This is a genomic window from Alteromonas sp. V450, assembly GCF_001885075.1.
In the GTDB taxonomy this organism is placed as follows: domain Bacteria; phylum Pseudomonadota; class Gammaproteobacteria; order Enterobacterales; family Alteromonadaceae; genus Alteromonas.
Window position 1 is genome coordinate 3,056,588 of sequence record NZ_MODU01000004.1, and the last position, 230,686, is coordinate 3,287,273.

Annotated in this window: 214 protein-coding genes and 1 pseudogene (1 of these 215 only partly in view); 97 read left to right on the forward strand and 118 right to left on the reverse strand. The window is 44.6% G+C overall.

What is annotated here, in order from left to right; genetic code table 11:
• The 5 genes from BK026_RS13325 to BK026_RS13345 form a co-directional block, all read left to right on the forward strand.
• Window positions 1-301, forward strand: partial view of a solute:sodium symporter family transporter gene (locus BK026_RS13325; RefSeq protein ID WP_071816251.1) — the end only. 1,421 nt of this gene lie to the left of the window's left edge; 301 of the gene's 1,722 nt are visible here — the last part of the coding sequence; the start codon falls outside the window, past its left edge; it ends in the stop codon at window positions 299-301.
• A 425-nt stretch (window positions 302-726) separates the two neighbouring features.
• Window positions 727-3,408, forward strand: coding sequence for a glycoside hydrolase family 16 protein (locus tag BK026_RS13330; RefSeq protein WP_071816253.1), 2,682 nt, complete (start codon window positions 727-729; stop codon window positions 3,406-3,408).
• Between the two features lie 67 nt (window positions 3,409-3,475).
• A complete protein-coding gene (locus BK026_RS13335) occupies window positions 3,476-6,427 on the forward strand; it encodes a TonB-dependent receptor (RefSeq protein ID WP_071816254.1) in 2,952 nt (983 codons plus the stop codon).
• A gap of 145 nt (window positions 6,428-6,572) precedes the next feature.
• On the forward strand, window positions 6,573-8,414 hold the full coding sequence (locus BK026_RS13340) for a DUF4105 domain-containing protein (protein ID WP_083575094.1): 1,842 nt from the start codon (window positions 6,573-6,575) through the stop codon (window positions 8,412-8,414).
• Window positions 8,415-8,445: 31 nt separating this feature from the next.
• Entirely contained in the window at window positions 8,446-8,877 is a 432-nt protein-coding gene (locus BK026_RS13345) for a DUF3015 family protein (RefSeq protein WP_071816258.1), read from the forward strand.
• Window positions 8,878-8,946: 69 nt separating this feature from the next.
• Here the strand turns inward: BK026_RS13345 and BK026_RS13350 are convergent, their stop codons facing one another.
• Complete coding sequence (locus BK026_RS13350; RefSeq protein WP_071816260.1) at window positions 8,947-11,496, reverse strand: exo 1,3/1,4-beta-D-glucan glucohydrolase; 2,550 nt, start codon at window positions 11,494-11,496, stop codon at window positions 8,947-8,949.
• A 12-nt stretch (window positions 11,497-11,508) separates the two neighbouring features.
• Window positions 11,509-12,771, reverse strand: a complete 1,263-nt coding sequence (locus BK026_RS13355; protein WP_071816262.1) for a sugar MFS transporter — start codon at window positions 12,769-12,771, stop codon at window positions 11,509-11,511.
• Window positions 12,772-12,976: 205 nt separating this feature from the next.
• Between BK026_RS13355 and BK026_RS13360 the strand changes: the two genes are divergently transcribed.
• From BK026_RS13360 to BK026_RS13370, 3 genes are read left to right on the forward strand one after another with little or no spacing between them, the layout of a single operon-like run.
• Entirely contained in the window at window positions 12,977-14,335 is a 1,359-nt protein-coding gene (locus BK026_RS13360) for a GH1 family beta-glucosidase (protein WP_071816264.1), read from the forward strand.
• A gap of 20 nt (window positions 14,336-14,355) precedes the next feature.
• Entirely contained in the window at window positions 14,356-15,357 is a 1,002-nt protein-coding gene (locus tag BK026_RS13365) for a LacI family DNA-binding transcriptional regulator (RefSeq protein WP_071816266.1), read from the forward strand.
• A gap of 1 nt (window position 15,358) precedes the next feature.
• On the forward strand, window positions 15,359-16,930 hold the full coding sequence (locus BK026_RS13370; RefSeq protein ID WP_071816268.1) for a sugar porter family MFS transporter: 1,572 nt from the start codon (window positions 15,359-15,361) through the stop codon (window positions 16,928-16,930).
• A gap of 44 nt (window positions 16,931-16,974) precedes the next feature.
• On the opposite strand, the gene BK026_RS13375 is transcribed toward BK026_RS13370, so the two are convergent.
• From BK026_RS13375 to BK026_RS13410, 7 genes are all read right to left on the reverse strand, one after another.
• Complete coding sequence (locus tag BK026_RS13375; RefSeq protein WP_071816270.1) at window positions 16,975-18,552, reverse strand: S8 family serine peptidase; 1,578 nt, start codon at window positions 18,550-18,552, stop codon at window positions 16,975-16,977.
• Window positions 18,553-18,862: 310 nt separating this feature from the next.
• The gene (locus BK026_RS13380; RefSeq protein WP_071816272.1) at window positions 18,863-20,446 is read right to left on the reverse strand and encodes an ATP-binding cassette domain-containing protein; all 1,584 of its coding nucleotides are present in this window, start codon (window positions 20,444-20,446) and stop codon (window positions 18,863-18,865) included.
• Window positions 20,436-22,313 carry an ATP-binding cassette domain-containing protein gene (locus BK026_RS13385; RefSeq protein WP_071816274.1) on the reverse strand — a complete coding sequence of 626 codons (1,878 nt, stop codon included), beginning with the start codon at window positions 22,311-22,313 and terminating at the stop codon, window positions 20,436-20,438. The genes BK026_RS13380 and BK026_RS13385 overlap by 11 nt, the downstream gene beginning before the upstream one ends.
• A 178-nt stretch (window positions 22,314-22,491) precedes the next feature.
• Window positions 22,492-22,605, reverse strand: a complete 114-nt coding sequence (gene cydX / locus BK026_RS13390; RefSeq protein WP_014951149.1) for a cytochrome bd-I oxidase subunit CydX — start codon at window positions 22,603-22,605, stop codon at window positions 22,492-22,494.
• Between the two features lie 10 nt (window positions 22,606-22,615).
• Complete coding sequence (cydB, locus tag BK026_RS13395) at window positions 22,616-23,752, reverse strand: cytochrome d ubiquinol oxidase subunit II (RefSeq protein WP_071816276.1); 1,137 nt, start codon at window positions 23,750-23,752, stop codon at window positions 22,616-22,618.
• Window positions 23,749-25,329: a cytochrome ubiquinol oxidase subunit I gene (locus tag BK026_RS13400; protein ID WP_071816278.1), complete on the reverse strand. Its 1,581-nt coding sequence runs from the start codon at window positions 25,327-25,329 to the stop codon at window positions 23,749-23,751. The genes cydB and BK026_RS13400 overlap by 4 nt, the downstream gene beginning before the upstream one ends.
• Window positions 25,330-25,687: 358 nt before the next feature.
• Window positions 25,688-26,290 carry a DUF3365 domain-containing protein gene (locus tag BK026_RS13410; RefSeq protein ID WP_071816281.1) on the reverse strand — a complete coding sequence of 201 codons (603 nt, stop codon included), beginning with the start codon at window positions 26,288-26,290 and terminating at the stop codon, window positions 25,688-25,690.
• A 151-nt stretch (window positions 26,291-26,441) separates the two neighbouring features.
• Here BK026_RS13410 and BK026_RS13415 point away from each other — a divergent pair, with 151 nt between their 5' ends.
• The 3 genes from BK026_RS13415 to BK026_RS13425 all read left to right on the forward strand — a co-directional run bounded on the left by BK026_RS13415 (window position 26,442) and on the right by BK026_RS13425 (window position 30,408).
• Complete coding sequence (locus tag BK026_RS13415; protein ID WP_071817657.1) at window positions 26,442-27,746, forward strand: sigma-54-dependent Fis family transcriptional regulator; 1,305 nt, start codon at window positions 26,442-26,444, stop codon at window positions 27,744-27,746.
• 61 nt (window positions 27,747-27,807) lie between these two features.
• Window positions 27,808-28,218 carry a hypothetical protein gene (locus BK026_RS13420; protein ID WP_071816283.1) on the forward strand — a complete coding sequence of 137 codons (411 nt, stop codon included), beginning with the start codon at window positions 27,808-27,810 and terminating at the stop codon, window positions 28,216-28,218.
• Window positions 28,219-28,290: 72 nt separating this feature from the next.
• Window positions 28,291-30,408 carry a TonB-dependent receptor gene (locus BK026_RS13425; protein WP_071817658.1) on the forward strand — a complete coding sequence of 706 codons (2,118 nt, stop codon included), beginning with the start codon at window positions 28,291-28,293 and terminating at the stop codon, window positions 30,406-30,408.
• A 71-nt stretch (window positions 30,409-30,479) separates the two neighbouring features.
• Here the strand turns inward: BK026_RS13425 and BK026_RS13430 are convergent, their stop codons facing one another.
• A complete protein-coding gene (locus tag BK026_RS13430) occupies window positions 30,480-31,823 on the reverse strand; it encodes a dienelactone hydrolase (protein ID WP_071817659.1) in 1,344 nt (447 codons plus the stop codon).
• A 361-nt stretch (window positions 31,824-32,184) separates the two neighbouring features.
• On the opposite strand from BK026_RS13430, the gene BK026_RS13435 reads away from it, so the two are divergent.
• Window positions 32,185-34,560, forward strand: a complete 2,376-nt coding sequence (locus tag BK026_RS13435) for a TonB-dependent receptor (protein ID WP_071816285.1) — start codon at window positions 32,185-32,187, stop codon at window positions 34,558-34,560.
• Window positions 34,561-34,607: 47 nt separating this feature from the next.
• Here BK026_RS13435 and BK026_RS13440 read toward each other — a convergent pair whose 3' ends face one another.
• On the reverse strand, window positions 34,608-35,378 hold the full coding sequence (locus BK026_RS13440; RefSeq protein WP_071816287.1) for a sulfite exporter TauE/SafE family protein: 771 nt from the start codon (window positions 35,376-35,378) through the stop codon (window positions 34,608-34,610).
• Between the two features lie 115 nt (window positions 35,379-35,493).
• Between BK026_RS13440 and BK026_RS19685 the strand changes: the two genes are divergently transcribed.
• The 6 genes from BK026_RS19685 (at window position 35,494) to BK026_RS13465 (ending at window position 38,914) form a co-directional block, all read left to right on the forward strand.
• Entirely contained in the window at window positions 35,494-35,670 is a 177-nt protein-coding gene (locus BK026_RS19685) for a hypothetical protein (RefSeq protein WP_177247914.1), read from the forward strand.
• 319 nt (window positions 35,671-35,989) lie between these two features.
• Complete coding sequence (locus BK026_RS13450) at window positions 35,990-36,412, forward strand: DUF4440 domain-containing protein (RefSeq protein ID WP_071816291.1); 423 nt, start codon at window positions 35,990-35,992, stop codon at window positions 36,410-36,412.
• Between the two features lie 250 nt (window positions 36,413-36,662).
• Entirely contained in the window at window positions 36,663-37,100 is a 438-nt protein-coding gene (locus BK026_RS13455) for a MerC domain-containing protein (RefSeq protein WP_071816293.1), read from the forward strand.
• A gap of 92 nt (window positions 37,101-37,192) precedes the next feature.
• Window positions 37,193-37,348, forward strand: coding sequence for a hypothetical protein (locus tag BK026_RS19830; RefSeq protein ID WP_256253807.1), 156 nt, complete (start codon window positions 37,193-37,195; stop codon window positions 37,346-37,348).
• A complete protein-coding gene (gene folE2, locus BK026_RS13460) occupies window positions 37,338-38,054 on the forward strand; it encodes a GTP cyclohydrolase FolE2 (RefSeq protein WP_256253808.1) in 717 nt (238 codons plus the stop codon). The genes BK026_RS19830 and folE2 overlap by 11 nt, the downstream gene beginning before the upstream one ends.
• 62 nt (window positions 38,055-38,116) lie before the next feature.
• Window positions 38,117-38,914, forward strand: a complete 798-nt coding sequence (locus tag BK026_RS13465; protein ID WP_071816295.1) for a 5'-nucleotidase, lipoprotein e(P4) family — start codon at window positions 38,117-38,119, stop codon at window positions 38,912-38,914.
• An 18-nt stretch (window positions 38,915-38,932) separates the two neighbouring features.
• Here the strand turns inward: BK026_RS13465 and BK026_RS13470 are convergent, their stop codons facing one another.
• The 20 genes from BK026_RS13470 to BK026_RS13565 all read right to left on the reverse strand — a co-directional run bounded on the left by BK026_RS13470 (window position 38,933) and on the right by BK026_RS13565 (window position 57,715).
• Entirely contained in the window at window positions 38,933-39,661 is a 729-nt protein-coding gene (locus BK026_RS13470; protein ID WP_071816297.1) for a DUF3299 domain-containing protein, read from the reverse strand.
• A 15-nt stretch (window positions 39,662-39,676) separates the two neighbouring features.
• Window positions 39,677-40,123, reverse strand: a complete 447-nt coding sequence (locus BK026_RS13475; RefSeq protein WP_071816299.1) for a hypothetical protein — start codon at window positions 40,121-40,123, stop codon at window positions 39,677-39,679.
• A gap of 5 nt (window positions 40,124-40,128) precedes the next feature.
• Entirely contained in the window at window positions 40,129-40,710 is a 582-nt protein-coding gene (locus BK026_RS13480; RefSeq protein ID WP_256253809.1) for a DUF3299 domain-containing protein, read from the reverse strand.
• 669 nt (window positions 40,711-41,379) lie between these two features.
• On the reverse strand, window positions 41,380-41,529 hold the full coding sequence (locus BK026_RS19690) for a hypothetical protein (RefSeq protein ID WP_177247915.1): 150 nt from the start codon (window positions 41,527-41,529) through the stop codon (window positions 41,380-41,382).
• A 503-nt stretch (window positions 41,530-42,032) separates the two neighbouring features.
• Window positions 42,033-43,004, reverse strand: coding sequence for an AgmX/PglI C-terminal domain-containing protein (locus BK026_RS13490; protein WP_071816306.1), 972 nt, complete (start codon window positions 43,002-43,004; stop codon window positions 42,033-42,035).
• The gene (locus tag BK026_RS13495) at window positions 42,997-43,536 is read right to left on the reverse strand and encodes a biopolymer transporter ExbD (RefSeq protein ID WP_071816308.1); all 540 of its coding nucleotides are present in this window, start codon (window positions 43,534-43,536) and stop codon (window positions 42,997-42,999) included. Before BK026_RS13495 ends, BK026_RS13490 begins: the two co-directional genes overlap by 8 nt.
• Entirely contained in the window at window positions 43,533-44,117 is a 585-nt protein-coding gene (locus BK026_RS13500; RefSeq protein WP_071816310.1) for a biopolymer transporter ExbD, read from the reverse strand. The genes BK026_RS13495 and BK026_RS13500 overlap by 4 nt, the downstream gene beginning before the upstream one ends.
• A gap of 6 nt (window positions 44,118-44,123) precedes the next feature.
• Entirely contained in the window at window positions 44,124-44,789 is a 666-nt protein-coding gene (locus BK026_RS13505) for a MotA/TolQ/ExbB proton channel family protein (protein WP_071816312.1), read from the reverse strand.
• A 114-nt stretch (window positions 44,790-44,903) separates the two neighbouring features.
• Window positions 44,904-45,251, reverse strand: a complete 348-nt coding sequence (locus BK026_RS13510) for a hypothetical protein (RefSeq protein WP_071816314.1) — start codon at window positions 45,249-45,251, stop codon at window positions 44,904-44,906.
• Complete coding sequence (locus BK026_RS13515; RefSeq protein WP_143142127.1) at window positions 45,244-46,065, reverse strand: M48 family metallopeptidase; 822 nt, start codon at window positions 46,063-46,065, stop codon at window positions 45,244-45,246. Before BK026_RS13515 ends, BK026_RS13510 begins: the two co-directional genes overlap by 8 nt.
• A complete protein-coding gene (locus BK026_RS13520; protein ID WP_071816318.1) occupies window positions 46,052-49,018 on the reverse strand; it encodes a tetratricopeptide repeat protein in 2,967 nt (988 codons plus the stop codon). The genes BK026_RS13515 and BK026_RS13520 overlap by 14 nt, the downstream gene beginning before the upstream one ends.
• A complete protein-coding gene (locus tag BK026_RS13525; protein WP_177247916.1) occupies window positions 49,015-50,457 on the reverse strand; it encodes a hypothetical protein in 1,443 nt (480 codons plus the stop codon). The genes BK026_RS13520 and BK026_RS13525 overlap by 4 nt, the downstream gene beginning before the upstream one ends.
• Entirely contained in the window at window positions 50,417-51,133 is a 717-nt protein-coding gene (locus tag BK026_RS13530) for a hypothetical protein (protein ID WP_071816322.1), read from the reverse strand. Before BK026_RS13530 ends, BK026_RS13525 begins: the two co-directional genes overlap by 41 nt.
• Window positions 51,134-51,144: 11 nt before the next feature.
• The gene (locus BK026_RS13535; RefSeq protein ID WP_071816324.1) at window positions 51,145-51,720 is read right to left on the reverse strand and encodes a hypothetical protein; all 576 of its coding nucleotides are present in this window, start codon (window positions 51,718-51,720) and stop codon (window positions 51,145-51,147) included.
• Between the two features lie 10 nt (window positions 51,721-51,730).
• On the reverse strand, window positions 51,731-52,864 hold the full coding sequence (locus BK026_RS13540; RefSeq protein WP_256253810.1) for a DUF3570 domain-containing protein: 1,134 nt from the start codon (window positions 52,862-52,864) through the stop codon (window positions 51,731-51,733).
• Complete coding sequence (locus BK026_RS13545; protein WP_071816328.1) at window positions 52,851-53,105, reverse strand: DUF4266 domain-containing protein; 255 nt, start codon at window positions 53,103-53,105, stop codon at window positions 52,851-52,853. Before BK026_RS13545 ends, BK026_RS13540 begins: the two co-directional genes overlap by 14 nt.
• Before the next feature lie 2 nt (window positions 53,106-53,107).
• The gene (locus BK026_RS13550) at window positions 53,108-53,632 is read right to left on the reverse strand and encodes a TlpA disulfide reductase family protein (protein WP_071816330.1); all 525 of its coding nucleotides are present in this window, start codon (window positions 53,630-53,632) and stop codon (window positions 53,108-53,110) included.
• Between the two features lie 10 nt (window positions 53,633-53,642).
• Window positions 53,643-54,272: an outer membrane beta-barrel domain-containing protein gene (locus tag BK026_RS13555; RefSeq protein ID WP_071816332.1), complete on the reverse strand. Its 630-nt coding sequence runs from the start codon at window positions 54,270-54,272 to the stop codon at window positions 53,643-53,645.
• Window positions 54,242-54,997 carry an SH3 domain-containing protein gene (locus BK026_RS13560; RefSeq protein WP_071816334.1) on the reverse strand — a complete coding sequence of 252 codons (756 nt, stop codon included), beginning with the start codon at window positions 54,995-54,997 and terminating at the stop codon, window positions 54,242-54,244. Before BK026_RS13560 ends, BK026_RS13555 begins: the two co-directional genes overlap by 31 nt.
• A gap of 3 nt (window positions 54,998-55,000) precedes the next feature.
• A complete protein-coding gene (locus BK026_RS13565) occupies window positions 55,001-57,715 on the reverse strand; it encodes a hypothetical protein (RefSeq protein WP_256253811.1) in 2,715 nt (904 codons plus the stop codon).
• Window positions 57,716-58,180: 465 nt separating this feature from the next.
• On the opposite strand from BK026_RS13565, the gene BK026_RS13570 reads away from it, so the two are divergent.
• Genes BK026_RS13570 through BK026_RS13580 form a run of 3 tightly spaced genes read left to right on the forward strand, consistent with a single transcriptional unit; the run spans window position 58,181 to window position 63,552 of the window.
• Window positions 58,181-59,440 (forward strand): hypothetical protein, encoded by a 1,260-nt coding sequence (locus tag BK026_RS13570; RefSeq protein ID WP_371264977.1) that lies wholly within the window; start codon window positions 58,181-58,183, stop codon window positions 59,438-59,440.
• Between the two features lies 1 nt (window position 59,441).
• The gene (locus tag BK026_RS13575) at window positions 59,442-61,922 is read left to right on the forward strand and encodes a LamG domain-containing protein (protein WP_071816336.1); all 2,481 of its coding nucleotides are present in this window, start codon (window positions 59,442-59,444) and stop codon (window positions 61,920-61,922) included.
• A gap of 10 nt (window positions 61,923-61,932) precedes the next feature.
• The gene (locus tag BK026_RS13580; RefSeq protein WP_071816338.1) at window positions 61,933-63,552 is read left to right on the forward strand and encodes a general secretion pathway protein GspF; all 1,620 of its coding nucleotides are present in this window, start codon (window positions 61,933-61,935) and stop codon (window positions 63,550-63,552) included.
• A gap of 56 nt (window positions 63,553-63,608) precedes the next feature.
• Here the strand turns inward: BK026_RS13580 and BK026_RS13585 are convergent, their stop codons facing one another.
• Both BK026_RS13585 and BK026_RS19695 read right to left on the reverse strand, forming a co-directional pair.
• Window positions 63,609-64,577 carry an FAD:protein FMN transferase gene (locus BK026_RS13585; RefSeq protein WP_071816340.1) on the reverse strand — a complete coding sequence of 323 codons (969 nt, stop codon included), beginning with the start codon at window positions 64,575-64,577 and terminating at the stop codon, window positions 63,609-63,611.
• A 476-nt stretch (window positions 64,578-65,053) separates the two neighbouring features.
• The gene (locus tag BK026_RS19695; protein ID WP_177247917.1) at window positions 65,054-65,203 is read right to left on the reverse strand and encodes a hypothetical protein; all 150 of its coding nucleotides are present in this window, start codon (window positions 65,201-65,203) and stop codon (window positions 65,054-65,056) included.
• A gap of 233 nt (window positions 65,204-65,436) precedes the next feature.
• On the opposite strand from BK026_RS19695, the gene BK026_RS13590 reads away from it, so the two are divergent.
• The 3 genes from BK026_RS13590 (at window position 65,437) to BK026_RS13605 (ending at window position 68,246) form a co-directional block, all read left to right on the forward strand.
• Entirely contained in the window at window positions 65,437-66,651 is a 1,215-nt protein-coding gene (locus BK026_RS13590) for an MFS transporter (RefSeq protein WP_071816341.1), read from the forward strand.
• A gap of 430 nt (window positions 66,652-67,081) precedes the next feature.
• On the forward strand, window positions 67,082-67,855 hold the full coding sequence (locus tag BK026_RS13600) for a siderophore-interacting protein (RefSeq protein ID WP_071816345.1): 774 nt from the start codon (window positions 67,082-67,084) through the stop codon (window positions 67,853-67,855).
• Between the two features lie 199 nt (window positions 67,856-68,054).
• Window positions 68,055-68,246 (forward strand): CsbD family protein, encoded by a 192-nt coding sequence (locus BK026_RS13605; RefSeq protein WP_071816347.1) that lies wholly within the window; start codon window positions 68,055-68,057, stop codon window positions 68,244-68,246.
• A 97-nt stretch (window positions 68,247-68,343) separates the two neighbouring features.
• On the opposite strand, the gene BK026_RS13610 is transcribed toward BK026_RS13605, so the two are convergent.
• The 4 genes from BK026_RS13610 to BK026_RS13630 all read right to left on the reverse strand — a co-directional run bounded on the left by BK026_RS13610 (window position 68,344) and on the right by BK026_RS13630 (window position 71,447).
• Window positions 68,344-69,548, reverse strand: a protein-coding gene (locus tag BK026_RS13610) for an IS3 family transposase (RefSeq protein ID WP_143142110.1) whose coding sequence is annotated in 2 segments (ribosomal slippage) — window positions 68,344-69,176 and window positions 69,176-69,548 — 1,206 coding nt in all. Because the reading frame shifts where the segments join, the coding sequence is not laid out codon by codon here.
• A 102-nt stretch (window positions 69,549-69,650) separates the two neighbouring features.
• Entirely contained in the window at window positions 69,651-70,172 is a 522-nt protein-coding gene (locus BK026_RS13620) for a hypothetical protein (RefSeq protein WP_071816348.1), read from the reverse strand.
• Window positions 70,162-70,950 carry an anti-sigma factor gene (locus tag BK026_RS13625; protein ID WP_256253940.1) on the reverse strand — a complete coding sequence of 263 codons (789 nt, stop codon included), beginning with the start codon at window positions 70,948-70,950 and terminating at the stop codon, window positions 70,162-70,164. The genes BK026_RS13620 and BK026_RS13625 overlap by 11 nt, the downstream gene beginning before the upstream one ends.
• The gene (locus BK026_RS13630; RefSeq protein WP_071817662.1) at window positions 70,950-71,447 is read right to left on the reverse strand and encodes an RNA polymerase sigma factor; all 498 of its coding nucleotides are present in this window, start codon (window positions 71,445-71,447) and stop codon (window positions 70,950-70,952) included. The genes BK026_RS13625 and BK026_RS13630 overlap by 1 nt, the downstream gene beginning before the upstream one ends.
• Window positions 71,448-71,711: 264 nt before the next feature.
• Here BK026_RS13630 and BK026_RS13635 point away from each other — a divergent pair, with 264 nt between their 5' ends.
• Window positions 71,712-73,139 carry a S8 family serine peptidase gene (locus tag BK026_RS13635; protein WP_071816352.1) on the forward strand — a complete coding sequence of 476 codons (1,428 nt, stop codon included), beginning with the start codon at window positions 71,712-71,714 and terminating at the stop codon, window positions 73,137-73,139.
• Between the two features lie 32 nt (window positions 73,140-73,171).
• Here the strand turns inward: BK026_RS13635 and BK026_RS13640 are convergent, their stop codons facing one another.
• The 4 genes from BK026_RS13640 to arfB form a co-directional block, all read right to left on the reverse strand.
• On the reverse strand, window positions 73,172-74,191 hold the full coding sequence (locus BK026_RS13640; protein WP_143142128.1) for an outer membrane beta-barrel protein: 1,020 nt from the start codon (window positions 74,189-74,191) through the stop codon (window positions 73,172-73,174).
• A gap of 237 nt (window positions 74,192-74,428) precedes the next feature.
• On the reverse strand, window positions 74,429-75,286 hold the full coding sequence (locus BK026_RS13645; protein ID WP_071816354.1) for a hypothetical protein: 858 nt from the start codon (window positions 75,284-75,286) through the stop codon (window positions 74,429-74,431).
• Window positions 75,287-75,413: 127 nt separating this feature from the next.
• The gene (locus BK026_RS13650) at window positions 75,414-76,091 is read right to left on the reverse strand and encodes a hypothetical protein (protein WP_071816356.1); all 678 of its coding nucleotides are present in this window, start codon (window positions 76,089-76,091) and stop codon (window positions 75,414-75,416) included.
• Between the two features lie 125 nt (window positions 76,092-76,216).
• The gene (gene arfB, locus BK026_RS13655) at window positions 76,217-76,633 is read right to left on the reverse strand and encodes an alternative ribosome rescue aminoacyl-tRNA hydrolase ArfB (protein WP_071816357.1); all 417 of its coding nucleotides are present in this window, start codon (window positions 76,631-76,633) and stop codon (window positions 76,217-76,219) included.
• 130 nt (window positions 76,634-76,763) lie between these two features.
• On the opposite strand from arfB, the gene BK026_RS13660 reads away from it, so the two are divergent.
• A complete protein-coding gene (locus BK026_RS13660) occupies window positions 76,764-77,714 on the forward strand; it encodes an alpha/beta fold hydrolase (protein ID WP_071816358.1) in 951 nt (316 codons plus the stop codon).
• Here BK026_RS13660 and BK026_RS13665 read toward each other — a convergent pair.
• From BK026_RS13665 to BK026_RS13680, 4 genes are all read right to left on the reverse strand, one after another.
• On the reverse strand, window positions 77,711-78,142 hold the full coding sequence (locus tag BK026_RS13665) for a hypothetical protein (protein WP_256253812.1): 432 nt from the start codon (window positions 78,140-78,142) through the stop codon (window positions 77,711-77,713). The two genes, BK026_RS13660 and BK026_RS13665, sit on opposite strands and share 4 nt — an antisense overlap.
• 69 nt (window positions 78,143-78,211) lie before the next feature.
• A complete protein-coding gene (locus BK026_RS13670; RefSeq protein WP_071816360.1) occupies window positions 78,212-78,658 on the reverse strand; it encodes a hypothetical protein in 447 nt (148 codons plus the stop codon).
• 100 nt (window positions 78,659-78,758) lie between these two features.
• Window positions 78,759-79,322 carry a CBS domain-containing protein gene (locus BK026_RS13675; RefSeq protein ID WP_071816361.1) on the reverse strand — a complete coding sequence of 188 codons (564 nt, stop codon included), beginning with the start codon at window positions 79,320-79,322 and terminating at the stop codon, window positions 78,759-78,761.
• A 42-nt stretch (window positions 79,323-79,364) separates the two neighbouring features.
• Window positions 79,365-79,598 carry a hypothetical protein gene (locus BK026_RS13680; protein ID WP_071816362.1) on the reverse strand — a complete coding sequence of 78 codons (234 nt, stop codon included), beginning with the start codon at window positions 79,596-79,598 and terminating at the stop codon, window positions 79,365-79,367.
• A gap of 460 nt (window positions 79,599-80,058) precedes the next feature.
• On the opposite strand from BK026_RS13680, the gene BK026_RS13685 reads away from it, so the two are divergent.
• Complete coding sequence (locus tag BK026_RS13685; protein WP_071816363.1) at window positions 80,059-80,586, forward strand: cytochrome b; 528 nt, start codon at window positions 80,059-80,061, stop codon at window positions 80,584-80,586.
• 22 nt (window positions 80,587-80,608) lie between these two features.
• Entirely contained in the window at window positions 80,609-81,175 is a 567-nt protein-coding gene (locus BK026_RS13690) for a YceI family protein (protein WP_071816364.1), read from the forward strand.
• Between the two features lie 76 nt (window positions 81,176-81,251).
• On the opposite strand, the gene BK026_RS13695 is transcribed toward BK026_RS13690, so the two are convergent.
• Complete coding sequence (locus tag BK026_RS13695; protein WP_071816365.1) at window positions 81,252-82,544, reverse strand: NAD(P)/FAD-dependent oxidoreductase; 1,293 nt, start codon at window positions 82,542-82,544, stop codon at window positions 81,252-81,254.
• A gap of 185 nt (window positions 82,545-82,729) precedes the next feature.
• Window positions 82,730-84,799, reverse strand: coding sequence for a TonB-dependent receptor (locus BK026_RS13700; RefSeq protein ID WP_071816366.1), 2,070 nt, complete (start codon window positions 84,797-84,799; stop codon window positions 82,730-82,732).
• Window positions 84,800-85,110: 311 nt separating this feature from the next.
• Between BK026_RS13700 and BK026_RS13705 the strand changes: the two genes are divergently transcribed.
• Complete coding sequence (locus tag BK026_RS13705) at window positions 85,111-85,554, forward strand: DUF2721 domain-containing protein (RefSeq protein ID WP_071816367.1); 444 nt, start codon at window positions 85,111-85,113, stop codon at window positions 85,552-85,554.
• A 34-nt stretch (window positions 85,555-85,588) separates the two neighbouring features.
• On the opposite strand, the gene BK026_RS13710 is transcribed toward BK026_RS13705, so the two are convergent.
• The gene (locus BK026_RS13710; RefSeq protein ID WP_071816368.1) at window positions 85,589-86,623 is read right to left on the reverse strand and encodes a 5'-methylthioadenosine/S-adenosylhomocysteine nucleosidase; all 1,035 of its coding nucleotides are present in this window, start codon (window positions 86,621-86,623) and stop codon (window positions 85,589-85,591) included.
• A 635-nt stretch (window positions 86,624-87,258) separates the two neighbouring features.
• Here BK026_RS13710 and BK026_RS13715 point away from each other — a divergent pair.
• Window positions 87,259-88,143: a LysR family transcriptional regulator gene (locus BK026_RS13715; protein ID WP_071816369.1), complete on the forward strand. Its 885-nt coding sequence runs from the start codon at window positions 87,259-87,261 to the stop codon at window positions 88,141-88,143.
• 100 nt (window positions 88,144-88,243) lie between these two features.
• Here BK026_RS13715 and BK026_RS13720 read toward each other — a convergent pair whose 3' ends face one another.
• On the reverse strand, window positions 88,244-89,557 hold the full coding sequence (locus BK026_RS13720) for an OmpP1/FadL family transporter (RefSeq protein ID WP_071816370.1): 1,314 nt from the start codon (window positions 89,555-89,557) through the stop codon (window positions 88,244-88,246).
• Between the two features lie 384 nt (window positions 89,558-89,941).
• Between BK026_RS13720 and BK026_RS13725 the strand changes: the two genes are divergently transcribed.
• Window positions 89,942-90,940, forward strand: coding sequence for an NADP-dependent oxidoreductase (locus BK026_RS13725; protein WP_071816371.1), 999 nt, complete (start codon window positions 89,942-89,944; stop codon window positions 90,938-90,940).
• A gap of 55 nt (window positions 90,941-90,995) precedes the next feature.
• Here BK026_RS13725 and BK026_RS13730 read toward each other — a convergent pair whose 3' ends face one another.
• From BK026_RS13730 to BK026_RS13745, 4 genes are all read right to left on the reverse strand, one after another.
• Window positions 90,996-92,060: a GGDEF domain-containing protein gene (locus tag BK026_RS13730; RefSeq protein ID WP_071816372.1), complete on the reverse strand. Its 1,065-nt coding sequence runs from the start codon at window positions 92,058-92,060 to the stop codon at window positions 90,996-90,998.
• Window positions 92,061-92,187: 127 nt separating this feature from the next.
• Window positions 92,188-94,098 carry an ATP-binding protein gene (locus BK026_RS13735; protein ID WP_071816373.1) on the reverse strand — a complete coding sequence of 637 codons (1,911 nt, stop codon included), beginning with the start codon at window positions 94,096-94,098 and terminating at the stop codon, window positions 92,188-92,190.
• Between the two features lie 19 nt (window positions 94,099-94,117).
• Window positions 94,118-95,128, reverse strand: coding sequence for an ABC transporter substrate-binding protein (locus BK026_RS13740; RefSeq protein ID WP_071816374.1), 1,011 nt, complete (start codon window positions 95,126-95,128; stop codon window positions 94,118-94,120).
• 93 nt (window positions 95,129-95,221) lie between these two features.
• Entirely contained in the window at window positions 95,222-96,214 is a 993-nt protein-coding gene (locus BK026_RS13745) for an LLM class flavin-dependent oxidoreductase (protein ID WP_071816375.1), read from the reverse strand.
• 333 nt (window positions 96,215-96,547) lie between these two features.
• Here BK026_RS13745 and BK026_RS13750 point away from each other — a divergent pair, with 333 nt between their 5' ends.
• Window positions 96,548-96,895, forward strand: coding sequence for a hypothetical protein (locus BK026_RS13750; RefSeq protein WP_071816376.1), 348 nt, complete (start codon window positions 96,548-96,550; stop codon window positions 96,893-96,895).
• Window positions 96,896-97,152: 257 nt separating this feature from the next.
• On the opposite strand, the gene BK026_RS13755 is transcribed toward BK026_RS13750, so the two are convergent.
• Window positions 97,153-98,175, reverse strand: a complete 1,023-nt coding sequence (locus BK026_RS13755; protein WP_071816377.1) for a S9 family peptidase — start codon at window positions 98,173-98,175, stop codon at window positions 97,153-97,155.
• Window positions 98,176-98,574: 399 nt separating this feature from the next.
• On the opposite strand from BK026_RS13755, the gene BK026_RS19835 reads away from it, so the two are divergent.
• Window positions 98,575-99,048: a transposase zinc-binding domain-containing protein gene (locus BK026_RS19835; protein ID WP_256253814.1), complete on the forward strand. Its 474-nt coding sequence runs from the start codon at window positions 98,575-98,577 to the stop codon at window positions 99,046-99,048.
• A gap of 15 nt (window positions 99,049-99,063) precedes the next feature.
• A complete protein-coding gene (locus BK026_RS19840) occupies window positions 99,064-99,411 on the forward strand; it encodes a transposase (RefSeq protein WP_256253815.1) in 348 nt (115 codons plus the stop codon).
• Window positions 99,412-99,471: 60 nt separating this feature from the next.
• Here BK026_RS19840 and BK026_RS13765 read toward each other — a convergent pair whose 3' ends face one another.
• The 3 genes from BK026_RS13765 to BK026_RS13775 form a co-directional block, all read right to left on the reverse strand.
• Complete coding sequence (locus tag BK026_RS13765) at window positions 99,472-101,148, reverse strand: hypothetical protein (RefSeq protein ID WP_071816378.1); 1,677 nt, start codon at window positions 101,146-101,148, stop codon at window positions 99,472-99,474.
• Window positions 101,145-101,498 carry a hypothetical protein gene (locus BK026_RS13770; RefSeq protein WP_071816379.1) on the reverse strand — a complete coding sequence of 118 codons (354 nt, stop codon included), beginning with the start codon at window positions 101,496-101,498 and terminating at the stop codon, window positions 101,145-101,147. The genes BK026_RS13765 and BK026_RS13770 overlap by 4 nt, the downstream gene beginning before the upstream one ends.
• A gap of 277 nt (window positions 101,499-101,775) precedes the next feature.
• A complete protein-coding gene (locus BK026_RS13775; RefSeq protein ID WP_256253816.1) occupies window positions 101,776-101,991 on the reverse strand; it encodes a serine hydrolase in 216 nt (71 codons plus the stop codon).
• Between the two features lie 203 nt (window positions 101,992-102,194).
• On the opposite strand from BK026_RS13775, the gene BK026_RS13780 reads away from it, so the two are divergent.
• Both BK026_RS13780 and BK026_RS13785 read left to right on the forward strand, forming a co-directional pair.
• Entirely contained in the window at window positions 102,195-102,422 is a 228-nt protein-coding gene (locus tag BK026_RS13780; RefSeq protein ID WP_143142129.1) for a hypothetical protein, read from the forward strand.
• A gap of 320 nt (window positions 102,423-102,742) precedes the next feature.
• Window positions 102,743-104,443 (forward strand): zinc ribbon domain-containing protein, encoded by a 1,701-nt coding sequence (locus tag BK026_RS13785; RefSeq protein WP_071816381.1) that lies wholly within the window; start codon window positions 102,743-102,745, stop codon window positions 104,441-104,443.
• 184 nt (window positions 104,444-104,627) lie between these two features.
• Here the strand turns inward: BK026_RS13785 and BK026_RS13790 are convergent.
• From BK026_RS13790 to glmU, 5 genes and pseudogenes are all read right to left on the reverse strand, one after another.
• Window positions 104,628-105,230 (reverse strand): annotated as a pseudogene (locus tag BK026_RS13790) (helix-turn-helix domain-containing protein); the annotation flags it as partial.
• Between the two features lie 14 nt (window positions 105,231-105,244).
• The gene (glmS, locus tag BK026_RS13795) at window positions 105,245-107,077 is read right to left on the reverse strand and encodes a glutamine--fructose-6-phosphate transaminase (isomerizing) (RefSeq protein ID WP_071816382.1); all 1,833 of its coding nucleotides are present in this window, start codon (window positions 107,075-107,077) and stop codon (window positions 105,245-105,247) included.
• Window positions 107,078-107,079: 2 nt separating this feature from the next.
• Complete coding sequence (locus BK026_RS13800) at window positions 107,080-107,889, reverse strand: DeoR/GlpR family DNA-binding transcription regulator (protein WP_071816383.1); 810 nt, start codon at window positions 107,887-107,889, stop codon at window positions 107,080-107,082.
• Window positions 107,890-108,102: 213 nt separating this feature from the next.
• Window positions 108,103-109,143 (reverse strand): Gfo/Idh/MocA family oxidoreductase, encoded by a 1,041-nt coding sequence (locus BK026_RS13805; RefSeq protein WP_071816384.1) that lies wholly within the window; start codon window positions 109,141-109,143, stop codon window positions 108,103-108,105.
• Between the two features lie 298 nt (window positions 109,144-109,441).
• Window positions 109,442-110,800 (reverse strand): bifunctional UDP-N-acetylglucosamine diphosphorylase/glucosamine-1-phosphate N-acetyltransferase GlmU, encoded by a 1,359-nt coding sequence (gene glmU / locus BK026_RS13810; RefSeq protein ID WP_071816385.1) that lies wholly within the window; start codon window positions 110,798-110,800, stop codon window positions 109,442-109,444.
• A 209-nt stretch (window positions 110,801-111,009) separates the two neighbouring features.
• Between glmU and BK026_RS13815 the strand changes: the two genes are divergently transcribed.
• Window positions 111,010-112,431, forward strand: a complete 1,422-nt coding sequence (locus tag BK026_RS13815; RefSeq protein WP_071816386.1) for a sensor domain-containing diguanylate cyclase — start codon at window positions 111,010-111,012, stop codon at window positions 112,429-112,431.
• A gap of 3 nt (window positions 112,432-112,434) precedes the next feature.
• Here BK026_RS13815 and BK026_RS13820 read toward each other — a convergent pair whose 3' ends face one another.
• From BK026_RS13820 to BK026_RS13830, 3 genes are read right to left on the reverse strand one after another with little or no spacing between them, the layout of a single operon-like run.
• Window positions 112,435-113,319 (reverse strand): DMT family transporter, encoded by an 885-nt coding sequence (locus BK026_RS13820; RefSeq protein ID WP_071816387.1) that lies wholly within the window; start codon window positions 113,317-113,319, stop codon window positions 112,435-112,437.
• A complete protein-coding gene (locus BK026_RS13825) occupies window positions 113,310-113,798 on the reverse strand; it encodes a methylated-DNA--[protein]-cysteine S-methyltransferase (RefSeq protein ID WP_071816388.1) in 489 nt (162 codons plus the stop codon). The genes BK026_RS13820 and BK026_RS13825 overlap by 10 nt, the downstream gene beginning before the upstream one ends.
• Before the next feature lie 3 nt (window positions 113,799-113,801).
• Window positions 113,802-115,202, reverse strand: a complete 1,401-nt coding sequence (locus BK026_RS13830; RefSeq protein WP_071816389.1) for a DNA-3-methyladenine glycosylase 2 family protein — start codon at window positions 115,200-115,202, stop codon at window positions 113,802-113,804.
• A 321-nt stretch (window positions 115,203-115,523) separates the two neighbouring features.
• Here BK026_RS13830 and BK026_RS13835 point away from each other — a divergent pair, with 321 nt between their 5' ends.
• Window positions 115,524-116,681 carry a serine hydrolase gene (locus tag BK026_RS13835; protein WP_071816390.1) on the forward strand — a complete coding sequence of 386 codons (1,158 nt, stop codon included), beginning with the start codon at window positions 115,524-115,526 and terminating at the stop codon, window positions 116,679-116,681.
• Between the two features lie 36 nt (window positions 116,682-116,717).
• Here BK026_RS13835 and speA read toward each other — a convergent pair whose 3' ends face one another.
• From speA to BK026_RS13860, 5 genes are all read right to left on the reverse strand, one after another.
• Window positions 116,718-118,628 (reverse strand): biosynthetic arginine decarboxylase, encoded by a 1,911-nt coding sequence (speA, locus tag BK026_RS13840; RefSeq protein WP_083575095.1) that lies wholly within the window; start codon window positions 118,626-118,628, stop codon window positions 116,718-116,720.
• A 147-nt stretch (window positions 118,629-118,775) separates the two neighbouring features.
• Window positions 118,776-119,195, reverse strand: a complete 420-nt coding sequence (locus BK026_RS13845; protein ID WP_143142130.1) for an arginine decarboxylase — start codon at window positions 119,193-119,195, stop codon at window positions 118,776-118,778.
• A gap of 131 nt (window positions 119,196-119,326) precedes the next feature.
• Complete coding sequence (locus tag BK026_RS13850; protein ID WP_071816392.1) at window positions 119,327-120,715, reverse strand: NAD(P)(+) transhydrogenase (Re/Si-specific) subunit beta; 1,389 nt, start codon at window positions 120,713-120,715, stop codon at window positions 119,327-119,329.
• A gap of 11 nt (window positions 120,716-120,726) precedes the next feature.
• Window positions 120,727-121,008, reverse strand: coding sequence for an NAD(P) transhydrogenase subunit alpha (locus BK026_RS13855; RefSeq protein WP_071816393.1), 282 nt, complete (start codon window positions 121,006-121,008; stop codon window positions 120,727-120,729).
• 2 nt (window positions 121,009-121,010) lie between these two features.
• Window positions 121,011-122,168, reverse strand: coding sequence for an NAD(P) transhydrogenase subunit alpha (locus tag BK026_RS13860; protein WP_071817665.1), 1,158 nt, complete (start codon window positions 122,166-122,168; stop codon window positions 121,011-121,013).
• Window positions 122,169-122,588: 420 nt separating this feature from the next.
• Here BK026_RS13860 and BK026_RS13865 point away from each other — a divergent pair, with 420 nt between their 5' ends.
• Both BK026_RS13865 and BK026_RS13870 read left to right on the forward strand, forming a co-directional pair.
• Complete coding sequence (locus BK026_RS13865; RefSeq protein WP_071816394.1) at window positions 122,589-122,771, forward strand: DUF6435 family protein; 183 nt, start codon at window positions 122,589-122,591, stop codon at window positions 122,769-122,771.
• 90 nt (window positions 122,772-122,861) lie between these two features.
• Entirely contained in the window at window positions 122,862-123,611 is a 750-nt protein-coding gene (locus BK026_RS13870) for a hypothetical protein (RefSeq protein ID WP_071817666.1), read from the forward strand.
• 58 nt (window positions 123,612-123,669) lie between these two features.
• On the opposite strand, the gene ppiC is transcribed toward BK026_RS13870, so the two are convergent.
• Window positions 123,670-123,951, reverse strand: coding sequence for a peptidylprolyl isomerase PpiC (gene ppiC, locus BK026_RS13875; RefSeq protein WP_071816395.1), 282 nt, complete (start codon window positions 123,949-123,951; stop codon window positions 123,670-123,672).
• 187 nt (window positions 123,952-124,138) lie between these two features.
• Here ppiC and BK026_RS13880 point away from each other — a divergent pair, with 187 nt between their 5' ends.
• Complete coding sequence (locus BK026_RS13880; RefSeq protein ID WP_071816396.1) at window positions 124,139-126,304, forward strand: sulfatase; 2,166 nt, start codon at window positions 124,139-124,141, stop codon at window positions 126,302-126,304.
• A 52-nt stretch (window positions 126,305-126,356) separates the two neighbouring features.
• Here BK026_RS13880 and BK026_RS13885 read toward each other — a convergent pair whose 3' ends face one another.
• A complete protein-coding gene (locus BK026_RS13885; RefSeq protein ID WP_071816397.1) occupies window positions 126,357-127,445 on the reverse strand; it encodes a hypothetical protein in 1,089 nt (362 codons plus the stop codon).
• Window positions 127,446-127,634: 189 nt separating this feature from the next.
• On the opposite strand from BK026_RS13885, the gene BK026_RS13890 reads away from it, so the two are divergent.
• Genes BK026_RS13890 through BK026_RS13900 form a run of 3 tightly spaced genes read left to right on the forward strand, consistent with a single transcriptional unit; the run spans window position 127,635 to window position 128,896 of the window.
• Window positions 127,635-127,838, forward strand: a complete 204-nt coding sequence (locus tag BK026_RS13890; RefSeq protein ID WP_071816398.1) for a hypothetical protein — start codon at window positions 127,635-127,637, stop codon at window positions 127,836-127,838.
• 10 nt (window positions 127,839-127,848) lie between these two features.
• Window positions 127,849-128,604, forward strand: coding sequence for a nucleotide pyrophosphohydrolase (locus BK026_RS19745; protein ID WP_218163406.1), 756 nt, complete (start codon window positions 127,849-127,851; stop codon window positions 128,602-128,604).
• Window positions 128,597-128,896: a hypothetical protein gene (locus BK026_RS13900; RefSeq protein WP_071816399.1), complete on the forward strand. Its 300-nt coding sequence runs from the start codon at window positions 128,597-128,599 to the stop codon at window positions 128,894-128,896. The genes BK026_RS19745 and BK026_RS13900 overlap by 8 nt, the downstream gene beginning before the upstream one ends.
• Window positions 128,897-128,920: 24 nt before the next feature.
• On the opposite strand, the gene BK026_RS13905 is transcribed toward BK026_RS13900, so the two are convergent.
• From BK026_RS13905 to BK026_RS13920, 4 genes are all read right to left on the reverse strand, one after another.
• Window positions 128,921-129,415 (reverse strand): YqiA/YcfP family alpha/beta fold hydrolase, encoded by a 495-nt coding sequence (locus BK026_RS13905; protein ID WP_071816400.1) that lies wholly within the window; start codon window positions 129,413-129,415, stop codon window positions 128,921-128,923.
• A gap of 213 nt (window positions 129,416-129,628) precedes the next feature.
• Window positions 129,629-131,269 (reverse strand): chaperonin GroEL, encoded by a 1,641-nt coding sequence (gene groL / locus BK026_RS13910; protein ID WP_071816401.1) that lies wholly within the window; start codon window positions 131,267-131,269, stop codon window positions 129,629-129,631.
• Between the two features lie 40 nt (window positions 131,270-131,309).
• Entirely contained in the window at window positions 131,310-131,600 is a 291-nt protein-coding gene (locus BK026_RS13915; protein WP_012520088.1) for a co-chaperone GroES, read from the reverse strand.
• A 276-nt stretch (window positions 131,601-131,876) separates the two neighbouring features.
• Window positions 131,877-132,401 (reverse strand): FxsA family protein, encoded by a 525-nt coding sequence (locus BK026_RS13920; RefSeq protein WP_071816402.1) that lies wholly within the window; start codon window positions 132,399-132,401, stop codon window positions 131,877-131,879.
• A 213-nt stretch (window positions 132,402-132,614) separates the two neighbouring features.
• Here BK026_RS13920 and cutA point away from each other — a divergent pair, with 213 nt between their 5' ends.
• From cutA to BK026_RS13935, 3 genes are all read left to right on the forward strand, one after another.
• Window positions 132,615-132,929, forward strand: a complete 315-nt coding sequence (gene cutA / locus BK026_RS13925; protein ID WP_071816403.1) for a divalent-cation tolerance protein CutA — start codon at window positions 132,615-132,617, stop codon at window positions 132,927-132,929.
• A gap of 153 nt (window positions 132,930-133,082) precedes the next feature.
• The gene (locus BK026_RS13930) at window positions 133,083-134,882 is read left to right on the forward strand and encodes a protein-disulfide reductase DsbD (protein WP_256253941.1); all 1,800 of its coding nucleotides are present in this window, start codon (window positions 133,083-133,085) and stop codon (window positions 134,880-134,882) included.
• A 115-nt stretch (window positions 134,883-134,997) separates the two neighbouring features.
• A complete protein-coding gene (locus BK026_RS13935) occupies window positions 134,998-135,807 on the forward strand; it encodes a M23 family metallopeptidase (protein ID WP_071816404.1) in 810 nt (269 codons plus the stop codon).
• Window positions 135,808-135,810: 3 nt separating this feature from the next.
• On the opposite strand, the gene BK026_RS19845 is transcribed toward BK026_RS13935, so the two are convergent.
• On the reverse strand, window positions 135,811-135,939 hold the full coding sequence (locus BK026_RS19845; protein WP_256253817.1) for a hypothetical protein: 129 nt from the start codon (window positions 135,937-135,939) through the stop codon (window positions 135,811-135,813).
• Window positions 135,940-136,111: 172 nt separating this feature from the next.
• Here BK026_RS19845 and aroQ point away from each other — a divergent pair, with 172 nt between their 5' ends.
• The 5 genes from aroQ (at window position 136,112) to BK026_RS13965 (ending at window position 140,408) form a co-directional block, all read left to right on the forward strand.
• Window positions 136,112-136,552 (forward strand): type II 3-dehydroquinate dehydratase, encoded by a 441-nt coding sequence (gene aroQ / locus BK026_RS13945; RefSeq protein WP_071816406.1) that lies wholly within the window; start codon window positions 136,112-136,114, stop codon window positions 136,550-136,552.
• A 14-nt stretch (window positions 136,553-136,566) separates the two neighbouring features.
• Window positions 136,567-137,031 (forward strand): acetyl-CoA carboxylase biotin carboxyl carrier protein, encoded by a 465-nt coding sequence (accB, locus tag BK026_RS13950; protein ID WP_071816407.1) that lies wholly within the window; start codon window positions 136,567-136,569, stop codon window positions 137,029-137,031.
• Between the two features lie 14 nt (window positions 137,032-137,045).
• Entirely contained in the window at window positions 137,046-138,389 is a 1,344-nt protein-coding gene (gene accC / locus BK026_RS13955) for an acetyl-CoA carboxylase biotin carboxylase subunit (RefSeq protein WP_039228980.1), read from the forward strand.
• 346 nt (window positions 138,390-138,735) lie between these two features.
• A complete protein-coding gene (locus BK026_RS13960; RefSeq protein ID WP_071817669.1) occupies window positions 138,736-139,680 on the forward strand; it encodes a hypothetical protein in 945 nt (314 codons plus the stop codon).
• 281 nt (window positions 139,681-139,961) lie between these two features.
• Complete coding sequence (locus BK026_RS13965; RefSeq protein ID WP_071816408.1) at window positions 139,962-140,408, forward strand: hypothetical protein; 447 nt, start codon at window positions 139,962-139,964, stop codon at window positions 140,406-140,408.
• A gap of 7 nt (window positions 140,409-140,415) precedes the next feature.
• On the opposite strand, the gene BK026_RS13970 is transcribed toward BK026_RS13965, so the two are convergent.
• Both BK026_RS13970 and BK026_RS13975 read right to left on the reverse strand, forming a co-directional pair.
• Window positions 140,416-140,679: a TIGR03643 family protein gene (locus BK026_RS13970; RefSeq protein WP_071817670.1), complete on the reverse strand. Its 264-nt coding sequence runs from the start codon at window positions 140,677-140,679 to the stop codon at window positions 140,416-140,418.
• 142 nt (window positions 140,680-140,821) lie between these two features.
• Window positions 140,822-142,654 carry an exonuclease domain-containing protein gene (locus BK026_RS13975; protein WP_256253818.1) on the reverse strand — a complete coding sequence of 611 codons (1,833 nt, stop codon included), beginning with the start codon at window positions 142,652-142,654 and terminating at the stop codon, window positions 140,822-140,824.
• Window positions 142,655-142,706: 52 nt separating this feature from the next.
• On the opposite strand from BK026_RS13975, the gene BK026_RS13985 reads away from it, so the two are divergent.
• A protein-coding gene (locus BK026_RS13985) for an IS3 family transposase (protein ID WP_143142110.1) occupies window positions 142,707-143,911 on the forward strand; the annotation gives its coding sequence in 2 pieces (ribosomal slippage) (window positions 142,707-143,079 and window positions 143,079-143,911; 1,206 coding nt in all).
• A gap of 32 nt (window positions 143,912-143,943) precedes the next feature.
• Here BK026_RS13985 and BK026_RS13990 read toward each other — a convergent pair.
• Window positions 143,944-144,252, reverse strand: a complete 309-nt coding sequence (locus tag BK026_RS13990) for a hypothetical protein (protein WP_256253819.1) — start codon at window positions 144,250-144,252, stop codon at window positions 143,944-143,946.
• 495 nt (window positions 144,253-144,747) lie between these two features.
• Here BK026_RS13990 and BK026_RS14000 point away from each other — a divergent pair, with 495 nt between their 5' ends.
• The 3 genes from BK026_RS14000 to BK026_RS14010 all read left to right on the forward strand — a co-directional run bounded on the left by BK026_RS14000 (window position 144,748) and on the right by BK026_RS14010 (window position 146,107).
• Window positions 144,748-144,939 (forward strand): CPXCG motif-containing cysteine-rich protein, encoded by a 192-nt coding sequence (locus BK026_RS14000; protein ID WP_071817671.1) that lies wholly within the window; start codon window positions 144,748-144,750, stop codon window positions 144,937-144,939.
• A complete protein-coding gene (locus BK026_RS14005) occupies window positions 144,932-145,561 on the forward strand; it encodes a flavin reductase family protein (protein ID WP_071816411.1) in 630 nt (209 codons plus the stop codon). The genes BK026_RS14000 and BK026_RS14005 overlap by 8 nt, the downstream gene beginning before the upstream one ends.
• 252 nt (window positions 145,562-145,813) lie before the next feature.
• Window positions 145,814-146,107, forward strand: a complete 294-nt coding sequence (locus BK026_RS14010; protein WP_071816412.1) for a high-potential iron-sulfur protein — start codon at window positions 145,814-145,816, stop codon at window positions 146,105-146,107.
• A 71-nt stretch (window positions 146,108-146,178) separates the two neighbouring features.
• Here the strand turns inward: BK026_RS14010 and BK026_RS14015 are convergent, their stop codons facing one another.
• Both BK026_RS14015 and BK026_RS14020 read right to left on the reverse strand, forming a co-directional pair.
• The gene (locus BK026_RS14015) at window positions 146,179-147,816 is read right to left on the reverse strand and encodes an amidase (protein WP_071816413.1); all 1,638 of its coding nucleotides are present in this window, start codon (window positions 147,814-147,816) and stop codon (window positions 146,179-146,181) included.
• A 103-nt stretch (window positions 147,817-147,919) separates the two neighbouring features.
• Window positions 147,920-148,684: an ABC transporter substrate-binding protein gene (locus BK026_RS14020; RefSeq protein WP_071816414.1), complete on the reverse strand. Its 765-nt coding sequence runs from the start codon at window positions 148,682-148,684 to the stop codon at window positions 147,920-147,922.
• 200 nt (window positions 148,685-148,884) lie between these two features.
• Between BK026_RS14020 and prmA the strand changes: the two genes are divergently transcribed.
• The 10 genes from prmA (at window position 148,885) to envZ (ending at window position 160,081) form a co-directional block, all read left to right on the forward strand.
• A complete protein-coding gene (prmA, locus tag BK026_RS14025) occupies window positions 148,885-149,763 on the forward strand; it encodes a 50S ribosomal protein L11 methyltransferase (protein WP_071817672.1) in 879 nt (292 codons plus the stop codon).
• Between the two features lie 264 nt (window positions 149,764-150,027).
• Window positions 150,028-151,026: a tRNA dihydrouridine synthase DusB gene (gene dusB / locus BK026_RS14030; protein ID WP_071817673.1), complete on the forward strand. Its 999-nt coding sequence runs from the start codon at window positions 150,028-150,030 to the stop codon at window positions 151,024-151,026.
• A gap of 30 nt (window positions 151,027-151,056) precedes the next feature.
• Window positions 151,057-151,350, forward strand: a complete 294-nt coding sequence (fis, locus tag BK026_RS14035; RefSeq protein WP_012520109.1) for a DNA-binding transcriptional regulator Fis — start codon at window positions 151,057-151,059, stop codon at window positions 151,348-151,350.
• An 82-nt stretch (window positions 151,351-151,432) separates the two neighbouring features.
• The gene (purH, locus tag BK026_RS14040; RefSeq protein WP_071817674.1) at window positions 151,433-153,031 is read left to right on the forward strand and encodes a bifunctional phosphoribosylaminoimidazolecarboxamide formyltransferase/IMP cyclohydrolase; all 1,599 of its coding nucleotides are present in this window, start codon (window positions 151,433-151,435) and stop codon (window positions 153,029-153,031) included.
• A 335-nt stretch (window positions 153,032-153,366) separates the two neighbouring features.
• Entirely contained in the window at window positions 153,367-154,182 is an 816-nt protein-coding gene (locus BK026_RS14045) for a class I SAM-dependent methyltransferase (RefSeq protein WP_071816415.1), read from the forward strand.
• Between the two features lie 27 nt (window positions 154,183-154,209).
• Window positions 154,210-155,499, forward strand: coding sequence for a phosphoribosylamine--glycine ligase (gene purD / locus BK026_RS14050; protein WP_071816416.1), 1,290 nt, complete (start codon window positions 154,210-154,212; stop codon window positions 155,497-155,499).
• A 214-nt stretch (window positions 155,500-155,713) separates the two neighbouring features.
• A complete protein-coding gene (locus BK026_RS14055) occupies window positions 155,714-156,619 on the forward strand; it encodes a phosphoribulokinase (RefSeq protein ID WP_071816417.1) in 906 nt (301 codons plus the stop codon).
• Between the two features lie 134 nt (window positions 156,620-156,753).
• A complete protein-coding gene (locus tag BK026_RS14060) occupies window positions 156,754-157,851 on the forward strand; it encodes a DUF2855 family protein (protein WP_071816418.1) in 1,098 nt (365 codons plus the stop codon).
• Window positions 157,852-158,026: 175 nt separating this feature from the next.
• Window positions 158,027-158,749 carry a two-component system response regulator OmpR gene (gene ompR / locus BK026_RS14065; protein ID WP_071816419.1) on the forward strand — a complete coding sequence of 241 codons (723 nt, stop codon included), beginning with the start codon at window positions 158,027-158,029 and terminating at the stop codon, window positions 158,747-158,749.
• Between the two features lie 6 nt (window positions 158,750-158,755).
• Window positions 158,756-160,081 (forward strand): two-component system sensor histidine kinase EnvZ, encoded by a 1,326-nt coding sequence (envZ, locus tag BK026_RS14070; protein ID WP_071816420.1) that lies wholly within the window; start codon window positions 158,756-158,758, stop codon window positions 160,079-160,081.
• 17 nt (window positions 160,082-160,098) lie between these two features.
• Here the strand turns inward: envZ and BK026_RS14075 are convergent, their stop codons facing one another.
• The 5 genes from BK026_RS14075 to hslR all read right to left on the reverse strand — a co-directional run bounded on the left by BK026_RS14075 (window position 160,099) and on the right by hslR (window position 167,359).
• Window positions 160,099-161,268, reverse strand: coding sequence for a sugar MFS transporter (locus BK026_RS14075; RefSeq protein ID WP_071817675.1), 1,170 nt, complete (start codon window positions 161,266-161,268; stop codon window positions 160,099-160,101).
• Between the two features lie 113 nt (window positions 161,269-161,381).
• Window positions 161,382-163,784: a TIM-barrel domain-containing protein gene (locus BK026_RS14080; RefSeq protein ID WP_071816421.1), complete on the reverse strand. Its 2,403-nt coding sequence runs from the start codon at window positions 163,782-163,784 to the stop codon at window positions 161,382-161,384.
• 239 nt (window positions 163,785-164,023) lie between these two features.
• A complete protein-coding gene (locus tag BK026_RS14085) occupies window positions 164,024-165,586 on the reverse strand; it encodes a phosphoenolpyruvate carboxykinase (protein WP_071816422.1) in 1,563 nt (520 codons plus the stop codon).
• Window positions 165,587-166,033: 447 nt separating this feature from the next.
• The gene (gene hslO, locus BK026_RS14090) at window positions 166,034-166,933 is read right to left on the reverse strand and encodes an Hsp33 family molecular chaperone HslO (protein WP_071816423.1); all 900 of its coding nucleotides are present in this window, start codon (window positions 166,931-166,933) and stop codon (window positions 166,034-166,036) included.
• A gap of 21 nt (window positions 166,934-166,954) precedes the next feature.
• Window positions 166,955-167,359, reverse strand: coding sequence for a ribosome-associated heat shock protein Hsp15 (hslR, locus tag BK026_RS14095; RefSeq protein WP_071816424.1), 405 nt, complete (start codon window positions 167,357-167,359; stop codon window positions 166,955-166,957).
• A gap of 128 nt (window positions 167,360-167,487) precedes the next feature.
• On the opposite strand from hslR, the gene gspC reads away from it, so the two are divergent.
• The 13 genes from gspC to BK026_RS14160 all read left to right on the forward strand — a co-directional run bounded on the left by gspC (window position 167,488) and on the right by BK026_RS14160 (window position 180,416).
• A complete protein-coding gene (gspC, locus tag BK026_RS14100) occupies window positions 167,488-168,414 on the forward strand; it encodes a type II secretion system protein GspC (protein WP_071816425.1) in 927 nt (308 codons plus the stop codon).
• Between the two features lie 95 nt (window positions 168,415-168,509).
• Window positions 168,510-170,555 carry a type II secretion system secretin GspD gene (gene gspD, locus BK026_RS14105; RefSeq protein WP_143142131.1) on the forward strand — a complete coding sequence of 682 codons (2,046 nt, stop codon included), beginning with the start codon at window positions 168,510-168,512 and terminating at the stop codon, window positions 170,553-170,555.
• Window position 170,556: 1 nt separating this feature from the next.
• Entirely contained in the window at window positions 170,557-172,119 is a 1,563-nt protein-coding gene (gspE, locus tag BK026_RS14110) for a type II secretion system ATPase GspE (protein WP_071816426.1), read from the forward strand.
• Window positions 172,120-173,346 (forward strand): type II secretion system inner membrane protein GspF, encoded by a 1,227-nt coding sequence (gene gspF, locus BK026_RS14115; protein WP_071816427.1) that lies wholly within the window; start codon window positions 172,120-172,122, stop codon window positions 173,344-173,346.
• Window positions 173,346-173,783, forward strand: a complete 438-nt coding sequence (gene gspG / locus BK026_RS14120) for a type II secretion system major pseudopilin GspG (RefSeq protein WP_071816428.1) — start codon at window positions 173,346-173,348, stop codon at window positions 173,781-173,783. Before gspF ends, gspG begins: the two co-directional genes overlap by 1 nt.
• A gap of 6 nt (window positions 173,784-173,789) precedes the next feature.
• The gene (gspH, locus tag BK026_RS14125; RefSeq protein ID WP_071816429.1) at window positions 173,790-174,416 is read left to right on the forward strand and encodes a type II secretion system minor pseudopilin GspH; all 627 of its coding nucleotides are present in this window, start codon (window positions 173,790-173,792) and stop codon (window positions 174,414-174,416) included.
• Complete coding sequence (gene gspI / locus BK026_RS14130) at window positions 174,413-174,817, forward strand: type II secretion system minor pseudopilin GspI (protein ID WP_071816430.1); 405 nt, start codon at window positions 174,413-174,415, stop codon at window positions 174,815-174,817. The genes gspH and gspI overlap by 4 nt, the downstream gene beginning before the upstream one ends.
• Before the next feature lies 1 nt (window position 174,818).
• Window positions 174,819-175,445, forward strand: coding sequence for a type II secretion system minor pseudopilin GspJ (gene gspJ / locus BK026_RS14135; protein ID WP_071816431.1), 627 nt, complete (start codon window positions 174,819-174,821; stop codon window positions 175,443-175,445).
• Window positions 175,445-176,455, forward strand: a complete 1,011-nt coding sequence (gene gspK, locus BK026_RS14140; RefSeq protein WP_071816432.1) for a type II secretion system minor pseudopilin GspK — start codon at window positions 175,445-175,447, stop codon at window positions 176,453-176,455. Before gspJ ends, gspK begins: the two co-directional genes overlap by 1 nt.
• On the forward strand, window positions 176,455-177,654 hold the full coding sequence (gene gspL / locus BK026_RS14145) for a type II secretion system protein GspL (protein ID WP_071816433.1): 1,200 nt from the start codon (window positions 176,455-176,457) through the stop codon (window positions 177,652-177,654). Before gspK ends, gspL begins: the two co-directional genes overlap by 1 nt.
• Window positions 177,651-178,130 carry a type II secretion system protein GspM gene (gspM, locus tag BK026_RS14150; RefSeq protein WP_071816434.1) on the forward strand — a complete coding sequence of 160 codons (480 nt, stop codon included), beginning with the start codon at window positions 177,651-177,653 and terminating at the stop codon, window positions 178,128-178,130. The genes gspL and gspM overlap by 4 nt, the downstream gene beginning before the upstream one ends.
• Window positions 178,127-178,882, forward strand: coding sequence for a type II secretion system protein N (locus BK026_RS14155; RefSeq protein WP_071816435.1), 756 nt, complete (start codon window positions 178,127-178,129; stop codon window positions 178,880-178,882). Before gspM ends, BK026_RS14155 begins: the two co-directional genes overlap by 4 nt.
• A gap of 100 nt (window positions 178,883-178,982) precedes the next feature.
• Window positions 178,983-180,416: a YdgA family protein gene (locus tag BK026_RS14160; protein ID WP_071816436.1), complete on the forward strand. Its 1,434-nt coding sequence runs from the start codon at window positions 178,983-178,985 to the stop codon at window positions 180,414-180,416.
• A gap of 115 nt (window positions 180,417-180,531) precedes the next feature.
• On the opposite strand, the gene BK026_RS14165 is transcribed toward BK026_RS14160, so the two are convergent.
• The 4 genes from BK026_RS14165 to yrfG form a co-directional block, all read right to left on the reverse strand.
• Window positions 180,532-181,602 carry an MBL fold metallo-hydrolase gene (locus BK026_RS14165; RefSeq protein WP_256253820.1) on the reverse strand — a complete coding sequence of 357 codons (1,071 nt, stop codon included), beginning with the start codon at window positions 181,600-181,602 and terminating at the stop codon, window positions 180,532-180,534.
• A gap of 242 nt (window positions 181,603-181,844) precedes the next feature.
• Window positions 181,845-183,233: an NAD-dependent succinate-semialdehyde dehydrogenase gene (locus BK026_RS14170; protein WP_071816437.1), complete on the reverse strand. Its 1,389-nt coding sequence runs from the start codon at window positions 183,231-183,233 to the stop codon at window positions 181,845-181,847.
• 212 nt (window positions 183,234-183,445) lie between these two features.
• A complete protein-coding gene (gene yjjX / locus BK026_RS14175; RefSeq protein WP_071816438.1) occupies window positions 183,446-183,991 on the reverse strand; it encodes an inosine/xanthosine triphosphatase in 546 nt (181 codons plus the stop codon).
• A gap of 3 nt (window positions 183,992-183,994) precedes the next feature.
• Complete coding sequence (yrfG, locus tag BK026_RS14180; RefSeq protein WP_071816439.1) at window positions 183,995-184,702, reverse strand: GMP/IMP nucleotidase; 708 nt, start codon at window positions 184,700-184,702, stop codon at window positions 183,995-183,997.
• A gap of 68 nt (window positions 184,703-184,770) precedes the next feature.
• Between yrfG and nudE the strand changes: the two genes are divergently transcribed.
• The 3 genes from nudE (at window position 184,771) to BK026_RS14195 (ending at window position 186,893) form a co-directional block, all read left to right on the forward strand.
• Window positions 184,771-185,334, forward strand: a complete 564-nt coding sequence (gene nudE / locus BK026_RS14185) for an ADP compounds hydrolase NudE (protein WP_071816440.1) — start codon at window positions 184,771-184,773, stop codon at window positions 185,332-185,334.
• 3 nt (window positions 185,335-185,337) lie between these two features.
• Window positions 185,338-186,183: a 3'(2'),5'-bisphosphate nucleotidase CysQ gene (cysQ, locus tag BK026_RS14190; protein ID WP_071816441.1), complete on the forward strand. Its 846-nt coding sequence runs from the start codon at window positions 185,338-185,340 to the stop codon at window positions 186,181-186,183.
• A 125-nt stretch (window positions 186,184-186,308) separates the two neighbouring features.
• Window positions 186,309-186,893, forward strand: coding sequence for a YceI family protein (locus BK026_RS14195; RefSeq protein ID WP_071816442.1), 585 nt, complete (start codon window positions 186,309-186,311; stop codon window positions 186,891-186,893).
• A 64-nt stretch (window positions 186,894-186,957) separates the two neighbouring features.
• Here the strand turns inward: BK026_RS14195 and mdoH are convergent, their stop codons facing one another.
• From mdoH to BK026_RS19525, 3 genes are all read right to left on the reverse strand, one after another.
• Window positions 186,958-188,979 (reverse strand): glucans biosynthesis glucosyltransferase MdoH, encoded by a 2,022-nt coding sequence (mdoH, locus tag BK026_RS14200; RefSeq protein WP_071816443.1) that lies wholly within the window; start codon window positions 188,977-188,979, stop codon window positions 186,958-186,960.
• Complete coding sequence (locus BK026_RS14205) at window positions 188,957-190,513, reverse strand: glucan biosynthesis protein (protein WP_371264984.1); 1,557 nt, start codon at window positions 190,511-190,513, stop codon at window positions 188,957-188,959. Before BK026_RS14205 ends, mdoH begins: the two co-directional genes overlap by 23 nt.
• A gap of 65 nt (window positions 190,514-190,578) precedes the next feature.
• Window positions 190,579-190,773 (reverse strand): hypothetical protein, encoded by a 195-nt coding sequence (locus tag BK026_RS19525; protein ID WP_143142132.1) that lies wholly within the window; start codon window positions 190,771-190,773, stop codon window positions 190,579-190,581.
• Between the two features lie 518 nt (window positions 190,774-191,291).
• Between BK026_RS19525 and BK026_RS14215 the strand changes: the two genes are divergently transcribed.
• Window positions 191,292-191,843, forward strand: coding sequence for a porin family protein (locus BK026_RS14215; RefSeq protein ID WP_071816446.1), 552 nt, complete (start codon window positions 191,292-191,294; stop codon window positions 191,841-191,843).
• 56 nt (window positions 191,844-191,899) lie between these two features.
• Here BK026_RS14215 and BK026_RS14220 read toward each other — a convergent pair whose 3' ends face one another.
• Genes BK026_RS14220 through BK026_RS14235 form a run of 4 tightly spaced genes read right to left on the reverse strand, consistent with a single transcriptional unit; the run spans window position 191,900 to window position 195,674 of the window.
• Complete coding sequence (locus BK026_RS14220) at window positions 191,900-192,133, reverse strand: YheU family protein (RefSeq protein ID WP_071816447.1); 234 nt, start codon at window positions 192,131-192,133, stop codon at window positions 191,900-191,902.
• A gap of 39 nt (window positions 192,134-192,172) precedes the next feature.
• On the reverse strand, window positions 192,173-193,204 hold the full coding sequence (locus BK026_RS14225; protein ID WP_071816448.1) for a hydrolase: 1,032 nt from the start codon (window positions 193,202-193,204) through the stop codon (window positions 192,173-192,175).
• Window positions 193,205-193,213: 9 nt separating this feature from the next.
• A complete protein-coding gene (locus tag BK026_RS14230) occupies window positions 193,214-193,729 on the reverse strand; it encodes a TIGR02444 family protein (protein WP_071816449.1) in 516 nt (171 codons plus the stop codon).
• Entirely contained in the window at window positions 193,722-195,674 is a 1,953-nt protein-coding gene (locus BK026_RS14235; protein ID WP_071816450.1) for an ATP-binding cassette domain-containing protein, read from the reverse strand. The genes BK026_RS14230 and BK026_RS14235 overlap by 8 nt, the downstream gene beginning before the upstream one ends.
• Before the next feature lie 313 nt (window positions 195,675-195,987).
• Between BK026_RS14235 and BK026_RS14240 the strand changes: the two genes are divergently transcribed.
• Together BK026_RS14240 and BK026_RS14245 are read left to right on the forward strand one after the other, a co-directional pair.
• Window positions 195,988-196,194, forward strand: a complete 207-nt coding sequence (locus BK026_RS14240; protein ID WP_071816451.1) for a YheV family putative zinc ribbon protein — start codon at window positions 195,988-195,990, stop codon at window positions 196,192-196,194.
• 210 nt (window positions 196,195-196,404) lie between these two features.
• Window positions 196,405-197,520: a DUF748 domain-containing protein gene (locus tag BK026_RS14245; RefSeq protein ID WP_071816452.1), complete on the forward strand. Its 1,116-nt coding sequence runs from the start codon at window positions 196,405-196,407 to the stop codon at window positions 197,518-197,520.
• On the opposite strand, the gene BK026_RS14250 is transcribed toward BK026_RS14245, so the two are convergent.
• Both BK026_RS14250 and BK026_RS14255 read right to left on the reverse strand, forming a co-directional pair.
• Window positions 197,517-197,765: a SlyX family protein gene (locus BK026_RS14250; RefSeq protein ID WP_071816453.1), complete on the reverse strand. Its 249-nt coding sequence runs from the start codon at window positions 197,763-197,765 to the stop codon at window positions 197,517-197,519. The two genes, BK026_RS14245 and BK026_RS14250, sit on opposite strands and share 4 nt — an antisense overlap.
• An 8-nt stretch (window positions 197,766-197,773) precedes the next feature.
• The gene (locus tag BK026_RS14255) at window positions 197,774-198,706 is read right to left on the reverse strand and encodes a WD40 repeat domain-containing protein (protein ID WP_083575172.1); all 933 of its coding nucleotides are present in this window, start codon (window positions 198,704-198,706) and stop codon (window positions 197,774-197,776) included.
• A 197-nt stretch (window positions 198,707-198,903) separates the two neighbouring features.
• Between BK026_RS14255 and fkpA the strand changes: the two genes are divergently transcribed.
• The gene (gene fkpA, locus BK026_RS14260) at window positions 198,904-199,689 is read left to right on the forward strand and encodes an FKBP-type peptidyl-prolyl cis-trans isomerase (protein WP_071817679.1); all 786 of its coding nucleotides are present in this window, start codon (window positions 198,904-198,906) and stop codon (window positions 199,687-199,689) included.
• Between the two features lie 260 nt (window positions 199,690-199,949).
• Here fkpA and BK026_RS14265 read toward each other — a convergent pair whose 3' ends face one another.
• The gene (locus tag BK026_RS14265; RefSeq protein WP_071816454.1) at window positions 199,950-200,219 is read right to left on the reverse strand and encodes a hypothetical protein; all 270 of its coding nucleotides are present in this window, start codon (window positions 200,217-200,219) and stop codon (window positions 199,950-199,952) included.
• 163 nt (window positions 200,220-200,382) lie between these two features.
• Between BK026_RS14265 and greB the strand changes: the two genes are divergently transcribed.
• Both greB and BK026_RS14275 read left to right on the forward strand, forming a co-directional pair.
• A complete protein-coding gene (greB, locus tag BK026_RS14270; RefSeq protein ID WP_071817680.1) occupies window positions 200,383-200,868 on the forward strand; it encodes a transcription elongation factor GreB in 486 nt (161 codons plus the stop codon).
• Between the two features lie 175 nt (window positions 200,869-201,043).
• Window positions 201,044-203,398 carry a Tex family protein gene (locus BK026_RS14275; RefSeq protein WP_071817681.1) on the forward strand — a complete coding sequence of 785 codons (2,355 nt, stop codon included), beginning with the start codon at window positions 201,044-201,046 and terminating at the stop codon, window positions 203,396-203,398.
• A gap of 69 nt (window positions 203,399-203,467) precedes the next feature.
• Here BK026_RS14275 and BK026_RS14280 read toward each other — a convergent pair whose 3' ends face one another.
• The 3 genes from BK026_RS14280 to bioH all read right to left on the reverse strand — a co-directional run bounded on the left by BK026_RS14280 (window position 203,468) and on the right by bioH (window position 205,997).
• A complete protein-coding gene (locus BK026_RS14280; RefSeq protein ID WP_071816455.1) occupies window positions 203,468-204,511 on the reverse strand; it encodes a putative metalloprotease CJM1_0395 family protein in 1,044 nt (347 codons plus the stop codon).
• Window positions 204,512-204,534: 23 nt separating this feature from the next.
• On the reverse strand, window positions 204,535-204,843 hold the full coding sequence (locus tag BK026_RS14285; protein WP_071816456.1) for a hypothetical protein: 309 nt from the start codon (window positions 204,841-204,843) through the stop codon (window positions 204,535-204,537).
• 344 nt (window positions 204,844-205,187) lie between these two features.
• Window positions 205,188-205,997, reverse strand: a complete 810-nt coding sequence (gene bioH, locus BK026_RS14290; protein WP_071816457.1) for a pimeloyl-ACP methyl ester esterase BioH — start codon at window positions 205,995-205,997, stop codon at window positions 205,188-205,190.
• Between the two features lie 44 nt (window positions 205,998-206,041).
• Between bioH and BK026_RS14295 the strand changes: the two genes are divergently transcribed.
• The gene (locus BK026_RS14295; RefSeq protein ID WP_256253823.1) at window positions 206,042-206,815 is read left to right on the forward strand and encodes a ComF family protein; all 774 of its coding nucleotides are present in this window, start codon (window positions 206,042-206,044) and stop codon (window positions 206,813-206,815) included.
• Here the strand turns inward: BK026_RS14295 and BK026_RS14300 are convergent.
• Window positions 206,798-209,437: a M14 family zinc carboxypeptidase gene (locus BK026_RS14300; RefSeq protein ID WP_071816458.1), complete on the reverse strand. Its 2,640-nt coding sequence runs from the start codon at window positions 209,435-209,437 to the stop codon at window positions 206,798-206,800. The two genes, BK026_RS14295 and BK026_RS14300, sit on opposite strands and share 18 nt — an antisense overlap.
• Before the next feature lie 158 nt (window positions 209,438-209,595).
• Here BK026_RS14300 and nfuA point away from each other — a divergent pair, with 158 nt between their 5' ends.
• The 4 genes from nfuA (at window position 209,596) to BK026_RS14320 (ending at window position 211,921) form a co-directional block, all read left to right on the forward strand.
• Window positions 209,596-210,174 carry a Fe-S biogenesis protein NfuA gene (gene nfuA / locus BK026_RS14305; RefSeq protein WP_071816459.1) on the forward strand — a complete coding sequence of 193 codons (579 nt, stop codon included), beginning with the start codon at window positions 209,596-209,598 and terminating at the stop codon, window positions 210,172-210,174.
• A 32-nt stretch (window positions 210,175-210,206) separates the two neighbouring features.
• Window positions 210,207-210,446, forward strand: coding sequence for a hypothetical protein (locus BK026_RS14310; protein ID WP_071817683.1), 240 nt, complete (start codon window positions 210,207-210,209; stop codon window positions 210,444-210,446).
• Between the two features lie 318 nt (window positions 210,447-210,764).
• Complete coding sequence (locus tag BK026_RS14315) at window positions 210,765-211,460, forward strand: aspartate/glutamate racemase family protein (protein WP_071816460.1); 696 nt, start codon at window positions 210,765-210,767, stop codon at window positions 211,458-211,460.
• An 80-nt stretch (window positions 211,461-211,540) separates the two neighbouring features.
• Window positions 211,541-211,921, forward strand: a complete 381-nt coding sequence (locus BK026_RS14320; RefSeq protein ID WP_071816461.1) for a VOC family protein — start codon at window positions 211,541-211,543, stop codon at window positions 211,919-211,921.
• Window positions 211,922-212,052: 131 nt separating this feature from the next.
• Here the strand turns inward: BK026_RS14320 and BK026_RS14325 are convergent, their stop codons facing one another.
• Window positions 212,053-213,411 carry an MATE family efflux transporter gene (locus BK026_RS14325; RefSeq protein ID WP_071817684.1) on the reverse strand — a complete coding sequence of 453 codons (1,359 nt, stop codon included), beginning with the start codon at window positions 213,409-213,411 and terminating at the stop codon, window positions 212,053-212,055.
• Window positions 213,412-213,514: 103 nt separating this feature from the next.
• Between BK026_RS14325 and BK026_RS14330 the strand changes: the two genes are divergently transcribed.
• A complete protein-coding gene (locus BK026_RS14330; protein WP_083575096.1) occupies window positions 213,515-214,660 on the forward strand; it encodes a polysaccharide deacetylase family protein in 1,146 nt (381 codons plus the stop codon).
• Window positions 214,661-214,693: 33 nt separating this feature from the next.
• Here BK026_RS14330 and BK026_RS14335 read toward each other — a convergent pair whose 3' ends face one another.
• The 6 genes from BK026_RS14335 to BK026_RS14360 are packed head-to-tail and all read right to left on the reverse strand — an operon-like array spanning window position 214,694 to window position 219,221.
• On the reverse strand, window positions 214,694-215,290 hold the full coding sequence (locus tag BK026_RS14335) for a GNAT family N-acetyltransferase (RefSeq protein WP_071816463.1): 597 nt from the start codon (window positions 215,288-215,290) through the stop codon (window positions 214,694-214,696).
• Between the two features lie 4 nt (window positions 215,291-215,294).
• A complete protein-coding gene (locus BK026_RS14340; protein ID WP_071816464.1) occupies window positions 215,295-215,942 on the reverse strand; it encodes an SCO family protein in 648 nt (215 codons plus the stop codon).
• Window positions 215,939-216,856, reverse strand: coding sequence for a heme o synthase (gene cyoE, locus BK026_RS14345; protein WP_071816465.1), 918 nt, complete (start codon window positions 216,854-216,856; stop codon window positions 215,939-215,941). Before cyoE ends, BK026_RS14340 begins: the two co-directional genes overlap by 4 nt.
• Window positions 216,849-217,952 (reverse strand): heme A synthase, encoded by a 1,104-nt coding sequence (locus BK026_RS14350; protein WP_071817685.1) that lies wholly within the window; start codon window positions 217,950-217,952, stop codon window positions 216,849-216,851. Before BK026_RS14350 ends, cyoE begins: the two co-directional genes overlap by 8 nt.
• Before the next feature lie 5 nt (window positions 217,953-217,957).
• Entirely contained in the window at window positions 217,958-218,524 is a 567-nt protein-coding gene (locus BK026_RS14355) for a hypothetical protein (protein WP_071816466.1), read from the reverse strand.
• Window positions 218,517-219,221 (reverse strand): SURF1 family protein, encoded by a 705-nt coding sequence (locus BK026_RS14360; RefSeq protein WP_071816467.1) that lies wholly within the window; start codon window positions 219,219-219,221, stop codon window positions 218,517-218,519. The genes BK026_RS14355 and BK026_RS14360 overlap by 8 nt, the downstream gene beginning before the upstream one ends.
• A gap of 43 nt (window positions 219,222-219,264) precedes the next feature.
• Here BK026_RS14360 and BK026_RS14365 point away from each other — a divergent pair, with 43 nt between their 5' ends.
• The gene (locus tag BK026_RS14365) at window positions 219,265-219,474 is read left to right on the forward strand and encodes a DUF2909 domain-containing protein (protein ID WP_071816468.1); all 210 of its coding nucleotides are present in this window, start codon (window positions 219,265-219,267) and stop codon (window positions 219,472-219,474) included.
• Window positions 219,475-219,491: 17 nt separating this feature from the next.
• On the opposite strand, the gene BK026_RS14370 is transcribed toward BK026_RS14365, so the two are convergent.
• The 6 genes from BK026_RS14370 to BK026_RS14395 all read right to left on the reverse strand — a co-directional run bounded on the left by BK026_RS14370 (window position 219,492) and on the right by BK026_RS14395 (window position 227,423).
• A complete protein-coding gene (locus tag BK026_RS14370; protein WP_177247918.1) occupies window positions 219,492-220,370 on the reverse strand; it encodes a cytochrome c oxidase subunit 3 in 879 nt (292 codons plus the stop codon).
• A 23-nt stretch (window positions 220,371-220,393) separates the two neighbouring features.
• The gene (locus tag BK026_RS14375; protein WP_071816470.1) at window positions 220,394-220,981 is read right to left on the reverse strand and encodes a cytochrome c oxidase assembly protein; all 588 of its coding nucleotides are present in this window, start codon (window positions 220,979-220,981) and stop codon (window positions 220,394-220,396) included.
• Between the two features lie 53 nt (window positions 220,982-221,034).
• Complete coding sequence (ctaD, locus tag BK026_RS14380; RefSeq protein WP_071816471.1) at window positions 221,035-222,648, reverse strand: cytochrome c oxidase subunit I; 1,614 nt, start codon at window positions 222,646-222,648, stop codon at window positions 221,035-221,037.
• 9 nt (window positions 222,649-222,657) lie between these two features.
• Window positions 222,658-223,821, reverse strand: a complete 1,164-nt coding sequence (coxB, locus tag BK026_RS14385; RefSeq protein ID WP_071816472.1) for a cytochrome c oxidase subunit II — start codon at window positions 223,819-223,821, stop codon at window positions 222,658-222,660.
• 592 nt (window positions 223,822-224,413) lie between these two features.
• Window positions 224,414-225,040, reverse strand: a complete 627-nt coding sequence (gene lexA / locus BK026_RS14390) for a transcriptional repressor LexA (RefSeq protein WP_071816473.1) — start codon at window positions 225,038-225,040, stop codon at window positions 224,414-224,416.
• 97 nt (window positions 225,041-225,137) lie between these two features.
• Window positions 225,138-227,423: a diguanylate cyclase gene (locus BK026_RS14395; protein WP_071816474.1), complete on the reverse strand. Its 2,286-nt coding sequence runs from the start codon at window positions 227,421-227,423 to the stop codon at window positions 225,138-225,140.
• Window positions 227,424-227,625: 202 nt separating this feature from the next.
• Here BK026_RS14395 and BK026_RS14400 point away from each other — a divergent pair, with 202 nt between their 5' ends.
• Together BK026_RS14400 and plsB are read left to right on the forward strand one after the other, a co-directional pair.
• Window positions 227,626-228,105, forward strand: coding sequence for a GNAT family N-acetyltransferase (locus BK026_RS14400; RefSeq protein ID WP_071816475.1), 480 nt, complete (start codon window positions 227,626-227,628; stop codon window positions 228,103-228,105).
• A gap of 85 nt (window positions 228,106-228,190) precedes the next feature.
• Window positions 228,191-230,644 (forward strand): glycerol-3-phosphate 1-O-acyltransferase PlsB, encoded by a 2,454-nt coding sequence (gene plsB / locus BK026_RS14405; protein WP_071816476.1) that lies wholly within the window; start codon window positions 228,191-228,193, stop codon window positions 230,642-230,644.
• Window positions 230,645-230,686 lie beyond the last annotated feature (42 nt).

Below are 230,686 nucleotides of genomic sequence, written 5' to 3' on the forward strand. Positions count from 1 at the left end.
TGCAATAATGCTGGTTATTGGCAGGCTTTACCCAATGGCAAAACCTTGGCAATTTTCACCAAAGGCGGAAGTGAATATGACCCCTTGGCGCTACGCAATACCCTGCGCCATAACCTTAGTTGGCCTAATTGCAACGCTTTATGCCATGTTTTCGCCCATTGGCTTTGTAGGTGGCCTGAGCAGTAGCTTTATTCCTCTGTTACTTATTATCTGGACAATTTGTGTTATTGCGATAAGTATGAGCTTAAGGTGGTGGCGCAATAAATACGAGCAAAGTATCAAGCGCCTTGCAAACGTTTAAGAAATTATTTATCGACGATAAAAGCGACAGGTTTGGTTTGAACTGTGGATCTTGTTTCTAATACATTAACGAGATTTCACATTTCAAGCCGAAATATTTTGTTAAACGTTGTTAATATCCACTCATGACATATGTAAAAACGCGGTAAAGACAGAGAAGCAGCGCTTATCCTTTCGTACAAAAAACACACTCAAACCCTTGTTTTAATTGATAATTATAACAATAACACTCGAGCCACACGCCCCTAAAAATGTTAAAATATTGAGAACAATGTTGATCTTTAAGTGGGGTTAGCTTAAATTAATGTAAGCGCTTTCAAATGGGCCTTTTTATTTGTTGAAAATTGTAAGCGCTTACATGAGCTTTTTAAAGTGGGCAATTTCCACTATATAAAACCCAATTTCTTTTGAGCAGGGCTGAAAAAAATGACCAAAAAAGCATCTCAACTTACGCGGATTGCAGCCGCCTTATCAGTGACAACACTTATTGGGTGTGGTGGCGGCTCCACTACATCTACTGATATCGACGCTGTGGACGCCTCTGTACCTGTTTCTGACTGGACATTAGTATGGAGCGATGAGTTCGAAGGCAACAGCATCGACGAAGATAGCTGGACGCACGAAGTTAACTGTGACGGTGGCGGAAACAACGAGGCACAGTGTTATACAGACAGTACAAGCAACGCGTTTGTATCCGACGGCAGTTTAAAGATCGTTGCACTCCCTGCTGAAGATGGTGCGCCAAAACCCTATACATCAGCTCGTCTCAATACGCGCTACAAAGCAGACTTTAAATATGGTCGCATTGAAATGCGCGCAAAGATGCCCGAGGGCCAAGGAAGTTGGCCAGCGTTTTGGATGATGCCTACCGACGAAGTGTACGGCGGCTGGCCGCGCTCTGGAGAAATTGACATTGTTGAGGCAGTGAATTTAAAAGCTGCAGACGCTGACGGCAACCCTGAAAATCATATTTATGGCACATTGCACTACGGTCGCGAATGGCCTAACAATGACAATTCGGGTAAAGCCTATTCTCTACCGTCGGGTGCAAACCCAGCTGACGACTTCCATACGTATGCTATTGAGTGGCAAGAAGGTGAAATACGTTGGTACATGGATGATTATCTGTATGCAACGCAGCGTCGTTCAGAAGTTCGATACAACGCAAACGGCGACGCGACGGGCCTTTCGCATCGTGGATGGTACGCTGAATATTTTGAACAGGGTACTGGCGAGCTTACGACGTTTTGGGATAACGCTCCATTTGACCAAGAATTTTATCTAATACTCAATTTAGCTGTGGGCGGCAACTGGCCTGAAGCAGTAAACGAAACGGGCATCAATGCCGATGCGTTTGCGAATGGCCAAACCTTTGAAATTGACTACGTGCGTGTTTATGAGTGTGCATCCGATCCAGATACCGGCAAAGGTTGTGAGACAGTACGTCCTGGCTATGACTCTCTTGAAGACGCTCTCGTCGAAGGCGCAGCCCCCATCCCTTCACCACCATCAACGGGGATCCCTCAAAATTTAACTATTTTTGATGGAACGCCAAATCCAAACTGGCCAGCGTGGGACTGCTGTGGCGGCACTACTCCGGCACTAGTAGAAGACTCAGAATTCGGCCAAGTCTACGAATTTAGCATTAGCGAAGCACCCACAGTGATGGGCTTTATAAGTCGCTCTGCCTTTATCACAGACCCTGATGGCGAGGCTACACCGTTCGATGCATCGCCAATAGAAGAAACTGGCAGCGTAAAATTTGATTTAAAAGTGACATCATTACCATTTAATTCATCGACTAATTGGCTGTTTAAAATCGAAAGTTCCGAAGGCTCTACCGCGGTTGAACTTCCACTTTCAAGTGGTTACGTAGGCCCCGCTGATATCGCAGGCGCAACGCCAGAACAAGGCGTATGGGAATCTTATTCGTTTCCGTTGAGCATGCTTGCTCAGGCAGGGTTAGACACAAGCGCGATTGACGTCATTATGGTGTTTCCAGCTTGGGATACTGGTAACGGCGCTGTCTATCGCCTGGCTAACGTAGAAATATCTCAAGAAGGCGGCGTTAGCTATCCAGAACTCGTAATTTTTGAAGATGGTCAAAATCCAAATTGGCCTATGTGGGACTGTTGCGGTGGCTCAACGCCGACTGAAGAAATGGACGATGAAGCACATGGTTTAACCGCAGAGTTCCGCATCGGTGCTGAGCCAACTGTAATGGGCTTTATAACTCGTCCGGGCGCAGGTGGCGGTAACACACCGTTTGATGCAACGGCATTAACCGATGGCGGCCTTCTTCAGTTTGAAATGCGTGTTTTGAACGCACCAAATAATCCTGACTCTACTTGGTTGTTCAAAATAGAGTCCAATGATGCGTCTACAGCAGTGGAAATACCACTTACCGAAAGTGTTGAGGGGCAAGCGCCTGTTACAGGCGAGTGGCAGACATACACTTTCCCTATCTCAGACCTTCAGGCGCGAGGATTAGATGTAAGTGCTATCGACGTCATTATGGTTTTCCCAGCGTGGGGTACAGGTGAAGGTGCTGTCTATCGTATGGACAACGTGAAGTTCTTCCACCCAGACAGCGGCGAAGAAATGGGCGCTTCGGGTATAACGTTGTTTGCAGACACTGCGGCTGAACAGTGGAGAATATGGGACTGCTGTGGTGGTTCAATGCCTACAGAAGAAGTAGATGACGCTGACCATGGCACTGTTGCGGAATTTCGCATAGGCGCAACACCGACGGTTATGGGAATTATTGCCGACGATGGACATGCCTATGACGCATCTGCACTTCATTTAGACGGTGTGGTGCGCTTTGAGATGAAAGTAAGTGCAATGCCAAATAATGCAGATGCACCATGGCTATTTAAAATTGAATCGATAGGCGCATCTACGGCGGTTGAGCTTGGCCTTGCAGATAGCCTAGAAGGGGCGACCCCAGTTCAAGGCGAATGGCAAACTTATACCTTCCCACTTCAAACACTCTTCGATGCGGGGCTGGATATCAGTGCTATCAACGTCATCATGATGTTTCCAGCATGGGGACAAGGCGAAGGCGCCGTTTATCGCGTTGACAATGTAGAAATTGCAGCACAGTAACAAAGCATATGCTGTCTGAGAAAGACTTGGACGGCATAGAAAAGTGATAAGAATTAGTAGGTCAACTATGAAAAATACACCGTTTAAAAAGACCCAACTTGCCACATCAATGGCTTTGTTGATGGGTTCTAGCATCGCACTATCTACCCACGCTCAAGAAACAGAATCTGTTGCACCAGTCGAAGGTGAAGTCGAAGTTATACAAGTCAGCGGTATTCGCGGAAGCATGATCCGCTCGATGGATTTGAAACGCAGTTCTAACGGCGTAGTGGATGCAATTTCAGCAGAAGAGTTAGGTAAATTTCCAGACACAAACCTAGCTGAAGCGCTACAACGTATTACAGGCGTTACGATCAGCCGCTCTAACGGGGAAGGTAGCCAAATAACCGTACGTGGCTTTGGCCCAGACTTTAACTTAATTACGTTAAACGGACGCCAAATGCCAGGCACGGGGTTTACCCGTTCTTTTGATTTAGCAAACCTTTCAGCTGAAGGCGTTAGTACGCTAGAGCTACATAAAACAGCACGTGCAGAAAACCCCAGTGGTGGATTGGGCGCCACCGTTAATATAATTACTATGAAACCGCTGGCTCAGCCGGGCCAAAATGCCACTATATCGGTCAAGGGCATTCACGATACCTCTAATGAAGAAGGCGATGATGTTACGCCTGAAATTGCCGGGGTTTATACCAATACCTTTGCTGATGATATGTTCGGATTTGGCGTGTCATTTTCTCATCAAGAGCGTGATTTTCAGCAGCAATCTGCAAATATCCAAGGCTGGCAGAGACAGTTAAACGATGCCCTTCCCGACCTTGATCCATCGAAGGTGGTTGATAATCGCACCAAGATTACCGATGCTGCATTTTTCCCCAAAGACATGAACTACGGTATCAGTGACGTACAGCGTGAACGCCAGAATGGTCAAGTTACATTTCAATTTCGACCTATCGACGCTTTTACTGCCACTGTTGACTACACGGCAAGTAGAGCAACCACCGGAACCAATGCGGTGGGCTGGGGAATTTGGAACAACTTTGGTGCCAACATAAATGCTTACGAACTCGACGAGAACGGTACCGCTGTTTATGCAGATATCAGCGGTGATGATGGTTCATTCACCGCAAGCAGAAATACCACGCGAGTAGATGCGCGCTCTCTCGGCGTAAATTTTGATTGGATGATTAACGATGATTGGCACGTGAGCCTCGACTATCATGATTCATACAACAAGATAGACAATGGGTATGACGACGGCCTTGGAAGCGCAGGCCAAATCATTCTGGGGTCGAACCAACTAAAATCAAAAGTGTACGACTATCGAGAGGGTGACATACCTCAGGTCTTCGTTAACTGGAACAACGGCACTAATGAAATTCTTCCCAGCGAGATTGACTCGAACTTCAGTCAATTCATTTACTCACCTGGCCGTTCGGACATTGAACAACTTCAGCTAGATGGTACTTGGTATAACTCTGCATTTGACATCCCATTGGTTAAAATAGACTTTGGCTACGCGCGTACAGAGCAGTCGCTTTCGGGCTTTACTGCATGGAGCGGACTACGTGGTGGCCCCGGATTCAACCCTTCGTTTACCGAAATATTTCCTGACAGCATGTTTACTCGCAACGATACATCAGGCTTCCTTGATGCATTCAGCAGTGGCGGCGCCAATATGAATCCAGGCTATTACTACACGTTTGACTTTGATGAAGCACTTGCTCGACAACTTCAGTTCATTACTGCTGACGTGGTCGGTGAAGCTAATGCATACTCTATCGATCCATATTTCATGGGCGCGCCTTCAGTAAGCAATGTTGAAGAGACTACTGACTCAATTTATGTTCAATCTGAGTGGGATTTTGAGATTGGTGACTACTATGTTCAAATCAATGCAGGCTTGCGTTACGAAGAAACCGAAGTGCCAAGCTCGGCTGAAGTACTCGTTCCAATTCAGGTAAATTGGGTCGCCGCGTCAGAGTGGATCACCGACTTTGAGGCAGAGCCACAGCTGCAGGATTTTACCGGTGAATACGATATTTTACTGCCCATGTTCGATATTAAAGTTGACGTTACAGACGACATAGTCGCTCGATTCTCATGGGGTAAATCGATCACTCGTGCACCTATTGGCTTATTGCAAGGCGGGCTCTCTTTTACCGGTAGTCCAAAAATTGGGGCGCGTACCGCCACAGCAGGTAACACAAGCCTATTACCTTTTGAGTCGTCAAACTTAGACCTGTCGTTTGAATGGTATTACGATGAAGCAAGCTACGCTTCTATTGGCTTGTTCAGAAAATCAGTCGAAAATTATATTATAACTTCGGCACGCGATAGACAATTTGAAGGCCTTCGTGACATTTATCAAGGGCCTCGTTGGAACGAAGCCGTTGCAGCGCTAGAGGGAGCAGGTGTTCAAGCAACCGACAGTGCAATCTACGACTATTTTGTTGAAAATGGTTACGCCGACGAAAATGGCGTTGTTGAACCTAACGCAGACGACCCACTGATTACATGGCGTACAAGACAACCAGACAATTCAAGTACGCCAAGAACCGTAGAGGGTGTAGAAATCGCGGTACAGCATACGTTTGGGGACACAGGCTTTGGTTTTGGTGCTAATGCGACGTTAGTAGACGGCGATGTAACTTACGACCCGTATTATTTCGGTGATGAAGAAGTTAACCCGCTCGTTGGTATTAGCGATTCAGCCAACTTTCAAGTGTTTTACGAAAAAGAAGGCTTGTCGGTAAAAGTAACGTATGCATGGCGTTCTGATTACGTTGTAGGTATTGGTCAAGCCCAAGGGTCATCTGATAACCCAGCAACGCAATTCGACACTTTCGGTCAGGTTGATGCAAGCATCAACTACGATGTAAATGAGAACTTAACGGTGTTCCTAGAAGGTGTAAATATTAACGACGAAACCGAACGTGGCTATGGCCGCTTTGAAGAGCAATTCTTGTTTGCTCGCCAATATGGCCCGCGCTACACGCTGGGTGCAAGGTATACATTTTAATTAGCCCAGCTAATAATGTCTGAATAGCCGCAGCAGTTACTGCGGCTTTTTTATTGTAAGTTTTGAAAAACTTTGTGTATGATGCTCAACCCTGCAACTACGGCAGGACAGTTTTAAGCAGTACACTACGGACATTAAGCAATTCATGGAAGGAATTAGTCGTTTCCTTGTCGTTTCCATACTTTTGTTGTCGCACGCTTTTTCTATTGCAAGCGCTCAATCTTCGGTAGAAACCGCAGCACATCAACCTCAGTGGTTGTCGTTGTTACATTATGAAAAAACGTTTCTTGGCGAATTTACATCTGCTATAGATACGCCAGCGTTTTTCTTTTCGCCCCGCGGGAAAAACGATCCGCTTGCAGAGCTTCAAGCCACAATATCTTCGTTCATAGAAGAACCTCATTCACAATGCACTTTTCCAGCACGGGCTATGTTTGTGTCACAGAATGTTGCAACGCTTCCTGATGTGCAGTGCGACGCGTTCAATTCATTTCTTTCAAACATAAATGCTACTGGGGTAAGCCTAATTTATGCATCGGGGTATTTAGGAAATCCCGCAAGCATGTATGGCCATGTGTTTTTGAAATTTAACAACACATCGCAAAGCGAATTGCTGGACAATACGTATAACTACGGCGCTCGTTATCCAGATAATGAAAACCCTATCGCCTATATACTAAATGGTATTTTCGGAGGCTATGACGGTTATTTTGCGAATCAAAAATACCATCATCAAACACTCACCTACACTGAAAGTGAACTGAGAGACTTGTGGGAATATTCGCTTTCATTAACCTCAAAAGAAATTTCTATCTTACTGGCACACCTTTGGGAACTCGAGCAGATCCCAATGACCTATTATTTTTTTAAACAAAACTGTGCGTATCAGATTTCACAGCTTCTCTCTCTGGCTACGGGCACATCATATATGCCCAACGATAAAGCGTGGATAATGCCATTTGATATCGTTACCGCAATTAAAAAGCGTCACCCAAGCCTTATCGAAGCAGTGAAATATCACCCTTCGCGCCAAGAGGCGCTTTACAAGAAATTCGCTCAACTGACTGACAAAGAAAAAACGCGACTGACAGTGGCATTGAGCGCCGAGGAAATGACCGCTAAAACGCTGACTGAACTTCTTGAACCGTTAAACGAAGACCAAATGAAAAGGGTGATTGATACAGCATTTGATTACTTTTCATACTTGTCGCAGTCGCAGTCGCAGTCAGAAAACGATATGTCAGTTTTGCTGCAGCAAAGAAAAGCATTTGTGGATGTGCGGTTCAAGTTACCTCCTGGTAACAGTAGGTTTGAACCAATAACGCCCGCTCCACCGGATACAGCGCAGGATACAACGCTTTTACAAGTGAGTATGATGCACAACAATGACGCTGATACCGGAGTAAGTGTCAGGTTTCGCGCAAACTATTACGACTTGCTTACGGTTAACCCTGCGCGTATCCCCTTTTCAGAACTCTCTACGTTTGACGTAAGAATCAATATCTTTGAAGGCACAAAGCCTAACCTTGCTGAGCTTACAGCGCTTCGCATTACAAACTTAAATGCAGCGAGTACGGGTCTGCCTGGCGACGACAAAATCGCGTGGAAATTTGCAAGTGGATACCGTGACCTATCAGTTAACAACGATATCGGCGCATTCTACATAGACGGGTTTCTAGGTAAGAGCTATTCGCCGGCATTCGATATCGCACTTTACGGCGGTTTATCTTCAACCGCGACGAGTAAGAACAATCTCGGCGGCTACCTTGCGGTAGGGGCTGAGTTTGGTGGCGTTTTTAATATTTCGCCACATTATGCAATGTCCTTTAGCGTGGGACATCAGAGGTATGCCAATGCACTAGAGGAAAAGCGAACCTACGCAACGTGGGAGCACCGCTTTTTGCACCATCAACAATATGATGTCAGAGCATTGTTACGCTACGACGAGGCGTTTGAGTACTCTATCGCTTTGTCACACTATTTTTAATAAAACAATAAAACCAAAATGGAGTTTTAAAATGAAAAAAATCGCATCTATTGCACTAGCAGTTGCAGCTTTATCTTCAAACGCTTTCGCACAAAGCGAGACAGATAAAATTAATCCATGGAAACACTGTGGTATCGGCGCTGCAATTTTTGATGACAATGGCACTGCTGCAGCGATTTCTAATATCATTTGGGATCTTGGTACCACTGCTATCTCTTCTAAAATCTCTTCAGAAGACTCTTGTGAAGGTCAGCGCACGAAAGCTGCCATGTTCATTCAAGATAATTTTGACGCCGTTCTTGAACAAACAGCAATGGGTGAAGGCGAGCACGTTAATGCTATGCTAGAAATCCTTGAAGTAAATGACGAAAGCAAGGCAGACGTTATTGCTGCTATTCGTACTTCAGTAAACGCACAAACGCAGCCTGAAGCATACTACCACGCGGTTATCGCAGCTATTTAATAGCATTTTAAATAAGCAACGTCGCGAAAGTTGTTCTAACGCGACGTTGTTTTTATAAAAATACAGCGTTTACTGACACGTAATGTCTGCTGTATCTGCCGTATTTGGCGAAAGCGCAATATCTGCCACACTAAAACTCATGGCGCCCGCGGTTCCTATTTCAAACGGCACAACTAGTCCTGCGAAATTAATTCCTTTGTCCACAAAACACTGTAAGTCAATACTTACCGAAGACCAGGTATCCATAGGAAGTGCTTTCATCCGTTCGCTAATGTCTACCGCTGCTGAACAACTTCCCGGGGTGTCACCTTCCCCCTCACAATTCATGCTAAGTAATACAGGGGACGGGATGGATGAATGACGATTGACGCTAAATGTCAGTGCTGACCCGTTTACAAGCTGCGCACTTAAATCTTCACGGAAGAAGCTCTTGCTTGCGAAACGCATGGCGGCAAACTCAGTTCCATCAAAAGTAACTTTGCGCGCGTCTTCCTGTACTTCCTTATCTACAGTACGATAAGTGATGGCCCCCACTTTATGCGTACTTGCATTCACAGCATGAGAATTGTTACCCGAGTAGAGCCAAAGCTCCCATGGTGGCACAACTGAACCATCAAGAATTGCTATGGTGTGGCTCTTACCGGTGCTTATCTTGATTTCCGTGTTAAGCGTGTCGCTAAGTATATTTTCATCATCAAACGTTAAGCCGAAACCATACGGCAGCAAAGGTTGGTAAGACTCATCACCTTTGTTAACGATTTGCTGAGGCTCTGATGGCCAAGAGAAAGACAGTTTGCCTTTGAAATCAAACTCGCCAAACAGGACATCGGCTACCGCAGCGCCTTCAGAGCCCGGAAGCCATGCAGCAACGAAAGCATCAGATGCATTAAGTTCCGCGTTGACCCACATAGGGCGGCCGCTGATAAATACCGATATCACCGGAATGCCCTGTGACTTAAGCTTCTCAAGTAGCGCTAAGTCTGTCTTACTACCATTTTGATAAATAAGGGTTTCTCTATCGCCATGGCCTTCTGCATATGGTTCTTCACCGAACACGACAATGGCCACGTCGGGCTTTGTTTCAAAGCTCCCGTCAACTGACAACTGAACATTTCCGCCGGCGTTTTCAACATGCGATTTAATGCCATCATAAATTGAACTACCGCCTGGGAAGTCATTATTAGTATTATTTGTACCTTGCCACGTAATACTCCAACCACCCGATTGCTTACCGATGTTGTCGGCCCCATCGCCCGCGACTAATATATTTTTATTCGCAGAAAGAGGTAGTGTCCTGTTCTTGTTTTTGAGAAGTACCAAAGACTCGCGCACGGCTTGCGCAGCTACTTCGCGATGGGCTTCTTTACCTATGAGCGAACGGTCACCAGATAATGGGCGGTGTGCTGGACTTGGCTTTTCGAAAAGGCCTGCACGCACTTTCACTCGAAGTATTCTGCGCACTGCATCATCAATCCGAGACATTGGTATAGTGCCGTTATCCACTTGAGTAAGTGTGTTGTTATACAACGCTTTCCAATCGTTAGGCACCATAAAGATGTCTAGACCAGCGTTAATGGCTTGAGCACAATCTTCATTGTTGCAGCCTTCAACTTGTCCGTGGCCATTCCAGTCGCCAACCACAAAACCGTCGAAGCCCATTTGATCTTTAAGCACATCCGTTAGCAAGTATTTGTGGCCGTGAAGTTTCTCACCGTTCCAGCTATTAAATGATGCCATGACCGACTGTGCGCCTGCGGTTAAGCCTCCTACATAGCCTTGAGCATGAATATCAAACAACGCTTTTTCGCTGGCAATATTGTCGCCTTGGTCGTCGCCTCCAACTGTACCGCCGTCACCAACAAAATGTTTAACTGTGCTGATAACGCGCTGATCACTTAAAAAGTCTTTATCAGCAGCGCCTTGAAGACCTTTAACCACCGCAGCTGCGTATTCTCTAACAATGGTTGGATCTTCAGAATAGCTCTCGTAAGTTCTGCCCCAACGATCATCGCGTACCACCGCAACGGTAGGCGCAAATACCCAATCGATACCTGTCGCCATAACCTCTTTTGCCGTAATGTGCGCAATTTTCTCAACAAGCTCAGGATTGTTCGCGGCACCTAGGCCAATATTATGAGGAAATAAGGTTGCCCCTATAACATTGTTATGACCATGAACAGCATCGGTTCCCCACATTGTCGGGATCGTTGAGCCGTCTAGGCTATCGTCAATAGAAGCTTGGTAGAGCTTTTCGGCAAGCGCAACCCAGTCTTCTGGTGTAGCGTGCTTGTCGTTGTTAGGGAATGCCCCACCCCCATTAAGGTAAGAACCAAACCCGTATTCACGCATATCTTCTACGGTGATATTGCGAATTTCAGGCTGGATCATTTGTGCAATTTTTTGCTCAACCGTCATGGTAGATAGAATTTCTTCTACCTTTTGTTCAACCGCAGTGTCTCTTTTGACCTCTATATTTAGCTTAGGCCACACCGCACTCGCTTTGCTCGGCTTCGATTCAATGTTATTCACTGACGGCGCCGTTTTTTCAGCTGAGCATGCACTAATTAAAACGCCAACCAATGTACTAGTAACAACTTTCGCGATTAGACTTTTTCGCATTTTAAATCCTCGTTACTTTTCAGTGGAATTAGTTTGAGAGACACGGCACCCTATAAAGCCATAGTAAGCAATGTAGAGATAGCAAGAAGCGGGTAGCAAAAACGATAATGTAATGCCAACTGCATCGGCAAGCATACCCTGAAACAGGGGTATGATGGCGCCGCCCACAATGGCCAAACACAAGATCCCTGAGCCCTGAGGTGTGTCTTTGCCAAGTTGCTGTAGTGCAAGGCTGAAAATAGTTGGAAACATAATCGAGTTAAATAAACCCACGCCTAAAATACTCCACAGCGCTATATCGCCAGAACTTGAAAGCGATAGCAAGATAAGTGCTATGGCCATCAGCGCATTGAAAGTGAGTACATAGCCACCCGATATTTTCTGCATCACGACCGCGCCTATGAAGCGGCCGACCATTGCACCACCCCAGTAATAGGCAAGCAGCTTTGCCGCCCCCGCTTCGGTTAACCCACCCACAGCAGGGCTTGCCAGATAGTTTACTAACATGCTGCCAATGGCCACTTCGGCACCAACATACATAAAAATGCCAACCGCTCCTAAAACAAGGTGTTTGTGATGCCATGCACCACCCTTAAACACCCCTCTACCTTCACTGGTGTGATTAAGCTTCGGCAGTTTTAAATACATAAATACTAGCGCTAGTAAAAAAAGCGACGCTGCCAGAATTAAATAAGGTACCTGAACGTCTGACGCACTCGGCGAGCCGCCGCCATGTTCGCCCGTTGCGCCGTAGATAAGATAAGATCCGAAGAAAGGGGCGACCGTAGTGCCAAATGCGTTAAACGCTTGGGTCATTGTTAGTCGTGAAGAGGCTGTTTTTGGGTCTCCAAGTGCAGTCACGTAGGGGTTAGCCGATACCTGAAGCACGGTTATTCCAGAAGCCAAAACGAAAAGTGCTAGTAGGAAAACCCCATATATTCGACTTGAAGCAGCAGGAAAAAACAACAGGCAACCCACGCAGGCTATAGCCAGTCCTAGCACGATACCTTTTTGATAGCCAATGCGTGACACCACCATTCCAGCAGGCAATGACACAATAAAGTAAGCACTAAAAAAGCAAAACTGTATAAGCATCGCTTGAGTAAAACTAAGGTTAAATGCTCCTTTCAGATAAGGAATAAGAATGTCGTTTAGACACGTTATAAATCCCCACATGAAAAATAACGTAGTCAGCGAGATTAGAGCAAAACGGTATGCACCCTTTGCTTGTCCCTCTGGGGCGGATGGAATATTGGCCTGCACTGGTGTGTCCACAAGTAACCTCTATTGCTATTTTTTTAATTAATGATAAATTTACATTTGAAAGCGCTTACATTTAACCGAAAGCAAAATTGTAAGCGCTTACATTACGTGAATAATTACATGAAGCGAATTCGAATTCAATGTAAATATGATGTTATTTACTACGCAATTAGCGTGGTAAATATGAAAAAATTGTTATTGCTAGGACATTTCCACGATGAAAGATATTAACCTTCCATCTAATTCCAAGATGCTTGCACAGGACTTTTTGTTTGGTGTAGCCACATCCAGTTTTCAAATAGAAGGCGATAGAAAAGGAAGGTTAGATAACATATGGGACACCTTCTGTGAAAAGGAAGGAACGATTTCTGATTCCACCAACGGCGATGTAGCCTGCGACCACATAGCATTGTGGAGAGAGGATGTAGCGCTTATAGAGGCATTAGGTGTAGATGCTTATCGATTATCTATTTCGTGGCCGCGCGTAATGAAACAAGATGGCACTGTGAATGAAGTGGGTATGCAGTTTTATGTCAATTTGGTTAATGACGTAATAAAACGCGGCATGAAAGTATTTGTTACCCTTTACCATTGGGATTTGCCGCAATATCTGGAGGACAACGGCGGCTGGCTAAATCGGGATACTGCCTACGCTTTTGCAAAATACGCCGAGGCCGTAGCGAAAGTTTTGGGCGATAAAGTGTACTCATTCGCCACGTTAAACGAACCATTTTGCTCAGCGTATTTGGGGTATGAAGCTGGTATTCATGCGCCAGGAAAAACAGGTATGGCGAATGGACGACAAGCAGCTCACCACCTACTACTTGCCCATGGGTTAGCGCTCAAGGTCATTAATCGCCTAAGTCCAACAAGCCAAAATGGCATTGTGCTTAACTTTAGCAATTGCCATACAACAACGAATTCTGAAGAAGATAAGCGCGCTGCCAAATTAGCCGACGACTACCACAATCAGTGGTACTTACAGCCAATAATCGAAGGTAAGTATCCTGATGTTATTGATATGCTTGATGCTGACAGCAAACCAGAAATACTTGAGGGTGACATGGAAATTATCTCTCAACCCATCGATTACTTAGGGATTAACTACTACACCCGCACGCTATATCAGAGTGATGGAAAAGGCTGGTTTGAGATTGTGCCACCTTCTAACAAAGTGCTAACAGCTATGGGCTGGGAAATAACCCCAGATGCATTTACCGATTTGCTCGTAGAACTTAACGAGCGCTACGATTTACCGCCTATTTATATCACTGAAAACGGAGCGGCGATGGATGATACGCTTGATAATAGTGAAGTCATAGACGACGCGCGTACGGCTTATTTTCACACTCATCTAAATGCGGTAAACGACGCGATTGAAAAAGGAGTCGACGTTCGCGGGTATTTTGCATGGAGTCTCATGGACAACTTTGAATGGGCGCTGGGTTATTCAAAGCGCTTCGGCATAGTATACGTTGACTACGACACCCAAAAACGCACCTTAAAGCAGAGTGCCTTGGCGTATTCAAAACTGGTTAAGAGCCGGATAAATAGGTACATTAGCGGTATCAAATAAGGATAATTTTTAGAAACCGTATGGCAACAATTTACCAAGTATCAGAAGCAGCAGGAGTTTCACTTGCTACCGTTTCTCGCGTTATGAATGGAAATGCGAAAGTAAGCGAACGCACGCGCAAAAAAGTAGAAGATGCTATGGCTTCGCTGGGCTATCAGCCTAATGCCATAGCTCAATCTCTGGCATCAAATCGCACGAACAGTGTAGGTTTGCTTGTGTCAGAACTGCATGGTTCATACTTTGGTGACTTAATGAGCACCGTAGAACATGTATTAAAGAAAAACGGTAAGCATGTGATTATTACCGCGGGTCACGTAGATGAAAAGCGTGAACACGAAGCCATCGAGTTTTTAAAAAGCCGCCGTTGTGACGCGCTTATCCTTCACGCTGAGGCGGTATCTGATGACTATTTAAAGAAACTGGTCGACAGCAAAGTTCCGGTGGTAGTAATAAACCGAAAAGTAGATGAACTTGAGCAAAACTGCTTCGTTGTCGACAATGTAAAAGGCGGCTACTTAGCAACAAAAGCAGCTATTGACGCTGGCCACAAAAAAATTGCTTACATTAGTGGCCCTTTATTCAAAAAAGATGCTAGCGACCGTCTTGCAGGTCACAAAAAAGCTCTTGAAGAAGCCGGGCTTCCATTCGATAGCGCAAGTACCTTCGAAGGCGACTTTCATGAGTCGACTGGACAAGAGGGCATGCAGCACCTTCATGCCACTTTCGCGGACTTTACTGCACTGGTATGTGCAAATGACGAAATGGCATCTGGTGCTATGACGGCTGCACGAGAAGCTGGGTTTGATATTCCAGGTCAATTGTCCATTATTGGTTTCGATAACGTCCTCTTTTCGCGCTATCTTTATCCTAAGTTAACAACAATTAATAACCCTATTCATGCAATGGGAGAAATGGCTGCTCATTGGGTTCTGGAACATGTTTACGACATAAAAAGTCCCATCCCAATTGAGCACTTATTTGTTCCCGAAGTTGTTGATAGGGACACTCTAGGCAAATTATAAAATGAATAATGCCCTGTCTCCGTCGCTATTTTACACGCTTATCGTTTCCCTTGGCGGGTTCATATTTGGTTTTGATGCCAGTGTAATAGCCGGAGCCAATGGCTTTATCGATGCTGAGTTTAATTTAAACGACTGGCAGCAAGGCTTCGTTGTAAGCTCTCCCACCTTAGGTGCTCTGATAGCTATGCTATTTGCTGGCGGCGTGAGCGACGCTATTGGTAGAAGAAAAGCGCTTATATTCGTCGCTTTCTTGTATTTACTTTCATCTATAACTTCGGCACTCGCTCCAACTTTCGAGCTGCTAGTACTTTCTCGCTTTATTGGTGGCATTGCGTTTTGCTCGCTTATCATTGCCCCGCTGTATATTTCAGAGATAAGTGCCCCAGAGAATCGGGGCAAAATGGTGTCGGTGAACCAACTAAACATTGTATTTGGTTTCGCTCTATCCTATTTCACAAACTACTACTTGCTGCAGCTAAGTAACAGCGGTGCACCTTGGGTAACCAATTGGCATATAGATACGCATGTATGGCGCTATATGCTGGGCCTTGAAGCTATTCCAGCTGTGCTCTGGTTTATCTTATTGTTCGCTATTCCGCGCAGTCCTCGCTGGCTGGTTCTAAAAGGGAGGCAAAAAGAAGCTGAGCTGGTGATGAACCGTCTTTTCGATAAAGTTCAGGCACGCGCGCTCGTCGATGATATTGCATCTTCACTTAAAGAAAAGTCATGGACATTTAAAGAGCGTTGTCGTTTTCTAACAGCGAAAACCATGCGCTATCCTCTTATGGTGGGCGTGATCATCGCTATTGCCCAGCAAATAACGGGAATTAACGTTATCTTTTTTTATGCGCCCACTATTTTTGAACAAAGTGGTGTCGGTACCAATGCCGCTTTCATGCAAGCAGTTTGGATTGGCTTAGTAAATGTGGCATTTACCGTAGTAGCCATGTTGACCATTGATAAATGGGGTAGAAAACCGCTACTCATCATGGGCTTAGCTGGTGTGGTAATCAGTATGTCTATCTGCACTTATGGATTTAGCAAAGCCACGTACCAAATAGGCTCCTCGAGCTTAACTGAAATGCGTGTAAATGATAGTGCCGCAGCAAGCAAACTTTTGCCTTTAGAGAACCAATTATTTCATTCGGATGTCGTATTTAAAAATGCATTAAAAGACACACTTTCAAGCACAGAGTATGATAAATATCAGCAGGAACTGCTCACTGAAAGCATTACTATGAATGCCCCACTTATTCTTGTGGGTATAATCGGATTTGTTGCGTCGTTTGCAATGTCCTTAGGGCCCGTAATGTGGGCAATGCTAGCAGAAATTTTTCCGAATCAATCTCGTGCACTTGCCATCTCACTTGTGGGCGTGGTTAACTCCCTTACCAGTTTTCTGGTCCAAATTATCTTTCCATGGGAATTAGCTACTATCGGCGCTGCAGCTACATTTGCGATATATGGTAGCTTTGCCTTGGTCAGCTTGTTGTTGGTAGTCAAGCTTTTTCCAGAGACTAAAGGAAAGTCATTAGAAGCGTTAACTGAAGAATTTTCTTCTACCGCTTCTTAAAAAGCACGCCCTTGTAATGGCGTGCTTTTTCTAAACGGCCTTGTTTATTGGTATTTATAGTTAAGCGTTACACCACTGTAATCATTATAACCGCGAACGCCTATGTGCCATGTGCCTTCGATCGGGTTTGAAAACCTACATACTTCATTATTCCCGTACCGATAAGGGCGACAGTCCCATGTTCTTGTACTGGTTTGCGTGCCTTGATTCACATATAAGTCGGCGTCTCCGCTACCACCTTCTATTGAAACCTCAAGCGAAGATGTGTTGGCAGGAATAGTAATTTCAAAGCGCTGCCAGCTCCCACGATCGCCATTTAAGTTAGTTACCGTCACATCTTCAGATTTAACCTCTTCTATCGGCGGCGCTGGAGGCGTTGGCGGTGTCACAGGTTCAGCAGTGTTAGCACAACCGTCGTTAGCAAGCGATGTAATAGCGTCCTTTATTTGAATTAATCCGTAGCCATAATTAACATCGCGTCCTGGAGCACCTAAGTCCTTTGCACTTGTAGCCATGACAGCACGAATTTCATTGGCCGTGCAACTTGGATAAAAACTCCACACGAGTGCCATTGCACCTGCGACATGAGGTGACGCCATAGACGTGCCGCTAAGCGATGCATAGCGCGATGACGGATAGGTTGAGAGTACGGATGTACCTGGCGCTGCAAGTTCAACTTGGTTATTAAATTGCGAGTAGTCAGCTACCGTTTGATTGCTGTTAAGTGCGGCAACAGACACCACTGCGTCATAAGAGGCCGGATAGGACTTGCTGCTGTTACCATCATTGCCCGCAGCGGCCACCAGCAGTAAACCTTCATCATAAAATTGCTGCATTGCATTAGCTTCAGATTGTGAAGAACCACTTCCACCAAGGCTCATGTTGACAATGTCAGCGCCAGCTTGCTGACACTGATTAATACCGTCAATCAAATCAGAAGCGAAAGTCCATTGTCCCAAATCGTTAAAGATTTTAACGATATGTAAGTTTACTCCCGGGTATACTCCTACGACTCCCTCTTGATTGTCGAGCGCGGCGATAGTGCCTGCTACGTGGGTACCGTGCCCGTTGCCATCTCGGCTCCAACTGCCAACCGCAAAGTTATTAGACTCGCCGGAAAGACCATCGTTTTCATCCGGTAAGTCAGGGTGTCCCAGGTTGTACCCTGAATCAATAACACACACCTTCTTCGCGGACGTATCCGCTTGGTTCACTTGATTTGCCTGTACCATAGGGATCCCGTATGGCTCGGTCTGCGCCTTCAAGTAGCGTTTTACATCCCTTTCCACGGTTTCAACAAAAGGGTGGGCTCTCAATAGATTTAACGTCTTTTTGTTTAATGTGATTGCTATCAGCTGTTGCTTATTCAGCGTTCGATGAACCGCACCATAACCCGATAGCGAAAAGTTCTTAGCTATGGCTTCTAACGTCATTGCCTTGAGTGCTGAAGATCTAATTTTGATCACGTACCGTTCGTCAGCATCAGAAGAGGCAACAAAGTTTGTGTTATCAGAAACCTTGTATGAAGTTAAAAGCGACTGCGCATCTGCGGGCGCCGCTAAACCAAATGAAGCAACCGTTGCACAATAAATAAGAGAGTAAGCAGAGGATTTTATTGACATGACACAACCTTTTTTATTTTCTCTATCGTGGTGATATTCAAGTTTTTGATTGCAACGTTTTACCCAGCGCGTCCCTAGCAAAAGTAAAAATACCGTTGTATTTACGCTGTAAAAATATATCTACACTTTAACTAAAGGTATTCAGCGCTCTTAAAGATTGGGCGTACAAGACAAATAATGAAATAGGGGATTGCCCTTAGCTATGATCTGGTTTAATTCATCAACGAGTCAGGGCTTTTAGATTGCTTACCTAAATGCCCTCCTAGCACGTGACTTTTGCTTCATCGTTTTTTAGCTGTTACTGGGGCCTTTAACATGCAGTTGTGTGCTTGTCTTTAGCTTCACAGGTAATTGTATCCTCCAGCAGCATTAGGCGATTCACATTGAGCTGGGGAGGCATAACATGCGAGGCAATAATGACAAGTTTATTCAAAGCGACACGGTTGAGAACATTGCAAACAAACTGCTGAGTATGAATATCTAAGCCCTCAAAGGGCTCATCAATAAGTAAGACATTTGCGTTAGATAAAATAGCGCGTGCCAACGCTATCCGCTTGCGCTCTCCCCCAGAGAGCGCCCTTCCCGCCTTGCCAATCCATATCGACAGTGGCATCAGTGCATCTAGGCCCAATTGCGTCAATAAGTTAGACATCTCACCATGATGAATACCCTCTCCTGCAGGGTCCAAATTTAATGACACACTGCCTGAGAGCACTATGGGCTCTTGTTCCACATAGCGCCAGTTTGTAATTAAGCCATCAGGTATACGCGTGCCATCCACTTCTTTAAGTCCAGTAGAAGGCACAACCCCCGCAATTGACTGAAGCAAGGATGACTTACCACAACCTGACGGCCCGGATATACATACAATGCCAGCGGCTGGAAATGTAGCGCTAACCAAAGGTAAGTGTCTATTTTTGGCAGTATAACCAGATAATGTAAGTGAATACCGCAGTTCGGTGTGTTCAAGTACTTTAATGGGTGAAGTTTTAAGCTTTTTAAGGGCGTTCGCACTTTGCTTGTGCTGTGCAAACTTGGAAATACTGTGAAAAGCCGCACCAGCCCAATCAGGTGCAGCCATCAGTATCATGGGCACCACAATAGCAATAGGCATATATGAAAAGTCAGATATTGGGCCAACCGCACCCGACATAACTAACACTACAGCAAAAAATGCCGCGCCTTGAAACCACCAGCTCGCCCGTTGCGCTTTGTCTTTCTGCGTAGTTTGTTGTTGCCACACCCTGTCAGCACTCGGCACATCATTGAATACATTCCCCTCCTCTTTCTGTGACTTATCATTCATTGCTTTATTTAAGTGCCATAAAGCGCTGCAGTTAAGAAAGTCGGCTGACTCTTGGCGAAACACTTTATTTTCCTTTGTCGCTTTTTTCGCAACGTTTAAACCACTAAAGCCTTGCAGCACAACAATGACGAGCCAAATAGCAAAAAGTACAAGTAAAAACGAGGAGCCGGGAAGGTCAAACCATACCGCAGCAACGCAAAGGTTAGTGAATATAAATGTGATGTTAGAAAGCGGAGCTATCCAAGCAATCCACCGACTGGCAAGCGTTTCGGTATGCTGCGCTAATGCTTCTGTTGTGAACGCTTTGTCAGTAATTTTACTGTTTTCAAGTTGACTGAATACAAGCAAGCGACCCTCTGCGATACGGGTAAGCAAATCGTTATGACCCACCCACATACTTGCATAGCCAGATGCTATGCGAAGTAGTGCTAGCGCGCGAATAACCACCGCGGGAATAACGTAATTAAAACCTACAGGTGCAATAGCGCTGATAGCAATAAACCACGAAGAAATAACAAGAATCGTTATTCCTGCCATACCATGTAAAAGAGCAAGCAGCAGCGTGAGGTAAGCCGGTTTACTTTTCATCAAGGCTACACTCCTTTTGAGTGGCATTCGCCTTAAAGCTCGTTGCAGTCACGCTGCTACAGCCTTGTGGGTGCCCGTCTTGTAATGCATCTATTTTACTTTTAAGCCCTACTTCTAATTTTGACTCTGATTTAGAAAGAGCGTCTTGTTCATTCGTACTTCGCGATACCGTCCAAAAGCGATTAAACCAGTTTGCAGGGAGTGCTTTGTGAGAAGCCCAAATCAAGGTTTTGTCCCTACCCAAACGTTCAATTAACTGTGCCAATCTTGCATGCTGGGAATCTGGCAAATGGGCTGTAGGCTCGTCTAGTAACCATATATTGTCGCTGCGCAACAGCGCTCTTGCTAGCGACAGCCGTTGCGCTTCTCCACCTGAAAGCAGCGGATAATCAGTCATTACCGTATCAAGCCCGCACGGCAATAACGACAGCCACGCGTCAAGTTCTACTGCATCGATTGCTTTCATAAGCGCGTCGTCTGTATAGGTGTCGTTTAAGCACAAATTTTCACGCACGGTACCTGGCGTGATCACGGGGTGCTGGGTAATCCAAATTACCGGTTCACTGAATTTATGTGTGCTAGGTCTTTGACCGCCCAAGGCTTCTAACAATAGTGTTTTACCTGAACCAGAGCGCCCGCTAATGAGTATTTTATCGCCCTTAAATACAGCAAGGGATTCAGCGTACAAAAGTGCAGGGGGATCATCATCAGTCGATGTAGTCTTAACGGTCGGGATATGAGTTTGCCCAGTGTTAATGTCGAAGACCTTAAAGTTAGTTGCCGTTAACTGCGCATCGGGCTCTGATAAATGATGGTGAGCTGAATCAGCGTTAGCCGGGTTTACTGCACTACCACTAAAATTTTGTGTAAAGCGCGAGAATAAGGGAGCAAGTTCAGTTTTGGCGGCTTCTGCTTGCGCCTTTTGATGATATATCTGCCCCAACTTTTTCATTTCACTGAGTAACAATGGCACAGTCAGCAATATCCATAAGCCCTGCTGGAGCGTTATCTCCGGCCCAATGCTCAATTCGCCCAACAGTGAAAAACCAATAAATACTGCCGCAAGTGCAACTGCGAGTGTTGCGAAGAAGTCGAGCACGCTGTTTGACAAAAACGCTACACTCACTACTTTCATAGTACGCGCATTCAAATTTTCACTGGCATCTTTAAGCAGGGCTGTTTGTTTTTGATGCGCTTGATAATTTGCCAGCATCGGCAGCGCGGCTAACCTATCAGTAAATAAACTTCCCAAACGTTCAAGGGCGATAAAATGCTTTCGATGTAGGGCAGCGGCTCCCTTGCCCACAATGATCATAAAAAGCGGCACTACCGGCAATGTTAGCAATAAGCCAATTCCTATAACGGGGTTCACATAAAAGATAACGGCTAAAGCAAACAAGGGGACAACAACTGCAATCATTTGCTGCACTCGATATTCAAGTGCCCAGTCAGCAAAAGCCTGTAAGTGGTGCAGCCACACCGTTTGCCAATAGTAAACCGAGTGCTGTCGAATAAGCGCATATTGACGCTCGATGAAAACCTGCTGCAAACACTGTTCTAGCTTATTTAATACCTGCATTTTTGCACTACTAGATGAGGCATTGAATGCGCCTTGAAGCAGCCAACTCATTCCCAAACAAACGGCAAGTCCCGTGACATCTCTCGCTGTTGCAGGAGTCTGGTTTACTACCCAGTCATGCGCAATATGTGAAAAATAATAGAACCCAATAATCAAAGAAAAAAGCGACAAACACTTAACCACTACTTGCGCCATAAGCGATGTGCGCAAGCCAAGCGACTGCGCCTTATCAATCTTATTGCACCACGCATTAAGCGTTTGCCGGTTGGGAACTTTTTCTTTGATCACTGTGGTTTTGACTCTTCTTTTGCGTTACTTAGTAATGAGAGCAAATTTCGCATTTCTTTTTCATTCTTTTCCAAGTGGTGGTGGGCTGGCTGCAAGAACCCTCAGCGGCAGGGACGCTGCTTAAGAGCCCCCATGGACGAGTTCACGACGTGTTCTTGCGGCCAACCTACCTTAACGTCTATTCTTGGTCTTCGGGCCTATCCATATTTTCCGTCGACTCCAACCACATGGCGTTGATAATGCCAAAAGAGCACGCCAGCAAAACTCCTAAAATCCAAGCGAAATACCACATAGCGTTCTCCTTAATAAATGGTGTGAGACTGGTCGAGGTCTTCGTTTTTAATGCGTCCGCGCATTACGTAAAAGCTATAGGCCGTGTAGCTAAGTACAATAGGCACAAAGATACAGGCAACGATAAACATTACGTTGAGCGTCATATGGCTAGACGTAGCGTCCCATACGGTTAAGCTCGCCTCTGGCATAGTGATGCTTGGCATTAAGAATGGGAACATAGAAAAGCCAGCCGTTAAGATAACGCCTGCTATAAATAGCGCACTCGAAACAAACGCCATGCCTGCATTACCTTTCTTAGAGAAAAGCGCACAGGCCAAACCCGCAATAATACCCAGCACAGGTGCTGCCATCATAAGAGGGTATTTGCTGTAGTTGCTCATCCAAGCGCCAGCCTCAATGGCAACCTCTTTCTTAAGTGGATTTGACGTTGCAATAGTGTCGACTGCCGACGTAATCACGAAGCCATCTAAACCAAATGCTACCCAAAAACCTGCAATAACAAACAAGGCTACGCCCACAAGGCTCAATATAACTGACACGGCTCGAGCGCGAACTTCAATAAAGCCATCGGTTTTCATTTGTAACCAAGTTGCGCCATGGTTAAGTAACATAGCCACCGACAGTAACCCACTCACTAAGGCAAAAGGTGTTAGCAGCCCGAAGAACGACCCTGTATAAGTAGATTTCAGAGTACTATCTAATTCGAAAGGCACCCCTAATAGCAGGTTACCGAACGCAACACCGAAGATGAGTGAAGGAATGATACCACCAGCAAATAAGGCCCAGTCCCAAGCTTTGCGCCACTGTGGGTTTGGTAATTTACTGCGGTAATCAAAACCTATCGGGCGCATCCATAGGGCGATTAGCGTTAACGCTAAAGCAAGATAAAAGCCGGAAAAGGCCGTAGCATAAATCATCGGCCATGCAGCAAAGATTGCGCCACCTGCTGTAATAAACCACACCTGATTACCATCCCAGTGAGGTCCAACAGTGTTAATCATCACGCGTCGCTCTTTATCGTTTTTACCGATAAGTGTAAGCAAAGCACCCACACCTAGATCGAAACCATCAGTAACCGCGAAGCCAATTAGCAGCACGCCAACTAAACACCACCAAATAACTCTCAGCAACTCATAATCAATCATGCTTTTGCTCCTTGCTGATCAAGGTCAATAAGATCAAGTTCGGTCTCAGTTTTGGTGTCTTCTGGAGGCACCGGACCTTTTTTCGCGAATTTCTTCATCAAGTAAAAGCCGATGATGAACATTATTGCGTAGAAGACGGTATAGGCCACAATAGTGGCTACCACATCACTAATAGCTAGATTAGACACAGAGGTATGCACTGGCAGCACTTCAGCTATAGACCACGGCTGACGACCATACTCTGCAACGAACCAGCCTGCTTCGCACGCTATCCAAGGAAGCGGCAGACCGTATAGTGCGCCTTTTAGCAGCCAGCGAGGCTTGGTGATTTTGTGTTTTGTGCTGTAGTAAAAAGCACATAAGAAAAGTGCTAGCATGATAAAGCCTGCAGCAACCATGATTCGGAAGCTCCAAAATAGCGGTGCTACCGGAGGAATGCTGTAGTCAACGGCTTGCTGAATGGCCGTTTCTGATGGGTTTGACACGTCGTCTGTGTATGGCTCAAGCAGCATCGCGTAACCAAGACTGTCTTTGTTCGCCTCAAAAGCAGCGCGCTGCTCAGCTGTCGCGGTACCGTTTCTTACATCATCAAGCACTTCATAGGCTTTAATTCCGCTTAAAATACGCTCGCGATTCTCTTCTTTTAAATCTTTTATACCTTTTACTTCTTCGGTCAATGAACGGGTAGCGATAATGCCCATTGCCCACGGAATTTGAAGGGCGTACTCGGTTTCCTGCTTCTCGTCGTTTGGAATGCCAAACACGGTAAACGGCGCAGGTGCAGGATGAGTTTCGTACTCAGCTTCAACCGCTGCCAGCTTCACTTTTTGTACATCACCAAGCTCATAACCACTTTCATCACCCAGCACGATCACTGAAAGCGTTGAGGCCAAGCCAAAGCTAGCAGCTATGGCGAACGAACGGCGCGCAAAGGCAATATGCTTATGATTAAGCAGGTAGTAACTTGAAATTGCCAAGACAAACATGGCACCGGTAACGTAACCTGCTGATACCGTATGAACAAATTTCACCTGTGCAACGGGGTTAAAAATAACTTCAGCAAAGCTGGTCATTTCCATACGCATGGCTTCAAAATTAAATTCAGCACCTACCGGGTATTGCATCCAGCCGTTAGCAATCAGGATCCATAATGCAGAGAAGTTTGAACCAATGGCCACCAGCCAGGTTGCCATAAGATGTTTCACCTTTGACATTTTGTCCCAGCCAAAGAAGAACAACCCTACAAAGGTAGATTCTAGGAAAAAGGCCATGAGCCCTTCGATGGCAAGTGGCGCACCGAAGATATCGCCTACATAGTGAGAATAATAAGACCAGTTCATTCCAAACTGAAATTCCATGGTTAAGCCTGTGGCTACACCAATGGCAAAGTTAATGCCAAACAGCTTTCCCCAGAACTGGGTCATTTGCTTATAAATCTCTTTACCCGTCATTACGTATACCGATTCCATAATGGCAAGTAAGAAACTAAGCCCCAAAGTTAAGGGTACAAATATAAAGTGGAACATTGCAGTTAATGCAAATTGCCACCGCGATAGTTCTATTAACGTATCGCTCATGGGTTATCTCCCTCGTCTCTCTTGCGCGATAAGCGCTTGACCTTAAATGAATTTTTTTGTTATTCAGTGGTTATCACATGAATATTCAACACAGCTAGAGCATGGTTTGTGCCATTCATCACTTTTCTCGTTAATCTGAACAAGCAACTGATGAATGACAGTCTATTCGTACTGTGCAGAACAATTATTCCATGGCGAAAAGTTGTGCACTTTGATCCATCGCAAGGATCTAATATGAATTCTGCGCCAATTTTGTCAGTATTAGCGACAAAATTGACACAAGAAGAAGATGGGGACGTGGTAGCGTGGTTTGAACTGGTTGAGAAGAGAGCTTTAGCTGATACAGAATTAATTTATGTTACTGCGGCGAATAGGTCAGTGTGAACGCGCCGCGCAATTCACCAAGTTCAAACCCAGTGGCCTCATCCTTAGGGTAATATTTTAAAATGGTCTCTTCTACTGAAGGTGCAACTTGGACGCCGTGGCAAGCCATACAAACTTGACCTTGTTGGATAGCCATCATGTATCGGAATTCGCCACTGTTACTGTCATATTTATAGGTATCCATAGGCGTAGGTGGCTGTTTACCCTTTAACTTAGTTCTTTCCAATAGAGAGGCGAAAAGCGCTAACTGCTCGCGCTCCCATTCGTCTGGCGCGTTATTCGGGTTTCTCACTTTTAGCGCAGTTCGCCCGACTTCCCACCCATTTTGGCTAAGACTTTCGGTGATAGGTTCGGCGGCCAACTGACACTCTTGTACACCCGCTTCCAATCCGCCAGACTGCATTGCCTGCTTTAGCCTAGATTTAAGCGCGCCACCAAGGGCTTTAGCGTGAACTCTTGCCTGCTTCACTTTTGCGTGTACTTCGCTATCAGCTGGCTCATTGTTTTGTACATTAGCGAGAGGGCATCCGGCGCTTACGGTTAACCCCAACGCGATTAAAAAGATGCGTTTTTTCATAGTGTAACTCTCCTATTGACGGACGTATTAGCTCTCAGGCATTGTGATTCAACAAAAACAATGAACAAGCTCTATGCCAATATGTTAAGTTGCCAAGATAAAAGTAGCACTCACTAATACGCTAACAATGAACATATCAATTGTACAAGCAATGATAGATGCAATAGACAAGCCCGCTATTTTCATCAATCAAAACTACATTATTGAGGCGGTCAATGCGCCTTACAGAAATACTTATCCTGTCGATATCAAGCTTGGTTATAGCACTTGTTATCAGGTGTCTCACCGAAACAATAAACCCTGTGACCAATGCGGCGAGCAGTGCCCTATGCAGGAAAGTAAAAAGTCGGGCCGAGCTGCAAGTGTGGTGCATATCCATACCACTAGCGAGGGCCAAAGCTACTGCGACATTCTGATGCGACCTATCTTCGATGGGAATGGCGATTTATTAGGGTATTTAGAGATTTTAGATAAGCTGGCATTTGCATCTAATCGCCCTGCAGCAGGCAAAATGATTGGCGAGTCTGAAGCATTCAAAACTATGCTTAACAAAATAAATCGCGCCGCAAATTCAGATATATCCGTTTTACTGTTTGGCGAAACCGGAACCGGAAAAGAACTGGTGTCTCAGGCTCTGCACTCAAGTAGCCATCGCGCTGAAAAACCGTTCGTCGTGATTGAATGTACCGGATTGTCTGATGCGTTACTTGAAAGTGAGTTATTCGGCTATGAAAAAGGCGCGTTTACCGGCGCAACCACCAACAAAAAAGGACTCGTAGAAGCGGCTGAAGGTGGCACCTTATTTTTTGACGAAGTAGGCGATATACCCCTTGCCATGCAGGTGAAGCTGCTAAGGCTTTTTGAAACCCAAACTTACCGCCCTGTGGGAAGCGTGGTCTCAAAGAAAGCCAATTTTCGATTGGTGTGTGCATCGCATAAGAATTTGAAACAAATGGTAGAAAGAGGCGAGTTTAGACGCGATCTTTATTACCGAATCGCGGGCTTCCCTATTAGCCTTCCATCCTTACGAGAGAGAAAGTCAGATATTGCACTGATTGCAGCGCATTTTTTGGCCCAGTCCCACGAGAAAAAGCGTTTCCATAAAAAAGCCCTCGAAAAATTAAGCAGCTACGCGTTTCCAGGTAATATTCGCGAGTTGCGCAATATCGTTGATCAAGCCGTATTACTTGCCGATGAGACCATAATCTACGAGTCGGACCTCCCCGTTTTAGACGATTTCACCGGCGAGGGCAAATATGATGAATACCCGCATACAAAAAGCGGGGTCAATTTTGGTCAGAGTATTATGACTCTTGACGAGGTAGAAGATACTTATCTTGCGCATGTAGCAAGCACCTTTAGAGGCGATATAAACAGCCTTGCAGACGCATTAGGCGTAAGTACCCGCACACTTTACCGAAAACTAAAAAAGGCCGGTGTTAAAGAACTTAATTAAAATGTGGAAATATCCATCCAACGCAGGCTATGATAAAACGCGCAATATAAAAAGATAAAAAATGTCGATTAAACGCCTAACAGCACTAACGCTTTGCCTTTGTATGCTTTTGCAAAATGCATTAGCACTTGGCCTTGCTTCGCATACTATGCAGCATGCGCGTAAAATGGTGGGCGACGATATTGAACTTATCTGTACTGGCAACACAATGCGATACATATCGCTTAGCGCTACAGAGCTTGAAGGGGAATTTGTTTTTATTAGCCCAGAGCTGCTAAAAGCACCTGTCGAGCACGTAGATTGCACCAACGGTACACTCGCGGACCTTCCGCACATTGATAATGTTTCGGCAGATTCAATGGCGATACTATCCCTTGTGCGCTATCGCGCGTTTGTATCTCGCATTGCGGCTGCGCCCTACACATCGTTTGCGTTTGCCGCCCCGCTTGGCCGCGCTCCACCAATTGCATAGCAAAACCTAAAAAACACACTTAACGCGCATGGTTTAACCATGCACATAGTTCGTTTATTTAATGGAATTGTTATGAAGTATTCTTTACTGGCATTCGCTATTTCAGCTGCCTGCACATCTGCACACGTTTATGCAAACACATCCGAGGTAATTGACAGCACTTCAACAGAAGTGATTACCGTTATTGGTTCTTCGCTTAATGATAATACCGTAAAAATTGAGCGAGAGACGGTGACCGCCACAACCAATATAGACGCTGATTTTGGCGATCAGTTAGCGCAACTGCCTGGCGTATCCGTTTCCCGAAACGGCCCGGTTACAGGTCTTATTCAATACCGAGGGCTTTTCGGTGATAGGGTCGGCGTATCCATCGACGGTGTCGATATAGCGGGCGCGGGGCCTAACTCTATGGACTCGCCATTATCCCACGTACTGCCAGAGCCAGGGCTTACTGCTACTTTGTATCGCGGTATTGTACCGGTGAGTGCTGGGGTGCAAACGCTAGGTGGTAAGCTTCGTATTAACGCCGATGCAGCATCTCTTTTTGCTTTAGAAAGCGGTATTGCTGGCAGTGTAAATGCCAGCTTAATTGGCCCGGGAAGCGGACAACAATACCAAGGCAATGTGCTTTACAAAACAGGCCAAGCTTTCATTAGCGGCGCCTTCATGCATCAGCAGCGTGACGAGCGAGAATCGGGCGATAACGCTGTTATACCTAAAAGCCACTACCAAAGAAATGGCGGCAAATTCAGATTTGGCTATGAATGGGGAAAACACCAATTCGATGCTAGCTATCAACAGCTAAATACGAATGAGAGCGGCACACCAGCGCTCGCCATGGATATAGGTTTTATTGATGCAGCATGGTACCGACTAGGTTATCGCTACAACGCAGGCGAAGCAGAGTACTTAGCCATAAATTGGTTTGGCAACAGTAACCAACACGCCATGGATAACTTTTCCCAGCGCATGGCAATGTCTGAGAATATGGCAAGGGAGAATAATGCAGACGCTATCGCTCAGGGGTTAGATGCCAAGTACGTTATGCCGTTAGATAGTGGCGAGTTGGAATTGGGCGCTTATCTACACCACAGCCGAAATAACTCTGTTATTACTAACCCTAATAACGGTATGTTCTTTGTAGATAACTTTACTAATGTACAAAGAGATACCGCGAGTATTTATGCCCAATGGACAGTAAACAAGCAAGATTATTCGTCTACGCTTGGTGCGCGATACACCCGCGTTAATATGGATGCCGGAGAAGCGGGATCTAACATGGTGATGATGAACCCCGCAGTAGCTACGTTAGTCAGTAATTTTAACGCTGCTGAGCGTAACGAAAACTACAACATGTTAGATATAGCCGCTACCACTCGATACCATGCGAGCGACTCGCTCGATATTATACTTGGTATATCTCAGAAAAATCGCGCTCCTATCTACTTCGAACGTTATACCTGGCTGCCACTTGGCATCTCGGGCGGCATGGCTGACGGTTTTAACTACATTGGTAACCTTGATTTAGACAATGAAACTGCGCGTAAATTAGATGTGGGCGTTGATTACACTTATAAAAATTGGGCTATCTCGCCCCGCCTTTTCTATCAGGATATAGAAGATTACATCACCGGATCACCTAGCACGAATATGGCGGCGAACATGGTGTCTACCATGATGGCTGGTACAGCGCCATTTCAGTGGACGAATACCCACGCTGTTATCAAAGGTGCGGATATGACGGTGCAAGGTCAGTTTAGTGAAAACTTAAGTGTGCGTGCAGTAGCAACCATTCAGCATGGTAACCGTGATGACATTGATGATGCTTTGTTCCGCATTGCGCCAGAGCAGTTAACAACCACAGTTCGATGGAATACTCAGGTATTTGAGGCGCCTCTTCAAATGCAGTTTACATCTGAGTTAGCAGGTGCACAAAACCATATCTCGGCACTGCAAAATGAGGCACCCACAGCAGGCTATGGTCTATTGCATATCTCGGGGCTGATAACGCTTTTTGAAAATGCGCAGTCGAATCTTCAGGTTACGGCAACTATTCACAACCTGTTCAACAAACAATATGCCCCGCACACAGCGGGCATTAATCGAGTAATGATTGCCGATGTTGAAGTAGGTGAGCGCGTGCCTGGTGCTGGGCGAGAGTGGCATTTTGGTTTGAGCTACCAATTCTAGTTATTGGCAAAGCGATTTATTGACAACGAAACTTAAAGGGGCTGGTTCGCTACAGCCCCTTTTCACTGCATTTAGTGTGGATTATCCGTAGCATTTAGCTTCTCAAAGTGCAGACCTTTGGCGGTCCTTTCCTTGAACCCATTCCAATATGTATGCTCCTCAAGCGCCTCTCCCTCTTTATCGAGCGCCCATACGCCGTCATTTGATGAGGGAATTAGCGAAAGATACGCTGACATGTCTTGACCCTTAAGGTATTGAGCTAACCACACCGTAGCAAAATGTTGTGCAATGTTGTTCATCCGCACATTGTCCCACACCGCATCGGTGTAATGCTCACTCACATTAAACCCCAAGTCTTCATCATAAAAGAAAGATTCTTCCGGTGCAGGCATTACCGCCCCGGCATTATGATTCGCATTATCGTAAGTAAGCAATACCCTATCTACGTTTACAGCTGTTTGCCACATTAATCTAACCCCGTTACTGTAGCCCGACACATCATCTTCGGAGCCTGCAACAAACAATATTGGCTTTTCAACTTTTCGCATAGTTTCAGCATTGAAAACACCATGGTTCATTCCCCATGGAGCAAAGGCTATGACCGTCTTGATACGGCTATCAACGGGTGTATCTGCATCTTTCGAATACACATCAAGGAGCTTGAAAGGCGGAGATATGGGACTTTCTATCGCAGCGTCTGTCAGTCTCGCCCCCGCATTAATAACAGCACCATAGCCCCCCATTGAATATCCAATGATTGCTGTATTGCCGGCATCAACTTTCTTATATAAAAACGAGGCTTTGTCCTCAGATAGCTTTTGCAGTTCATCTAAAACCAGAATTTGATCTTTTGGCCGATTGTAGAGCGTAGATGCGAACGCATCCTTCGTTCTGTACGTCGAATCTGTATGATCAACTGATATGACAACATAGCCCTTCGATGCTAAATTTTCAGCAAGATGCGCTAAGAGAAATCTGTTGCCGGGGTACCCGTGAGACACCAATACTAAAGGAAATGGCGTGTTCGTGTTGGCGACGGCCGCATTTCGAACAGCCTTTCCCAACAGCGACACTTGCGTTTTTCCATCGCGCAAATAGACATTCAAAGTACGCGCAGCCTCATCTTGATCAGTTGCGGTAGGTGAAGAGGCCGGATACCAAATTTCAGCTTTTAGCGCCCGCTGTGCGCGTGGAAACTCAGCTGTTTCGGGATTTGATTTTAATAGCGCTAAAACATCCACTTGGTTTTCGAAAATAAAATCCAGTGTTTTGACCCCAACATTATATTCGCCGTACGCTGAGAATAAGGGGGCGTCTGGCCTTTGAGTATCAATCGTATTTTTGGCCACACTTTCTTGTGTTAATAATGCTGTTAACACGCAGGTTATAATGCGCGTTATGTTTCTAAAGTTCATACTGCGTGTCATTGAAAAGCCCATTGAATATCATATACAAGACCTACCAAATTATCCTGTTAGACAATCTACTGGCAAGTGTTCATTCATTTACTTTTATTATAAATGTTAATTATTACCGTTATTGCACAATTGATTAAAAAAAATAAATAGATGTAATATAAGCAAAAATACTCGCTCAAATATCAATTTTCATCACCATTTAACAAATTAATTGCAATTGGTTTACTTTCTGGTTAAATTTTATCTATCTGATGTCTTATATAAGATAGCAGATAGAGATAGGTGTTCTGCGACATCGTCTCAATTAAAAACACGCACACAAAACTGAAACACAACAAATATAACAGTGGAGAACATCATGGCATTGAAATATAGCCCCATCCAAAAAGGCATAATTCAAGCGCTCGCACTAACGACTTGCGTAGGCCTAAGCGCAACGGCGAATGCCCAAGAAACTAATAGCGAGAAAGAAAAAAACCTGATTGAACAGATCACCGTTACCTCACAAAAACGTGTCGAAAGCCTTAATGAGGTGCCTGTTGCGGTTTCAGTTTTGCGCGAAGATCAAATTAATGCAGCATTTGCGAATAACATTGAGAGCTTGCAAGCACTGGTTCCATCGGTCAGTTTCAGAAAGGGGAACACAACACGTAACTCAGCTATTACGGTTCGTGGTATCGGTACTATTTCTTTCAGTGTGGCTGCAGAGCCAAGTGTTTCAACGGTAGTAGATGGCGTCGTTATGGGACGCTCTGGCCAAGCTTTCGTAGATCTGTATGACTTAGAACGAATTGAGGTTCTTCGTGGCCCCCAAGGAACGTTATTTGGTAAAAATGCATCAGCAGGTGTATTAAACATTACAACTAAACGCCCCACAGATGAATTTGAAGGTACTGCCGAACTATCGCTGTTTCAAGATAACGAGTACCGTTTAAAAACCAGCGTCTCAGGTGGTCTTTCTGATAATGTGAGTGGAAGCCTAACCGTTCTGAAGTCTCAGTTTGACGGTTATATAAAAAATGTTTTCACCAATGAAGATACCAATGGTTACGACAAAGAAGGTGTCCGCGCCAAGCTTAATATTGAAGCAAACAATGACACTGATATTCTGTTCATCTTTGAAAATATGAAGTCTGATGACAGCTGCTGCGCAGATTTAGCGCTCTCTCCTAGCGGCCGTAACCCTAATTCTCCCGCCGTTCCAGACAGTACGGGCACAGGTGACTTGGATTTAGAACAACGATTAATCGACCACGATTTCGAAACAAGAACATTAGATGAGACTACAGGTTTTTCCGTTCAAGTAGACACCATGCTAGGTGACCATGAATTTACCTCTATTACAGCTTACAGAAGCTGGGATAATACCGAGTTTAGAGAGGGCGACTTTACTTCAATTGCCGGTACCAGACCATTTCCTGTTTTTGGCGAACCTTTCCAGCTTCACGACATTGGTGCTCAAAATTGGAAGCAAACTTCGCAAGAATTTCGCATAGCGTCACCGCTAGGTAACGCGCTAGATTATCAATTTGGTGCGTTTTGGTGGACTCAGAAATCAGAACGAAACTTCACACGAGACGCAAGTTGTCAAAACAACGCGGGTCAATTCCCTGCCGCCATTAGCGCCTATCTAACAGATACTTTTGGCGTAGAAAACCCAACGGCTGAACAGGTTGATGAGTTCATCGCCAGCGAAGGACTGTCATGTAACTCAAACGATATTGTCAGTGCTACAGCCTATATGGAAACGCAGTTCGATAACTGGGCACTATTTGCCGACGGTAAGTATCACTTTACTGAAGACTTCCGCTTGCTGTTCGGACTTCGTTATACCGATGACGAAGTAAGTTATTCTCACGATCGTCGCAGTAATGACCAATACAAACGAACAGGCGTTGGTGTTCGTGGGTTTGAAACAGATTACAGTGGTACCACTAGTGAAACCGATCTCTCTGGCAAGTTAGGCGTTCAGTATGACCTTACAGAAAACAGCATGGCATATTTTACGTTCTCTCAAGGGTACAAAGGTCCAGCGTTCAACGTATTTTACAATATGTCGGAAAAAGACACCTTACCTATTGGTAAAGAGTCTTCAGATGCCTATGAAATTGGCTACAAGTATGCAAGTCGTAACATCGTATTCAATGCCGCAATATTCAGAACTGATATAGATGGTTTTCAAGCCAACAACTCTGAATTGCTGGATGGCGTCACAATCACACGCTTAACTAACGCGGGTTCTGTTACTACCGAGGGTTATGAGTTTGACTTCATGTGGCAGGTTAATGATAACTTTTCATTAACAGGGGGCCTATCTAAGGTTGACGCTGAAGTAGACAAATTTAATTGTCCAGATGTTGACTGCGACGGCGGCGCAGGTGCTGACCTTCCCTTTTCTCCAGACCTGAAATACTCGGTAACTGGTGAATACTTCTGGGAGTTCGACAATATGGATGTCATCTTAAACGGTTCGTATGTTTATACTGATGAAATGTTTGTTGGCGCACCTGGTGCTTTTGCAACAGAAAACGACCCAGCAGTGTTGCCTGACTACGGCATTATCAATGCAAGCCTAGCTTTCTCTTTCAATGATGATGCATATCGTATTAGCTTAATTGGTAAAAGCTTGACTGACGAAAGTTTTGTAACAACCTACAGCGGTGATAACTTCCGCTATCAAATACCTCGAGACGCAGACCGCTACTTCGGCGTTCAGCTTCGCGCTAGATTCTAACCGAGTCTCCCTAAAAGGCACTTTTTCACTGCGTGAAGAGTGCCTTTTCATACTATATCTTTTAGGGCTTCTACCACCAAGCGAAGTGCTAGGATTGTCACTACTACTTTAAAGATCACGGTAAACTTTTTTGCTGGAACACGCTTTAATACCTTCAAGCCGAAAAACGTACCGAGCGCACCACTGGCAATCATAATCATGATAAGTCCCGCCCACTGTGCAAATGAAAACCCTACAAAGGTAAAAACAAAGGCTTTAAGACCGTGCTGTAGTGTCATACAGCTGGCAAAGGTACCCGTGATCTGCATTTTGGTGTAGTTATTTCGGTGTACAAACGCAGCCACCAAGGGCCCCGTGGCGCCTACGAACATTGAAACCAAAGTGGTCACCAATCCCGCTAATGTTCTACCTGCTGGTTTCATTTCTTGTGCTTTAGGTTTACTGCCCCACACTAAAAACAAAATAAATGCGGCAACCGCAAACTGAATGATTACCAGCGGCAGCTGAACCACAATAAACGAGGCCAAAAAAGCCCCAACGACTGCACCTAAAGAAAAATACGTTAGCATACGCCAGTCGATATGCTTTGCCGTCATCAGTGCACGGTTGCCGTTCGAACCGAGCTGCACAAGACCGTGAACCGGGATCAGTGCACTAACCGGCACACTACCAGCCATCACCGCTAGTAATAGCACCCCGCCACCTATACCTAAAGTTGCTGTCATCATAGACGTAAAAAACGAGGTAACAACAAGTACCACTGAAGATGACATCGACAACGTATCGTTGGCCGTTAACCAGCTATAAAGTAAATTCAAGATTTAAACTCCACCATAATTTATGATGCCTTTACAACGTTTCAGTGATCACAACCCCACCTTCATTCGTTCAAATAACAAACAGCAATAAAGTATGGCACATGAGGCTTTTATCATGTCTTCAGTTAACTACTTAAACAAAGCACTTCAAATATTAAGTGACAGAAATAGTACAAAAGATGCCAAGCTTGTTGCTAAACAAATTCTCCATAACAGTGGCTTTACTGATGAAGACATCTATGAATGTTTGAAACAGGGCTCGACTATTCGCATTACCATATTTGAAGCCTAAACTAGCAACAAGTCCAATTATCAACGCTTATTCTCCAGACCATATGTGGCTAACTTGTTCGCCTAAAAAACCCATTGACTTTCTCTTTGGTGCACAGGATACTCGGGTAATTAAATACTCACTAGCAGCATTGTTTTTAAATACTATGCCTAAAAACACGAATACACATACTGCTTACTCAGCGTCTGCGCTGATTATTATTCTCGCTATTCTAAGGAATGGGCGGGTTAGCTAGTGCGTAAATAGAATTCACTAAACCCGCCGCAAAGGCGGGTTTTTTATTGGCTCGTCTTGCGGTAAAAATAACGGAACGACAGCCATGAACAATCCAATATCTCACGTGTTACAACAGTTGCATGACGCAGTAAACCGCGGCGATCAAGACGCCTTATCCCAATGTTATGCGAGCGATGCAACTGTGGTCGCTACCCCCATGTCCAGTTCAACGCAAAACCAAGCCGCTGAAGAACATGCCACGCAGCGCGACTGCGTTGACGCCCTGCTTAAATTTCAAAAGAAATTCATGCCCGATCATTTTGTTACAACTGGAGATGAACGGGTCATACAAGCCGGTGACGTAGCGCTAGTCGTCGCAAAGCTTTACCTTGTGCCCAAAGCAACACCCAACGCCCTACCCTGCGAGGGTAAGCGCGCCGTTTATGTTCTGCAAAGGGATGTAAGTGGTGAATGGCGCTGTGTCATCGATAACTTCTTCGGTACCGACCTGCTGGATTTTGCGTGATTTAATTGGGGGCATGATTTTATAAGGGCATAACACTATGCCCCAAATCTTCATCTAGCAAGGTTTGAATGCTTGTTAGCCTTTTACAAAACACTACGCATGATTAGTGGTCGTGCTCGTGTTCCTCAGCAATACCTAACCAAACCGCACCTGAACGCCCAAAATCCAGCTCAGGTAAAGTGATGAACATTGTTTCTATTTTTAAAATTTTTATGATATGTTATAGTATAACTTAAATTTGAAGAGCAAAATGAACACCTTTTCAGACAAGCTCGCTATGCTCTTTTCGTCTCTTTGCGTAATACATTGTTTATTAACACCTATTCTATTGATTTCTATACCCGCATTAGCAAGCGTATCTATTCTCAATGATGAAACCTTCCATCAAATACTGCTGTTCTTTGTGCTGCCTATTGGCGCCTTTGCGCTCTCAGTAGGCTACCTACATCACAGGAATAAATGGGTGGTACTAGCAGGCGCTACTGGTCTTACGTTGCTAGGCAGCCCACTGCTGGTTGAATGGGTAGGTTTAGGACATGAAGTACTTGGCGAATATGGAGAAGTTGTTATTACTGTAATCGCTTCGTTTATTATTGTCAGTGCGCATATTGCCAATTACCGCCTCAGAGAAACTACTCAGGGTTTGACTTGCGAAGAGCGAGAGACAGCACAATCGCACACCTATTAGTTTTATCACTTCCTCATATACGCGTGTTCTTTTGAGCTACACCTACGAGTATAGCGATGTAACAGTTTTTAAGGTTTTATTCAGAGGTAATTTTGTCTAGTTTCAATCATCGCGACACGGTACTACCCGATGTCACTACTGAGCAATCTTCTGCTCAAGTTCCTTTTATTGATAATGTTGGTATGCAGGGTATTGCAATACCGCTACACGTGTTAGGTAAACGTGGAGAGCGTTTAGTTGAGCAATAAGGACCTTCACAAATCTGCACTAACCACGTTAATGAACGCGCTTATCGAGTCGCAAGATGGGCTGAGTAAGAGCGCCCAGCTCAATTTAAATTTTGATCTAACCGTGTCGCGTCCAGCGCTTATTAGCAAAATGTCAGGGTATCAGTCCTACCCTGCTTCACTTTGTGTAATGCGTTCATCAGAGCATTATAAAGCGCAACTCAGGCTAAGAGTGCCTTATTCCAGTACGTGCCCGTGCTCAGCATCACTGTCACGCAAGGCTTTGGCAGAGGCCTTTGCGAAGCAATTTAAGAGCAAGCAATTTGCTGGAAGGCAATCTGAAGGGCAGCAACCAACTGTAGAAGAAATGGGCACTTGGCTTGCTTCTAAAGAAGCTAGCATCGCCACAGCTCATGCGCAGCGCTCGTTTGCCGACATAACTTTGGACTTAGCTAACAAAGATATTCCTGATTTTATTGGCATTATTGATCTAGTAGAGAACGCGCTGGGCACGCCGCTTCAAACCGCAGTTAAGCGAGAAGATGAGCAAGCGTTTGCGAAACGTAATGCCGAAAACCTAATGTTCGTTGAGGATTCGGTAAGACGTCTACATGCCGCGTTAAGTACGTATTACCAAGCAACTTATTTTCGTGTAAAAGTAGAACATCAAGAAAGTCTACATGCACACGACGCGATAGCTGAAATATCAGGCTCCATTCATCGATAAATTCAGGCATCATTTTGGTGTGGAAACGGGTAGACAAAAGAAATGATAAAAGGAAAATAACATTGTTATCTTTTAACAAACTCGCTGTTATCAGCAAAGTTGCATGCTTTAGCGCTGCCGTATCAGGCATAGCGGCGTGCTCATCTACATCATCAACCCCACTTGCCGGTATAAAGTCGCACACTCTGTCAAATGCTGTGATATACCAAACCAGCAGCAAAGAGTACCCTGTTCTTTCAAGCTTTGTGTATAACCAAGCTGTTGCGGCGCTGCCTGCACGTTTTGCCGATGGCGAGGTTGTGGTGATGGACGTTGATGAAACCGTGCTAGACAATAGTACCTATCAAAAAGAACGTGAAAGTGTTGGCTTGGGGTATTCTTCACAAAGTTGGGCTGATTGGGTAAAACGAGAAGAAGCCACATTGGTGCCTGGCGTCGCTGATTTTTTAAACGAGGTTGTAAAGCGAAATGGCAAGCTGGCGCTTGTTACCAATCGTGATAAAACACTTGATAAGCATACGTGGAGTAACCTTTTGGCGCAAGGTTTGCCGCTTACCACGAGTAATACCTGTGTTGTTGGCCGTACTGCTGAAGACAAAGAAGCGGTAGGCCAGGAAGGTATGATTAATGACAAAGACTTGCGCAGAATGCAGCTTACCCAGGGCAAAATCGCATGTTCGAATACGTCTAAAGACGCGATGTCTACGTGGGCTGTGCCTCACACTATTATCATGCAAATTGGCGACAACATTGAAGATGTGGGCGGCGTAACCCAAGAATCTGCCAACGTTGAGTTGCTCATGCCACGAGTGGGCACAGAGATTTTTATTCTGCCAAACCCCATGTATGGTTCTTGGTAGACCATTGATAAAGTAAAATCAACGAATGTCGCTTTCTATATGGAAAGCGCCGTTCGTTAATTCAGCGTTGTCATCGTTAATGCCATTTCCCAGCCCTGAATAGGGTTTTATTTCTACCACATCCAGTAAATAAGCGGATGTACCCTGAAGGTCTTCATACAGTCCGGTAGAAAACTCCCCCGAGAACATGTACGCCTGCTGGATATCTATTCCATTAATACCGCCTTGTTTATGGGCATTACTCAGCGAAACAAACACAATTTGATTTGGTGGCGGTGGTGGATAATGAATGCACGCGCCGAAGTAAGGCACAATGAAGAACGCTGTTATTTCTCTTTGCGCATTGGCCTCAACAGGCACAATAAATCCGCTAAGTTCAACGAACTTTCCGTTAAATGAATCAACCGTATTCACCGAGATAAGCGCTTGCTGGTATTCATCATCAAACGTGCGTTGAATAGACTGAAATACCTGCTCATGAAGGGGTAAATCCTGCGAAGGATTTTGAGTAGATTGGGCCGTACCCAACAATGCCTTTTCGGCCTTAGGCAACAGTGCATCCCAAGATAAGGCTACAAATTGTTGCCCCGCGTTTAATCTGGTTCTGTCTTGAAAAATCGCAGAATTATTCTCAAATAAGTACTCTTTAACGCTATTCAGTTTACCGCTCAGGCCCAGCCCCACCAGCGCGCCCATTGCAGTGAAACCAACAAGAGAAGCGAGTAAACCATACGTGGCGCGCTTCATACTTGCTCCCGACACTTAACTCGCTAGAATTTTAACTTTACGGGTATAAGTTACCGGCACATTCTTTTTAAGCGCATAAACTTTAAGTACGAGCTCATGCTTGCCTTCTTCTTGTGCCTGAAAGCTAATGGCTTGCTCACCTTTCGTAGAAGGTAAAGAAAAACGCTGCGGCGAAAGTAGCGCAACACCATTACTGGGTATTACGTCAACCGTGACATCTTTATAGTTTGAAGGAATATTAAATTTAAGCGGTACAGCTGACGCTTCATGTTTAACCACTTCTCGCTTCCTCTCAATATTGAGTGAAATGAGTGGCTCCTTAGCCGCCGCTAGATGCTGCTGCATCATGGGGTGCTGAAAGCCAAACTGCATATTTCCCATACCGGCGTGTAGTTCACACGCAGTACTACAAAATGCTATGAGGCTTGATAAAGCTATAGCGGCAACGACTGTCTTTTTCATATCAGTTACTCCTCGTAAAGCGCGAAGCTGTCTAGCACTAACGAATAGGCAGATGAACCTAGTGCACTTTCGTGGTTATCTATTTTTACTGTGCCTTCAAACCAATACGGGTCGTACAAGTTCTCAACTGCAATGCCTTCTTTATATTCAACATACAAGATTTGATTTGGAGGCGGCGGTGGCATGTGTAAACAAGCGCCAAAATAAGGAACAACGAAAAACGCCGTCGCTTTTTGCTCATCGTTTTGTTCTAAAGGCACAATAAACCCAGGAATACGAATGGCCTTTCCGTCAAACGCCTCTATTACTCGCGTCGACACTAACGCTTGTTGGTATCGCTGTGCTTGTTCATCTTCTAGCTGCTTTGAAGCAAAGTCATCGACAGAGTCGGCGGCAGAGCCATCGGCAATATCGTTTAAAAACTCGGGTCTGTTTAAAAGCGCACTTAAATCGTCTTCGGGCATCAGGGCTACCCAGTCAATTTCCTCGTAATCGGCGGCTTGGGTTGGATTTAACAAACTAATTAAAACCAATAGTGCAGCAATAAAACCCGACTTAACGCTAAAGTGCGCAGCAAAAAATTTCACAAACATGATCCAATAATCGTCCTACAATCACGTTATAACATATCACAAGATGTGTGTAACGTGATTAAGATTTATCTTTTCAAAATGTTAATTTAGCGCCAAAGCGAGCACAGTTTTCTGGGGCCTTCTGACTTTTTCTGTTCATTTTTAAGGCTTTCTGAAAACAACAGGGTAGTTAAAAACCTTGAGGCAAAAGCCCTCAGCTGTAGGTATTAGACACTGACAATAAACACTCAGTAAATGTCCATATCACTCCGCTCGAGGAAACGTAATTTATGGTTCTACACCATACAAAAGAGCTTGGTAGAGACAGACCCCGAATAGTTAACTGTTTGTAATTTAATACATGCTACCAGGAAAAAAATACACGTTGTTTCTTTATCTACATTTTCCCACTCTTCAAAAAAAGAAAATAAAATTTATAAATCAACGACTTAAAACAAAAAACCAAAGAACGCTTATTTGGCACAGATCACGCATACACTAGACTAACGGATAAACACAGAACGTAATTTGTAGCTAGGAAGCTTTAGCGACGGAGAGGCCAAATTGCGTAGATGACAAATACTGAAGGCGACAACATTGGAAGTACATGGAGAGGTCGCCAAGGATAAATGGAAACGTCGGTATTTGGAGTTAAGGGATGACTGTAGAAGATTCGTTAAACTGCTATTCGATGATGAGGTTAGGTAAAAGAAAACCTAAATAAACTCGCAGGATGCAAGGCTCTTGTTTCATAAGGAATGCAAGCAAGCGCTGAGTACCTACATCGTAAGCACTGACAGTGATGTCTTGTGCAGCAAGGGACTGTTGACCCAATTTGGCTCCGTTGAATGTACGTGTGTGTTGCTTCAGCGAGACCATTGTGAGGACACTGGTAATGTCGTCGATGTTGCTAGTGAGTCGTCAACCGACGACTTCCCTCTCCCCTCTAAGGCCCATCCCGGCCTTTACATACCTCTGATTTTGGCCCGCCTTTGGCGGGCATTTTTTTATCTGTAACTATGCTAGTATTAACGCGACGTTCGCCGCCTATACTATGAGATTCCTGAGTGATATTCGTTTGAGTTTTTACTCAGGCAGCGAGTTGGCCATTAACGCGAGCCCATCGGTTAAATTAACTATGCAAGCGCTTCTATACAGCACCATTTTACTAGAGTATGTCTATTTCACGCTTCAAGTAATCGCGCTTTCATTACATCTACACGTCTTTATTTACAAGAATATCCCTTGCAGTTCCGTTTTCAAAAACCGTGTTGATAAGTTAATCAGACCATAAAAAATAAGGCCCAGAACGAAAGTTGGGCCTCAATTTTATAAGGTTAAAATGGTAAAAAGTTAAATGCGTATTCAAGCTTCGTCTGAGCCACGTCAGCAGCACCAAAGTTGATCATACGAATGCGTGCTAGAAGCTTGTTCTCAAGCGCTTCATCCTCTAATTCACTACTTATCAGTAATACTGAAGAAAGACTACCATTGGGCTCGATAGTTAAGCTCACTGTCACTTTCCCTTCTAAGTCAGGATCCTGCCGCAGTGCTCTGCGATAAAGCGCGTAAACTGCACCTTTATTAGCATCCAACACCTTGCGGATTTGTTCAATATCCCTGTCACCTATTACTTGAGACTCTACTTCAATGCGCTTCGCTGCAAGAGACGCGGTGCCCTCTTCGGGCGCGGCAAACTCTGTCGTCCTGCGTCCTTCCAGCTCTCCTCTCGCTCCGATATTTTGGCTGATACTGGCATTCTTCAAGCTACCAGGCGCTGCAGATAATGCCTCTGCTCCAATGCGCTTTCTGCTGGTTTGCTCTTGTTTACCCGCACCTTCAATCGTCTTCGTATTGGCTACATTGGCCAAGTTCAAATCACTTCGCATACTGGCTAGATCGTCTGAAAATGCCAGTAATCCAGTTTGTTTTGCGTTTTCCCTCGCTTGTGCCACCTTTTCCTCCTTGGTCTTTTCAACTGGAACAGGTCGAGGTTTCTCAACGACAGGTTCAATGGTCTTCACCGGCTCTCGAGGTTTTACCTCCTGTTTTGGCGGTTCTATCTTAGGCTGTGGCTTAGGTTTAACCTCTGGAGGAGGTGGCAATGGCTTTGGCTTTAGAATACGAGCAAGTTGAGGCGGTAACGTCTCTTTTTCTTCACGGGTTTGCTCTGGTAATTGTATCCAATTAATAACTACCGCAAAAACAACAGCGACAATAAGACTCACATACGTAATTTTGCTGAAACGCTTATTTTCTTGCTCACTGGACGACCAAGGTAGCTGTGTTTGAAAGTAGATACTACTCATCACCGGCCTCCTTAGTCATCATTTGCTCAACGGCTAAAGATACGTCGGTGTAACCCGCCTCTGCACAGGTATACATGATTTTTTTCAATAACGCATATGGTACCGACTCATCGCCCATTACCGTTATCGCTCGGCCTATCAAGCCTTCATCATTTTCAGCCTCGGTTAAAGTTTTGGGCGCTTTTTCATCAGCTTTACTTGCTCGATAATGGAGCTCATCTAAGAGTGCTGTTATCGTATCTTCTGGTTTTTTCAACACATCTTCCACCGAAGCGACCTTATTTCCCTGCAGCACAATATCGTTGTTATTCACAAGAATAAGCAGTGTTTCTTTAGCAGGTTTTTCACTCATCGCTTCTGGCAAAGTTACCGACTTATGATTATCTAGTACTTGTACATCAGACGCATTTAGCATTAGAAAAAAAACAAGAATAGTGAATATGTCCATTAAAGAAACAAGACTAAGCTTGGCTTGCTGACTATGGCGTTTGTGGTTTCGAGCCATCCGTCTGGCTTGTACTGATTGCCTCACAACCCCTCCTTCGCGCTAGCAGATTGAGCGTTTTCACCTATTGCCCAGTCAAAACGGGGCATGCCCGCTGGTATCTCCGCAAATGAAACGTCTGGAAACAACGCAGCGTCAACGACCGACGCTGCCACAACGTCTTTGTAAGAGCGCGTCCTTTCTAATAGCGTAACAATGGTCTGGTAGTCTACATCGTCCTCTATCATTAACACGATGTCGTCTTTCTCAGTCCCCTTTGCCAATAAGGTTTGCTTTAATTGTTTCAGTACAAGCTGAATGCCATCCCAATCTTGGAGTACTTCCCCCTGCTCAGCATCGTCTAAGACCGGGAGTTGCTGTACTAAATAGCCGGATGGAAAGTAGATTGCGCTACCTTGTGAACTTACTACCAACTCAATTTGCTGACTTTCTATACTTTCTCCATCACCAAGTGCATCAAGCCCAGGTAATTTAAGTTCAACGACGGTAATGCGAGAAAACACCATCATCATGAGTAGAACGGGTACCAACACTATCATTAGGTTAAGAAATGAGGTTATATCCAACTCGGCGTCTGGCTTTCTCAGGCGTGTACGTTTGCCTAACATGATTGCTTACTCATCCGTTTCGCGACTAAGTGACGCTACTGCCTTTTTTGCCATTAGCGCGTTAAGGCACTTCACGCCAGCCATTTCCATACTATCTACAATTTCTGTGGTTTTAGATTGAAGTAAAGAATGGAAGCCCAACAGTGGAATAGCAGCTATCAAACCAAATGCTGTGGTATTCATTGCAATAGAAATACTTTGAGATAACAAACTCGCTTTTTCTGAAGGATCGGCGTTAGCCACAGCTGAAAAGGCGGCGATCAAGCCAATAATTGTACCCAGTAGACCGAGCAGTGTGGAAATATTCGCCAGCGTGCCTAAGTAGGGCGTACGTTTCTCGAGACGGGGAATGGTTTCCATTAACCCTTCTTCCATAGCGTACTCGATATCTTCTCGTCTAGGGCTTACTTGGAGGCGGGCAATACCTGCCCCAATAACACGGCTGATAGGTGCTTTTCCTTGCTCTCCCAAACGACGTACCTGATCGTATTGTTGGCTACTTAAAAGCGGCTCCAATTCTGCGAAAGCGCGCTTGTTCGTTCGCTTCGCTGCGCTTAAGAAAAAGTAACGCTCAAGCGCGATGGCAATACCTATCGCTAGGACAATGGCAATAGGGAACATAAATGGGCCACCTTCTTGAAAAAAGCGAATGATTACTTCGAAGACTTGCATGATTTTTCCTCTGTAAAAATGGCAGCGTTAACACAGCCGCTGCACTTGTCATTTTAAATTGTTCTGACACAAAATAACGTATCCCCACTCTCACACTTTTTATGGTATTGATACCTATTTTTCAGCCTGCTTTACCGGTACATTCTCGTGAGTTCGCGTTACGCCAAACTCATGTGATAATGCAACCTTGCGTAAAAATTGCTTCCGTTCTATCGGTTTTAGTTTGTTGCTTTGCGGCTTCCAAGACAGCGTACCTTCAATTTTTCGATGTTTGGGTAACTGCCAAGGTACAATACTGATCACGCGGGGCTGCTCTTTATCGCCGCGAATTGTGGCTTCTAATCGCAATGGTTCATTCTTCTGCTTTTCTTCTTGCTGAGCGCTAGTTGGTAAACTTGTAAACAACAAGGTGCATGCAATACTCAACAATACAAATAGCAATGTAAAAATCGACTTAATCATGTTGGCGTCCTTCATCAGTTGCAGGTAGCTGGCGTTTTACATCGGCTATCCAGCGTGCAATCTTTTTTGATTCCTTTTGGTTAACTTCACCAGTCACAGGTGAATTAACTAGCGCGGCATACTTTTCGTAATATTGCAGCGCCTTGTTTTTTTCGCCCATATATAAATCGTATAAAATGCCCAAGTTATAATATGTGGTGGGATTGCCAGGCCATGCATCGAGGGCGTCTAAATACAAACTCTCAGCCATGGTAAACTCGCCCTCTTCTCGTGCCATTATGCCCAGTCGGTTCAATGCAAAATAGTTGTTCTCATTATGCTTTCGTGCCGTTTCATAATGCACACGAGCCTCTTTGATTTGCGCATTATCTTGTGCAATGTCACCTAACAACACATAAATAGCGGAAGGTACGTCAGCAAAACTGGATTTTTTGATATCTGCGATAAGTGTCAAAAGCAGCGCTTTTGCTTGTTCATTTTTGCCTTGTCGATAAAGCGACAACGCGTCATGAAATTTTGTTTGGTGTTGAACTGAGAAAGCGTGTTTTGTCAATTCGTAACGATTTGTGCGCTGTCTAAGTGCCTGTGCGTTTTGTGGTTCTGTTGTGAGGTTACCTTGCGCTTTTCTAGCTCGCTCTGTCTTTTCTCCCGATAGCGTTTGAGGGTCTCTTTCTGGTTGCTCTACTGTTTCTGGCTCACCCTGTGTACTGGAGAATATGGGAAACGATAAGCTGCTACATCCTGACAGCATTAGCGCTGCTAGCACGCTACAAAAGCACGTTTTCAAAACTGTAATACGGTTAGAAATGTTCAATGGAAATCTCCTCTCGTATTTCGTTCTTCCGATAGCGATTTGGATATAATTCAGCCAGTTCGCTGAAGCTTTCCTTCACCCACTTATCAAAGACACCGTCCCAACTTCTTTTTATATTTATTTCGTAAACTTGAATGGCCTGCTCTTCAAAAGGGTACGCCTGTTCTTCTAACAATAAGTTGTATTGTTCTAGTTCAAGTGAATTCAGCTCAGCAGGCCGTTCTGACGCCATGAGATCTCTCGCAAGCCTGCGATACAGGCCACCGAGTTGATGGTTTGCGATAGTGACGTAATCCCGAACGCCATAGGCAAGCACCTTGTTGTGTGCGTCTACTGCTTTTACCAGCGCACGACGTTTTTTTGTAAGGCTTTGCTTTAATGGTTGAGTGAGCTTTTGCTGCTCAAAGACATATTTCGCATCATCGGCAAATACCATCGCTGCCATAGCAGCAAGTGTTTGCGAGCGCAGCGTGGCCTTCTCTCCTGCGTTGTCATGTGACTTTATAAGTTTGTCTAACCAGTAACGCCGTTTGTTGCTTTCTTTGCTCTGAGAATAAAACTCGCTCAGGGTAAAACGCGCCTCTGTTGCTAAATCGAAGGGCTCCGGGTAAGTATGAGCATAGGTGCGATAAGCGGATAAAGACGCAGAGCGGTTGCCTGCGTTCTCATAATACACCGCCGATTGATATAACGCTTCTTGGCCCGTTTGGCTTTGCTTATTTTCTTGCCACACTGCCTTTAGTATGTCGGCAGCGGCCTGCCACTGTTCAGTCTCTTCATAAACATACAGTCTTTTCTCGTCTATTGTCTTAGCAAGCTCATGGCCGGCAAAGCGAATGGCAAAATCATCTAAAAGTGCTTGTGCCTCATCAAAACGGGACGCTGCAATCAAATAATTTGCTGCGTCATATTGTGCGTTCACCCTTACATCTACATCAGGTGTTTTATCGATAATGCGATTTAAATGCTCAATAGCCGACGCTAAATCTCCTTGCCCAACTGCCTGTTCTGCTTGCTTGTAAATACTTATTGCATAATTGCGCGTAAGCGCATTAACGTTTGTATCTTGCGTGGCCATTCTCGACAAAATATTTGCATAAGCTTGCTCTGCAGATTTAAAGCGAGCAAGGCCGAACAAAGCGTGAGCTTCTACCAACTCTGCAGAATGTTGTATTGATAACGCAACCGCTTTATGTTGCGTTTCTGGCGGTGAAAGCAGCCATTCGCTGAATTTCAACGCATGCTCAAAATCACCTTCTTCAAAGTAAGCCTGCATAACGGTTTGCGTTACTTTTACTGCTCTTGGATCACCTTCAAACGTGTCGATAAAACGCAATTGACTCTTTCGTTGTTGTTCTAGCAGCGCGTGCCTTTCATCGTTACTTTTTTCATTATGAGAGGCTAGCAAGTTAATGTATGACAGCAGCGCCGTGTAGGCGCCGTCTCCGGCCATGGGATGGGTTGGAAAGTCATACGCAAAGCGCTCATAGTGAAAAATCGCTTTGTCGTATTGTTTTGACTCAAAGTAACTTTCAGCCAAGTTGAATTCCACCTGAGGTCGCAGTTTGTCATCAGGAAAGGTATTGATAAATTCTGTATAAAACCGCGCGGCTTTATCAAACGCAAGGTTAGCTTGTTCATTTAGCGAGGCATCGTCATAACCTTGCAGTATTTCTGGAAGCGAGGTGCGCCTGTTTGGTGCTGTTAATCGTTGGGCTAAACTATGTTCTGTTTGCGCGAGCTCTTGCAGATAATCGTACAAGTAGGGCTTCGCATTTTCTTTGCATTGGTGGCACAACTCGTCAAACACCCCCTGCTCTTTTCCGAAAGCAGCAACGAAACCCGCCTTAGCATCAAGCACTTCACTCGGAAAGTCTCCAAGAATGAAAGCATCAATATGCTTAACGTAGAACGACACTGCCTCTCTATGCATTGGGTAAGCGGATGCAAATGCCAAGTACGCTTCACTGGCATCAATAAATCTATCATTATCGAGATGCTGTTGGGCCAATTCATCAAACACCAAATGGCGATAAGGCGCTGCGCTTTTAGATTCATAAAAAGCCACCACTGCTTTGCCATTTCCGCGATAAGAAAACAGTGAAGCCATCAGTCTCAAGCTATCTTTAACTAATCTTTGCTGTCCTTTCGACAACAAGGTTAAGTTTACCGATTGCTCTTGTTCAATTTCCTCAAGTTCGAGATACAGAAAGCTGGCAGAGAGCATATTATCAAAGGCAACTAAGGCAGCATCATAGTCTTCTACGTTGTAGTAAGCCCATCCCTGCATGTAAGAGGACATGACGTAAAATGGATTATCTTTGCCGTACTCGATAACGCGGTTGTAAACCACAGCAGCCTCACTGTAGTTCCCTTCACTGTAAAAAACCTCACCCAACCTAAACCAGGCCTCAGGCGCATGTATCGATTCCGGAAATATTGTTAGTAATGCACGCAAAGTTTCTACACTTTTTTCTCCCTGCGCATTCAGGTCATATGCACGAGATAGCTGGTACATCATCGCTTCTTTTGTTGGGTCGTCAGGATAACTAGCGAGTACCTTTTCATATGCTTTTATCGCCGCTTCATACCCAGTCGTATCAGAAAACGTATCGCCCGTAGACTGCTTTTCTTCAGCCAGTAACATTTCAACGTCCGCGAGCCTGAAGTCTAGATGACGAGATAAGCCTTTATCGTCAAGCTTATCAACGAGCTGCGCATAGCCGTTGCGAATTTCACTTAACTCTAGCGGCTTGAGCTTAGTTGGCGTCACGGTAATAGGTTTGATAGATAAATCGGCAAGTAACGTACTTTTTGTTTCTTTTACCGGCATTACCTTTTTCTGCTCATCAAACGTAAAAGAACATCCGCAGAGTGACAGTGCAAGTAGGCTCACCCAATATTTTTTAGGAAAGCGTAAAAAGGTATTTTTCGACAACCAGTTTACCTTCATTGGTCTTTTCCTACTTTATTCGAACGGCTTGAAGGCGAAGGAGCATCAACATTTATGTCTCGCAATTGCAGCATGGCTAACTTGCTCTGCGCGCTCTGCTGTTCTAGATATGCCTTTCTTTGTGCGATGACGTTATGAGATGTCAATGTAAGCGAGTCTTCTATGGCGACGATTAGACCACGCGTAGCATTTAAATGTTTCTCTATACGAGCCTTTATGAAAGCGACACGCTCCCTTTGCGTTTCAGTTACACTGGGTTTATTGAGAAGCACATCGAAGTTTTGCTGTGCTTCCGTTGCCTGATTTAGCAACGTCTCAACGTCCTGTAATGCTCGCTGACTCTGCCAATGCGCTTTAGGGTACTGTTCAGTTAATTGCCAAATTAAGATACCTGTAAGACGCTCGAGACGCTTGCGATAACTAAGGCGCATTTTTCGCTCTTTTGCTAATCTTGTTAGACGCGCTTCGCTGCGTTCTAGTCTGGTATACCATTGGAGCTGCTGTGCACTGGCAAAAGTAAGCAATGCACGCAACCATTCGTCATCGCGCGTTGAGTGAAGTTGTCCGTCTATTTGAATTCGTTTTTTCAGCTCATGAAAAGTAGCAGCAAGCGAATTCAGATGTGCTTGTGTGTCACTAGCATGTGTACTTTGCGAGCGTGTAAGGTGGGTCCTGTCACGCTCCTCTAACAAGTTGGCGTATATTTCAGCATCCGCTAATTGTAGCGTTAACTCACGCTCAATGTTATACAGCACTAAAAGCTGCTCAAGCTTGTCTTGTTCGCCACCCTCGTTATTTACAATAATGTCGGCCAACAAATCATGGTGTGACAGTGGCCATAACGTTTCCCAATTTATCTCTTTAGTCGCAGCCCTGCGTTTATTTGCATCTATTTCTCTACTCAGGTTTTTCGCCCCTATTGCAACTGCTTTCCAATAACCATCTTCAGATACTTTTTGCGTTAATCTATCAAGTTGGTTAACGCCGTCTTCTAATTGGCTTACCAAACGTTCTAGCGTGTTGTAGGCTTGGATTTCACCGCCTTCCTGCGCATAGCCGTAGGCAAGGGCATGGGTCGCTTGGAGCGTAAATAAATTGGTCGATTGTGCAGCTAGATAATCCCAAACACCCAAAGCAAGTGGCCAATTGTTGCTTTGAGCTAACCCCCAGCCATAGTGCAAGAGCGCTTCATCTCTAAGTAGAACTTGCCCATTTTCAAAAAATGTTCGCTGAGTATCGGGCGAGCCCTCTGTGTTCACTTCTGTTTTTTGTGCAAGGGCGCTGGTGTTTATATTGCTAAAGGCCAGAAGCGCTTCATCTCGTCGCTCTAAATTCAACAGAATTTGACCTTCAGCAAAGAGAACTTGATTAAGCAAAGCTTGGACTTCACGTTGTTCATTATTGTTGAAGGTTGTTAAGCGCTGCATCACTTTTCTCACCAAGCGCTCGTTTTAGTGCTTCTAAAATATGGTGCGCTTCAAGCAAATTACCTGTCTGATAGGCATCTATCGCGCGATTATATTGCAGATAACGTCGCGTAATGTGTTCTTGCGGTATCGCATCCATGAAGGTGGCAATGTCGCTATTGCCGATGCTAAGCACACCTTGTGCTGCTTCATAATTCAATTCAAACCACTGCTCTGGCGTAATCAAATCATATTTATCGGCATCCGCAGACGCCACCGCATTAGAAAAGGCGCGGTAGGCCTTCAGGCCCTCGCTCACCCGCTGGTGCGAAAAATTTAAACGCGCTAACCAATACCACGCTAAAGGACGATTATTTTCCAGTAATGAACTGGCTTGTTTAGCAAGATTTTCTTGGGCTGACTTAGGCATGCCATAGCCTAACTGTACCCCACCTTCAAGCAGCGCTATGGTTTGCAACTGCGCGTCGTCCACACCTTTACGCTTCGCAACCGCCATGCGGCCTAACGCCGTGAGCGGCTCATCTACATAAAGTGAATAAACAGCTTCACCAAAATACACATCATTTAAACGTTCTCGATGTGCTTCCTGTGTTTGGTTACGCTGTTCACTGTTATCCGTCGCGAGGGCCCCCTTAGGGGGAACCCCTAACAGTGAAGCCAATATTAATCCGCAGAAAAGCCCCTTCATACATTCAAGCCTTACAATACACTTGCCATAAATTCAGGCTGATGTTTTGAAGATGAATCGGAGATGGTTAGTTCGATGGCTTGTGGCTCTTCGCTTTTATCAAAAGTCAGTGAAACAGCTCTTTTGTAGGGCCTATTCTCGGGGCCAATACCAACAAAGAATGCCGTTAATTGATGCTTACCCTGATTAATATTGCCCAAATACAAGCGTTGGACCCCACCTCTTTCTAGCGCATTCACCTGTCGCTCGGTATACAAATAATGCGTAGCCAGTTCGTCATCAATGCGTAGCTCCACCGAATCGAGCCCGAAGTAGGTACCAACGTCTAAAGATAGGTATACCGCAACTTGAGTGCTCGAGGGAAAAAGCAAATCTTCTTCAAGAATAAATAGATCACGATTCAGGCCAATCAACGCTTTTTTAAGGTCTTCAATTTGCTCAGATATAGGCGCATCTAACGCCTTTTCATCAGCTAACACGACGCCGCTTATCGACGTGATTAACACAAGCGCGCAGACCAAGCTGCGAAGTGCCGGTGAAACAAGCGAAAATAGCGGGTGATTATTTGCTAAATGGTAAATTGTCATTGTTATTTTCCTAATACCATATAGACACATAGGCGCGGATCACATTGGCAGAAAAGCTAAACAAAGCTTCTTCACCGACAGGACCTCCGGCCGTTGCATCACGAAAGTCATCGTAATTGAACTGCATGTAATCAAATTCGAAGTTAAACGTACTTTTCTCTAAAAATGCGTCTGATGAAAACTGCCATTGATAGGTAACACCTATGCCGCCAGACACACCTGAGTAGGTAGAAAGTTCCTTATCACGAGCCATAAAAGTGAACTCGTCAGGCCTATTAAAAAGATCTTGATAAAAGTTTGCTTTGTCCTGCTGATAAAACCGAATGTGAGCGTCTAATATCCACGCCTTACCAAAGGTATGTATGTAGCCAAGTTTTGCATTTGTGGCTTCAATTCCCCACGTATCTGAGTAGTACCTTATATCGCCATAAATACTCGCACGGTAAGGCAGGTAATAATTTGCGTTAATAGAAAATGCATTACTTACCCGTGTATTTGGATACACCTCAGTCACAAAAGAAAAGCCCCGTGCGCTATTTTGATCACGATAACGAATAGCGCGATAGGGGTTATTTAGATAACCTTCATCTGATACGTTTTCTGCGTTAAAGCCCACTATCATGTTTTTGGAAACAACCTGTGTCAGGCCCACGCCAAACTTCTGTCGTGATGCTTCTTCCAAAAAACTTTCGTCGCCAACACGACGAATTTCATCATCCCCTCTAGAATAACTTACGGCAAGTGTGGTTAAGTCTCCGAAAAAGTCTTGGCTAAAGCTAAGGTGGTATGAATTGGCTTCAAAATCATTTTCACTTGAATTGGTGTAACTTAAATTCATCAATGTTTTATTGTGAAGAAAGTCAGCGCCAATGGTTGTCTCGGTACGCTCTTCTTGATACTTACTTGCTTGTGCACGCACATCAATGGAAGCCCCAGAAATGGCATCTACATAATAATTTGCGGACAAGGAGACTTTATTACCGATTTTTTTACGTAACAACACAGACGGGCCATCAATGGATACACCGTCGCCAGAGTAGCTATGGTACATAACATCTGACCGGTCTTGTGGCAGAACCGCCGCAGTTGCACTTTGGCTCGCCAAGATCGCAATTGCGGCTAGCCAGCGCTTAGTTGCACCCACAACCACCTCCCGCTCCACCATCTGCGCCTCTCGCTCCCTCTCGGGCCTCAAAAACGTGTTTCATATAAGCCGTCGCTACAGGATTGCGGTTCATACTCATAATGGGGTCAGCAAGATTACTGCGTTCATAGGGTTTGACCCAAGGCTCGATTTGAGTAATTTCATCAAATGTACTCACACAGCCAGAGGTGGCAAAAATAGAGGCCAAAAATAGCAAAGAAGTCCGAATATTTTTTTGCATGTTTATTCCCTTAGCAACGCTTTGATGACTTTTTCGTATCGTTTTTCATCGCCCGATTTATAGCCCTTGTGAATCAAGCGCGTATTGCCGTCCCGATCGACCATTACCGTTGTAGGCATAGCAGAAACCTCATAAAGCTTACTCACTTCGCCATTGGTGTCATACAGCACAGGGAAACTCACCTTAATATCTTTCAACAACACATTGGCTTTTTCCGGCGCGTCATCGACATTCACACCGTATATCGTCACACCTAAATCAGCATATTCTTGATGCAGTGCCTCAAATGCCGGTAACTCTTCTCGACACGGGCCACACCACGATGCCCAGAAATTTACGATTACGATATTGCCTATTTCTTCACTCAGTCGATGGTTGGCACCGTCTCGCCCTTTGAGGGTAAAGTCTGATGCTGGTGTATTTTTGGTTGCAGCGTTAGCCTCAGCGCCTGTTAACAAGGCAGCGCTCAACAAAAGCGCAACACACACAATAAGGCCGATAATGGGATCTAAACTCTTAACTTTCATAAGGCATTACTCAAAAAAAGAACGTAGCACCAAGGGTGTACTGAATGTTGTGGGTATTTTTTTCTTCGCCTATCAACTCGCTGTTGAAAATGCGATCTCGCACATCCAGACGAAGGGCAAAAAAGTCGGTAAATAACACACGATAGCCAGCACCCACACTGACGGTAAACTGACTATCTCCGCCAAAATCTGTGTTGCCTCCACCTATCGTGAAATACAAATCGGTGTTGAAAACCGTGTTATCAGTGATAAACAGTTCTCCATTTGCGTTGTATCCAACAGATAAGTCGTAATAACGGTATTCACGCTCATCATCGGTTAGAAATGGTGCGCCACCTGACAGTATTTCAAAGCTGGTTTCTCCCGCATCTGCTTGGGCATAGCTCGCTTCCGCGAAGATATTCTCAGTAATATGGTAACCAAGCGTTACGCCTACTATCGCAGAGGATGAAAAGTCTTCAATGCTCACTTGACCCGCAAAGAGGCCTATTTCCATATTTTCGCTATCGATGTCGGCTTCTCGTATCTCGCGGCGATCCAAATCTGGTTCGATCACAGGGGTTTGCTGTGCATTTGTATACGCACTGACTAAAAGCGCACCTACACCACTTAAAAGAACACAGAAAGACCTAACGTCCATTGATTCAACTCCTCTAATTCATCGCGTTCAGTTAACGCCGTCAATCGCTTATATTCAGCCCTAAACACGAAGTTTTTGGTTAGGTAATACCTCGCACCGGCCCCCACTTCTAGTAGGTCATTGGTTCTTGCTTCCGCCCCACTTTGCACCAATGTTGCACTAGGCTCCGTCCGGATTTGCCCTGCGCCCAGCGTAAAGTATGGCGACAATTGCCATTCGGGAAACGTATAATGTTGTAGCCTGACCAGCCATAACTTGTTATCTGAAAAGTCACCTAATGCTTGTCCGGCGCTGATCTCTACAGCAATATTCTCGGTAAGCACCCAAGCTGCGCTGACTGTCATGAGGCTGACGTTTTCTAGCTGCCCCCCATGTACACCAAATTCCCACGTGCGGTCGGTATAACTTGAGAAGTTGCGCTCGGGTAATTGGAGCTGGCGGTCGTCTATGCCAAGCGTTGCAGCCATCGCACTTTTGGCAATCCACCCAAGCTTCTCATCGGCAGTACGTATTTTGTACCAACCTGTGTGTGACTTTAAAACCGATACGATCTCGCCCTTTTTAATCACGTGGAATACGGGAAATTCCGAAGCAGGACCTGTATGCATATCTACATATTGCTCAACCACTTTAACGTTCAACTCGTCGGCAGCGCGAGCTTCATCAAAACAGCTCACACCTAGCATCAGCAAGACAAAACCAATAAACAACGAAACTTTATTCATTTCTTAGTCCTGAGGCGTATCGAAAGGATTGTTGTAGTACTGTGCACCAACGTCTAACCATTCGGCAATGAGACGTAATTCGGCTTTGCTTAACCAACCTTGATGTGAGCCAGTGGTAAATGGAGAAAAGAAAGCGGAACTGGCCGCAGCGCTTCCAGCACGTGCAGTTGCTCTTACTCTGATGGTCGTTAACACTGGAATTGGGTTGCCTTCTGTATCCAAAATGAGTTCACCCTCGTCATCCGTTTCAAAAATGGGGTTGCCATTACCGTCAATCGCTTGAACTAATTTATCAAGTAAAACCCCTTCTACAACCTCCACCTCCACGTCATTAAAAAGCAATTCGCGAAAGCCCATGAGTTGATCAGCATTATCTAATGACGGTTGGTTGGTCAAGTCCAGCTGAGCCGCGGGGACACGTGTTAATCCATCAGTATCGCTTGATGAGTGGCAACTTACACAAGTGTGATCGCTCACTAACATTCCTTGTTCATCACGCGTTTGGCGAGAAAGCTCGAATAGTGGTTGTATGTGGTCAGGGTAGTTCACTACGATTCGACATAAGTTGGTCCACGTTTGTGCACAACTCTGCGAAATAGGGATGGTGGTCATCATATCGCCATAGGCATAAGAAAAAGACTCAGCCACTTCATCTGACGCCGGATTGGTCCAGACATCTTCAAATATGATGTCAGCGCTAGGATAAGCACTCCCAGCGATACGCGCTCTTGTTTGCGCCATTGTTTCCCCTAAATCGGCGAATAATGAAGGGTTTGCACCAGGGTGGGGACCGCCGGTACTCGGCGCGCCGCTGTTAATCGACGGGTATTCAGCATCTAATCTGCCGTGGGGTAACCTGCTATCTCTTGTATGACAACCATTACACGTTTTTATTTCACCAGGTACTAGTTGGATCCAGTTGTTATGACGAGGCGTGACGCGCATGCCTGCTTCATTTAAAAAGCTTAACGACAGAGGCACGTTTGCGGGCAAGTCCAGCATAACAGAGCCGTCTGGCTCAACCATTGCGTATCCTATCATTTCACGCATGAGTAGGTTACGGGATGGCCCAAAGTCGCTTCTCTCAACGTCAATTATGTCGTCGTCCGGTATCGATACACTTTTAACAACTCGCACAAAACGAATGGGTCTCTGCTGTGGCGACGTTAGCGCTGGATTTGCCATCACTTCAATCCCCATGGGCGTGATATCTTCACCCGAGACATCGTAGATACTTCTAATATGGATCCTACCTAAACCTTGTTCTGCAAGTTCGTTACTGTAATTTTCATCTTGCACATAGTCTTGGGGAAAGATGCGTTGCTCCATAGACACGACTTCAGTATAGGCAAAGCCTTCCTGAGGCGGCGCTATTACCTGCTGTGTATTGCTAGCGGGGTCGTACATCCATAACCCATATAATTCAGGGGCGGCTTCGATACCCTCTTCTGCAAGTAGCGCTTGCGAACAGGGAAGGATCTTCCGTTCTTCAGGATTGTCATCAGCGCTTGCTGGTGCATAAACTCTGCATTGGCTCCAAGTAAAAAGCTGCCTTCCACTGCCATCGAATAACGGGTATAAAGATGACACATACCCCCCAGGAGAGAGTGGAGACTGGGTATCAATAGTGTTAAAGAGCGCCGGTATTTGTCCTGGCCCAGTGGCACTATCATTCGCCGCTACGGGTGCCTCGTTGTCAATAAAATCGTTTATATTTAATCGATAGAAGTTTCCACCTAGGCGGGTGCGCTGGTACTCGCTTACAGCTACGATAACCTGCTCATCCGGCGTTGTTCGGCTTTTTATGAAATGTTGATTACTCCCATCAAAATCATGACTGTGACGGCCATACATGATTTCTAACTGGCTACCGTCAGGATTCATTTGATAAAGGTGCATGCCCTTGTCGCCTACTGCCTGATCCCATCGAGTGAATAATACTTTGCCGTTTGGAAGTACCAGCGGGTCAAGGTCATGACTTTGATTAAATGAAATTTGGGTTATGTCTGTACCATTAGGGTTCATAACGTGAAGCACTGAAGCAGGTACGCGAAGACTTTCTTCTAAGCCTGAATATTGGGCTTTTCCTTCATCAATCAAAATTGCTTGGTTGGTACGCTGACGCGTTGAGCTAAAAACAATGCGGCCGTCTGGTAAGTATACTGGGCTGATGTCTTCTCCCGCTTCAGCAACAATATCTGATGCAATAATTCGACGCAGTGTGTCGCTTGGCAAGTCGTACTCCCAAATATTCCACGTCGGCTGCTCGTCATCATCAGCATTTTCAATTTCCGGTGCGCGCATAGCAAAAAGTAACCGCGTGCCATCGTAGGAGACTTCTAAATCTTTCACATCGTACTGCAGCGATGCAAAATCTGTTGGGTCTTGCGTGTCTGAATCAGATGCTAAAAACACACGATCAGTGATATTAATTTCTTCACTACTAACAGCGGCTCGCTTTTTTATGAAAAGCGCTGCGCCTGGAATAAATTGAGAGGGTCTGCGAAGATCTGTTTGAACTCGGTTCCCATCATCGTCAACAGGGAGTGCTCGTTTGATAAATGCGATGGGGATATCGACAACAACAGGATCTGGCTCTTCATTACTTTGAGAAACAACAGATTCACCACAGCCTGCAAACAAGGTCAATGCAATCAACATACTCGCGCTACGCAGCGCCAAATAAATCTTATTTTTATGACCTATTAAACGTTTCATGGTCCCTGAACCTCTAACTGAAGACATCTTTCCTACAACATTTATATCAGTGAGGTGACAACCAATACTTATTATTAAACGGCGATAAGCTATGCTGCGGCTTTAATTACAAGGTATTCACTAAGTGGCTATTTACTTACCACTGACATCGGCAAATGTTTTTCTATCATTCCATTGACTGAGAAATGACTCAAGCGGTAAAAGTATAAAAGCGGATATTTTTCCATACCATTTCACGCGAAAATTACACGTTTCGCCTAAAAATACAGAAAGCATTTTATTGCCCAACTAACTGTAAATATTGAACTTTTACAGAATTTATCGCAGTAACTTGGCGTTGTTATAACTGGTACAAGCGAAAACGTTAGTTATTAGAATTTAAACGTTACTTATGATTTGACTCTTTACATGTTTGCTTCTGATTGGTTTCATGGCAAGTAATTGTGGAAATTAGGACAGTACAAAGTGCACGAAGCAACTCGTTCGCAAAGAGTAAAGCACCGTGGGTATCGACATGCGCTCAAGTTGTCGATAAACGCTCTCACACTATTATCCCTCTCAGTGGTTTTTGCAACTAATGCGTATTGTGGTGCACGTGAACAAGCCATGCGCATGCATGAGAGACTGGCGGGCGTTCCGCCTTCGTCTGACGCATTGGCAGAAATGCAGTTATTAATAGAGCAAGGTGATATTAATGAAGCCGCGTATATCGCTATGGAGCACCCCGCGTTCTACAACGCTACGCTAAAAACATGGGTGGCCCCTTGGACCAACGAGGCATTCGATAAGTTTGTACCACTCAATGACTACATTGCAACTGTGATCGGTATGATAAGGGATGACGTCGATTTCAGAGAGGTATTAAGTGCAGATATTCTTTACGTTGGCGATAGCGAGCTTTCGCTTCCAGCTTATAGTACTAACAACAACAATCACTACCTTGCTATGGAAGATGCGGTAGTCGACCTGAAAGCAAATCTGATTCGAACCACGCAATCTGCAGTGACAAACCTCCCTAGTGAAGCGACTGCGGGTATTATGACCACGCGCGCTGCGGCTAAAGCGTTTTTTAAAGATGGGACTAACCGAGCGATGTTTCGCTTCACTTTGATGAATCATATGTGTACTGACCTTGAAGGGGTTGCAGACATCAGCAGACCACCTGACAGAATAAGACAAGACGTAAGTAGAAGCCCAGGCGGAGATAGCCGGTTATTCCACAATAACTGTGTAAGCTGTCACTCTGGAATGGACCCCCTTGCACAAGCATTTGCTTACTACAATTATCGCTATGATGTGGACAGCGATCCTGAGGGTGAGCGGGGTGCAATTGAATATAACGATAGCGACGCTGTCGACCCTGTCACGGGCACGCGCGTTCAGGAGAAATATTTAATAAACGGCAATAACTTTGTACATGGCTTCGTCACCGAGGATGATAGTTGGGATAATTATTGGCGAGAAGGAGTGAACTTTAACCTTGGATGGTCTTCTGCGCTGCCAGGTTCTGGTCAAGGCGCTAAATCAATGGGGCAAGAATTAGCAAATAGTCAGCAGTTTGCGCATTGCCAAGTCACCAAAGTATTCAAAGAGGTATGTCTTCGCGCACCACAAAACAATGCAGATCGCGAGCAAATATCGAGCATGCAAGCCGGCTTTGCTGCGTCGGGGTATAAGATGAAGTCAGTGTTTGCAGACGCTGCAAATTATTGTAAGGGAGAATAACATGCCCCAAAATATAACGCGCGCGTCAGCGTTTCGCTGCCTAACTATTATCAGCTTCATCATTGCCCTTTTTGCGTGTGGAGGCAGCGACACAGTTGTAGAGCCGAATCCGCTTCCGCCCCCCACTGAACAGCCCGTAGTGAATTACACAGGCCCCGCACCAAGCACTGACGATGTTGCTAATTTCAAGCAAGCATTATGGGATAATATAGCGACTGTAGAGCGCTGTGGTGCTTGCCATACGCAAGGAGCGCAGTCTCCAACATTTGCTCGTAATGACGATATTAACCTTGCTTATGCCGATACCGGTAACTTAGTTGAACTAAGTCAGCCCAGTGAGTCTAGACTCGTTAGCAAAGTTGCTGGTGGACACAACTGCTGGCTTACTAGCGGCACCGCTTGTGCAGATATAATGACCGCATGGATAACTGAATGGGCAAGTTCATCAGAGCAGCTGAACCAGGCGACAGAGATTGAATTGCAAGCGCCTCCTATCAACATACCAGGCGCGACGAAAAACTTTCCCGAAAGCCCTGCGCTTTTTGAGTCTACCGTCTATCCACTATTGCAAACCTACTGTGCTAGTTGCCACACAAATAGTGCCACTATTCCTATCTCACCGTATTTCTCTTCAAGTGATATCAATGAAGCGTATGAAGCAGCAAAAGACAGAATTAACCTAGACGCGCCGGCTAATTCTCGTTTTGTCGTTCGTCTTCGTGACGAATTCCATAATTGCTGGAGCGATTGCGAGTCGGATGGAACAACGTTACAAGAGGCAATTGAGAGCCTGGCTGACGGGATTGAACTTACCGAGTTAGACCCAAATTTAATCAGCTCTAACGCCCTGTCATTATTCGAAGGTACGCTGGCGAGTGGAGGGGGTAGATATGAGCAAAATACCATAGCCAAATGGGAGTTTAAAACGGGTTCAGGTAACACGGCTTTTGATACATCAGGTATAGACCCTGCCCTAGACCTCACCTTATCTGGAACCTATAACTGGGTTGGCGGCTACGGCATCCAGTTGAATGGTGGTAAAGCCCAAGGGAGTACATCAAACAGTAAAAAACTTTACGACCTTATCTTGGGTAGCGGCGAGTTTGCCATTGAAGCCTGGGTGGCCCCTGCCAATGTGACACAAGAGGGACCTGCTCGAATTGTGAGCTATTCAGGCGGACGAGACAGACGCAACTTTACTTTGGGACAGACACTTTATAATTACGACATGTTGTTGCGCTCTGCGAACACTGACATCAATGGTGAGCCTGCGCTTTCAACTGAAGATGCTGCAGAAGTGCTACAAGCCGCACTACAGCATGTGGTGGTTAACTATGATGCTAATAATCGCCGTCGCATTTACGTTAACGGTGAATACACGGGTGATGTTGACCCGATAGAAGGCGGCAACCTACTCGATTGGGACGACAGTTTCGCATTCGTGCTTGGGAGCGAAGTGTCAGGTGAGAGCGAGTGGGCTGGCACCATTAGAATGGTGGCCATTCACAACCGTACCTTGTCTGACGATGAAATAATTAAAAACTTCGACGCGGGGGTCGGTCAACAATATTATCTTTTATTTGGCGTAAGCGATTTGATTGACGTACCTGACAGCTATATTGTCTTTGAGGTAAGCCAATTTGATTCATTTAGCTACCTTTTTGCTGAACCGTTTTTCATCTCTCTTGATAGTAGCCCAACCATCCCTGATATCTCTGTACAAGGAATGCGAATTGGCATAAACGGTAGAGAGTCGTTTGCTGGCCAGGTGTTCTCTACCTTAGATACTCGTATTAGCGCTGACAGCTACAGTCCTATATCGGGTACCGCACTCTCTCGCCAAGGCACAATTATTCCGTTAGAAAAAGGGCCAGAGTTGGATGAGTTCTTTCTAACTTTTGAAGTACTCGGCAACAATCGAAATGTTAGAGTGGCAGCGACCCCTCCTGCACCTGCAGAGCAATCAGATCTTACGCCTCAGCCAGACATTGGTACAAAACATTTTTCTGAAATCAATGCGTCTATGTCAGTGTTAACAACGGTACCAATGAATACACCGTCGGTTCATAATACGTTTGTTCAACTTAAACAGCAGCTGCCATCGGTAACCGATATAACAAGCTTTTTGGCTTCCAATCAAATGGCTGTCACACAGTTAGCTATTCGCTATTGCGATACTTTGGTTGAAACAGATAGCTTGAGAAATGCCTATTTCCCCGATTTTGACTTCAATCAACCAGCCAATACTGCATTTAGCGGGGAAGCTCGAAATAACATGCTCGACCCTATCATAAGCACTATGTTGCAAAGCAATATTGAGACCCAAGCAGACAGCATGCTGGTACGCGGTGAAATAAACCAACTTGTCGACCGACTTACTTCATGTGGTACGGGTAGCAATTGCAACGCCCAATATACAAGAACCGTAGTGAAAGCGAGTTGTGCCGCCGTGCTAGGTAGCGCCACTATGTTGATACAATAGGACAGAAGCCATGGCCAAACTAACGTCACATTTTTTTAAAAAACGTCCTAAGCAAGCTGCCAGCCCTGATGCACCGCTTTATCACCTCGATCATAGCAAGCCTATGACCAGGCGAGAATTTATCGCACAAGGCTTTTGCACTGGTGCAGCCACCGTAATGGGTGGCTCGGTATTAAGCTTGTTTGCCCCCCCCCACAAAGCCCATGCTACGCTATCTCCCGATTTAGAAGCACTAAAAGCCAGCTGTGGAATTGCGTCTCAGGGGGCGGGTAAAATTCCCTTTATCACTTTTGACCTTGCAGGCGGTGCAAATATAGCCGGCTCAAACGTACTTGTTGGTGGTCGCGGCGGGCAGCTAGACTTTTTGAGCACGGCTGGTTACAGCCGGCAAGGTTTGCCCGGAGATATGGTACCTTCAATAGCCAATCCAGACACGGGGCTTTCCGATTTTGTTAACTCAGAGTTGGGCTTGGCATTTCACAGTGACAGTGCCTTTCTACATGGAATTCTAGACAAGGTTAGCGTAACTAACCGGGCTAATATCAATGGTGCTGTTATCCCTGCACGTTCTGAAAATGACACAGGCAACAATCCCCATAATCCAATGTATGGCATAAACAGAGCTGGAGCAGACGGCTCATTACTAACCCTCATTGGCTCTCGCAATAGCGATTCAGGGGGAAATTCTATGGCTCCGGCAGCAATGATTGATGCGGCTGTGCGTCCCACAAAAATAGATAGACCCTCAGACGTAACAGGGCTTGTTGATACTGGCGATCTCGTTGGCTTGCTCAGTCAGGAAGATTCGGTTGCAGTGATGGAGTCTATTCAGCGCATTAGCGATATGAAGCTTAACAAGGTCAATACCCAGATTACCGCTGACGACGTCATTAAAGACATGGTCCGCTGTGGCTATGTTAAAAGCGCAGACATAACTGATCGCTTCGGCGACCCGACTACTCTAAGCCCAGAATTAGATCCAGTTATCGTGGGTGAATCGGGTATTTTCAGTCAGGATGAATTTAATGGCGACAGCGAATTTAGAAAAACCGCATCGGTGATGAAACTGGTAATGAATGGTTTCGCGGGTGCAGGAACGATAACCATGGGTGGTTATGATTATCACGATGGAAGCAGAGCTACTGGCGAAGTGCGTGATAGACGAGCAGGACGATGCATGGGCGCATGTTTAGAATATGCAGCACGCTTAGGTACACCATTAATGATGTATGTTTGTAGCGATGGCTCGGTATTCAGCAACGGCATGATTGACGATTCAGAAAATGGACGTGGAAAAGGAGTGTGGACTGGCGATAATTCATCGACGTCCGCCTCTTTTTTCCTTGTATATAATCCAAATGGCGCTCCTCAGTTATTGGGCGCCAATGCTGATACAAAGGCACAGCATCAACAATTGGGGTACATGCGCAACGATGGTTCGGTAGAAACTGCGTCTACGCCTGCGGCAAATAACGTGAACTTGCTCGTTGAGACCGTCATACTAAATTACTTGGCGTTACATGGCGAGCAAGGGCAGTTTGCTCAACTATTTCCGGGGCATGGCCTAGGCAGTTCTGCCCTTATGGATAGCTTAACCGCGTTTGAACCGATAGTAAGCGGCACAATATAACATCGATTAAAAAAACGAGAAAAAGCACAGCTAGCGTGTGCTTTTTCAACGATTTGCTATTGGGTTAGCCCGTTTGAGTAATGCAATCTTCGCGTGTTGTCTAATACGATAGCTTCATAATCAGGCAATGTGTTAATCAGTGAGATCCCCGCTTTCACGCCCATAACAAATACGGTGGTAGACAATGCATCATTCGTGAGGCTGGAGGGGCCTATAATAGAGACCGACTGTACTTCATAAGCCGACTTACCCGTCTTTGGCGACAAGATATGATGATAGCGCTCACCGTCCTCTTCAAAAAAACGCTCGTAGTCACCTGACGTTGATATCGCGATGTTTTCCAAAGGTAATGTAACCGCCTGGCGATCTTCATTTCTCGGGTCTCGTATCCCTACAATCCATGGGCGACCTCGTCTATCACCTAATAATCGCGTATCGCCTCCGGCCGTGACAAGGGCGTGCTTGATGCCCATCTTAGCCAGCGCTTCAATAGCGGCATCCACCGCATACCCTTTAGCAATACCACCTAAATCAATTTTGACATCAGGGTGAAGGAAGCTGATAGAACGCGACGTGCTGTCTAAGACAATGTGACGGTAATTAATTGCGTCTAGCGCACCGTCTATACTTTCTTGTGATGGTTTTGCGCGTGCTCTGTAGTCATACATGAACCCAACACTCGCAAACGTTATATCGAAGGCCCCCTCACTTAATTCACTGAATGCAACGGCGTTTTCAATGACGTTAAATAGTGCTTCATCAACCACTACCGGTCTGGTTGCCGCATGGGTGTTAATGGCATAAAGTTGGCTTGACGCTAAATAGGGACTCATCAGCTGATTTACAGCGTTCATTTGCTCAAAAACAATCTCAATCGCCGCTGTGCCTTTGTCACGCTCCTCTGCCCACACTTGGACCTCAATGTTCGTTCCCATAATATTTTCTTCCCCATAATGCCATTTACCAGTGGCATTCGGGTGCGCAAAAAAAGCGTAAAGGCATGTCAGCAGTGCGAGCTTTCTCATTTGGTCTTAACCTGTATTTATTACATTGCCACCTTATCACAGATAGCTAACTTTTATGCGCCGCATTAACGTTATCGAGCTTCGATATTGCATTATCCTCTGCCTGTTCTTCTCTCTTGTCATCTGTTTGATAATCACTACACAGAACTAGGAAAAAAATACAGGCCTGATGACGCCAGGAAGTTTCACTTAACGTTCAGAACACAAACAAAATATTTTAAAGCCTTAATTTCAATAACTTAAAACAAAGCATTTGAAAAATACTCACTTGGCACAGATTACGCATATATTAGACTAACGAATAAGTGCAGCGCGCAGTTTGTAGCTAGGATAGCTTTAGCGACGGAGAGGCCAAGCCGCGTAGATGATAAATACTGAAGGTGACGACATAGGAAGTAAATGGAGTGGTCGCCAAGGACAAATGGACGAGACAGTATTTGGCATTAAGGGACGACTGTAGGAGATTCGTTGAACTGCTATTCGATGGTGAGGTTAGGTAATAGATAACCTAAATAAACTCGCAGGACGCACGGCTCTTGTTTCATAAGGAATGCAAGCAAGCGCTGAGTACCTACATCGTAAGCACTGACAGTGATGTCTTGTGCAGCAAGGGACTGTTGACCCAATTTGGCTCCGTTGAATGTACGTGTGTGTTGCTTCAGCGAGACCATTGTGAGGACACTGGTAATGTCGTCGATGTTGCTAGTGAGTCGTCAACCGACGACTTCCCTCTCCCCTCTAAGGCCCATCCCGGCCTTTACATACCTCTGATTTTGGCCCGCCTTTGGCGGGCATTTTTTTACACTCAACTATGGTAACATCACTTAGACTTTTGCCGCTTATATAACGAGCTACCCGCGTGATATCGCCTTCTGCATCTACTGTTGTTTTTAAAGTTCTTTTTTGTGCACTGCTTGCTACGTCTGTGGGCCAAAGCGTTATGCTGACCACGCTCCCCTCTATGGGCCGCGAGGCAAACCTGTCTGAATTTCACATAGCAACAATCATGTCTAGTTCGGCGCTTATTTTCGCATTTGGTACCAATGTTTGGAGTAAGGTAGCAAAGCGGGCCGGGTTTAAGCGTATTCTTATGGTGGGACTTACCGGCTATAGTATAGGAACATTGGCCTTTGCAAGCGCATGGATGGCGGGATTTTCGGGTTTCATTAGCGGCACCAATTTGTTTCTGGCGCTTCTAATAAGTCGCAGTTTACAATCTACAATTATGTCTGCAACGCCTCCCTCGGCCGTGGGTTATGCTGTAGCTATAAGTTCGCCGCAAGCTAGGGTGAGCGCAATTAGCAAAGTAACCTCAGCAAGTAATGTCGGGCAAATTGTTGGGCCCGCATACGCGGGCCTTTTAGTAGGATTTGGTTTACTCGTGCCCTTGTACAGCATTGTTGTGTTGACACTTTTAGCACTGGCATTGGTGTTTTTTAAACTTCCAGTGTTGGCGCCGTCATTACAGCATCATACCCCTTCACATCCAGGCCAGAATACGCAACCATCTACTAAAATGCCTTATATTTTTGTTACCGCATGCGTATGTGTATTTTGCGCTATGGCAATGATGCAGCAATCTTTAGGCTTCTTTTTTATCGACTTTTATCATTACACCCCAGTTGAAGCTGCTAGACAGGTAGGTTTCGCGATGATGATAAGCGCCGCTGCTTCGCTCACTGCGCAATTTGGGTGGGTACAAAAAGGGCGCATGAGTAAAGAAACAATGATCTCATTAGCACTTCCGCTTCTCGGGTTAGCGTACTTATTACTCTTTATTCAACATTCAATATTTGTGCTTTATATCGCAATGATATTGATGGGTTTAGGCATGGGCATGGCGTACCCTTCATTAGCAGCTGCCGCTACCACCTATTGTACACCATCCCAGCAGGCATCAATAACGGGGTTGATTACGGCCACCACCGCCATGGGCTATGTGATAGGGCCTCCTGTCGCTGCACTTCTCTATCAATTAAATATCGCATTGCCTTTTGCTGTGGCGTCGGCATTAATTGCAACTACTGCATGTGTTGTCTTTTTAGCGCTGCGCAAATCAAATGGGCAAAGTTAGACGAAGGCAACGATAAACCTAATATCAACCTGTATAAATAGTAATAATTGGTTTTCCTTGCGCCTTTAAAAGGTATTTAATTTTTTACCTTTTATTTTTAAAAAGGCGGAACCTTTTTGAAATTTGGTTATCTTACTAATACATGAAGTCGTTGAGTGTTCGTCTTTATGGTGTGTAAATGTGTTTTCCAAGTTATGTTGTGGTTTTTTAAGGGGCTTTTTAGCCCCTTTTCTTTTGCCTGCTTTTTCCCACATCAGCCCACGTCTAAAACGACGCTTCTGTATACTTTCCCACAATGGTAACCACTGTTTTTCAGAGCCTGCCTTTAATCTAAAAAATAGGATTAAAAAAACTAAGTTGTTTCATTCTAACAGATGCAAATGATAACTATTATCATGTAGTATTTCTTTAGATTTCTAAGGAGAAGCTAATGTCTAAACCCCAAACTCGCCAGGCTGTTGTGACGCACTCTGTTCGTATAACCCCTACTATGCAGCGCGTCTTTCTAAGTGGTGAAGACCTCCGTACTTTCCCTGCTATGACCGCTGGTGCTTACGTAAAGCTTATGTTTGATAAAGACGGAAACCCGCTTACCAAACCTACAGATATGGGCCAAGTGGCAATGCGTACTTACACGGTTGCTCACTTTGATGCAGATAAACCTGAAATGGTTTTGGATATGGTTATTCATTCAGATAACGGAAAAACAGGGCCAGCTTCCGCTTGGGCTACAAGTACTAAACCTGGTGACGTTATTACATTAGCAGGTCCAGGTTCGAGCAAAGGCTTAAATGAACATTACAGCTGGGTACTCCTAGCAGGCGATATGACTGCTCTTCCCACTATTAGAAATCACCTTGCGGCACTTCCCTCTCGTGCCAAAGGTTATGCAGTAATTAAAATTGAAGATAAGCAAGATGCGGTTTCGCTGGAAAGGCCCGATGGGGTTAGAGTGATATGGGAGCATGAGAAGTCTTTGCCCTACCGCCTTTCACAGCTAGATTGGTTAGAAGGTGATCCTACCGTTTGGGTTGCGTGTGAATTCTCCGATATGCGGGCGATACGTACATGGCTTGGGAGTGAAAAAAAAGTGGCTCACGAAAGACTGTATATCAGTAGCTACTGGAAAAAAGGTTGTAGCGAAGATCAACACAAAATAGAGAAAAGGCAGGATAGTGAAGCCTTCGCCAAAACCTTAGCTTAACGCCTTGTTCAATTTTTTGTAGCGTTTGCAACTGATTGTAAATTGTGCATGAAAAATGCTGCCTCAATATCTACGCTTTATATAATATCCATTATTATCAGCAACCTATATCATGGAATACGTTTTGCTCTCACTTGTACAACTGGCAATTTTTTTCGTCAGTTTTCTCAACCAATTGTTTAAGTAAGGAGCGCAAGTTATGAACAGTGATCGTATTGAAGGTAATTGGAAAGAAATGAAAGGTAAGGTTCAACAGAAGTGGGGGAAACTTACCGACGACGACTTAGATGTGATAGACGGCCGCCGTGAAGAACTAGTGGGAAAAATTCAGCAGGAGTACGGCAAAACCCGTGATGAGGCTGAAAAAGAGGTAGACGCATACTTCAATTAATGCCTTTACCGGCGTAACACGAAAAGCGAAAGCCTTCTGCTTATTCAAGGCTTTCCCGCAACTGACTAGTCCTGAAATAGGTTGACACTTATTTCGGTTAAAACGCCCGATGTATTTCATCGGGCGTTTTGTATTTAAGGGCCTGATGTGGCCGCCTACCATTATAGATTGCTATTGACTCTGCAACCATCTTTCTCGCTTCTTCTAAATCTCGTGGCTTATGGAGTAAGTATTCATTTTTAAGAATACCGTTTATTCGCTCTGCAAGGGCGTTTTGATAGCAGTCGTAGCCATCTGTCATCGAGCACTGTACATCATGTTTTCTATGGAGTTTTTGATACTCTTCTGAACAATACTGTATACCTCTGTCTGAGTGATGCACGAGCTTTTCTTTTGTACTTTTTTGTTTAAGCGCTCGAGTAAATGCTTGCTTTACTGACTGCGTTCGCATGTTATCGTCAACCTGATAGCCCACAATCTTCCGCGAATAAGCATCTGTAATGAGACTTACATAACTCTCTCCACTTCGCGTCGGTAAGTACGTGATATCCGCTACCCAAAGCTGATTGGGCTTCTCTGCTTTGAAACCCGCTTTAATGAGATTAGGGTGACGACGGAACCGATGATGGCTGTTGGTTGTTTTGTGATACGCGCGCTTTGTCGGCACCAATAGCCGCTTTTCTCTCAGTAAATTAAAGAGATGGTCTCTCCCGATATCCATTTTTTCGAGCGCAAGCAGATACTGTAGTTTCCGAGTGCCGATGCGAGGTTGCATCATTCGCTCCTGACGGACGAACTGAATGACTTGACCTTCAAGCGCTTCGCGCTTGAGTGAGCGAGCGCAGTATTGGTAGTAAGCCTGACGAGAAATCTTCAGGTAACGACAGGCTTTGGCAACGGACACTCCGCCTATCACTTTTTCTTGGATGACTTTCTTTTGCGCTTTTTTACAACGCTTACTCCATAGTCACTTTCAAGGACATTTACAACGGCTTCAAAGAAATCAGCTTTCATTTTTGTATCAGCAAGCTCTTTCTCTAGCGCTTTAATTCGCTGTTCGGGGGTGAGTTCTGCTTTGGGTTTATCCACGACGTGGCCTCGCGTTAGAAACTTCGGTGTTCCATCCGTCCAATCTAAACGACCGTGCTTACGAAGCCAAACTAAAACAGTTGAGCAACCTTGTATTCCGTAGTGATCTTGAGCCTGCCTGTAGGTGAACTCGCCTTTTTCAACTTGGTCTACAACAGCCAATTTAAAAGCGAGGGAATAATCACGTTGAGTTCTTCTGCTATTTGATTTCATTACACTCTCCAAAATAAGTTTGAAAAGTGTCAACGCTATTTAGGATGGGTCAAACCAAAGAAAAAAGGGCAGTATTCTGATGATACGGCCCTTTTTTCTTGCTTAATCATCTATTTTGGGCTGCAGATTTTCACGTACTTCTCTTGCGTCAAAACTGGTTATCGATGTAGGCCTTGTTCCCTTACCTATTTCAATGTTTAAGATACTCTCAATCTCACTTTGCTGAGACCCACCTATAAACACCCCAGTTTCAAGTTGCGTTGTCGGGTGATAAGACGTACGGCATGTGAGCACGCCACAGTCAGTAACCCTTGCGTAGCGTCGGCTAAATCCAGCTGTAGGTGAAGTTTGAACCGTTTCCTTGTCTACAAGCGTTTCGCGATCGGTTACGACAAACCAATCGTAACCTCCTAGCAGCGTAAGTTCGGCGGCGCGCAGCATGGCATAGTCCATCGCTTTACCTTTATCAGACCCTCGCGCTTTAAAATGCACGCGATATTGCGTTTCACTTAATTTGCTTTCGGTGTAGCCGAAGCCACCTTTTTTGGCCTGTTTATAGTCCGATTGACTCGCACAGCCTGTCATTATCAGAATTGCAATAGCTAACATAAATTTAGTTTTCATCATTTACTCCTTTGACCGCATTAACTTGCCACAATGACGCAATTGCGCGTTCTTCTTGCTCTCGGTTTAACGGCGCAGACGCCATCATGTTATCTAATTCATCTTCCAACAACTTAGCACTTGTGGCAGTTCGATACTCGCCCGTGCTTTCAGTTAGCTTATGCACTTTGCTAGCGGCAAGCTGCCATGTACCTTGATTATTTTTACAAGCAATCATCACGTTAAGTTCGCTCTGCGATCCAACTTGTGCTTGCCGGCAAAAACTATGTTCCGTATTTAAAAAAGATAGCTGTGGCGTCACTGTGACACCACTTGCCAATGTGGTAGCTTCACCCGTTAAGTTGTTATCTAATACAGACGATACACTAGCCCAATGTGACGGCTCGGTCGCTTCACTCCCCTGTTGATTTAGAAACACCAGTCCTGCTAGCGCAGCTACACTTGCTGCCACCGCAAATGGCGTCTGCCAAGCTGCACGTGTGCTGCGCTCGGCACTTTGCATCTTGTCTTTTGACGATATGGGTACAACATTCTCTGCAGCGGGTGCTTTAAGCGCCGATACTATGTTTTTATCATCCAGTAGACTAATAATTTCTTTAGGTAGCGCACCTGCTGTTGCCTTTTCAGCAGCGACTTTAACAACCCTATCTACTTCAGCAAGAGCAGCAAGTCTGTCTGAAATTGTCATGTCCAGCGCTATTGCTTCGCGGATCTCATCCATTTGCGCAGGCTCTAGCTCTCCATCTAAAAAAGCTGACAGTTTTTCATCGGTGAACATCACGATAGCACCTCGTTTTGACTATTTAACAAGTTAGAAATCTTCGCTCTTGCTCGAGCAAGACGGCTCATGATGGTACCCTTTGGCACTTGTAAAACGTCAGAGGCTTCGGCATAGCTCATTCCTTGTACAGCAACTAATGAGAGGGTTTCTCTTTGCTCGCAGGGCAAGTCATCCATCGCACTTGAAACCTGCTTTAGCGTGACAGCTTGTGTTATTACTTCATCCATATCAGCGTGGCAGCTCGCAGAATTCGCCTCATAAGAAAGCGTATCGTTCGCATGAACTCGTACTTTCTTTGCTCTATACTCATCTATCCAGCAGTTGCGACATACTCTGAATGCCCATGCCATGAGTGTAACTTGGTCAGGAAGTGGTTTGCTTAATAATCGTTCAATTGTGGTTTGGAGTAAATCATCGGCGTCGTGCAAATTACCCGTCAATGAATACGCAAACTTTCGCAAAGACGGAACAAGTTCAATCAACTCTTCTCTCATTTTCATGTACCTTTTCGAAGAATTCCGTTATTTATACCCTGTTAACGAGCCACTTAACTTTTTATTCCATGAAATTCGTATTTTTTTAAAAAAGATAAAAGGCGCGTAAGCGGAATTTTTTTTCTATTTATTCGTCACTACAAGACAATGGTCATACTCAGAAGCCGCTTTTTGCTTCGCTATCGAGTACAAAGAGCTTGGCACATTTTATGCCACTCTCACATGATGCGTTGATTCAATTAAACAATGGCGTAAGGTAACAAGATGAAGAATGCACTCATTGTGGGTATTGTAAGTTTGCTTGCAACATCGATATCACAAGCTCAACTTACAGGTACGTTAGATCAAGTGATATCTCCCGTGCGTCCCATCATTGATAGAGCACCTTCAGATTTAAATACCATTCGCGAGCAAGCACGACAAAAATTACAATCTTCTGTAAAAGACGCAGGCGAGTTATCTACGCTGTCTGTAGACATACTCGATAGCATTCCCACCCCTCGCTTTACTGTACCCGCCGCAAAAACGATTCTGTCTGCATCAGGACAGAAAATCATTGATGAGATTGTCGTTGAGAATGGCTTTCTTGCAGTAGAAAAGGAGTGGCTTTTTTTGGGTGAGGAAGCGGACAAAGTTCATTTTCATAATATGCATTTCACGATTGTAAAAGCCCAATATTTACCTGCATTCTCTCAATGGCTTTTTAAAGTTAAGGTGACAGGTAATGAGGATGAAGTGTTGCATATTCGCAACAGCTTACCTGAGAAACTACAGTCTCAAATCGGAAGAAACCACATTTACTTGTCGCAAAGCGGTAACGAAATCAACGAACGAGAGACAAAGCTTAAGCAGCAGATAACAGCACCAACACATAAATTAAGATCTCAAGTTTGCTCAATACCGCTGCGTATCGGTATGGTGGATACGCATGTATCGCCAACACATCCGTCACTTTCACATCTTACCCTCTCGCAAGCCTCCTTCATCAAAGGTCAGCAATTGGATAGCAACATCCCTGGAAATGTTGACGATAGTAAAGCGCTCATCAACACATCGAATACACAGTATGAGAGCGCCCCTTTTTCCTCTGAACACGGAACAGCTGTCGCCAGCTTGTTGGCCGCATCATTACCCCAATCCAGTCAGTTGTTTAATGCCAGTGTTTTTTATTCACGTAACAGTATTTCTCAAGGTGCGACATTAATGTCATTGATTGAAGGGCTTAACTATTTAGCATCGCAGCATGTAGATGCGATAAACATGAGCCTTGCTGGCCCAGACAACCCCATCCTGGCGCGCATAATAAAGCAATTGGATAAACAAGGTATTCAAATAGTAGCAGCGGTAGGAAATGAGGGGCCCGCGTCATTGCCCTTGTATCCTGCTGCCTACCCCGAAACGCTTGGCATTACGGCCGTCGACAACGCACATGTGATATACAGGTGGGCAAATCAAGGTGATCATGTGGATTTTGCTGCACTGGGTGTTTCGGTAGATGTCGCACATCCAAATGGAAAAACGGTTAGACAAACAGGTACCTCGATGGCCTCGCCTCGCGCCACAGCGCTATATGCCTGCTTTTTACGAGAAAAAAAAGGAAGAAATAGCGCCTTAGTAGCACTCAAGCAGTCGGCGTTTGATGCGGGCTCACCAGGACGAGATCGTGTGTTTGGTTTTGGTATATTACCTTGAACCCAAAAAGTACCGTCAGTATAGCTGGCTCACTAGAAATGAACATTAATGCCAACCTCTGCGATGGTTTCTTTATAATTTGCGCCTTCCACACTAGAAGCGAAGTCTCCATATTGGGTAGAAAGCCTGATATCAACGTTCTCATGAACTGCATAATCTGCACGCATTTTAACCACGTGTCTGTCATCTTCTCTGCCGATACCACCACTTTTTCTTGAAGCGTAATCTCTTACATCCAATTGATAAGCAAAGGTTATATCCAACGGTTTACTAAATATCGCGAACGGATACGTATACGCAAGGTCAATACCCCTACCTGAGTAGTCGAACACTGTATTTTGGGCCTTTTCATTTTGATACTTAAGTGCAATTTGAAAAAAGTCTTGCCCTTCAAAAAAGTAAAACAAGTCACTACGTACAGCAATGGCCTCGCTGTCTCGGTTTGGCTCATTCTCGGGTATATTTTCAAACTGCTTATCTATAATGTCGCTACTTATGCGTAAATAAGTGCGTTGTCCAAATAGTTTCCCTGCTGACATTCCGTATTGTTGGTAGGTTAAAAAGTCACGGCCATCAAGCTTTGCACCCGCGTGGTAGTAGTGTAAGCCTAATTTCGCAAAATCAAATGCATAGCTGGTGCTTGCAGACAATGTAGTGAGCGCAAGGTCAAACGCACTTAACGTTTGATACTGCGTGTTGGCCTGACTTATCGATAAAGCAGTTTCCCACTTGTCATTCGGTTTCACTGTTACCTTAAGCTGTGCATCCAATTGCGTTGCACCGTCGGCCACATCAGAATTCGTGTCTAATTCGCTAACGCTTACGTTACTGTCATGACGATAGCCGAAATAACCAGAGCCTGAAAAAGATAGCACGTTTTGTTCAGAACGTTCTTCGTTGGTCTCTTTTGTATTCGTTGGTTGGCTATCGGCAGCGCCAAAGCACGCGCAGCTCCCTAATAGAGCGGCAGCTCCGATGTATAATATAAGCGTGTTCCCGCGCTCAGCAGATAGCGGCTTTATTTGAAAAAAGGGCGAAGTTTGCATATTCATTGTTATTACCTTAAGCAGGAAAGAGGGGTAACGATTGCTTTATTGGTCTGTTCAACGCAGTGATTTTGCACATATCAATCTGTGTTGTGATTTAGTGATAAGCATGCCGATAATGGGTCAGAAATCACGTATCTTTATCCATCCCTTTAGGGGGATGGATAAAGATTGTGAAGAGCAATAATCATTCGTTGTGTAAGCAGTCTCTTCGTTTGAACATTATTGGTATGAACCAATACGCTATAGACCTAAAACGCCGGTAATATTTGCAGTAACGCTTTCGTTGACCGTACTTGTAACTGCGTCTTCAACCGTTGCAGAAACCGATTTCTCAACAGTAGTTGAAACGGCTCCTTCAACCGAGCCCATCACTGCGTTAGCAAGCGCTCCTTCAACAGCAGTGACTGCCGTTCCTGAAACCGCGCCTGCCACAGCACTACCCACAGTATTACTTACTGAGCCACCTACCGCGTTTTCAACCGTTCCAGAAACCATTCCCTGTGAAGTACCCACTTCTTCGGCACCAAGAACATCTAAGGCTCCCACTGATGACAACGCAGATAAAGAACCTGACGCACTATTGTTCAGCGTTCCCGTTAACGATGTTGCCACAGAACTTGTTGTTTCAGAGGCCAAAGACGCGGCGTCATTAAGCGATGCTTGCGACGCTACGAGCACAGAGGAGGTTGCTGTAGACGATAGCTGCTGAGCGCCATTCGCCACTAAGTTTACGTTGGACATCGAGGTTTGTATTGCTTCCGTAGACGCTGTCTGCTCTGAACCACCTTCGCTTGTTTGCTCAGACATCGCCTCAGGAGACTGGTCTGCTTGTTGGTCAGCCGACAAGTCATTATCCACTTCAGGTACAGATAATTGCCCATTTGTGTTGGCTGCTCCTGCTACAGACACCGCACCCTGCGAAGAAGCTACGGCATTGACTTGATTAGAAGATTGGGCATTTTCACTGTTCGCAAATGAAAATGACGCTGACGTTGAAGCACTTGCTGACATGTTAGTAGAAACCGCCGCTTCTTGAGCGAACCCTGACATTGACGCCACACCTAAAGCCAGTGCTAGTGCAGTATTTAACTTTTTCATCCGATTATCTCCGTTTTTCATAAAGGACACAGAGATAACGTATAAATGCGGGCGTATATTCCCCACGCCGATAAAAAATTTTCGGCGAAGTGAGGAAGTGATAGTGAAATAAGGAAGTGCGGAGGAGTTAATTTGCCGTTGCGTTTACGCTTTTTTCCCACCAAGGCAAAGAAAAATCAATATTATCTTGGTCGAGCGTGTTGGCGTATTTCATCTTCACGGAGCTCCAGAATGCCGCTTTAAAGATGGGATCATAAATAACAAACTCGCCTTTCTCGCGATACTGTTCAAAAAGCTTTTGGTACGCGCCGACAGGCGTTAGTGGGTTGTCCTGTCGAAACACAACATCGCCGCCATACGTTTCAAAAAGGGCTTTAGACACTTTCCAACTTTTCGCCATACCCTGAGCCATAGCCAAGCGATATCGCTCTAGCTCGTCCTCTTTTAAGCTCGCATTATCATCGAGCTCTACCGTCCACATTTTAATAACGGTATAGGCAGATTGGATTTCACTTTCGCTCGGCTCAATGGCATTTTTATTTGCAAAATCGGCTAATACGGATTCAGTGATTTTGTCGCCAAGTGCTCGCTGAGCCAAAATACGGCGCACTTCCTTTTCCGACTTATCGCTGAGGATCGATTGAAAGCGTTCTACATCTTTTTGATTAGGCTGAAGATCGCTATTTGATACAGGTTTATCGAATAAACGCGCTATTATTTCATTTGCTGCTTGAGGCGTATTTATTCCTAGCGAAACAACTATGGCGGCAAAAAGTACCATAGGAATTACGTCTGAACGAGTCACTTTTATATGCTTCCTTTAGTCCAATATTTAGCACAAACACAAGACACATTACTTGTTGATTAAAGAACTTTCCGTTGTCTTGAGAAATGACATCTTTATTAGACGATAGTCTAGGCTATTGTTGTTTAGAATTCCACTTTCTTGCGCATAGATTTTTTCACACTTTGCTGCTTTTTTACTTCACCACGCCGCACTTTTACTGCCTTACTTGGTTTTGTCTCGCGACGCGCTTTTTGCACAAGTGTAGCTTCGCGTATCCAAGCGACTAACCGTTTTATTGCATCTTCGCGATTTTGTTCTTGAGTGCGATAATTCTGTGCTTTGAGTACGAACACGCCTTCATTGGTAACTCTATTATCTTTAGCGAGTAACAGGCGCTCCTTGAGTGCGTTGGGAAGCGAAGAGGCATTAACGTCAAATCGCAGATGAATAGCACTACTCACTTTATTCACATTTTGACCACCACTGCCTTGAGCGCGGATAGCCTGCATTTCTATTTCACTATCATCAAATGTTATTGATGACGTCACTCTTATTTCCATGACAACTCTCTATTTAACGTTTTAACACTCATCACATCATCAATGTGAATAATAACGCATACTCGCTACTTAGTTGACCTATCTAGATTCAATCGATAACTTAGCGTTATACATCTAAGGATTAACTTATATGATTGTCGCGTTCTTCATTATTACTGGTTGTATCGTTGTATGTATCAGCTTTACTGCCAAAATTGACCGAAGCATAGCATCGAATTTCAATGCAAAAGGAAAGTTAACCCCTGTAAGTGGCGGACGTGTGCATTGGACTGTGCAAGGAAACGGCAACGGCCCCTCACTTATATGCATTCATGGCCTGCTTGGCAACAGCGACAACTTTTACGCGCTCACCAAACATCTTGAGAAGACTTACACCGTTTACTGTGTTGATCGCCCAGGTAGCGGGTTTTCTCGCCGCGCACCAGAAACATCGGCTTCATTTGAAACGCAAAGCGCGATGCTTTTGGAATGGATGTCAAAAGAAGGAATTGATTCTGCGTTTTTAGTTGGGCACTCGATGGGGGGCGGCGTTGCACTTAGAATGGCAATTGATGCTCCCAACAAAATTAAATCCGTGTCATTGCTATGCCCATTAACTACACCGCTCAAAAAAGGTGCAGGCCCATTATCCATGCTCTATATTCCCAACGAGATAGTACGCAACGTGTTGTCTAAGACTATTGCCAGTCCACTAAGAGTAAAGGTTGGTAAAAAACAGACGAGGGAAATTTTTTCACCAGAACCCGTGCCACCATCATTTGCTATAGCGGGTGGCGGGCTTTTAGGGATACATTCTCGCAGCTTTTATGAGGGCAGCAAAGATACCGTATCTGCACAAGGCAGTTTGTTTAGACAAGAAAAGCGCTATAGCGAAATACGATGTCCTGTGGGAATACTTTACGGGGAAAAAGACCGGATATTAGACCCTACACAGCACAGTAGCGCAGTAACGAGCAAAATACCTCACGCAAAAAGTAAGTTAATAAATAACGCAGGACATATGATCCCCATCACACAGCCGTTAGTGTGTGCTGAATTTATCAATGTTATAAACAAGTCTAACGCACTGCTAAACGATTAATGTAGCGCTACATTACGGTAACTAAGCGCATGATGTTGACTTGGGGCAGTAAAGGCAAACAATGACTGATTATGCCCGGTTTGCTTTAAACTGCGCAGCAAATCAGTCACACTATCTATACCGTCTTGCGTTTTGCACATCGCGTATGGGCTTGTATTTAAATCTATTTGGAAGCCATTAAACCATCCTCTCATTGCGTCAGTGTTCCCTTCTGACACGGTAATGAGTAAATGATACATACGAATAAACGCGAGCTGTTTTCGATACTCTGGGGAGCCACTCTCAAAGCCTAACAAAGTAGACTCTGCTAAATTCGAAGAAGAAATGCCTAATATTTCAGAAGCTTGCTTAATGCTGAGCCCTAACTCTTGATAGGCCCAAGTAAAGGCCTTTGTCACTACGCTAGTTGGAAATAGTGTATTTTTCACGCGCGTACCTCGCATATTTATGTTTGTTTTTTACGACTTCACATAAAGCGTTGCGAAATACATACCAAATTAACGCTTTGCGGCCACTGCGTTTTGATGAAGTGCTAGTGCTTCCATATCAATGTCATAAGCGAAACCTCGAAGCCACTCGAGGCCCTCTTCTAAGGTTTCAAAAAATGAAAATTCAACGCCTGTTTTTCGATATGAACGCTTGAGCTGCGCTTTCGTCATGGCCTTTGCAGTAGACTGCCCCATGACAAATGCTATATGACTTAACCCCAACTGCTTTACCGCCGCTACTCTTTCACTGATGAAACTCTCTGCATCTGGCACTAACAGTGACTCTCCCATTACTGCAACCACATCTCCCCATAAACGGGAATGCAAACATTCAGATTTGGGCCGATAGTCAGCAACAAATTCATTAACACATTCTATATTCCATGGCCCGTAGGCTTGTGTAACCATTATCCCACCACAACGCGTAGTGATAAATTCACCATGTGCATACTGCATTTCATTCCCCGCATAGTTACAGAAGTAAAAAGCCCCCCTTACACACCAAGCATATTCAGGGTATGTAAGGAGTATGGCTCAATTTTCACCCACATTGAAATTATGCGCTTAAAATACCAATAAGTTCTGCAAAGGTTGGTTTACCCTGAATATCTAACGGCAATTTCAGCGCGCGGGCAATATCACTCACGCTGATCACACCACGCACCTCGTGCGATGCACGGTCCATTACCAAGCAGTGATGCTGACCATAGTTTTTAAGGGTTTCTATGACATCTCCTACACTCGATTTTACGAGCTCGCCAAAGTCAAACGACATAAGTGATGTTTTAATTCTCATACAGTCTGCTGCGCTGATTTCTGGACGAGTTATTCGCAACGCTGTCATACGCTTAATAAGTGCCTGTTCGCCAACATCTTGGTCTGTGATGATACCCACAAAGCGGTTATGCCTATTTACAACCAGCATCATACGAACGTGTGATTGCCGCATAATCCCTTCAATCTTGTCGGCCCGTGTGCGCTCGTCGATAACGTGAGGCAAGTGTTGTTTGAAGTCCGTAAAGACCGCCATAGCAGAAGAATTAACAGTGACAGTGTTTTTAATTACCGGCCATGCTAATGCATCGATTGTTTCAGTTTTATAAAGATTCAAGGCGTGCATACCTTTCTCCTAATCAATAGTTAAAAATGGTTTTCATAATGATTAAGTGAAAGACGGTGGCCCTCGAATGATGTTAGCGCGCAGCCTAATTGAGGCTTTTGCATCAATCGCTTTACCAGCCGAAAATCGGTATTTTTCCAAGCCATTGGTGATGTTGAAAAACGAAATGCCATCGTCAATGTCGTCTTCAGATACTTCAGAAGCGGCGCTTTCCCATTCTCTAATGAGGGTTGAAAGCGTATTTGCACTGTTCGACTGCCCCGCAATATTTTGCACACTTCTTCCCTCTCCCAATACGGAGACGGATACTAGTGATGAAAATAACGCTGGCAGAATAACGGCCAACAAAACGTACGAAGCGCGCAACGCGTACAACCTCTACTGAACTAAACAACATTGAAGCAAGGCAGTCACTTTTGTTACTGCCTGTTTAAACTATAAGAGTATTTAGCGCGTTTAATAGAGGTGCTTAACCCATTTTAACGACCATTAAACGACACATCGTGGAAAACTAAACGTGTCGCAACTCAGGTTTGAGTGAGTTGCTTACTGTACATTCGTTCTAAAAACAAGAATAAACACTCCCATTAAATGTGATGTTTAACCAACGTAATTAGAAATACACTAAATTCACTTGGTCCATTAGGTGTTTTTCAGCGGGCTTATAACGGTTGAGATGGCGGATTAACTTAAGGCGTGAACAACCTAACTGCTAGTAAATAATAACGGAAGTGATATGAAACCTAGATGGTCCAGACCTATAGTTATTTTGCATTGGATATCTGCCATTGCCATTGTCGGTATGTTTGCTTCAGGGCTGTGGATGGTCGACCTCACGTACTACAGTGACTGGTACAAGACGGCGCCCCATTGGCACAAGAGCGTTGGATTAATTTTGCTAACCATCACTACGATTCGCTTAGTCACACGCGTTGTTACTTCAAGGCCGCCGTCACATGGCGCTCCGTTTGAAAAAAGATTAAGTCGTATAGGCCATGGGCTTCTCTACACCTTGATTATCATGCTTTTCGCCAGCGGCTATTTAATTTCAACGGCCGATGAAAGAGGTATCGATGTATTTAATTGGTTTTCTGTACCTGCAATGGGGGAGTTCTTTGAAAATCAAGAAGACATTGCAGGAGAGGCCCATTTTTATATTGCGTGGTCAGTGATTGTATTGGCGATTATTCACGCGCTGGCTGCGCTGAAACACCACTTTATTAGTAACGATGACACACTGAAGCAGATGTTACGGCTTCGATGATATTGAGGAAAAAGGAGAAATGATGAAGAAGTTAACACTTGCCTTGGCCGCTGCGCTGTCTTTAAGCACCGCTAACGCCGCAGATTATGTGATTGATAGCAAAGGCGCCCACGCGTCTATCAACTTTAAAATTCAACACTTGGGCTACTCGTGGCTTACGGGTCGCTTCAACGATTTTAAAGGTACTTTTAGTTACGATGACGCAGCCCCAAGCGCAGCAAAAATTATGGTGACTATCGATACCGACAGTATCGACTCAAACCACGCAGAGCGTGACAAGCACCTTAAGAGCGACGATTTCTTAAACGTTGACGACTTTCCAGAAGCGAAGTTTGTCAGCACAAAAATTGTCAATAAGGGCAATGGTATGATGGATGTAATGGGTGATTTTACGCTTCACGGTGTGACAAAACCGATTACTATTGAAGCCAAAAAAATTGGCGAAGGTGAAGACCCATGGGGCGGCTATCGAGCAGGCTTTATGGGCACAACGATAATTGCACTTAAAGACTACGGCATAGACTATGATTTAGGCCCAGCGTCGCAAACGGTAGAATTAGAGCTTCACGTTGAAGGCGTGAAGCAATAGCTATTTACATTTAGTCCCAGCGGACTAAATTTACGATTTTAGAAAGCCCCAAACATGGGGCTTTCTTTATATGTGGTTAGTGAAGCTTCAGCTTAGGGCTGATGGCCTGACTTAACTTCTTCACAAGGAGCTTTAGAGCACCTTTAATTTTTCCGTGTACAGCAAACTGGTGCATATTATACAAAGAAACGTAAACCAACTTAGCTAGACGCCCTTCAATGAACATACTGCTGTTTGACAGTGACCCCATTAAGCTTCCAACAGTGCTGTATTTACTTAAGTGAACCAAGGATCCATAGTCCTTGTAAGTAAAATCTTTCGTGTCTTTTTGAGTAAATAACGACGTTATATTATGCGCAACAATATCCGCCATTTGGTGGGCAGACTGCGCTCGAGGCGGCACCCATTTCCCATTTTCCTGCTGGAATCCACAGCAATCGCCTAACACCCAAATATTCTTATGAGATGAACTGCGAAGCTGCTTATCAACAAGAATTTGATTGGCTCTGTTCGTTTCAAAAAGCGCAAGTTTTGTTATGAAGTCTGGTGCTTTCACCCCCGCAGCCCACACCATTAAATCAGCATCAATCCGGCCACCGTCTTTTGTGATCAGCCCTTTCGCGTCAGCTTGAGCCACCATAGTTTGCTCTTTAATGTCCACGCCCAATTTATGCAGTGCTTTTCTTGCAGAATTCGCTATGCGCTCTGGCAATGCCGGTAAAATTCTATCGCCAGCCTCGACTATTGCAATTTGAAGGCGCGAAGCCGACATGTCTGGCATGCCGTAAGCCTTAGACAAATTCGCCACATGGTGAAGCTGTGCAGCTAACTCTGTACCCGTTGCCCCAGCACCTACAATAGCGACTTTAATTTTGGCGTCTTTATCTTCTTGTTGATTAATGCGAATAAGCTGATTAAGAAGCGCACGATGAAAGCGTTCAGCTTGCTTTAACGAGTCGAGGAAGTAGCAATGCTCAGCAACGCCAGGTGTGCCAAAGTCGTTACTTACGCTGCCAACAGCGAGCACTAACTGGTCATAATGAATTTCGCGTTCGGGCAAAACCTGTGTCCCTTCTTCATCGTTTAAAGGCGACAAGGTTATAGTTTGCGCTTGCGCGTTAAGCGAGCACATTTCACCTAATTGGAAGCGGTAATGATGAGCAGCAGCGTGAATGGCGTAGTCCACACCATCTGAATGTTTATCAATTACGCCGGCAGCCACTTCGTGTAATAGCGGCTTCCAGATATGGGTTCGACTGCGGTCGACGAGGGTAATTTCGGCTTTTTTCTTTCTCCCGAGGGTGCGGCTTAAGCGACTGGCTAATTCAAGACCACCAGCACCGCCACCAACAATTACTATTTTTTGCATGGGTATACCTATTAACAATCATTCCACGTATGTCGCCTAACCTTTGCAAGCGCAATACATGGCGTGACTGAGACCCATGCTGATGCCTACAGACTACGCCTGATGCCGTTGGGGTACAAGCAAATCACGGCAATAGTCTGTATTTTCACGTTTAATAATTACCTATTACCGTTGTTTATTTAACCCTACAACGTAAACGATGCTGTTATCATGAAGTTTCGAGGCCGTCCCGGAAAGTAACGTTGGCCTGTAAAGCTTGTAAAATCAGCGCGTTCAGCGTAGTTCGTATCAAATACATTATTAACCCGCGCATACAGCGTTACGTCTTCATTCACGCTATAACGTACACGCGCATGTACCAAGTCATGCCCCTCGTATTCGTTGAGATTTTCGGCGTCGGTGAAATAGCTTGAAACATGCTGCCACTCAAACTGCGTTTGTACCTTTCTTGATACATCAAAGCTTAAGCGAGTGTTAAACTGGAGTTTTGGCGCCGTATCAATATCGTTACCTTTAATGTCTTGTTCGCCTGAAAGCTGATTGTGCTCGTAGGTATGCCTTGCATAGGAACCAGCAAAGTCTAGGCGAAGTGCGTTACTAAGCTGCTGGTCAAAAGACAGCTCTACGCCTCTGTGCCACGTTTCGCCATTGCTTACGTTGAAAAAGTTGCTATCGCGGTAAATAACATTATCTTTTTGCAGGCTGTAAAGGCTAAGCGTATAGCTGCCGTTAAATAGCATACCGGTAACACCCACTTCGATATTATCGGCCGTTACCGAGTCAAGATCAGCAACGGTCTGTGCACGCTGCAAGCGATAGAGCTCTGTTGCTTGAGGCGCGCGATAGCCTCTTGCAATACCGCCAAATAACTGGGTTTCAGGGGTAAGTTGATAACGAAGTGAAAGCTTCGGGCTAAAGTTATCAAAGTCATTTTTACTATCTGCGGGTCTGGTGTATCTGCAGCCCCCAAAACCACACTGTGTGCCATCTTCGCGTACTCGACCTACATTCATATTGTTGGTGTAATCGTACCGCATAGACTCAAAGCGCCCGCCGACAGATATAGCCCAGTGTTCAGTTTGCCAATTAAAACTAAGGAAAGGTGCAATTAACGTGGCATCTACATCGTAATCGTAGTGCTTACCTACGGGGATAGTTTCAACCAAAAAAGCTGACCCTTCTGTCTCGCTGTCTTGTGACTGGGTCAATTCACCTTCTGTGTATTCTACGTCTAATCCTATATCCGCACTTAGACTGTCATTGATAACGTAATTGAACTGAGACAGCACGCCAATACCTTTTTGCGCATTCGTCTCTAGAGGTTTACCGGGTAAAAAGTGCATTCTGAAACGCATGTCCTGATTGCGTATATAGGGCGTAATTGACAGCGCGTGCCCACCGTTAAAGCCAGTATCAAACTTGCTCCAGAACCTAAAACTCTCCGCCTTTCGAAATGCTTCTGGGTTTGGGTTGCTTTTGGCTATTTGTGTATTTTTGTAACTTTCAAACCCTTCGATATAGCCGGCGGTCTCTTGGTCTAGATGAGTATAGGTTAGCCCACTAGTTATAACTGTGTTATCCCACTCTAGCCTATGACGAAGCGAGACTTTTTCTTGATCAACGCCTTCTTCATCTCTGTACCCAGTGTCTCTGGTAACACTAGCAGCAATACCCACGCCGCTGTTTCCGAAGTCTTTCCCTTCTTTAAGCTTTACACGATGAAATCCATAAGACCCATAATCAACGCTAAGCTCCCCTTCGCCCTGGGTTGTGTCAGGGGTAATCACATTAATCACACCATGTATTGCATTAGAGCCATAAAGCGCTGACGCTGGCCCCTTCATTACATCAATACGCTGTGCAATTTCACCGTGAGCTTCAAACAACTCGTTAATATTACAAAAACCTGCTGCACGTAACGCGATACCGTCTTCTGCTGCTAAAATTCCGCCGCACGCGCCTGCGCCGGTTAACACTGGCGAACGAAGGGCAGGCAAATACTCTTGCCCATTGCCCCTCTGCACGCCGGCACCCGCGATGTAATTTAGCGACTCTTGAATATGTTGAAATGAAAGCAGCGAAATCGTTTCTTCTGAAATAGACGCCACTGCGTAGCCAGAAGCATTCACACTCCCTTTTATACGAGAAGATGTCGTTTCAATTCTTTCTATTTCAGTGGTTTGTTCAGCAACGGCGGCATGCGAAAGCAAAGAAACCGTTAGCAACGACAGAGGAAAGCTTGGGGCAAAGCGCATTATCTATCCTTATGATGACAAAATGTTTTTTTAGTAATGGGGCTAGTGTATCGTTAATTTAGGTAAGAATGGGTTAAAACTCGCTAAACTGTTACGACGCCTGATAATTAAGCATGTCTCTGACCAATACGTTGGCGTAGACTTTGCAAAAAAACTTTACTGTCACAACATAAGTTTCAGTTCTATACACTGTTTTTTCTGTACGTTGATATAACGCATATAGACTGACTGTGCGTCAATAGATAGCAGCAATGGGTTAATTACTCTTTGCCTGATGTAAAAACACCAAACTTTGTTCGCTGGAGGAACCATTGGACACACTTATTCCTAGTCTTTCACAGCTTATTGAATTTGCTGTTGCTCCCGTATTTTTACTCACCGGTATTGCAGGCTTTCTCAATGTAATGTCGTCTCGGCTGGGCCGAATATCAGACAGAGTTAGGGTGGCAGAGCGTCAAATTCACACGCTTTCCGACCCCCACATTGTGGACCGCTCTAAAAAAGAAATTAAAGTGCTATGGCGTAGAGTAAAAGTAATTAATTGGGCTATAGGCCTTTGCGTGGCGGCTGGTTTAATGGTGTGTACAGTTATCATGGCGCTATTTTCAGGTTCCTTGTGGGTAGTCGACTTGAAAATGCCCGTTATTGTACTTTTTATTCTTGCGATGATGTTTTTGATAAGTGCGCTGATTGTGTTTTTAATAGAAGTTAAACTAGCTACCAACACCATCAATATGGTACGCACAATTCGCTAGTAAAGCAGGCGAAGCATGGCTTCGCCTTGCAAAACTATTGAGGCTTTTTAGCAAGTGTATCAAGGATTGAAAACAGCACGTTTGCGCCTATTCGCGATACCTCTTTGTCATATTTATGTTCAACGTTTACGCCAATCTGTCCACCTGCTAGGTCACTTATGGCTCTTACCACAACCCAATCAACATCATTAATAGTGCACACTTGACCAATCGCTGCCGACTCCATTTCTGTTACTTCGGCATTAAAAACCTCTCGCGTCCACTTTCTGTAATCACGATTATCCATAAATACCGAACCCGTTATACCGTTACCACCCACGAATAATGTTGCATCTCTTTCATTCAATACACGCTGTGTAGGAAGAGCCGCTATGGCGTGTTTCGCCGCGTCTAATAAGCGTGGCGTGGCGCTGAAGTAAGCAGTATCTCTCGGCTTGTCCATTCCCTCTTTTACGATAAGTACCTCATCAGGGTGTATAAAGTGAAATGGTTTGTAACGAGGAAGATAAGGGTCTTTTGCTCTTCTCGCATCTTGCTCTTCAAGAAATGCAGCGTAGTACTCGGGTAAAATGTACTGGCCAGGAGACGCGGGATCTTCATTGGTGTACACACTTTCATCGTGATAATACCAGCGAGCAGGGACAATAACGTCACCAGGGCGCCACTTCGGGTTTACCGCCCCCGCAATCCCCATGTAAACCACCTGTTCTACAGGAAAATAATCTAAGGCCATTTGCATTGTCATCGCAGCATTGGCAACGCTCATTCCCGTGGCAAATACTAAAATCGGCGTATCGTGATACGTGCCAAGCCGATAAGTGACCCCTTTAATCACTGTGGTGGAGTGTATGGCCGCATTAGGATCCGCGTTGATTCGCTCAAGAATACTGTCCATCTCGGGCGCATAAGCTACCGTTATTGCCGTAAAAGTTGGGCCCGAAAACGTGTTAGGTCCAAACTCGATTGCGTTTACTGCCCCTTTTCTGTCTGTGCTAGTACAACCTACTAGCAGTAAATATGGCAGTAACAAAAAGACCAAAATTATGCGTTTCACAGCAATGTATTTCATCGTAATAGGTGCCTTCAATAGCTAATGTAATGGTTAATACCAACCCGCATAAATATTTGCCTACTCAGAAGGCGCTGGCAAGCATCATAACGAAGCGTGGGAATGCAGGAATGCTGTTCCCCTTCAAATTCCCAGAATCAAGCTAGGAAATTTGCCAGGCCTCCCCGAAGGGTGAATTTAAAATGTCCGTACTCTTTGTTATATCACCTTGTTATAGAACCACTATTCTTGCAGTAACACACCGCCATTACGAACATTTTAACTCTCGCTGAGTGGGTAATGGTCTATGCGGACTGGTATAACCTACCATTAATTTAAACGGATGAAAGTAACAAACATGCGGCTTTACATTAATCAAACGCTTTCTACCCACCCGCATGAATACAAAAAGCAGGCATTGGCAGTCTATACGCTGAAAAATATTGCGTTTAAAGAATGTGTAAATGTGGGAATGAAAACGCTAAATTGCAATTAAATAAGGTAGAATTGGATTTTCAAAGCCGTAAATTTGATACAACTTAGGTACGTTTGTCGGCAGACTTATTAATCAACCCGTTCACTCAACGTAGCTTCTGCGAAAACGTTTACCTAAAGGTTATATTTTCACTCGCGTTAAAAAGGATTGCTCACGCAGTATGAACAACAAACTACTCCGCTCATTACAAGTTTTCGTTGCAGTTACGGATAGCGGCAGCATGAGTGTTGCCGCTAGAGAGCTGCACATGACCGTGTCAGCTATAAGTCAACAATTGCGAAAATTGGAGTACGACATAGGCCTTAGCTTATTTAATAGAAACACCCGCAGTTTAAGTTTAACCGAGGCGGGCAGAATTTATTATGATACGAGTTTAAAAATACTTGAAACCTCAGCGTTAGCCCAGCAAAAAATAGAAAGCCTGCAAGATTTACCCACCGGTAAAATTAATATTATTGCCCCCGAAGGTTTTGGAGGAGGCTTGTTAAGTGAGCCCTTACGCAAACTTTGCGATGAATTCCCCAAAATTACTATTTCATTAACGCTGACCGACGAACCGAAAGACATTATCGCCTCTAGCGCAGACCTTGTGCTATGTTTTGCACCAGTATCAGATACCAACTTTAGCAGTTTAAAGCTTGCAACGTGGGATCGTATATTATGTGTAGCGACTGAACATCCACTGGCCGATACAAAGCTCTCCACGCCTGAGCAATTAAGTGAGCATATCTACATATCACACCGCCATATTGAAGAGTACGTCATGCGCCACGAAAAAGAAGGTGAATTTGAACTGGATGCACAACGCATTCATGTAAATTCAATGCAAACTCTTATTCAATTGACAAAAGATAGCGTTGGATATGCGGTTCTTCCAGAGCCTGAAGTCAGACACTTGCTAAAATCGGGTGAGATGAAACAGCTCTTTACTGATTGGACCTTGCCTAATTACACCGTTTACGCCGTCACGCCAAAGCGTGAACTCATGCCGGCAAAGATAAGCGCAGCAATTACTTGCCTACAAGATTTGTTTGCGCAAATCTAACGTTTCATTCTCTTTCGTTACATCAGAAAAAGGTTAAAAAAAATGGCAGCAAGAGCGCTGCCATTTTTTCCCGTGCGCTTTATTAGCGCAAGTGTTTCATTTAGAAACGTGTATTTAGCTGAACGCTAAATATGTGCGCAGTGGCAGATTGGGTACCGGTAAATGTTGAAGTGAAAGTACCCGTTGAGTTAAGCGGACGTGTTTTATCGATATCGGCTTCTCGGCCGTCAATAAATACATAAGCAACGTCAATCGACGTGTCTTCGCTCATTGAATAAGTTAGACCACCTGAATACCAATGGCGATCTGTATCAGGGATACTTAACGAGCGGTTTTCAACCGTCACTACACCGTCGTCATAGGCAAAGCCGGCGCGCAGCGTAATTTCGTCATTTAGAATGTAAGTAACACCTACCGCACCACGCCATGAGTCGTCGAAATTTTCTTGCTTAATAAGAAAATCGTCACCGCTTGCTAAGTTGGCTTCAAGCTTTTCAAACGTACTCCAATCTGTAAACGTTAAGCTTGCTTGAACAGACCATTGCTCATCAATTTTCTGGTCTACCGCTAGTTCAGTAATAGCGGCAAGGTTTAAATCTAGACTACCAGGTTGATTTAACCCAGCAGTTAGGTTTGAACTTACTTCACCTTCAAGCTCTAACTTTGTCTCAGCGCGATATGAAAGGCCGATGTTTGTTTTATTAGATGGTTGCCAAAAAATACTCGCATTCCAACCAAAACCCCAATCATCTCCCTCTAACTTAAAAATAGAGGCATTAGCAGGTACCTGAGTTTGCAACGCGTTACTCAATACTGGAGACAGGCTGTTTGACACCGCTGAGCTAATCTCAGCATCTGCAAATGTGGCATTTAAGCCAAAGCCAACCATGAAGGTGTCAGTTACTTTGTAAGAGATAGCTGGGTTAAAGGTTACCGATTTTACTTCGGCTGTATCAGCAAAATGGAGTGCTTCGAAGTCATTTGAGTAGTCAGAGCGCAGACCATAAGTAGTAAATACTCCCACACCAGCAGATATTTTTTCACTAATTGGAGAAGTATAGAAAAAACCAGGCACAAAAGCCGTATCAGCAATATCATCTTCTTTGGCTGAAACAGCCTGTGGATAAACGTCTACTCCGCCCAAGGCATAATTTACTGAGCCGTCGATATCAACATTTGGGTCAATGAAACTGACTGAGCCGCTAAATTCAGCCTCTTTAAATACGCCTATTGCGGCTGGGTTAGTTGCTAATATAGAGGCATTTTCGGGTTTAGCAGCCTGCCCTGCCATAGCACGGCCTAGACCGTTTGCACTGTGCTCATTAACTTGAAAACCAGCTGCCAGCGCAGAAGAAGAGGCTAAAGTAGCTAACGCTAGGCAAATTGAGGCACGTAAAGAAAACTGTTGCTTCATATGATACTCATTGTAATAGGGGAAAATTGCGTCGGTCATTCTACGGATATGAGTAGTTTTGTTCAATGCAAGTAAACGCCATTTACGCACTTTTATCGCATTTTTTACAATTATAGCTACAAATTCGATGCATTTATAAGCAAGATTGCTAATATATAGTTAATTAAAGATCACCGCTTTGTTAACACCCTTTTAATAAATCATCATTGATTCTTATTGGTATTAACCCTGCCTTTCAATCAAATTGATAAAAACGAGTGCCCCAGGTTGTCTTTATACCGATAGGCCCCACCCTGTCTTAACAGGAAAGGGTTGATTTTAGTCAATCTTGGTGCGATTCAACATTGAGCACACCGTCTCATTTTACGTGTACAGGAGGAAACAATGTCCACATACAAAGCCATTACGCTGGTAAAGCGCCCCAACGATAGAAAAATAGGCCCACACCTATTCGAAACGAAAACGCGTGAAATACCAACACCGAAAGACGGCCAAATTTTAATTAGACAAACACACATGTCTCTTGATCCCGCTATGCTTGGCTGGATGAGCGAAGACAGAGAAAGCTACATTCCCCCAGTAGAGCTTGGCGATGTTATGCGCTCTAGCGGTGTTGGTGAGGTAGTCGAGTCGAATAACCCACAATTTTCCGTTGGCGATAAAGTGATGGGAATGACCGGGTGGAGTGAATACATTCTCAGTGACGGTGCGGGATTCAATAAACTTCAAGACGGCGTAACTGAAGAAATGGCATTGTGCGTTTTTGCGCTTCCTGGCTTAACCGCAACAACGGGCCTGTATAACTTTGGCAACCCGAAAGAGGGTGAAACGCTGGTTGTCACTGGCGCAGCGGGTTCCGTTGGTTCAATAGTAGGGCAGTTGGCAAAAGCGGATGGTTTGCGAGTTATCGGGGTAGTAGGAAGTGACGATAAGGCCGATTGGATTGTCAACGAACTTGGGTTTGATGGCGCAATTAACTACAAGTCTGACGATATAGCAGCCAAGCTAGAAACGTTAACACCAAATAAGATTGATGTGTTTTTTGAAAATACTGGTGGGCCTATTCAACAGCACATTTTTAATCGGATGAATGCACACGGACGAATAGTCGTATGTGGAATGATTGCTGACTACCAAGCAGAAACACCGTCGGCCGGTCCTAACTGGATCCCATTGATTAAAAAGCGTATTACTATTCGCGGTTTTGCAATGCCGGACCATTGGGGAGAAATTCCTTCTTTGCTTAAAAAGCTCACCCCTTACGTGATGCAGGGCAAGATTAAATATCGCGCACACACCATTAACGGCTTAGAGAACGCAGAGCAAGGCCTTAACATGCTTTTTGAAGGTAAAAACACCGGTAAAATGATAGTAAAACTTTGATATTTTACGGCGCTTTCAATAAGTAAACCTCAGCGCGACGCAGGATGTCGTCGCGCTACAATTCGGTAAGTACAAAACACGCTTTTCCATTTTCCTTTGCTTTGTATAAAGCTTGATCAGCCTTGTCTATCAGGGCATCGATGGTAATATTTTCGACCTGCTGCATAAACACAGCACCAATAGAACAGCTCATAAGTGAATGTTTGGCCTTTGGAGCATGTTTTACCTTGGCCTCTTGCCATAACGTAAGCAGTTGCTCGCAGTGTGAATTTACTTGCGCTTTATCAATATCACTCAACACCACAATAAACTCCTCACCGCCGTAACGCCCAGTGATATCAGTTTCGCGTTTAAATACGCTTTTCATGATTTTTGCTTGCATCTTGATGGCTTCATCACCTTGCTGATGACCAAAGCAATCATTGAATTTTTTAAAGTCGTCAAGATCTAACATCAGCACAGCCAATGACACCTTATGTCTCATACTTACCGCTAACAGCTTTTCACTTTGATTGCGCAACGCACGCCGATTGAGAAGGTCTGTGAGTGGATCGAACTTGCTCAGCTTGAATAGCCGATCGTTGCTCTCTTTGAGCAGCGCTACACTTCTGTCTAGTCGGTACCTTGCATACACACAAATAAACAGCGAGCCAACAACGAAAGATGCGGAAATTAGCACCCGGTCACCATAAACAGGGGCAACTATCATTAGTGCTAAAAAGCCAGCGATATTGACGATATTCGCAGCAAAAGCGAGTTTAAATGGAACACCTAAGACAAACACACAGTAGAAGGCATATAAGATAGTTCCTTCATAAGGAAACGAAAACTGATACGCTTGCCAACATCGCAGTATCAGCCAATAATTCGAGTAGGATAACGCCACCAATAAAATAGCGAACACCAAAGCCCGATGCTTTAAGAATTTTCCCCAAAAAGACACTGCTATCGTAATTAAAATAATCGATATTTGAAGAAAAAGTCGGTCGAACAGATACAAATGATACATATTAGGTGGCAGTAAGAATAAGTCGACCGCCATAAAACTGAGCACAAGCCCCGCCCCTATGACCAAGGCAATCCGCAGCCTAACTAAATCACTTCCACTCTCTAGTTCCATGTATTAAACCTTAAGGTAATAGTGACCATCTAATACCCGTAGGGCCAACGTCACATAGGCTCTACTGCACTGTGATAAGGTGAAGGGTACTGATACTGCTATGCGCCGATTTCAATCACGTTATCATTTAGTCACTTTGTGCTAGAAGCTTAACTAAACTGTCTCTCAACGCCTCTACCGTTACTGGTTTGGTAACGATATCGCTCATGCCTGCCTGCTTAAACGCCACATGTCGCTCTTTAAATGCTTCGGCAGTAAGCCCTATTATAGGCGTTTGCTCCCCTTTGTCTTCCAGCCTTCTAATGCGCTTTGTTGCTTCTATACCATCCATTACCGGCATATGAACATCCATAAACACAACGTCAATACCGCCTTCCTCTACACGAGCAACGGCTTTCAACCCATTATCAACGTGCTCAACATTACACTGTAATTGCTCTAACAACGCCTGCGCAACCACTGCGTTTATTGCATTGTCTTCAGCGAGCAGTACGTTTAAACCGGACGGTAATTCTGCGCGCTTGTCAGTGTCGTTCTCATTGTGATCGTGCGATATGTTAGGGGTTACTCGCGATTGCACTTTTGCGGTTATCGTAAAACACGAGCCTTCACCCACTTTACTCAACACTTTAATATCGCCATTTAGAAGCGTTGCGAGCTGTTTGGCAATCGCAAGCCCTAGCCCTGTACCACCGTACTTGCGAGTAATAGAAGAGTCTGACTGTGTGAATTTATCAAAAATATGTTCCAGCCTGTCGGGCTCAATACCAATACCCGTATCTTTTACAGAAATAACCAGCAGATTTTCAGTCACTTGCTCAGTAGGTAATGTTTTCAGCTTTGCGCTAACGGTTACCGTGCCTTTGTGCGTAAATTTAATTGCATTGCTTACTAGGTTGATAACTATCTGGCGTAGCTTGGTAATATCGCTGGTGACCAGTACTGACGCTAGGTTTTTGCTCTTATACACCAAACGCGTATTGTTTGCGCTTGCGTTAGTTCCAAGCAGCGTAATTAAGTCTTGAAGCATGATGTCTAAATCAAATTCAGTCACATCCACTTCCGACATGCCTGACTCAATTTTTGACAAGTCGAGTACATCGTTAATCACCGTTGCAAGTATAGAAGCGGAAGACTTCAGATCTCTCGCATATTGATGTTGCTTCTCATTAAGTGGTGTTTCAAGCAGTAAGCTAGCTAGGCCCTGAATACCGTTTAATGGTGTGCGAATTTCATGACTCATCACTGCTAAAAAGTCGGTTTTCGCTCTGTTGGCTTGTTGCGCTTGCGCAACATACTGCTCTATCTCACCCGACATGACTTCTACATCACGCGCTAAACCGCCTAGCTCGTCATTTTGTGACAGCGCAATGTCTACCTTTTTGTGGTCTACGGCAATACGGCTAGCCGCCGACTTGATTTTCTCAATGGGAGATACAACCAATACTTGCGCCACTCGCCCCATAATTAAACTCACCGTTGCACCTGCAACCACTGTCACTAAAAAGGTCAACCACGCGATAGTCGATAGTGACGATTGAAGTGAGTCAGCTGGCTGGATGACGGTCACTTTCCAATTCCACGGCGAGAATTCTGAACAAGCAAAAACTACATCATCGTCATTAATACTCGATTCACCAAAAGCCACTCTATGACTCGAAACCTCTGCAAACTGCGCATGTTCGATTGAGGGTTCAACAGCACTGTCTAAGGTGCTAAAAATAACACTGTTATCTATAGTGCTACTGATAATAAAATGTCGTGAAGTGGCCTTTTGCAGTCCATTCAGTTCCTCAAACACTTCTTTTTGGTAGGCAGTTAAAAAAACAGGAACATTCTCTAAACCAGCGTCAATGAGAAGCTCACGTCTTTCAATGATGATCTCTAATACATTTAAGGTGAGTGTTTGTGTTAGCAGCTGATACTCGCGCTCACGCACCGATTCATAAGCGGTTAAATAAGCCCAATAGCCTGTGAGCGCCATTCCGACAAACAAAATAGGGATATAAATAGCTAAGAGTTTTGATTTGATCCGCATAAAAGCTGTGTGTAATGCCTTATTGATAAACGTGATTTTTAGCTAACTTAAGGTAGTTTGACGGTATCGGCAGTTGAAGCGCAATGGCAGTAGATACATTTACTGCCACAGTATAGGTGTCCATTTTTACAACCGGGATATCGCCGACCTCCTGTTGTAAGAGAATGCGTTTCGCTTTTCGTGCTGCCGACTTTCCAATACTTTTTGGCGCCGACACTACGCCTAGTAAAGCACCGTCTTTTACCGTTGAAATTTTTTCTGCGAACAATGGTAGAAGACCTGTTTCACGTCTCACCCGTGAAATAAGCCTACTAGACTCGACTAAAGGGCCGGTTGATAACCAATACCCGTCTAATTGATGCGCCTGCGATTTCAACGCGCTTACAATGCCGTCAGTCATTTTTTCTAGACTACCGTCTCCCTCTAAGTACGGCGTGCTGATATCAATAAGCTCTATATTGGCATATTGATCTTCAATCGCCATTAACTGACGCACAGCTATGGTTGAAGAGGGATAAGTGGAATGAAGCAGGCCAATTCTAAGCGGCGTTCCAGATGAAGACGTTCTCAACAATCCATCTAGCATATCAAGCTTAACTTTTGCGTCGAGCACATGAGACTCACCCGTGATATTGCGTGCGCTAACCTCTCCATATTCGCTAACTATCCCTTCCTCTACGGGTGCAGCAACTGCCATAAAAAGTTTGGGTACATCCAAAAACGCATCGGATGCGTTTAGCGCACGTGTAGCAAGCGTAGCTACTGAGAGTATAAGGTCGGGCATAGGCTGCTGCGCCATCTGATCCAATATATCAATAGCTTGCGCTTCAGACCCCTGCGCATTATATAACTGAAAGGTTATTTCATGATTAGGCATTATTCGGGTGAGTTCTTGTTCGAATGCCTCTCGCGAATCGGTAACAATTGACACAGGCAGCGTTTCAATAATTGCGACGGTCACAGGCTCTTTTGCCAACGCCGTAAAATTTCCCACCACAAATAAAAAAACTAAGAAGCACGCCTTTGCCATGTCTTATCCTGCTAAAACTAACCTGTTTTTATATCTCCATATACATCATAAGGTTATTATGCGTAGATGCCCAGTAGAACTTTCTACTTTTGTCTAAGATGATGTAACAATATCAGCAAACATCTCTACGCTTTTTAATCTATCGCGAATATCGTAAATAGGCATAGATACTATGATTTCATCGACCTCTGTCGCCTGAATAAAAGAAGCAAGTTTGGATTTGACCGTATCTTTTGAACCGACTAATGCGTATCGCAACACATTTGACAATAACGCTTCATCTGCTGAATTACATATATCGGCAAGGTTTTTCATAGGTTTAGCAAAAGGTTTATTTAACCCTTTTCGCATGTTCAAAAACTGCTGCTTTACCGAGGTAAATAAAAACTCAGCGTCGGCATCAGTGTCAGCGACTACCGCCATCACTCCTGCCATAGTACGAGGAGAGGCAAGTTGTTGTGATGGAACAAACATACTGCGATATACATGAAGAGCATCAAAAAGCTGCTCTGGCGCAAAATGCGACGCAAAAGCAAAAGGCAACCCTAACTGGGCAGAAACTTGAGCGCTGTATAAACTGGAGCCGAGAAGCCACAAAGGAACATTACTTTTGGCGCCTGGCACTGCAATGACCGGCTGCCCCGGCTCAGGATCGCCGAAATATTGTTGGAGCGCTTTGATATCTTCTGGATAGCTATCGACGTTACTTTGTAAATTCCTTCGCAATGCTCTTGCGGTTGCCATGTCTGTACCTGGAGCTCGACCAAGCCCCAGCTCTACTCTTTCAGGAAAGAGTGCCGCTAGCGTACCAAACTGTTCGGCAATAACCAGCGGAGCGTGGTTTGGCAGCATGATACCGCCTGCACCAATCTTAATATGCGAAGTAGCATGTCCAATATGAGCAAGCACTACTGCCGTGGCCGAACTGGCAACCCCATGCATTCCGTGATGCTCTGCCAACCATACACGTTGATAGCCACTGGCCTCGGCTTGAATAGCCATTTTTCTCGAGTTTTCGAGCGCATCTGCAACATCAAAACCTTCAGCTATTGGGGCTAAATCTAGTAAAGAGTACGGTATAGTCATAATTCCTCAAGAAACGACGGATGCTCATTCACATGTATGGATAAAAACAAAATTAACAAGCGAGTTTCGTTGTCTATGCGTTCGATTGTAGAACGATGACGATAGTTTTCTTTGCAGACGTTTTACGATATTTAGCGCAGTTTCAATCACTCTTTTTGGATACGATGGAGACAACGTAGGTAAAAGTTTTACATTGCAATCATCAAAAAGTTAGTTTAATTTTTTATCGTCTATTTCGTATAACGCCATACCAACAATAGCAACGTTTTTAATCCAGCAGTATTCGGACCTTCAGTAGCGTCCCCTGCCAACAACCATCAAAGGGATTTCATTATGAATAAAATTCTAAAATCACTATCGCTTATCGCATTTTTAGGCCTACTAACAGCGTGCGGTGGTCACGGATATGAAGGAACCTACGAAGCAAAGTCTAATACGGGTTTGGACGACCTTTTTGGCAACTCTGAAGACCGTAGGCTTGAAATTGGCACTGACTACATTGAAGCGGATGGAAGTCGCGAAACCTTCGACGAAATCTTTGTTCGTGAATCTGCAGGTAAACAGTATCTGGTATTTAAGAGCGAAGACGGCGGCTCAGAAGAAGCATGGGCCATTAAGGATGAAGATACCTTGGTTCAAGATGCGGGATTCTTTAAAATTGAGCTAAAACGCGTTGACTAAACGCCACGGCCCTTTTTCGAAAAGTTGAATTAGGGCCATCATTCAAGAGCTCTCGCCGCTATTTCTCTAACGTTATTCACAGTACAACGCCCAAGATTACCCTTACTTTCTATCAGACTGCGAAGCGCCAACGTATATTTACGAGAAGTTTGAAAAGTAAAACGAAGGCGCGCCTTACAGGCCAAATTCGTACGGGAACGATATTGAAGCTCCCGTATATCAGCTAAAAATTACCCACAAAATCGTGACGATAAAGTCTATAGGTGTTGATGAAACCAGTCGGCTAATTCTTTCATAGCGGTAGGTTTAGTTTTAGGGCTCCAGCCATGTCCTTCATTCTTGTAAATACTAAGTCTATGAGGATGCTCTGATTTTTCTAAAGCATTAGCAAGCCACTTAGCATTTTCAACTGACACACGTTCATCCCTATCACCGTGTTGAATCAGTATTGGTACGCTTTTATCTAATTCATCTACCCATTTAACCACCGAACGTTTTTCTAGTTCAGCTTCTTTATCAACGTCATAATTTGGTATTCTAACTTTGTAGACATTTTCCATCGATTGCCTGAATTCTAATTCTCGTAACAGATCCGATGCGCCCGCAATAGAAGCAACAGCGTTTACCTCAGGCATTTTTTGCATGGCTAAAAAGGTTTGCATACCACCTCTACTCGAACCGTACATACCAACCTTGAGAGGGTTTGCATCTTTAATATACGGTATATACTTTGCCAGTTTGACCACGTCCAACACATCAGAACCGCCAAATTCGTCATATTTTCCTTTCACCACCTCTTTATCAAACGCGCCCCGATATTGGCTACCGATAATAGCGAAGCCTTGTTCGGCCATAGGAAAAAGATTGGCCACCATAGCGCCAAATACCACTGCTCCATAACGGCCATTGCCACCTCTGTTATATATCAGGACTGGCACGTCTGTTTGGCCTTTAGGTTTCATCACGTAACCAGATACTGTGAGGTTGCCTACCGGGTATTTGAAAACGCTACACTCAATCGATTCTTTATAATGGTCAAAACTTTCTCGGGTAAAATTCTCTTTGAATGCTGCTAAGCGTCGCGCTAACTCTTCATCTGTTTTTGCTTTTCGCTGAACACTCTTGGTTATGATGGACAACCAAGAATCATATTCAGCAAAAGGGCCTGAAAAACAATCTCGGTGGTCAAAAGTCTCTGTGTCGGTAAGTATTTTTTGCGCGAAGCTTAACCGACTCAACAGCAAGCCGAACAACAAAATAAAGATCAGCGATTTTTTCAAGATAAGTCCCTTTAATTCAAATAGCTAAAAATACATAGCGGTATGTAAGATTACACACTAAATATAATTTTGTTCAAACCCAATTTAATAGGCTCTGGCAGCACATGTGGAAGGACATCAAAGTTTGAAACTTTTTCACTCCCGCATTTCGATTCTCACATAGCAAACAGAAGCTTAGTGTGACAATAAATATTGAAATTTATAACCCATCAAAGTGGTTATCCAAAGAAAGTATGCCAATAAAGTTCGAAACTTATTTGTGCATAAAAAAGTTACAAAACCGACAGGCAGCACTCAAGACGTATTCCGGACCTTCACAATAAATTTCCATCTCCAAGGTCAGTAGACTAACACAAGAGCACCTGCACACTGATGTGCCAAAATTTGGTAAGGACACCATTGCTAGAAGATCACTCTCATACCTATAAACGACATCGGCCAGAGCAGACATTGCTGTATCAATTAGTCGAACATCACTATCCTGAATTTCTGGAGCAGCTTTCACACAAAGGGAAGTTGCTGCCAAAGCACGTAGAAAAAGAGTTTGAAGAATTTCTTAAGTGCGATCGCCTTGAACACGGCTTTTTACGCCTAGTATGTGAAGACTGCAAGTATGAAAAATTGGTTGCATTCAGTTGCAAAAAGAGAGGTTTCTACCCAAGTTGCGGTGCAAGACGGATGACAGAGAGTGCGAAATTACTGGTTGACGCCGTCCTTAACGGCTATCCCATACGTCAGTGGGTGTTGAGTTTACCTATTCCACTAAGGTTGTTACTCGCCGGATATCCCAAACAATTAAGGAAAGTCATGCAAATCATTCATCGCACGATTTCCACTGATATAATTCATCGCGCTGGTTACTTGAAGAAGTAGGTTAAAACGGGGGCGGTGACTTATATACAAAGATTTGGTAGTGCACTGAATCTCAACATACACTTCCATATGCTATTTCTAGAAGGCGTCATCAAAGAAGAGCGAGGTCAAACTAAATTCAAACGTGTTAAAGCACCGAGTCACTCTGACATGGAGGGTCTTATCAACACCATCAGCCATCGGATAGCGCAATACCTTGAAAAAACCGGACTGATCCAACGTGACATGGACAACAGCACCCTAGACTTGCCGATTACCACCAATACTTGTCGTGCCCCACCGGTTTTCGAACCCGTGCAAACCTCAGCGATTAACGACTACTCATTTCGTGCTATTTTCAGAACACACATTCAATATATGTAAAAACCCGATTTAAATTCAGCTGACACTATGTCTTGCCTATGGCGTTTATACTTCTTTTACTCAGTAGTTATACAATCGTTCATATATTTCAGTAAGGTTATAGAGTTTTATAATTCCTGTGTCTGGATATGAAACTAGAATAGCCTCAGCAGCATTGTTCGCTCCCCATACTTTCACTGCTGAGCCGGCACCTGCATCTAATTCGAACTCTACAGGATCAGCAAAGATGTCAATTGCAGTTGTGTTGCTAGCCCTATCAGTAATGTTATCGAAGAACAGTGATGTGCCTGATGTCTGTCTCACAACAACCAGATCCTCAATATACTGATTAAGTACTTCCACTCCGCCAAAGTTACCATGCAGTAATGCAACTGGAACGCCCTCAGTCCAGGTGTATGGAACAAGATGTATCTCGCCAGTTGACTCTTCCTGGTTCAATTGTACAAGTGCATGATTACCAATATGTTCTCCATCGGTAAGTAGCACAAACAGAGACCTTGGAACCTGAGATGGAGTCCCAACAGGAATGACATCAAGGATTTTCATATTCGCAGGTTGATTTTCGATGAAGTTGAAAGAGTCAATCTCCTCATAGGTACCATCTAAATCAGTATCAGCGATCAAGACAATCTCTGCAGAGTTATAGTCTATTCCGATTAGATCTGGAATTCTGGGAGTAAAGGGATCGTCTTCAACCAATGATTCGGCTAATTCTGTCGGGTACAGGAAGCACAGCGATCGTCCGTTTTGTAATTGTGGAACGACAGTATCGTTAAACCCAACTACCCTACCGTCTCCTTCAATAGGTTCTAATTCAACTGTTGAAAAGCCAATGTCCCTCTGGCCAACCCAGATAAAATTGATACCTGTAGAAGTGCGACCTCTTGAAAAACATGGTGCATCTATATCGATACTATCATCAGCACTGAATTCACCTGCTTGAGTGCCTGTTTGGTTGATGTCTTTTTTCGTCACCCACCAGTATTTATTTGCTGTTTCGGATAACACTGCGATTTCATCAACAAAAGTGTTTAACAACGTGAACGCCAACGCTTCTGTCTCAAGATAAGTGATTGATGGATACGTCTCACCAAAGGTTATGGTTGTATTGTCTTCAAAGTCAGAAAACTGATTAGTATCTGTGATGCCAAATGCTTGGAGTTGAACACTGTCAGTTGTTCCATCATTGATTGTTTGTGCACCTATTACATATTGCGCATTCAAACCACCACCCAAGCCATTAACGCTGTTGCCATTACCGACGATTAGATCGATAGCAGGGGTATATTGTGCAACGGCAGTACCCGCTCCTGATACGCCTTTTACAAGTATCTCAACTAGTTCACTATCCGTATCTTGATTGCCATTTCTGACCGTCAACTGGAATCGTAAATTCTCCTCAATATCCTGGTCATATTCTGGAGCTAAATACCTAAATGCTTCAGAATTAATATCACTTAGCCTGGTAGCCGGCGTACCAGATACTTGTTCTATTAGAATTTCACGACTACCACTAGAGCCACTCGTTGAGTCGCTCATGTCAAAAACTATCTCTTCACCTTCAAAGACAGCAGTTTTGTTTACTGTATAAACCAGCGTCGGAGGAACCCTGGCGGGATCGGGTGGTGTTGAAGGCCCTGAGGGTTGTCCCGGATCGCTATCACCTCCTCCACCGCCGCATGCTGTGATTAGGGAAGCAAAGACTAATGATATTGTTAATCGATAACAATCTCTCATGATTTAACCTTACGTAAGTATTGTGCGACTTCAACTCTATTGCCATCTTTATAAAAGTCTATCTTCAGGTTATGAGTCTTATCACAGGCTTTTACTTTCCAGTGCTCAGATACATATTTATCTGATTCACTCGAGTTATCTTTAAGCTGGCTAACAAATTGCTTCGATGATCGTCTCTTACACCCAATAGCACTCAGATATTGCTTGATCATAATTCCAAAGACTTTTTTCATGCTTCTACTTTTCTCAGTCACGCTAGCTGAATCGCTTCCCTTCTGTTTATTCCCGGCAGAGTATCCTGTGGTAAAAGTGATTAGTGCGATTAAAAGTATTAAGCGATGATAATTCATAAGTTCTTCTTCCTTTTAGAACCTTAACGTTTTGTTACAACAGCAAGATCGTGCGTGAGTAGTGTTCGACTAGTAGTCCTAATATGCAGTCCATATTCGTGTTATGGGTCTTATTATCTACTACTACCAAATTGAATATTGGTCGCCCATTCTAGTTACTAGGGATAATCCGTAGCCAATAGATACTACCATTAACCCTCCGATAATAAAGCCCTGATAAAAAAAGCTAAAAGGTAGCAATAACAGACCAAATATTGCTGTTTGTCGTCACCGAAATTTAACTTGCCTTCTTCAGCCAGTAAGGAAAGGCGAATACGGTGAATTGCTTAGATACGGATGCAACGTGAAACATAGTTTCTGGCGTAACGGGTATATCGTATTCTAGGTTTGCACTACCATAACCTTTTGAAAATATAATCTCTCCATCCTGCAGAACTGCAACTGAGGCCCCTAGCTTATTAATATCATCGAATTGGATAAACAGTCGATTCATTTGACCTTGGTAAGCGAAATTGAACAAGAGTGCCTTGTGAAAACTGCTGAAAGAGCTATAAAAGATGTAGTTGTCGATACCTAAACCTCTGATGCGGATGTTAATAGAGCCACTGAAACGAATTCATCAAATTTCATGTGGAGTTAATATTTACCGAGCTTATTTTTACGTACCTGGTAGTTTATCTAATTTTTCGATTTTCAGTGTTAGCCATCGTTGGAAGCTCACAGCGCAGACTTTTGGCCATTCTCGCTCGTGATGCTGGTGCAGTCGGCATGACCGCTTTAATCGCATTTATGGCATCGAAAGCAGGTCTTCACGAAGAAGTTCACCCTTTGATATTTCATATGGCCTGTTACGCCCTCACAATATCAGTCTTATCATTTATCGGTTTGTCTGTGATGAATAAACGCAACAAATCTACATCTTAGTACGATGGCATGGGGGGAAGTTCTTACACTCCCTCGAACCGTTAACTCTCTCAAACTATTTGCCACAACGTCTATGAAAGACATGCTTCAAATCTGATAAATAAAGCTTTTTCATTCATTTCTAATTCAAGTAGTCTTGAGCCCTAAACAACAGTGCTACGCTAAAAATACCGAAGATAATTTGCATTCTATCCACCAATGCTAGTGACTTTCTTTTAAAAGTCACTTTTCTATTCGCTTAAACCATCGAGAGATATGTTGTATTCGATAAAATTAGTTGTTGAGTTATACAATTTAAACATTAGAAATGGAGACTCTAAATGCAAGATGCTGTTCAACAAGCCTATGTGGGCGATCTTTTTTGTACTTCTACAGGAAGGGAAATCACTGACCTCCCCACACTCAAAAATGTTGATGAAGTAGACCGTACAGCTATTAAAGAATTACGAAAACACTATCCGAACGCACGGGTGGTAACTGGCCGCGTTACGTCGACCTATCTTTATAAACGTGTTTATCACTCCAGTAACAGCAACCTTACGGAGAGCTTTTGGTGGGTTGAGTTTGTTGATAAAGATGGCAAAGATTCTTCTTTTAGCCTAAGCGCTGAAAAGCCCCAATTTCAGAATCTGAAAAAAGGCGCGGTCCTCTCCTGTTTTTGGATATCAGGTTTAAGCCTGACTCACGATATCCAAGGTGCAGATGCTGACCGTATTGTAATGAACGATAGAACTCCGGGCGCAGTGATCATCCATAAGGATGATGGTCAATCATCGTTTATAAATGATGCTTACACTCCAAAAGCAAAGAAAAAAATATTTTTGTTTTTGCCTGCATTTGCAATTTCTGCAATCTTTTCCGCTTATCAGTTCGATTTTAATAAGATAGGGCTACTCGTGTCTTTTGGTGTTGGCGCACTTGTATTCGTTATCGAGGCTTTATTGCAGCACAATGACTACAATAAGAGAGAGCGGGCTTTTGAGTCAATTAAGACCGCAGTAGCCAAACTAATAAAGGTTTCGAAGAATACGCTTGGCTTTCATTTGTCAATTAGACAACCTGAGCCCAGCGACGTTATTTGTGGCGGGTGCGAACAACGTATACCAAACGACGCATTATTCTGCCCCAAATGTGGCGCCAAGCAGAATCAACAAGATGACAAACCATCAAACAGTGTTATAGCTATAGAGGAAGGCATTCTTAAGGAAGTCATGCCCCTGAACTATATTGATAGGTATACGCACAAGTACGCCATGCTGAAAAGCAATGAAGCTGACGTCAAAGTATCTTTCATGTTCGGGAGAGTGCTAAGTCGTGACACCTTTGCGAATGTAAATGACATAACCAATGTGACATCCACTTTTACTACCTATGAGGTTTATAAATATGGTGTTTACGTGGGTGATAAGACAGAAGAAAAACGTAGCGAGAGAAGGACAAAGACGTCTAAGATTGAAGGGTCTGTTCTGGTCAGATTGGCCGATGGTCGGCTTGAAGAGCACACCTTCCCAGAAAAAATGACAGGATTATTAGATGAGGGGGATTGGTTCATGTTCGCGCAATCTAAAGCTTTACTCGATAACCCTACGATGAACATTGAATATGCCTATAACTTAACGAAAGATAGAGAGCTTAGCACTTCGTCTTTTGAAAACTACAAGGGTCGTTCTTCGCTTGGTAAGTGGTTGGTGAAATTGTTGGTATTTGGTGGTTTGCACTGGGGTTGGTCTACATTATTCACGAAATTTATCCATACTGCACAAACCGTCAACAACGAGGCAATGGGTGCTGTAAGAGAGAATGCGTTCTTTGTTTGGGCCTCCAATAATATGTTGGTCATAGAAAATATCTTCATCTTCATATTTATAGTGTTGACATTGAAGTGGATGAGGAAAGGATTCACTTATCGAAAAGAAAATCGTAACGCCAGAAAGGCCATCATGACTCCACTGAATAAAGCGATAGCAGACGCTAAAGCCAAGCTGCCTTCGCTTAAAGAAAAAATCCTACGCGTAGATTGATTAAACCTCTATAACTTATCGACGTGTTCTTTCGAGCACGTCGGGTTCTTATTGCGTTCACATAAAAGCGAACATGTAAGGTGTACTAGTGTGATTACCAAGGGATTATGTCGGTCTAATTGTCTAATTACCGAGCGACTTTGTCGTAAATAGCATATAAGCCAGTTGCTAAACTGGCTATCTTTTATGCCGATTCAGCTAAAGCATTAGATTTTTCGACTCGCAATGCGGTGGTATTCATATTGTTTCTTAGCCACATGCTACGCACACCGCCCGCGCTAATATCAACACCTAAGGCTTCACAGAGCTTCATCGCGACTTTCTGCTGACCAAGGTGAGGGTGTTCAATGGAGAATTGCATAACGGCGTCTTCTATTGCCTTATCCACACAGTTTTTGTGCCGTAGATTAGGTGCTTCTTGGCGTTTTAATGCTTCAGGGCCACCTTGCTTAACTAGTCTTAAGTGCCGGTGAATTGTATCTCGTGATACGCCACTTTGGCGTGATGCAGCGCTGAAGCTTCCGAGTTTTTCGATTAACGCTAATACTTCAAGTTTCTTCTGTACTGCCAAGTCCTCTGATGCGAGTTTGCTTGGTTCATTAACTTCAGAGATCTTGAGTTTGCGGCCAGCGAAGTGAGCGGTAAACCCTTTTTTACTCGTGTTCCTTATCTCGATTTTCTGATTGGCAATGGAGTGCTTGCGCGGTGCATCTATTAAATAGAACTTGTTGCCATAACTGAAGGTATGGTCGTTACGTATTTTACGGTAGTCTTTAATGACGCAGATAAAGCCAAATTCGCCTACTCCACCGTTACCGACTTTGCCAAGTTTCTAGGCTGGTCAACGTCCGTACCTTTAATTAACGCCACATAGTAGCTCAATAGCTGTAGCGGCAAGGTATAAATGATAGGTGCAATTGGCTCGTCGCAGTGCGGTACGTCGATAACGCGCATGGTCTCGTCCCCTGCAAAGGCGGCATCTTTATCGGCAAACACGTACATAATACCGCCACGTGCGCGCACTTCTTCAACGTTCGACTTTAGCTTTTCGAGCAGTTCGTTATTTGGTGCAACCACAATTACAGGCATTTCATCGTCGATCAGCGCTAATGGGCCGTGCTTCAATTCACCCGACGCATAGGCTTCGGCATGAATGTAAGAAATTTCTTTTAGCTTAAGCGCCCCTTCCATGGCGATAGGGTATTGGTCACCACGGCCTAGGAACAAGCTGTGGTGCTTATCGGCAAACTCTTCCGCTAAATCTTCAATACCGCCTGTAATCGCTAAGGTTTCTTCAAGCTTTGCCGGTAAGCTGTGAAGCGCAGAAACGATGGCTTTGCTGTCGGCCTCGGCCATACCGTTTTCTTTGCCCAATGCGAGGGTTAGCATGAGGAAAGCCGCGAGCTGTGTGGTAAAGGCTTTGGTCGACGCTACGCCAATTTCCGCGCCAGCGCGGGTCATAAATGCCAGATCTGATTCGCGAACCAATGACGAGCCCTGAACATTACAAATGGTTAAACTAGACATATACCCCAACTCTTTTGCCAAGCGAAGTGCGGCTAGCGTATCGGCTGTTTCACCTGATTGAGAAATGGTAATGAGTAGGCTGTTTGGGTGCACTACCGATTTACGGTAACGAAACTCTGATGCAATTTCTACGTTGCATGACACATTAGCATACTGCTCTAGCCAGTAGCGTGCCGTCATACCTGCGTGGTAGCTAGTCCCACAGGCAATGATTTGTACATGCTGTACTTTTTTGAATATGTCATCAGCACCTTTACCAAATACATCAGCGGTAAGACCGTTTTCGTCAATACGATCTTTAAGCGCATTACGCACAACGGTTGGCTGCTCGTGAATTTCTTTAAGCATGTAGTGGCGATAACCCGCTTTGTCACCCGCATCGTGCTCTACATTTGACTCAATCACTTCACGCTCAATAGCGTTACCGTCTTTGTCAAATATTCTAACTTCGCGACGAGTTATCTCTGCCACATCGCCTTCTTCGAGAAAAATAAAACGACGGGTAACCGGCAGAAGTGCCATCTGGTCTGACGCAATAAAGTTTTCGCCAAGCCCTAGGCCTATAACTAGCGGGCTGCCCGAGCGTGCAACCACTACGCGGCTTGGATCTTCTTTATCCATGATGACGGTGCCATAAGCACCGTGAAAAGTTTTGACCGCGCTTTGTACTGCATCTAGCAAGGCTTTGCCCGACTTTAGTTCTTCATGCACTGTGTGAGCAATGGTTTCAGTGTCTGTGTCGCTAGTAAAGGTGTAGCCTTGCTCTTTTAGCTGCGCTTTTAAGCTGACGTAGTTTTCAATAATGCCGTTGTGCACTACAGCAACACGATCAGTTGAGAAATGAGGGTGTGCGTTCGCTTCTGTCACCCCACCGTGCGTTGCCCAACGGGTATGGGCAATACCTGTCGTGCCAAGTGCTTCTCCTTCTGCTACCGCATCAGCCAGCGCCTGAACTTTACCAGTACGGCGAATGCGAGTAAGCGTGCCATCGTTTTGCAACAGCGCAACACCAGCTGAATCATAGCCGCGATACTCTAACCTTTTTAACCCTTCTAGAAGAATTTCTACCACGTTACGCTCAGCAACAGCGCCAACAATTCCACACATAATTATTCTCCGCTCGGCGATGCAATAAGCACGGTCACGCCTTGATTTTCAATATTAAGTTTGTCTTGTTCACTAATGCCTTCATCAGTGATCAAAACAGAAATGTTTTTCCAGCTCAGCTCTAGGTTAGGCATTTTATGCGTTAATTTCTTAGAACTGGCTACTATAACCACTTTACTGGCAGCCGCAGCCATTGCGCGGGTTACACCAATAAGCTCATTGAAGGTAGTCGTACCTCTATTTACATCTATGCCCGCAGCACCAATAAATGCAATGTCAAAACTATAAGCACTAACTAACTGTTCAGCCATGGCGCCCTGAAACGACTGAGATTGCGCGTCCCATGTACCACCTACCATTAACACAGTTGGCTCTTTATCGCTCTGGGTAAGGTAATTGGCTGTCGATAGCGTGTTGGTCATTACCACTAAATCATCGATATGTGATAAATGAGGCAAAATTGATGCAGTGGTAGACCCGCAGTCTATCACTAATTTACAGCCCGGTTTGACAAGGCTTGCTGCGCGTTTACCTATAGCATTTGCCGCTGGGCTAATGGCCAAATGAGTCATGCCATCGTTAGTGGTAACTTGAGAAAGTTCAGCATTTACGCTTGTCGATGGTACAGGTACTGCACCACCAAACTGGCGAATAAGTAAACCTTGCTGTGAAAGAGCGGCTAAGTCTTTCCTTATGGTGACTTCAGATGTAGCAAAACGCACGGCCAAATCTTCAACTTGTGATTGACCATGCTCTTTCACCCACGCCACTATTTGCTGGCGACGCTGCTCTACAGATTTACTACTTTTCAATACAACTCCAATGCCTTCACAAACACGTTGTTTATCCTTCGTATTAGCGTTAAAGCTTGCTCATGAGTTACGTGGTAAGCAACCATTCACGATTACTTACTACTCTTAGTGTATAACTCTCTGTATAAGACCCTGTAACTTTCAAAACGAAAGCACAAAGTTTTAAAGTGAAAGAATCGTAAGTTAAATTGAAATATTTTTCAAGGTAACGGTTTAAATAAGCGTCAGCGTTTTCTTTTGTTCGCTCGCTTGTACCGCTCGCTCTATCACCCTAATCACCGGTACTACAGTACTTGCATCAGCCGGCGAGAATTTACCGTCTTCAATAGCGTGTGCTAGACGATTGAAAAACGTTAGATATTCACCTTTTTGCGTTTCTATCGTTTCCTCTACCAGCTCACCGGTTTCGTTAGCAACAGTTAGCACTCCGTGCTCCCGTTCATGGGTTAGTCCCCAGCTGGCATCGTCAAGAGAAAGGCTTGCACGCAGCTGGTCTTCTTGTGGATCTAAATAGAACTTTCTAAAGCTGCCTCTTGTCCCCTGCAAATCGTAGCGCAAGGTTGAGCCAGCCTGAAAGGCAGAACTTCCTAACTTTACCACCTTGTCATTATAGTGAAGCGTTATATCGAAAGTATCGTCTGACTGCCCTTTCTCACGCAAAGTCAGTATGTTTGCCGACACCGCGTCTGGTAAGCCGAAAAGCTGTAGCGCTTGATCAATCAAATGAGGGCCTAAATCCCAAAAGATACCGCTTCCTGGCCCTGCATTTTCACGCCATCTGTCACGCGGTACCGGGCGAAATCGGTCAAAACGGCTTTCTAGACGCTTTATATCACCAAGTCTACCGTTGTTGATAAGCTGTTTAATTGTGAGAAAGTCGCCATCAAAGCGCCTATTGTGGTAAACACAAAGCTGTTTTTTCTGCGTTGTCGCAAGGGCAACCAGCGCTTCAGCTTCTTCGCTATTTAATGTGAATGGCTTTTCTACCAGAACATGACAACTATGCTCTAAGGCTATTTTAGCTTGCATACCATGTAGATGATTCGGCGTTGTAATAATAACCAAATCTACATCGTGAATTTTAAGCGCTTCTTCTAACGAGCTATACACTTCAGCATGGGGTAAAACTGCGTTAACCACATCAGGTTTTGAAGAGATAACCACATCGACAGAAAACTGCGGTAGATAGTTTAGAAAGGGTAAATGAAAAGTTGTGGCTGAAAACCCAAAACCAACTAGCAGTGTAGATATCATTGAAGCTCCTTATTTTAATGACATTTAAAGTAAGTAAATACACACTATCAGCATTAGTAGATAGTAGAAAGCATGGAAGGTTCATTAATTCAGGGACGTGAGATAGGGTGAATAGCTAATTTAACTGAACCTACATTATTAGGCTCACCGTTAATATTGCAGGTTTACCGTCGCCGTTTGTGACGATTAGGTTGTTATTTTAAAGAAAAGAAATGCGTTGGCCAGCAAATCATTTTTGATATTTGCCGGCCCTTATTCTTAAACTAACCGATGCACAACTGGCAACCAGAGAACGCCTTTATTTTTTAGTTGGGCGCGGCCAATTTGGAATATTGCGCTGCTTACCACGGGCTACGGATAGAGCGCCTTCGTCAACGGTTGACGTTATTACAGAGCCTGCGCCCACTGTTGCACCTTTTCCAATGTTGACTGGCGCAACAAGCGACGAATTTGAGCCGATAAAGGCATTTTCGCCGATTACAGTTTTCGACTTATTCACACCGTCGTAGTTACAGGTAATTGTGCCTGCACCGATGTTCGCTTTGGCACCGACTTCTGCATCGCCAAGGTAGGTTAAATGGTTCGCTTTCGCGCCTTCTCCCAACGTAGCTTTCTTCATTTCTACAAAGTTACCCACTTTGGCATTTTTTTGCATTACAGCGCCCGGGCGCAGTCTAGCGTAAGGCCCCACCGTGCACGCTTCACCCACACTGGCTTGCTCTACAATCGAATTAGCCTCAATCACTGCGTTATCAGCAATAGTACAATTGCGTAAAATACAATTAGCGCCGATGGTAACATTGCTGCCTAGCGTAACTTTACCTTCAACGATGACGTTAACGTCGATTATTACGTCGTTTCCAGTATCAAGCTGACCGCGTAAATCAAAACGAGCTGGATCCAATAACGTTACGCCTTTGGTCATTAGTTCTTCAGCTTGGCGGCGCTGAAGCGCGCGTTCAAGGTTAGCTAACTGCAAACGATTATTAACGCCTTCCACCTCTACCGCCGACTGTGGCTGCGCTGATTGAATTCGCTTGCCTTCGGCCGCCGCCATTGCAATAACGTCAGTGAGATAATACTCACCTTGTGCATTATCGTTGCTTAACTTACTCAACCAGCGCTTGAGGTCGGCACCAGACATCATCATCATACCGGTATTAATTTCTCTAATTTCGCGCTGTGCATCAGTAGCATCTTTGTGCTCTACGATAGCGGTAATATTGTCATTTTCACGAATAATACGGCCCATGCCCGTTGGGTCGTCTAAATTCACAGTAAGCAATGCTAAGTCACAACTTTCCTTCGTCGCTTTTAACGCGCCTAATGTTTCTTCGCGAATAAGTGGTGCGTCACCCACAAGAACGAGCACGTCTTCGCCGTCTTTTATGTGCGGAACAGCTTGCTGGACGGCATGGCCTGTGCCTAACTGCTGGGCTTGCAAACACCAGTTAATATTATCCTCAACAATGGCTGCTTTAAGCTGGTCGCCGCCATGACCATAGATTAAATGGATATGGTCTGCACCGAGTGATTTAACAGTATTAATAATACGCTGCACCATTGGCACACCACCCACTTTGTGTAGCACCTTTGGTAACGACGACTTCATACGGGTACCTTTACCCGCCGCCAAAACAACCACTGAAAAAGCCATATAATTCCTTTATTCGCAAAGAGAATGAAAACGAGGCATAGTGTAGCTAAGGGACTAGAGAATGTCAGCGACTGATTATGTATACAGACATTTCTCTTCTTTGATATTTAGTCTAAAGTTAAGGTCTACCACCTAGCAGTAAATAACCTCAACAGTTATACTTGCATTAATGGGTAAGGTTCAGTCAGGCAAGGGAGCATGCGCAGTCTGTGAACACATTTAGAACACTACATCGAAGTATTCTGGTGTTATTTGCGGTAGTGGTTATCGCCATAGTAACACTCGTTCACTTCAGCATCTCGAAGATTGTTGCCGAACAAAGCCGCGCGCAACAGCAATCACTCTCACCTGCAATTTCACTAATTGTAGAACAGCTTCTAAAGCCTTTGCATATCTCTGAGGCACTAGGTCACTCTACTGAATTAGTTGATTTAATGAGCAGTGAGGATATTGATAGCGAGGCAGTATTTAACACCCTTGATCGCCTTGAAAGTGAGTTCGGTTTATCGTTTTTTATTGCAACAGAGTCTGATCGGAAACAATACAATTCAGACAGAACAATCATCAACCTAGTTGAAGGTGAAGTCAGTTGGTACTTCAAGTTTAAAGACTATCCCGCTGATGCCGTTGCAGATATAGGAAAATGGGAAGATACACATTTTTACATTGATATAAAAATTCATGATGACAACGGTGAGTTTTTGGGCTTTTTCGGTGTTGGGAAAAGCCTTCGAAGCTTTATTGAAGTATTTGACACTTATAAACAAAAATACGGATATGACTTTTTGTTTGTTGATGGCAACGGCGATATCATGCTGTCGTCAGATGCAAGCCTTATTGCATCATACTCAGAATTCACCAACCTTTCTGAGTTACCTTGGTATGCAAGCCTTCCTGCAACAGTTCAAGACCAGCAGGCATTAAATAACAAACTCGTTACCATCAATCAAAAGGACTTCCTCATTGCCGAAGTTAAGCTGAATCAATTCGGCTGGACAGTGTTTTTGCTAAGCCCTCTTGAAGAGCGCCAAGCAGAAATTTCTCAGGCATTTATATTTAGCATTGTGACACTATTGGTTGTTGTGTTCTCATTGTTCTTGCTTATCTATAATTTGTTGTATTACTTCAGAAAAGATATGCAACCTGAATTAATAGTAAGGCAAACCAACCAGCTCCCTGACAAAGAAAACCTTCAGCTTATTTATAAAAGCCTACTTTCTGAACACAAGTCTTTAAGCGTTATGCTGATTAGTATTGACGACATCTCGGATATTGTCGATACACATGGCCGTAACGCTGGCGATGACGTTTTAGATAAGGTGGTCACATACCTAACCGAACGCTTGCGTGATAAAGATGTGCTAGGACGTTGGAGTAGTGAGGAATTCATCGTACTCCTTCCTAATACAGGACCACATGTTGCATTTGATATTGCACAAAACCTTAGACATGGTATCGCTACACTCACACCTTTAGCTGACCACCCTGAGACCCCAGTAACGGCCTCAATTGGCATTTCGTTTACCGCCTCGTCACGGGCCATGCTAGAAGTAACAGCACATGCGGAAGATGCGCTCTATCAAGCGAAGCGCGATGGAAGCAACGTGGTACGAATGCAGCTTATAGACTAGTGCTTAAGCTGCCTTCGCCGCTGAACGTTTTAGTTTGAAAACACCTGTTGTTAACGCTACGCCGCATAGGATCATCAAGCCGCCCGCGATGGTTTGTACTGACAAATGCTCGTGCAAAAATAAAACGCCCCAAATAATGCCAAACAAAGGCACGAGATAAGCAACCGTGATAGCTTTAGACGGCCCAATATCAGCAATTAACTTAAAATAGAGGATATAGGCAATACCAGTTCCAACTACAGCCAATGCTACAGCATTTAACCACGCGTTAGCACTGGGCATAACTGATGGAAGTGTTGCTAAGGCAAACGGCGCAAGCATTATACTTGCCATCGCTTGGCTGCCTGTTGCAACGACCAAAGGCTTTACCCCTTGAAGCCATTTTTTCATCATACAAGCTGCAATACCGTAGCCCGTTGTAGCTAAAAGCGCGGTTAAAATTGGTAGCATGCTAATTTCACCTTCGCCTAATTTTTGCTGACTAATTACAGTCACCCCAGCAAAACCCAACAACAAACCTGCAACTGACATTTTCGTCAATTTATCGCCTAACCAGAGCCACGCTACAACGGCACCAAACATTGGGGCGGTGGCGTTCAAAATAGCGTTTACCCCTGCCTCTAAATGTAAACTGCTGTAATTAAACAAGACAAAGGGCACCGCGGTATTTGCCAAACCCACCAAGGCAATTGCAAACCAGTGATTACGAACGTCTTTAATCGAGCCACGCAACAATAAAAGAGGCAGCAATACCGCAGTGGCCAAGAGTGTGCGCAATGCCACAAGCCCATAGATACCGAATTCAGGCGCCGCAACACGCATAAAAATGAACGAGCCACCCCAAATACCCGCTAATATCAATAGCGATAACAGGTCTTTTATAGCCATAGTACTCCTTGGGCTCCTTCTAAGTTCAGCAAATACTGTTTGCGCTCTAACCCACCCGCATAACCGGTAAGAGTTTTATTGCTGCCAATAATACGGTGGCATGGTACTACTATCGCGACAGGGTTACGACCATTTGCCATCCCCACCGCGCGTACGCTCTTAGGGTTTTCAATCGCAGTAGCAATGTCTGCATAGCTTGCCGTTTGACCATAGGGCACTTCTAAAAGAGCCTGCCATACTCTTTTTTGAAAATCGGTTCCCGTAGCGTTAAGCGGTAAGTCAAATGAAGAAAGGCGCTTATTAAAATAAGCCGTAAGCTGGTCACACCCTTCTTGCGTAATAGCATTACCCTGAATGTGTTCTCCGCTTTCCTTTTGAACATCGCTCTTATCAACAAACGTAATTGCCGTTATTCCCTTTTCGTTTGCACACACTTCAACCATACCTTGAGGGCTTGTAATATATTGTTTATAAGTCATTTTTCACTCACTCAATTGCCATAACTGCAGTGTTAAATAACTACGCCATGGCGCAGCTGCGTTTGCATTTACAGGATATTTTTCACTTATTTTACGAACAATAAGATCGTTGGCTAAGTAAACATCGGGGTTTCGCTCGCCGCGCATTTTTACATAGTCAAGCGTCCACTGACCAATCCCCTTTATCGACAAAATATCGCTGTGATCAGGGCTATTATCGGTATTTGAAAAATGACATTGTGAACGCGTAAACAACTCAGCAAATTCTAGAAGCGCATTTTTCCTTGCCTGTGGCATTGCAAGAAATGATAAGTTGCTTTTAGCAACGCTCGCGGCTGAAGGAAAGAAAACGTGTTTGTCCGTTTTAGTCACTTTGTTGCCAAGATGATGTGCTAGCAATGTTGCTTGGCCTACGGCGGCTTTCACACTTACTTGCTGACCTACAATGGCCCGACAACCACTTTCAAATACGCTCCATGCTGAGGGTAGCCTCAAGCCCTTTGTTAGCATTTGTTCGGGTAAACCTGTCTGCCTAAGGCTGTCTTCAATAACAAGCGGGTTAGCTTCTAAATCAAGAACATGCTTTACGCGTTGAATAACCGCGTAAAGTTGAGTTAAATCAGCCAGCTCAATATAAACATCAAATCCATGTTTTGTCGGGTTATGCACAGCGCTAAAGAAGCCTGAGGTTTCGCCTAGGGTAAAGTATCGTTCATAACGGTCTTCAGCAACTCGCTCCACACCTACTATCGCTCTGCGACAAAGAAAATGTCGAACGTATGGCCAGTTGTATGGAGGACGGTATGATAAGAAAAGTACAACACCCTGAGACGAAACATCCATAGACTTTCTCAACGAGGAGGGCGTTGTAGCGCAATACTTTTCTACACCACGCTGCAGCTGTCGTAGTGACTGATAACCCGATGTAAGCGCGATATCTGTCATCGACAACTCAGATTGTTGAATTAAAGATTTGGCAAACAATGCCCGCTGCATATCCTGATATTGCTTGGGCGATATTCCTATTGCGTTAACGATCAATTTGCTCAAATAGCGGTCGCTGATCCCTAATCGCTGAGCTATTTGACTTACTTTTTGTAGCGGAAGCTGCCTTAGTAACGACAGTGCTCTGTTCACCGTAGCGCCTACCCCTAACCATGCGGGAGAGCTAGGTGCGCTGTCTGGACGGCATCGAAAGCATGGTCTGTAGCCTTGTTTCAGTGCGGTTTCAGCATGATGAAAATATTCCACATTTTCCTCTTTAGGCAGCCGGGCAGGGCAGATGGGACGACAAAAAATACCGGTTGTTTTTACCGCTATGAAAAATAACCCATCAAAACGTGGGTCGCGACTAAGCCGAGCCTTAGAAAAACTAGCATTACATTTAGCGGTTTCTTTCGACATGTTCTTAGCTCCCTCGCCAAGCGACTAAACAACGGCACACCTGAATTAAAATTATGAACCGTCTTCACTGTTGTAAAGTTGGTACTTTACCCGATGCGTTTACCAGCCAAATAACACGAAAGAAACGCCACACACCAAGACAGTGTAACGCTCATTTAAACCCTACGCGCGACAAAATCGGCACTCGCAGTAAAACGGCAGATGGGGGACAGGAATACCGCAATATTTGATCATTAGTTACGCTAACCGCATAATATTGCGAAAATAATGATGAATATCCACGCTTTCAAAAACCAAAGCTTGGTGTAACGAGCTGACTTTATGTTGAATTCTATACGCAAATTAACGTGTCGCCTTATTAATACATGGGTGTGCATTACGTTAGGTGCGTGCTTTGCATTTACTCCACTGGCCGGTGCCGACTGGCTAGATGAATATGCCAATTACGTAAAAAAAGAAGCGTCGAAATATAATGTGCCAGGCTATGCATTTGTGTTTTATGAACAGGGAAAAGCGCCAAGAGTTTATGTTTATGGCAAAACAGCTAAGAAAAGCGGCGAAAAGGTAACCAAAGACACCGTTTTTCGGCTCGCCTCTGTGTCTAAAACGTTCACCGCTTTACTCACCGCGAAACTTGTTGAAAAGAGCCAGCTTGCTTGGAACACGCCCATTTCTGCTTTGGTACCTGACATTCCTTTCAAGGGCAAAGGAATGAGCGAATTACAGCTTCAACATATTGTGGGGCAATCTAGTGGTTTTATGCCTAATGCTTACGATAATTTAATCGAAGCTGATTACTCGTTAGAGCGAGTATTAAAGGCATTAGGTGAACTGGAGCCTTTATGTAAACCAGGCGAATGTTATACCTACCAAAATGCTCTGTTTGGCGCACTAGAGTACTACTTTAGCCAAAACAACACCTCATACTCAAGGCAAATGCAGGCACAGCTGTTTTCTCCTTTGGGCATGGCTACGGCAAGTGTGGGTAAAGGCGGACTATTCGCGTCTGAGTCGTGGGCAAAACCACATATCGCCATTACACGAACAAAATGGCGCGAAGGAAATGTAGAAAGCAATTATTATCGTTTTTCTCCCGCCGCAGGCGTTAATGCGAGCATCGCTGACATGACCATTTATCTTCAAGCGTTGCTTGGAGAGTTTCCAACCATTGTTTCCCCTCAAATGGTAGATGAGGTTACCTCAGAAAGGGTAATAACAAAGCGAGAAACGTATAGAAGAGGCTGGCGCGGCATGATTGACAGCGCACATTACGGATTGGGTTGGCGAATTTACGATATAGACGGGACGAAGCTTAATTATCACGGAGGATGGGTTAAGGGCTATCGTGCAGATGTCGCCTTTTCCCCTAAACACAAAGCAGGCTATGTCATGCTAATGAACGCAGAGTCGAATATCATCAATACAACTACCGCAGAGTTATGGAAGCGTTTTCTAAAAGAAACCGACGAGGCAAGGTGATTGCTCCGTCGGTGCTTTTTAAACCCTATCGAACCTTTACTGCTTTAAATACGTATAGCCAGCTAAGCAACTTTCGTAAAAGTCGGTCCACCTAACGCCTTCTCGTGGATTCAACTTACCATCCCACACCTGTTTATCTATCATACGCTTAACATCTGATGCCATTGCACGTGGGTTGTACTGCATAACATTTAACACATCTTCTACCGAAGAGCCTTTCACAACTTCTTCAATATAGAAATCTTCAGGGTCGTCATCGTAGCTGTAAATGTGTACTTCATTTAAGCGACCAAAAAGATTGTGCATGTCACCCATTACGTCTTGGTATGCGCCAGTCAAAAATAGACCAACGTAATATGGCTCGTCTTTTCTAAGTGGGTGCATAGGCAAAACATCAGTAATTTCACGCCCAATAGTAAACTGGTCAATTTTACCATCGCTGTCACAGGTTATATCAACCAGCGAGCAGTTAACCGTTGGTTCTTCGTTCATTCGAGTAAGCGGAACAACCGGCAGTAACTGGTCAATAGCCCATGTGTCGGCCGCTGACTGAAATATAGAAAAGTTGCACAAATACTGCGACGACAGGCTGTAGTCTAGCTCTTGCAGTTCCTCTGGCACATACTCTTCATTGCGGTACCACTGCTGAAGACGCTCCATGATTTGCCAATAAAGCGTTTCAATTTTACCCAACTCTTCCAACGACAATACTCGAAGTTTAAACGCGTCAAGCGCCTGTTCTTTATACTGCGATGCATCATTGTATATTTCGTGCATATTAGATTGCTGGTCAAAAGTATCAGCCAGCTCACGCATGTTCTTTAAAAAGAAGTGCTCGCCTTCTTTTGCAGACGTATCCATTTGCGATGCATTAGACTTTATTTCGCCCACAATTTCAGTGATCACGCAGCTGTGGTGTGCCGTTATAGCGCGGCCGCTCTCGCTGACAAGGTGCGGATGAGGTACACCCTCTAAGTCGCACATTTCTTTCATGCCGTAAACAACATCGGCAACGTACTCTTGCATGCTATAGTTACGCGACGATTCATTCGTTGAATTACTGCCATCGTAGTCGATACCAAGACCGCCACCTACATCAACGTAGTCTAGTTCAAACCCCATTTTGTGAAGGTCTGCATAAATGCGTGCTCCTTCCGTAATGGCCTCTTTAACAGCACGTATGTCTGTAAGCTGACTACCAATATGGAAATGCAGTAACTTTAGACAATGCGCCATGCCTTGCTCTTCAAGGTAGCGCGCTGCATTAATAATTTCGGTTATCGTTAACCCAAATTTCGCGCGTTCACCGCCAGAACTCTCCCACTTCCCACGGCCTTTTACTGTCATTTTAGAGCGCACGCCAATGATCGGTTCAATGTCTAACTCTTTTGAGATTTTGACCAGCAAGAGAAGCTCGGTAAACTTCTCTACCACCACAACCACACGACGCCCCAATTTTCTTCCTAACAGCGCTAGACGCATCACTTCATCGTCTTTATAGCCGTTTAATATAGTCAGCGACGCTTCATTTGTATTCATGGCGAGTACGGTAAGTAGTTCGGCTTTCGAACCCGCTTCAAGGCCATAGTTAAATGGTTTACCTGCGTCTACAATCTCTTCTACCACTTCGCGCATCTGGTTTACCTTAACCGGGTAAACGCCTTGGTACTGACCTTGGTATTCAGCTTCTTCTATTGTGCTTTTAAACGCTTTATTTAAACCGGCAACTTGCGAACGCAAAACGTCATGAAAACGCACCACAACGGGAAATTGCACGCCTTCTTTACGGATATCTTCTATCACCGAGTTAAAGTCGATTCGGATGCTAGGATCTTCAGGAACAGGGGTTATATGAACGTTGCCATTTTCACCAATTTGAAAATAACCGCCACCCCATTGAGACACGCCATAGACGCGCTCTGCTTCTTCGATGCTCCAATCTGACAATTTATTCACCTGTAAGTAAATGGGCTAGGCCAATACCTAGCATAGTAAGTGCGAAAACAAGCAGCGTATTATAGACAACACAACACGTAGCGTGATGTAAAATATCTATTGTCGCGACGAATTTTGTTTATCGAACTAAAGTCTAGTTCAATTATTGGAAAGCCATATTTTAACGTATTGCACTACGCTGTCATCGGCTTTTTGTGCACATTGTTCTATGAAATCTGTGACACTCTTTGTACGGCTTAGCGTGAATTTGGTTTCAGCGAAAAATTTTTGTGCAACGTGATCCGCGTTGGTCTCATCATCTTCTAGCCAAAGTTCACTAACCTGATTACGTCTGTCTATTTTGATAGCGGCCTTCATTTGCGTGAAAGACTTCGCAGTGGGAATTTGCCATGAACGCATATCAACAATGAGATGAAAAGGGCGCCCCTTACGTTTGTTGATTTCTTCGGCCATGACAGCGAGATACTGAATATTGGTCGCCATTGTCCAATTGCCACGGAGGGTGACCAGAATACAATTTTTAAACTGCTCTATATTGTAGCTAGAGGGGCGCGTCATAATTCGTCTCAAACTGGCGTTAAGTGCACTGACTTTTCCTTTTGCATAGTAGGGAAGTTACACATTAACTACAACTTAAATAAAAGAGGCCAACAATGTTGGCCTCTAGCTACGAATTACCCGGTAAAGGCTTAATCGTCGCCAAACTCTCGAATAATGCTATTAATTGTATCTTTTGCATCACCCAAGACCATGCGAGTGTTGTCTTTGAAAAACAGAGGATTATCTACTCCAGCGAACCCTGCATTTGCGGAGCGTTTAAGCACAAATACGGTTTTTGCGCGATACGCTTCTATTACCGGCATTCCATAGATAGGGCTACCCTTCATTTCTTTCGCAGCTGGGTTAACAACGTCATTGGCGCCAATAACAATGACTACGTCATAGTTTTCCATACGAGGGTTCACGTCGTCCATTTCGTAAAGCTGATCGTAAGGCACATCGGCTTCCGCTAACAATACATTCATATGTCCAGGCATTCGCCCTGCAACCGCATGAATGGCGTAATCAACCGTACAACCGTTGTCTTCCAAAAGCGACTGAAGCTCACGCACGGCATGCTGCGCTTGAGCTACTGCCATCCCGTACCCTGGAACAACAAGCACCGCTTGCGCTGCTTCTAGCACATAAAATGCGTCTTGCGCAGACAGGATCTTTATCTCGCCTTCAATCTTTTCACCCGCTTCAACAGGTTTAGCGAAGCCAGATAGAAGCACGTTCATTAACGAGCGATTCATTGCCTTACACATGATGTTGGTTAGTATAAGACCCGAAGCCCCCACCAATAGGCCCGTTACAATCAAAATAGTATTTCCAGTTGCCAAGCCTGCTGCCGATGCGGCCACGCCCGAATAACTATTTAGCAGTGCTATCACCACCGGCATGTCGGCACCACCTATTGAAATGGTAGCCCACAATCCGAAGCTTAGTGACAGTGCAATAGCGCAATAAATCCACACTGGGTTGCTTGGATCCGTTGCAAAAAAGTAGCCAATCACTGCCATACCGATCAAATGCAGAATGCTAAGTTCGCGCAAACCGGTGAAAATAACCGCTTTAGAGTTCATCTTGCCCGAGAGCTTACCCCACGCCACCACTGACCCAGAGAACGTAATTCCACCAACTAAAATGGTGAGAAACAGCGTTACAAAAGTAAATACGCCTTGGGTTTCTCGTGCCATAGGCCCCATACTCGTGAGCGTAGCCCATCCCAGCAGTAGGGACGCTGCACCGCCAAAGCCATTAAACAGTGACACCATCTCAGGCATTGCGGTCATCTCTACCGTTTTTGCTTTCCACGCCCCAAATGCACCACCAATTACAAAGCCGAGAAGGATGTAGTGATAGCTTATAATTTGCTGATCAAGCAACGTGACTACTACGGCAACAAGCATACCGATAGCAGAAACAACGTTACCTTTTTTAGCCGTATCTGGATGGCTTAAAAGTTTTAGACCAAGAATAAATAGTGCAGCAGCAACTACGTACGCTAGGTTTATTACCGTTACGATATCATTCACTAGCGTACCCCTTATTTATCTTTTTTCTTGAACATGCTCAACATGCGGTCGGTTACTAAGTAACCGCCCACTACGTTGATGCTGGCTAGAGCGACCGCCGCTGTACCTAATATCGTTGTAAGCAGGCTATTGTCACTACCCGACGCTGCTAAAGCGCCCACCAAAGTAATTCCCGAAATAGCATTTGAGCCAGACATCAAAGGCGTATGCAACGTTGCGGGCACTTTACGAATAAGCTCAAACCCTAAAAACGCAGCAAGTAGCACGATGAAAAGTAAGTAAATGATTTCCATAATTAGGCCCCTTTGTAAGCGTTATTAAGCATGTCATTGGTTATTTTGCCTTCGTGTGTAATTACACATCCGGCTAAAATGTCATCGTCCAAATTCAAACCGAATGTTTTGGTTTCGTTATCGAAGAATTCGTCCACCAAGTTATAAATATTGTTGGCGTACATGTCGGTGGCGGCTTTAGCCACAAACTGGCTCCAATAGCCATTACCAATTACTTTCACACCATTTATTTCAACAGTTTCGCCAGGTACCGAACCTTCCACATTTCCGCCTGATGTTGCGGCCATATCGACCACTACACTACCAGGCTTCATCAACGCCAGCGTTTCCTTGGAAATTAATACCGGCGGCTTGCGCCCGAATAACTGGGCTGTGGTAATAACAATATCTGAATCAGCAATGGCATCACGCTGCGCTTCTTGCTGCTTGGCCTTTTGTTCGTCGGTTAACTCTTTGGCGTAGCCATCTTTTGTTTGACCAGTCTCACCAATATCAATCTTGAGAAATTTACCTCCCAAAGACTCAACTTGTTCAGCCACAACCGGGCGAGTATCGTAGGCAAGCACGTTGGCACCTAAACGTTTTGCCGTCGCTATAGCCTGAAGGCCCGCAACTCCAGCACCAATAATAAAAACTTTCGCTGGCTTGATGGTGCCAGAAGGCGTCATCATCATAGGCAAAATAGAAGGGAGCTGATTAGCAGCCTGCATGACCATAACGTAACCGGCAAGACTCGCTTGGGAACTCAATGCGTCCATTTTCTGTGCGCGTGACGAGCGCGGTATCATTTCAACCGATATGGCGGTTAACCCTTTTGTCGCTAAAGACTCAATGAGCGGCTGCTGAAAGAAAGGGTCAAGGTGACCCACCACGATGGCCCCTTTTTTCATCAACCCCAGCTGTGCTTCCGTGGGTTTATTTACTGTTACTACCATATCAGCGTCTGATAATGCGTCATTCACATCATCAATCACTACTGCACCAACTTCGCTATATTCGCTGTCTGAATAGCCTGAGTTCAATCCTGCTCCGCTTTCTAATAGCAGTGTTGCTCCCTTTTTCACCAAGCGCTGCGCACTACTCGGGGTAGCTGCACACCGTTTCTCCACCTTATTAAGGGGATCTGGTGCTTTAGATTCATTTAAAATTATGATTTTCACACGCTTCTCCTCACGTTCCGGCTTTGTTGAGAATGACACTAATACGCGACCTTAAAGCCATTTAATTCGCTTATGCCTAACATTCTCAGGCAAAATCAAAACCTGAACCGGCAACATTCTTATTTATCTATTGCCCACCTAGACACCAGAATTCGCTTACTATTTACGCGAATTAAAAGCGAAACTACGCGATACAGACATCGATAACCAGTATCATTTACTTACGTCTCATAACTAATATTTATATAAAACTGGCATACAAAGAAAAAATACCATTGATAAGCACACATAAATTCTGTGAATAAAAGAAAAAGTGGTTAATTTTTATGCAGGAGTAAAGGTGTGTAGCAAGAGGCGTAAAGTGATCAAAACGCCGTGTTTTTACGTTAATGGGTAGCCTATATTAAAAAGGGGATGTTCATGTTTGGTCTATTTAAGTCTAACCCTACAAAAAAGCTTCGCAAGCAATACGATGCGCTACTTGAAAAAGCAATGCACGCACAGCGCAATGGTGACATCAAAACCTATTCTTTACTTACAGCGCAATCGGAAACGCTGTGGAAAGAAATAGAAGCCCTAGAAAATAAAGCGCCACCCAAATAGCGCAGATTCAATAAAACCCTCGACTGACCTATTAGTTTGCGCTCGCAGCACTTACAATACGTTCAAAGCGAGCAGAAGAGCGAACGTTTGATGTTTTCAAAAAAACCGTTTCATGCGTTAAAAACAATAGTGTTAGCCACGTATGTTTTTTCACAATCGGTTAGCGCCATAGAAGCTGGGCAATACTATTATTTTATTTCTGACAAATGCGCTGCCAAAGGCCCTCAAGCCCCCGAAGAACGCGCGGTGGTCACGCCTGATGTTATGTTATTTGAAGTAGTACCAGCGGGGATAAGCGACTACTACGTGAACATGAACACAAGCGCACTGGTTCACTATGCAGATAAGGGGCAAGAGACGCTTTCTTCATTAGAGGCAGAGCAAGCCTATACTGCCGGGAAAGCCCCCTCAAAAGACAGCCTTAGAAAGGATGGCAACACCATTCATCACGACTTTATGCTGCAGCGCGAGGCAATAGATTTAAAAACATTAATAAACACGTTAAACGGGTTTTCACAACTGCAATCTGACAAAGGCTACTTTTTTAAGAAGATTGTCAGCCTTGCCAATTCAGACGCTAAATTTAAAGCCATTACCCGGGTTCGGTTAAGCGATATGGGTTACAACAAACGCATGATACTTACTAGCTACACCAGTGAGTATTTCATGCTGGACGCACAAGGAAAGGCCTCTGAAACCCCTTTTATTTCGGTAGACCATGGCGCAGCGCTGCGCAGTTCACTTCACGACACCACCAGCCCTTACGCCATTTTCACTCAAGATGTGGTATGCGGTGAAAAATGGGAGCCAGGAAACTCATTGAGCAATACATCAAACTAGTATAACGGTGCCTGATTTGTTCCTAATGGGAGTTTCGGCAGCCTTGGCCATTTAGACATTAATTACTGCGGTAAAGCGTTTTAATAAGATGATAGCCAAACCGGGTTTTCACCGGGCCATGCACTTTTAGTACGTCTTTTTTAAACACTACATCGTCGAAAGCTTTTACCATTTGGCCGCGACGGAATTCACCAAGATCACCGCCACGCTTTCCTGATGGGCAGGTAGAATAACGCTTTGCTAACGTAGCAAAGTCTTTGCCTTTCTTCAGTTGCTCTAGTATTGAAAGTGCTTCTTTTTCAGTTTTCACCAAAATATGGATAGCAGACGCTGTTGCCATTAATCAGCCTGTAAGTAAGTGCCACAAGATTGTAATTGTAACGCATTATCATTGTAGGAGTAAGTGAGTAAAGGTTTACCGCTTGTACCCTTTTTTTAGCGTGACGCGAGAGAAACCAGCGGGCAAAAACTATTTATCTTGTTATTATCTATCGCATTAACACCAAGCAAAGCTTCAACGGAGTGACATGCGACCGCTAATTGTTTTTTTATTTATCATGATTCAGGCTTATGCAGCTTGGGGAGCACAACCGAAAAATATCATATTTATATTGGCGGATGATCTCGGTTGGAACGACACATCTATTTATCAAGAAAATACATTTTACGAAACGCCTAACATCGATGCACTTGCTCAAAAAGGCATGACATTTACTCATGCGTTCAGCAACAGCCCATTATGTTCCCCCACTCGCGCGTCAATCCTTACTGGGCAAACGCCAGCGCGCCACGGTATTTTGAATCCGAATATTGAAACACCTGCGGTTAGGCTTAATGCATCAGAAAGACAACGTGGGCCAAGCAACCAACCATCAACGGCACCACTTACTGCTACGCGCCTTGATACTGCTATTCCCACATTGGCCAAAGTACTGAAATCTCAAAATTATAAAACAGCACATTTTGGTAAGTGGCATCTAGGCGACTCTCCATACAGCGCACTGGAACATGGTTTCGACATAGACATTCCCCATTTCAGCGGTTCTGGGCCCTATGGTGGGTATTTCGCACCATGGCGTTTTGCACCAAATCTTGTGCCTACGGAACCAGGCGAGCATATTGATGCGCGGTTGGCAAAAGAAGCAAGACAATGGATCTTAAATAACCACACAAGCGGCCCTTTCTTTGTCAATTTTTGGCCGTTTTCTGTGCATGCCCCTTTTGATGCTAATCAAAATGACGTAAACCACTTTATCGAAAAACGCAGCCCGTATAACAGCCAGCGAAGCGCTACTTATGCAGCCATGATTAAGCACTTCGACGATGCTATAGCTATTTTGTATAGCGCGCTAGTAGACGCTGGAATAGAAAACGACACCATTATTGTTTTTACATCGGATAACGGTGGAAACATGTACGATGTTTTGGGAGAAATACACCCTACCAGTAATTTTCCATTACGCGGTGGAAAAGCAACGCAATTCGACGGGGGGAGTCGCGTTCCTACATTTATTATTTGGCCAGGGCTAACGCAAACCAACACGCTTTCAGCCACGCCAATACAAACGGTGGACTTCTATCCCACACTGCTCAACGGCTTAAATATTGATACTCCTTCTGAGCATATTGTTGATGGGGACGATATTCGCCCTGTGCTGCAAGGTGAGACTCTAGCCCCTCGCCCCATCATCACTTACTACCCCACTATGCCACGTATCCCTGACTGGCTACCGCCATCTGCAACAATAATTTACGACGGTTGGAAGTTAATAAAAACCTTCTACTATGGAACGTCTGACATTCACCGCTACGCTCTTTACAACATTAGTCAAGATGTGGGCGAGGCAAATAATCTATCCCAATTAAGACCAGATAAACTCTTAGAATTAGACAGCATATTGTCTAGCTATTTAGATAACGCGGGGGCTGCGCTACCGCTAGAAAACCCAGATTATCGCACCGGTGCGTTTAATGTTGACACGATTGGTAAGCCTGCCGACCAATACCTATTGCCAGAAGAGCGCGTCGCATCACGTTTCGCTATTAACCTCGCTTCATCAGATACTGATGCAAAGGCGGGCGACACTGTTACTGTGAGCTGGCAGGTTGCTCACGCCCAAGACACAGCAACGATTAACTATCGTCAATTTATGGGCCCTGATACAGAGCTAGTTACCCAAGAGAACGCATTTAGCTTTGTTGCACCTGAGGTATACACTAAAACCTTTGTTGGCTTTGCTTTCATCGCAAAAAGTGGCGGTAAAACCATTCGACAACAGATTGCTGTTGGTATCGAGCCCGTGAACGTCGCGCCTACACTTTCATTATCTAGCGCAACGCTAAATGCAAAAGCTGGCAGCGATCAAAACATTTCCTACACTATAAGTGACGAAAACAAAGACCGATTAACATTGCATGCAAAAAGCGCGGTCTTGTCGCTAGACGAACAACTAGATGTTACCGATCCTACCTTTCGCTTTGAAATACCCAACTCATTGGCTGATACCACATTTCCCATCGAATTTACGGTATCTGATGGCCAAGCTGAACAAAGTAAGGTATTGCAGGTTACCGTTTCAAGGTTAAACCAAGAAAGTGGCTCCCCCAAAAGCACTTCAGGGGGCGGCGCATTAACGTGGCTATTAACGTTTCTTTGCGCAGGCTTGTGGACAAGGCGAGTGAAGCGTAAATGACCTGCGTAGTAAGTAGTTTCGATAAAAGAGACACATGCATAACTGCGCTTTGTTATTCCTCATTTTCATGGAGAATATGGAAACGATGATCGCCTAAATCGCCATATTCCCACGCTCTAAAGTCTGACTCTAGATAGGGCAACAGTTCTGATAAAAAACGGAGCGTTTGTTCTGCACTCATAACCGAACAGGGCGAAGCGCTTTCTCTTTTTAAAAGTTGAGCAAGTGCATTAAGCCCTTCATTCGACGACATAAGATAAAACATCCAATACCAACTGTTTGCGTATAGTATCGATGTTTCAATGCGAGGGCCGTTATGCCATATGTGTTCTGAGTTTACTAATATTACAAAGTCGTGAGCCGTATATCGAAAACGATATTCGGCATCTAACCAAGAAAAATTAGGGGTAACTTCTGGCAGTTGCGCAGTTGTAGTCATCATCTCAAAGTACTCTGCTAATCCTTCATTCAACCAGTTAGGTGTAGCACCAATAAACGCGTGATTTAGCGCATGAACTGCCTCATGAGTAGCCGTGCGAAGCGCTTGCTGTTCGTTTTTATAATTAACAATAGCCGAGACCGTTTTACTGGAATATACGCCTTGTGTTGATGTTAACGTGGGGGAAAGCTTCTCTACTTCACTCTCGTAATCATCACGACTTTTTAAAACGGTAAAAGTAAATGCAATACGACGAAGATTTTTATTGCCAATTAATACTCCGTACATTCGAAAAACCAGCCACAGTTTATGGGATAACGCTTTTTCAAACTCTGAGGTAACGGCGTCTCCGTTAATAGTAAGCGTAAAAAAATCTGTAACATCAATACTGCTGGTGTCTTCAATTTTTCCTAAATCGGGGGCAGTACAGGCATCCCCCCGAAGAATATATTTTTTGCGATGCACTGGCGTCAAAAATTCAGGCGTTTGAAGCTCAGCTTGACGCTGACTTTCCCGTTGTGAAGTATGCGTAGATGATGTTGACGGCTGTTGTTGAGGTTTTGGTTGTGAAAATTCTGATGAATCCGTATCTCTATGCCCTGCGCCTTTTTTAACGACAGCTGGCACAAACTCTTCCCTATGTCCCGCGGCAAACGAAATTGAAAAAAGGATGGCGACAACAACAAGCTTAACATCGTTCATTGAATGAAACTTCCGCGTATAAACAACACAGCATATAACTAGATCTAGGTGCGAGCAATCGCGATAGCGTTAAATTGAGAGGGCTAATTGTTCTCGGAAATTTGCACACAGAACAATTAAGAATGAGACAAAAAACGTCTCATTTACTAGATACAGTGCGGGTTGTGCAAACGAAATGAGGAAAACATTATGCAGTTCATTCGTAACAACAAAGGTATAGCAATCGGCAAACTTCACGTTTTAGATAACGGTGTTAAACGTATTTATTCACTTAATCCAAGCAGACTCTTGGGCTGGTATGACCCCACCTCAGATAAAACCATAGACGCAAAGAGCGGTAGCTGGATTGGCTTTGGTGATCAGACCTTTTTGTTACTCTCGAATACGCTTTAGGAGAATGCAGATGGATAGAATAGCAAGTGACTACTTTTGTTTTAGGATACCCCGCGACGCTCAGACAAACCCTGTATTGTTACTGGCAACCTCAGGTGTACTTAATGCATCCTCACATAGGTTTAAGTTGTTCATTGAATCAGTTAAAACTGAGCAAAAAAAGCAGCTCATGTTTGAAAATGCGCAAGGGATGAAAATGGTTGCACAAGTAATATCCTCTGATGATGAACTTATCACACGCTTTAACACGATGGGTTCTCCTGCTCAGTGCTATACCTATTTTGTAAGTGAATTCAAAACATTTCTTAAGAAACACAACGATAGTATTTATCTAAAGCCTCACGAGGAACCCACTTTGGAAGAATTGATGGAAGAAATAACAAGCGAAAATGAACAAGAAAACACTTGTTTGTACCTCGTACAGCAGCAAGTTGATAAATGGATAAAAAGCGTTGGTGTTGATTACTTCGATGAAATGACCAATTTATCGAATCTCATCGAAGAGACCGGCGAAGTAGCCAGATTAATTGGTCGCGAATACGGGCAGCAGTCTTTTAAACCAGGTGAACGGCCTGCTTGTGTAAAAACAGCCATTGCCGATGAGCTATCCGATGTCCTATTTATTGCTGTTTGTTTGGCTAATCAAATGGGCATTGATTTAGATAGCGCTTTTGCACGCAACATGAATAAGAAAACCAGTCGCGATAAAGACAGGCATAAAAACAATCCCGTTTTTAAGTCAAAACACGCGGAAGAAAATGAGTAAACTTGCGCTTCAAGCATTGATGATGTGGGATGATCCTCGATTATTTGAGGATCAAGCCTTTTATCAGCAGGTGCACCAACTTGTTACCACTCTGATAGCAAACAATGGAGCGATAACACAATTGTCTGAAAGCGACCGAAACTTAATGAAACACTTAGTAGCAGGTAGTATGGACGCGGTAAGCGCGTCCATAAAGAATAACGCTAATTCAAACTCAAGCGCCCAGCTTGTGGAAATACTCGAAGATTTGCTGAAATTCAGTGAAAAATTGACACAACACAGCCTTCATTAGGCATCTAAAGCTGTGGTGTCACTGTTATGGTGACACGCCCTCAAGAAATTGTTCAAACCATATACTTATTTCAGGTAGTGCTGCCGTTAGACTATGGTCACCTTCAAGAATATGAAGCGTTGCTTTAGCTTCCTGTGCGAATTGAACTGAGTTTGATGAGGGGATCACGTTATCGCTCCAACCGTGGACAACGACAGTTTTGCAGTTTACGGGATAGTGGTGTATTTGATAATTCGGCATATACAGCGCCGGCGCCAACAGAAATAAGCCTTTGACATTGTGAGTAACCGAGTTCACTGCACTGACGTACCCGCCCATGCTTGAACCTACCAGCACACAGGCACTTTTTTCTTTACTAAGATAGTCATCAAGACGTTTCACTCGAACATCAGGATCTAAAGAATCGGTATAGTCGATGCTTTCAACTACAAACCCTTTGCGCGTTGCAATATCAGCAAGCACCTTAATTTTTCGCCCCCAGGGGCCACTTTCTTTACCATGAGAAAAAACAACTTTCATAGCATTCCACTCTCTAATTAGCTAGAACGCTTACTATGAGTGTTTTCGGTAAAAGTTTCACTAGTTGAAACAAAAAAAGGCGTTGAGTACAAACCCAACGCCTTTCTTAAAGCTTCTTTTCGTCCTACATCATTGTCTACATTTGCGTATACTTAACTGTATACATCAAACATAAACCCTTGATTTAAAAGGACTATGAGAGACAGCAGTTGATTACATCATGCCGCCCATACCGCCCATGCCGCCCATGTCAGGCATTGCAGGTGCTGCTTCTTCTTTAGGTAGTTCAGCTACCATTGCTTCAGTCGTGATCATAAGTGAAGCAATTGAAGATGCGAACTGTAGTGCAGAGCGCGTTACTTTAGTTGGGTCAAGGATACCCATCTCAAGCATGTCGCCGTAAGTGTCGTTACCTGCGTTGTAACCGTAGTTACCTTCACCGTTCTTCACTTCGTTAACTACAACTGACGCTTCTGCACCTGAGTTGATAGAGATTTGACGTAGCGGCGCTTCCATTGCACGTAGTGCAAGCTTAATACCTACTGTTTGATCGTCGTTGTCGCCAGTTAGGTCAGCAAGTTTAGCTGCTGCGCGAACTAGTGCTACACCACCACCAGGTACTACGCCTTCTTCAACCGCTGCACGCGTTGCGTGTAGAGCATCTTCTACGCGGTCTTTCTTCTCTTTCATTTCAACTTCAGTTGCTGCACCCACTTTAATAACTGCAACACCGCCTGAAAGCTTAGCTAGGCGCTCTTGAAGCTTCTCTTTGTCGTAGTCAGACGAAGACTCTTCAATTTGACCTTTGATTTGAGCACAACGGCCTTCAATCGCTTCTTGGTCGCCGTTACCGTCAACAACAGTTGTGTTGTCTTTGTTGATAACTACGCGTTTCGCAGTACCTAAGTCTTCAAGCTGAACTTTTTCAAGGTCTAGACCAATCTCTTCAGAGATTACTGTACCGCCAGTTAGGATAGCGATGTCTTGAAGCATTGCTTTACGACGGTCACCAAAACCAGGAGCTTTAACCGCTGCAACTTTAACAATACCGCGCATGTTGTTCACTACTAGTGTAGCAAGCGCTTCGCCTTCAACATCTTCAGCGATGATCATAAGCGGCTTACCTGCTTTCGCTACGCCTTCAAGGGTAGGAAGTAGTTCGCGGATGTTAGAAATCTTCTTATCAACCAATAGGATGAACGGGTTGTCTAGTTCAACAGTACCGTTTTCTTGGTTGTTGATGAAGTATGGAGATAGGTAACCGCGGTCGAACTGCATACCTTCAACAACGTCTAGTTCGTTTTGAAGTGCCTGACCTTCTTCTACAGTGATAACACCTTCTTTACCTACTTTTTCCATTGCTTGAGCAATGATGTCGCCAACTTCTGAATCAGAGTTTGCAGAGATAGTACCTACTTGAGCAATAGACTTGCTGTCTGCACAGTCAGTAGAAAGGGCTTTAAGCTCTTCAACTGCTGCCGTAACCGCTTTGTCGATACCGCGCTTAAGATCCATTGGGTTCATACCCGCTGCAACGCTCTTAAGACCTTCAGTAACGATTGCTTGCGCAAGTACAGTAGCAGTAGTAGTACCGTCACCCGCTTCGTCGTTCGCTTTAGACGCTACTTCTTTTACCATTTGAGCGCCCATGTTCTCGAACTTGTCTTCAAGCTCGATTTCTTTCGCTACAGACACACCATCTTTAGTGATAGTCGGTGCACCGAAAGACTTGTCTAAAACAACGTTACGGCCTTTTGGACCTAGTGTTACTTTAACTGCGTTAGCTAGTGTGTTTACGCCTTTTAGCATTTTGCTGCGAGCGTCATCACCAAAACGTACTTCTTTAGCTGCCATGATTAAATTCCTCTAAAATTCGTTTTAACGTTAGTTGTAATTACTCAACAATCGCTAGAATGTCGCTTTCGCTTAGGATTAGTACTTCTTCACCATCCAGCTTTTCTGTTTTAACACCGTAACCGTCGTTGAAAATAACGGTGTCGCCTACTTTAACGTCTAGCGCTTTAACTTCGCCGTTCTCAAGAATGCGACCGTTACCTACTGCGATTACTTCGCCGCGTGTAGATTTTTCTGCTGCAGAACCAGTCAGAACGATACCGCCTGCAGATTTGCTTTCTTGCTCTGCGCGCTTAAGGATTACGCGGTCGTGTAAAGGACGAATTGCCATTTTCAAGTCTCCTGAAAATTCCACTATTCAAGTTTATGTGATTACCAACATTCAGACTGTCCGAATGTTGTGTGCCTGGGTTGCTCATTGCTGAGCAGTTAAAATCGTTTCTGCACGGATAGATGGGGTAGTACCCAGATAACTTCAAGGGTTTTTAAGCAAAAAAATGTAAAAAAATTGGTTTTTTCGCTAAATACTTATTTTTATTAGGCAAGTAAACGCCGTTTATCTTGGTAAACGGCGCTCATAACCTGACTGAGAGGGTGTTTGGGCTTGCTATTTCAAGCGTTTATCTGGGTCGTTGGTGGTATGGTCGGTATACTCGCCTTCAAACACATCACCATCGTTATTGTTCGAGCGTGGACGCTCACCAAATGGATGCTGCCCAAACGGAGACTGACCTTGGCCGAAGCCTGCAGTTCCCGGCCCCATGCCCGGAGCAACAACACGCATTTTCATGTGCTTACTGACCTGAGCAGCAAAGAAATGACGAGAGCCAGGCATTGCCAATAAGAAGCCGAAAATATCGGTAATAAAGCCTGGCGTTACAAGTAAAATACCCGCGACCACCAGCATTAAACCTTCAACCAGCTCTTTTCCTGGTACTTCGTTGCGCTGCATTTTTTCTTGCGCAGTTTGCAATGTACTCACGCCTTCACGTTTAACAAAATAAGCGCCAATAAAAGCAGAAAGAATGACTAAACCAACAGTATTCCAACCACCAATCACGCTGCCTACGTTTATTAACAGCGCAATTTCTAAAATAGGTAATAGGGCAAACAGTAAAAATAAAACCCGCAAAATGCTTCCTCTTTCATGTATTCATAAGCTGTTATAGGGTCTTTGTACGTAATAACAAGAAAAGGTGCCCGCGCTTACGCTTAAATAGCGACATAAAGCGACCGATAACGACCTTGATAGACTAATGCTGTGAAAGAATAATGTGGGTTATGAGGTCTAATTCACAGCACTGCGCTCATACGGCATACTGCGCGTAATGGTTAGGAGTAGTTAATGACAATAAAGCTTGTATTGTGTACAACACCCGATGAAAAAACAGCCGAGTTAATTGCCAGCTCGCTTGTCAACAGTAAGCTTGCTGCCTGCGTTAATATTATTAAGGGCATCAAGTCGGTTTACGAGTGGCAGGGTAACGTAGAAACCGACACGGAATGCCAGTTGCTCATTAAAACGAATACACAACATGTGTTACAAGCCTTTGATAAAGTAAACGAACTACACCCTTACGATGTGCCTGAGTGGTTAGAACTTAACGCAGAAGCCAGCGGCGCCTACGGCCAGTGGTTACAAACCACGCTGCAACGCTAATACAGCATGTATTGGTACAAAGAATAACGACAACATAAAAAAAGATAAAAAATGAAACGTAATTTTATGACAACACTTTCTCTGGTATCAGGCGCACCGTCAGCTTTATTGCTCCGTCGCTTTAGCGCTTATGTACTTTCAGCATTTTGTTTAATGACGTTATTAAGCGCGTTCGCCTTTGCACAGGTGCCAAGTGCATTTGACGACCCTTTTGCAGATGAACCTCAGTTTTTAGATGTAGACCAAGCGTTTACGTTCGATTTCAATCAAAAAGGCGATGTGCTTACGGTAAGCTTCGATATTGCCGATGGCTATTATCTGTACCTAAAACAATTCAAGTTTGTGGCTAAAGAAGCTGAAGTCGGCGAGCCTGTGTACCCCACTGGCGTAATTATTGAAGATGAGTTTTTCGGCGAGTCTGAAGTATTTTATAAGAGCGTATCTATTACTTTGCCTATTGTGTCGTCAGGCGATGATGGCGTGGTTAAAATTCGCTATCAGGGCTGTGCTGACGCAGGGCTTTGCTACCCGCCTACTGTGAAAGTTGTATATTTAAATGAAGTAGGCAGTAGTGCCGTTGCTAATACAGGTACAGCCTCAGAATCAAACAACGCATTGACATCTTCACAAAGCGAGCAATTCGATTTGGCGCAAAGGCTAATCGATAAAGATAACCTCGCGCTCACTTTAGCGCTATTTTTTGCACTAGGCGTAGGCTTAGCTTTTACGCCTTGCGTATTCCCAATGTACCCCATTGTGTCGGGTATTGTGATTGGTCAAGGCAAGCCTAAAACCGCATCGCATTCATTCTGGCTAACCTTTGTCTACGTTCAAGGTATGGCGATCACCTACTCGCTGCTTGGCTTAGTGGTCGCAGTAGCCGGCGCGCAGTTTCAGGCTGCGCTACAGCACCCTGTAGTACTCGGCGTGTTCATTGTGCTATTTGTGGCGCTAGCCGTTGCTCTGTTTGGCGGTTTTGAAATTCAGCTGCCAGCAAAGTATCAAGAAAAGCTCACTCACATGAGTAACAATCAAACGCCCGGCAGTTTCGCAGGGGTGTTTATTATGGGTGTATTGTCTGGTCTTATTGCATCGCCCTGCACTACTGCGCCGCTAACCGGCATATTACTATTCATCGCCCAAACTGGCGATATGACCTTAGGCTTCATTTCCCTTTATTTGCTTAGTATAGGTATGGGCGTTCCGCTTATTCTGTTCGGTATGACGGGCGGTAAGCTGCTGCCTAAAGCGGGTAACTGGATGAATGTGGTTAAAGTCACCTTTGGCTTTATGATGCTTGCGGTAGCCATTGTGTTTATAGAACGTTTATACAATAGCCCTGCCACTGGCTTCCTGTGGGGCTTGCTAGGTTTTGGTTTATTCGGTTATTACTGGGTACTCAATCGCGCCAGCAAAAATTCGCTCATGAAGCTTGTACGTGCTGTTGGGGTTGCAATGGGCATTATGGGAAGTGCTGGCCTTACCTATCAAGCTGGGCTCAACACCGGACTTTGGGGCGAACACGCTGATGGTGTTCACGCAGGGCACCCGGACTTTGTTGTTGCGCGAGATTTGGCAGACTTACGTAATAAAATAGCGGCGGCTAACGCACAAGGTAAAACCGTGATGGTCGATTTGTACGCCGACTGGTGCGTTGCCTGTAAGGAATTTGAAAAGTACACCTTCCCAGACGAGCAAGTGGTATCTGCACTTAGCAATACGGTATGGATGCAAATGGACCTTACCGATAACACACCAGAGCGCCAGGAGATTTTTGACACCTTTAGCGTTTTAGGTTTGCCCACTATCTTGTTCTTTGACGAAGACGGCGACGAACTAACTAGGGCCCGTGTCACCGGATTTATGAAGGCAGATGCTTTTGCCGATCATGTAAACCAGTGGCTTAAGAATGGGTCTAACATTAATGACGGTCCAAGTGGTCGCTTGGATTAAGGCGCTTCGATTCGAGGCCTTTCCTCTTCTCATATGGCGAGTATGGCGAGCGGTGCGAAGCGCCGCTCTTTTTATTTTGGGTAGAGACGGGTTTCAGAAAAGAAGGTTGGCTTCAATGCTGGCTTTCTTGTTAATTTCGCTCACTTTTTCCCTATCAGTAGCAGCGAAAACCACGGGGTGCTTTGATGACAAACGCTTTTGTTTTGCGCTAACGCCTTCGTCTTCCTCTCTTTATTTGGTCTCAGTCCAAAGAAAAGTAGACTTGCCAGTAGCCTTAACCCTTTATTCTCCTGTTTTGCAAGGTATCCCTACAGGCAATGAGGCGCTTAAATCAAAAGCCCACGTTAACGCGTTTTTAGATACCGACGATCAAGTGCCCCTTGGCGTGGTAAAAAATGCCGATGCGTTTTGGGCGTCTATGCGCGTTAAATGGACGGTGGGGCGCATAGACGCTGTACACGACAATGCCTATACGTATCTATCACCGCTACAGCCTGCTGGCGAATACCGCATTGTTCAAGGCTTTAACGGGAGCTTCAGTCATTCTGGTGCGTCAAGGTATGCTCTCGATTTTGCCGCGCCTGTAGGAACCCCTATTTTAGCCGCCAGAGAAGGGGTAGTGATCGACACGAAAGATGACGGCACGAAAGGCGGACCAACGCCGAAGTTTGCTAAACACGCTAACTATGTGGTTATTCTTCATAACGACGGAACCACCGGCGAGTACTACCACCTGAAATATAAAAGCGTTGTGGTAACAAGAGGACAAGCTATAAAGCGCGGGCAACTTATTGGTTACACCGGCAATACGGGGTTTTCTTCCTTACCCCATCTTCACTTTGGCATATATGTCGCCAAATTTCATGGTAAATACGTGAGTGTGCCGTTTTCTCTAGAAAGCGCTTCAACAAAAGCCACACCTTAGCATTTACAACAATACTTCATCAGTAATATCAATTAAAACCGCCAGCATTACTTTAACTAACGCCTTCTGAGAGTGCAGCATGATGCGGTTGAACACACATCGACTGAACAAACCACCTAATAAACTTTGCACCGAAAACACCTGATTAGACCAGTATTTTGCTGCGAAATCTTTTGCTATCTCTATAATCACTAATTAACGCAATAAACGAGCAAATAAATTGGCTTTTTTTCGTGCAACTGTCACAAAAGTTTGTTGAAATGACAATAACCGTGACATTTTCCCGAAGATAGCAGCAAACTAGATGAATATTTTGTTATTGAACGGCCCTAACTTGAATATGTTAGGCCAAAGAGAACCCGACAAATACGGCACACAAACCTTGCAAGACATTGTAGATGATTTGCAGGCGCAGGCCGCGTCAAGCAACGTGACCTTAACGCATTTTCAGTCAAACGCCGAGTTTGAACTGATCGACCGCGTACATGCTGCTATGGGAACTGTTGATGCCATTATTATTAATCCTGCTGCCTTCACGCACACCAGTGTCGCCCTTCGCGATGCGTTATTAAGTGTCAATATCCCGTTTATTGAAGTGCATTTGTCGAACGTTCACGCTCGTGAACCTTTTCGTCATCATTCTTATTTTTCTGATGTTGCAGCTGGCGTCATTGTTGGCCTTGGTGCCATGGGCTATTCGCTCGCGTTGACTGCAGCAATCAATTTACCGAAATCGCCAAAATAGAGCAGAGACAGAACATGGATATTAGAAAGATTAAAAAACTCATCGAACTAGTGGAAGAATCTGGCATTGCCGAGCTAGAGATCACTGAAGGCGAAGAGTCTGTACGCATCCACCGTGGCCCAACGGGTGTTCAAGCGCCAATGAATTACAGCTTTGCAGCTCCTGCTGCACCGCAAATGGCACCTGCGCCTGCAGCGGCCGCTACCACTGCGTCTGAAGCACCGGCAGAGCCAGCACAGCCAGACGGTCACGTTGTTAAGTCTCCAATGGTAGGTACCTTCTACCGTGCATCTTCACCAACGGCAAAACCGTTTGCAGAAGTGGGTCAGCAAGTAAAAGTTGGCGACACACTTTGTATCGTTGAAGCGATGAAGATGATGAACCAAATTGAAGCAGACAAAGCAGGTGTGGTTAAGGCAATCTTGGTTGAAAACCAAGACCCTGTAGAATTCGACCAGCCAATGTTCATCATTGAATAAGCGAGTGCTTAACTATGCTAGATAAAGTACTTATTGCTAACCGTGGTGAGATTGCCCTACGTATTTTGAGAGCCTGTAAAGAACTAGGCATCAAAACCGTAGCTGTGCACTCTACTGCGGATAAAAACTTGAAGCACGTGTTGCTGGCTGACGAATCGATTTGTATTGGTAAAGCATCGGCAACAGAAAGCTACCTGAACATTCCTCGCATTATTGCTGCTGCAGAAGTCACTAACTCTATTGCTATTCACCCAGGTTACGGTTTCCTAGCGGAAAACGCAGACTTTGCTGAAGCGGTAGAAAAAAGCGGCTTTATTTTCATTGGCCCTAAAGCTGAAACTATCAACCTTATGGGTGACAAAGTTTCTGCTATCAACGCCATGAAAAAAGCAGGCGTACCGTGTGTACCTGGCTCTGACGGCCCACTAACCGACGACGTAGAGCGCAACAAAGCCATTGCTAAGCGCATTGGTTACCCAATCATCGTTAAAGCTGCGGGCGGCGGCGGTGGTCGTGGTATGCGCGTAGTGCGCAGCGAAGCTGAGTTGATTAAAGCCATTGAAACCACGCAAGCGGAAGCTGGCGCTGCATTTGGCAACTCAACGGTTTATATGGAAAAATTCCTTGAAAACCCACGTCACGTAGAAATTCAGGTATTAGCCGATGGCCAAGGCAACGCTATTCACTTAGGTGAACGTGACTGCTCAATGCAGCGTCGCCACCAAAAAGTGGTTGAAGAAGCGCCTGCACCAGGTATTTCTGAGCAAATGCGTACCAAGATAGGCGATCGCTGCCGCAAAGCCTGTATTGAAATAGGCTACCGCGGAGCAGGTACTTTCGAGTTCCTATATGAAAACGGTGAATTCTATTTCATTGAAATGAATACCCGTATTCAGGTGGAGCACCCTGTATCTGAAATGATCACAGGCGTTGACCTTATTAAAGAGCAGCTTCGCATTGCAGCCGGTCAGCCACTGTCAATTGATCAGTCGCAAATTCAAATTCGTGGCCACGCTATTGAATGTCGAATTAACGCAGAAGATCCACAAACCTTTATTCCTAGCCCTGGTCCTATCGATATGTTCCATGCGCCAGGTGGTTTAGGTATTCGTTGGGAGTCACATATTTACGCGGGCTACCACGTGCCTCCTTACTACGATTCAATGATAGGCAAGCTTATCACTTACGGTGAAAGCCGCGACGAAGCGATTGCTCGTATGCGCCACGCCCTTGAAGAGATTGTGGTTGAGGGTATTAAAACGAATATTCCGCTTCAGCGCGCTATTATGGCCGATGAAAACTTCTTTGCAGGTGGGACCAACATCCACTACCTAGAGAAGAAGCTAGGCTTAGCCTGATCCCCATTTGGGCTACACGTTGTATTTTGTGTAGCCCAATTTTCGCTATTCGCTATTCGCTATTCGCTATTCGCTATTCGCTATTCAGCACATTCTAATTTTACGATTACTACAATCAATTTTTAACGATTTTCCTATTTAAAAACTCGTTCTATACTTCACACAAGTTTTAAGACATCTCCCTTAAACTTTTGTGTGTTTTACCCTCATTGGAGTCCCACTCCACTTATTGCCGGCATCCCTGCCGGCTTTTTTTTGCATTTTTTCTATTAACTATATAATCGATGCGCCAATTAATTACTTTTAATGTATAAACCATGTAATCATGTTGTTTAGGGTTAAACAGGTGCGAAATCTTTTTTTATTCATTTTACCACTAATCGCCATTGCAGGGTTCGACGCGAATGCAGGACAAATAACACCCACATTTTCACAGAAGCTAGATATACAAGTTCGCTACGATAATCGCTCTAACCGCCCTAGCCGCGAACAATATCGACTGCGCTACTACCCCTCTCTTGCCATCACATCAGCATGGTCTGTAAACAGCTTTGTAGTGACGGGCGATGACTTTTCATCAAGCCACAATACGTTTGGTAGCGACAGCACAGATTATCTCTACGCAAGGCGTCTGTATTTGCGGCATGAAACCGAATTGGGAAAAACTGAGTTAGGCATCATCCCCACTTACAAAGGGCGTGTTTCTTCCACTGGCTTATCAAAAGATGGGTGGATAACAGGAATACGTCACGTAAGGCAACTGCAAAATGACACCGCCATTGAAATTGTTGTCGGTCAACTCGCTAATGACCAAGCTTCTGAAGCGTTTAATATAGGCTCAGAGGATGAATATTTTGAGGTTGAATACTCAGCGAAAATGGGCCAGCGCCATAGCTACGAAGCCAGTTTTGAAAGAATGCTAAGTGGTACATTTGCTCGTGCTGAGTATCGGTTTAGGCTAAACAATGAAGATACCGCCTTTATAGAGCTGGTGCAGCGCACCGATGAAAGCGCAGCTAAAATTGTAGTGGGCACTAGCGGAGCGTTTACTGCAAGTGCTTTTAATACATCATATCCTGTCGAATATTTTGCTTACTACTCCTACATTGACAGCAGTTTTGGTACGCGCGCTGAATTAATTGAAGACTTTCTAGGAACGGGTCACGGTGGCTCTTTGGAGTTTAGCGGCGTGTTATCTCAGAAACATGATGTTGAATGGTTTGTAAGAGCTGATGTTGTAGATAGTGTCAGCCGGTTGCTCGCCGGCATAAAACTTTCTTTTGAAAGTTGAATGAACAAAGGCGCTAAAGCCACATAAAAAAAGGCCCATCAAACGATGGGCCAAACAGCAAGAACGCGTACACACTTTAACAGTGCGTAATAGATTACGCTGCTCGTTAAAGCTAAGTTCACCCTGGTTCAATTACTTATTTTTAATCTCTTTGCCTTTATCAGCACCTCACCTTTTATTAAACTTAACTTCAAAGAATTTATTATACGAAAGTCTAAGTAGAATCTTATTTTGATTGACTGCGTATCTAAAAAAAAGTGCAAATGAGATAAAGGTGTTTTGTGACGAGCCGCTATACACAGTTAAAAGAGAAATTGCCCGTTTCTAGGTTGTCCGACGACGTGCTCTTGGCATTTAGAGTAATGTTTGACGACCCGTTAGACATTGTCGATCTAGCGCAAGATATTTCTGATTTAACGTTATATCCAGAAAGGCTATCTTCGAGCTATCGTAAGGAGTGGGAAGCCTACGTACTAAAAGCACTGGCAGCAGAGATTAAACGTCACGAGCACTTAACGCCTGCAGAGTTTATTGAATTAATGATGGAGCGTGTTGAAGAACTTCAAAAAACCAGTAGTACTTACCAAGATTTGCTAAGGCAGGTACATCACGCAAAAAGCATTAACCAATCTGCCAATACGATTGTTTTTCCAAGCCCGTTGAGGCAGCAATTAACCGCGTTTCTATTACCTATTACCACGCTAAAAGCACCTGAATCGAAAGAATAAAGGCGCCTTACTTGTTGGCGCCTTTAGGTTTGTATTGCGACGGGCAATAGCCACGTTCAACCCCTTCAGGTCGCAGGCTAGCGTGTTTAGTTTTTCGGCCTGAAACCCTTTCGCGCCAATTCTTAAACGTTTTTTGTTTTAAGTTTCTGCGCATCAGCTTAATAACTTCTTTTTCAGGAAGGCCATAAAGCCGCTCAATAGCCTCAAAAGGCGTGCGGTCCTCCCATGCCATTTCGATAATTCTTGACTGTTGCTCTTCAGTTAACGCCATTTCGCACATCTCTTTTCTCGCTAAATAACCACATTAAATACATGCCGAGAGGTGTTTTCGTTCATTCAAAATTTTGTATTTGTATGGCAGCGTTATCACACTGCTACTTTATTACGGCCGCGTGTTGTTTCAACCGAGCCTATTAATCAGTTGGGCGGGCATCGTCCTTTTCAAATGCGAGTTTCAATAGCTCGGCCGCTGCTTGTGCATCACTCAATGCGCGATGGTGTTGTTCCATTTCAATATGAAAGTGTTTGGTTAAGTTGGCCAATGAGTAAGAAGCAAGTCCAGGATACGTTCTTCGCATTTCACGCACCGTGCACATTTTCGGGCGTCTAAAAAATTGCTCAAGCCTTGCAAACTCAGCCTTAATGAATCCGTAGTCGAAATTTACGTTATGAGCTACAAAAACAGCGTCCTCAGTAAACTTTGCTATGTTTTCTGCAACCTCGGCAAACACTGGAGCTGTGGCCACCATAGCGTCAGAAATTCCTGTTAGTCTTGTAATATTTGAGGGTATCCTTCTTTGAGGGTTGATGAGCGTTTGGAATCTATCTACTTCTTTGCCCGCCACTAATTTCACCATACCCACTTCAGTTATACGATTGAAATTGCTATTGCCGCCCGTCGTTTCTATATCTACCACAACATAAGGCTGAGCAGGGTCACGCACCCATTTAACAGTGGTAACAGCCACGCTGAAACCCGCTTGCTGCAATCGTTGAATAGACACCAATTGATTGCGGCGCAACTGATCACCTGGTGCTTTAATTTCCTCAAAGCGAAGGGTTCCATCCAACACCATAATGTCTGGAAAACCATCCCTCAAACTTTCAAAATCCCTGCACATCATTCGCAGCAACGCGTAAATTGCCTTCAAATCGCCATGCTCTATAAGTGCTTCAAGCGGTGTTAGAAGATGACTAGACCACATGAACAAGCTATTCACTTTGCCGTAATGTTGGGTCGCGTTTTTGTGGATATGTCGACGCAATGCATCTTTTGAATTCAGCCGACTCAGCAGCGCTTCAATGCTGTCTTTAAATTTCTCATAAAAGTTGTTTTGTTTAAGCGACAGCGGTCTGCGGTCAAACTCTGTAACTAACGTGTCCTCCTCATAGAGTTGCTGCCAGAAAATCAGGCCAAAGAGGCTCCGCCAAAGTCTATTTTCGGTGCGCCATCCCTGAATACCTTGTCTCGCATAGTGAGCTAATACTCCACGCTCTACCTGCTGATTCTGGCTCACGTCAATATTCAGTGTGCGACTTGCATTACGCAGCATATCTGTCACTACACTCGTGCGCTTCTTGTTATATTTACGTGCATAAAAATCTTCCGCGAAAGCACCAAGCGTATCAGAAGGCGGATCATCAATAATGTTTTCTAATGCCTCTTTAACTTGCTCTATGTGCCCATCTTTATAGCTTTCTCTTAGCCACTTTTCTTTTGCTTTGTCGCTTTTTGCCAAACCAAGTACATTTAGACCAAGCTCACGATCTAACTCACACACTTTTAAACCAAGCGCATATAAAAACTGATCGCGGTAGAAACTGGCAGAAACACATTCGGTTTCAGGAAAGTCTGATCTAGCAAGTGTTTGTAGTTCATCATCGCTGTAGTAAGACAGGCGGGTATAGTGATCAGCATAAAACCACGCGGCTTGTGTGTCTTCCATGCTGTCGAACCGCGCAGTGTCAGTCACCGAATCCGATCGCGTGCGCATAACGCCAAGGTCACGCATTGAAAACTGATTTAGCCGACTTTTGGTGTTACCAAAATAAACAAAGAGAAGAAAACGAAGTGCAGAATCAAACAAACAGACCAAGTAATGTGTAAACGAGAATGAAGAGGGCCATCCCTGCTTGCGAATATGCTCAGCAAGAATTGTAACCAGTTTAGCTTTCGCCTGCGATGCTAAACCTTGCACACTGCCGTACTCAGATAGCAGCGAAATAATCGCCTCTTTTGTTAACACTGACCCATCCTAAATAGCGTTGACACTTTTCAAACTTATTTTGGAGAGTGTAATGAAATCAAATAGCAGAAGAACTCAACGTGATTATTCCCTCGCTTTTAAATTGGCTGTTGTAGACCAAGTTGAAAAAGGCGAGTTCACCTACAGGCAGGCTCAAGATCACTACGGAATACAAGGTTGCTCAACTGTTTTAGTTTGGCTTCGTAAGCACGGTCGTTTAGATTGGACGGATGGAACACCGAAGTTTCTAACGCGAGGCCACGTCGTGGATAAACCCAAAGCAGAACTCACCCCCGAACAGCGAATTAAAGCGCTAGAGAAAGAGCTTGCTGATACAAAAATGAAAGCTGATTTCTTTGAAGCCGTTGTAAATGTCCTTGAAAGTGACTATGGAGTAAGCGTTGTAAAAAAGCGCAAAAGAAAGTCATCCAAGAAAAAGTGATAGGCGGAGTGTCCGTTGCCAAAGCCTGTCGTTACCTGAAGATTTCTCGTCAGGCTTACTACCAATACTGCGCTCGCTCACTCAAGCGCGAAGCGCTTGAAGGTCAAGTCATTCAGTTCGTCCGTCAGGAGCGAATGATGCAACCTCGCATCGGCACTCGGAAACTACAGTATCTGCTTGCGCTCGAAAAAATGGATATCGGGAGAGACCATCTCTTTAATTTACTGAGAGAAAAGCGGCTATTGGTGCCGACAAAGCGCGCGTATCACAAAACAACCAACAGCCATCATCGGTTCCGTCGTCACCCTAATCTCATTAAAGCGGGTTTCAAAGCAGAGAAGCCCAATCAGCTTTGGGTAGCGGATATCACGTACTTACCGACGCGAAGTGGAGAGAGTTATGTAAGTCTCATTACAGATGCTTATTCGCGGAAGATTGTGGGCTATCAGGTTGACGATAACATGCGAACGCAGTCAGTAAAGCAAGCATTTACTCGAGCGCTTAAACAAAAAAGTACAAAAGAAAAGCTCGTGCATCACTCAGACAGAGGTATACAGTATTGTTCAGAAGAGTATCAAAAACTCCATAGAAAACATGATGTACAGTGCTCGATGACAGATGGCTACGACTGCTATCAAAACGCCCTTGCAGAGCGAATAAACGGTATTCTTAAAAATGAATACTTACTCCATAAGCCACGAGATTTAGAAGAAGCGAGAAAGATGGTTGCAGAGTCAATAGCAATCTATAATGGTAGGCGGCCACATCAGGCCCTTAAATACAAAACGCCCGATGAAATACATCGGGCGTTTTAACCGAAATAAGTGTCAACCTATTTCAGGACTAGTCACACGCCAGCAATATCATGAAGAGACGCATGTGTGATATCACCAAACCACCCCTGCTCAATCAATGCATCTATCTGCTGCTGTGGCGCATCAATCTCCGCATAATTGAACTGGTTCCTATCGATAACAGCATATTTACGGTTCGCTGCCCGCACGATAATACATTTTTTATCTTCATCTAGCGCGTTAAAACGGTCAATAAACGCTATTGCTTCTTGATTCAGCAATACCTTGTTAGCACCCTCAAAAAAAGCAAGAAACTCATAGAAATGTGTAAGGTAGTAACGAGGAGGGAGGTCTTTTCGCATACGAGGCATGGCAACTTTACTGGTTATGAATACAGTGTAAGTGTATATTTATACAGGCTGAAAATTCAACTTAAATCCTAATTCGCTGTTTCGATACCCATTGAAAAAATGCGCCTAGTTGTTCATCGTCAAGCAATGCTGGCAACGAACAAAAATGTTTTGCGAGTGTCATTTCATCATAGAACCTATGTATTCCACTGTGACACTGCCTACATATATAAATGCCCTTGTTTAACTCAGCTTTACTAAAATGTTTCTTGAAAAAGCTGCGCCGATGCATTTTTCGCGGGATCAAATGATGAAACGTAAGGCGCGCTTGACGGTGGCAGCAAGGACAATCGCCGACTTTATTAGACACCGTTCTTCTCTCAATACAACTCACTTGATTTAACATACTCGATAACGACAAGTACTGATCATTTGATGTAAAGATTTTCAATCCGCATGGCTATGCATCACGTACAAGTGGTTATTGTAATGTTTCTGGGAATATCAATGAGCTTAACGCGAGCAATGGACTTTTCGTGCCCTTACTGCATGGCACCTAATGACGTAGAAATAGACGAAATAAATGATGTTGGCCAAACCCTGGTGTTAGATTGCCAAGTGTGCTGCCAACCCATCGAACTCCGTGTATTTCAGCACGGTGAAGATATCGAAATAGAGGCCGAAAGAGAGAATGACTAAGCAATTCACTCATGATGACATCAGTGCAATGCCCCAGCGCTTTCGAGCTAATTTCATCAATAGTTTGTCCGGCTTTAAGTCGGCAACATTACTAGGCACAACTGATGGCACCACCCCCAACTTGGCAGTGATTAGTTCTGTTGTTCACATTGGTGCTAACCCGCCATTACTCGGTGTTATCATGCGGCCACACACCGTAACGCGTGACTCTTTAAGCAATATTAAACAGCGCGGCGTTTACACATTAAACCATATACACGTCGAATGGGTTGATAAAGCGCACCAAACATCAGCTCGCTATGCGCCAGACGAAAGCGAATTTGAAGCCGTAGGTTTAACCCCTCAGTTTAGCGAGACGTTCGAAGCGCCATATGTGAAGGAAAGTAACATAAAAATGGGGCTGTCAGTCGCGCAGCATTTTACATTGCTAAATAATACGGAAATGATCATCGGGGAGATTCAGGAATTGTTCATTTCCGAGCCTTTATTATCTGAAGACGGGTATGTAGATATTGAGGCAGCGGGCAGTGCCTGTATATCCGGTCTTGATAGTTACCACAAGACAACGCGGCTAGCACAGTTTGCTTATGCAAAAGCAAATACACCGCTTACAAAAAAATAGTTTTCATACATTTATAACTATTAAATTGCGTGGGTAAAGACCTATTGAGTAGCTATGTTGTACCCGTATTGCATTGCAATAAACTTTTTTTAATCTAGATCAAGCGAATATTTCACTTTCCATTCGATCTTTCTGTGAAAAACGCTAGTATGAATTAATGTAAAAAAAACCTGCCTTTATGGGCAGGTTTTTGCGTTTAAGATACTGAATAAAAAAGAATCATTATCGTTTATATCTCTTAAGGAGACCGTTATGAAATCTGTAAGTCGTCGTAATTTTTTAAAATTGTCAGGCTCTACAGTTATAGGACTCACGCTAGGTGGCGTTGCACTTCGTGCGCAAGCCCAAGAGCAGCTGAGCGCCGACGACCCAACTGCAAAAGCACTCAATTACACACCAGCATCTACCGTGGAAGGATCAAATTGCGCAAACTGCATGTACGTGCAAGGTGCAGACGGCGAACAGTATCGTCCGTGCAACATCTTCCCCGGCAAGTTAGTTAATGCCAATGGGTGGTGCAGTGCATGGGTTAAAAAGCCAAGTTAACACTTTGCCACGATACAAGATGACAAAAAACCCAGCCATAGGCTGGGTTTTCTATATCATGCCGTCACTTACTAATTGGCAACACCACTAACAACATTTCGCAATGCCGGAGCATCAAACCGCGTAGGCAAAAGGCCAGGCTTAAGGTAAAAACCGTGTTTCGCCTCGAACACACTGCCGATACTCAATATTTTTTGATCTTGCCATTTAGCACCGATAAAACTTATCCCAACTGGCAGGTCCTTTACCTCGCCAGCAGGTACCGTTAAATGCGGATACCCTGCCACCGCAGCAAGATAGCCAATACCGATAAAGCCAGCCGGTGAATGATCACCGTAAACCCCATCAATCAAAAATGAGGGGCTATTAGATGGTGCCACCAAAACATCTACATTATGTTGGTGCAACAGTGTATCTATACCATTGGTACCCGCCGTTTCTTTGACAAGTGAAAGGGCCTCTTTGTATTCACTGCTGTCAATATTTGGCGCAGACAACGACTTCTCAAAAATACTTTGGTCAAATAGTGCCAATTCACGATCGTTTTCATTATTAAAAGCAATAAGGTCTGCTAAGTTACGTACCGGAATATCGGCAGGTGACGTTGCTAGATAGTCATTAAGCGTCGCGTGAAACTCGCTCAGCAAAACGGTGTAGGAATCTGCCCAGAAACTATCGGGCTGATTAAAGTCATTGATTTCAACTAGCGTTGCACCGGCCGCCTTGAGTTGTGCTAACGCTTTTTCATATACCGCAAGCACATGGGGGTTATCGCCCTGTCTGTAGCGTACTACTCCGACTCTTATTCCCTTAAGATCAGTATTTATCATCGCTTGAGAGGGAGTACGAGGTATATGAGCATCCGCCTCTTCAGTTGCGCTATCGTCGCTATCACTTCCTGCCATAATAGCGGTCATTAACCACGCATCAATTACGTTTGATGTCATAGGCCCTGCCGTATCTTGACTAGAGGAAATAGGCACGATATGGCTACGTGATAACAACCCTACCGAGGGTTTAAAGCCTACAACACCATTTAACGATGACGGACAAATGATTGAACCATTTGTTTCGGTACCAATTGCCAGTGACGCTAGGCGCAGTGACATTGCCGCTCCAGAACCAGAAGATGAACCACATGCACTACGTGACAATATATGTGGGTTGCGAGTTAAACCTCCCACCGCGCTCCAGCCGCTAATTGATGATTCAGACCGAAAATTAGCCCATTCAGAAAGGTTCGTTTTGCCTAGGACAATCGCGCCTTCCGCTTTGAGCTTTTCTACAATAGGCGCATTTCGCCCCGTTATGTTATTCATTAACGCCATTGAACCTGCTGTTGTAGGCAATTCTGCAGTTTCAATATTATCCTTAATAAGAATGGGCAGCCCTGCAAGTTTTCCTACTGGTTCACCATTAGCGATTTTGAGATCGATCGCTTGCGCTTCACGCATTGCGCTGGGGTTTATTGCCAGTACGCTGTTAACCTGAGTATCTAATTCATTTATCCGAGACAAATACCCTTGTACCAAAGACGATGCTTTTAACTCTCCCGATTTAATCGCTTGTACCTGTTGATGAGCGGGTGAATCTAACCATTTACCCACTGCAACTTCATTTACTTCGTCTACTGCTACACCGTCGCGACTATGCAGTGAACAACCCGCAACGAGCAAAACACCTATTGTTATATACCAACGTTTTATCATGAGTCCCTAAACCTATTATTATTATCTAACGTGTCTTTTTATACGTTGTAACAGATTTAGTTCACTATCAAGCACAACTTGGTAGATTTAGTTTGCTATAGCACTAACGCGGCGGACGGTTCTGCTTCATGGTATGCAACAAATTTTCTAGACCATACACGTCGAGCAATGCCTGATAGCGCCCGTCTTCTATAAAGGTTTGTAGTGTTTCATTAAACGCTGCACGCAGTTGTTGATCAGGAATAGCGGCATGATACGCAACCAAAGGGAATAGTTCGTGCAGCACAACTTCATCATCTGCATATTGAGCATCTTGAGACTTAAAATAGTTAAAAATGTTTCTGTCCATTACAGCAACATCAATACTACCAAGCATCAGCATAGCAACCTGGCTATCTTGACTGGCCATTTCAATGTAAGTGGGGTGGGACGAGAGTGTGTCACCGTATTTTTCCCCTAACACCGACGAGGCGGTTTGAAACGCAGCTACGCTTTTGCCCTTCAAGTCCTCAATGGAATGGATAGACAAGGCCCTGTCTTTACGGGTTACAGCGACATTTTGATAAACAACGTATGCATCAGAAAGAAAATCAGAAGAAACATCATGACTGTTATTTAGGGTAAGCCCTATATCAATTGACCCCATAGACAATAATCGAGCGCTTCTTCCAAAAGGTACGTATATAGGCGAAATCTCGTGGCCCATGTCACGCAGCACTGCACGCACAAGGTCAACTTCAAATCCCGTATCTGTTTGAGATATTACGTAAGGAGGTTTATTCCAACCAACAACAACACTTATTTTCTTTGCGCACACTGATGTAGACAAAAGGTACGACACCAAAAACATTAACAGTAATTGTTTCATTGCTTTCCCTATGTGAATGCGCTCAGGTAATACATTAACTATACGTAATCATCGAGTTTTAACCAGTCAACTTAAGCATACAATTTCAAGTGACACACAAGCGAGCTGCCATTTTCGGTAGCGTAAAAAAGCGTTATCGCGTTTTGTTTACAAGAAACGATAGGTACAATAGCGCTAAAGACATTAGACGGCGAAAAATCATGGCCTGGTTACAACTTCGAATTAATACTTCATCTGAAAACGCAGAGTCTATTGGTGACATGCTTACAGCAAATGGCTCGCAGGCCGTTACCTATGTAGACGCAAAAGATACGCCTATGTATGAACCAAAACCCGGCGAGGTTTTGTTGTGGCCAGACACGCAGGTTGTAGGTCTATTTGAAGCAGATGCCGACATGAAAGGTATTCTTCAACGTCTAAGCAAAGCAAAAGTGCTGGGCCCGAACTTTAAATATAAACTTGAGCCACTTGAAGACAAAGACTGGGAACGTGAATGGATGGATAACTTTCATCCTATGCAGTTTGGCGAGCGCCTTTGGATCTGCCCTAGCTGGCGTGATGTGCCCGACCCAAATGCTGTTAACGTGATGCTTGACCCAGGACTTGCCTTTGGTACTGGTACACACCCTACCACGGCGCTTTGTTTACGCTGGCTAGATGGTATCGATATGACAAACAAAACGGTCGTCGATTTTGGCTGTGGTTCAGGTATCTTAGCCCTTGCTGCATTAAAGCTAGGCGCGAAGCGCGTTATAGGTATTGATATTGACCCGCAAGCCCTTCAAGCCACAAAAGAAAATGCGCGCCGCAATGGCGTTGAAGATCGTTTAGATGTGTATCTACCCGAAGATCAACCTGAACTTGAAGCCGATGTGGTCATGGCGAATATCTTATCTGGCCCCCTATTAGACCTGCAAGGCGTTATCACAGGATACTGCAAATCAAATGGCCAGCTTGTACTTTCAGGTATTCTTGCAGAACAGGTAGAGCGAATAGAAGACGCCTATTCTAAAGATATCAACTTAGAAACCAGTGCAATCGATGGCGAATGGGCTCGCGTTTCCGGTACAAAGCTATAAAAAGTTGTTAATTTTATTTACATCACAGCCCTTTTAAAACGGGGGCTGTGAGAATATTGAACAAATTTTAGACTAGAAAAGTCATCTAGCTTGTTAATGTGACAGTTTTTTTTCACTGTCAAGCCCATGAAGTGAAATTTTGTGTGATTTTTAGCCTTTTCAAGCATTGCGAAAACGCGTACACTTAGCGCCCCGTTTTAGCCGGGTGTATAAATTATGTGCAGTTTTAGTTGAAGAGCTATACGACAAACCATGCAACAAACGATACAAATAGGACCTTACACGTTGGACAATAACCTGATGTTAGCGCCTATGGCTGGCGTAACTGACAGGCCGTTTCGTCAACTTTGTAAACGTTTGGGTGCAGGCTTGGTTGTTTCAGAAATGCTTTCAAGTAATCCTAAGGTGTGGAATACCGCCAAATCGCAGGCGCGTATGAATCATGAGGGTGAAGAAGGTATTCGCTCTGTACAGATTGCTGGCGCCGACCCTGTGCTTATGGCTCAAGCAGCGCAATTTAATGTTGAAAACGGTGCGCAGATCATCGACATCAACATGGGTTGCCCTGCAAAAAAGGTCAATAAGAAATTAGCAGGCTCAGCGTTGCTTCAATATCCAGATACAGTGGAAGCTATCGTTAAAGCGGTAGTGAAAGCGGTAAATGTACCTGTAACACTGAAGATTCGCACCGGCTGGAACCCAGAAAATCGCAATGGGGTAGACATTGCCCGCATTGCAGAGCAAAACGGCATACAGTCGCTTGCTGTTCACGGCAGAACGCGAGCTTGTATGTACAAAGGGGAAGCGGAATACGACACCATTCGCAAAATAAAGGCAGCAATATCAATTCCTGTTATTGCCAATGGTGACATAACTTCTCCACAGAAAGCACAAGAGGTGCTGAATTACACTGGTGCAGATGGTGTGATGGTTGGTCGCGGCGCGCAAGGTAACCCATGGATATTTAATCAAATCCAGCATTATCTTGAAACGGGCGAGAACTTGGCACCACCGTCGCTGTCACAGCAGTACGAAATCTTGCATGAGCACGTAACAAATGTGCAGGATTTTTACGGTGACATCTCAGGTGTAAGAATTGCCCGTAAGCACGTGGGCTGGTATCTCGCGGAGCATGATACGGATCGTCAGTTTCGTAAAACGTTTAACGCTATCGATGATGCGAATGAGCAACTCGAAGCACTTAATGCATATTTTCAAGCGCTGCAGATTCGAGAAACCCGACAGATTTCTCCCGCAGCATAGTGATGACTAACTTAAGAGCAACACAGTATTATGTTCGATCAAAACGTGACTTCACCTTTTACTACTACAGTAACTACGCCTTCACAAACGCAAGCACAAAAGCCGCTGCGCGACTCTGTAAAGCAAGCAGTTAACAAGTACCTTAAGCAACTGGACAACGCTAATATCGATAACCTGTACGAAATGGTACTGGCTGAAGTTGAGGCGCCGCTGTTAGAAGAAGTCATGACTTATACACGCGGCAACCAAACCCGCGCAGCCATCATGATGGGCATCAACCGTGGCACACTTCGCAAGAAGCTTAAGCAATACGGCATGAACTAAGATTCCAAGGGCTTTGCCCACCAAAGAGCACCAATCGGTGCTCTTTTTGTTTCAACACTACAACATTAGAAACTTAAAATTTATGCAAACACCAAAACCAATTAAACGTGCTCTCCTTAGTGTCTCTGATAAAACCGGTATCCTCGATTTCGCAACAGCGCTGCATAACGCTGGCGTAGAACTTCTGTCGACGGGCGGTACTGCAAAACTTCTCGCTGATGCTGGCTTACCTGTTAAAGAAGTGTCTGATCACACGGGTCACCCAGAAATTATGGCAGGCCGTGTCAAAACTCTTCACCCTAAAATTCATGGCGGTATCCTTGGTCGTCGCGGTACCGATGAAGCGGTGATGGAAGAACACAGCATTGCGCCTATCGACCTTGTGGTAGTTAACCTTTACCCGTTTGCTGCAACCGTGGCAAACGAAGACTGTACGCTAGAAGATGCAATTGAAAATATTGATATCGGTGGGCCAACGATGGTGCGCGCTGCGGCAAAAAACCATAAAGATGTCACTATTGTTGTTAATGCGGCGGACTACTCTCGCGTGCTTGCAGAAATGAACGACAACAATGGCTCGTTAACGTACAACACCCGTTTTGACCTTGCGATTAAAGCGTTTGAACATACGGCCGAATACGACGGCATGATTGCAAACTACTTTGGTGCTCGTTTAGACAGCACAGGTTGTGAAGCAGACTGTGACCACCAGCACAGTGAATTCCCACGTACCTACAACATGCAGCTTACTAAGAAGCAAGACCTTCGCTATGGCGAAAATAGCCACCAAGAAGCGGCATTCTATGTTGAAAACAATGTTCAAGAAGCGTCTGTGGCTACCGCTACTCAGCTTCAGGGTAAAGAACTGTCATTTAACAACATTGCTGATACCGATGCGGCGCTTGAGTGCGTAAAAGAATTCGAAGAGCCAGCATGTGTAATCGTCAAGCACGCTAACCCATGTGGCGTGGCCATTGGCGATGATATTTTAAGTGCCTACGATCGTGCGTTTAAAACTGACCCAACCTCTGCATTTGGCGGCATTATTGCGTTTAACCGCGAGCTTGATGCAAAAACGGCGCAAGCGATTGTTGACCGTCAATTTGTGGAAGTCATTATTGCGCCGACAGTAAGCGATGAAGCGAAAGAAGTAGTAAGTGCGAAGAAAAACGTACGTCTTCTAGCGTGTGGTGATTGGGCTGGTCAGCTAACTGAAGGTTATGACTTTAAGCGCGTAAACGGCGGTTTATTAGTGCAAGAGCGCGACTTCGGCATGGTTGAAATGGAAGACTTAGAAGTGGTGACGAAGCGTAAGCCTAGCGAAGAAGAACTGCGCGACCTTATGTTCTGCTGGAAGGTAGCAAAATACGTGAAGTCTAACGCAATTGTTTACTGCAAAGACGGTATGACGGTAGGCGTGGGCGCAGGTCAAATGAGCCGCGTTTATTCTGCGAAAATTGCGGGAATTAAGGCAGCTGATGAGAACCTTGAAGTGGCTGGCTCTGTCATGGCATCTGACGCTTTCTTCCCATTCCGCGACGGCATTGACGCAGCGGCTGAAGCGGGCATTAAGGCAGTAATTCAGCCTGGCGGCTCTATGCGCGACCAAGAAGTTATAGATGCCGCTGATGAACACGGCATTGCTATGGTGTTCACGGGCATGCGTCATTTCCGTCACTAATAAGTATTTGCACAATAACTTATAGTGCAGACTTAGTAAGGGAAACCAACACCTAAGTTAAACACGCAGTAAGGTTGTATTTAGTGGCTTTACTGTGTGTTTGTCGTTTATTGCCTCTTTTTGATAAGTAGTCTTAAGGCTCGTAAACATAAATGTAAGCACACCACGTGAAGCGACAGAGCTGCTAATTATTCTGCTAAGGCGTAAGTGCAAATAACGGTTAGCTGATAGTCTTGATCTGACCTGTGGTAGTTTGTAGTAATAGTGTTACCAACCAGTATTATGTTATACCAGTCCGCATAGATATTTACCCTCGACAGAAAAAGGAAATAAAAATGAAAAAGTTAGCCCAATATGTATTAGCCGCAACCCTTGGTATGAGCGCGTCTTACGCAAACGCAGACGCAATTTCAGATGCCGTTATGAGCGACATTCGCTCTGATAGTGCAAAGGTACGCGACGAATACCGCAACCCTCAGCAAACACTACGCTTCTTTGGCCTTAAGCCAAACATGACGGTGGTAGAAATATCGCCAGGTGGCGGCTGGTATGCTGATATTCTTTATTCTGCAGTGAAGAATGAAGGTAAGTACGTGGCAGCGCATTTTTTTGTTGATGAAAACACCAACGACTACTACAAAAAGTCAGTAGAAGGCTTTAAAGAAAAAATGAAGCCGGGCATGAAGTACGAAGGTGCTGAGCTTACAGCATTCGACCCTATAAAAGCGCTGGATATTGGCAAAGCTGGTAGCGCCGATATGGTGCTAACCTTTCGCAACGTGCACAACTGGTATATGCGTCACGGTGACGAAGGTATCGACAACGCATTCGGCGCGTTCTTTAAAGCACTCAAGCCAGGCGGCGTACTGGGCGTAGTGGAACACGAACTACCGGAAAGTGCAGACGATGAAGCCATGAAGAAAAGCGGTTACATGAAGCGTTCTTACGTTGTAGCTGCCGCTGAAAAAGCAGGCTTTGAACTTGAAGCTAGTAGCGACGTAAACGCAAACCCAATGGATAGCGCAGATCATCCTAAAGGTGTGTGGACGCTACCTCCTCGCTTGGCACTAGACGACCAAGACCGTGAAAAGTACTTGGCGATTGGCGAGAGCAATCGCATGACGTTAAAATTCACTAAACCAAAATCATAATATTAAACACTCAAAACGGAACAGTTAATGAACGTACTTGTAATTGGCGGCGGTGGCCGCGAACACGCGCTAGCGTTTAAAGCAGCGCAGTCTTCTGATGTTTCAACAGTATTTGTAGCGCCTGGTAATGCGGGTACCGCTACAGAGCCTAAGCTTGAGAACGTAGCTATTGATGTAAACGACATCGCAGGCCTCGTTTCTTTTGCTCAAGGCAATGATGTTGCGCTTACTATTGTAGGCCCAGAGGCGCCGCTAGTTGCAGGTGTTGTAGATGCGTTCACTAACGCGGGCTTAATGATTTTTGGTCCCACTCAAGCTGCGGCGCAGCTTGAAGGCTCAAAAGCGTTTACCAAAGACTTTTTGGCTCGTCACAATATTCCCACGGCTGAGTATCAAAACTTCACAGACATTGACCCAGCCATTGCCTATGTACGTGAGAAAGGCGCGCCTATCGTAGTAAAAGCAGACGGCCTAGCGGCGGGCAAAGGTGTGATTGTTGCAATGACCGTTGAAGAAGCGGAAGACGCTATCCGCGACATGCTGGCAGGTAACGCGTTTGGCGAAGCCGGCAGCCGCGTAGTTATTGAAGAATTCCTAGACGGTGAAGAAGCGTCGTTTATCGTGATGGTAGATGGTAAGAACGTACTGCCTTTTGCCACCAGCCAAGACCACAAACGTGCAGCTGACGGCGATAAAGGTCCAAACACAGGCGGTATGGGTGCTTATTCTCCGGCTCCTGTTGTCACAGCCGACATTCACGACCGTATTATGCAAGAAGTGATCATGCCAACCGTTGATGGCATGGCTGCTGAAGGTAATGACTACGTTGGATTTTTGTACGCCGGCCTTATGATCATGGCAGACGGCACATCTAAGGTGATTGAATATAACTGCCGCTTTGGCGACCCAGAAACCCAGCCTATTATGCTTCGCTTAAAATCTGATTTGGTTCCACTTTGCCAAGCTGCGTGTAAAGGCGAACTTGCGGGCAAAACCATTGAGTTTGACGAGCGCGCGTCGGTAGGTGTTGTGCTTGCAGCTGGCGGCTATCCAGGTAGCTATGCCAAGGGGGATGTAATAACTGGTTTTGAAGACGCCGCGAAACTAGAAGGAAAGGTTTTCCACGCAGGTACTGCCCTCCAAGACGGAGACGTGGTAACCGCTGGTGGTCGCGTGCTTTGTGCCACTGCGTTAGGTAACAATGTAACTGAAGCCCAACAAAAAGCATACGAATTACTGAAAACCATTCAGTTTAAAGATGTCTATTATCGCAACGATATTGCCCACCGCGCTATTGCTCGCGAAGCAAAAGCTTAACGATAGAAATAGGCCAAGGCGCTTGCAAAGACGCAAGCGCTTTTTTGTAATAAAGCACGTTTAAAAATTACAGCAAAAACCGAGTAAGCGTCTGACGTTTAAGCTTTTTAAAGCCACAAACCATTTCCGTTTTAACCGTTGGGTTTGGTCGTCCTCTTGATTCTTAACCCACATCAGCTTATAACTAGTCTCTCCACTTCTTAAAAGAATTTCTATGTCTGTCAAACACCCTATCATTGCAATAACAGGTTCGTCAGGTGCGGGGACCACCACCACCACCAATGCTATTCGCCATATTTTCAGAAACTTAAATGTTAATGCTGCGGTAGTTGGGGGCGACAGCTTTCATCGGTTCACTCGTCCAGAAATGGAAGTTGAAATCCGAAAGGCGCAAGAACAAGGAAGGCACATTAGTTATTTTGGCCCAAAAGCCAATGACTTTGAACTGCTTGAAACACTCTTTAAGGAATATGGTAACTCCGGTACTGGACAATTTAGACAGTATTTACACACATTCGATGAGGCCGTGCCGTTCAATCAGATGCCTGGTACGTTTACTCCGTGGCAAGACTTACCTCAAAATACAGATTTACTCTTTTATGAGGGATTACATGGCGGCGTAAAAACGGAAGAGAACGATGTTGCCAAGCACGTTGACCTTCTCGTTGGCATGGTCCCGATTGTAAACTTAGAGTGGATCCAAAAAATTGTACGGGACACTACCGACCGAGGGCACTCGCGTGAGGCCGTAATGAGCAGTATTGTACGCGGGTTAGATGACTATTTTCATTACATCACGCCACAGTTTTCACGCACTCATGTTAATTTTCAGCGTGTGCCTACTGTAGATACGTCTAACCCATTTAGCGCACGTGAGATCCCCACTCAAGACGAGAGCTTTGTTGTGGTTAGGTTTAGACGTGAAATGAAAACCGTCGATTTCCCGTATCTTCTGCAAATGATTGATGGTGCTTTTATGTCACGAATAAATACACTCGTCGTGCCAGGTGGGAAAATGGGGCTAGCAATGGAATTGATCCTAACCCCTCTTCTCGAAGATATTTTGAATAAGAAACGCCGAGCTGGTCATCAGATGGACTGGTTAAGCAGCGATGAATAACCTCCTCAAATTGCGGGGGCTGAAACACTGAAACTCTATACATGGTTTCTATAACAATATATTTACAACGGTAAGTCGCAAATTATGCCGTTCTGGTTCAGGCTATTCGCTTTCAGTGAACTAAGAATGACACTATGACGCAGATAAAAAGCCAACAAATTTGGGTTGATCAGAAAGCGATAAACGTAACTAAGTCGGTGAGTGTCGATATTGACACACAGTCTCTTGGTAGTAACGAAGTGCTATTAGCCACGGATAGCTTCGGCTTTTCTGCCAACAACATTACCTATGCCGCCTTAGGGTTTAAAATGGGCTACTGGGGGTTTTTCCCAACAGGTGCCGACGGTTTTGGTATTGTTCCTGTTTGGGGTTTCGCTACGGTAGCAGCTTCAAAACACCCCGATATCAAAGAAGGGGAAAAAGTATTTGGCTATTTACCAATGGCCAGTCATTGGGTAATAAAGGCTGGTAAAGTAGCGCATCATGGTTTTTCTGATATTGACGAAAAACGCAAGAGTATCAGCCCTGTCTATGACCAATATCTTCGCTGTGCTTCTGACCCAGGTTACAATGCTCAACGAGAAGCCTGGCAACTCAATTTTCGCCCCCTTTACATGACGTCTTTTGTCCTAGACGACTATGTGTCGGAGCATACTAATAGTGGCACAATTCTTCTTTCTAGTGCGTCCAGCAAAACTGCATTAGGTACTGCACAGTTGCTCAAAGATAATCGAACGGCTCGCAACGCCGACTATAAAGTAATCGGCCTTACGTCAAAACCGAACGTCGACGCTGTGCTGGCATCGGGCTGTTACGATAGTGTGCTTAGCTACGAACATCTAGACCAACTTGACGTTGCAACTTCGTGTTGGTTACTAGATTTTGCCGCCAATGGAGCGCTTATTAACGCGTTAAGTAACATTCTAGGTGACAATCTACAAAAAGTAACACTCGTTGGTGCCACAGACTGGAAGGCACAAGAAAAGCCGAATCCGAAAGCATTAGATGCAGAGATTTTCTTTGCGCCGGCGCGTGTGAAGTTGCGTCAAAATGAATGGGGGCACGATAAGTTTTTAGCTAAGTATGCAACCGCATGGCAGTCTTTCGCGGCAAAAGTAGACAGTAACTTTCATACAGAAAATGTTGAAGGAAGCGATGCAATAACACAGCTGTATTTAGACACCCTCTCGGGAAATGCCAATGCTAAGGCTCTCAATGTGTTGAATTTCTAGTACGAAATTCATGCTGATTTTTGAAGCGTTGTATAGCGATTGGATGCCATAAATAGCTGATTACAAAGCAAAGACACTAATTGTAACAAACACACTGCTGGTTTTACGTTTTCTTTCTTTTGTATTTAGCCTTCTGTGGTTATAGTGGAACAAACGTAATATGTAAGGTGTAAGTATGGGTCAGGAAACCTCGAAAATTCTGGTAGTTGATGATGATATGCGTCTTCGAAGCTTGTTGGAGCGCTATCTTTTGGAACAAGGATTTCAAGTTCGCAGTGCAGCCAACGCCGAACAAATGGATAGATTGCTAGAGCGAGAGAATTTTCATTTAATGGTACTTGACCTCATGCTACCGGGCGAAGATGGCTTATCAATTTGTCGGCGTCTGCGTCAACAAGAAAACGATATGCCTATCATTATGCTTACCGCGAAAGGTGATGAGGTGGACCGCATAATTGGCCTGGAAATGGGCGCTGACGACTACTTACCAAAGCCGTTTAACCCTCGAGAATTATTGGCTAGAGCGAAAGCCGTATTGCGTAGACGCAGCAGTGAAGCACCGGGTGCACCTTCAAAAGATGTGCAAATTATTGAATTTGGCAACTACAAGCTAAACCTTGCGACACGTGAAATGACTGCAGATGACACACCTCTTACACTCACCAGTGGTGAATTTGCGGTACTGAAATCATTGGTTACTCACCCACGCGAGCCGCTTTCGCGAGATAAACTCATGAACCTGGCTCGAGGGCGAGATTATAGTGCGCTAGAGCGCAGTATTGATGTTCAGGTATCGCGCCTTCGTCGCATGCTTGAAGAAGACCCCGCAAATCCTCGCTATATCCAAACGGTGTGGGGATTGGGCTACGTATTTATACCAGATGGCGAGCAAGTTTAACGTAATATGCGTCTAATTCCGCAAAGCGCTTTTGGTCAGACCTCAATGTTAATCGGTGTGCTATTACTGATTAACCAAATAGTGTCATATACCTCTGTATTTTATTACTTTATACAGCCAAGCTATCAACAAATTAACAGCCTGCTAGCCACCCAGGTTAAGGCGATTTTGGCGAACGATTTGTTGGTCACCAACGAGGCTACGCGGCGCGCATATTATAAAAAAACGCAAATCAATGTAGTTGATGAGAGTATTGCAAAAGAAACCGGTCTTGACGATGCAGTATACTACGGTTTTATCTCGTCGGAGGTAAGCCGTCAGCTCAACCAGCTAGCTGATGTACGTATCAGTACGCTATCACAAACTACTGGAGAACAAACCCCCTATATCGTTTGGATTTCCCTTTCCCGTTACCCTGATACTTGGATATCTATTCCCATAACGGGCTTAAACGAAGCCAACATTTCACCTCTTACCATGTATCTTATGGTCATCGGTATTTTAAGTGTTGCAGGGGGCTGGCTTTTTGTTAGACGCATGACACGACCACTGCAAGCACTTCAGAAAGCGGCACTTTCGGTGGGAAAAGGAGAACACCCAGCGCCACTTCGAGAACAGGGCAGTACCGAAATGAAGCAAGTTACCCGCGCATTTAACCGCATGAACCAAGGTATCAAGCAATTAGAAACGGACAGAAATATCATGACCGCAGGTATCTCTCATGACTTGCGCACCCCGCTTACACGGATCCGTCTCGCGTCAGAAATGCTGCCAGAAGATCAAGACTGGATAAAGGAGGGTATTGTTAATGACATCGAAGATATGAATGCCATTATCGACCAATTTATAGATTACGCGCGATATGACACCGAAGAAGTCACGCAAGAAACAGATCTTAACAACATAATCGCTGAATTGGTGCAAGCAAGGCATCTAGACGACAAACATCACATAGAGCTTAAGCTCAACCCTATTCCGTTACTGCCATTGCGGCGGATAGCCATGAAGCGAGTGATAGATAACTTAATTGAGAATGCGTTTAAGTACGGCAGCGATGAAATAGCCATAAGTACCTTTTTCAACCGACATGAAAAGCGCATTTACTGCAAAGTGAGAGATTTTGGGCCTGGCATTCCTGAAAGCGAATTAGATAACGTGTTTTTGCCCTTTGCACAGGGCGACAAAGCACGGAACTCATCTGGTTCGGGCTTGGGGCTAGCTATCATTAGGCGTATCATTGAAACGCACGATGGCGGCGTAACGCTTAGGAATCATCCCCAACAAGGGTTGGTTGCCGAGTTTTATTTACCCCATTCCCCACTTAAACATTAACCCTATGCGTCTAACAATTACACGTAACGCTTAAGCTTACGACTGTAACCATAGGATGCCATCCATAACACCACCCCTCCAGCAGGAATAACCCAAAATGCAGTGGTAAGTGGCACAAAATTAGCGATTAACCCTGTGGAGAAAGACGACACTTGCACACCGGTAGAGTTACCAATAATGGCAATACCCGATAGAACAGGGCCGTTGTCGCTATCGATGTTCATGGCCGCTGACAACATAAGAGGAAATAACCCGCCCAGTCCCAAACCCAGCAGCAGATTACCTGCGCCAATGCCATATAAACTTGGCATCAGTTTAAGCGTGAACACTCCGACAAGCGATGCCGATGCCATCATAACAATCAGTCGGTGAACAGAGAAAAAGCGCAATAGCAAAGGGAAAGTTAAACGACTAATAACCATACCTGCGGTAAAACATGCCAATAAGTTTCGCGACTGCTCACCTGTAAAGCCAATGCCATTTTGTGCATAACTGACAAACCAGTTTGCATTTCCAAATTCAACTGCACCATAACCAAAACTCACTAATGCCATAAAAATGAATATGGGCTGTCTGATAAGGGTGCCGAAAGCTAATGTTTTTCTGGCAGTTTTAGGCTGCCCTTTCAAGACTTTTGCTTGTGAACGCGCCGCTATAAATGCATAACATGATAGCAGCACCATCACTGCAGCAGTTGCTTGAATAGGGAGTCGCCAATTGTCTTCTACTATATACAACAAGGTAACAAAGAATGAGGCAGCGAAAGTACCAAGACTGAACATAAAATCCATCAGTCCCATCATAGTAAAGCGTTTTTCCGCATACATTCGTGCAATTAACGTGTGACCGATTGTAAAAATAGTCGAACTCACTACTCCTATCAGTACCGCCAACCCTAAGAACCATTGCCATGATGAAAGTAGTGATACTGCTAAAAGGAAAACACTATTGATACTAAATAGTGTGGCGAGTAAAGGCATGAATTCGAAACGACTTGCGTATTTGCCTCCAATTACAGCCCCCAACATCATACCAATGGAAAATAATGAAAAAAGCGCACCACTCACTAACTCAGTCATGCGCAAGTCTACCGCTATGTCGGGTAGCAGGATCCCCCAAAGAATGAAAAGCTTACCAATTAAAAAAAAGCCTACGAAGATAACGATAGTGGCAGGCAATCGACTCATGAACACTCCAGATGCGGCAGTACAAGATAAAACTGCCTCTCTGATATTGAAAAGGCGTGGACTTCTTAGCACCCACTACTACATCAAAAATTGGCTGCTCAGCGTCTTTTATCTTACCTAATTTTAATGTTTACAGACTGCTGATAGTCGCACTCAAATGCAAGTGAAAGCGTTTTCCCTTTTTCGTCCCATGCAGCGGTTATTGCTTCACCGTTTACAGATACCGACGTCGGTTTTTGGTTTAAACCGTGAACAACCCACGTCAGTTCTCTGCGTCGAGGCATGCCCACGTAGCTGCCGTCGCTAGCAAGCGTGAACTGTAAATTATTGCCCTGTGCTTTCGCACGCATTTGAAGCGTGGTGAACAATCCCATTGCCGCGGCATTCGGTGTTTTCCCATCATCCTCGTAAAACGTGTATGAAGCACTGTTAACGGAGCTATCGTGCCAATAGTGAAACGTGAGTTGAGTAGCGTCGTATTCTTCAGTGCGAGCGAGTTTCTCACTCATCGGGACAAAGCTTCCCGCTTTAACCCAAACAGGAAAGTTGTCGTCAGAAAGTGGATAAGCAACGGTTTGGTCACCGACGTAGCGGGTGTCAGAAAAATAATCAAACCATACGCCACCAGGTAACGAAACGTTCCACGTTGTTAAACCCGGTTCAGTGACGGGTGAGACCAGAAAAGCATCTCCCCATAAATAGCTTTCAGACGTTTCAAACCACTTATCGCTATTAAACGAAAGTGCCAAAGGTCGCATTAACGGCGTACCGAATAGCGAGTTTTCATACGCCAGCGAATAATTATAAGGAAGCATTGCATAGCGAAGCTTTATAAAATCACGCACTATCGACTTTACTGGGTCATCGTGAAATACAGGTTCCGGAGCAATATTATCTTGCGCATGAGGCCTAAAAATAGGCGTGAAAACACCAAATTGAAGCCAGCGAGTGTAAAGTTCTGGGTCAAACACCTCACCACCGGCAAAACCGCCCAAATCTGAATGCGTATAAGCCAAACCAAACACACTCATTTGCAGCGCTAATTCGACTTGTGGTTTCAACCCACCCCAGCTTCGACTTACATCTCCAGTCCACGGTACCATTCCATAGCGCTGACTGCCTAAAAAGCCTGAGCGCATAAGCACAAACGGCCTTGTTTCGCTCTGTAATGCACTAAGTCCTTCAAACACATTCTTAGCCCATTGATGTCCATAGCCATTATGAATTTCAGCCCCTTTTACTGTTCTTGTGCCCCAATGATGTTCAATGTCATCCGGATGTACTTCAGGCTCACCAAGGTCGCCCCACCAGCCTGAAACTCCTTGTTTAGCGAGCGATTCATAGAATTGCCAGAACCAGCGCTGTCCCTGCTCACTAAACACGTCGACTAAACCCGTATTGCCAAAATAAAAATCAAACGTATACGGCGAGTTATCGCTTCTCGTGGCAAGGGCATTATAAGAAACCGCACTTTCCCATTGTTTTGACGTGGTAAGTATAAAAGGCTCAGTAATTACTACTGTTTTTACGTTTTGGGCGCTTAAATCAGACATCATTTTTTCAGGCGCCGGAAACGTTTCGCTGTCCCAACTAAGATTGCCCATGTGGCCTTTAATGTCTTTACCGAACCAATATAAATCCAGCACAACAGCATCCACGGGGATGTCTTGTTCGTTGAATTTGTCTACGACACTAAGCACTTCTTGCTGCGACTTGTAACCAAAACGAGAGGCGAAATTGCCGAATGACCATCTAGGCGGCAACGGTTGTTTACCCGTAACTGATACTGTCTGATTCACCAAACTTGCCAAGTCATCTCCTAGCACCATGACATAACTCGCTCTGCCACCTTTAGCAGAAAAAAGCAGTTCGTCACGTTGTGTATGGCCAATATCTAGTTCGCCAGAAGCGGCGTTGTCAAACAATACACTGTAGTGGTTAGAGGATATTACTGCTGATAGCCCAAAATACATTTGATTTGAAGACGTGGTATATCCATAGTGGGCTTTATTGAACAAGGGCATCTTGTGCCCTCTGCGGTTCATTCCCAACACGCGCTGACCGCCGCCATACAGCATTTCATTGTCGTCAAGTAGAAACGAAAGGCTTACCCTGTCATTGGTTACCGATAAACCGTTTTTTTCCTGGGCTACTACGTCACCATTGAGCTTATAGGTAATCGCGTAGGTTTGCTTATCAATAACAGCTTCGGCGACGTCGGTTTTTAACGTAATGCTTGTAGCACTTTCAATTACCTCTGGGGCTTTGATAAGGCTGTCGCTGTTTTCGGGTAATGCCATTGACGGTAAATTAGCGTAAGCCGTCCCGCTATCATCTGTTAGCGAGGTAACTTGAAAACTCAAGTTATCCAAAGCCTTAACCGTAAAGTCTTTTGTGTTGGTATCGATCTCAAGCGTACTGCCGGTGAGTTTATATTGCTGAATTTCTGCTGTTGCATATGTGGTTGTCAGTAGCAAAACTGCAGATACCGCTATTTTACGTGTATGCCAGATCATTATTATTACCTTTACTTATTTAGCTCGGCGACCCAAGCCCTAGCGCATTCAATCGGAATTTCGGAAGATAGATGATAGCGACTACAAATACCGACTTAAATAAACATACGTATTCATAGTGTTAAAATTGTTAAATTTGTGATGTAGCTTCACGCCAATAAAAAAAGCCCGCTGCGAAGAGCGGGCTAAAACATCAATCACGTTGAGTGTGATAAACGTTGGGAAGGGGCAGACCTTTTTTAGTTACCGGGTCCGGCTTTTACGATAGCGTCACTGACATCGTACTTGGTAAAGTTTTGTTGGAAGTCGTTTACAAGGTTAGCGGCGAATTCGTTATATTTCTCTTTATCAGCCCACGTATTTTGTGGAACGAGTAAATTGCTATCCACACCAGGAATTGACACCGGCACATCAAGATTTAGGGCGTCGATATGCTGCGTTTCAACATCGGCAAGTTCACCAGAAACAATAGCGTCAATAATCGCCCGCGTAGTAGGAATATCAAAACGACTACCCGTACCATATGGACCACCAGTCCAACCAGTATTCACTAAGTAAACTTTAGCGCCAAAGGCTTTAACCCGTTTGATTAAAAGCTCTGCATACACGCCTGCAGGTCTTGGGAAGAATGGCGCACCAAAGCACGTTGAAAAGGTTGATTCGATGTCACTTGTTGATCCAATTTCCGTTGAACCTACTTTTGCCGTATAGCCACTGAGGAAATGATAAGCCGCCGCTTCTTCGCTCAATACCGATACCGGAGGCAATACGCCACTCACGTCACACGTTAAAAAGACAACCGAGCGAGGCTCACCACCTCGGTTCTCTGCTACACGCTTTTCAATATGCTCAAGCGGGTAAGCAGCGCGAGAATTCTGCGTAAGCGAGGTGTTGGTGTAATCTGGCGTACGTGTCTCATCTAACACAACGTTTTCTAAAATAGTGCCAAACTTAATTGCATTCCATATAACCGGCTCATTCTTTTGCGACAGGTCGATGCACTTGGCGTAGCAGCCACCTTCAATATTAAATACGCTGCCTGGTGCCCAACCGTGTTCATCGTCGCCAATTAAAAAACGCTTTGGATCAGCCGATAGCGTTGTCTTACCAGTACCAGAAAGACCGAAGAACAAGGTAACGTCACCTTCTTCGCCCACGTTCGCAGAACAGTGCATTGGAAGCACATCCTTAGCAGGCAGTAGAAAGTTCTGAACCGAGAACATTGCTTTTTTCATCTCGCCGGCATAACGCATTCCGGCAAGAAGTACTCGCTTCTTGGCGAAGTTAATGATTACCGTGCCGTCGCTATTCGTGCCATCTCGCTCAGGATCACATGTAAAACCAGGTACATTTAATATTTGCCACGGCTGTTCGCCTTTCACGTTCCATTGCTCAGGAATAATAAACAAGTTACGGGCAAATACATGCTGCCACGCAGTTTGTGTTCTTACCTCTAGCGATAATGCGTGATCGACATCTGAGCCCACCTGGAGATGAGATAGAAAATGCTCTTGTGTAGATAGATAGGCCTCAACACGCTCCCATAACGCATCAAATTTGTCAGCGTCAAAAGGCTTGTTAACCTTTCCCCAATCTATATCGTTCTCAGTTGTGGGTTCTTTCACGATAAAACGGTCGTTAGGAGAACGACCCGTTCTTTTGCCCGTCTCGACGACTAATGCACCATTTTTGTCAAGCACACCTTCACCGCGCTTTACTGCGCGTTCGATAAGCTCTGCGTTTGTTAAATCGACAAGCGGCGTTACTTTTATATCCGATTGAATTGAGGTTGCTGCGGTCATGGCTGTTACCCTTTACGTAATTTTTCAAAAGCACTTTCAAAAAAGTATCACCTGTCAGAGTCTAATGTAAACAAAGGTATTGACGCATTTTTTATATACATAACCACTATCAGCAAAAGTTAACTTTCAATAAATATGTAATTTAATTACAAAGAAAAGGTTTTACCTTCAAAAAACGTCAAATTTTCTGCGTAAACATGTTGCTTGATCGTCAAACCAACGTAATTTTTGTCGTGAAAAGAATTTGAAAATGTTAAGGCGTTTCATCAATATTTTCGACAAAAGCCAAAAGCGAAGCGTACTTAAACGCTACGCACATTTACACGCGGTCATTTTTTAACCACATGTGAAGCGTTAAAAGAAAGTAAAACGTAGGATTGGTAAAATCGTAATGAAAAACAAAACGCACTGTAGCACCAGCGAAGCGCTGGTGCTACGTAAACCGGATTACTGGCTAGACTGCGGCACGTCAACATTTCCGCTATGAATCGCCTCAATATCAATACTATCGAAGCGATATTCAGTGTGGCAATATTGGCAGTTCATTTTTACCGCGCCCTCTTCTTCTGCGATAGCAAGAAGTTCCGCTTTTTCTACATGTCTAAGTGCTTCTGCACTGCGTTCTTTTGAACATGTGCAAGCGAAAGATACTGCTTGTGGCGAATACAACTCAATATCTTCTTGGTGATAAAGTCGATACAAAATGTCTTCAACAGATAATGAAAAGACTTCGTTTGATGTCAGTGTGTCAGTAAGTGCAGAGATATGCTCAAACTCAGTAGCTTGTGACACATCTGTTGCACTCGCGTCAGTGGGTAGTACTTGCAGTAAAATACCAGCGGCCTTGGCGTTTTTTGCATCGCTGAGGTCTGTCATCAAATGTACACTCGTCGCTAGTTGCTCCGACTGACTAAAATACCCTTCGATACACGCCGCTAAACTCGGTTTGTCCAATGCAACAACCCCTTGATAGCGCTCTCCTTCGTCAGGAGTGATGGTAATAACAAGCACCGCCTGCTTAACAAGTTCAGCGAAAGATTCCGGCAAAGCGTCAAGCGACTCGTCCCAGCGCGCGACGCCGCGAAGCGTCTGTTCGTGCGTAGCGTTAAGTACAGCATAACTTACTGGACCTTTGCTCTGAATTTGTAGAGAAATCTCACCTTCAAATTTTAATGTCGCAGTGAGCAATGATGTGGCAGCGGCCATTTCGCTTAATAACGACTGAATTTGAACGGGATACTCGTAGCTATGAATAATGTTATTCAGGCTCTCGTCTAGGCGAACTAGTTCGCCGCGCACATTCGCTTGAGTAAAAATAAAGCGGTGTAATTTATCAAAATCGCTCATATGTGATCCTATTATGCAGACCTATTGCTGCTTGAATTTAATAATCTGGCGTCGCTGTTTCTTATCTGGCCTATGCTCAGGCTTAGGGCTGTGAAATGCGTTCATTTTTCGTGCAACCTGATTCTCTTCCCGTTTCGTTACACTTTGTGCCGTTTCTTCGTAAAGATTCTGTGCCAATGGCGCGCTGAGTCGCTTATCACTTAAAGCAAGCACTTTAATTTCGCGTAGATCCCATCCTGAAGGAACTTTTATCATGGCGCCAAGCTCTACATGCTTACCTGGTTTGGCGCGCTGCCCGTTATACTGCACCTTTCCCGACTGGACCATATCTCTGGCAATAGCTCGGGTTTTGAAGAAACGAGCAGCCCAAAGCCACTTGTCCAGCCGTACATTTTGTGTTGTATTGTTGCTAACCGATTGACTCATGTAATAATTTCGTAATGGTGTAGCTTTAGTGTTGTGACCCCCACCGTTACTAGGCTATTATGAGGTCGCTAAAGCGCGGTAAACCAAATTAACTATAATATTAAAAAAGCAGTAGCATTAGTGGCAGCATGATATTTAATAAACTCAATCAACACGCTCTGGTTGTTTATGTTAACCAGCACCAGAAGCAACTACATACACTGGTAGTGGTACTGCTCAGCCTTTATTTGATTGCTTTCGCCGCCAAACTTGTCTGGCAAATTATACCCGAACCTCAGCTTTCTGCGACATCCCCAGTAACCGTAAGCCCTGTAATTTCTTCACCATCCGCAGGAAGTGGGGTCAATATTCGTAAAATACAACAGTTAAATTTATTTGGTAACGCGGCGGCAAAACCCATTGAACCCGTTGCACAAGTAACCGATGCGCCAGAAACCAGATTAAACCTAACCTTAACGGGGGTGGTAGCGAGTTCCAACCAAGAAGCAGGGACCGCTATAATCGAGCATCGCGGCAGCCAAGCTGTATATGGCTTGGGAGAAAAAATTGAAGGTACCAATGCTACACTTCAAAGCGTATACAACGACCGTGTAATCATAAAAAACGGGGTTAGAAATGAAACGCTTATGCTTGACGGTATCGATTATGACGAAGCAAACCGTCGTCGCGAAAGGCAAGCTCGCCAGAGCCCCAATTCGAGTAATGAAGAAGACGACGAGCAGGCGGTTTCACTTAGTGAAGAAGCGCTAGAAGCCACCGCAGCATTGCGCCAACGCCCGGCAAGTTTCGCCGACTTTATTTCTATCGCGCCCAAAACTGAAGACGGACAACTCATTGGTTATCAAGTCAGCCCAGGTAAGGATCCTGCACTTTTTCAATCAGCAGGTCTTCAAGCTGGTGACGTTATTACACAAATTAACGGGTTGGACTTGACCGACCTGCAGCAATCCCAAGAAGCATTGTCCGAGCTGCGCAATGCAGAAAATATAGAATTAACGATTATTCGTGATAACAGTCTAACGACGATATATCTCGATTTACCCGAGCAAGAATAACGCTAGAAATATGAGGGTAAATACCACGTATTCAGGAAATCGTGGCTATTGTAGACTGATAACGCTCTAAGAATTAGGAAATGAAGGAAGTTAGAATGAAAAGCCGTACTGGCCACAAATTATTATCTCGCTTGGGCACAGCTATGTGTACGGCACTTCTGTGTTTCTCAGTCACCGCCGCTGAGTACATGCCTAATTTTAAAGATACTGATATCAACGAATTTATAAATATTGTTGGCAAAAATCTTGAGCGAACAATCATTGTCGACCCTAATGTTAGGGGAAAAATTAGCGTACGTAGCTACGACATGTTAAACGAAGATCAGTACTACCAGTTTTTCTTAAATGTGCTTCAAGTGTATGACTTCGCTGTCGTTGAAATGCCAAGTGGAATTTTAAAAGTAGTACGCTCTAAGGATGCGAAAACATCGAATATCCCGGTTGTTGAAGGTGCAAATCGTGACGGTGATGAAATGATCACGCGTGTAGTCCCCGTTTATAACGTGCCAGTACGTGAACTTGCCCCTATTCTACGACAACTTAACGACCAAGCAGGAGGCGGTAACGTTGTCAGCCATGATCCATCAAACGTGATGATGTTGACAGGGCGTGCGGCCGTTGTTAACCGGCTGGTTGAGATAATTGAACGTGTCGATCGTGCGGGTGACGAAGAAGTTGAAATAGTGAAACTGCGCTTTGCATCGGCTTCCGAAATGGTGCGCATTATTGAAAGCATCAATAAATCGCAAGGAAAGGCCAATACTGGCGCCAAGTCTGAGCCTCGTGTTGTTGCCGATGATCGCACTAATTCAGTCATTGTTAGTGGCGACGTAAAAGCGCGACAGCGCCTTATCAACCTAATTCAAAGGATGGATCAAGAACTCGAGACCAACGGCAATACGCGCGTTCTATTTTTAAACTACGCCAAAGCGGAAGATCTCGTTAAAGTACTTCAAGGCGTATCTGCAAGTATTCAAGCCGAGGAACAAGGCAGCGCAAACGGCGTTCGTCGAAGCAGCGCAACCCGTGAAGTCAGCATTGATGCTCATGAGGATTCCAACGCGATTGTCATCACCGCTGAGCCAGACATGATGCGCTCGCTTGAAGACGTTGTACGACAACTCGATATTAGACGTGCTCAAGTACAAGTTGAAGCGATTATCGTTGAAGTATTTGAAGGCGACGGTGCCACGTTGGGTGTACAGTGGATTTCTGAAGAAGGCGGTGGCACTCAATTTAATAACGGCGTAATAGGCGTTGGCTCTCTAGCAGTAGCCTTGCGCCAAGCAGAAGGCCGAGAAACGACGCAAACCAATGTCACGGCTAATGGTGAAGTAGTAGAAACCACCGACACCACCGAACCCAATTTTACGGCACTTACTAGCTTACTTGGGGGCGCAAACGGACTTATTGCAGGCGTAATTGAAAATGGATGGGGCGCCGTCGTTCAAGCGGTCAGCACCGACACTAATTCAAATATCTTGGCGACACCTCACCTCACAACGATGGATAATGAAGAAGCATTTTTCATTGTTGGCCAAGAGGTGCCAATCATCACAGGTACAACGACCGGTGCGAACAACTCTAACCCTTTTCAAACGGTAGACCGTCAAGAAGTAGGGATTAAGCTTAAAGTCACCCCTCAAATAAATGAAGGTGATGCGGTTCAGCTTCTAATCGAGCAAGAAGTGTCGAGTGTGAGTGGAGCTACATCAGTGGATATTTCGATAAATAAACGTGAAATAAAAACAACGGTTATTGTCGATGACGGCGGCACAATTGTACTTGGAGGCTTAATTGACGAAGACGTGCAAGAAAGCGTCTCTAAAGTACCTTTGCTTGGTGATATTCCGTTACTTGGTCATCTATTTAAAAGTACTTCAACAAGTAAGCGAAAGCGCAACCTCATGGTGTTTTTAAAGCCGACCATCGTGCGTGATGGTGCCACTATGAACTCCATTAGCCATCGCAAATACAATTACATTCGCGCCCTACAGCTCAAGCGTCAACAAGAGGGCGTTTCGCTGATGCCGAACACTGAAACACCGAGTATGCCTAAGTGGGACGATAAGCTTTCTCTTCCCCCTTCATTCGAAGAGTACCTGACAGAGAAAGAGAAACTAAAAGAAGGCAATAAGTAATATGGCTGCGCAAGACGAGCAAATTACCCAAGCACTCGAGGCACAAGAAGAAGCATTAGAGGCAATGTCCGATGATGGTAATCTGCCTGAAGCAGATGCTGGTCCAAAGCAGCTTTCATTTAGTTTTGCTAAACGCAATCAGGTGTTGTTAGAAACCAACGACACTCCCGCTGTTCTTTATTTCACAGAAAATACACCATTTGATGTATTTGCAGAAGTAAGACGATTTTATGGCGAACCCTTTGTGCCTAAAGCCATACCTGCCAATGAATTTGAAGGCTTGCTTACCAGTGCATTTCAACGCGACAGCTCAGCAGCCAAGCAACTTATGGAAGACCTTGGCAACGAAAGTGATTTATTCGCCCTTGCCGAAGACTTACCAGATACCGAAGACTTACTAGACAGCGAAGACGATGCCCCCATCATCAAGCTTATCAATGCGATGCTCGGCGAAGCTATTAAAGAAGGCGCGTCCGATATTCATATAGAAACGTTTGAAAACCAGCTCATAGTGCGCTTTCGCGTAGACGGCGTATTACGTGAGATATTACGCCCAAACCGCAAATTATCGTCAATGCTGGTGTCTCGTATCAAGGTAATGGCAAAGCTAGATATTGCTGAAAAGCGTGTGCCTCAAGATGGGCGAATAACGCTGAGGATCGCCGGTAGGGCTGTCGATGTACGTGTTTCAACCATGCCCTCCAGTCACGGCGAGCGTGTGGTACTGCGCTTACTTGATAAAAATAATGCCCGTCTAAATTTAGAAGATTTAGGCATGACACAGCAAAACCGAAGCCACTTCTCTGAACTGATCAGAAAACCACACGGCATTATCTTGGTAACAGGGCCGACGGGCTCGGGTAAAAGTACAACCCTATATGCCGGTCTCACTGAGATTAATTCACGCGACCGCAATATTCTCACTGTTGAAGATCCCATCGAATTTGATTTGCCAGGCATAGGTCAAACGCAAGTTAACCCGCGTGTTGATATGACATTCGCCCGCGGTCTGCGCGCCATTTTGAGACAAGATCCAGATGTAGTAATGGTAGGTGAAATCCGCGATATTGAGACAGCACAGATTGCAGTGCAAGCCAGCTTAACCGGTCACTTAGTATTATCAACACTTCACACTAACACAGCCGCAGGTGCAATCACGCGCTTAGAAGACATGGGTATTGAGCCCTTTTTGCTGTCTTCTAGTCTTCTTGCCGTATTGTCTCAACGTTTGGTCAGAACGCTATGTTCTGAATGCAAAGTACCACACACACCAGATGCGGCAGAGCTTGCCATTTTGGGCGTTTCGGCGCCATCTACCACCATTTACAAACCACACGGTTGCGCTGCGTGCAATCAAACAGGATACCGCGGCCGTACGGGTATTCATGAACTTCTTATAGTGGATGAGAAGGTACGTGAAATGATGCATGAAGACGTCGGCGAACAAGCCATTGAACGCTATATTAGAAAGACTACACCCAGTATTCGAGAGGATGGCTGCCGCAAAGTGCTAGAAGGCACAACATCGCTGGAAGAAGTACTTCGAGTTACGAGGGAAGACTAAATGGCGGCATTCGCTTACAAAGCGGTTAGTGCCCGCGGGAAAAATAGTAGTGGTGTACTTGAAGGAGATAACGCTCGACAAGTGCGTCAGCAACTGCGCGAAAAAGGACTTATTCCATTAGAGGTTGAGCAAGTTGCAGAGCGTTCACAGGAAGGTGGCAAGGGTTTTTCCTTCTCGCTTTTTAAACCTAGGATCTCAGCGTCTGACCTTGCGCTTCTCACTCGCCAACTCGCCACGCTCGTTGAATCTGCTTTGCCGGTAGAAGAGGCGTTACTTGCAGTAGCAGAGCAGTGCGAAAAGCCTAGACAAAAGAATATGATGATGGCCGTTCGCAGTAAAGTGGTTGAAGGACATGGCTTAGCCGATGCGCTCGCCGAATTTCCCAGTGTGTTTGATGAATTGTTTCGTGCCATGGTTGCAGCGGGTGAAAAATCAGGGCATTTAGACACCGTGCTCAATCGCTTAGCTGACTACACGGAACGCCGCCAGCAAACGCGAAGTCAAATAACTCAAGCGATGGTTTATCCATTTCTTATGCTGTTTTTCGCGATGGGTATTGTCTTGCTGCTCCTGACTGTTGTCGTGCCGAAAATTGTAGGGCAATTTGATCACATGGGGCAAGACTTGCCTGGTATAACGCAATTCTTAATTTCCGTGAGTACTTGGCTACAGGACTATGGATTACTGCTTTTAGTGGCGCTTGGTATCTTAATGGTCATTGTGCAACGCTTACTGCAGCAAAAGCATATGAAACTGCGCTACCACAAAGCCCTATTACGCGTTCCACTCATCGGTAAAGTATCGCGAGGCTTAAATACAGCTCGCTTTGCTAGAACACTCAGTATATTGAGTGCCAGTGCAGTCCCTCTTTTAGAGGCAATGCGGATATCCGGGGACGTTTTGGAAAATCAACACATTAAAAATCAAGTTGCTGATGCCGCAGTAAATGTTAAAGAAGGCAGCAGCTTACGAGCGGCGCTAGACAATACTAAGATGTTTCCACCAATGATGATGCACATGATTGCATCGGGGGAAAAGTCAGGTGAACTGCAGCAAATGCTTTCACGCGCCGCAGACAATCAAGATAGGGAATTTGAAGCCCTTATTGGTGTCTCACTTAAAGTATTTGAACCCTTACTTATCGTATCAATGGCGGGCATAGTGCTATTTATCGTACTGGCAATATTGCAGCCAATATTAGCATTGAACAACATGGTGAATATTTAATGAAAACTCTACATCGCAATTCTGGATTCAGTTTGATAGAGGTGATGGTCGTACTACTGATCATTGGTATTATGGCATCAATGGTTGCGCCTCAGATTCTTGGTAACCAAGAAGAAGCTCAATTGAAAAAGGCGGCTGTTGACATCCAGCAAATAGAAAGCGCACTTGAAATGTATAAGCTGCGTAACAATCGTTTTCCAACAACTGAACAAGGGTTAGACGCCCTGGTTACCGCGCCCACGATTGACCCTATCCCACGCAATTACCCAGAAGGCGGATTCATAAAACGCTTGCCCGAAGATCCTTGGGGCAACCCATACGCACTCATTAGCCCAGGAGAGTTGAGTATGGTAGATATCTTTTCAAATGGCCCGGACGGTGAACCAGGAACTGACGACGATATTGGTAACTGGAACATTAACGAATACTTGAATTAACGTTTGATGATAGAGCGCAGTAGATACCATCAAAAACAGCGTGGCTTTACGTTACTGGAAGTCATGCTGGTATTGCTGCTAATGGGCTTGGCTGCGGGCTATGTCATGTTTAATGCGTTTGGTGCGAGTAAGTCAGACTTACTCAAAAGTCAGGCGCAGCGTATGCAGGTTCTTGTAGACATGGCGAGCGATTATGCCGTGCTCAACCAACAACAACTCGGTATTCGAATTGAAGAAGAGAAAAGTGAATATTATTTTGTCTATTTAGATGAAGACGATGAATGGCAGCGCATTGAAGGGGAGAAAATGTACGGTACACACACCCTTCCAGCGTTTTTTACCTTAACGCTTAATCTGGACGACTTGCCCTGGGATGTGGAAGACCGTTTATTTGACCGCTCGCTTTTTGACGAAAACTTAAGCGTATCAGATGCAGGGGTAGACATCGGCAATAAAGAAGACAAAAAGCTTCCTCCACCGCAGATACTCATTATGTCTAGTGGTGAGATAACGCCCTTTACTTTGTCGTTCAACTACGAAGGTGACGACTCAGAAGCACCCGTTTTTTATAGTTTGCAGAATCAAGACCTTCCTCCTCTCGCCCTTGAAGGGCCCTTGGAGCAACCGCTATGAATGCTTCAGCCACCTGCGTTTCAAAGACAAAGCAGAGCGGTCTGACACTGTTAGAGGTGATGGTTGCACTGTTAATTTTTGCGCTTACCGGCACAGCAATTTTAAAAGCAGCGGGCGAACATTTATCGAGTGTGGGTCAAATAGAGTCGGTGACATTCGCCAATTGGGTTGCCAGCAATCGATTGAACCAGCTGCAAATAGAAAACACGTGGCCGCCCAAAAACAATTTAAAAGGCAGCGTGCAAATGGCTGACCGCACGTGGTATTGGCAGCAGACCGTTACTAAAACTAACGACAACGATCTGCTTTCAGTGACGATTTCCGTGGGTGAAGATGAGCGCTATTCTAGCTCAGTGACTTCCGTGACGACGTTTGTCGCAAAACCAACATCAGGCAGCTGACATGCAACGCGGATTCACGCTCATTGAAATATTAATCGCGATGGCCATATTCACGCTCATTGGCCTTGCGTCCACCAGTTTACTGACCACCGTTATCGACAGTAACGAGCTGTCTCAAACTCGTTTTTCAAAACTTCAGCTACTGCAGCGAGCCATGATCACCATTGAGCGTGATATACAGCAAGCTGTACCTCGTCCTATACGCGTTAATGGCGAAAAGACCGATATAGCAATGGTAGGTGGTGAAGCCGATGGTAGTGATGGAGACGGTATCGGCTTTGTGAGAGGTGGATGGCATAACCCTCAACTGATGTTACCGCGAAGTACGTTACAATACGTTGCCTATCGACTTAAAGACAATAAACTAGAGCGTCTTTACAGCACCTACGTCGACAACGTTATTGGCTATGAACCAAAAGTAAGAGTGCTGTTAGAAGATATCGAAAGTCTATCTATTGAATTTATTGCTCCAGCAAATAACGAGTCCTCTTTCAGTAACGACGGAAAGCTAAAATGGAATGAAAGCTATAAAGGCACTCAACTTCCTAAAGCCGTTGCTATTGAATTTACCAGCAAAGACTTTGGCACTATTCGCCGTGAATTTGCGCTGATAGGTGGGGGTTCATAATGCTAAAACAGCGCAAACATTCACAAAAGGCCGCGCCTTTGGGACAACAAAGAGGCGTTGCGCTTATGATTGTTCTTATGATTGTTGCTTTAGTTGCCGTGCTGGCCACTGAAATGGGAACACGCCTTCAGCTTCAGGTTCAACGCACGATGAACTTAAAGGACAACAATCAAGCGTATTGGTATGCACTGGGCGCAGAGGCATTTGCTCGAAAGTCCATCCAAACTTTGGTAAAAGAAAGCCCTGATGTGATTTCCATAGACCAGCCTTGGTCCCAAGAGTTTGCTTATCCATTAGAAAATGGAGGGTTAAGCGCAAACCTAGAGGATTTGCAGTCATGCTTCAATTTAAATGCAATTAATGAAGGTGCAACAAGCGCAGGAAACACGTCTGAAGCAATGGACGCCTTTCACACCATGCTCACTGCACTTAGCATAGACGAGTTAGATAACTACACCGCTGATACGGTTCGAGATAGTCTCGCCGATTGGGTAGACGACGATGACAATCAACGGCCCTATGGTGCAGAAGACAGTGAATATGAGTCGAGAGAGTTTCCTTATTTGGCGGCTAATGACTTGCTGGTATCAAAAAGTGAATTACGTATTATAAATGGTGTATCACCAAAATGGCTATCAGACGTGCTACCTTTGGTCTGTGTCATTCCGGGCAATAAAGAATTAAAAATTAATGTGAACACGTTACAAGAAGACGATGCCCCGCTTCTTGCTGGTCTTACAGGTTTGTCACTGCAGCAAGCATCAAACCTGATAAGTAGCCGTCCACAAAACGGTTGGGACGAGCTGGATGACTTTCTCAATGTACCTGATGTAAGCGCATTGGGGCTGAGTAATACACGACAAGAGTGGTTTTCAGTGAAAACCGCCTATTTTATGTTGCATACAAAAACACAGTACAACAAAGCAACTTTTAAGCTTTCCACCGTGTTTCATATAAGCGATAGTTCAAGCGTAGACGTAGTGAAACGCGAGTTCGGGGGAACCTATTGATGGAACAACTACTGGTGCGTTTAGGCGCCAATGAATCAGATACAATCAATTGGCTGGCGTATTCTCAAGCTGAGAACGATATCATCGCCTCGGGTGAACTTCCTAACGCCCACGCGTTATCAACACTGATAGAGCGAACCGGCCAGCGACATGTCATTGCCCTTGCACCAAGCAGCGACATCTTACTTAAATGGGTTACGGTACCGCCTAAAGCTGGCCGAAAAGTGCTTTCTGCTATCCCGTTCATGCTTGAAGATGAGCTTGCTACCGATATCAGCGAACAATTTTTTGCTATTGGTCCTAAAAAAGGCGACCAACAAGCCGTTGCCGTTGTAAGTCATGAAAAAATGCAGATGTGGCAGAAGTGGCTTAGCGATGCCGGACTAACTTGCGATACCATCCTTCCCGACGTTCTTGCGGTGCCGGTGACAGAAGATGGCTGGTCGATGATTACGCTAGGAGAGCAGCTGTTAGTGCGCCAAGACTCGTTTAAAGGGGTTCAAGGCGAACAAACGTGGTTACTGCCCATGCTTGCGCACTACACCGAGCAACAGGAAAGCACTGTAAAAATCACAAACTATGCGGGCATTGATTTAAGCGCGCTTCCCAATATCGAGGAATCGCAGGCGCCCCTTGATTTACCTATGCAGGTACTTGCAAAAGAGGCTACGCAAACCAAGTTCAACCTTTGCCAAGGTGAATACAAAGTAAAACGTGAACGCAGTGGTATGTTGATGCAGTGGAGAACTGCAGCAATTCTCGCAGTTATCGTCTTGTGTACCAGCCTTATCGATAAAACCGTATCGCTTTATCAACTTAAAACCCAAAATGAAGTGTTAAGTGCACAAATAAACGACGCCGTAAAGGCCGGGTTTCCAAACATCGGGACGTATCGCAACGTGCGATTGAAATTGCAAAGTGAAATGGCAAAACTTGAGCAAAGCGGCGGGGATGCCTCGTTGTTAATTATGCTAGATCAGCTTGTACCGGCGTTCGCCGCCGCTGACGTAAAACCGCAAACACTTCGTTTTGATGCCGCGCGTACTGAAATCCGCATTCAGGCACAAGGGCCAAGTTTTGAAGCATTAGAACAGTTTAAACGCACTGCCGAAAGCGCCGGTTTTGTAGTGGAGCAGGGCGCAATTAATAATCGTGATAACGGCGTAGTAGGCACTGTATCTATCAGGAGTACAATATGAATGCCTTGTTAGAAAAATTTAAGGCGTTAACAGAACGCGAGCAAAAGCTTGTAATTGTGTCTGTATTGGTCGTGATCATCGCGATTTTTTACTACGTTGTCTGGTCACCGCTTAACAACGCGCTGGTAAAACAAGAAAAGCTTCTTGATAACCAACAATCACTGCTGGTTTGGGTAAAAGATAGCGCAGCTCGTGCACAGCAATTACGCCGTAGCACCTCAAGCTCACGCTCGTTTTCAGGCTCTTTACCTCAAGCAGTTAATCGCACCACATCACAGTATGATATTGCTATATCTCGTATGCAGCCACAAGGAGAAGAACTCCAAGTCTGGGTTGATCAGGCCCCGTTTAACAATGTGCTTGAATGGCTGAAGACTATGGAAAGCATGGGGGTTGTTATTCTTCAAGCAGATTTTGCTGAAGTTGAGGCCTCGGGATATATCAAAATTCGTCGACTACAGTTAGGTAAAGCATGAAGTCAAAGGTAGTTTGGATAATAGGCGGAATCATCGCATTTTTAGTGTTCGCTATTGCATATATGCCAGCAGTCCATGTAATAAGCCGAATAGATTTACCCAAAAATGTCAGCATTAGCAGTGTAAGCGGCACGTTATTTAGTGGTAAAGCGCAGACCATTGTGGTGAACGGTCTCCCCATTAATAACCTAAAGTGGACGTTGAGCCCTTTGCATATTCTAATTGGAAAAGTAAAGGTTGAGGTCCAAGCCGGTAATATACGAGATAAAAACGAGATAGCGTTTCAAGGGCCGCTTACAACGGGGTTACTTAATCAAGAGTATATTGACGCTGAAGATTTCACGCTTTATTTACCCGTAGACAGAGTACTGGCTCAAGTAAGGCTACCCTTACCTGTTAATGCGGGTGGGCGTTTTAAGCTGACACTTGATGAGCTTAGCGTTGGACCTACATGCCGCGTATTGTCAGGTAGGGGTGACTGGCTAAATGCGACCGTTGCAGGCACCCAAGGGCCCATCGACTTTGGTACATACTCAGCTGCGCTGCGCTGTCAAGGCGACGACTTTGGCATATCAGTAACAGAGCCAAATTTACTTGGCCTAACGATGGACGCTATTGTAGCGCCCACCATGAATAGATTTAAAGTAAACGGAAAATTTAAACCCGACAGCAGTTTGCCTCAGGAAGTACACCAAGCCTCTCGGTTGTTTGGAGCACCTGATGCCGAAGGTTATATCGCTATCAAACTTTAACAACGCCGTGCGATATTTGCGTGCATTAACAATATATTATATTTTGTCTAAAGCGTGTGCATACGCACATAACGGAAAACACTAAACAAGGGATTGTATTATGAACAAACCTATTATTATTGGCGCAGGCGTTACGCTTGCAGCTTTGGGTATCACACCTTACTTTATCGGTAACGGTATCGAACAAAATGTTACCGATATTGTTACCGAACTAAACAAGCAGGCCGTTTATTCAGCGAACATCAAGTCGTACCAAAAAGGATGGTTTTCAACCACCGCTGAAATAGAAATTGGTATTGATGTTAATGCTCTTGTTGCTGCTCAGCAAATGGGTAATTCCAATCTTTCTTCTGAAGATAACCCCAGCATAACAGCCACGCTTGTAGCTCATCACGGACCATTATATTTTGGTAATGGACAAGGCATTGGCAGAGCTCATTATACGGTTTCTATTAATGGCGACAAACTCAGAGAGTACGCGCAATGGGACGCGACCAAGCCCGCATATGTTAATGAGGGTGTAATAGGTCTATTTGGCGGTATCAGTTACACCGATGAAATACCTGCTATGACGGCTACCGACGAAGAAAGCGGAATTAATTTCCTTTTCTCTGGTTATAAAGGCGAAGCCACGACCCAAGGCGAAGAAGTTGTCTATAAGTCTACTGGAGAGTCGCTCAGCATTGGCGCGGATGAATTTTCTGTCAATATGAAATCGCTCTCTGTTGACATGAGCTACGCTGGCGATCTCGTACGTGCTGTACAGGGAGAATTGTTCGATTCAAAAATGACAGCCTCTGTTGCATCAATTGAAGTGGCAGGCTTCGAGCCTGGTGCTAATGTCGCCATAGATAATTTAACGCTGGTCGCGAATACTGACATTAACAATGATGAGAAAACCGCCAACGTCTATGTAGAATATGCAATCGAAAAATTAGTTGGCCCAGAAATTGACGCAAGTGATATGACGTTAGGCGTTGCTATCAACAATTTAAGCACAGACTTTCTTAAGGCATACCAGGACTTCTCTAACGAGTCATTAATGCTTCCTGCAGACGAAATGACTGCGAAGATGATGGCGTTTTTTGAGGACAATGCGCTTTCTCAACTTACTGCCGAACCTGAAATCAATATCACAAAACTTTCTGCAACACTGCCAGAGGGCTCGTTCAATGCACACGCTAACACCAAATTAGTGGGCATTACTGCACTGCCGGAGACGATGGCAGACATAGGCTACTGGGTAACTCATTTACTTGCCGACGCGAAAGTCACTGCTGATAAGGCATTTGCAGAAAGTGTCACGTCTGGTTACATGGTAAGTCAAATTATGGCAAGCCCTCAAGCGCAAGATATGACACAAGAGGAAGTGGAAGCAGCAGCTAAACAGCAAGTTCCAATGATGTTAGATGTGTTCACGCAACAAGGCTTTATTAAAGAAACCGAAGGCGGCTACGAAACAGTTGTAGAGCTTAAGGATGGTAAAGCGAACATAAATGGTACGCCAATTCCTCTGCCTTTCGCCCCGCAATAAATACTTATTTTTAAGCGCATTTAGTTTTTAAATGCGCTTTATCTATTCCTCTTTTATTGCCTGAACCCAACTCAGCATAAGCGAGAAACAACCACAGTAAGTTAATATACCATTATTAATCTACGCCATTTGACTGCAATGTTATCGTCATTAAATCTTTTGCCGCATAAACCCGACCCGGGGCGACTACCGCAATTGCCTCGGTAAGTGCCTGTAAGCCAGGCTCACTGCGCTTCATGATATGCGATATCAGCACACGTTTTGCGGCAGACGCTTTGGCTATAGCAATAAGCTGCTTGGGCGTCATATGAAGATTTTTAGCGACATCACCTGCATGATCGTCAATAGCATTATGCAATACCAGTAGATCCGCATTTTGAGCGAGTGTTGCAAGCGTGCCTGCCTTATCATTGGTGTCACCAGAAAAAACAACTACACAGCCGTTTACTGACACTTTCCACGCGAGTGCAGGTATGGGGCCATGCTTCACATTTACTGCTTGCACCGACAAATTATCTCTAATGGTGGCTTCAAATGGCGCATCTAGCGTTGCCTTACCCACCGTTTCTGTTTCAATAAAATAGTCTTCTCTGCCGGGCGTCATATACGAGGAAAGATAGCGGTAAGCTCCCTCATTCCCAATCAAAGCCTCAACATATTGCTGAGTCGAAGGCATAACGGTATTCCCAGCGGGCCCATATATCGTGAGGTTTTTGTCTCTTTTTGTGAAGAAACTACCCTTAATAAAACTAGGCAAGTCAGCAGCGTGATCTGTGTGCAGATGAGATAACAATATTGCGTCTACAGAATCGAACGTTGCACCTGCGGCGCCAAATTGAGTGCTGCTTCCGCTTCCAACGTCTACCAGAAGGCGAGCTTCATCTTCTACATACACGATGTATGATGAAGAGTGGCGTCCATCATCAAGCTCAGGGCCTCCTGAGCCCAACACCTGAACCGCAACACCATGACATTGCTCAGCGGTAGAGGAAATACTTTTTTCCCCAGAAGGGTGTTGCGCAAACGCCAAACCTGCAAAGCTACTCAGCCCTGTAAGCAATACCAGTAAACTTAAGGGGTTAATTGGTGAACAATAGCGACGACAAAAACGAGCGCATCGTGACATTGGGGCTATGGCGTGTTGGCCGGGTGTACTCATCATCACTTTATCCTTAGGTGTACTCATTGCGAACCGTTAACGTTGCATCATCTAATAAAAGACCCTTCAAAAGCCTTCTTTATTTCACACTTCATCTCATTAGGCGTAATGCCATAACCGCTTTTCCGTCACCTTCCAAAAAGGATGGTATAAACCATCCTTCGGTGTTGAGAAACTTAGGTCTAATTTGTAAGCGGTAGGGCTTTCTGCCGCTTACAATTAACCTAGCTTGACCAAAATGCGCGTAGCTTCAAGCATGAAACCATTCGCTACTCTGACGCACTTTCAGCCACCATAATTGTTTTAATATTAACAAATTCACGCATGCCGTAGCCGCCGTGTTCTCTGCCATAGCCACTGTCTTTCACACCGCCAAACGGCAAATTGGGCTGCGCAAGCGAATATCCGTTAATATTCACCATACCCGTGTCAAATTCGTCTTTAGCCAGAGTAATCGCTTTATCGGTATCGCTACTAAAAATACCGCCTCCTAGGCCATAACGTGAGTCATTCGCTACTTCCATCGCTTGTTTGTCATCTCTTACACGAATTAATGACGCAACGGGCCCAAACAACTCGTCATCGTAAGCGGGCATGCCCGGAGCCACATCCTCTAAAACAGTGATAGGATAAAAATAACCCTCAGAGTCTGGCACTTCACCACCTAAAGAAAGCGCAGCGCCTTTCTCTACCGACGTTTTAACTTGCTCGTGTAATTCGTCGCGTAAATCTTCTCGCGCCATTGGTCCAAGGTCTGTGTTTTCGTCAGTGGGATCACCAACTTTCAGTTTTTTACACTGCGCAATAAATTTGTCTCTAAACTCTTCGTAAACGCTGTCTACGATAACGAAACGTTTGGCTGCCACACACGTTTCACCATTATTTATAACCCGCCCTTGAATACACATTTCCACAGCGTGATCGATATCGGCATCGGCTAGCACTAGAAAGGCATCGTTACTGCCAAGCTCCATAACCGTTTTTTTCGATAAGCTTGCCGCTTCTTTTGCAACTTGTTTACCCACCTCATCACTGCCGGTAAATGTCACACCGCGAACGTATTTGTGTTTAATAAGATCGCTTGCTGTACTGCCGCCAATCAGCAGTGATTGATATACATTTTTTGGGAAACCGGCGTCTTCGTACAATTGCTGTATAGCCATCGCCATACCAAACACATTCTTAGCGTGTTTGAGTACAGTTGTATTACCTGCCATGATATTTGATGCACTGTAACGGATCACTTGATAAAGGGGGAAGTTCCATGGCTGAATGCCCAAAATGACACCAATGGGTTGATAGGTGATAATGGCACGACCACCTTCGAAAATCCTGTGTTCATCTTCGAGTATATCTGCCCCATGCTCAGCAGTATATCGACAAATCTCAGCACATAACTGTACTTCCTGTTTGCCTTGAGCAGTCACTTTACCCATTTCTCTTGTCATCAAACTTGCTAGGTCGTCAATACGCTCTTCCATTAAATCAGCAAGGTTGTTAAATAAATCTGCTCGTGTTTCAAAAGAGGTTCTTCGCCAGTTCAAATACGCTTCTTGTGAGCGTGTCACGGCTTGCTCGGCATCATCAGCCGACATTAAATGATAGTGATCGATTTTTTCACCCGTAGCAGGGTTATAAGTGTTAATTGTTTCGCTCATTTTCACACTCCTTATTCCATTTGGTTCAACAAGGGTGCAACTTAAAAGCCAAACAAAACAAGTCGTTTAAAAACAATGGCTTAATTAAATTATTTAAAAAGTAAACTACGGCGAGGGCGATTTTGATCAGAAAAGATTACTTAACTTGGTAAAGATTGCAAAGCAGTATTCACTTAACGTAAAGCGCCCGTTAACAACGGGCGGATTTTTATTTAATCTGTGTATAAATCAGGGAAATGAAATTTTGCCATAGCCAGTGTTAAAGCAACTTCATACACACTCTGCCTAGTAGCATGATTAAGGGTTAGTAACCCAATTGCTCCACCTTTTTGCTTTACATTTACGGTATCGAAAAGGCGGTCCATCACTCTTCCGAGCTCCTCACCTCGCTGAAGCGCTTGAAACACACTGACAGGTAAAGGCAAGCTTGCGCTGCGACTTACCGACCAATGTCCTTCATGATAAATTGCCACAAAAGCGAATGTGGCAGGGCCGTCTTCGAAAACGTCTACACCGCCTTCAATGGCGACGTACCACGCATCACTTAAACCACCTTGGTGCTGCGCTAGCATAGCTTTAATGCGATTTATTGCACCTAAACGCGTTTCTTCTTCCGTCATCGGCTGGTCGGCCACGCCACTTGGTACTTCAATTCCCTGCGCGTCGAAATCATGTTCAAGCGTGTCGGACAGTGCATTTTGCGCAGCATTTACTTTTACCGGGTTTGTAGAGCCTACAAAAATAGTGTCAGAGAGCATCGGTCAACCCGCTCCGTTTTGTTGATGAGGGTGAGATAAAATGTCGGCTATCATTAGGCGGTAATCGCGAACGGCAGGAAATTCCGTAATATTGCGATTGGGCAATTGACTGTCTGGATTGTCCACTGCTAGTAAATGCTTAATTCCAAACGTCTGAGCCGCCGTGAGTATAGGTAGAGAATCATCAACAAAAAGGGTTCGGTTATTTTCAAACTTAACGCTTTCTTGTAATCGTTTCCACAACAGTTGCGACTCTTTAGTCACGCCAAATTCATGAGTAGAAATTAAGTGATCGATGTGCGCGTCCAGCTGTGTGTACTCCAGTTTCAACGCAAGGCTATTAGGGTGCGCGTTAGTCACCAGCACAACCTGCCTGCCAGATTCATGGAGTGCTTTCAAAAAGGGAATGGTGTCATCACGAAGCTTTAATAAATGCGCTAGCTCTCGCTTAAGCGGCATAAACTCCGTTTCTAAATCCAATGATAGTGACTCCGCCCAGTAGTCTAAACAATACCACTGTAGTTGACCAAAAACAGCGTCGTAACGCTTCGTCATTTCAGCGCGACTTTGCGCCTCACTGATACCACGGATTTGCGCAAGACGTTTTGGTAAATGGGTCAACCAGAATTGATTGTCGTAATGCAAGTCTAAAAGGGTGCCGTCCATATCAAGCAGCACGGTTTCGATTTCATTCCAAGGCAGAAAGGGCAAGCGATTTTCCTTATAATGAAGTAAGCTAGATTCTGTGAACGTATGATAACAAAGTTGTAGCAATAGACATGTCGAAAATTGATCCGAACAAAAAACTGCCGCACATCCATTCTCGTGAAATTGTCGCACAGAGCAAACTCTTTAGGGTAGAACGCCTTGACCTTGAGTTTTCTAACGGCGAGACCCGAGAGTTCGAGCGTATGGCGGGGGGAAGTCGCGGGGCAGTGATGATTGTGCCCATGCTTGACGACGATACGCTTATATTAATCCGAGAATATGCTGCTGGCACACACTCATATCAATTAGGATTTCCAAAAGGGCTTATCGACCCGGGAGAAACCGCACTAGAGGCTGCCAACCGCGAGTTGCAGGAAGAAGCAGGTTTTGCCGCTAACGATTTAGTAGAACTGCACAAAGTCAGTATGGCGCCTACGTTCTTCAACGCTAATATGACGATTGTTATTGCTAAAAATTTGTATCCGCAATGTTTAGAAGGTGATGAGCCCGAACCGCTAGAGGTTATCCACTGGCCTTTATCGGAAGCTGATGCTTTACTTGCACGAGAAGACTTTGTTGAAGCCCGCTGTATTGCGGCACTGTTTTTAGCCCAAAAGTGGCTTAAGGAACAATAAACTATGCCCGATGACGCCCATGCTAATTTATTAGAACTTGCAAAAGCGATTGCTGTAGAAGCAGGAGAAGCTGTACTTAACGTATATGATAAAGGTGAGTTTGAAGCTTATCAAAAAGATGATGAGTCGCCTGTCACCAGTGCAGACTACCTGGCAAACGATATTATAAATAAGCGACTAAAAGCGGCGACACCGGATATTCCTATTCTCTCTGAAGAAAATAAGCATGCAAGTTTAGAAGAGCGTCAGCATTGGGAGCGCTATTGGCTTATTGACCCAATAGACGGAACACAAGAGTTTATTGCCCGAAGTGGCGATTTCGCAGTAAATATAGCGCTTATCGAAAATAATCAACCGACCATCGGCGTTATTTTTTGGCCACCAGGACAATCACTTTATTTTGCGCAAAAAGGTAAGGGTGCCTACAAATCATCTCCAGATGGCGAGCAAAGAATACGTGTACGAAAACTGGATGACCCCTCTGAAAGTGTCGTAATGATTGCGATAAGTCGCCGTCAGTCACGTGAAAAAGTGCTAAGTAGAATGTGTGCAAAACGCATTTATCAAACGCTGCCGCTAGGCAGTTGTTCTTTGAAGGCTTGTTTTATCGCTGAAGGGAAAGCGGATGTATTTATGCGTATAGGCGTCACTGGAGAATGGGATACTGGGGCGTCCCAGTGTATTGTTTCTGAGGCGGGGGGAAGTATAGCAGCGGCAAATTTTGAACCGCTGACTTATAATCAACGCCATTCGTTAGAGAACCCAGATTTTGTGGTAATGGGCGATCAAAGAGTGCCATGGCAAGACGTTGTCCAGTATGATGACTTTGTAAACCTGCACCGCGACTAAGTCGTATTACATTTGTCGCTGCAAATCAGGCACTTTGGGGTTCTAACGTATAACGCGCTACCGCGTTGATTACCAATGCCCGTTGCTCTGCCAGCAGTATACCAACTATTTATAGGAGTAGATCTATGATGGCGAACCGCACTCGCGCATTATCAGCAGCCTTGATGGCAACTGCAATTGCATTACCTGCATCTGCAGATTGGCGCCTTGATGAAGCCTCTAGCGCGCTACATTTTCTATCAACCAAGAATGCTCAAGTTACCGAAGTACATAGTTTCGATAGTTTCACTGGAAATTTAAGTGATGATGGCAAGCTTCGTGTTGCGGTCGATTTAGCGTCAGTGAATACAGCAATAGACATTCGTAATAAGCGAATGCAGGAGATGCTGTTTAATATTAAAACGTTTTCAGAAGCAACATTCGAAGCGTCGCTTCCCAAGACAATGCAAAACCTTAAAAAAGGACAAGTTGTCAGTGGAAAAGTTGACGGTATTCTTACACTTCATGGTAAAGCCGTACCCACCTCATTTTCTGTAACGGCAAGTGCGGTTGATGACGAGCGATTAACTGTTTCAACAACGGCTCCTACTCTCATTAAAGCAGAGTCTTTTGGGTTAGCAGAAGGGGTTGCTGCACTGCAAAAAATAGCAGGCCTTAACAGTATTACTACCACCGTACCAGTAACATTCTCTGTAACGTTTAAACAGTAAGAAACACAGAAAGCCGCATCTTGAGAGCATAGATGCGGCGTTTTTACATGCGCTACAGTGCGGTTCAGGCACTTCCAGGCAAGGCCGGACGCATCGGTAGGGGTTTTTGATTGAGCATTTGCTCTGGCATAGTTAGCCACAAACTGTCGGGCAACACAGGCACAACGGCCTTATGCTGGGATACAGCGAAATAGCGCATTGCTACTCGCAATCGTTTCAGCGCTTTACACTCATTTACCTCTTGGTCGATAACAAATACCCCCCACTTGCGCATGGTGACGCCTAAACTGTCACTGCTGGTAATGCGAATTACCGGCGCTGCTAAGACCATTCCAACAAGCACAGGTAACAGCCACATAAATAACGAAGGTGTGAAATAAAATGTTGTCACTCCCCACGCAACCGCTAAGCAACTCATAATTTGCGTATGCTTTATCGCTACGCTCCACGGCACCTTTCGACCTTCTCTTTCTTGCGCTTCCCATTTGACTGAGTGCCCTATTAATACACTGATCACAAAGTAGCTATGATAAAACATCATTAGGGGCGCTATAAGCACAGCCATAACCACCTCGATCGCTGCGCCTTTTAGCAACGACCATGCACCGCCAAATTCATCACGACGCTTTATCAAGGCTAAAGCAATACCGAGTAATTTGGGCAAGAAGAGTAACGCAGCGGTTCCCCACATGGTAACCATCATCATATCCTGACGAGCTATCTGCCAACTGGGGAAAAGTTGGTACTCACTAACAAAAAACTCGGGGACCGAGGTCGCACGGATAAGCGCATCGACCGTTCCTAGTGCCAACATGCAAAAAAGGATGAGTGACGAAATATATGCGAACGCGCCAAATAAAAAATGCAGGCGATTGGCCGTTTTTAGCCCTTTAACCTTTAGCAGGCCAAGATGCTGGATATTGCCTTGAACCCAGCGGCGGTCACGAATTGCATAGTCGACAATATTACTAGGCACTTCCTCGTAGCTACCCGTCATGTCTGTCAGAAGGTAGGCATGCCAGCCCGCACGACGCAGCAGCGCAGCTTCTACAAAATCATGGCTTAAAATTTCTCCACCAAAAGGCGCACGCCCCTCGAGAGTGGGTAGCCCGCAATGTTGCATGAAAGGCGCTATCCGTATAATCGCATTATGCCCCCAGTAGTTTGCACTGTCTGTTTGCCAAAAAGAGAGACCTGTAGCCAACATTGGGCTGTATAGGTGGGCGGCAAACTGAACAAAACGGCCAAAAAACGTATTTTGTCGCACGGGCATAGGGATCGTTTGAACAAGCGCCGTATCGGGATTTTGCTCGATACGGCGGGCGAGATCCTCCATCCGCTCACCGCTCATTACGCTGTCAGCATCAAGTACAATCATCGATTCATAGTTTCCGCCCCAGCGTTCACAAAACTCCTTCAAATTTCCAACTTTACGGTGAGAGTTTTGCTCACGGCGACGATAAAATACTCGCGATGAAGCGTGACCTAAACGCTTTTGTAAGCGATTAAAAGCACGAAGTTCTGCGTCAGCTTTTTCCGCATCTCTCGTGTCACTTAGCATATAGAAGTCAAAGTTATCTGCATTTTGGCCTTCGATAATTTCTCGAACACACGCCTCAAAGCCAACCATGATACGGCGAGTGTCTTCGTTATAAACGGGCATGACCACAGCATGACGCTGCGTTAGCGGCACCACGCTGTCAGGGGTTGCTTGATTCTTTCTTAAGCTTAAGGGGTCAATATTGAACAGCTGTAAAACAAAACCAATAATGCCTGTCCAAAACGCCATACACAGCCATGCAAACAGGGTTAATCCCAATCCTAACTGTGCTATTTCTAAATTTGTTAAGCCGTTTGGAAGAAATATTTCATACAAACTCCAACCAGCCAGTGCCGTACTTGGAATTACTAGCATCGCCATGAATAACAAACGCATATGCTCTCCTTTGATAATTTTATGACTTGCTCGCACAGTGTCATGTAAACGCTTTTGTGACCTGTTTCCGTCAACGCCTTCAGATACTGCTGTAGATTTCTGTTCCACCAACACAGCAGTGTGAGGTTTACTTTTTAGGTTGATAGACATAATTCCACACCTCACTAACACGCTCGCCGTCTTTCTCAATGTAAGCGCGCATATCAACCGTTTGATTTTCTTTTGGATTGACTAAGAATGTTGCCCGCCACTCTTGACCATCAGCCACGGGATATAACCGCTGCTGCGAAATGGCGCCATTTGTCACACTCATTACTAACTTCATTTTATCGCTATTAAATTGCACGTTTTCCGGCACGCTAAAGTCGATACTAAACTGTCTTGTCGTATTCAAACTCTCATCTTTAAATTCATCGCCCGGCAGTACGGCCTGCCCCTGGCGGGTACGCACAATCGATGCTAATTTGCTTACGAAAGGGTTTTGCTCTACCGTTTTTAGCTCATACGCAAAGTAAAGAGACTCTCCGGCTTTAAAGGGCTTTTTCGGTGTCCAAAACGCAACAATATTGTCGTGTATCTCAGACTTAGTAGGAATTTCAACAACTTCTAAGCGACCCTCCTCAAACCCTTGTTGCGGTGTAACCCACAGCCCAGGTCGAAGATGGTAATTTGCTTCGGCGTCTAAATAATTGTGCCATTCACCGTCTCGCTGTAGCACGCCAAAACCTCTGGGGCTGTTGTCACTCAAGGACGTGACTTGTAATCGTGCAGGGTTTGTCAAGGGGCGCCAGATTTCCTCGCCCGCATGCGTTACCATTAATACACCGTCGCTATCGTGTACCTCGGGGCGATAATCGTCGTGGCGTTTCTGCGTATTTTCGCCATAGAGAAACATACTGGTGAACGGTGCAACGCCAAGCTTATTCACATCTTCTCTGGCAAAAAGCCAACTCTCTACCTGAACCGATGTATCAACATCTGGCTGGATAGTAAATTTGTATGCGCCCGCAACCGATGGGCTTTCAAGACGCGCGTAAAGAGTGATTGGTTGACCCTTTTTCGGTTCAATGATCCAAAATTCTGTGAAGTGCGGAAACTCTTCACCTTTTGCTAATGCAGTATCAATAGCCAGCCCTCGCGCAGAGATTCCATAAACTTGGTTCTTACCGACCAACCGAAAGTACGACGCGCCTAAAAACACGGCGAATTCATCTTTATACGCTTCGTTCTTAATAGGATAATGAATACGAAAACCGGCAAAGCCTGATTTTTCATCCGTCAACCCAGAAAGCTCTGCTGCTCGTCCGTCATAGCGAAACATGTCATTGTCAAAAGCTAGATGTGAAGGTTTGTTGTCGCTGCCGATAGTGTGGATGGTAACCGGATACTCATACAAAAAGCCCGGGTGAAAAAACTGTAGCTCATAATCATTTTTCCCATGCCACAAGCTCTGCTCAGGCTTAAATCGGATTGAGCGATACGTGGTGTAATCGATGTCTTTAAGTTTGTCATTTAATCCATGATCATCTTGCTCATAGCCTTCACTTGCTGACAATTTGGCATCATCAATAACGCCCTGCAGTATAGGAGACAATTTGTGAGGCTGATTACTGTCATTTACTTCAACTGCAAAGCTTGCGTGAATAGGAACGAATACAAAAACGCTCGCAATAACCCATAGCATTCGAGAAATACCGCGCTTGCGGCTTTTTTGTATAGTAGAAACTGGCACAACCATTTGTCCTCTCCTTATGAAAACAACGTTACCGATTGAGGGAAAAGCAACATTGCTTTTTCAAAACCACAAGAAAGGTGCTCGATATCATCTTTCCCATGCTCGGCTGAATAGTGATGGCCTACTTGGAACAAGATCCCTTTCTTATTCGCTCTTCGGGTTTTCCCCAATCCTTGCCGTAAACGGCATAAGCGAATGGTCGGTAACACACCAGTGTCTCAGCAAAAGATGTTCCAATACGAAACACCGCATCATGAAATTTAAAAAATCCATACATATCTGACGGTTAGAATATTCAATAACTCTGTTTTCAGCTTGGCTACACGGTGTAAATTTGTCCGACCTCTTAGACAAAAGGATATGTGTTGGTTATTAGCGACAGTTATCTATGCCAACTTGTCATGATCCACTGAAAAGGCGATTAAGAATCGGCTACGGGAAAGAGGGGCTAAATATTTTTTATATAAAATACAGCCACTTAAAAGCATAAGCCAAGAAAACTTTAAGGTTCGGCGGTTTTTGGCAAAGCCTTTGCAATTTGCACAAGGTTGGAAAAGCTTTGGAAAGGCGTTTACACGCCTTACCTGGATGCGAATACAAAGGTGCGTGATATCTGCTCAGCTTTGCGTAATAGCAAAACGTGAGTTTGGGAAGACGCGACAGGTTAAAAAGTTAAGCGCTTTTTTTGCTAGCGCACCGTGACATTGTGAACATTAGGAGTTATCACATGCGTAAAACAATCACACTACTTGCTGCATTTACGGCAACAACGTTTTCTTTATCTGCAATGGCTGACAAGCCAGATTGGCGCTATGTAGAAGGTGGTTACACTAAAATGGATTTTGACGACAATGAGTCGTTTGAACCTGACGGCCTAACCGTAAACGGTAAATACCTATTAAATAGCAACTGGTTTTTGAACGGCGAGTACAGTTTTTTTGAAGAAGGCAATTTTGATTTTAACATGCTGACTGTTGGTGCCGGATACCGAATTCCAGTAAACGCTTCAACGGACGCTTATGTCGGCGCTAACGTTGAACGCGTTGATGGCGACGTAGAGGACGATACAGGCTATAGCATTAATGCGGGTTTACGTTCAATGCTAACTGAACAAGTTGAGCTGGCTGGCGAGGTAGGTTACTACGATGTAGATGATGGTGAAGCTACATTTAAAATTGGTGCAAACTACTACATAACACCTCAATGGGCCGTAGGTGCCAGCTATAAGTTTATTGACGACCTAGATATCATGCAGGTTACGGCTCGCTACGCGTTTTAAACCTCCCTCTCCTCAGGAAGGTCAGCCGGGTTGCTCGACCCGGCTTTTTTATTGGTTTACTGTGCGTCTTCTTCGGTTTGTATTTCTTCTTTGCGTTTAATATCTACGCTCTCATGCAGTTCTGAATAAACCAGTACGGCTTCACCACTTTTGAGCCTCTCTATAACTTGATTTACTTTGGTACTAAGCTCAACTTCCTGTTCACCATAGTCAGTGCCTTCTCTCAGTACAAAGGATTCTACTAGGCTGTATAGAGTTTCAGCTTCAAGTGCGTCGATAGGTATGATCATATGCGCTTTTGTCCCGTGACTTGTTGGTTAACGCTTTGCCTACTTCACATAGCTACATGTACTGTCGACAGGTAAAATATCGCTGACAAACCGCTTAACTCGCTCATGTAGCCATACTGTTGGATTCAGTATCGAGCCTTGCATAAACCCCACATGACCACCTCTTTCGCTCAGTTCAAGGGTAACGTTACGGGCGAGTTCATCTTCTTTCGGTATAATCAGGTGATTCATAAAGGGGTCATCGATACTGTGCAAAACCAATGTCGGGCAGTGTATCGCACTTAAAAAATGATAAGCACTGCATTTTTCATAATAATCTTGCGCGTCGGCAAAGCCGTGTAATGGTGCTGTTATTTTCTCATCAAACTGCGTAAAACTGTGAATGTTATCAACATCATTTTTGGTAAGCTGAATAAGTTTGCGGTAGTCAATGTATTCCATTTTCTTGCGCAAGGTATTTTTCATGCTGGTTAATAGGTATTTTTGATATACCCGCGAAAAGCCCTGATTTATAGACTTTGCGCATTCTGAAAGCTTGAGCGGAGACGATATAGCAACAGCCGCTTTAAGCCACTTTTGTGCAGGATTCTCACCCAATAATTTTAGCAGCATATTTCCCCCTAATGAAAAACCTATTGCAACCTTAGGAATTCGGGGAAACTTGTTGTGTAAGTAATCTAAGAAAAAGCTAGGATCCTCCGTTTCACCGCTGTGGTATGCCCTTGCCTTTAGATTTGGTACGCCGCTGCATCCGCGATAGTGCATCATAACCACTTGCCATCCGTTAACCGACATCTGAGCCATCATGTCATTTGCATAATGCGACTTAATGCTTCCCTCTAAGCCGTGAAACATAACGACAATGCCCGACATTTCATTAGGTTTTGGCCCCCAGGCGACATCCACAAAGTCGTCATCGGGAAGCGTTAGCCGTTCCATCTCGTAAGACAAGGGCAAACGCTTTTGAATAAAGCGCGGCCAGATGGTTTGTACGTGACGGTTTTTAGCCCACCGTGACACACTAAAGCTACTTTTAATAATTTTTCCATGTACTAGGGCTGATTTACTCATTGTCACTACTTATTGTTTTTCTCGTTGCGGTAACTGTTTCAAAACGGTACTAAATAGACTGCGTGCTTGTGCGTTTTCTCGTAACGCATAGACGTTAATAAAAGACGCGATAGATGCATTGAGCACGGCATTGTCAGTATTAACATCACGGGTAGGTATTACGGTAAGCGAAAGTGAATTAAATGCATTAACGATATCAGCTTGTTGATGCTGTTCCAGCACTAATTCTTGGGCTTTTAACGCTTCGTAACCAGACTTGTCTCCCCCCTTGTCGGGGTGCGCTAATTTACGTTTTTCTCGATGAGATATTAGCCCTGCTTCATGCATATTTGCAGCGTCTATGACCGTTTTCAACTGCATAAAATTGATCACAACACCGTGCTCAATACACCAACAGATAAGCAGCATAACGTTTACATTTACACCATGATTGTCTTGTAATAGCAAAGAGAGAGCCGCAATGTCTTGAGTTTTGTAGCGTGCAAGGCTGTATTGCCAAAAACGCTCAGCAGTTAATTTATGCATTGGTTGCCTCAAACTCCTCTCGTGCCAGCTCTATTTGCTCTTGAGCGTCAAGCCATGCCATTTCTTCCTCTTCTAATTGCTGTTTCAGCAATGCCTGCTTATCCAGCAATTGCAAAAGCTCGGTTTTTCTCTCTTCACTGTACAGATCTGTGTCTGATAGCGCGAGTTCAACATCGCTTAGTGAACTTTGATGTTTTTCAATCGCTTTTTCGTGTTTTTCAACCGCTTTTTTAAATGGTGCAATTTTCTGCCTAAACTCAGCTTCCCGACGCTTTTCTTCCTTTCTATCAACTTTGCGATCAGTCTTAGCCATATCTCCTGATGCAAGTATTGCGTCGTCTTTAGCATCACTGTTTGCCTTTGCCTTTTCAGCGGCTTGTTGCTTCAAAATCCAATCGCGATAATCGTCCAAATCACCTTTAAACGGTTCTACTGAACCGCTGTCGACTAGGTAGAAGTCTTCACATACTGATGACAGTAAAAACCTATCGTGCGATACAAGTACCATGGCGCCTTCAAAGCCCTGTAGGGCAATGTTCAACGCATGGCGCATTTCCAAATCCAAATGGTTAGTGGGTTCATCTAGCAGCAGTAGATTTGGTTTTTGATATACGATAAGCGCAAGTACTAATCGCGCTTTTTCACCTCCCGACATCGGCGCCACGGGAGCAAGTGCCTCGTCTCCATTAAACCCAAAGCCGCCCAGGTAATCTCGAAGCTGCTGCTCTGTCGCTTTTTCATCAAGACGTTGAAGATGCAATAGTGGTGTTGCATTAGCGTCTAATGTTTCTAACTGATGCTGAGCAAAATAGCCTATTTTCAACCCTTTCGCCGCATTAAAAATCCCCTGTTTTGGCGCATGCACTCCGGCAAGAAGCTTAATAAGCGTTGACTTACCTTGACCATTTCTCCCGAGCAGTCCAATACGGCTTCCCGGCACCAAGTTGAGCTTTACCTGCTCAAGTACAATACGTTCTGCATAGCCTAACTGTATTTTTTCCATTTGAACTAATGGATTAGGCAATGCAGTGGGCGTAGCAAACTCAAAGCTAAATGGGCTCGCCATGTGAGCAGGTAGCAGCATTTCCATTTTTTCTAGCTGTTTTATTCGGCTTTGCGCCTGCTTTGCTTTGCTTGCCTTAGCTTTAAATCGAGTAATAAAGGAATTGAGGTGCGCAACCTTTTGTTGTTGTTTTTCAAATTCCAAGTTCTGCAGTCGAATACGCTCTGCACGCTGAGTTTCGTAGGATGAATAATTTCCGGTATAAGCGATTAATTTCTGTTGTTCCACGCTAATAATCTGCGCAACTGTATTGTCGATAAACGCTTTATCGTGAGAAATTAACAGCAGGGTTCCCGTGTAGCGCTGCAGCCACTTTTCTAACCATATGACCGCGTCGAGATCGAGGTGGTTAGTCGGCTCATCAAGCAACAGAAGATCAGAGGGACAAAGCAAAGCTTGGGCTAAGTTCAAACGCATACGCCAACCTCCAGAAAAGTCGGTTATCGGTGCATTTAGCTGTCCGTTAGTAAAACCTAACCCCGATAAAATGGTGGCTGCGCGAGACTCAACGTCATAGGCGCCCGATTGCTCTAGTTGGCCATGAAGCTGACCTATTAACACACCATCTTCAGCTGCTTCAGCGTCGTTAAGCTGCGCTTGAAGCGCACGTAAATGCTGGTCACCATCGATAACGTATTCAATTGCTGTTCGATGCGATGCGGGTGTCTCTTGCGCCACACTCACAATTCGCCAGTCGCTGGGCACACTGCAATCTCCAGCGTCAACACTTAACTCACCTCTTAGCAACGCAAATAGCGTTGATTTTCCGCAGCCATTGCTACCGATAAGCGCCACTTTGTGACCAGGAAAAACTTGGGCAGACGCATCTTCCAGCAGCATTTTTCTGCCACGTAACAAAGACACATTAGAGAGCTTGATCATGAATAACCTTATGATGAAACAACAAACGACAGCTAAAACACTATTCTCACATATGCGAAAAGTTAGAAATGCAAAGTGCCTTTCTAATAATGCGCGAACAACGGAAAACATAATATCAAAAACTTAAGCTAAAAGCTGATCATCACTTGGTATTTGACGGTATAATTAAAGCGTGTTGATGTTCGCTGTAGAAATTTTGTTCGAGATAAACGCGCTTTGATTGAAGCGCCCCGCATGTGTTTTAGAAATCTAAATAATTCAGGCGGAACAAATATCAACACGCCCTAGTACCAAAATAACCAAAGGAGTAAGTATGTCGAAGAATGTAAGACGTCGTTTTGTTGCTGGTGCTACATGCCCGCAATGCAAAGCGCTAGATACTATTTCTTTATACTTTGAAAATAACGTAGAGAAACTTGAGTGTGTAGCCTGCGGCTACAACGAAGCACAAACTGATGACAAGGTAAGCCAAGCAACACGTGAAAATGAAAACGTTATCGGTATTTTTAAACCTCATTAATACACGATTGTTGGTAAGGCAAAGTGCCTCTTTTGGAACACGTTAATTCTCCTCAGTAGCGCTGATTTGATCGTATTCAATGCTCCTTTTTGAATAGAAAATTGGCGTAATACCATCGCCGCAACTTAACCTTTTTACGAATTTCATTTCTTTAAGCCTGATCCTACATGCCAAATGAAGGTACAAACTTCATAAGCTAAGGAGCAAAAGGTGAACGGAAAAACCCATATCTCAACGTATGTTCTTATTTTTTTACTGCTTGTGCTAGTTTTGCGGCTTGCGATGCCCTATGCAGTGCAGTGGTACATTAATGAGACATTAAGCCAGTCTACCCGCTACGATGGAAGAGTAGGGGATGTTGACATTATGTTGTGGCGCGGTGCGTACAGCTTAGAACACGTTGTTTTGTACAAATCCAATGGCGAAGTAGACAGGCCTTTTGTGAATGTAGATTACATCGAGTTCACCTTAGCTTGGTCGCAACTTATAAAAGGGGCTGCAGTAGGCAAAGTAAAGGTTGAAACACCTGAGATAAACTTTGTAGACGGCGGGACGGATGCAGCAAGTCAGTCGGGCAAAAATGAAAATTGGCTATCTATTGCCGATCAATTATTTCCACTTAGAATTGATGAGCTTACCGTAAAAAATGGTCGCGTTAACTTTTCTAATCCAAACACCACACCGGCCATCGATATTTCACTACACGATATTGAGGTTGTGCTTACCAATTTGGTTAACAGTGACGCACTATCCGATACCCGTATTGCCACGGCAAAAGTTACTGGGCAAACGGCTACACAAGGCACATTGCAGATTAATGCCAAGCTTAATCCAGCGACATCCAGCCCAACCTTTGACATTGATATTAAGGCCGAAAATGTTGGTTTGGTGAACTTCAAAAACGTGTTAGACACCTATGCGCCCTTTGATCTGGAAGCCGGCACACTTACGCTTGCGGCAGAAATTGCATCGGATGATGGGAAAGTGAAAGGCTACGTGAAACCCATTTTGCATAATGTAGAGGTATTTTCTTGGAAGGGGGATATTGAGCGTGATGACGACGGCTTTTTCCAAGGTAGTGTTGAAGCGATATCAGCGCTGATCACCGAGCTTTTTGAAAACCAGAGTAAAGATCAAATTGCCACGCGCATTCCCATTAAGGGAGATCTATCTAGCCCTGAAATGCAGTCTTGGGAAGCCTTCAAAGCGATCCTAAAAAATGCGTTTGTTCAGGCTTTTAAAGGCGATATTGAAAAAAGCATTGAGCTAAATCAGCTCAATAAAACAGAGGACCAAACCATACCGGCCTCCGTTAATGAGCGCTAGTAGTGTGGAGGAGGGGTTTCTTCTGATTGTTTCGCAATATTAGACGGCTCAATAGATTTCACTCTATCAATAACATGTCGCACTTTAAATGCGATGTCATCAAGCTGTTTTTGCTGCGATGACAGTGCTTCATTTAACGCTTCAATAGTATGTTCCTGAAATGCCACTTTGGTTTGTAATTCTTCAATAGAAGCGTTTGCCGCCTCTAGCTCCTGTTGAAGCTTTTTTTCCTGACTTTCATTCATTGCGCTTTTTACCTCTCACGTTGCCAGACTTCTGCTAGCCCACTACTACTCAACGACACTATATTACCATCTGACATAAAGGCTACGCCATACACAACTGCGGTAGGAGGCGACAGGTTTTCTCGTGACGCAACCTGAATAGCTTGTTGTTCCTTTCCTGTGACAATATCCCACACATATACTTTTCGAGAGGGCGAGCCAGTAAGCAAGTACTTACCATCTTTAGAAAACTCTACATCTGTAAACATTTTTTGTCGTGATGCGTATTGTAAAGCGCTAACTGGCTGTCCTGTTTGAACATCCCAAATCTGAGATTTACTTTGGCTATCTGCCGTAAATGCAAAGCGCCCAGAATCGTCAAGTGCAACCTTTGTTACGCGTGTCGGATGAGTAAACGTATGAATTATCTGCCCTGTCTCAGTGCTCCACAAGTAGGCGATATAGTCATTCCCCCCTGAAAGGGCAAATTTACCGTTCGGCGAGATATCAATAGAGTTTACTTTTTCAGTATGACCAAGAAACTCAAGTCGACGGGAGGTTCTCGGCTCAAAAAACATGATATTTCCGTTAGATCGCGCAACTAAAATTCCCCTTCCGCCATTCGTAACCACTACGTCGCGTATATTCGACTCATCGATACGCCAAAAGCCTTCTGGCTCACCTGTTTGTACGCTCCACAGCGCGAAGGCCTCCCTATCGGCGGTTACAACATATTGCTTGTCAGCACTTATATGGACCGATACAACTAAATTGTCGCCTTCTCCTTGGTGCCCCCAGTGATACAGCGGCGTATCTTCTCCAATGCGCCACACGTTTATTCCATTATCAACGCCCGATACAACAGCTAAACTGCCATCTGTTGATATATCTGCTGCATAAGCACCTTCTTCAACATGACGCCACTGTTTAATTGGCGTAGTATCAGGAACGGAGCATCCCACGAGTTTACAAACTAGTGCGATGAGTAACACAATTTTAAGGAACATTTGAGGTTTAAACATAATCAAATGGCTTTCGCTTTGTAAATGCTAGGTTTAACATAGCATGGATCACGCATCTTTAACTATCGTGCACACTGCCTTAGATGCAGCAGTATAGACATAGACGCATGATGATAATAATTATTGGAGACAGTTTTATGCAGAAGTCGCTTGTTGCCCTATCTACAATTGCTGCGTTAGGCCTTTTTGCTTGCCAGCCAAACACCTCTGATGAGGCCGCTTCTACAGGCACCGAAGGTGCAAATGTTACTGCTGTTTCAGCAGAAGAAATGACAGACGCTCAAAAGCAAGCTTATGCTATGGGTGCAAGCATGGGACTATTTGTTACCACGCGCGCAGAACAACAAGAACAACTTGGGCTATCACTTGATCAAGCTGCCCTTCAGCAGGGCTTTAATGATGGCCTTAACGACACGCTTAAATTTACTCCTGAGCAAATACAACAAATTGCTCAACAAGGTGAAGAAGTATTGCGTGCAAAGCAGCAAGAAATGGCCGCTGAAGCTGCTGAAAAGAACATTGAAGCCGGCCTAGCTTATTTAGAGGAAAACGGTCAACGCGAAGGCGTTGTAACGACCGACTCTGGTTTGCAATATGAAGTATTAACAGAAGGCGAGGGAGCAAGCCCTGAAGCAACAGACCTAGTTAAGGTGCATTACCGTGGCACCCTTTTAGACGGTACTGAATTTGATTCGTCATATAAGCGAGGCGAACCTGCGCAATTTCCTCTTAATCAAGTTATTGCAGGATGGACGGAAGGCGTTCAGCTTATGAAAGAAGGCGCAAAATACCGTTTCCACATTCCTTCAGAGCTTGCTTATGGCCGACGCTCTACTGGTTCAATAACACCAAATTCAACACTTATCTTTGACGTTGAGTTACTTGAAGTTGTCAAACCACAAGCCGAAGCAACCGAAGAGTAACAGGAAGCAATAAGAGAAAGCCGACGCAGAGCGTCGGCTTTTTTGTTTTGTTGAGTCAGCGTAATCCCTGCCTACCTCGTCCCTACGAGCAAGTGGTGTTTCTACCACGCGCGTACCCAAATAATAAAGTGGGTTATTCAATTTGCTGGGTGCCTCGAATCACCTTTAAAGCATAGTATAAACTCGACAAAAATCACTTAAAGTGGCTACCTTTTATGTAACGATTTTGCCTTAAAAATGTCGTGTTAGAACGAATTATTTTATCGATGTGGCACGCGTCTTCTCTCTGCGTGAACTTTGAACGTTGCGAAGTGATGTAATACTGCTCGCCCTAGTTTATATAGCGCGATGCCGAGGACTAAAAAGAAGACTGTGTGAAAACTTTCTAGCCGAATGACAATGTCTAATAATACGTAAAGAAGCAGCGAGCCTCCGCTTAAAAACAATAAAAAACCTAACAGCGCACCGGTAGCTTGGACGGCGCTGCTACTTCGCTTTACTGTCTTTAAGAGCGGATCTTGATTGTGCATCACCTTGTCTCCTTTGTTTTACATTCTTTTATACGAGAGCAAGGCGCGTATAGTTTATGTTCAATAGGCATACATTTATTTTGTTTTGTTACACTAAAATATTGGGTTTTGTTAGATAACCCTCATAACCTAGTTGAGTTAATCACTGAGCGTGTGGAGCATTGTGAAAACACCGTTAGTTACCCGTAAAGGGTATTTAAAGTTGAAGCAGGAACTTGATTTTTTGTGGCGAGAAGAACGCCCAGAAATAACGCGAAAAGTCACATGGGCTGCAAGCCTTGGTGATAGAAGCGAAAATGCTGACTATCAATACAACAAAAAAAAGCTGCGCGAAATAGACAGACGCGTTCGTTATTTACGCAAGTGCTTAGAAAACCTGAAAGTAGTGGATTATGATCCTCAACAAGAGGGCAGGGTTTTCTTTGGCGCATGGGTTGAGATTGAAAACGAAAGCGGTACGTTAATGACCTTGCGCCTTGTTGGTTACGATGAAATTTTTGGGCGGAAAGACTACATTTCAATAGATTCTCCAATGGCGCGCGCTTTAGTTGGCAAAGAAGAAGATGACGAGTTTGTAGTGGTAACCGACACTGGCACTAAAGCATGGTGGATAAATCGTATTTGGTACGACAGCACTGACAAGCTATAGCACTAATAAATGTGCTTTAAAAATTTTTAGAGGGGGAGTGGACACACGACTTTCCCTATACCGCGATGATATAATTATCGCGCCATTTTTTAATTTAGACGCTGCACTTTATAAATGTTGGAGCAGCGCCAATTCGCAACATCCAGCGCGAATTGTTTGTATCTTAGAGCGACTTATGATTATCAATAAAATAGCTGAAGAGCTCAGCGTTCAAGCTTCACAAGTTACCGCTGCGGTAAACCTACTTGATGAAGGTGCTACCGTTCCCTTTATTGCTCGCTATCGGAAAGAAGTCACGCAAGGATTAGACGATACACAGTTGCGTACGCTAGAACAGCGTTTGACCTACTTAAGAGAGTTGCAAGAACGGCGCGACGTCATTTTAAAATCGATAGACGAGCAAGGAAAACTTACTGAAGCACTTAAAGAAAGTATTCAGAAAGCCGAGAGCAAAACGACGTTAGAAGATCTTTACCTACCTTACAAACCTCGTCGCCGGACAAAGGGGCAAATTGCAATAGAAGCGGGGTTAGCGCCTCTCGCTGACCAGATATTTAATGACGCAGATACCGAGGTAGACACGGTTGCTGAACAATTTATCAATCCTGAGCACAAAATAACTACGAGTAAAGAAGCACTCGAAGGTGCGCGTTATATTCTCATGGAGCGATTCGCCGAAGACGCATCTTTACTTGCTAAAATTCGTCATTATTTAACGGAAAATGCAAATATAAAGAGCACTGTCGCCCCAGGAAAGGAACAAGAGGCGGTAAAATACAAAGATTATTTTGACCATAACGAAAAATATAAAACCGTACCATCACATCGCGCGCTCGCAATGTTCAGAGGCCGTAATGAAGGTATGCTTCATATTCAGCTAGATGCTGATCCTCAGGCAGAAAACACCGAGACCTCTCATTGCGAACACCTGATTGCCAGTCATTACAATATTACGCATAGAAACCGAGCTGCAGATGATTTTCTTGCTCAAGTTGTACAATGGACATGGAAAATAAAAATTGCACTACATATGGAAACTGAACTCTTCAGCGCTCTTCGCGAGCGAGCAGAAGAAGAAGCCATAGAAGTGTTTGCGAAGAACCTTAATGACTTATTAATGGCAGCGCCAGCCGGTGCAAAAACGACTATGGGACTCGACCCTGGCTTACGTACAGGAGTCAAAGTAGCCGTTGTTGATAAGACCGGTAAAGTCGTGGCTACCAACACTATTTTTCCACATGCCCCACAAAATCAGTGGGATAAATCGATAAGGACGTTGTCGACGCTGTGCAAACAATACAAGGTTGATTTAATCAGTATCGGCAACGGTACTGGCTCGCGAGAAACCGACAAACTTGTCGCTGAAATGCTCAAAGGCAATAGCGATATAGCAGCACAAAAAATCATGGTCAGCGAAGCTGGAGCCTCGGTTTATTCTGCGTCTGAACTTGCTTCAAAAGAGTTACCTGAGCTTGATGTCTCGCTTCGCGGTGCAGTATCAATTGCGCGACGCCTGCAAGATCCGCTTGCTGAATTAGTTAAAATTGAGCCTAAAGCCATTGGCGTTGGGCAATATCAACACGATGTCAGTCAAAGCCAGCTCGGTAAGTCGCTAGACCGAGTTATTGAAGACTGCGTAAACGCAGTAGGCGTAGATCTCAATACGGCATCGCCTGCACTGCTTAGTTATGTGTCGGGATTAAATAAAACACTCGCTCATAACATCGTTAATTTTCGCGATACACACGGCGCGTTCCCTGATCGAAAAGCATTACTAAAGGTAGAACGATTAGGGCCGAAGGCCTTTGAGCAAGCCGCAGGTTTCTTACGCATCGTCAACGGCACTAACCCTCTTGATGCCTCAGCCGTGCACCCTGAGGCATATCCGGTGGTCGACAAGATCGTCGATACTACCGCAGTGGCCGTAAATGACATTATAGGCAACACTGAGCTATTGAAGCGCTTGTCTCCAGACAGCTTTATTGATGATGCATTTGGCTTGCCCACAGTAAAGGACATTTTGAAAGAATTAGATAAACCGGGTCGCGATCCTCGCCCTGAATTTAAAACGGCTACATTTAAGGACGGTGTTGAAACAATCAACGACCTCAAGGCCGGAATGATATTAGAAGGTGTGGTGAGCAACGTGGCTAACTTTGGTGCTTTTGTCGACGTGGGCGTTCACCAAGATGGCCTTGTGCATATATCCGCGTTAACTAACAAGTTTATATCTGACCCTCGCGAGGTTGTAAAAGCGGGTGATATCGTAAAAGTAAAAGTACTGGAAGTTGATGTTCCTAGAAAACGTATATCATTTACCATGCGTTTAGACGATACCCCTACTCAGTCTTCAGGTGCAGCGAGCGCTGGGCGTGGAGGAAAAGAGTATAATAAAAACGCGCAGAAAAAAGCGCCAAATCGTCAAGGTAAAAGTGGCCGTGATAATGCCGGACAGAAGCGCAATAGTCAGCCACAGAACAATGCTATGGGAAATGCATTTGCAGACGCTTTTGCTAAGGCAAAGAAGTAATAGCCGCGAGTGAAACCAAAGCGTAGGCAGATGTGCTATCGAGCCTACGCAATGGATGCTTCGTGATGATCAGGCCTGCAGCGAAAGCCCTTCTCGTACCGGCGTATATGCAGATGTGTAGCTGCTTTGAATGCGTCCAATACGCGCCTGCATGACTTCTGAATTAAATTCAGGTAATCCACCAGCAGAAGATTGTACGTCAGCTTCATTACTGTTTAATGCACGTGACGTTGGCGAGGTGTCGAAAGCATTCTCTTGCGCGCGTTGCGCTGAATAAGTAGCCGCATCTAGATTTCGCGTGGGGCGATCAACGCCTATTTCGTCAAAAATCTCGTCTAAATTAGGTATCTTTGGCTCGATACCTCGAGCTTCCTCACTCGACTGATTGGAAGCCACATTTGATGGCGACGTTTGGGCGCTATCAACGTTTTGACTATCGCGTTTCTCTTTATTTATATCAGCCCTTGCCTCCACTGCTTTTTGGGCAGCTTCAGCGGCGACTTTCAAGTCTTGAGCAGAGGGCTCTGCTGGTGCGAGTGCTGCAGCACGAACCTGCTGCATTTTTCTTAGCGTCTGCTCAGGGCTTTGCGCTTCCGATATATCAATCTGGACCTCTCCAGATGTCGCATATCGCTTGTTGTCTGGTCCGGTAGTGTAATCGTATTGTGGAGAGCCCGCATATTGCCCTCCCGTGGCCGCGTGTGCTTGCTCGTGCGCTCTTACTTCCTTATCTCGTGCTTTGAGCTGCTCTATTTCTTGTGCATCGCGCTGCTCTTGTTGCGCCTCTTGGCGAGATTTTTGCTGGTCTTGCGCATCTTGCTTACCCGCACTTTCGTCCTGCGCGTTGTCTTTTTCTTGGCCGAAAACATTTTGAAAGGCAGCCTGCAATTCACTTTGGATTTGAGGTCGTTCATAGGTGACAGGAGCAGGTGGCTGGCCGGGAAGTCTTGCCTTATCTGACTCTGAGCCTAGCCCCTTTTGAGACGCGCTTTGGTCGGCATCAGTCGTTTGTGGGATGGTTTCTCGCTGCACATTATCCCGCTTCGCCGACTCGGTGTTCAAGTTAGCGGTAGGATAAGCTATTGCATTTAGAATGGGAGCAACGATGTTCATTTAACGCACCAAAGCTTCAGTATCTATGCCAAAATATCAATGATGGTACCAAGGTTTTCATTGGCCACCTCAAGCACACTAGCAGACGCTTCCGCACTGGTACTGTTCACGTTTAAGGCAATGAGATCGTCAGTTACGCTACGACTACTGCCTTCCGACGCGGATGACAGTTCATTAGTAGTCTGCGAAGGCGAAGCTAGGCTTTCATTACTACGCACAGTGGTTTGCGCTATATTTGATGCTGCTTGCTCGATCCCGTCGCTAGCACGCTGTAAGCCCGTGCGACCTGCAAAAAACGCGGAATTAACACTCACGCCATTGATATCTGACATACACTACCCTCACTCTCTCATGCACAATTATTAATCAATTGTTGTAAAATTAAAAGTGTTCACAAGGCAATGTTCATTAAGCGTATGTCATATATAGGAATTTAACCACTCAGCGAAACCTACCATATTCAAAAGGGCCGCGTGCTAACCCAAGTGTAATGGCTCTTCATCAAGACAAAACAAAAAAGAGCAAAGAGATTTTAAGATGCTCAACTGGCAATGCTAACAAGTTTCCTTCGCTTCATTTGGGGAATTTAAGAAGATACAGCCATTTCTGCATTCCCACGCCTTGAGGAAACTTGCCATGGAGCTTCTGAACCCGCGGGTATCTACATAGATTGCTGTTATGACGCCTTCTGTTGATGCACATCAGCCACAAACCTGAACAAAATATCGGCGGTTTGCTGAGGATGTGAAATGAAAGGTGCATGCGAGGCATGGGGCAGCACTACGGCATCAGCTTGCGGGTGCAATTCACAAATACGATCTACGCTGCTCGTCGGCACCAAACTATCCAACCTGCCGTATAAGCGCAATGTGGGAACCACAATTCGGCATATTTCTTGGCGGATATCTTCTGACGAAAGTATACGCAAGCCTTTTTTTAATGCTTCCTCTGCTGGATCAGGATACTTTGTCACTTGCTGGCGAATAGCTTTTATATCTTGTTTAGCCGTTTCACTTCCCATTGCTTGAATAGCCAAAAAGCGCTCAAGTGTTTTTTGATAATTTTTTTCAAGCTGGGCCTCAAACATGGTTAACAAATCGGCAGCTATACCTGGCCAACAAGGGCCCGCTATAAAACGAGGAGTGGAAGCTATCGTGACCAAACCGGCGAGCTTATCGGGCGCCAAAATGGCCACCTTTTGCGCAACCAAACCACCCAATGACCATCCCACTAGTACACACTTATCAGGTAAATGTTGGATTATTGCGTCAGCCAAGTTTTCAACGCTATACGGCGCTGGCACGTAATGCGAGTTTTCACCAAAGCCCGGGAGGTCAATAGTGGTAACTTGAAAGTTTTTATCTAAATAGGGAATAAACGAAGTGAATGCCCCACTGTTCATACCCCAGCCGTGAAGAAATACGATGTCCAAGCCTGTACCCTGAGTACGGCTGACAAGTGCGCTACTTTTATGCAGACTTTCCATTTATACCTCCTTAAGCTGAAACGTGAATTTAGGAAAAGCACGCCATGATGACATTGAGCCGATCTTCGGCCCTACAGGAAGTTGATGGAATCAACACAATGAACCTTTCGTGCTTGTTATGTTATCAGGCAAGTCCTACGCCAGTATGTCACTGGTGTGAAAGTGACATATTTTTCTTCTCGCCTTTAATTCATGGAAGTAACCTTCTAGGTTACGGCCCGGTAGCAAGCCATGTTAAGCATAGTCATTATGACGGGTTGTCTTTACTAGGCTTGCATACATGGCCGATGGCAACACTGGTTCACCAGTTCAAGTTTACTCACTCTTTAGTTTCAGGAAAAGTGCTCAGTCACTGGTTTGTCCACAATAAGCGACACTGCACGATGTCAAAGCCCGATTTACTGTTACCAGTGCCAATAAGCGCGTGGCGACTTGCACATCGCCATTACAATCAAGCAACAGTTATTGCAAAGCATTTAAGTAAAGCCCTTTCGATCCCGTACTTTACAGGTTGGGCACGTCGAAAAGGGTTTGGCTCGCAGCATCAACTAACCAAAGCGGCAAGGGCTACACATGCTGCACAGGTATTTGAACTGTCGAAGAAGGGGTTGGACCAAATGATAAGCATAACCAAGCAAAAGGCATTAACCGTCGCCATTGTTGACGACGTTCTGACCACTGGCGTGACGGTGAACACGCTTAGCAAAATGTTGAAAGCGCGTTACCCTCATATCAACATTCAGGTCTGGGCGATGACCTTCACGCCACCGCCTAAGAGCACCTTAATGCTAGAAACACCGCTAACGGATAAATTGTGACTGATAAATAGCATTGGCCATTATTTTATTCGTACCGTACCAATAGCCTCTAAATTGTGGATTGTCTGTTAAACCAATCACTAATCCACGTCCAACCTTTTTGGTTGTAACGGCCGTAGTCTCTGCGATAAGGGCGACCATCGCCTTGTCGCTAAATCCGGCCATTAACGGAGCATCTGTGTATTTCGCTGGACTAGAAAAAGGTGAGTCATTTGTGCGTACAATCATATTGCTGGTCTTAAACAACGGCAGCGTATTGTTTGTAAAACCAAAAAACAGCGGGTGGCTTGTATCAATATTGGCTTGATACACTGCACCAGCAACAAGTTTTCGAGCATACAATGCGCCGCGGTCTTCATAGCGTAATGTACTTTCATCAAACGCGTCGTTAATGGCGTCTTGCGCAACAATACTTGCATCCAACCAGTTATTATCGGCCAAAAAACGTAACGCTGATTTTTGGCCTATAACGGTACCACCAGCCTTTATCCACTTATCCAACTGCGCTTTTTCATTATCTGAAAACGAAAATCGCCCGCTGGTGAAGATAATGTGAGAGTAGCTTATCTCTTGAGCAGCAAGCGCTTTGCCTAAGTTTGTCTGCTCTACGATACTCGCAGCAAGACCGAGCTTCGTGTCGAAGTAATGCCAAATCTCTCCTACTTCATATTCACTGGTTCCTTCGCCACCCACTATTAACACATTCGATACCTCAACAGGCGCCATACTGCGACTTCCAAGATCATTCCCTCGGGGCGTCAATCCGCTTTTAAAACTAAAAACGGGCACATTGAACTGATTCTGAATATCGTTTAGAAGCGCCACGACATTGCTAGGTTGGGATAGGCCCTTAGGAACAATAATACTTCCAGAAGGAAGTGAAACCGCTTCGTCGTTGTATTGAACTGCACTGAACATTTTCTCGCTTGTGCGAACCTGAACACCAGCATCGATAAGCCGCTGAAGTGCTGCTGGCGCATAATAATGCTGCCAAGAAATACCATATGCATAGGCATCTTCTTCAATGACGTGTTTTTTATCGAGAATAAGCTGTTGTGGCTGTGAGCGAACAACATTGCGTGCTGCATTTTTATCCAATGGCACATAATCTAAATTGAAAGCGAGCGCTAAATTCCACGTAGATACGTCATAAAAAGTGTTGTTTTCAAAAGAGGTTTGTGTGGAAAAGATTGACTTAACTAATCGATATTGAGGCTGAACGGTTGGAATGAATACCGATTTTCCAGCTTTAAACTGCAGGTTATCCACCTTGCTATCTTTCGACACAATATCAAAGTCAATATGATGTTGCTCGAGTAAATCTAAAAAAGCTTGGAATCTAGCCATATCACCAGATGCACTTACTGCATAGCCGACTGTGTTATCGTCTTGGGCCAATGCTTTTGTTTTCTTTGCAAACTGTGACTGGTAGTTAAGGATTGCCGCTTTATTGTCTAGCGCGCCTTTAAAGGTACTCAGTGACGTCGTTATCTGATTAGCAATAGTGTCTTTAAAAGCAAGATCGCCATTGATAGATGTCTGTAGATGACCACGAGAACTTGCCTGTTCGAACAAAATTCCGATGCTGCCATGCAAATCGGGGTAGGTTGATCCCTTACCAGCATAAAAGTCGTCAAAGGCTTCCTCTGTGAAATACAGCTTGCCTTTTTTGTCAAACGCCGCAGCATGATATTGTGCTAGCGTGCTGGTCAAAGTGACATTTTCATCAGGCGTCATGGGATTTTTACGAGAACGTACACCCGGCTGAAAAAAATAGGTGCTGTCGGTCCCCATTTCATGAAAGTCAGTTAACACATGCGGTCGCCATTTATGGAACTGTTTAATGCGAGCACGAGACTCAGGATGCGCTAATAGTAACCAGTCGCGATTTAAATCAAACCAATAGTGATTCGTTCTGCCTGAAGGCCATCCTTCGTCATGTTCACGATGCCTGCGATCAGAAACCAGCTGTTTACCTTTATGCATATTTGCCCATTGAGCAAACCGCGACAAACCATCGGGGTTGAAAGACGGGTCAAACAACACAATATTATTTTCTAGCAACGCATCTATTTCTTCACCTTCACCAGCGGCGAGATAGTATGCTAACGCTAGAGCAGCATTAGAGCCCGAGGGCTCGTTACCGTGAATGCTGTAACCCATATAAAACACCAATGGCGCGTTGGGATCAGAACTTTTTCCTGTTTCCATCGCGTTAATATGTGCCTGTCGCATGTTTTCGATGTTGTTACGGTTTTTAGGATCGGTAATGGTAAGCAGTAATAGGGGGCGGTTTTCGTGTGTGCTGCCCGTTTGCTCGATAGTCACCCTGGGTGACTTTTCAGCAAGTAGAGTCATATACGTCACGAGTTGATCGTGGCGCACATGCCACTCGCCGATTTCTGCACCTAACACCGATTCTGGCGTAGGAATATTTGCGTTATAGGTAATCGTTGAGGGTAGATAATCTGATACCGGTAGACCGCCTTTATCAGGCGCAATAGAAACGGTCTCAGAAACAGCTTCCTTAGGCACAGTTATTAATGTTAATGCACTTAGCATAAGCACTGTGGCAAAGGAAAAGTGATGTTTTTTTGCGGTGTAGTATATATTCGCTAACATAGCGTTATCCGTCTTGTTGTATTTACTTTTGCGGCGGCAAGAACACCGCATTCAACTTATTCGATTCACTGGCACAATTTATTTAATTAATACCTGACTGTTTTACTCAGGTAAATTTGGTATAATTGCCGAAATTCAAATTAATGTAGGACTTGCTGATGATAACTATATCAGAAGAAGCCCAGGCTCACTTCGTAAAACTGCTGAGTAAACAAGAGTCTGGCACGAATATTCGTGTATTCGTCGTAAACCCGGGCACTTCTTCAGCGGAGTGTGGCGTGTCCTATTGCCCACCTGACGCTGTTGAAGACACAGATACGCGATTAACGTTTAACGGTTTTGATGCTGTTGTCGATGAAGAAAGTGCACCTTATCTGGAAGAAGCAGAAATTGATTACGTGACAGATCAAATGGGCTCTCAGTTAACACTTAAAGCTCCCAACGCTAAAGCAAGAAAAGTAGCTGACGATGCCCCACTTATCGAGCGCATCAATTACATGATTGAATCTGAGATTAATCCACAGTTGGCCAATCACGGCGGTCAAGTTGTGCTTACTGAATTAACTGACGATGGCTATGCTGTGCTGCAGTTTGGCGGAGGATGTAACGGATGCTCTATGGTAGACGTTACGTTAAAAGATGGAATAGAAAAACAAATGCTAGAACAGTTTGCAGGCGAGCTGAACGGAGTTCGCGACGCAACGGAGCACCAAGCCGGTGAGCATTCTTACTATTAAGCATAGTGTTGGTGCTAGGCGAATGTTCGCTTATGTTTAACCAAAACGTGCACAAAAGCTGGCGACAATTCAAAATAGGGCTAACTGTATTTGTCGCCGGCGCTGCTATGCTGTTCACAATTAGCCACCTTCACCTGTTAACTTATGTCCTTTCATTAGCGGTTTTATTCGGCGGTTTTATTATTGCAATGTGGGGGTACTTAGGCATATTCTTGCAGCGCTTATCGTTAATAAAAGATAAAAAAGGTATCAAACCTCCCTCTAAGTTCTAAAACCACATCTCAATATCTTAGTATCAACTTACTTTGCAAAACGCCACTCAAAATTTTTGATTTAACTTCTTATTGCACACCCAATCGCTTTTCTCAGTAGCAATTTGCAGAGGGTGTTACACCAGTTTACTCAGATAATTACCCAACCAAAGAAACTGAGACCATTTTTAATCACGGCGTAATACCGCAGCTTTAGTGGTTTAACATCAGGTTGACGCCGCATGGAAGACGCACGCTTTAAACTCGCTCTTTTTATAAACTTGTCAGCGCCTTCTGAATGGGCAATTATTGATACGGACTAGTTTTAATGGGTATCGTATGAAAACGTTAGGGTTAATCGGTGGAATGAGCTGGGAGTCAACAGTAAGTTACTATAAAGCGCTTAATCAGGGTATTAACCAAAGATTAGGCGGTCTTCATAGTGCCAAAGTGCTGCTCAGCAGCGTAGATTTTTATGAAATCGAACGCTTGCAGCACAAAGAACAATGGGACGACGCCGCTGACCTTCTATTAAAAGAAGCTAAAGCACTGGAGAATGCAGGGGCTCAAGGACTGGTCATTTGTACTAACACAATGCACAAAGTCGCTGATTACGTGAGTAGCAATATTAGCATCCCGCTGATACACATTGTTGATGCCACCGCCGAAGCATTACAAAAGTCCAACATTGACAATGTTGCGCTTTTAGGGACGAAATTTACAATGGAGCAACCCTTCTACTCTAACCGACTCCATACGCAATTTGGTATTAAGGTGGTAATTCCAACCCAAGACCAGCGCGATATGATCCACAGTGTCATTTATAACCAATTATGCAAGGGGATGATTTGTAAAGACTCCCGCAAGCAGTATATTGAAGTAATCAATGCGTTACATGAGCAGGGAGCCCAAGGGGTTATCCTTGGGTGTACAGAAATCGCATTGTTAATAAAGCAAGAACACACTAACGTACCCGTATTCGACACTACTGCAATTCACGCCGAAAAAGCTGTCACATTTATGCTGGATGGATAATGGCAGTATAAGAGTGCACGTATTCGCAATGCGTTGGGCATTTTTTTAAGGCCAGATTAAACCAATAAGAGGACAAGGTTATGTTTAGTCATGTGATGTTGGGCGCAAATGATATCCAAGCTTCCAAAAAATTTTATGATGCCATTCTTGGTGTTTTAGGTCATAAACCGGGTGTGCAAGACGAATACGGGCGCATTTTTTATTATACTGATAAAGGTATTCTTGCGCTTACTAACCCAATAAATGGCGAGCCTGCTACTCACGGAAACGGCTTTACCCTTGGCCTGTCGGCGCGCACGCCAGAAATCGTTGATAAATGGCACGAGGTAGGCAGCGAAAACGGCGGCATTCCATGCGAGGACCCGCCAGGCATTCGCGGCAATGCCCAGCGACAGCTTTACTTAGCTTACCTGCGAGACCCATCGGGTAATAAACTTTGCGCTACGCATATTTTAAAATAAAGAAAAAACCAGATTGATTAGCGCTCGGTGTTTTCAAGCACACAACACCAGAGCGCTGCTGCGGTTTAACCCAACATTCGCCAATTTCATTACTTCAAAAACGAGTATAAGTTCCCTTTAACATTTACAAGCTATGTGTTTTGCCGCTCTTTATCGCAACATAATTCGTGTCGCTTTCCCAAGCGAAAAAAGCTGACGCCTAGAGATACACCTCGAGCAAGAAGAAACGCCAGCAGTGCATACCATAAGCTAACATTTTCTTGATGCTCAGTTGCGTACCACACCGGAAAGAAAACCATAATAGCGCTAAATAGCATGGTATTGCGCATCGCACTTGCTCGCATTAGCCCAACAAAAACACCATCGAATAAGAAGCACCAGTGTGCCAATAAAGGCAGCAAAACCATTAACGGCAAATAGGTTTGGGCAGCATTCACAATATGCTGGTGCTCAGTTAATAGGCTAATTATGTCTTTGCCAAATAAGAAAAAGACCGCACTGTACCCAAGTGCAAAAACGGAAGACCACCACAATCCCTGATAGGTACGTGCCTTTATTCCTTTTTCATTATCAGCGCCTTTTGCCTCACCAACTAACGCTTCAACACCATAGGCAATACCATCGAGCCCTAAGGCGATGAGTACAAAGAATTGCATGAGTATCGCGTTTATCGCCGCAGAGGTTTCACCATAGCGGGCACCTTGAAACGTTAAGAATGCTAAGCATCCCTGTAGGGCTAAATTACGCAGTAACATATCGCCGTTCAGTTTCATTAACACTTTGCGTGCGGCACGATTAAACCATACTGGCTGTGGCATTTGGCCGCGTATATGTTTAAGTGCTACGTATAAACCCATCAGCATCATGCTGTACTCGGCCAATACACTGGCTAGTGCAACGCCTGATACAGAAAACCCCATTCCAAAAACAAACGCAATGTCTAACATTGCATTCATCAGATTCCCCGTTATCTGGATCATCATTACCGTGCGAGTTTTTTGTTGTCCTACCAGCCAACCGATTAAAGACAAGTTCAACAACGCAGCAGGAGCGCCCCAAACACGCACAAGAAAATATGACTTTAAGTGAGCATTTACTTCGCTGCTAGGATCAGAAAAATAAATCCCCAAAGATAAAATTGGACCTTGAAGGGAAAATATAACGAGACCTATAATTAACGCTATTGACATTGTCTGCCACAGCACTTTTGCAGAGTCGTAAACCGTATCCACAGTGCCCTTTGCCTGCGCACTTAGCCCTGTCGATGACATTCTCAAAAAACCACACACCCAATAAATCTGTGTAAGAATAAGCGCGCCAACCGATGCCCCTGCAAGCATTGCTGATGTGCTCATATGACCAAGTACTGCTGTATCGACAAGACCCAATAATGGCGTTGTGATATTGGCAAAAATCATTGGAAGCGCAAGCGTTAACAAGCGTGTATGATCATCAAAAAGAGAGAGCACGTTTTTGTTTCGGTTTAGCATGAATGATCTTTCAACATGAATCAGGTATAAAAAAAATGGCTGCAATCGATGAAACACGAAGTATTCGCTAAGATATCGTTGCATTGAATAGGGAGAGTGTATCATGCTTGAGAGCATAAAAAGATGGGCAACAATACCGCTAATCGACGTCTCGAACACTATAGCTTCATACAACCTAGCAAAGCGTTGCCTGAGCGTTATGATACTTGTAAGTGCTGTGGGTCTTCACCCACACTTTGTTTACGCACAAGAAAAAAGCAGCCAAATTAACGCGGCAATCTTACTTTACCATCACGTATCAGATGAAACTCCTGCCAGCACAAGTGTTACACCTGACATATTCAAGCGCCATATGGAATATTTGCGCGAACATCACAGCGTTGTGAGCCTAGAGCAGGTCGTTAATGCGCTAAAAAACAAAAAGCCGCTACCCGATAATGCGGTTGCCATTACGTTTGATGATGGCTATGCCAATATACTCGACAATGCACATCCCATTCTAAGTGCAATGCACTTTCCTTATACGGTATTTATTAACCCTGGTGAAATAGGCGTAGGTCCTAATCAACTCACTTGGGATCAAGTCAAAATGATGCAAAAAGAAGGGGCTGCCTTTGCGAATCACACCCTAGACCATTTACATATGCTTAATGGTGAAAGCCGTATGAGCGAAGAAGAATGGCTGGAATGCGTGTGGGAAAACGTTGAAAAAGCAGAAGAAATTATTTTTGCTGAAACGGGGCAAAGTCTTAAGTATCTTGCTTATCCTTTTGGGGAATACAATACAGCGCTAACGAAAAAGCTTTTGGATGAAGGATATATCGGATTCGGACAGCATTCTGGGGCCGTTGGCTTACATAGCAACATGCAGTCACTTCCGCGTTTTCCTGCTGCAGGGCCCTATGCAAACCTGAATACCTTAAAAACCAAGCTCAATAGCTTAGCCATGCCAGTCACTCATTCTACGTTTACCGAGCCAAGACTAAGAGGCAAAAAATTGAGCCAACCTATTTCGCTAACTATTAACAACAATGATGTGAGGCTCTCCCAACTCAATTGCTTTTTCGCTGGTAAAACGGTCGAAACCAATATACAGCGCAACGTTTTGACGTATACGTTGTCAGAATCTCTTCCCGTTGGACGTTCAAGAGTCAATTGCACAGCACCATCCGTATCACAACCGGGGCGTTATTACTGGTACTCCACGCCGTTTTTTGTGAGCGATGATAACGGCAATTACCCTGATTAAGTCACTGATTTGCTTATATAAGTAAACGTTTACCTATACAGGCTTTGAAAAACGTATAAAGCCCTTATTAATTGACTCTTCAGTAAAGTTGTTTTTTTGATAGAAGCGAATTGCATCTATATTTGTGATCTCTACATCAAGCACTAGCTTTCGCTTTTTCAGTTTTTGAGCTCGCGCCTGCATGTGATCCACTAATGCAGAACCAACCCCTTTGCCCATGCCGGCTTTCGCCACCGAAAGGTGCCCTATCATTAACTCAGTATTTGTTGGTGGTGTAAGGTTTACCGCTACGGTTTGATTTCGCATCAGTACCGTCATTGCCTCGTCAAGGGTAAAATAGGAAGTGATGCTATCTAGCGTAGCGCGGTCAAATGCAGCGCCGAGTTTACTGTGCCAAGCGGTAACAACCCCAATAACATGACTGTCGTCGCTTTTGTTAACAGCCACCCAATGGTTTTTAAAACCGTACTGCCCGCCGCCCTGTTGCCACGCATGAGCAAGGTAGCCTTCCGCCGTTTTGTTTGTATTATGGCCAAAAATTGCGGTTAACAAAGATTCGGCCGCATTAAGAATAAGGGGTGTAGTGTGAGCAACATCGGTAGCTACTCCTTGCCTGATTTTGATATCCATACTGCTACTTCGAGATTATGATTGGCATATCAGCCAATATTTCCTGAGGATCACTTATCGACAGTTTTCCAGGCTCTCGTTTAGGCTTAAATCTCCCTATCACCCGAGCCTGTGGGTCGACAAGTACAACGGATGCACTGTGGTCAACCAGGTAGTTTGGGTTGTCAGTACTCTCTGCTATTGCGTACATCATGCCCAAATTGCGAACAAAAGGAAACAGTTCTTTGTGCTCCCCTGTGACAGCTAAAAAATCGCTATTAAAGTAACTTACGTATTCATCAAGTCGCTCCACTGAGTCCCGATTTGGATCAATAGATACAAAAACAACACGAATAGGATTAGTACCGCCAATCGCTTTGAGTTGTGGATAAATTCCATTTAACTCTGCCATGGTTGTAGGACAAATGTCGGGGCAAAAGGTGTAACCCACAAAAACGAGGCTCCACTGGCCAAACAATCTTTTCTTATTAAACGGGTTTCCTTTATTGTCAGTCAGCGAAAATGGTTCGACAGCTCGTGGCTCGGGGTAGCTTTGAAAATACTGAGGGCTAGCGACAGGACCGTCGCTAGGTGGTGCAATATACAGAGCACCAACAATGCCTGCGCACAGTGCAATAAATGCAACACTGCCAACTATAAAACGTTGATTCATAAACTCAGCGGAATGTAATGGTCTAAAAGTAATACTACAAACAATACCATGAGATGAATAATTGAAAACCTAAAAGTTTTTATAGCTGTTTGTGCGTCAGCGTCAAATTTTAGCTTTAGTGCGTAATATAAAAAGCCTATATTTAGAATGCTTGAACCAATGAGATAAATAAGATCACTCATTCCGATGAGATACGGCAATAAACACACTAAACCAAGCAGTACTGTATACAATAGTACCGAGGTTTTAGTAAACGCAACACCGTGAGTTACCGGCAGCATAGGTACTTGCGCTTTTGCGTAGTCTTTTTCCCGATGAATCGCTAACGCCCAAAAATGAGGTGGGGTCCAAGTAAAGATGATCAGTACAAGTAACAACGCGTGAGCATGAACTTCACCCGTTACAGCTGTCCATCCAAGTAAAGGGGGCGCAGCACCCGCTAACCCACCTATAACAATATTTTGTGGTGTAGCACGCTTTAAATACATTGTGTAGACAAATGCGTACCCTACAAGACTGGCTAGTGTAAGCCATGCAGTTAGCATATTTACCCATGTAGCTAGCACGATAAAGCCAACGCACCCTAAAAGCGAAGCAAATACTAGCGCACTGTGAACGCTTACCTTCCCTTTCGCCACGGGTCTGTTAAATGTTCTCGCCATCATGCTGTCTATGCGGTGGTCTACAACATGATTTATTACCGCTGCTGACGCGGATAACATACCAATGCCTGCTAAGCCACTTATTAGAGTGAGCGCGTCTACCCAGGTTGGTGTTGCTAAGCACATTCCAACTAAAGCAGTAAGTAGTAACAACATCACTACGTTAGGCTTGGTCATTTCGTAATAATCCCGCCAAGAAGCAGCCTTTTGATTACGTGATAGTCGAGAACCAATCGATACTGATTTAGCCATGGAAACCTCCCGTTACCTTAGTAAGAATGTGCGAAGAATTCGCGGAACTATGCGCGTGGTAATTGGCGACGGGCCTCGCGAAGAAATAGGGGCCAGCCAGTGAATAAACTAAATAAATTAAGGACATTAAAAGCGCAGCAGCCACAGCGTTATGCATCACTGCTACCGCAAGAGGAAGCATGAAAATAATATTACTCAGGCCTAAACCCACCTGAATAGCTAAAAAGCCCAACATAAGACGAGCAATTTGCTTTTGTTTCGTTGAGCCTAGTTTGTTGCGCAAAACCGTAAGGCCAAGCGCAAGTAAATAAACCGTTGTAATTAGGGCACCGAAGCGATGCACTACATGAATAGTGACACGCTCTCCATAGTCGTGAGCGCCAAATTCATAATTTTCTGCATCGGGAACGCTGAACGCCCCTTCAAAATCTAATCGTTGCTGCCACCCGTCTTCACATACTGGCAACTCTGTACAGGCTAATGCGGCATAGTTGGCAGAGGTCCATCCACCAAGGCCAATCTGAACCACTAACACGGCTATGCCCAAAAGTGCAAAATTTCGCAAACGGGAAAGCGTCGCTAGTTTTGCAGAATCATCAAGCGCACCGTCACCAAGCTCACTTTTTTCTTCTCGTTCGCGTAGCCTTAAATACAGAACAAATAAACACGAAATTACCGAAAACCCGCCTAATAAGTGCCCCATCACTACGACAGGAAGAAGGTTAAGTGTGACGGTCCACATTCCTAGTGCAGCCTGGAAGATAATAAGGCCTAAAAGCAGTAAGGGAAGTTTTAGCGGTGTGCCTTGTTTGCGTTGACGTACGGCTAAAATAGCAATAGCAAGGACACAAAGACCCAGCGTACCAGCAAAATACCTGTGTATCATCTCGTTCCAAGCTTTAAATGATTCCACAGGTCGCTCGGGATAGGCTTGGTTGGCAGCTGCCACCTTTTCTTCACTCAAAGGAACAGTCAAACTCCCATAACAGCCAGGCCAATCCGGACATCCTAACCCTGCATCCGTAAGTCTTGTGTATGCACCAAGAATAATGACCACCGCTGCAAGGGCAAGGCTGAATAGCGTTAATTTCTTCATCATATTCATCCTATACGCGATAGTTTAAGAAGCTTACGAATATCAGCGAGCATATTTCGGCTTTCCATTACAGCGCTGTCTCTGCTTTGATTAATTTGATAAAAAAGCATTGCGTTGTTCTGTGTATCCACTACATAAACGCTATCAGATGTCAGCAAGTCTTTTACCACCGTCGATGCTACGCTAAGCGTTTCAACATTTGGATAGTCAGCAAGGGAGCGCAACGCCGTTTTATCACTCTTTTCAGTGGTAATAACTAACGCCTGTGCGCGATCAGACTCTTTCCCTAACGCAAGCCAAACCTGATTAATACTAAACAATGCATTTTCACAAACAGCGTTACACTGCGAGGGCATAATATACATAAGACGCCATTTAGGGGTTTTTGTATCAAGCAGAGCAGCCATGCTCACCGTAGGCGATAGCAGGTGGCCCTTGTTGGTTGCAGCTTTGTTAAACCAATCATTCTCAAGTGCTAACTTGGCCATGATGACCGGTAATACAAAAACCGCTATCATAATGAGCAGTGTTTTTTTAGATGCTATATTGTTTTTAGACTCTGTATCACGCATTACTTCGTCCTTTTTTACTGATTGCAAATCCACCAATAGCCGCAGCGGCGATAGCTAAACCGAACCATTGTACTGCGTAACCAAGGTGTTTCTCTGGAGGCATCACAACAGGCTGATATTCACGTATGAACGCTGGATCTTCAGTGGTAAGTTGTATTACATAGGTTGAAAGTCCATGACCGAACTGCTTACTTAACATTTCAACATTGATTTCTTGTATAAGCGCGGGATAAGAAAATTGCGCTGTGTTGGTCTCTTGTACTAATGGATTTTTTTCTGGCCTTGTTATAACACCAGTAAAGCGTTGAAGACCGCTATCAAGCTCCACAGAAGGTAAGCTACGAGAGAGATTTGGCGCTTTCACCCATCCATAGTTAACTAAAATCCATCCCAAATTTGTCTTTACTGGCGCCAAAATGTCAAACCCTACTTGGCCATTATGAATCTGATTATCCAGCATGAGCATGTTTAACGCGTTCGGCACACCTTCAAATACAACAGCAACATCGCGAGGGTCTTGCTGAGATAACGCTTCGTTTAAACTCAGGCTTTCATTGGCTGATTTTTGCGCTATGCTAGCTAAACGCTGTTGCTTATAAACCATACGCTCCAATTGCCAATAACCTAATGCACACATCGCCAGCACACTAAGCCCGGTGATAAGCCAAGGTAGGAATGTACTTGAGCGCTGTGTCATAGTTAGCAGACCTTACAAAACCAATAATAAAAAAGAGATTATTATGCTGATAAAAATCATTCTTGTTGCATTAGTTATCTACATGATTGTTAACTTATTTTTGGCTATGCGAATCATGATGAAAAACGACCCAACACACGGTCCAATGAGCAAATATATCGGTAGACGAGTACTCACTTCTGTTGTGATTGTTGTGCTTATTCTTATCGCTATTGGCACGGGTTTAATAACACCAAACCCAAGGCCCTACTAGGGCTTGGTGCTATCGAATCAAAGTACATAAACAAAGATATAGAGCATTACCCACACAACGTCGACAAAGTGCCAGTACCAGCTCCCTGCCTGAAATGCGAAATGATTCTCAGGCGTAAAATGCCCTTTAAGTATTCTAAAAAACAATACAAGCAGAATTATGGTTCCTAAGGTAACGTGCATACCGTGAAACCCTGTGAGCATGAAAAATGTGTTGCCATAGATGCCCGATTGCAGGGTTAACCCAAGATCTTGATACGCGTGAATATATTCCTCGACTTGAAGAAACAAAAAGATACAGCCAAGCAAAATTGTGGCGCCTAACATAACCGTAAGCTGTTTACGCTTATTTTGCTCAAGCCCCACGTGAGCAAAGTGCAGCGTTACTGAAGATATCAGTAATATAATGGTATTGATTGTCGGCAGGCCTGCAGCGCTCATCTCTTGTGTTGTCGTCCCACCAGGCGTACTAACTAATGGCCACATAGCTTCAAACGCTGGCCACAACACCTCATTTGTCATCGCATTATTCGACGCACCTCCAAGCCAGGGCACTGATATGAATCTTGCGTAATATAGAGCACCAAAAAACGCAGCAAAGAACATAACTTCAGAGAAGATAAACCAGCTCATGCCTTGACGATACGAGCGCCCTAGCTGGTCGCTATACAACCCGGCCATCGATTCATCAATTTGGTTTTTAAACCAGCCTACTAACATAAAAAGTAATACGGCGACGCCGGCCAATAAAACGTGGCCTCCGTAGCCTGATTCACCCTTAGTGGCTTCTACTACATAGTTACCAGCGCCCACTGCTATTAGAAACAGCGCTACAGCACCAACGATGGGCCAAGGGCTTTGCGCGGGTACATAATATTTTTGATATTCTTGCTGCATTATTTTCTCCTTATCCCCTTTGTTTATTCGCCCGTTTTTGGCGCGTCTGTCATAAAAGGATTCGGTGTTGTCGTTAGGTCACTGGCTCGCGCTGTGACGTCATAAAGTGTGTACTGCAATGTAAAATAAGTAATGTCTTTCGGTATCTGTGGGTCGACATAGAACTGCATAGGCATATAAGCTTCACTGCCAGCCTCTAGTGGCTGCTGATTAAAGCAAAAACACTCTGTTTTATTTAAATATATTGCTGCCGTGCCCGGTGATACTGAGGGTATGGCTTGTGCCACTATATTGCTCGACGCCGGGTTTCTCACATAGAACGACACCGTATTGAGCTCGCCGGGATGCACTTTCACCCGCTTTGTTTCAGCCCGAAATTCCCAAGGCATGCCTGAGTTTGTGCGAGTAATAAACTCAACGGTCACTTCTCTGGTTTTATCAATATCTATTGATTGATAAACAGCCGCAGTGTTCTCTGTTTTCCCATTTATCCCAGTAACGTCGCAAAATACGTCATACAAAGGCACCAAAGCAAAGCCAAATCCAAACATGCCTAGCACAATGAAAACCAGCTTTACGACCATTTTGTTGTTTGCATTTTGTTGCGTCATCTTGTCCCCCCTAAAAGCAAAGCGCCTAGCGACATTGCGCTAAGCGCTGTGTACTATTTCACTACAGGCGGCGTTTCAAAGGTGTGATAGGGCGCCGGAGACGGTATTTCCCACTCTAAGCCTTCTGCACCATCCCACACTTGTGGAGACACTGGTTCACCTTGTTTTTTGCACGCTTTTATTAAGAGCGCGAGAAAAATTAACTGAGATAATCCAAAAGCAAAGCCGCCTAAACTTATCCACTTGTTAAAATCAGCAAACTGCAATGCATAGTCTGGGATACGACGAGGCATACCTGCTAAACCAACAAAGTGCATAGGGAAAAACAAAACGTTCACTGAAATGAGAGAGCACCAAAAATGCCATTTAGCTAACGTTTGATCGTACATTTTTCCTGTCCACTTTGGTAACCAATAGTAGACAGCCGCCATAATCGAAAATACCGCACCTGTCACCAGCACATAATGGAAATGGGCAACCACAAAATAGGTATCGTGATATTGAAAGTCGACGGGCGTTATCGCCAGCATTAGTCCTGATAACCCACCTATTGTAAACAATACAATGAAGGCAATAGCGAACAGCATCGGCATTTCAAAACTTAACGAGCCTCGCCACATAGTAGCTACCCAGTTAAACACTTTTACGCCGGTAGGCACCGATATCAGCATGGTTGCAAACATAAAAAACATTTCCATGTAAACAGGCATACCGGTGGTAAACATATGATGCGCCCAAACCACAAAAGACAGCAAGGCTATTGATGCAGTGGCGTAAACCATAGACGCATAACCAAACAACTTCTTGCGCGAAAACGTAGGGACAATTTGTGAAATGATGCCAAAAGCAGGCAAAATCATGATGTAAACTTCAGGGTGCCCAAAGAACCAAAAGATATGCTGAAACATGACCGGATCTCCACCGCCGGCCGCGTCGAAAAAACTTGTTCCAAAAAATTTATCGGTTAGCACCATAGTGACCGCACCGGCCAGCACAGGCATGACGGCAATGAGCAAAAATGCGGTAATTAGCCATGTCCAAACAAACAGCGGCATTTTCATCCACGTCATGCCCGGGGCACGCATATTAAATATGGTAACGATCACGTTAATTGCACCCATGATGGATGATATACCCATAATGTGTACAGAGAACACGAACAGTGCCGTAGAGTCACCGCTATATGTTGTCGACAAGGGGGCATAGAATGTCCAACCAAATGCCGGACCACCGCCTTCTAAAAATAGCGAGCTTAAAAGGATAAGGAACGCGCCAGGTAATATCCAAAAGCTCCAGTTGTTCATCCTAGGCAAGGCCATATCAGGCGCACCAATCATCATAGGAATAAGCCAGTTCGCCAAGCCAGTAAATGCAGGCATTACGGCGCCAAACACCATAATAAGGCCATGCACAGTAGTCATTTGGTTGAAAAAATTGGGCTCTACAATTTGTAATCCAGGCTGAAACAATTCAGCACGGATCACCATAGCCATTGCGCCGCCTACCAAAAACATAATAAAGGCGAACCACAAATAAAGGGTGCCGATATCTTTGTGATTTGTGGTAAACAACCACCGCGTTATACCTTTAGGTATATGGTCGTGATGTTCGTGGTCGTCGTGGTGCGCAGTTGCATCAGGCGACATAACATTTGTTGCTTTGCTCATTATTCGCTCCTAGTTTCCTGTTGCTATGGCATTAACATCTTTCGCTTGCACCATATCGCCAGTGTTATTGCCCCACGCATTTCTTTCGTATGTCACTACCGCTGCAATTTCTTTAAGGCTAAGCATTTTGCTGAACGCCTGCATAGCGGTACCTGACTTTCCGTTTAATACTATTTCTATATGTCCTTTTTGATCTTCAAGCGCCATTTTGCTGCCTTTTAGCGCTGGGAATACGCCCGGTAGCCCTTCACCATTAGGCATGTGACACGCAGCACATGTGGCGTTATAAACACGCTCGCCTTCTTTCATCAATTCGTCCATAGACATGTTCATCGATAAGAGGCGTTGTTCCTCTTCCTTCGCTTGACGCACAATTTCTTCTTGTTCGCTCATCCACGCGTCAAATTCAGCAGGCTCTTTAGCAATAACGACTACGGGCATATAGCCGTGGTCTTTTCCGCATAATTCGGCACATTGACCTCTGTAGATCCCTGGTTCGTTAACGTTAGTCCAAGTTTCATTAATAAAGCCTGGGTTTGCGTCTTTCTTAACTGCGAAATCGGGCACCCACCACGAGTGGATAACGTCATCAGAGGTAATCAAAAAGCGAACTTTTTTACCTGTCGGAATAACTAACGGACGGTCCACTTCAAGCAGATAGTTGTCAGTTTTTTCGAATTTGTTCTCTATTTGCTCTCTTTGCGTAGCAAGCAGGGAATAAAACTCAACGTCACTATCCATATATTTGTAGTGCCACTTCCACTGAGAACCCGTAACCAATACCGTCATATCCGGTTCAGAGGTGTCCTCCATTGCGATAAGCGTATTGGCAGCAGGAATGGCCATAAAAATAAGAATAAGGAAAGGAACAACGGTCCATGCAATTTCAACTTTTACATTTTCGTGAAAGTTGGCGGGCTTGGCGCCCCTGGACTTTCTATGCAAGTACATTGACGCGAACATTACGCCAAAGACTACAACAGCAATACCAACACAGATAAAAAACATAAGCATATGCAGATCGTAAACCTGCCCACTTATATCTGTCGCGCCGCGTCGTAAATTGACAGAGGAGTTTTCTCCTCCTGAATCTTGCGCGAACACAGAAAAAGAAAAAAACAAAAGCGATAAGCGTATTAGCCCTTTTGTTATGACGGTCGTTACTTGTTTCACTCAGCACCTCCGTAATGGTAGAACCATTAACGCTAAATGTTGATGCGCGCTGTCCCTACCAGATGGTTGCGAACGTTTGACCCATAACCTCAATTTGTAAAACAAATTTAGAGTCATTGTTATTATTTTGTTAATCTCTGCTTAAGAATTGCGCAATAATGACGTGCCGTCTAGTCTTTTCTGTTAAAAATTTAACGAAACGGTTAAAATTTAATCAAACTATGCTGTACGTTATCCTTAACACTTTCGAAGTTACCCCGGCGTTTGGTCAAACGACCGTATTTTTAACACAATGAATTAGAAACTAGACAAAAAGCTTTCGATAACAAAAACCTTCCTGAAATCAAAAGCTAACAGAGAAAAGAAAGGCGAATTAAATAAGCCAAATAAGTTTAGCGATGTAAAAGAGGGGAAAGTTGCAGTTCGGTGCTGTCACTGCTTTGCGGATAAAATTGCTACTAGCAGCCTTTATTAAGAAACACATAATCCCATGCTAACTTAGGAAATTTGCACTAAATCAGGGCAATTAACGCATAAAAAAAGCGGCTATATTGCCGCTTTTGCTTAAAGGTCATAAATTGAAATTAAGGGACTACATCCAGTCAGCGTTTCTAATAACACCAACCGCTATCCCTTCTATCGCAAAAGGTTCCGAAGCAAGGTCAACTTTGATTGGAGAAAACTCTTCATTTTCAGCGTGCAGTAAAACCTCTGCGCCTCGTCGTTCTAGACGTTTAACCGTGACGTCTTCGTCAACACGCGCAACAACCACCTGTCCGTTGCGAACGTCTGTAGTTCTGTGCACTGCCAACAGGTCACCATCTAAAATGCCAATATCTTTCATACTCATTCCGCTCACGCGAAGCAAAAAGTCAGCATGAGGACTAAATAATGCAGGATCCACCTTGTAATGCGATTCAACGTGCTCTTGCGCCAGAATGGGTTCGCCTGCTGCAACGCGCCCAATTAACGGTAACCCCTCTTCTTCCGCGCTTTCGTCGTCTAATGGTATGTTTAGCTTTATACCACGCGAGGTTCCAGGCAAAATTTCTATCACACCTTTACGCGCTAGTGCTTTAAGGTGCTCCTCAGCAGCGTTCGCTGAGCGAAAACCAAGCTCTCTGGCAATTTCCGCTCTCGTTGGCGGCATTCCCGTATCTTGCATCGTTGTTTTGATTAGTTCTAAAACTTCTGATTGTCTAGCTGTTAATGGGCGCATAAAAGACCTGTCTGTTCATACAGTTCCTGTAAGTATATACACCTAAAAATAAATCACAAGCGGTATGTGCGTTGTAAGTGTTTGACGCCTGCTCTGATTATTGTTGGCACATCACGCGGTTGCGGCCCATTGTTTTTGCTTGGTAGAGTAATTTATCAGCCTGGGAGAGGAGATGGCTAAAATCGACATGGTAAGTACTATCAACAAACATAGCACCTATACTAATTGTCAGTGAAATACTATCTTTCTTATATTGTACTTTGCACTTCTCAATTGCTTCACGAAGCTTATTGAGTCGTTCAACTTCCTGGTCTCGTGTTTCGAAGACAGACACTATCGCAAATTCTTCTCCGCCTAACCGCGAGACAATATCTGGCTCAACATAAAACTCGTCAATTAAGTTCGCCACCGCAATTAGCGCCTGATCGCCTGCGTCGTGACCATAGGTATCGTTGACTTCCTTGAAGTGATCAATATCAATAACTGCGACACTCACTTGCTTATCTTCATGGGTCAATGCTTGGCACTTTTCAACAAACGCTCTTCGATTATACAAGCCGGTAAGCGAGTCCGTCATCGCCAGACGCCGCAGTTTTTCCTCTGCAACGGCTCTTGCATCCTCAAGTTCGACAGCGTAAAACAAGCCCGCTAATGCATCTAGCAACGGCTGTAAAAAATCCGCGTCAGCGTGGGTATATGGCTCGAATTTATTAGCTAGACCTATCATGCCAACAACGCGCTCTTTCACTGAAATGGGCAAGCCCAAAAATCGGCTTATTCGAGGATGGCCGGCAGGGACACCTTTAGAATGGGGGTGGCTACCTGCGACGTTGCTAATTGTCATCTTGCCAGAGGTCACTACGCTGCCAAAAAGGTTGTCAAAGTTAGAGAAGTACAGATTGCGCTTCTTGTATTCATTGTATTGCGTTAAGCTTTCACTGTCCCAAGTGATTTCTGATATTGCATGTACGAACAGTTTTGGCTGTGTATCCTGATCTTTCATTTGCGCAATAAACGCAAACTGGCTGTCTGAAATATCAATCAGCTCGGGCAATATTGTCTGGCAAGCAAGAGTTAGGTCGTTATTTTGCAAATATGATGCCCGGGCTTTGTTAATAAATTGGAGAAGCTGTGTTTTCTTTTTCTCGTGCAGCTCTCGCTCCATGCGTTGAGTAATATCTCGGTGGATCCCCGCTATCCTTACTGGCTTTCCAGCCTCATCCGTTTCAACGGTCTTTCCATAGCTTTCTACCCATACCCAACTGCCATTCGTATGCTTCATTCGAAATGTTGTGTTGAAGACTTTACTCTTGCCCGTCAGGTGCTCATTTAACATTTTCTCCACGTGAACATAGTCTGCGGGGTGAATAAGCTGGCGGAAAAAGCGCGAACTCGTGTCGTAGTATTCATACTCTAGACCCACAATATCGCACCACCGTTTATTCACTTGATTTACATCAGCTTGTAAATTCCAATCCCATGTTCCTAACTCAGAAGCTTCAAGCAGCAAACGCATGCGCATATTCGTTTTATTAAGCTTATCTTCAACATATTTTTGATCGCTGGTATCAAACAAAAATGCTTGCACTGAAAAAAGCACACCATCGTCTTTAAAGTTGGCAGTGGATATCATGCTCACCCAAATAGTGCGCGTCGGCGTCGAAATTTGCAGTCTACACGTGTGACTCTCTACGCCTTCCATGTGCGCCTGCATCGCAAACGTAAAATCAGCTTCGGTATGATTGGTGAGAATATCGTTGATTTGAACAATCCCTGTGAGTAAGTCATTACTATCAACACCAAGTACGCGCTCGCAGTTTTTGGAAATATGAACAAGTCTCAATGTTGTGTCGTAGCGCCACGTTGCTAGCACAATTGGCGATTTTTCAATTAATCCATGCTCTCGCTTGAGCATTTCATGTTCGCGGGAAAGAGAAATATGCTGACTTACCAGGCCACCAATCCGATTCAGGGCGTCGATTTGTTTAACATCAATTTCTCTAGGCACATTGTCAATTAGACAAACCGCTCCGATAACTTGTTCATCAACTTCAATAGGGGTGCCCGCGTAAAAGCAAATATTAGGTTCACCTGTCACTAGCGGATTATCTTTAAAACGCTCATCTTTCGACGCATCGCTTACCACCATTGCCTTTTTAGAAGCGACCACATGATTACACAAGGTATGTTCTCGCGGCAGTCGTGTAATGGTAGTGCCGTAGCTGGCCTTAATTACTTCTTCAAATTCACCAACTATTCCGATAAAAGCAATGGGGACTCTATACGCCTCGCCTAAAATCATCATCAAATCGTCTAAATCTAATGGCAATTCACTGCTTAGCATAAAGTCATCGATGGTTTTCAAACGGATTTTTTCATTCATTTACGTGCATTCTTATCACAATCGGCTTCTATAAAGGTAGTTGAAACCCACGCTATCGCAATGTATGCCCTATGCTTAGAATTTCATCGGGATTATTTAAAAGTTAGGTTATCCGTCGAAAAAACACGGTCACTTGCTTTTATTTGGTTTTACCCCATATCGATCGGAATAGTTCGTTACGACTCGATAAGCGGTGATTACCATGCTCACCTTTCAGCCATTTTCAGATGACCTGGCCCCCTATTTCGATACAATCAATCGAGAATGGATCAGCCAAATGTTCACGTTAGAGCCTGTTGACGAGCGCGTTATAACTCGCCCTAAGGCTCAAATTATAGATACCGGCGGGCACATTTGGTTTGCGCTCCACAACGAGCTTGGTGTGGTCGGGACATGTGCGCTTATGAAAAAAAAAGAGGGCGTGTTTGAACTAACTAAAATGGGTGTAGTCAGTAGTGCAAGAGGGTTAAAAGTTGGCGAAGCGCTATTAAGACACGTTTTGTCACAAGCACCTAACATAGCCACTACCTGTCTATTTCTTTTGACGAATAAGAGGTGCGAAGCCGCTATTCATCTTTATGAAAAAAACGGGTTTTCGCACTGTCCTAAAATCATGCAGGAATTCGGTGGAGCTTACGAGCGTTGTAACGTAGCAATGCGCTTCACAGCAAACCGAGCTTAAACTGATTGATAATAGTCTGAACGCGAGTTTATTCGCGCAGTGTGGTATACTTTGCGCGTTTTTATTACATAGGATCACATAATTCATGTCGTGGATGCGAAAGGCACTCTTATCGGTGTTTCATTATCCCGTTAAGCTTCTGGTAAAAGCACACAGCATACCGGTGAATGTTGAGACAGAACTGGGAATAGACAAAAACAAACCTATTGTTTATTTGCTACCCACTAATTCGATTACCGACCAGCTTGCGCTAAGAATGTCTGCTCAATCATTAGGGCTTCCAAGCCCCACTGAAACGCTTAAATTAGCGGGACGGGAATATTCCTCAACATTGTTTTTACGAAAAACACAGCCCATCTTCCGTGCAGAGGCAAAAGATACTGATATAGAAGCCGTATTTACGGAGCTATTCCACCTTCATCGTGATCACGAGAATCTCGATTTGCAGGTTGTCCCTGTCTACGTAACGTGGGGAAGGGCACCTGGCCGCGGTAATCCCGGTTTAGGTGACTTAATTGCCGACAAAGCGGCACCGAGTTGGCTTCGCAAACTGTTCATCGTTCTCTTTCTAGGGCGCGATAACTTCATCAATTATTCAAAAGCAGTGTCTGCTCGCACAATGTCAAATCAGCACGGCAGCGATCAAAGCATTGCGCATAAACTTGTTCGCGTAGCAAGTACTCACTTCCAGAGAAAGCGGCAAAGTATGACTGGCCCTATGTTGCTGGAACGTCAAGAGCTTAACAATAGCGTATTGGGTTCTGACGCCGTTCGTCGTGCTATCGCCGAGGAATCGCGAAGCAAAAAAGTATCTCACGAAAAAGCAAAACAAACGGCGCAATCCTACATTACAGAAATTGCTGCTGATTATCGCGAAGGGCTAATTCGCTTTGGCGATAGGCTACTTACTCGCATATGGAATAAAATTTACAACGGCATAAGTGTAGGTCATGCTGATCGCATTCGAGAGCTGGCCGCCAATGGTCACGAAATAATTTATGTACCTTGTCATCGAAGTCACATGGATTATTTATTATTGACTTACGTGATATATCACGAAGGTATGGTTACACCTCACATTGCTGCCGGCATTAATCTAAACTTCTGGCCTATAGGAAAAGTATTCCGTCGGGGCGGCGCATTTTTCCTACGTCGCAGTTTCGCCGGAAATAAACTATACACTGCCGTTTTTCGAGAATACTTAGAGTTATTGTTTAACAAAGGCTACAGCGTTAAGTATTACCCAGAAGGGGGCCGAAGCCGCACAGGTAGACTTATTCCACCCAAAACAGGCATGCTTGCTATGACGATCCAGGCTATGGTGAAAGGCGTGAATCGCCCTGTAAGTATAGTGCCGGTCTATATCGGGTATGAAAACGTTATGGAAGTCAAAAGCTACCTTAACGAGTTAAAAGGTTCGAAAAAAGAAAAAGAATCGAACCTTCAAGTGTTTTCTGCAATTAAAAAACTCAAAAATTATGGCCATGGATATGTGAACTTCGGTGAACCTATCCAATTAAGTCAATTCTTAGAAAGTCACGTACCTGACTGGCGAGAATGCCGCGATGCAGAGCCAGAGAAGAAACCCGCATGGCTAACCCCTGCGGTAAATGCCCTGGCAAACGATGTCATGACACGCATAAATCGCGCAGCTGCGCTTAATGGAATGGCTCTGACCTCGTTGTGCTTACTTTCATCGAAAACCCAAACAATGAGCGAATCGGAACTCAAACGGGCACTGAGTGACTTTATGACGCTGTTTAAAGCAGTACCGTTTAGTGAAGATGCAACAGTTCCTGACGTTTCGGCTGAAACGCTCCTACGCGACACGCTAAAACTTGGCCGATTTAACGTTGAAGAAGACGACTACGGTCGACTCATTAGTCCACAGCCAAAGTCAGCGGTTTATTTAACCTATTATCGCAATAATATTTTGCACCTTTTCGCTCTGCCAGGACTAATTATGTCTTCGGTTTTTGCTAAAAAAGGAGCAAGCAAACCCTCTATCCTCCAGCTAATCGCTGCGCTGTATCCCCTTTTACAAAAAGAGTTATTTTTGCATTTATCGCAAGACGAAGCCTTAGCACACACCGACGCGCTCATCACAGCGTTACTCGATAATGGTTTGCTTCGTCAAAAAGACGGGGAATTATTACCACCTGATGCACACTGTAAAGCGTTCAACTCTGCTTGGTTGTTGAGTCGCTGTATGCAGGAGACGCTGCAGCGGTATGCTGTTGTATTGACTATATTGGATAAAGAGAAGGTCATAAGCCGCAGTGCACTTGAGCGAGAAAGCAGGCAAGTTGCAGAGCGTCTTTCTGCACTTTATGGTCTTAGCTCACCTGAATTTTATGATAAAAACGTATTAGCGAGCTTTATAAGCGCGCTCAAGGAAAATCATTGGCTAGATTCAGAGAAAGACGGAAGCTTAAAGTATTCTGAGGAATGTGAAGCATTGCGCGAAGACGTAATGGCGCTGATATGGCCGGAGATGATGCAGCACCTTGAAAATGTTGCGTTAAATTCCGCACATTAATTTAGCCACGCATTATTTTATAAACATCAAACTTTACGAAAA

Coding starts and splice junctions, on each gene's coding strand:
- BK026_RS13330 (WP_071816253.1), top strand. CDS start 727: ATGACCAAAAAAGCATCTCAACTTACGCGGATTGCAGCCGCCTTATCA.
- BK026_RS13335 (WP_071816254.1), top strand. CDS start 3,476: ATGAAAAATACACCGTTTAAAAAGACCCAACTTGCCACATCAATGGCT.
- BK026_RS13340 (WP_083575094.1), top strand. CDS start 6,573: ATGGAAGGAATTAGTCGTTTCCTTGTCGTTTCCATACTTTTGTTGTCG.
- BK026_RS13345 (WP_071816258.1), top strand. CDS start 8,446: ATGAAAAAAATCGCATCTATTGCACTAGCAGTTGCAGCTTTATCTTCA.
- BK026_RS13350 (WP_071816260.1), bottom strand. CDS start 11,496: ATGCGAAAAAGTCTAATCGCGAAAGTTGTTACTAGTACATTGGTTGGC.
- BK026_RS13360 (WP_071816264.1), top strand. CDS start 12,977: ATGAAAGATATTAACCTTCCATCTAATTCCAAGATGCTTGCACAGGAC.
- BK026_RS13365 (WP_071816266.1), top strand. CDS start 14,356: ATGGCAACAATTTACCAAGTATCAGAAGCAGCAGGAGTTTCACTTGCT.
- BK026_RS13370 (WP_071816268.1), top strand. CDS start 15,359: ATGAATAATGCCCTGTCTCCGTCGCTATTTTACACGCTTATCGTTTCC.
- BK026_RS13375 (WP_071816270.1), bottom strand. CDS start 18,552: ATGTCAATAAAATCCTCTGCTTACTCTCTTATTTATTGTGCAACGGTT.
- BK026_RS13380 (WP_071816272.1), bottom strand. CDS start 20,446: ATGAAAAGTAAACCGGCTTACCTCACGCTGCTGCTTGCTCTTTTACAT.
- cydX (WP_014951149.1), bottom strand. CDS start 22,605: ATGTGGTATTTCGCTTGGATTTTAGGAGTTTTGCTGGCGTGCTCTTTT.
- cydB (WP_071816276.1), bottom strand. CDS start 23,752: ATGATTGATTATGAGTTGCTGAGAGTTATTTGGTGGTGTTTAGTTGGC.
- BK026_RS13400 (WP_071816278.1), bottom strand. CDS start 25,329: ATGAGCGATACGTTAATAGAACTATCGCGGTGGCAATTTGCATTAACT.
- BK026_RS13410 (WP_071816281.1), bottom strand. CDS start 26,290: ATGAAAAAACGCATCTTTTTAATCGCGTTGGGGTTAACCGTAAGCGCC.
- BK026_RS13415 (WP_071817657.1), top strand. CDS start 26,442: ATGATAGATGCAATAGACAAGCCCGCTATTTTCATCAATCAAAACTAC.
- BK026_RS13420 (WP_071816283.1), top strand. CDS start 27,808: ATGTCGATTAAACGCCTAACAGCACTAACGCTTTGCCTTTGTATGCTT.
- BK026_RS13425 (WP_071817658.1), top strand. CDS start 28,291: ATGAAGTATTCTTTACTGGCATTCGCTATTTCAGCTGCCTGCACATCT.
- BK026_RS13430 (WP_071817659.1), bottom strand. CDS start 31,823: ATGAACTTTAGAAACATAACGCGCATTATAACCTGCGTGTTAACAGCA.
- BK026_RS13435 (WP_071816285.1), top strand. CDS start 32,185: ATGGCATTGAAATATAGCCCCATCCAAAAAGGCATAATTCAAGCGCTC.
- BK026_RS19685 (WP_177247914.1), top strand. CDS start 35,494: ATGTCTTCAGTTAACTACTTAAACAAAGCACTTCAAATATTAAGTGAC.
- BK026_RS13450 (WP_071816291.1), top strand. CDS start 35,990: ATGAACAATCCAATATCTCACGTGTTACAACAGTTGCATGACGCAGTA.
- BK026_RS13455 (WP_071816293.1), top strand. CDS start 36,663: ATGAACACCTTTTCAGACAAGCTCGCTATGCTCTTTTCGTCTCTTTGC.
- BK026_RS13470 (WP_071816297.1), bottom strand. CDS start 39,661: ATGAAGCGCGCCACGTATGGTTTACTCGCTTCTCTTGTTGGTTTCACT.
- BK026_RS13475 (WP_071816299.1), bottom strand. CDS start 40,123: ATGAAAAAGACAGTCGTTGCCGCTATAGCTTTATCAAGCCTCATAGCA.
- BK026_RS13490 (WP_071816306.1), bottom strand. CDS start 43,004: ATGAGTAGTATCTACTTTCAAACACAGCTACCTTGGTCGTCCAGTGAG.
- BK026_RS13500 (WP_071816310.1), bottom strand. CDS start 44,117: ATGTTAGGCAAACGTACACGCCTGAGAAAGCCAGACGCCGAGTTGGAT.
- BK026_RS13505 (WP_071816312.1), bottom strand. CDS start 44,789: ATGCAAGTCTTCGAAGTAATCATTCGCTTTTTTCAAGAAGGTGGCCCA.
- BK026_RS13510 (WP_071816314.1), bottom strand. CDS start 45,251: ATGATTAAGTCGATTTTTACATTGCTATTTGTATTGTTGAGTATTGCA.
- BK026_RS13520 (WP_071816318.1), bottom strand. CDS start 49,018: ATGAAGGTAAACTGGTTGTCGAAAAATACCTTTTTACGCTTTCCTAAA.
- BK026_RS13530 (WP_071816322.1), bottom strand. CDS start 51,133: ATGAAGGGGCTTTTCTGCGGATTAATATTGGCTTCACTGTTAGGGGTT.
- BK026_RS13535 (WP_071816324.1), bottom strand. CDS start 51,720: ATGACAATTTACCATTTAGCAAATAATCACCCGCTATTTTCGCTTGTT.
- BK026_RS13545 (WP_071816328.1), bottom strand. CDS start 53,105: ATGCAAAAAAATATTCGGACTTCTTTGCTATTTTTGGCCTCTATTTTT.
- BK026_RS13550 (WP_071816330.1), bottom strand. CDS start 53,632: ATGAAAGTTAAGAGTTTAGATCCCATTATCGGCCTTATTGTGTGTGTT.
- BK026_RS13555 (WP_071816332.1), bottom strand. CDS start 54,272: ATGGACGTTAGGTCTTTCTGTGTTCTTTTAAGTGGTGTAGGTGCGCTT.
- BK026_RS13560 (WP_071816334.1), bottom strand. CDS start 54,997: ATGAATAAAGTTTCGTTGTTTATTGGTTTTGTCTTGCTGATGCTAGGT.
- BK026_RS13565 (WP_256253811.1), bottom strand. CDS start 57,715: ATGAAACGTTTAATAGGTCATAAAAATAAGATTTATTTGGCGCTGCGT.
- BK026_RS13575 (WP_071816336.1), top strand. CDS start 59,442: ATGCCCCAAAATATAACGCGCGCGTCAGCGTTTCGCTGCCTAACTATT.
- BK026_RS13580 (WP_071816338.1), top strand. CDS start 61,933: ATGGCCAAACTAACGTCACATTTTTTTAAAAAACGTCCTAAGCAAGCT.
- BK026_RS13585 (WP_071816340.1), bottom strand. CDS start 64,577: ATGAGAAAGCTCGCACTGCTGACATGCCTTTACGCTTTTTTTGCGCAC.
- BK026_RS13600 (WP_071816345.1), top strand. CDS start 67,082: ATGTCTAAACCCCAAACTCGCCAGGCTGTTGTGACGCACTCTGTTCGT.
- BK026_RS13605 (WP_071816347.1), top strand. CDS start 68,055: ATGAACAGTGATCGTATTGAAGGTAATTGGAAAGAAATGAAAGGTAAG.
- BK026_RS13620 (WP_071816348.1), bottom strand. CDS start 70,172: ATGAAAACTAAATTTATGTTAGCTATTGCAATTCTGATAATGACAGGC.
- BK026_RS13625 (WP_256253940.1), bottom strand. CDS start 70,950: ATGTTCACCGATGAAAAACTGTCAGCTTTTTTAGATGGAGAGCTAGAG.
- BK026_RS13630 (WP_071817662.1), bottom strand. CDS start 71,447: ATGAGAGAAGAGTTGATTGAACTTGTTCCGTCTTTGCGAAAGTTTGCG.
- BK026_RS13635 (WP_071816352.1), top strand. CDS start 71,712: ATGAAGAATGCACTCATTGTGGGTATTGTAAGTTTGCTTGCAACATCG.
- BK026_RS13640 (WP_143142128.1), bottom strand. CDS start 74,191: ATGAATATGCAAACTTCGCCCTTTTTTCAAATAAAGCCGCTATCTGCT.
- BK026_RS13645 (WP_071816354.1), bottom strand. CDS start 75,286: ATGAAAAAGTTAAATACTGCACTAGCACTGGCTTTAGGTGTGGCGTCA.
- arfB (WP_071816357.1), bottom strand. CDS start 76,633: ATGGAAATAAGAGTGACGTCATCAATAACATTTGATGATAGTGAAATA.
- BK026_RS13660 (WP_071816358.1), top strand. CDS start 76,764: ATGATTGTCGCGTTCTTCATTATTACTGGTTGTATCGTTGTATGTATC.
- BK026_RS13670 (WP_071816360.1), bottom strand. CDS start 78,658: ATGCAGTATGCACATGGTGAATTTATCACTACGCGTTGTGGTGGGATA.
- BK026_RS13675 (WP_071816361.1), bottom strand. CDS start 79,322: ATGCACGCCTTGAATCTTTATAAAACTGAAACAATCGATGCATTAGCA.
- BK026_RS13685 (WP_071816363.1), top strand. CDS start 80,059: ATGAAACCTAGATGGTCCAGACCTATAGTTATTTTGCATTGGATATCT.
- BK026_RS13690 (WP_071816364.1), top strand. CDS start 80,609: ATGAAGAAGTTAACACTTGCCTTGGCCGCTGCGCTGTCTTTAAGCACC.
- BK026_RS13695 (WP_071816365.1), bottom strand. CDS start 82,544: ATGCAAAAAATAGTAATTGTTGGTGGCGGTGCTGGTGGTCTTGAATTA.
- BK026_RS13700 (WP_071816366.1), bottom strand. CDS start 84,799: ATGCGCTTTGCCCCAAGCTTTCCTCTGTCGTTGCTAACGGTTTCTTTG.
- BK026_RS13710 (WP_071816368.1), bottom strand. CDS start 86,623: ATGAAATACATTGCTGTGAAACGCATAATTTTGGTCTTTTTGTTACTG.
- BK026_RS13715 (WP_071816369.1), top strand. CDS start 87,259: ATGAACAACAAACTACTCCGCTCATTACAAGTTTTCGTTGCAGTTACG.
- BK026_RS13720 (WP_071816370.1), bottom strand. CDS start 89,557: ATGAAGCAACAGTTTTCTTTACGTGCCTCAATTTGCCTAGCGTTAGCT.
- BK026_RS13725 (WP_071816371.1), top strand. CDS start 89,942: ATGTCCACATACAAAGCCATTACGCTGGTAAAGCGCCCCAACGATAGA.
- BK026_RS13730 (WP_071816372.1), bottom strand. CDS start 92,060: ATGGAACTAGAGAGTGGAAGTGATTTAGTTAGGCTGCGGATTGCCTTG.
- BK026_RS13735 (WP_071816373.1), bottom strand. CDS start 94,098: ATGCGGATCAAATCAAAACTCTTAGCTATTTATATCCCTATTTTGTTT.
- BK026_RS13740 (WP_071816374.1), bottom strand. CDS start 95,128: ATGGCAAAGGCGTGCTTCTTAGTTTTTTTATTTGTGGTGGGAAATTTT.
- BK026_RS13745 (WP_071816375.1), bottom strand. CDS start 96,214: ATGACTATACCGTACTCTTTACTAGATTTAGCCCCAATAGCTGAAGGT.
- BK026_RS13750 (WP_071816376.1), top strand. CDS start 96,548: ATGAATAAAATTCTAAAATCACTATCGCTTATCGCATTTTTAGGCCTA.
- BK026_RS13765 (WP_071816378.1), bottom strand. CDS start 101,148: ATGAGAGATTGTTATCGATTAACAATATCATTAGTCTTTGCTTCCCTA.
- BK026_RS13770 (WP_071816379.1), bottom strand. CDS start 101,498: ATGAATTATCATCGCTTAATACTTTTAATCGCACTAATCACTTTTACC.
- BK026_RS13775 (WP_256253816.1), bottom strand. CDS start 101,991: ATGAATCGACTGTTTATCCAATTCGATGATATTAATAAGCTAGGGGCC.
- BK026_RS13785 (WP_071816381.1), top strand. CDS start 102,743: ATGCAAGATGCTGTTCAACAAGCCTATGTGGGCGATCTTTTTTGTACT.
- glmS (WP_071816382.1), bottom strand. CDS start 107,077: ATGTGTGGAATTGTTGGCGCTGTTGCTGAGCGTAACGTGGTAGAAATT.
- BK026_RS13805 (WP_071816384.1), bottom strand. CDS start 109,143: ATGATATCTACACTGCTAGTTGGTTTTGGGTTTTCAGCCACAACTTTT.
- glmU (WP_071816385.1), bottom strand. CDS start 110,800: ATGGCTTTTTCAGTGGTTGTTTTGGCGGCGGGTAAAGGTACCCGTATG.
- BK026_RS13820 (WP_071816387.1), bottom strand. CDS start 113,319: ATGGCTATAAAAGACCTGTTATCGCTATTGATATTAGCGGGTATTTGG.
- BK026_RS13825 (WP_071816388.1), bottom strand. CDS start 113,798: ATGACTTATAAACAATATATTACAAGCCCTCAAGGTATGGTTGAAGTG.
- BK026_RS13830 (WP_071816389.1), bottom strand. CDS start 115,202: ATGTCGAAAGAAACCGCTAAATGTAATGCTAGTTTTTCTAAGGCTCGG.
- BK026_RS13835 (WP_071816390.1), top strand. CDS start 115,524: ATGTTGAATTCTATACGCAAATTAACGTGTCGCCTTATTAATACATGG.
- BK026_RS13845 (WP_143142130.1), bottom strand. CDS start 119,195: ATGACGCGCCCCTCTAGCTACAATATAGAGCAGTTTAAAAATTGTATT.
- BK026_RS13855 (WP_071816393.1), bottom strand. CDS start 121,008: ATGGAAATCATTTACTTACTTTTCATCGTGCTACTTGCTGCGTTTTTA.
- BK026_RS13865 (WP_071816394.1), top strand. CDS start 122,589: ATGTTTGGTCTATTTAAGTCTAACCCTACAAAAAAGCTTCGCAAGCAA.
- BK026_RS13870 (WP_071817666.1), top strand. CDS start 122,862: ATGTTTTCAAAAAAACCGTTTCATGCGTTAAAAACAATAGTGTTAGCC.
- ppiC (WP_071816395.1), bottom strand. CDS start 123,951: ATGGCAACAGCGTCTGCTATCCATATTTTGGTGAAAACTGAAAAAGAA.
- BK026_RS13880 (WP_071816396.1), top strand. CDS start 124,139: ATGCGACCGCTAATTGTTTTTTTATTTATCATGATTCAGGCTTATGCA.
- BK026_RS13885 (WP_071816397.1), bottom strand. CDS start 127,445: ATGAACGATGTTAAGCTTGTTGTTGTCGCCATCCTTTTTTCAATTTCG.
- BK026_RS13890 (WP_071816398.1), top strand. CDS start 127,635: ATGCAGTTCATTCGTAACAACAAAGGTATAGCAATCGGCAAACTTCAC.
- BK026_RS19745 (WP_218163406.1), top strand. CDS start 127,849: ATGGATAGAATAGCAAGTGACTACTTTTGTTTTAGGATACCCCGCGAC.
- BK026_RS13900 (WP_071816399.1), top strand. CDS start 128,597: ATGAGTAAACTTGCGCTTCAAGCATTGATGATGTGGGATGATCCTCGA.
- BK026_RS13905 (WP_071816400.1), bottom strand. CDS start 129,415: ATGAAAGTTGTTTTTTCTCATGGTAAAGAAAGTGGCCCCTGGGGGCGA.
- groL (WP_071816401.1), bottom strand. CDS start 131,269: ATGGCAGCTAAAGAAGTACGTTTTGGTGATGACGCTCGCAGCAAAATG.
- BK026_RS13915 (WP_012520088.1), bottom strand. CDS start 131,600: ATGGCAATTCGTCCTTTACACGACCGCGTAATCCTTAAGCGCGCAGAG.
- cutA (WP_071816403.1), top strand. CDS start 132,615: ATGACAATAAAGCTTGTATTGTGTACAACACCCGATGAAAAAACAGCC.
- BK026_RS13930 (WP_256253941.1), top strand. CDS start 133,083: ATGACGTTATTAAGCGCGTTCGCCTTTGCACAGGTGCCAAGTGCATTT.
- BK026_RS13935 (WP_071816404.1), top strand. CDS start 134,998: ATGCTGGCTTTCTTGTTAATTTCGCTCACTTTTTCCCTATCAGTAGCA.
- aroQ (WP_071816406.1), top strand. CDS start 136,112: ATGAATATTTTGTTATTGAACGGCCCTAACTTGAATATGTTAGGCCAA.
- accB (WP_071816407.1), top strand. CDS start 136,567: ATGGATATTAGAAAGATTAAAAAACTCATCGAACTAGTGGAAGAATCT.
- accC (WP_039228980.1), top strand. CDS start 137,046: ATGCTAGATAAAGTACTTATTGCTAACCGTGGTGAGATTGCCCTACGT.
- BK026_RS13970 (WP_071817670.1), bottom strand. CDS start 140,679: ATGGCGTTAACTGAAGAGCAACAGTCAAGAATTATCGAAATGGCATGG.
- BK026_RS13990 (WP_256253819.1), bottom strand. CDS start 144,252: ATGCGAAAAGACCTCCCTCCTCGTTACTACCTTACACATTTCTATGAG.
- BK026_RS14000 (WP_071817671.1), top strand. CDS start 144,748: ATGAGCTTAACGCGAGCAATGGACTTTTCGTGCCCTTACTGCATGGCA.
- BK026_RS14005 (WP_071816411.1), top strand. CDS start 144,932: ATGACTAAGCAATTCACTCATGATGACATCAGTGCAATGCCCCAGCGC.
- BK026_RS14010 (WP_071816412.1), top strand. CDS start 145,814: ATGAAATCTGTAAGTCGTCGTAATTTTTTAAAATTGTCAGGCTCTACA.
- BK026_RS14015 (WP_071816413.1), bottom strand. CDS start 147,816: ATGATAAAACGTTGGTATATAACAATAGGTGTTTTGCTCGTTGCGGGT.
- BK026_RS14020 (WP_071816414.1), bottom strand. CDS start 148,684: ATGAAACAATTACTGTTAATGTTTTTGGTGTCGTACCTTTTGTCTACA.
- prmA (WP_071817672.1), top strand. CDS start 148,885: ATGGCCTGGTTACAACTTCGAATTAATACTTCATCTGAAAACGCAGAG.
- fis (WP_012520109.1), top strand. CDS start 151,057: ATGTTCGATCAAAACGTGACTTCACCTTTTACTACTACAGTAACTACG.
- purH (WP_071817674.1), top strand. CDS start 151,433: ATGCAAACACCAAAACCAATTAAACGTGCTCTCCTTAGTGTCTCTGAT.
- BK026_RS14045 (WP_071816415.1), top strand. CDS start 153,367: ATGAAAAAGTTAGCCCAATATGTATTAGCCGCAACCCTTGGTATGAGC.
- purD (WP_071816416.1), top strand. CDS start 154,210: ATGAACGTACTTGTAATTGGCGGCGGTGGCCGCGAACACGCGCTAGCG.
- BK026_RS14055 (WP_071816417.1), top strand. CDS start 155,714: ATGTCTGTCAAACACCCTATCATTGCAATAACAGGTTCGTCAGGTGCG.
- BK026_RS14060 (WP_071816418.1), top strand. CDS start 156,754: ATGACGCAGATAAAAAGCCAACAAATTTGGGTTGATCAGAAAGCGATA.
- ompR (WP_071816419.1), top strand. CDS start 158,027: ATGGGTCAGGAAACCTCGAAAATTCTGGTAGTTGATGATGATATGCGT.
- envZ (WP_071816420.1), top strand. CDS start 158,756: ATGCGTCTAATTCCGCAAAGCGCTTTTGGTCAGACCTCAATGTTAATC.
- BK026_RS14075 (WP_071817675.1), bottom strand. CDS start 161,268: ATGAGTCGATTGCCTGCCACTATCGTTATCTTCGTAGGCTTTTTTTTA.
- BK026_RS14080 (WP_071816421.1), bottom strand. CDS start 163,784: ATGATCTGGCATACACGTAAAATAGCGGTATCTGCAGTTTTGCTACTG.
- BK026_RS14085 (WP_071816422.1), bottom strand. CDS start 165,586: ATGACCGCAGCAACCTCAATTCAATCGGATATAAAAGTAACGCCGCTT.
- hslO (WP_071816423.1), bottom strand. CDS start 166,933: ATGAGCGATTTTGATAAATTACACCGCTTTATTTTTACTCAAGCGAAT.
- hslR (WP_071816424.1), bottom strand. CDS start 167,359: ATGAGTCAATCGGTTAGCAACAATACAACACAAAATGTACGGCTGGAC.
- gspC (WP_071816425.1), top strand. CDS start 167,488: ATGATATTTAATAAACTCAATCAACACGCTCTGGTTGTTTATGTTAAC.
- gspD (WP_143142131.1), top strand. CDS start 168,510: ATGAAAAGCCGTACTGGCCACAAATTATTATCTCGCTTGGGCACAGCT.
- gspE (WP_071816426.1), top strand. CDS start 170,557: ATGGCTGCGCAAGACGAGCAAATTACCCAAGCACTCGAGGCACAAGAA.
- gspF (WP_071816427.1), top strand. CDS start 172,120: ATGGCGGCATTCGCTTACAAAGCGGTTAGTGCCCGCGGGAAAAATAGT.
- gspG (WP_071816428.1), top strand. CDS start 173,346: ATGAAAACTCTACATCGCAATTCTGGATTCAGTTTGATAGAGGTGATG.
- gspH (WP_071816429.1), top strand. CDS start 173,790: ATGATAGAGCGCAGTAGATACCATCAAAAACAGCGTGGCTTTACGTTA.
- gspI (WP_071816430.1), top strand. CDS start 174,413: ATGAATGCTTCAGCCACCTGCGTTTCAAAGACAAAGCAGAGCGGTCTG.
- gspJ (WP_071816431.1), top strand. CDS start 174,819: ATGCAACGCGGATTCACGCTCATTGAAATATTAATCGCGATGGCCATA.
- gspK (WP_071816432.1), top strand. CDS start 175,445: ATGCTAAAACAGCGCAAACATTCACAAAAGGCCGCGCCTTTGGGACAA.
- gspL (WP_071816433.1), top strand. CDS start 176,455: ATGGAACAACTACTGGTGCGTTTAGGCGCCAATGAATCAGATACAATC.
- gspM (WP_071816434.1), top strand. CDS start 177,651: ATGAATGCCTTGTTAGAAAAATTTAAGGCGTTAACAGAACGCGAGCAA.
- BK026_RS14155 (WP_071816435.1), top strand. CDS start 178,127: ATGAAGTCAAAGGTAGTTTGGATAATAGGCGGAATCATCGCATTTTTA.
- BK026_RS14160 (WP_071816436.1), top strand. CDS start 178,983: ATGAACAAACCTATTATTATTGGCGCAGGCGTTACGCTTGCAGCTTTG.
- BK026_RS14165 (WP_256253820.1), bottom strand. CDS start 181,602: ATGAGTACACCTAAGGATAAAGTGATGATGAGTACACCCGGCCAACAC.
- BK026_RS14170 (WP_071816437.1), bottom strand. CDS start 183,233: ATGAGCGAAACAATTAACACTTATAACCCTGCTACGGGTGAAAAAATC.
- yjjX (WP_071816438.1), bottom strand. CDS start 183,991: ATGCTCTCTGACACTATTTTTGTAGGCTCTACAAACCCGGTAAAAGTA.
- nudE (WP_071816440.1), top strand. CDS start 184,771: ATGTCGAAAATTGATCCGAACAAAAAACTGCCGCACATCCATTCTCGT.
- cysQ (WP_071816441.1), top strand. CDS start 185,338: ATGCCCGATGACGCCCATGCTAATTTATTAGAACTTGCAAAAGCGATT.
- BK026_RS14195 (WP_071816442.1), top strand. CDS start 186,309: ATGATGGCGAACCGCACTCGCGCATTATCAGCAGCCTTGATGGCAACT.
- mdoH (WP_071816443.1), bottom strand. CDS start 188,979: ATGTCTATCAACCTAAAAAGTAAACCTCACACTGCTGTGTTGGTGGAA.
- BK026_RS14205 (WP_371264984.1), bottom strand. CDS start 190,513: ATGCTATGGGTTATTGCGAGCGTTTTTGTATTCGTTCCTATTCACGCA.
- BK026_RS14215 (WP_071816446.1), top strand. CDS start 191,292: ATGCGTAAAACAATCACACTACTTGCTGCATTTACGGCAACAACGTTT.
- BK026_RS14220 (WP_071816447.1), bottom strand. CDS start 192,133: ATGATCATACCTATCGACGCACTTGAAGCTGAAACTCTATACAGCCTA.
- BK026_RS14225 (WP_071816448.1), bottom strand. CDS start 193,204: ATGAGTAAATCAGCCCTAGTACATGGAAAAATTATTAAAAGTAGCTTT.
- BK026_RS14230 (WP_071816449.1), bottom strand. CDS start 193,729: ATGCATAAATTAACTGCTGAGCGTTTTTGGCAATACAGCCTTGCACGC.
- BK026_RS14235 (WP_071816450.1), bottom strand. CDS start 195,674: ATGATCAAGCTCTCTAATGTGTCTTTGTTACGTGGCAGAAAAATGCTG.
- BK026_RS14240 (WP_071816451.1), top strand. CDS start 195,988: ATGTCGAAGAATGTAAGACGTCGTTTTGTTGCTGGTGCTACATGCCCG.
- BK026_RS14250 (WP_071816453.1), bottom strand. CDS start 197,765: ATGAATGAAAGTCAGGAAAAAAAGCTTCAACAGGAGCTAGAGGCGGCA.
- fkpA (WP_071817679.1), top strand. CDS start 198,904: ATGCAGAAGTCGCTTGTTGCCCTATCTACAATTGCTGCGTTAGGCCTT.
- BK026_RS14265 (WP_071816454.1), bottom strand. CDS start 200,219: ATGCACAATCAAGATCCGCTCTTAAAGACAGTAAAGCGAAGTAGCAGC.
- BK026_RS14275 (WP_071817681.1), top strand. CDS start 201,044: ATGATTATCAATAAAATAGCTGAAGAGCTCAGCGTTCAAGCTTCACAA.
- BK026_RS14280 (WP_071816455.1), bottom strand. CDS start 204,511: ATGAACATCGTTGCTCCCATTCTAAATGCAATAGCTTATCCTACCGCT.
- BK026_RS14285 (WP_071816456.1), bottom strand. CDS start 204,843: ATGTCAGATATCAATGGCGTGAGTGTTAATTCCGCGTTTTTTGCAGGT.
- bioH (WP_071816457.1), bottom strand. CDS start 205,997: ATGGAAAGTCTGCATAAAAGTAGCGCACTTGTCAGCCGTACTCAGGGT.
- BK026_RS14295 (WP_256253823.1), top strand. CDS start 206,042: ATGATGACATTGAGCCGATCTTCGGCCCTACAGGAAGTTGATGGAATC.
- BK026_RS14300 (WP_071816458.1), bottom strand. CDS start 209,437: ATGTTAGCGAATATATACTACACCGCAAAAAAACATCACTTTTCCTTT.
- nfuA (WP_071816459.1), top strand. CDS start 209,596: ATGATAACTATATCAGAAGAAGCCCAGGCTCACTTCGTAAAACTGCTG.
- BK026_RS14310 (WP_071817683.1), top strand. CDS start 210,207: ATGTTTAACCAAAACGTGCACAAAAGCTGGCGACAATTCAAAATAGGG.
- BK026_RS14315 (WP_071816460.1), top strand. CDS start 210,765: ATGAAAACGTTAGGGTTAATCGGTGGAATGAGCTGGGAGTCAACAGTA.
- BK026_RS14320 (WP_071816461.1), top strand. CDS start 211,541: ATGTTTAGTCATGTGATGTTGGGCGCAAATGATATCCAAGCTTCCAAA.
- BK026_RS14325 (WP_071817684.1), bottom strand. CDS start 213,411: ATGCTAAACCGAAACAAAAACGTGCTCTCTCTTTTTGATGATCATACA.
- BK026_RS14330 (WP_083575096.1), top strand. CDS start 213,515: ATGCTTGAGAGCATAAAAAGATGGGCAACAATACCGCTAATCGACGTC.
- BK026_RS14335 (WP_071816463.1), bottom strand. CDS start 215,290: ATGGATATCAAAATCAGGCAAGGAGTAGCTACCGATGTTGCTCACACT.
- BK026_RS14340 (WP_071816464.1), bottom strand. CDS start 215,942: ATGAATCAACGTTTTATAGTTGGCAGTGTTGCATTTATTGCACTGTGC.
- cyoE (WP_071816465.1), bottom strand. CDS start 216,856: ATGGCTAAATCAGTATCGATTGGTTCTCGACTATCACGTAATCAAAAG.
- BK026_RS14350 (WP_071817685.1), bottom strand. CDS start 217,952: ATGAAGAAATTAACGCTATTCAGCCTTGCCCTTGCAGCGGTGGTCATT.
- BK026_RS14355 (WP_071816466.1), bottom strand. CDS start 218,524: ATGCGTGATACAGAGTCTAAAAACAATATAGCATCTAAAAAAACACTG.
- BK026_RS14360 (WP_071816467.1), bottom strand. CDS start 219,221: ATGACACAGCGCTCAAGTACATTCCTACCTTGGCTTATCACCGGGCTT.
- BK026_RS14365 (WP_071816468.1), top strand. CDS start 219,265: ATGCTGATAAAAATCATTCTTGTTGCATTAGTTATCTACATGATTGTT.
- BK026_RS14370 (WP_177247918.1), bottom strand. CDS start 220,370: ATGCAGCAAGAATATCAAAAATATTATGTACCCGCGCAAAGCCCTTGG.
- BK026_RS14375 (WP_071816470.1), bottom strand. CDS start 220,981: ATGACGCAACAAAATGCAAACAACAAAATGGTCGTAAAGCTGGTTTTC.
- ctaD (WP_071816471.1), bottom strand. CDS start 222,648: ATGAGCAAAGCAACAAATGTTATGTCGCCTGATGCAACTGCGCACCAC.
- lexA (WP_071816473.1), bottom strand. CDS start 225,040: ATGCGCCCATTAACAGCTAGACAATCAGAAGTTTTAGAACTAATCAAA.
- BK026_RS14395 (WP_071816474.1), bottom strand. CDS start 227,423: ATGAATGAAAAAATCCGTTTGAAAACCATCGATGACTTTATGCTAAGC.
- BK026_RS14400 (WP_071816475.1), top strand. CDS start 227,626: ATGCTCACCTTTCAGCCATTTTCAGATGACCTGGCCCCCTATTTCGAT.
- plsB (WP_071816476.1), top strand. CDS start 228,191: ATGTCGTGGATGCGAAAGGCACTCTTATCGGTGTTTCATTATCCCGTT.